Here is a 230,686-nt window from a genome sequence, read left to right as displayed (position 1 = left end):
CTCTACATCCAGCTGTACCTCGGCGGGTTCGGCCTGGAGCTGGCCGACATCGAGGCGCTGCGCACCTGGGGTTCGCTGACCCCGGGACACCCCGAGTACCGCCACACCAAGGGCGTGGAGATCACCACGGGTCCGCTGGGACAGGGTTTGGCTTCCGCCGTCGGCATGGCGATGGCCGCCCGCTACGAGCGAGGCCTGTTCGACCCCGACACGGCCCCCGGCGAGAGCCCGTTCGACCACTTCATCTACGTGATCGCCTCGGATGGTGACATCGAAGAGGGCGTCACCAGCGAGGCATCGTCTCTGGCTGGCACCCAAGAGCTGGGCAACCTCATCGTGCTGTGGGACGACAACAAGATCTCCATCGAGCACGACACCCAGATCGCGCTGACCGAGGACACCCCGGCGCGCTACCGGGCCTACGGCTGGCACGTCCAGGAAGTCGAGGGCGGCGAGAACGTCACGGCCATCGAAGAGGCCCTCGAGGCCGCCCGCAAGGTGACCGACAAGCCGTCGTTCATCGCGGTGCGCACCATCATCGGCTACCCCGCCCCCACCAAGATGAACACCGGCGGCGTGCACGGCGCGGCGCTGGGCGCCGACGAGGTCGCGGCCACCAAGAAGGTGCTCGGCTTCGACCCGGACAAGAGCTTCGAGGTGCGCGACGACGTCATCGCCCACACGCGCGAGCTCGTGGCCCGCGGCAAGAAGGCCCACGAGGACTGGCAGGTGTCGTTCGACGCGTGGGCCAAGCGGGAGCCGGAGCGCAAGGCGCTGCTGGACCGCCTGCTGGCCCGCGAACTCCCCGAGGGCTGGGACGCCGACCTGCCGCACTGGGACACCGATTCCAAGCCGGTGGCCACCCGGGCCGCCTCCGGTGCGGTGCTCGCCGCTGTCGGGCCCAAGCTGCCCGAACTCTGGGGTGGTTCGGCTGACCTGGCCGGCAGCAACAACACCACGATCAAGGGCGCCAACTCCTTTGGCCCGCCGTCGCAGTCGACCCACGACTGGACCATGAGCTGGTACGGCCGCACGCTGCACTTCGGCATCCGCGAGCACGCCATGGGCGCCATCCTGTCCGGCATCGTGCTGCACGGCCCGACCCGCGCGTACGGCGGCACGTTCTTGCAGTTCTCGGACTATATGCGGCCCGCCGTTCGGCTGGCCTCCCTGATGGACATCGATCCGATCTACGTGTGGACGCACGATTCGATCGGCCTGGGTGAGGACGGCCCGACTCACCAGCCGATCGAGCACCTGGCGGCCCTGCGGTCCATCCCGAACCTGTCCGTGGTCCGCCCCGGCGACCCGAACGAGACCACGTACGCGTGGAAGACCGTGCTGGAGCGCACCGCGAGCACCGGGCCTGTCGGATTGATCCTGACCCGGCAGGGTATCCCGGTGCTGGAGGGAACCAGCGCCGAAGGTGTGGCCCGCGGTGGCTACGTGCTCGGTGGCGGCAAGCCCGCCGACGACGCCGACGTCGTCATCATCGCGACCGGCTCGGAACTGCAACTCGCGGTCGCAGCGCAGAAGGCGTTGGCCGAGAAGGACATCGTCGCCTACGTGGTGTCGATGCCGTGTGTGGAGTGGTTCGAGAAGCAGCCGCAGGACTACCAGGACTCGGTGCTGCCGCCCAGTGTGTCGGCGCGGGTCGCGGTCGAGGCGGGTGTCGCCCAGCCGTGGCACAAGCTGGTCGGCGATACCGGCCAGATCGTGTCCATCGAGCACTACGGCGCGTCGGCCGACGACAAGACCTTGTTCCGCGAGTTCGGTTTCACGCCAGAGGCTGTGGTTGCCGCTGCGGAACGATCCCTGAACAACTAGTAGAGGAAGCGAATCATGACTCAGAACCCGAATCTCGCGGCGCTGAGTGCCGCGGGCGTATCCGTGTGGCTCGACGACCTGTCCCGTGAGCGGCTGCAGTCAGGGAACCTGACCGAGCTGATCAACACCCGCAGCGTCGTCGGCGTCACCACGAACCCGTCGATCTTCCAGGCCGCGCTGTCCAAGGGCACAGCCTACGACGCGCAGGTCTCCGAGCTCGCCGCGCGGGGCGCCGACGTCGACGCCACCATCCGCACGGTCACCACCGACGACGTGCGCAATGCGTGCGACGTCCTGGCCAAGACCTACGAGGCCACCGACGGCGTCGACGGCCGGGTGTCCATCGAGGTCGACCCGCGGCTGGCGCACGACACCGACAAGACGATCCTGCAGGCCATCGAGCTGTGGAAGATCGTCGACCGGCCCAACCTGCTGATCAAGATCCCGGCGACGCTGGCCGGCCTGCCCGCCATCACCGCGGTGATCGCCGAGGGCATCTCGGTGAACGTCACACTGATCTTCTCGGTTGAGCGGCACCGCGCCGTCATGGACGCGTACCTGGAGGGTCTGGAGAAGGCCCGCGAGGCCGGTCACGACCTGTCCAAGATCCATTCCGTCGCATCGTTTTTCGTGTCCCGCGTGGACACCGAGATTGACGCCCGGCTGGAGAAGCTCGGCTCCGCCGACGCGCTGGCGCTGCGTGGCCAGGCCGGGGTCGCGAATGCCCGGTTGGCCTACGCCGCCTACGAAGAGGTGTTCGGCGGCGACCGGTTTGCCGCGCTCAAGGGTGACGGCGCACGCGTGCAGCGACCGCTGTGGGCCTCGACCGGCGTGAAGAACCCGGACTACTCCGACACGCTGTACGTCACCGAGTTGGTGGCCCCGAACACCGTGAACACCATGCCCGAGAAGACCATCGAGGCTGTCGCCGATCACGGGGTGGTGACCGGTGACACGATCTCCGGCACGGCCGCAGCCTCGCAGGAGACCTTCGACAAGCTCGCCGCGATCGGCATCGATCTCCCCGACGTGTTCAAGCTTCTCGAGGACGAGGGCGTGGACAAGTTCGAGAAGTCGTGGCAGGAACTGCTCGACGCGACCCAGGGCCAGCTCGACGCCGCAAAGAAATGACCGAAACCAACAGGCGTCCCGCAGACTGGGTCAACCCGCTGCGGGACAAACGGGACAAGCGCATGCCCAGGATCGCCGGGCCGTGTGCCGTGGTGATCTTCGGCGTGACCGGCGACTTGGCCCGCAAGAAGCTGATGCCGGCGATCTATGACCTGGCCAACCGCGGACTGCTGCCGCCGAACTTCGCGCTGGTGGGCTTTGCCCGCCGGGACTGGGCCGACGAGGACTTCAGCAAGATCGTCTACGACGCGGTCCGCCAGCACGCCCGCACCCCGTTCCACCAGGAGGTCTGGGACCGGCTGGCGGAGGGTTTCCGGTTCGTCCAGGGCACGTTCGACGACGATGCCTCGTTCGATCGGCTCAAGGACACCCTGAACAAGCTCGACGTGGAGCGCGGGACCAGCGGCAATCACGCGTTCTACCTGTCGATCCCCCCGAAGGCGTTCCCGCAGGTCTGCGAACAGCTTTCCCGCAGCGGGCTGGCCGAGAAGCCGGACTGCAGTTGGAGCCGGGTGGTCATCGAGAAGCCGTTCGGCCATGACCTCAAGAGCGCCGAGGAACTCAACAGCGTCGTCAACAGCGTCTTCCCGGAGTCGTCGGTGTTCCGCATCGACCACTATCTGGGCAAGGAGACCGTGCAGAACGTCCTCGCGCTGCGCTTCGCCAACGAGCTGTTCGAACCGGTGTGGAACTCCCACTACGTGGACAGCGTCCAGATCACCATGGCCGAGGACATCGGCCTCGGGGGGCGCGGCGGCTACTACGACGGTGTCGGCGCGGCCCGCGACGTGATCCAGAACCATCTGCTGCAGCTGCTCGCGCTCACCGCACTGGAGGAGCCGGTGAGCTTCTCCCCCGCCGAGCTGCAGGCCGAGAAGATCAAGGTGCTCTCGGCGACCAGGCTGGTCGAGCCGCTCGACGAGACCACGTCGCGCGGACAGTACGTCGCCGGCTGGCAGGGCGGCGAGAAGGTCGTGGGCCTGCTCGACGAGGAAGGCTTCTCCAAGACCTCGACCACCGAGACGTTCGCGGCCATCACCCTGGAGGTGGACACCCGCCGGTGGGCCGGGGTGCCGTTCTATCTGCGCACCGGAAAGCGGTTGGGGCGCAGGGTCACCGAGATCGCACTCGTGTTCAAGCGGGCGCCGCACCTGCCGTTCGATGCCAGCATGACCGACGAGCTCGGCGAGAACGCACTGGTGATCCGGGTGCAGCCCGACGAAGGCATCACGCTGCGGTTCGGATCCAAGGTTCCGGGCCACATCATGGAAGTGCGCGATGTCAGCATGGACTTCTCCTACGGTTCGGCATTCGCCGAGGAGTCGCCGGAGGCCTACGAACGGCTGATCCTCGACGTGCTGCTCGGTGAACCGTCGCTCTTCCCGGTCAACGCCGAGGTCGAATTGTCGTGGAAGATCCTCGATCCGGCGCTGGAGTACTGGGCCACGCACGGTAAGCCGGACCCGTACGAAGCCGGGACCTGGGGCCCGGACTCCGCGTTCGAGATGTTGCGTCGGTCCGGCCGGGAATGGAGACGGCCGTAGTGATGAGCCCTCGGGCGAGGAGCCATCGATGAAGAACAGAGGACTCCGATGATTGTCGATCTGCCCGACACCAACACCGGTGCCATCAACAAGAAGATCGTCGCGCTGCGTGAGGAAGGCGGCGCCATCACGCTCGGCCGGGTGCTGACGCTGGTCATCGCACCCGACAACGAGTCGCTGCTCGAAGAGTCGATCGAGGCAGCCAATGCCGCGAGCCGCGAGCATCCCTGCCGCGTCATCGTCGTCATCCCGGGCGACCGCTTGGCGACCGAGGCCCGGCTGGATGCCCAGCTTCGGGTCGGCCGGGACGCGGGCGCCAACGAGGTTGTGGTGTTGCGGCTCTCCGGGCCGTTGGCGAACCATGCCAGCAGTGTGGTGACCCCGTTCCTGCTGCCCGACACTCCGGTGGTGACGTGGTGGCCGGATCTGGCTCCGAAGGTTCCGGCGCAGGACCCGTTGGGCAAGTTGGCGATTCGGCGGATCACCGATGCCACCAACGGCGAGAACCCGTTGGCGTGCATCAAGAGCAGGCTGGCCGGCTACAGCACCGGCGACACCGACCTGGCTTGGAGCCGGGTGACCTACTGGCGCGCCCTGCTGACCGCGGCAGTGGATCAGGGACCTTACGAACCGATCACGTCTGCGCTGGTGTCCGGACTGAAAGACGAACCGGCACTTGACGTCATGGCGGGCTGGCTGGCCAGCCGCATCGACGGTCCGGTGACCAGAGCCGTCGGGGAGCTCAAGGTGGAGCTCAACCGTGCCAGTGAGACCATCACACTGACCCGGCCGCAGGAGGGCGTCACCGCGACGCTGATCCGCACCGGCCGGCCGGATGCGCAGATTCCGTTGGCCCGCAGGGAGACTCGCGACTGCCTTGCCGAGGATATGCGTCGACTGGACGACGACGAGATCTACTTCGAAGCGCTCCAGGGAATCGAGAAGGTGACATATGTCTGAGCGCGTGATCGAAACTTACGTCGACGCAGAGCAATTGGCGGCTGCGGCGGGAGCCCGGCTGGTGGGGGCGATCACGTCGGCCATCGCGACCCGCGACGAGGCGTCCATCGTGTTGACCGGCGGCACCGTCGGGATCGCGATGCTGCGCCACGTCGCCGGGGCCGAGATCGACTGGTCCAAGGTGCAGCTGTTCTGGGGCGACGAGCGCTTCGTACCGGCGGGCGACGCCGACCGCAATGACCAGCAGGCGCACGACGCCCTGCTGGAGTCGATCAACATCCCGCCCGCCAATGTGCATCGGATGGCCACCAGCGACGGCGAATTCGGCGACGCCATCGACGATGCCGCGGCGGCGTACGCCGAGGTGCTGCCCGCAGAGTTCGACGTGCATCTGCTCGGCATGGGCGGTGAGGGCCACATCAACTCGCTGTTCCCCGACACCGCCGCGGTGCAGGAAACCGAGCGGCTGGTGGTCGCGGTGACGGACTCCCCCAAACCGCCGCCCCGGCGCATCACGCTGACCCTGCCTGCGGTACACCGCGCCCGTGAGGTGTGGCTCGTGGTGGCCGGCGCCGAGAAGGCCGAAGCGGTGGCTGCCGCGGTCGGCGGGGCCGCCCCGGTCGATGTGCCCGCGGCCGGTGCGATCGGCCGTGAGCGCACGGTGTGGCTGCTCGACGAGCAGGCTGCCTCCAAGCTGCCCGACTGATCGGCTCACACGTCCTCGGCGGCAGGGTCAGGGCGCCGGCCGCCCAACCTGTCGGCCAGTGCCTCCCGGTACCCGGCCAGATAGTCGGTGGGTGCTGATTCTGAAGCGCGCTCACGGCTCAGTTGCCAGGGATGCGAACAGTATTTCGCCACACCGGTTCAGACGCACCGGTTCCGGGTTCGGTTCCATCACCGGCCATACTTGCTGTCATGGGAGACAGAGGCGACAGCCGGGCCCGCCCCGCGCCGCGGCGCCGGATCAGGACGCTGACCCAGGCGGCGCTGAACGCCGACGCCACGGTCGAGCAGATCGATGCGCTGCTGGTCGACCTCGACACCACGGTGACCAGTCTCAACAGTTCGATCGGCGACCTCGACGTCACGCTCGAGCGGTTCAACCGAACCATCACCAGCATCGATGAATTGGCGCCGCGGCTGATCGCGATGGTCGAGCGCCTCGAAGGCATCGTGAACCGCGTGGAGGCGATGGTGGACATCGGTGAGGCGGTGGCGTCGCCGATGGCCACCGCCGAGAACGCGGTGCGCCGGGTGGTCGGGGTGGTGCGCCGGACCACGGGGATCTAGGGACGTAGCGCGGGTCGCGGCCCCTACCCCGCCCGGACCAGCCTGCCGTGCGAGATCAGCGAACCCACCTGCTTGACTCTCTTGCTGCGGATACTGACTTCGTAGGTCTGGATGCCATCGACGGTGGCGAGTTGCTCGGCGACATAGCGGTAGAGGTGTGCAGTGTCGCGGCAGATCACCACGACCATCAGGTTCGCAGGGCCGCTGACCGCGGCGACCGAGGCAACCTCGTCGTGCCGCACGAGCTGCGCTGCCACCGACTCGAGGTGGCGCGGCATCGTCGAGATCCAGATCATCGCATTCAGCGTGAATCCCAGCCGCTCCGGCAAGACGTCGACGTCGTAGGCGACGGTGTCGGAGGCCTGCAAGGCAGCGAGCCGACGCTTCACGCGCGCCGGTGACCATCCGGTGAGCGCGGCGAGTGCACTGTCGGAGATCCGGCCGTCGGCGGCAAGCGCATCGAGCAGCGGCTGATCCGCAGCCGTCGGCGCGACGGGTCGGTCAGGTTGCGCACGCACCGGTGTCTCCAGCGCGGCGATCCGGTCCGCGTCGAGAGGGTGCCCGTGTCCGGTCCATTGCGCGCCGGTTGGCGAACCGAACACGTTGAGTACCAAGTCGACCCGCATGTCGAGAACCGCTGACGTACGGGGCAGACGCTGCAGCAGCCCGTCGCCGGAGTCCCCGATCGGAGCCCGGACGACGCAGACGAGTTCGGTACCGCCCGACAGGACGTTGGCGTGGGTCACCTCGGGGCGGCGGACCAGCGCATCGGCGAGCCGAGGCAAATCGTCAGGTTTGGCGTGGATGCGCACCATCCATTGGCATTCCCCGTACACCCGCGGGTTCACCACGCCGACCACGCGGAGCACGCCGTCCCGGCAGAGTGCGCGGTAACGACGTGCAACGGTTTGCTCACCAGCGCCGACGATCTCGGCGATCCGGCGAAACGAGGCCCGCGGCGCGATCTGCAGTGCGTGCAGAATTCCGCCGTCCAGTGCGTCCATAGTGAAGAAAACACTACAGATATCCCGTCATTCTGTTCTGTTTTGCCGCTTACCGGGTCATTTGTTGCGGAAATCAACGACACAGCCGAGGCTGAGAATCACCACCGTCAGATGTGAAAGTCGAGGATGTGCTGTGAAACTGGGAATCGGGCTGCCGAACCACATCGCCGGTGTACCGGGACCCGCCGTGCTTGCCTGGGCCCGCCGTGCCGAGCACCGCGGGTTCGAGTCCGTCACGACGATCGACCGCCTGATCTACCCGAGTGTCGACTCGGTGATTGCGCTGGCCGCTGCCGCCGGCGCAACGACTGACGTGCACCTGGTGACGAATGTCCTTCTGGCACCGGTATATCCCGTCGTTCCCCTGGCCAAGCAACTCGCGAGCGTGGCACAGATGTGCGGGGGCCGGCTGGTCGTGGGCCTCGGGGTGGGCAACCGTCGCGATGACTATGCCGCCGGCGGCGCCGATTTCGACAGGCGGGGCAAGATCCTCGACGAACAAGTCGAGCAGATGCGCAGGCTGTGGACCGGGGACCCGGTCGCCGGCGATGCCGCGTTGTGCCCTGCGCCCGTGCATATTCCGCTCCTGTTCGGCGGACATTCCGCGGCTACGGTGCGGCGGGTGACCACAGTCGGCGACGGGTGGGCGGCCGGCGCGGTACGCCACTACGACACTCAGGCCGAGCTGGCCGAGCGGATCCGGACCGGCTGGCAGGCCGCAGGTCGCTCCGGGAGCCCTTACCTACAGACATCGGTGAACTTCGCGCTCGGGTCACCGGAAGCTGTCGCGACCGGACGGGACCATCTGGCCCGCTACTACGGTTTCACGCCGGAGTACGCGCAGGTCAACGTCGCCGACATGGTCAGTTCCGCAGCCGACGCACGCGAGACCGTCCGCCGGTACGGGGACCTCGGATTCGACCGCGTGCTGTTTCATCCGGCGAACCCGGAGGTCGACCAGGTCGAGCGGCTCGCCGACGCGGTCCTGTGATGGTTGCGGGACCACTCAGCCGCTGTTGCGCAGCGCAGTGGCCAGCCCGCTCATGGTGAGCAGGATGCCACGCTGCACCAATTCATCGGTGTCCCCGGAACGGTAGCGCCGCAACAGTTCCACCTGCAGATGGTTGAGCGGCTCGAGATACGGGAACCGGTTGAACACCGAGCGGGCCAGGGCGGGGTTGTCGGCCAGCAGGTCGTCCTGGCCGGTGATCAGCCGGTGCATGCGAATGGTGCGCTCGTGTTCGGCGACGATCTTGTCGAACACCCGGGACCGCAGATCCTCATCTTCCACCAGCTCCGAATACCGCGCCGCCAGGCCCATATCGGACTTGGCGAGCACCTGGGCCATGTTGGAGAGCACCGTCGCGAAGAACGGCCAGCGCTGGTAGAGATCCTGCAGTACCTCGAGCCGCCCGTCCCCTTCGCCGATCCACTCCTCGAACGCCGTCCCGGTGCCGTACCAGCCGGGCAGCATGACGCGCGACTGGCTCCAGGCCAGCACCCACGGGATGGCGCGCAGATCGGCGATCGAGGTGGTCGGCTTGCGCGAGGTGGGCCTGCTGCCGATGTTGAGGGCGCCGATCTCGCTGACCGGTGTGGACGCCTTGAAATAGTCGACGAAACCCGCTGTCTCGTGCACCAATTCGGCGTAGGCCCGCTGGGCCCGGGCAGCGAGATCGTCGAGTACCGCGTACGCCGGGGCAGCCTCGTCACCGAGCCCTTCGACGTCGAGCAGGGTCGATTCCAGGGTCGCCGCCAGCAGGGTTTCCAGGTTGCGGTGCGCGATCCGAGGCTCGGCGTACTTGGCCGCGATCACCTCACCCTGTTCGGTGATCCGCAACGATCCCTTCACCGCGCCGGGCGGCTGCGCCAGGATGGCATCGTAGCTGGGGCCGCCGCCGCGGCCGACGGTGCCGCCGCGACCGTGGAAGAGCCGCAACCGGATTCCGGTCTTACGCGCCGACTCCACGAGGTCGAGTTCGGCGCGGTACAGAGCCCAGTTGGCGGCCAGATAGCCACCGTCCTTGTTGGAATCCGAGTAGCCGAGCATGACTTCCTGCTGCCGGCCGCGCGCCGTGACGATGTCGCGGTACACCGGCAGATCAAGCGCATCCTCCAAGATCGTGGAACCGCGCTGCAGGTCGTCGATGGTCTCGAACAGCGGTACGATCCCGACTGGGCAGTACCCGGTCGAAACATCCAGCAGCCCAGCCTCTTTCAGAAGCACCGCGGCCTCCAGCAGATCGGAGACCGACTGGCACATCGAGATGATGTAGTTGGGCACCGCCTCCGCGCCGAGCACCTTGACGGCCCGGGCCGCCGCGGCGACGATCCCGAGCTCCTTGTGCGCGAGTTCCGAGAGCTCCGCGCCCTCACCGATCAGCGGCCGGCGGGTGGCAACCTCGCGGGCGAGCAGCTCGACCCGCTCGGCCTCCGGCAACGACGCGTAGTCCGGATGGACGCCGGACCAGGCCAGCAGCTCGGCGATGACCTGCTCGTGCGTCTCCGAGTTCTGCCGCATGTCCAGGCCGCACAGGTGAAAACCGAAGACCCGCACGGCCTCTCGCAGGCGGGCCAAGCGATCATCGGCCAGCACGGCGCTCCCGTGCCCGCGCAGTGAAGCGTCGACGATATCGAGGTCGGCGAGCAACTCCGCGGGCATGCGGTACGCGGTCAGCCCCAGGTCGAGCACCCGTTCGGGCTGCTCGTCGAGGATTTCGGCGGCAGTCGCGGTCAGACGGCCGTGGATCGCGCGCAGCGCGCGCCGGTACGGTTCGTCGGCGCGCGCCGGCTCGGCACAGGCGTCGGCGAGCGCAGCGAGCGCCGGGCTGACGTGGACGAGGCGCGCCGACAGCGACAGCTCTTCCTCCAGCGCGGTGATCTCGGTGAAGTAGTGCGCGAGCGCGGTGTACGCGGCCCGCCCGGTGGCCAGCCGGACGATCTCCGGTGTGACATTGGGGTTGCCGTCGCGGTCGCCGCCGATCCACGAACCCGGCCGCAGGATCGGGACCTCCAACAGCCCGGCTTCGGGCCAGCGGCTCTGCAGTTCACTGCGCACCTGAGCGTTCACCTGCGGTATGACGTCGAAGAAGGCCGCCGGGTAGTACCGCAGGCCGGTTTCGATCTCGTCGGAGATCTTCAGCCGCGACAGTCGCACCAACGCCGTCTGCCACAGCGTCAGGATGTGCCGTCGCAGCTCGACCTCGATATCGCGGTCGTCGGCGGTGCGGGTCTGGCCGTGCAGCCGCAACCGCATCAGCTCCGTGATGCGGTGCTGGGTGTCGAACACCGTGCGGCGCCGAGTCTCGGTGGGATGTGCCGTGATGACGGGCGAGACCAGCGCCCCGGCCAGGGCGTCGGCGACGGCTGCAGCATCGAGAGCTGCCGAGTCCAATTTGCGGTAGGTGGCCGCCAGGCTGCTGTCCTGCGGGGGTTCGCCCGCCGCGACGTGCACAGCACGGCGCCGTTCCCGGTGGATGTCCTCGGCGACGTTGGCCAGCAGCGCGAAGTGGGTGAAGGCCCGGATGACCGGAATCGCTTGGTGGACATCGATACCGCCGAACAGTCCGGCGAGCTCCGCTCGGTCGATCTCGGAGCGCCGGACGCGAAACGACTCCACCCGGGCACGTTCGATGAGGTCGAACACCTCGTCGCCGTTCTGTTCGCGCACGGTGTCGCCGAGGATCGTGCCCAGCAGCCTGATGTCCTCGCGCATCGGCTCGGTGGCTTCCCGGCCCACCTGGGTCCGGTACACCGAACCGATGGGCAACAAGGTGGTGTCGAAAGCCTCTGCCATGTGTCCCAGTATCGGGGGTCGGCGCGCCGGGCGCACAACGGGCAGGTATCCGACTACGGCGTGGGCGCAACGATCGGTGCGGGGGTGGGGACTGACGTGGCCGACAGTGTCGACCGGACCCCGGTCACCGGGACGATCGGGGTGGGACTCGTCGATGTGCCGGTCGAATCACTTTGGCCGCCAGAGGCTTTGGCATGTGGCGTCGGCTGGCCAGGCGGCAGCACGATCGGGGTTGTGGCAGCCTGGCCGGTGTCCTTGCCACCGGTGTCCGTCTCGGAGCTGAAGTCGGGCGGCCAGTCCACCGATGTCGGTGGCCAGATTTCGGTCTTCCCCGATCCGTTGCCCGGTGCCGCACAGCCCGCAGCCGCACCGAAATCGCCTGCGCCCGTGCAGTTGTCGGCGTTGGCCGCGGGCAGGTTGGCGAGGGCCGCGGCCACCAGCGTGGCCGCCATCAGGAACTGTCGGGCCGTCATAGCGAGAGGATGTCCCCGTAGGCGTTCACGCTGTCGTCGGATTTGTCGGTATCGATCATCGCGGTAGCGAAGAACCGGATGGACACCGGCCCGCCGCAGGCGTCGACCTTGACGTGCGCATCGTGCACGACGATCTCCCCGGTGCGGCCCTTGAGTTCCTTCTTACCCAAGCCGATGTTGGTGATGGTGCCCGGCAACAGGTTCACCGACACGTTGCCGCCGAGATCGGCATACGGGCCGATGTCGTTGAGCGCGTTGCCATTGATACCGGGGTTGACCCCGATGTCAGCGTCGCCGCCGACGCTTGCGCCCTCACTGAGGTCGATCTGGCAGCCCAGTTGGAGCCCGAGCACCAGGGTTCCCGAGTTGACGGCGACGCCGCCGTTGCCGTCGATGGTGGCCGCGGCCTTGCCCGTGACGAAGCCCTCACGCGTGAACGCGGTCGCGGCCATGTTCGGCACCGAATTGATCGTCATGCGGGTCAGCGACGCGCTGAGATGCCATCCGTCGTCGGTGTCAGCCGACTGGGTGACGTCGGCCACCGGAAGCGGCTCCGCATGGGCCGGGCCACCTGCCAGGCAGAGCAGCGATGCCGCGCCCGCGCCGGCGCCGAGAAGTCTGAACACGTACACCCCGCCTAAGCCCCAAAAAGGTCTGGTCGGTGACTGATTCAGGCACCGACGGCGATCCTAGGAGGCTGCGCTGAGTGGTTCCTGGCACCCGAATACGGATGACCGGTGGACTTGCGCTGGGCTGGCGACGGGGTGAAACGTTAGGAGTACTTGATCTGCAGGGCAACGCCGATGATCGAGACCAGCCAGATGCCGGTGACGAACAGCGTCAACCGGTCGAGGTTCTTCTCGACCACCGTGGACCCGGACAGGCTGGACTGGACGCCGCCGCCGAACAAGGTGGACAGACCGCCACCCTTGGCACGGTGCAGCAGGACCAGCAGCACGACCAGCACACTGGTCACGACCAGGATGATCTGCAGCGCCAATTGCATGGCCGCCAGAGTACCTGGTCAGGCTGCCGGTCCCGGCCCCGGGGTTACGGCAGCGGCCCACCGGCGGCGATGGCCGAGAGGGTGGCGAACTGCTCGCCATCCAGCGACGCACCGCCGACGAGGGCACCGTCGATGTCGGGCTGCGCAACGATCTCACCGGCGTTCTTGGCGTTCACCGAGCCGCCGTAGAGCACCCGGATACCGGCCGCGAGCTCGGGTGACGACAGGTTGCCGAGTTCCTCGCGGATGGCCTTGCAGACCTCCTGCGCGTCGGCTGCGCTGGCGACCCGGCCCGTGCCGATGGCCCACACCGGCTCGTACGCGATGACGACATTGCCGATCTGTTCTTTGGACAGCCCGGCAAGGGAACCGCGCAGCGAGTTGATGTTGAACTCGACGTGGTCGCCGGCCTCACGCACCTCGAGCTGCTCCCCGATGCAGACGATCGGGATGAGACCGTGCTTGAACGCCGCGGCGGCCTTGGCGGCCACCAGCGCATCGTCCTCGTGGTGATACGTGCGTCGCTCGGAGTGTCCCACCACGACGTAGCTGCAGCCCAGCTTGGCCAGGAACGCGCCGCTGATGTCGCCGGTGTAGGCGCCGGAGTCGTGCTGAGACAGATCCTGTGCGCCGTACGTCAGCCGCAGCTTGTCACCGTCGACGAGCGTCTGCACGCTGCGCAGATCGGTGAACGGCGGGATGACGGTCACGTCGACCTTGTCAAAGTACTTGTCCGGCAAGGCAAAAGCGATCTTCTGCACCAGAGCGATGGCCTCGAAGTGATTGAGGTTCATCTTCCAGTTGCCGGCGATGAGCGGCTTGCGAGCCACGGGTCTCCTCGTTGATCTTGAGTGGACGAACTACTGCAGAATTTCGATACCGGGCAGGACCTTGCCCTCCAGGTATTCCAGCGATGCGCCCCCGCCGGTGGAGATGTGCGAGAAACCGTCCTCGGGCAGACCGAGCTGTCGCACGGCCGCGGCCGAGTCGCCGCCGCCCACCACGCTGAAAGCGCCCTTTGCGGTGGCACCGATGATGGCCTCGGCCACCCCCTTGGTGCCTGCCGCGAACGCCGGAAACTCGAACACCCCCATGGGGCCGTTCCAGAACACGGTCTTGGCGTTCGACAGCAGCGCGGTGAAGCGCTTGACCGACTCGGGGCCGATGTCGAGCCCCATCTTGCCGTCCGGGATCCGGTCCGAGGCGACCGTCTCAGGCTCGGCGTCTGCCGCGAACTTGTCGGCGACGACGATGTCGACGGGCAGGTGGATCACGTCGGCGTAGGTGTCCAGCAGCCGCTTGCAGGTGTCGATCATCTCTTCCTGGCACAGCGAGGTTCCCACTGAAACACCTTGTGCGGCAAGGAAGGTGAAGCACATACCACCACCGATGATGAGGCTGTCGGCCTTGGTGGCGAGGTTTTCGATGACCGCGAGCTTGTCGGACACCTTGGAGCCGCCGAGGACCACCGCGTACGGCCGTTCGGTCGAGCTGGTCAGCTGCTCGAGCACCTTGACCTCGGCATCCACGAGCGTGCCTGCGTAGTGCGGCAGCAGCGTCGCGACGTCATACACCGACGCCTGCTTGCGGTGCACGACACCGAAGCCGTCAGACACGAAGGCACCCGGTGACCCATCGGCACCCTCGACGAGCGCGGCGAGTTCCTGGGCCAGCGCCAGCCGCTCGGTGTCGTCCTTGCTGGTCTCGCGCGGATCGAAGCGGATGTTCTCCAGCAGCAGGACGTCGCCGTCGGTGAGGCCCTCGGCGCGGGCCAGCGCATCGGTCCCGACCACGTCACCGGCCAGCTGCACGTGCCGGCCCAGCTTCTCCCCCAGCGCCACGGCCACCGGGGCCAGCGAGAACTTGGCGTCGGGACCGCCCTTGGGCCGGCCGAGGTGCGCGGTGACGACGACCTTGGCGCCCGCCTCGGCCAGCGCCTGCAGCGTCGGGACAGAGGCGATGATGCGGCCCGGATCGGTGATGTTGCCCTGGTCGTCGAGCGGGACGTTCAAATCGGAGCGAACCAGTACGCCCCGACCTTCCACACCCTCGGCCAGCAGATCGGACAGAGTTGAGACAGCCACTGTTGTTTTTATCCCGTCGCTTCGCTCGCCCTGGCTCAGAGCGACTTGCCGACCAGCGCGACCAGATCGGCGAGGCGGTTGGAGTAGCCCCACTCGTTGTCGTACCAGGAGACGACCTTGGCCTGGTTGTCGATGACCTTGGTCAGGCCCGAATCGAACAGCGAGCTGTGCGGGTCGGTGACGATGTCGCTCGACACGATCGGCGCGTCGTAGTACTTGAGGATGCCCTTGAGCGGGCCCTCGGCGGCGGCTTTGAACGCGGCGTTGATCTCGTCGGCGGTGGCCGACTTGCTGAGCTCGGCGGTCAGGTCGGTGACCGAACCCGTGGGGATCGGCACCCGCAGCGCGTAGCCGTCCAGCTTGCCCTTGAGTTCGGGCAGCACCAGGCCGATGGCCTTGGCGGCGCCGGTCGAGGTCGGCACGATGTTGATGGCCGCGGCGCGGGCGCGACGCAGGTCCTTGTGCGGGCCGTCCTGCAGGTTCTGGTCCTGGGTGTAGGCGTGGATGGTGGTCATCAGACCCTTGACGATGCCGAACTCGTCGTTGAGGACCTTGGCCAGCGGCCCGAGGCAGTTCGTGGTGCACGAGGCGTTGGAGATGATGTTCTGGCTGCCGTCGTACTTGTCGTCGTTGACGCCCAGCACGATGGTGATGTCCTCGTCGGTGGCAGGCGCCGAGATGATGACCTTCTTGGCGCCCGCATCCAGGTGACCCTTGGCCTTGGCGGCGTTGGTGAAGATGCCGGTGGACTCGACGACGACGTCGACGCCCAGGTCACCCCAGGGCAGCGCCGCCGGGCCTTCCTTGACCTCGAGCGACTTGATCTTCTTGTCGCCGATGACGATGGTGTCGTCACCCTCCAGGCTGACATCCTGCGGCAGGCGACCCAGGATCGAGTCGAACTTCAGCAAGTGAGCCAGGGTGGCGTTGTCGGTGAGGTCGTTGACCGCCACGATCTCGATGTCGGTGTTCTGGCCCTCGGCCTGCTGCGCCGCAACGGCCCGGTAAAAGTTGCGGCCGATGCGGCCGAAGCCGTTGACGCCTACCCGGATGGTCACGTGATTTCTCCCTTGTCGCCAGTGGACTGCTCGCGCAACAGCCTAGTGGTGCCGGTCTCCGTGCGCGCCATCTGGTCAGTGCAGGACCTGCGGAACTCACCGTGGGTGCCCTCACACGCCGTTGACCGGGTCTGGTTGACAATCTGGGCATGGCACTGACCGCTGCGGTGATCATCGTCGTCACGTTGATCGTGATGACAACCGGCCGGACACCCGCGGTACTGGCCCTGATCTGTGCCCTGGTGGCCGCCGGACTCCTCGGTATCGCCACGCCCGGCGAACTGTTTGCCGGCCTCAGCAACGGCGGGGTCGTCACCATCGCGGCGATGCTGGTCATCGCCAAGGGTGTGCTGCACACCGGCGTGGTGTCACGCGTGACGTTTCGGTTGCTGTCCGGGGTCACCACCGCCGGGCAGGCGTTGCGTCGGCTGATCCCGCCGGTCGGGTTCGTCTCGGCACTGATCAACACCACGCCGATCGTGGCGATGCTCATCCCGGCCGCCAAAGAACTCCAGCAGCAGTCCGGGGTGCCGGCGCGCGGCGTCCTGCTGCCGATCGCGCACGCCACGACCCTGGCCGGTTCGGCGACCCTGATCGGTACCAGCTCGAACCTCCTGATCGCCGCGCTGGCGGCCCCGTCGGGCGTGACGCTGTCGATGTTCTCGTTCGTCCCCGTTGCGGTGCCGGTCGCGATCATCGGCTGGCTGGTCCTGCTGGTCACCGCCCCGGTGATGTTGCGTGGCCGCGCCGACGAGGCCGAACGGGAACTGTCCTGGCGCGCGGAGATCCCGGTCTCGGTCAACGCCAACGCCGTCGGCCGCACCGCCGCGGAACTGGGCGTCCACACCACGCTGGAATATCAGCTGCTGGAAATCCGCCGCTGGGGCAAGGCGGTGGCGTCCGATTCGGTGCTGGCCGCCGACGACGTCCTGGTCTACAAGTGCACCGAGGACGGCGTCCGAATGCTCTGGGGCAGTCCACGATTCGGGCTGTCGCCGCAGCGCCTCTATCTCGTGGCGGTGGCGAACAACGAGCAGGCCACTGTGCGCGATCTCGAGGAGGACGAGGACATCGTGGTGGTCGCGGCGCAGACCGACAAGCTGCTGCGCGAGGCCCACGCCGAACCCGGGGAACTGTGCCTGGTGACCGCGAGCTCCGCCGAGGCGCTCGCCGAGCAGCCGCTCGTCGGGCTGTGGCAGCAGGCCACCGGCACCGCACCGCAGACCGGCAAGACCTGGGTCGCCCTGGCCATCCTGACCGCGGTCATCGTCGCCGGGTCCCTTGGCCTGGCCGCCGTCGAACTCGTCGCCGTCACCGGGGCGGTCCTGATGGTGCTCACCGGGGTGCTCACGCCACGCTCCGCGGCGCGGGCGCTGAACTGGAACATCCTGGCCATCATCGCCGGGTCGATCGGCCTGGGCACGATCGTGGTGAACAGCGGCCTGGGCGGCTACATCTCCGACGCCATCCTGCGGCTGTCGGGCAGCAGTATCCCGCTGGTCGTGCTCGTCGTGGTGGTGGGCACCACGCTGCTGACCAATGTCGTCACCAACGCCGCCGCGGCCGCGATCCTGACCCCGGTCGTGCTGACCATCGCCGCCTCGACCGGGCTGGATCCGGTGCTGCTGCTGATCCTCGTCGGGACGTGCATCTCGTTCACGTTCCTCAACCCGTTCAGCCACCAGTCCAACCTGATGGTCATGCGCCCCGGCGGGTACACCTCGGCGGCCTTCGTGCGGTTCGGTCTGCCGCTCACCGCGGTGTCGGTGCTGACCGCCTTCGGTGTCGGCTGGGCGCTTTTGGCCCTGTGACCTGGATCAGGCGTCGTCGAGCAGGTCGGGGGTGACCGCCGACTCGGTGTCCGGAATGCCGTCCTGCTTGGCCTTGCGGTCTGCCATCGAGAGCAAGCGTCGAATCCGCCCCGCCACAGCATCTTTGGTCATCGGCGGGTCGGCGAGCCGGCCCAGCTCCTCCAGCGAGGCCTGCCGGTGCTCGACGCGCAACTTGCCCGCCGCCGCGAGGTGGTCGGGCACCCCGTCGCCCAGGATGTACAGCGCCCGCTCGACCCGGGCGGCGGCAGCGACCGCAGCGCGTGCCGACCGGCGCAGGTTCGCGTCGTCGAAGTTCGCCAGCCGGTTGGCGGTGGCCCGGACCTCGCGGCGCATGCGCCGTTCCTCCCACGTCAGCCGGGTGTCCTGAGCGCCCATCCGGGTCAGCAGAGCGCCGATGGCCTCGCCGTCGCGGACCACCACGCGGTCACTGCCACGCACCTCGCGCGCCTTGGCGTTGACACCGAGCCGCCGCGCCGCGCCCACCAGGGCCAGCGCCGCCTCGGGCCCGGGGCAGCTGACCTCAAGCGCCGACGACCGGCCGGGCTCGGTCAGCGAACCGTGGGCCAGAAACGCTCCTCGCCAGGCGGCTTCGGCGTCGCCGACACTGCCGCCCACCACCTGTGCGGGTAGCCCGCGCACGGGACGGCCACGCAGATCGAGCAGGCCGGTCTGCCGCGCCAGCGCTTCGCCATCGGCGGCCACGCGCACCACGTAGCGGGTGTTCTTGCGGATACCGCTGGCCGACAGCACGTGCACCACCGCGTTGTAGCCGTAGAGATCGTGGATGTCCTTGCGGAGCCGGCGCGCGATGATGCCGAGATCCACCTCGGCCTCCACCACGACGCGGCCTGCGACGATGTGCAATCCGCCGGCGAACCTCAGCAGCGACGCGACCTCGGCGCGGCGAGCACTCACCGAATTGACCACCAGCCGGCTCAGCTCGTCCTTGACCTCGGCTGTCATCGCCACGGATCGTCCCCTCTCGATCTGTTTGGTGCCGGTTCCTGCCGCATGACATCGACCGACCTGGCGGTCGGCGTAGGAACCGTGGGTTCCTGCACGATGCCGCCGTCGGGTGTTTTGGCGCGCAGGCCGACGCCTTCCAGGGCCGCGGCCAACCTCGCCGGGTCATGTAAAGGTGTACCAGGTCGGCACACGTCAGCAAACTCAACGCGGGCGTTGAGGATCTTGGCCGTGCGGCTGAGCTGCTCACGTTCGCGCTGGCTCGGCACGCTACTGGCGTCCACGATGATGTCATGCACCGTGAAGTCCGGCGCATGCTGGGCCAGCACATGGATGTGCCGTTCCACCGAGAAGCCCGCCGTCTCACCGGGCTCGGCCACCAGATTCAGCACCAACGCGCGTCGGGCCGTCGTCGCCTGCAGTGCGGCCGCCAACTGGGGCACCAGCACATGCGGAATGACGCTCGTGAACCACGAGCCCGGGCCCAGCACCACGAGGTCGGCGGCCATGATCGCATCGATGGCTTGCCGCGTGGCAGGCGGGTCACCGGGCAGCAACCGCACCCGCCGCACCTGGCCCACCGTCGTCGCGATGGCCACCTGACCGCGGATCACCCGGCTCATCCGGGGATCGGATTCCAGCCCGGCCACGTCGGCCTCGATCTGCAGCGCGATGGGACACATCGGCAGCACCCGCCCCTTGACCCCGAGGATCCGGCCGAGTTCGTCGAGCGCGGCCACCGGGTCGGCCAGGACCTCGTTGAGCCCGGCCAGTATCAGGTTCCCGATGGGATGACCGGCCAGCGCTCCGCTGCCACCGAAGCGGTGCTGGATGATGGTGGCCCACAGCCGGCCGTGCGGACTGTCGGATGCCAACGCCGCCAATGCCATTCGAAGATCGCCGGGTGGGACGACGTCCAGCTCCGAACGCAGCCGGCCCGACGAGCCACCGTCGTCGGCAACCGTCACCACCGCGGTCACGTGCGGCGTGAGGCGCCGGGCCGCCGACAACGTCGCGTACAGGCCGTGCCCACCACCGAGGGCAACGATGCGACTGGGTGAATTGCTCTCGTCGCGTCCGGGACTCATTTGTCCTCCTCGCGTCCGGGCCTCATTCGCGACCCAGATCCCGGTGCAGCACCCGCACCGTGAGTTTGTCGCCGCCCGCCAACCGCTGCGCCAGGGCTTCGGCGATCGCGACACTGCGATGTTTGCCGCCGGTGCACCCGATGGCCACGGTCATATAGCGCTTCCCCTCCCTGCGGTAGCCGTCGATCACGACGTTCAACAGCCGATGGTAGGTCTCCAGGAACTCGTGGGCTCCGGGCTGACCGAGGACGTAGTCCCGCACCGCGGCATGCTGACCGGTGTGTGGGCGCAGTTCGTCCACCCAGTGCGGATTGGGCAGGAACCGCACATCCATCACCGTGTCGGCGTCCATCGGCAGCCCGTACTTGTAGCCGAACGACTCTACTGTCACGTTGGTGTCCGATACCGCCTCGCCGCCGAACGCCCGCTCGATGCTCGCCCGCAGTGCCGGCACCGGCAGAGCCGAGGTGTCGATCACGAGATCGGCCACCGCACGGACCGGGGCCAGCATCGCGCGCTCGGCGGCGATCCCCTCGGCCAGGGTCTGATTGCCCTGCATCGGGTGACTGCGCCGGTTCTGTTCATAGCGGCGCACCAGGATCGCGTCGGACGCCTCCAGGAACAGCACCCGCGGTGTGATGTTCCGCGTGGCGAGCTCCTTGCGCACAGAATCCAGGTCGCCGGTGAAGCCCCGGGACCGCGCGTCCATCACCACCGCCAACTGGGTGATCCGCGACCCCGCCGCCAGGCCGAACTCGACCATCCGGGCGATCAGCTCGGGCGGCAGATTGTCGGCGACATACCAGCCGAGGTCCTCGAGCACCTTGGCCGCGGTGCCGCGTCCCGCCCCCGACAAGCCGGTGACCAGGACCACGTCGATACCGGAATCGGCGACCGCCCCGGTGCTGTCGAGAGGGTCCCGATGTGGCTGTTCTGTCACGCCCGATCCGCCTGCCGCTCACTGGTGTCCATGTCCGCCCCTGTCATCGCACTGCCCCTCGATCGATCATCCTGGATAACGGTTGCGGCTGCGTCGGAATCCGGCCCGCTCAGCGCCTCCCGGACGGCCCGCGCCGTCGCGACACCGATGCCCGGCACCGCGGTGATCTCCTCCACAGTCGCTTCTTTGAGCCGGGCCACGGAACCGAAATGGGTCACCAGCGCCTTGCGCCGATTCTCCCCCAGCCCGCGCACGGCATCGAGGGCCGACGCCGTCATGCGCTTGGACCGCTTACTGCGGTGGTAGCTGATGGCGAAGCGGTGTGCCTCATCGCGCACCCGCTGCAACAGATACAGCCCTTCGCTGGTGCGGGGCAGGATCACCGGATCGGGCTCGGAGGGCACCCACACCTCTTCGAGACGTTTGGCCAACCCGATCACCGCGACATCGTGGACGCCGAGCTCCTCGAGGACCGCGGCCGCGGCGTTGACCTGCGGGGCGCCGCCGTCGACCACGAACAGGTTGGGCGGATAGGCGAACCGGCGCGGCCGCTGCTCGGCCGTCACATCGGGTTTGGTGTCCGCGAGGTGCCGCTGGAACCGCCGCCGGGTGACCTCGGCGATGGAGGCCACGTCGTCGGAGCGTCCCTCCCCCGCCGCCTCCCGGATGGCGTAGTGCCGGTAGTCGCTCTTGCGCGGCAGCCCGTCCTCGAACACCACCAGCGAGGCCACCACATCGGTGCCCTGGACATGGCTGATGTCGATGCACTCGATGCGCAGCGGCGCGTCGGCCAGCCCGAGCGATTCCTGGATGCTCTGCAGAGCTTCGGATCTGGCGTTGAAATCCCCGGCCCGCTTGAGTTTGTGCTGGGCGAGCGCCTCCTGCGCGTTGCGTTGCACCGTCTCGGCCAGCGCGCGCTTGTCACCGCGCACCGGCACCCGCAACGCCACGCGTGAGCCGCGCAACCCCGACAGCCAGACCGCCAGTTCATCGGCGTTGGGTGGCAGCACCGGCACCAGAACCTGTCGCGGCACCGGATTGGTCGCCTCGTCGGCGGCACCGCCCAGCTCGGCCTGATCACCGTAGAACTGGGTGAGAAACTGCTCGACCAACTGCTCCTGCCCGGACTGCTCCGGATCACCCGACTTCTCCACGATCCAGCCGCGCTGGCCGCGCACCCGGCCGCCGCGGACATGGAACACCTGGACGGCGGCCTCCAGGTCGTCGTCGGCGAAGGCCACCAGATCGGCGTCGGTGCCGTCGCCGAACACCACCGCCTGCTTCTCCAGCGCCCGCTTGAGCGCAGAGATGTTGTCCCGCAAGCGCGCTGCGCGCTCGAAGTCGAGTTCCTCGGCGGCCGCGAGCATCTGCTGCTCAAGGTCGCGCGCCAGTCGGTCGGTGCGGCCGGCCAGGAAGTCGCAGAAGTCCAGGACGATCTGCCGGTGCTGCTCGGCGGTGACCCTGCCGATGCAGGGGGCCGAGCACTTGTCGATGTAGCCGAGCAGGCACGGACGCCCGATCTGGTTGTGCCGCTTGAAAACTCCGGCCGAGCAGGTGCGGGCCGGGAACACCCGGGTCAGCAGGTCGAGGGTTTCGCGGATGGCCCAGGCATGCGAATACGGGCCGAAGTAGCGCACACCCTTCTTGCGCGGGCCGCGGTACACCATCAACCGCGGGTACTCCTCGTTGAGCGTGACCGCCAGCACCGGATACGACTTGTCGTCGCGGTAGCGGATGTTGAAGCGGGGGTCGAACTCCTTGATCCAGTTGTACTCGAGCTGCAGCGCCTCGACTTCGGTGTTCACCACCGTCCACTCGACGCTGCCCGCCGTCATCACCATCTGTCTGGTGCGCGGCGCCAGTCCGGCGAGATCGGCGAAGTACGACGTCAGCCTGCTGCGCAGACTCTTGGCCTTGCCGACATAGATGACCCGCCCGTGGGGATCGCGAAACCGGTAGACGCCCGGTTCAACTGGGATCGATCCGGGCGCCGGCCGGTATGTCGCTGGATCGGGCACGGATTCAAGGTTACTGCCGCGATCCGACTGATCTCCGCTACCGTCGAGAGGGTGCGGATGCTGGCGTCCACGCGATTGGTCATCGCCCTGCTCACTGGCGTCGTGTTGGTTCTCGGCGGATGCGCCGGCGACGGTCAGCGCCGAAGCACGACCACGACCGCGCCGTGCACGATCGCCTCCAACGGCACCCCGACACCCAAGACGCCGACCGCACCTGCGCCGCCGCCCGCGCCGGGCACGACGGCAAACCTGGCGACCAATCCCGAAGTGGCGACGGGCTACCGCCGGGACATGACCGCGGTCCACACCGCCACCTACGCGGTCGCGACCGCGAACCCGCTCGCCACCGAGGCCGCCTGCAAGGTGTTGCGCGACGGCGGCACCGCCGCGGATGCCCTGGTGACCGCGCAGGCCGTGCTCGGCCTCGTCGAGCCGCAGTCCTCAGGCATCGGCGGCGGCGGATTCCTGGTCTACTACGACGCCGCTTCCGGGGCGGTGCGGACGTTCGACGGCCGCGAAACCGCACCTGCCGCGGCCACCGAGAACTATCTGCGATGGGTGTCGGACACCGACCGCGTCGAGCCCCGACCCAATACCAGGGCCTCGGGACGCTCCATCGGCGTACCCGGCATCGTGCGGATGCTCGACGACGTTCACCGCACCTTCGGAAAGAAGCCGTGGCGCGAGCTTTTCGAACCCGCGGTGCGACTGGCCGACAACGGCTTCGACGTCAGCCCCCGGATGGCGGAAGCCATCGCCGACGCCGCGCCCCAACTACGGGTCGATCCCGCCGCCGCGGCATACCTGCTGCAACCCGATGGCAGCCCCAAGCCGGTGGCCACCCGGCTGACCAACCCCGCATACGCCAAAACGCTCGGCGCCATCGGGTCGGGCGGCGCCCAGGCCTTCTACACCGGCGACATCGCCCGGGCCATCGTCGCGGCAGCGACCGACACCACCGGTGGGCGCACCCCGAGCCTGATGACCGAGCAGGACCTCGCCGGCTACACCGCCAAGGAACGCCCACCGCTGTGCACCGGGTACCGCGGGCGCGAGATCTGTGGCATGCCGCCACCGTCGTCGGGCGGCATGGCTGTGGCCGCGACGCTGGGCATCCTGGAACACTTCGCGATGAGCGCCGACCGGCCCACCGATATCGACCTCAACGGCGGACATCCCACCGTGATGGGAGTCCATCTGGTGTCCGAGGCCGAGCGGCTGGCCTACGCCGACCGGGACCGCTACGTCGCCGATACCGACTTCGTGCCCCTGCCCGGCGGCACCCCGGAGACACTGCTGGGCAGCGCATACCTCACCGGGCGCGCGGCGCTGATCTCCCAGCAGCACACCATGGGCACGGCACAGCCCGGCGAGTTCGGTCCGCCGGCCACCGCGGCACCGGCGCGCGAACACGGCACCAGTCAGGTCAGCATCGTCGACAGCTACGGCAATGCCGCGTCGCTGACTACCACGATCGAATCGTCGTTCGGCTCGTTCCACATGGTCGACGGATTCCTGCTGAACAACCAGCTCACCGACTTCGCTGCCGATCCGATGAGCCCCGAGGGCGTCCCGGTCGCCAACCGCGTGCAGCCGGGCAAACGACCGCGCAGTTCCATGGCGCCGACGCTGGTGTTCGACAAGACCGGTCCGGGACGCGGGCCGCTGTACGCGGTCCTGGGGTCACCGGGCGGCTCGGTGATCATCCAGTTCGTCGTGAAAACGATTGTCGGCATGCTGGATTGGGGCTTGGATCCGCAGCAGGCGGTGTCCATGGTCGACTTCGGTGCCGCCAACACCCCGGAGACCAACGTGGGCGGCGAGCATCCCGCCGTCGACGCGTCCGGTCCGCCCGGCGCCCAGGGCGATCACGATCCGCTGGTGGCCGGGCTGCGCAAGCTGGGCCACCGGGTAAACGTCGCCGACCAGTCCAGCGGGCTCTCGGCCCTGATGCGCGCACAGCCGGGCTGGGTGGGCGGCGCGGACCCGCGCCGGGAAGGCCTGGTGATGGGAGACGCGCGCTGACCCGGCCGGAAACCTGGGCTGAGTCAGCCCGCGCTCGGACGGTACTTGTCGGTCAGCGCCCGCAGCTGGTCCATCGCGTCGACGGCCCGGCCTTTGTCGATCGCCTGGATGGCCATCAGCGGGATGTACTCGTCGTCGGGCAGGTCGACCCTGGCCCACCTGGCGCCGACCGGGAAGGACACCCCGACGACGTCGGACCACGGAACCAGCTTGTACGACACGAGGTTACGCACGGCCAGACCCTGCGCACCGACACGCAGCCGCGGCCGCGCGAGCATCAGCACCGCGCCGGCGAGGATGACGCCGAGCAGTGCCATGGCGACCTGGTCGGAGGTCTGGAACACCACGCCGGTGGATCCCACCTTCAGCAGCGCGCCGATGGTGATGTGCGCGGCGACGAGCACGAACGCCGCCGCGTAAGCGAACATCGGTGTGCGATAAGGCTTTATCTCGACGTCCCAGCCGGCTTCGGTCATCGGCTTGGTCATGCCAGCGCGCGTAGTTCCCGCAGGGTCAGCGCGGTGGACAGAGCCGCGGCGGCAGCCTGCGCCCCCTTGTCCTCGACCGACCCGGGCAACCCGGCCCGGTCCAGAGCCTGTTGCTCGTCGTTGGTGGTCAGCACACCGTTTGCCACCGGCGTCGACGCATCCAGCGAGACCCGGGTCAAACCCTGGGTGACGGCATCACAGACATAGTCGAAATGCGGTGTCTGACCACGGATCACCACACCCAATGCGATGACGGCATCATGTGTGGCAGCCAAAGCCTGTGCCACGACGGGAATTTCGATGGCGCCCAGCACACGCACCACGGTCGGGTCCACGACGCCGGCCTCGGCCGCGACCTTGCGGGCGCCGTCGAGCAGGGCGTCACAGATCGTGGTGTGCCACGTGCTGGCCACGATGGCCAGCTTCACGGTCGAGGCGTCGACCTTGGGCATGTCGGGAACGCCCGCGCCCCCGCTCATTTGTCGTCTCCGCCGACGCTGCTCACCGCGCCACCCGAACCCGGAATGTCACCGGAATCGTGCGCACTCGGCGGACGCCGGTCCCCGAGTAGATATACGGCCTCATCGTAATCGTCCATGCTCACCGCTTCGTCGTAATCGTCGAGCCCCACCAGATCGTGGCCCATCCGGTCGCGCTTGGTCATCAGGTACCGGATGTTCTCGGCGTTGGCGCGCACCGGCAGCGGCACGCGCTCGATGATGTGCAATCCGTAGCCGTCCAGTCCGACGCGCTTGGCCGGGTTGTTGGTCAGCAACCGCATGGACCGGATACCGAGATCGACCAGGATCTGAGCGCCGATGCCGTAGTCCCGCGCGTCGGCGGGCAGGCCCAGTTTCAGGTTGGCGTCGACGGTGTCCTCACCGGCGTCTTGCAGCTGATAGGCCTGAAGCTTGTGCATGAGGCCGATGCCCCGGCCCTCGTGGCCGCGCATGTAGAGCACCACGCCGCGGCCTTCGCGGGCCACCATCGCCATGGCGGCGTCCAGCTGCGGGCCGCAATCGCAGCGCCGCGAGCCGAATACGTCGCCGGTCAGGCATTCCGAGTGCACCCGCACCAGCACGTCGTCGCCGTCGCTGTGCGGCCCGGCGATCTCACCTCGAACCAGCGCGACGTGCTCGACTTCGTCGTAGATGCTCTTGTAGCCCACCGCGCGGAACACGCCGTGCCGCGTGGGAATTCGAGCCTCGGCGATACGTTCGACGTGCTTCTCGTGCTTGCGGCGCCACTCGATCAGGTCGGCGATGGAAATCAGTGCGAGGTCGTGCTCGTCGGCGAACACCCGCAGCTCATCGGTGCGGGCCATGTCGCCCTCGTCCTTCTGGCTGACGATCTCGCAGATCGCGCCCGCGGGCTGCAGCCCCGCGAGCCGGGCCAGGTCGACGGCGGCCTCGGTGTGCCCCGGGCGGCGCAGCACGCCACCGTCCTTCGCGCGCAACGGCACCACGTGCCCGGGCTTGGCGAAGTCCTCGGCGACGGCCTTGGGATCGGCCAACGCCCGCATGGTGGTTGCTCGGTCCGATGCTGAAATACCGGTTCCCACACCCTTTTTCGCATCAACGGTAACGGTGTAGGCAGTGCCGTGCTTGTCCTGGTTGACCGCATACATCGGCAGCAGGCCGAGCCGGTCGCAGACCTCGCCGTCGAGCGGGACGCACAGGTAACCCGAGGTGTACCGCACCATGAACGCCACCAACTCGGGGGTGGCCTTCTCGGCGGCGAAGATCAGATCGCCTTCGTTCTCCCGATCCTCGTCGTCGATCACCACCACGGCTTTGCCCGCGGCGATATCGGCAATCGCCCTCTCGACCGAGTCGAGCCTGGTCATCTTCGCCACCTTGCCTGTTCCAGTGCCGACTCCGGCACGGAACCCGTTGTCATCGTGTTCAGTATGAACCACCGGAACCCAGCGGTTATTGCCAGCTCTTACTGACCGGTGCCACCCATCAACCGCTCGACATATTTCGCGATGATGTCCACCTCGAGGTTCACCCGGGTGCCCACCTCGGCCTTGCCGAGGGTGGTGAGCTCACGGGTGGTGGGGATCAACGAGACCTCGAACCAGTCGTCGCCGACCGCGGACACCGTCAGGGAGATCCCGTCGACGGTGATGGAGCCCTTTTCGACCACATACCGCGACAGCTCGCGCGGCAGTGCGATCCGCACCACTTCCCAGTGTTCGGACGGGGTGCGGGAGACCACCTCACCAGTGCCGTCGACGTGGCCCTGCACGATGTGGCCGCCGAGCCGGCTGTTGACGGCCGCGGCGCGCTCCAGGTTGACCTGGCTGCCCACGCCGACACCCCCGAGGCTGGACCGGTTGAGGGTCTCGCCCATGACGTCGGCGGTGAAGGCACCGTCGGGCAGCACGTCCACCACGGTCAGACACACGCCGTTCACCGCGATCGAATCGCCGTGGCCCGCGTCAGCAGCGACAACAGGCCCGCGGATGGTCAATCGCGCCGCATCGGTCAACTCTTTCTTGTCGACCAATACGCCCAGCTCTTCAACGATTCCGGTGAACACAGCCCCCAGAGTATTGGAGCCTGCCCGCGGTCGGAGAAAGCAGCCCGTCACCGTGAGCCTCTACGATGCAGTCATGCAGACGCGCCCACGCTTCGCTGTCCAATCCTTGCTCGCAATCCTTTTCGCCGCGGTCGCATTGATCGCCGGATGTTCTGGCAAATCGGCGGACAAGTCCAACGAGCCGTTGCCGGACGGGGCCACCCTGGTCCAGCAGTCCACCGCGACCACCAAGGGCCAGCAGAGCGTTCACCTGCAGCTCACCACGCAGGGCACCGTCAGCGGGCTGCCGATCCAGAAGCTCGACGGTGACCTCACCAATTCGCCCGCGGTGGCCGCGCAGGGCACGGCCGACGTCACCGTGGCGGGTCAGAAGATCAGCGACGCCAAGTTCGCGGTCGTCGACAACGATCTGTGGGCGGCGCTGACCCCCGGTGATCCGCTGTCGAACTGGGGCCCGGCGGCCAACATCTACGACATCGCGGCCATCCTCAGCCCGGACAAGGGCCTCGCCAACATCCTGGCCAACTTCACCGACCCCAAGGCCGAGGGTCGGGAGACCATCGGCGGTGTCGACACCGTGCGGGTGACCGGGCAGGTCTCCGCCGACGCGGTCAACGCGATCGCCCCGTCCATCAAGGCCACCGCCCCGGTCCCGGCCGTGGCGTGGATCAAGTCCGACGGCGACCACGCGCTCATGCAGGCCAAGCTGACCCCCAGCGAGGGCAATAGCGTCACCATGACGTTGTCTGACTGGGGCAAGCAGGTCACCGTCGCCAAGCCTGCGGGCTGATGCCGATGCCCCGGACATCGAGCCGCGGAATCGCGATCAGCGCAGGCAGCCTCGCGGTGCTGCTGGGCGCCCTCGACACCTATGTCGTGATCACGATCATCGTCGACATCATGAAAGACGTCGGTATCGCGGTCAATCAGATCCAGCGGGTCACCCCGATCATCACGGGGTACCTGCTGGGCTATATCGCCGCGATGCCGTTGCTGGGCCGCGCGTCGGACCGGTTCGGCCGCAAGATGCTGATCCAGGTGGGCCTGGCAGGTTTTGCCGTCGGTTCGATCGTGACCGCGCTGTCCACCGACGTGACCGTGCTGGTCATCGGCCGGCTCATCCAGGGCTCGGCCAGTGGCGCCCTGCTTCCCGTGACGCTGGCGTTGGCGGCGGACCTGTGGTCCGCGCGTAACCGCGCGGGTGTGCTGGGCGGCGTGGGTGCGGCCCAGGAGTTGGGCGCCGTCCTGGGCCCGATGTACGGCATCGCGCTGGTATGGGTGTTCCACCACTGGCAGGCGGTGTTCTGGGTCAACGTGCCGCTGGCCCTGATCGCGATGGTGATGATCCACTTCAGCCTGCCTGCGAAGGACAAGGATCAGCCGCCCGAGAAGGTCGACGTCGTGGGCGGCGTGCTGCTCGCGATCGCGCTCGGGCTCACCGTGGTGGGGCTCTACAACCCGCAACCCGACGGCAAGCATGTGCTGCCGTCGTGGGGTATCCCGGTGCTCATCGCCGCTGCGGTGGCGACCGTCGCGTTCTTCGCGTGGGAGAAGGTCGCCAGGACGCGCTTGATCGACCCCGCAGGCGTCCACTTCCGGCCGTTCCTGGCGGCCCTGGCCGCGTCCCTGTGCGCCGGCGCGGCGCTGATGGTGACCCTGGTCAACGTCGAACTGTTCGGGCAGGGCGTGCTGGGCCAGGACCAGAACCACTCGGCGTTCCTGCTGCTGCGGTTCCTGATCGCACTGCCGATCGGCGCGCTCATCGGCGGCTGGCTGGCCACCAAGCTCGGCGACCGGCTCATGGTGTTCGCGGGCCTGCTCATCGCGGCGGGCGGTTTCGTCCTGGTCTCGCACTGGTCGGTCAATGTCCTGGCCGACCGGCACAACCTGGGCCTGTTCACGCTTCCCGTGCTCGACACCGATCTGGCGATCGTGGGCCTCGGCCTGGGTGTCGTGATCGGACCGCTGACGTCGTCGGCGCTGCGGGCCGTCCCCTCGGCCGAGCACGGCATCGCGTCGGCGGCAGTGGTGGTATCGCGCATGATCGGCATGCTGATCGGCATCGCAGCGCTGGGAGCCTGGGGCTTCTACCGGTTCAATCAGCACCTGGCGACGCTCGCCGCTGCGCACACCAACGCCAACATGTCGCTGGTCGAGCGCCTGACCGCGCAGGCGGCGCGTTATCGCGAGGCCTACGTGATGATGTACGGCGACATCTTCCTGAGCGCCGCCATCGTATGCGTCATCGGTGCGTTGCTCGGCCTGCTCATCGCGGGGCGCCACGAGCACGCCGAGGAGGTCCCGACCGAGGGCTCCGACGACCCCGACGATGCCGCGACCGAACTGATCAGCACGCCGACGCGGGTGACCAACGGGTCTGACGATCACCCGGGCCGGCACCGCAGTCAGTAGCTCAGCAGCGCTCGACACCTGGCCGGATGCGTGGTGGTTCATGACGAACCACCACGTGCCGGGCCGGAAGTACACCACGTAGCGGGGCGCAGATCAGTGCTTTGACGGTTCGCGGGGATATTCGTGGGTTCAGCGGGGACGTACTGAGCCAGTCTTGCAGAGCGGTCACGCTCGTGTTCCTTTGCTCAAGTTCACCGGGCGCACGTTCATCGGCGAAAGCGCTTTGGCACGAGTGTACCGAGACCGACCGACAACTGGCCGTCCCAGAACGGCCCTGCACCCGGTGAAATCGGCCCCTGGCCGGGGTGCCGCTCGGTAATCTCCAGCCATGACCGAGGCGTCGACATGCTGATGGCGGCGCTGCGTGACCTGCAGTGGCGACGCAGGCGATTCGCCATTGCCGTCATCGGCACCGGTCTGGTTTTCGCCATGACCCTGGTGCTCACGGGCCTGGCCAACGGCTTCCGGGTCGAGGCGCAGCGCACCGTCGACGCGCTGGGCCTCGACGCGTTCATGATCAAGGCCGGGGCGGCCGGCCCCTTCCTGGGCTCGGCGCCGATTCCGATGGCCGAAGTCCAACGGGCCGAACGCCTTCCAGGGATCACGGCGGCGGTGCCGGTGGTGTACGGCAGCTCGACGATCCCCGACGGCGCGTCGCCGCGCAACGTCAACGTGTTCGGCGTACCGGAGCGGGGCCCGGGCGCGCCCGCGGTGGTCACCGGCCGCTCCCCCGCGACGCCCGACGAAGTTGCCGCCTCGACGACCATGGGCCGCGCCGTCGGAGCCGACGTCGACATCGGCGCGCGGCGGCTGCACGTCGTGGGCCTCGTCGACGATTCCACCGCCCTGGCCGGCCAGGCCAACGTCTACCTCACCGTCACCGGCGCGCAGCAGCTGCTGTTCTCCGGACAGCCGCTCATATCGTCGATCGGCTTGCGCGGCAAGCCCACCGGGGCACTCGACGGCTAACCGGGTGGTCGACCGCGGCGGCGCGGTGGACGACATGGTGCGGCCGCTGCGGGGCGCCAACCAGGCGATGACGCTGATGGCGGGGTTGCTCTGGGCGGTCGCCGCGATGATCGTCGGCTCGGTGGTGTACCTGTCCGCGCTCGAACGCACCCGGGATTTCGCGGTCTTCAAGGCGGTCGGGGTGGCCACGCGGTCGATCCTCGCCGGCCTGGCGACGCAAGCCGTTCTGGTTGCCGTGCTCGCGGCCCTGCTCGGCAGCGGCCTGTCGATCGTGTTGGGCCCACTGTTCCCGATGCGCTGTGACGTGCCGACGGTCGCGTTCACCGCGCTACCACTCATCGCCGTGGTGATCGGCCTGCTGGCCAGCATCGCCGGGCTGCGCCGGGCGGTCGGGGTCGACCCTGCACTTGCGTTCGGAGGACCCTGACCGTGGCCGATCTGCGCATCAAGGATCTCGTCGTCGAATACTCCAGCGGCGACTATGCCGTCCGGCCGATCGACGGCCTCGACCTCGAAGTCGAGGCTGGCTCGTTGGCAATTCTGTTGGGCCCCAGCGGATGTGGCAAGACCACGCTGCTGTCCTGCCTCGGCGGCATCCTCAAACCGGCGGCCGGGCGCATCGAGTTCGGCGACATCGACGTCACGGCGTTGGCCAGCCGGGAACTCTCGTCCTATCGACGCGACACCGTCGGCATCGTCTTCCAGGCGTTCAACCTCGTGCCCAGCCTGACCGCGCTGGAGAACGTGATGGTGCCGATGCACGCGGCAGGGATGTTCCGGCAGGACGCGCGCCGGCGCGCCGAAGAACTGCTCACCCGCGTCGGCCTCGAACACCGGATGCGCCATCGCCCAGGCGATCTGAGCGGCGGGCAGCAGCAGCGCGTCGCGGTGGCACGGGCCATCGCCCTCGACCCGCCGCTCATCCTGGCCGACGAGCCCACCGCCCACCTCGATTTCATCCAGGTCGAGGAGGTGCTGCGGCTCATCCGTGAGCTCGCCGCAGACGAGCGCGTCGTGGTCGTCGCCACGCACGACACGCGCATCCTGCCGCTGGCCGATCAGGTGGTCGAGTTGGTGCCGCACATGACCGAGGCCCACGAGGGCCCGGAAACGGTGCGGTTGCGGGCCGGTGACGTGTTGTTCGCCCAGGGCACGATGGGTTACCTGATCTACGTGGTGACCGCGGGTGAGATTTCCATCTCCCGCGAATTGGCAACGGGCGGTGAGGAAATGGTCAGGATCTCCACACCCGGCGATTACTTCGGCGAGATGGGTCCGCTGTTCGGGCTCCCGCGGTCGGCCACCGCGCGGGCCCGCACCGACGCCACCGTCGTGGGCTACACCGTGCAGGCATTCCGGGAACGGCTCGGCCCCACCGGTGTGCGCAGCCTCATCGAGCACCGCTCGCTGGACGACGAATAGCCCGACGGCTCAGCCGGGCACGAGGCTGAGCAGCACGTCGGGACCGATCGGCTCGACCCCGTCGAAGCGCCAGCGCTGCGCCTGGGCGATGCTGAGCACACCGACATCGTCGACCGCAGTGATGGGGCCGCCCAACAGGATCGGTGCCACGTAGGCGATGATCCGGTCGACCGCACCGGCACGCAGGAACGCGCCGGCCAACGTCGGGCCACCCTCCAGCAGCACATCGGTCCGGTCGGCGAGGAACTTGATCACCTCGTGCGGATCGTGGGTACGGATCACCATCGTGCGCGAATCATCGTTGAGCACTTTGGCTTCCGACGACACCTCGCGGTACCCGACCACGACGCGCAGGGGCTGGTGCTCGGCGAGGCTGCCGTCGGCCAGGCGCGCCGTGAGCGCCGGATCGTCGGCGAACACCGTGCCGGTGCCGACCACGATGGCGTCGATCACCGCACGCCTGCGGTGCACGTCGGCGCGTGCCGCCGGGCTGGTGATCCACTGGCTGGAACCGTCGGCGGCGGCGCTGCGGCCGTCCACGCTGGTGGCGAACTTCCACGTAACGTGCGGCAGACCGGTGCGCTGCTTGTGCAGCCACTCGCGCAACGGACCACGCGAGACCTCGTCGGCCAGCACACCGGACACCACCACGACACCCGCATCGGCCAGCCGTGCCGCGCCCCCAGCGGCCACTTCGTTGGGATCGGAGACCGCGTACACCACCGTCGAAACACCCGCTGCCACAAGCGCATCGACGCACGGCGGGGTGCGGCCGTGATGGTTGCACGGCTCCAGGGTGACCACCGCGGTGCCGCCGAGCGCCCGCTGCCCGGCCCGGCGCAGCGCCATCACCTCGGCGTGCGGGCCGCCGGGCGGCTGAGTCGCGCCCACCCCGACGACCTGACCGTCGCGGTCGACGATGACAGCGCCGACGGGCGGGTTGGGATATGTGGTGCCCTTGACGCCGTTTGCCTGTTCGATCGCCAGGCGCATCGTGGCGTCGGTCGCCGGTGCGCTCATCGCACCCTCAGGGCCGCGGCGAACATCGCGTCGGTGCCATGCCGGTGCGGCCACAGCTGCACGTGCGGTCCGGCACCGAGGTCGTCGACCGGGGCGAACAGCTCTCGGGTGTCCAGCGCGGTCACCGGCTGGCGGCGCAGCGCATCGGCCACCACCCCGACGGTCTCGGCCAGGTGCGGCGAACAGGTCGCGTAGAGCACGACCCCGCCCGGCCGGGTCAGCTTGATGGCGGCGGCCAGCAGCTCCTTCTGCAGTTTCGCCAGGCCGGGCACGTCGCCGGGGGCGCGACGCCAGCGGGCCTCCGGGCGGCGCCGCAGCGCACCGAGTCCCGTGCAGGGCGCATCGACCAGCACGCGGTCGAAGCCCGGGGGCAGGCCCGAGTCGCGGCCGTCCACGCGATGCACGTCGACGCCCAAGCCGCGGGTGTTCTCCTCGACCAGGTCAGCGCGGCGCTCCCCCGGCTCGACGGCGGTGATCCTGGCGCCCGAGGCGGCCCCGATCGCGGCCAGCAGTGCGGTCTTGCCACCCGGTCCGGCGCACAGGTCCAGCCACCGGCCGGTGTCCGGCCCGTCGAGCTCAGCCACCGTCAGGGCCCGGGCCACCAACTGGCTGCCCTCGTCCTGAACCTGGGCGGCGCCGTCGCGCACGGCGGGAAGCCGCCCCGGATCGCCGCCGGGCAGATACACCGCATACGGCGAGTACTTGCCGACGGTGCCGTCGGCCTGCTCGGCGAGTTCGTCGGCCGTCAACACACCGGGCCTGGCCGCCAGATGAACCAGCGGACGCTCGTCGTCGCTGGTCAGCAGGGCGTCGAGTTCGCTGGCTCGCGCACCGAGGGCGTCGGCGAACGCCTGGGCGATCCAGCGCGGATGGGCATGCACGAACGCCGAGTGCCCGACCGGGTCGGTGGCCGCCGGCGGGGCCAGCTCGTCGGCCCAGGCCTGCTCGTCGCGAGAGGCAATGGTGCGCATCACCCCGTTGACGAAACCTGCTCTGGCCGTGTCGAATTCGATACCGGCCTGGTCGACGGTGGTGGACACCGCGGCGTGCGGCTCGACCCGCGTGCGCAGCAACTGGTAGGCGCCCAGCCGCAACAGATCGAGCAGCACGGGATCGATGTTCTCGGTGGACCGCCCAGCCGCCTTTTCGATCACCGCGTCGAGCAGCCCGCGGGCGCGGCAGGCACCGTAGGTCAGCTCGGTCGCGAAAGCGGCGTCCCTGCCCTCGATCTTGCGTTCGGTCAGCAACGCCGGCAGCGCCAGGTTGGCGTAGGCATCGCGCTCGGACACCGCGCGCAGCACATCGAACGCCGCGCGGCGCGCCGGATCCAGTGGGGTGCGCCGCGGCTGACGCTTGCGTTGCGGTGGCCGCCTGTCGGGCCGGGTCATGAGGCTCGTACCGATTCGTCGAGCCGGGCACCTCGCGCCCAGTCGGCGGCGTTCATGAGTTTCTTGCCCGGCGGCTGGATCTGGCCCAGCCGCACCGGCTGAGAACCCGTGCCCACCACCACATCCTTGCGGTGCACCTGGATCACCCCCGGAGCCAACGGATCGGCATCGTCGACCACCGTCACCGGGCCCACCTTGACCCGCTGGTCACCGATCATCGTCCAGGCGCCAGGGTTGGGAGTGACCGCCCTGATGTGCCGGTCGACGACATGGGCGGGCAGATCCCAGCGCACCTTGGCCGACTCCACCGTGATCTTCGGCGCGATGGTGACACCGTCGGACGGCTGCGGCACCGCGGTCAGCGAGCCGTCGGCGATCCCGTCGATCGTGGCCTCAAGCAGTGCTGCACCCGAAACGGCAAGGCGGCCAAGCAGGTCGCCCGCGGTGTCGGTGCTGCCGACAGCTTCTGTGACCACCCCGTAGACGGGGCCCGAATCCAACGCCGGTTCGATGAGGAACGTGGTCGCACCGGTGACGGTGTCCCCCGCGCCGATCGCCGCCTGCACCGGTGCCGCACCGCGCCACGCAGGCAGCAACGAGAAGTGCAGATTCACCCAGCCCCGCGCCGGGACCGCCAGCAGCCGCCGGCTCAGCAGCGCGCCGTAGGCCACCACGGCGCAGCAGTCCGGGGCCAGTTCGGTGAGTTCGGCGACAAATTCGTCATCGTTGGGCCGCGCCGGGCGCAGCACCGGGATGTCGTGCTCCAGCGCCAGCTTCGCCACCGGCGAGGGCGCGGGCTTGCCCCGGCGGCCTGCGGCGGCATCCGGGCGGGTGAGCACGGCGACGACTTCGTGACGCGGCGAGTCGATGAATCGGCGCAGCGACGGCAGCGCGGGTTCGGGGGTTCCGGCAAAGACGAGTCGCACCGCGCCAGTGTAGTGGCGCCCCGTCGGCTACTTGGGTGTCCGGTAGTACTCGCGTTCGGAGACCCCCGCGAGCGGTGCCACATACATCCCGGGGATGGTGCCGACCAACCGGTTCAGCGTGGCCACCGCATCGTTGTAGTACTGGCGGGCGAAGGCGAGGTTGTTCTCGGTGTCGGCCAGGTTCTTCTGCAGGTCCAGGAAGTTGTTCGACGAGTTGAGCTGCGGATAGGAGCTGCCCAGTGCCAGCACGCCGGCCAGGGCGTTGTCCAGATTCTGCTCGGCGGCGCTGCGCTGGGCGACCGACGTGCCGCCGGTGGCCGAAGCCAGGGCGGCCTTTGCAGAGCTCACCCGGTCGAGGATCGCCTGTTCATGTGTGGCGAAGCTCTGGACGGTGTGCACCAGTGCCGGGATGAGCGCGGCACGACGGGTCAGTTCGACGTCGATGCCGCTGAGCGCCTCGGACACGGTGATGTCCGCTGCGCGAATCTTGTTGTAGCCAGCCACAAATCCGAACAGCACGAGCACGGCGAGCGCCAGCACCACGACCAGCAGCACCGTCACCATGACCCACCTCCTCCTCCGCCGCCGCCACCCCCGCCGCCACCGCTGAATCCCCCGCCGCCGCTGAATCCTCCGCCACTCGACGACGATGACTGCGTCGCGGTGTACGCGCCGATCGATGACGACAGCGCCGAATCGAAACTGTCGAAGCTCATGCCCGAGGATCCGCCGGTCAAGGCCCAACCACCGCCCGACGACGAGTGATACCAATCCGGTTGCGGAGCAACAGAACCCGTGACGTCCTGGTACTTCTTGGCCCACAGTGCCGCGGCGCCTGCGGCCACCGCGAACGGGATGTAGGCGGTGTAGAGATCCTTGCGCGCGGCGAAATCGAACCGGGTCTCGGCCGAGTCTGTGGTCAGGAGCCGATGGAATCCGCCCACCCGCGACCAGAGTTCACGTCCCGCTTCGGTGCGCCGGGTGCCCAGCCCGGCACGCCACGACCGCGCCGTGACCAAAAAGAACACCGCGAACGGCAGACCCCACATGGTCACGCCGGCACCGAACCACGTCAGGAAACCGCACACTGCGAGCACGAGCGCCACCGCGTTGGCGCCACGCAGCCACAATTCCTCGGGGCGTTTGACCATGAGGTCGTCGTCCAGGGCCCACTTGCGAACCGCCGCAGCCAGATTGGTCTTGGCCTTGGTGAGTTTCTCGCCCGAGCTCGCCGTCTTCCTGGCACGGAATTCGGCGTCTTTGTAGGAGATCCTGAGCGCGACTCCCACGGCGGCAGCGACCGGGTCGACCTCGGTCCACGCCGACTGGCTGGCGAGGCCGCGGATGTTCCACTGCTCGGCGTTGACCTGACGCAGTTCGATGAGGCCGCGGTCGGCGAGATGGAACAGCGTCGCCGTCAGCGCGCTCTTCGGAATCGCTTCGGTCCGGATGTACTCGGCTTGCACCGGGCCGATTCCATCCGGAGGTGCGTACTGCAGCGGGAAGCTCGGCGGACGTTCTGCGGTGCGCCGCCACCAACCGAACGCGATCAGGCCCAGCGCCACCGACAGTGCGGCCACCCAGATCACGCCGGCCACGGAGCGGCCCAGCACCTGATCCCAGGTGTACGGCCAGGGCAGCGTGGGCTGCGGAGGAGTGGGCACGTCGACACCGGCGCGCAGCGTGACGGGGACGTGCGGATCCAGATTGACGGCGCTGAGCCGGACGGTGTCGCCCGAGGTGGTCAGGTCCGTGCAGGCCCGGCCCACTCCGTAGCCCACGCTGCACTGGGCGCCGGTGACCGCTGCCGGAAGGGTGACGCTGACTCTGAACCGGCCGATGTGGTTGTTCCACGCCGGGGCAAGGACATTCCAGTAGAACGCCGAAGCGGAGTTGGGATCGCCGACGGATCCCGCGAACGTTTTGTCGGCGCCGACTCGTCCGGGGGCCAGCACACCGTCGACGGTGTAGCGGATCTCGAACACTTGGATGCCGTCGCTGAGCGTGCGGTTCGGGTCACCGATCTTGGCCACCACGAACCGCCCGCCGTCCTCGTCGAGCATCTCGTATGGGGCCGGGGCCCCGTTGAGTCGGATGGAGGTGACCGTTGGCGGTTGACGCAGCCGCGGATTGTTGGGGTTGGCCACATCCCAGTACCGGAAGAGCCCGTGGCGGCCGGGCGGGAAATCCGCGGTGATGGTCTCGACCGCGGTCAGCCGGCCGTCGGCGCCGACGGTGAGATCCGCCGCGTAGTCGGTGATGATGACCGGGTCGTCGGTTCGCGCTGCACCACCGCCGCTGGGCCAGAACACGGGCCAGAGCAGTCCAAACACGATGAGCGCCAAGGCGAGCGACCACGCAATGACCCGACGCATGACACCTCCCGTCCGGCGCGTACCGATCATCCGGTTCGATGTCCGCCCTACCCTATGTGCAACGGGTCGATTTGCACACGTGAAGGCTCTTGTTCCCGCCGGGCACTGAGCACGACCGTCGCGCGGCGCAGCGCGGCCGCCAGCGCCAACCCGTCGTTGCGCGGCACCCGGACCAGCATGCGCGTCACGTCGGAGTCCGGTTCGAGCCCGGGCGGACGCCGCGCGCCCGGGGGCAACTCGACCGGCCCGAGCAGTTCGGCCGAGTCGGGAAACTGCGCGGCGTCCAACAGGGCCGTCACCGCGGGGCCGGTACCGTCGACCGCCGCCATGTGCACCGCCGGCGGCAACCCGACCTCGCCGCGGGCGTCGAGCTCGGCGTCGGCATGGCCCACGGGATCCCAGCGGATCAGCGACTGCACGGTGGGTATGGCCGCCTCGGCCACCACCGCGACCACGCCGCCGTCGCTGCGCGGACGCACCAGGGCTGCGGCGGCCATCCAGCGCCGCAGGGTGTCCTCGGCGGCTCGCAGGTCCTGCCGGCCCAGCAGCGCCCAGCCGTCGAGCAGCAGGGCGGCGCCGTAGCCGCCCTCGGCCACCGGTTCGGCGCCCGGTGTGCAGACCACCAGCGCGGGTCCCTCGCCCACGGCGGCCACCACGGCCTCGCCACCGGAGGTGATCACGCTGGCGCCCGGGAAGGCACGACCGAGTTCCTCGGCCGTGCGACGGGCCCCAACGACGACGGCGCGTACGGCATCAGAACCGCAGCGCACGCACCGCAATGTCGGCTCGGGGCGCCCACACCATCGGCATTCGGCGGCCGCGCTGTCGCGGTCCGGCAGCGCCATCGGGCCGGTGCAGTGCCTGCAGCGGGCGATCGTGCGACATCGGGCGCAGGCCAGCGCGGGAACGTAGCCGCGGCGCGGTACCTGCACCAGCACCGGGCGCTGGGCCTGCAACGCCGAACGAGCGGCCTGCAACGCCATCGACGGCAATCGCGCGGTGCGCGCGGCGGGATCACGCTCCTGCGCGTAGCCGCTGTCCTCGAGCGCCACCACCCGGGCTGCGGCGGCGCGGACCACCGGCCGGGCCGCCACCAGGTCGTGGGCCCAGCGAGTGCGCACCAGGGCCTGTGCTTCGGCCGTGCGGGCATACCCGCCGATCATTGCCGCGCAACGCAATTGGTGTGCCCGCAGCATCGCCACCTCGCGGGCGTGGGGATACGGCGCGCGGGGCTCCGCGAGGTTGTCGTCGCCGTCGTCCCACACCAGGACCAGGCCGAGATCCCGGACGGGGGCGAACACCGCACTGCGGGTGCCGATCACCAGCCGGGCATCTCCGCGCAGCACCGACAGCCAGCGCCGGTACCGCTGCGCCGGGCCGAGGCCGGCCGACAACGCCGCGACCCGCGACGCCGGGACATGCTCGACAGCAGCCGCATACAACGCGTCGACGTCGCGCTGGTCGGGCATGATCGCCAGCACACCGTGGCCCGAGCACACGGTCACCGCCGCTGCTTCGGCGAGGCGTCGCGGCCACTGCTCGCCGGGCAACGCCTGCCATACCGCGCGGGCGGCGCGGCCGTCGCGCAACGCCGTCAGGAACTGTTCGCCGCGCCCGTAGCGCGCCCATCCCGCAGTGTCGACGGCCGCCTGCGGCACCGGATCCGGTTCGGCCGGTGTCTGTTTCTCCACCGTGGCGTGCCGCGGCGGCACCGCCAGGCGCAGCACGTCGGCCCGGGTACCGGCGTAGCGCGCCGCGACCGCGTCGACCAGCCGTCGGACCTCGGCGGTGAGCACCGATTCGGGCGACACCACGCGATCCAGCCAGCCCAGCTTGCCCGTGTGCTCGGTATCCGAACGGCGCTCCAGCAGGAACGCGTCGACCAGCCGGCCGTGAAACCGCACCCGGACACGGACCCCCGGCTGCGCGTCGTCGGACTGCTCGGCGGAGACCAGGTAGTCGAATTCGCGGTCCAGATGCGGCACCGACAGCATCGGCAGGACTCGCGCGATGGGCTCGTGCTCGGCTGCCTGCCGGGTGGTGGTCACGGCGCCGGTGTACCAGAAGGCCCTGACGTCCGGGCGAAGAACAGCCCGGCGGTGATGAGCAGCAACGACGCCGCGTACGCCCACCAGATCGGGACCGCAAGCAGCTGATCACCGCGCACGAACTGGCTGATCCCGATCATCGAGTCCGACACCGCGAACGTCACCGCGCCCAACGCTGTCCACGGGGTCGGTAACGCGGCCAGCAGCGCCGTGCACACCATGGCGCCGAGCACCGCGATGTAGGCCGTCACCGGCACTGCCATGCCCTGCTCGAGCAGCCGCGGCCAGAACCAGACCAGCAGCGTCAGGCACGCCGCGACGGTGGCGGCAACCGCGACGAGCCGCGGCGTCGTTCGGCGCGCCAGCGGCGACAGCGCGGCCAGGAAACACAGGTGCGCCACCAGGAACGCGCCCAGGCCCAAGACGAACGACGGCTGCCACCACGGCATCGCCAGCAGGAAATCCCCCGCCGCCGAAAAGCTCAGTGCGCCAACCAACCACCGTCGTTCGCGGGCGATCGGATGGCCCAGCGCGGCGACCGCGAGCAGTACCGCCGTCAGCGCTTTGACGGCGGGCTGTCCGGGGAACTGGCCGGTGAGATCTGCCCCGGCCGGCAGGCCCGTCGCCGCCACGATCAGGAAGACCCCGTAGCCCGCCGCGACGACCGCAGCCGCGACCCACAGCCACGCCGTGCGGCGGTGTGCGTACGGTGACGGAGTGTCTGTTGCTGACGAGAAGCCGGCTGTCGATGCCATCCTGCAGAAGGTACTGCAGGTGGTGCCGTTCCAACTCTCCACCGCCGACGGTGTTGACGAGGCCCGACGGAAGTTCAAGGAACTGCCCCGCCGCGGCGTCCATCCGGAGGTCGTGACCGAGGACCGCACCATCGAGGGTCCGGCAGGCCCCATCCCGCTGCGGGTGTACCGGCCGCCGACGGCCGACGGGACGACGCTGCCGGTCGTGGTGTTCATCCATGGTGGCGGCTGGTCGGTCGGTGATCTGGACACCTACGACGGCATCGCCCGCGACCACGCCGTACGCGCCCACGCCGTGGTGGTGTCGGTGGAGTACCGACTGGCGCCCGAACATCCGTTCCCGGCCGCCGTCGACGACGCCTGGGCCGCCACGCAGTGGGTGGCCGCCCACGCCGCCGAACTGGGTGCGGACCCGGACCGACTGGCGGTCGCCGGCGACTCGGCCGGCGGCAACCTCAGCGCGGTCATGGCGCAGCTGGCGCGCGACGCAGGCGGTCCGAGGATCCGGTTCCAGCTGCTGTGGTACCCGGCCACCACCGGGGACACCTCGCTGCCGTCGTTCAAAGAGAACGCCGATGCCCCGATCCTGGACCTGGCCGCGGTCAAGGGTTTCACCAAGTGGTACGTCAGCAAGGACGTCGACCTGACCAATCCTCCGGCAACGCTGCTGCCTGCGCGGGCCGAGAGCCTGGCCGATCTGCCGCCCGCCTATATCGCGACCGCGGGCCATGATCCGCTGCGCGACGACGGTGCCCGCTACGCCGAACTGCTGCGCGCGGCCGGGGTGCCCGTCGAACTGCACGTCGCCGAGACGCTGGTGCACGGCTACCTCGGATACGTCGGCGTTGTGCCCGCTGCGACCGAGGCATCCGAGCGGGCGCTGGCCGCGCTGCGGGCCGCCTTGCACGGATGATCAGTTCTCCGGCGAGCAGACGTAAAAGTTCGCGACAACCCGCATTTCGGGGACCTTCACGTCTGCTCGCCAAGTGTCAGTGACCGCCGGGCTGCTGGTTCGACGGGTTCGCCCCGTTGTACTGGCTCTGCCCGCCGTACTGGTTGCGCTCGTTGGGTCGCTGATCCTGCCAGCCCGGGCGCTGCTGCACGGTCTGTGTGGCCGTCGACGTCTCGGTCTGCGTCTGGGTTTCGGTTTGTGTGGCCGTGGCCGTGGCCGTGGCGGTGTCGGTCTGCGTGACGGTATCGGTGGCCGGCGCCTGCCCCTGTTCGTGATGGTGCGGCGCCCCGCCGCCCTCACCGCCCCCGCCGCCTGACGAGCTACCGCTGTCGTTGGCGGAGGTCGTCGCGGTCGTCGTCGTGGTGGTGGTCGTGGTCGTGCTGGATTTCTGCGGCGCTGAGCCGTTCGAGCCGCACGCCACCGCGAACGCGGCCGCCAGTGCAGCCATGCCGAGTGCAAGGGCGGCGCGGCGGCGCCAGGGGGTCTTCTCCATCGTCATTGCATAGATTCCTTCCGGTTGGATGCGTTGAGCAACCGGGTTATCTTGATCAACCGCAATGGGAAACCACTGGGCTCCAGCTATGTTCACGCTGTGCGCGGACATGTCAGCAAAGGCAGATGCGCAGGATTTTCCCGCCATCGACGGCCATTCCCGTCGGATACCGTTAGCAGGTGCCGGACGTTTCCGTGACCAGAAATCAGATGCGCAGCGTGTTGAGCAGCGTCTGTATAGGCTGCTCGGCGGCAGCCGCTGTTGGCGCCATCCTCATCCCGATCATCATGTGGGCCACCAGATCACCCACCGACATGGTCGCGGTCTCACAGACCGGCACCGCCGCGTCAACCATGATCATCGGCGTTTGTGTGCTGTTCCGGTTGGTGCCTGGGCTGATCGGACGCCGATCGCCGTGGGTCATGAGGATGCTCGTCGACGTGGTTGCGGTGATGCTGGGTGTGTGGGTTGCCTGGAGCATCTATCGCACCTACCCCGGTCGCGCCGCGCTGCCACTGGTGGACTCCACCGGCGCATCGTTGCTCGCTGCGGAGGCGATGCTCGCGCACTCGTCGCCGTGGTGCTCGGGGTGACTGCGGCGGCGGGCGATGCGCCACCCAACCGGCGAATAGCGTTGTGCACCTTTGTCGTTGTCGCCGTCGTCCTCCCGGTTGCGATCCATCGTTCGGTCGACGATTACCGTGCCCGCATCTGGTACCCGAGTCTCACCGCAGCGGCTGCTGCGCCGGCCCCGGCTCCCTCCTCGATCGGCCCGGTCACATACCGGCTCTCCTACGCGCGGGACGTCCGCCCCATTGGTAACGGTTTCATACTCACTGCCGATGACGCGGTGACGGCCTACGACGGCCAGTCTGGCGTAGCCCGTTGGCGTGCAACCGGTTTCGGCTCAACCGCAGCTGGCGCCCCGCACCACGTCGAGGTGGCATGGCGTGACCGCAACGATGTGGCAGGCGTTGTCGTGTTGTTCCTCGGCGGTGCCGTGGTCGCGCTCGACGGCAGCACTGGCGATGTGATCTGGCGCCGACAGCACGACGGCACCGTGACGGCTGCCGCAGGCGGTATCGACGCGCTCGGCATGACGGTATTCACCGCCGACGACAGTTCTGACCGCACGCGCTTCTATTCGCTCGACCCGGCCAGCGGACACGTGCGCTGGACGAGACCCACCGACTGCAGCGATCCGACCCTCGTCCCGGGTACTCCCGGCCAGTTCGCCTATGGGTGCGGCATGACTCCGAAGGTCATCGATGCGCACACGGGAAAAACCACCGACATGCCGGGCAAGTACAACCCTCCCGAGGCAGGCTCGGACGTCTACGTCTACGAACAATCCGACGCTCCGTATGCCGAGGGCACCCCGGCAACCACTGCCGTCATCCAGGTCCTCGACCCAGGCGGTCAGGTCGTCGATGAGATCCACGGTGCACGCCCAATGTCTCGGGCCGACAACGGCCTATTGCTCGTTTACTCGAGCGAGGGAGCCTGGCTGATGCGCAACTATCGGACGCATCAGTCACATCCGGTCCAGGTCGACGCACGCAATGGCGTGAACCACGTCAGGACCACCTGGCTCAAGGGCGGTCTCGTCGTCGCGACCGAACTCGACCACTCGGGGCGTATCCAACTCATCGACGGGCCCGCTCAGGTCCCTACCAGCACCGAGAGCCCATGCCGAGGCGGTACAGATGTGCAGGACCTCTACACCGTCGCGGGCGCCATCGTCGTCACCTGCTATGGCGGCCAGCTCTTCGGCCTGGTATCCGACAGCCGTTGAGAATCGAGCGCGAGCAGACGCCAAAGGCCCCCGAACACCGGCGTGTCGGGGGCCTTTGGGACTGCTCGCGAGAAAAACGCTAGACAGAAGCCTTCAGGTCATCGACCTTGTTGAGCTGCTCCCAGGGCAGCTCGACGTCGGTGCGGCCGAAGTGGCCGTACGCGGCGGTCTGGGCGTAGATGGGGCGCAGCAGGTCGAGGTCGCGGATGATGGCGCCGGGCCGCAGGTCGAACACGCTGCTGATGGCCTTCTCGATGCGGGCGGGGTCCACGGTTTCGGTGCCGAAGGTCTCGACGAACAGACCCACCGGGGCGGCCTTGCCGATCGCGTAGGCCACCTGGACCTCAACGCGTTCGGCCAGTCCCGCTGCGACGACATTCTTGGCCACCCAGCGCATCGCGTATGCCGCGGAGCGGTCCACCTTTGACGGATCCTTGCCGGAGAACGCGCCGCCGCCGTGACGGGCCCAGCCGCCGTAGGTGTCGACGATGATCTTGCGCCCGGTCAGTCCGGCGTCGCCCATCGGGCCGCCCAGCACGAACTTGCCGGTCGGGTTGACCAGCAGGCGGTAGTCGGAGGTGTCGAGGGTCTCGTGGCCGAGATCGTTGAGAACGGTGTTGACGACCTTCTCCCGAATGTCCGGCGTCAGCGTCGCGTCCAGGTCGACGCCCTCGGCGTGCTGGGTCGACAGCACGACGGTGTCGAGCCGGACCGGGGTCTTGCCGTCGTACTGGATGGTGACCTGGGTCTTGCCGTCGGGACGCAGGTAGTCGAGCACGCCGTTCTTACGGACCTCGGTGAGCCGGCGGGCCAGCCGGTGCGCCAGCGCGATGGGCAGCGGCATGAGTTCGGGGGTGTCGCTGATCGCGTACCCGAACATCAGGCCCTGGTCCCCGGCGCCCTGGGCGTCCAGCGGGTCACCTGCGCCCTCGACGCGGGCCTCGTGCGCGGTGTCGACGCCTTGGGCGATGTCCGGGGACTGCGATCCGATGGCGATGTTGACGCCGCACGAGGCGCCGTCGAAGCCCTTGGTCGACGAGTCGTAGCCGATCTCCAGGATGCGGTCACGCACGATCTTGGGAATGTCTGCGTAGGCGGAAGTGGTGACCTCGCCGGCGACATGCACCTGGCCGGTGGTCACCAACGTCTCGACCGCGACCCGCGACTTCGGATCCTGCTCCAGCAGCGCGTCGAGCACAGAGTCGCTGATCGCGTCACAGATCTTGTCGGGGTGCCCTTCGGTTACCGACTCACTGGTAAACAGGCGACCTTGGCTCACGGTCCGCTTCCTTTCCGTTCACGTATCAAAACCTACAAAAAGCTTAGTTAGGCGAATTATATCTCTGCCCAGTTTGCACCCAAGCGTGTCGAACGCCGTTGCGCAAGGCTTACCCGCACCGAAATTCGGACGCCGGTTCAGGCGCCGTAACTGCGCAGGAAAGCCGCGATCGAGTCCACGATACGGGTCGACATCAGCGTCTTCGATCCGTGCTCCAGGGCGACTTCGGTGCCGTCGGAGCCCAGCAACCATCCGTCGTTGTTGTCGACCTCGAAGGCCCGATTCTCCCCCACCGCGTTCACCACGAGCAGGTCACAGCCTTTGCGCTGCAGTTTTGCCCGGGCGTGGAACAGCACGTCGCCATTCGCGTCGCCGGTCTCGGCGGCGAACCCGACGATTGCACGCATATTTGGCAATTGCCCGTCGGCTCGTGCCCGCACCACGCCGGCGAGCACGTCGTCATTGCGGACCAGATCGATCGAACTCGGCTCGGATGCGCCCTTCTTGATCTTGCTGGTGGCAACGTGGGCCGGCCGGAAATCGGCGACGGCAGCCGCCATCACCAAGACGTTCGCACCCGGCGCCCGCTTGGACACCGCGTCCCGCAACTGGGTGGCCGAGCCGATGTGCAGCACCTCGACGCCGGCCGGGTCGACCAGGCCCGCGGTGTTCCCGGCGATCAGCGTCACCTCCGCGCCGCGCTGGGCCAGCACACGCGCCATGGCGTAGCCCTGCTTTCCGGAGCTGCGATTGCCGATGAACCGCACCGGATCGAGGGGTTCGCGGGTACCACCCGCAGTTACCAGTACTTTCACCCCGGAGAGGTCGTACGGCAGGGCGTCGCCACGGTCGAGCAGCAACTGCGCCAGGGTGGTGATCTCCTCGGCCTCGGGCAGGCGGCCCGCGCCGCTGTCCTGTCCGGTGAGGCGGCCCGAGGCGGGTTCCAGCACCACGGCGCCGCGGCGGCGCAGCGTCGCGACATTGTCGACGGTCGCCGGGTGGAACCACATCTCGGTGTGCATGGCCGGCGCGAACAGCACTGGACATCGCGCCGTGAGCAGTGTGGCGGTCAGCAGATCGTCGGCGCGTCCGGCGGCCGCGCGGGCCAGCAGGTCGGCGGTGGCCGGTGCGACGACGACAAGGTCGGCTTCCTGGCCGATCCGGACGTGCGGAACCTCGTGAACGTCTTCGAACACCCCGGTGTGCACCGGGTTTCCGGACAACGCCTCGAACGTGGCGGCACCGATGAACCGTAGCGCCGACTCGGTCGGGGCCACCCGCACGGAGTGGCCGGCCTCGGTCAGTTGTCGGACAACGGTGCACGCCTTATAGGCGGCGATGCCACCGGCGACCCCGACGACGATGCGCTTCCGCGTCGTGCTCATGCCATCTGCTCTTCGCCCGAGAGGCTCATCGACGCACGGCCCCGCCTACGTTATTCGCCCTCGGTGTGCTCGAGCAGATCCTCGTGGATCTCCCGCATCGCGATGGACAGCGGCTTCTCCTGCAGGCCGGGCTCGACGAGCGGGCCGACATATTCGAGGATGCCGTCGCCGAGCTGGTTGTAGTAGTCGTTGATCTGGCGCGCGCGCTTGGCGGCGTAGATCACCAGGGCGTACTTGCTCGACGCGCGGTCCAGCAACTCGTCGATGGGCGGGTTGGTGATGCCCAGCGGCGTGTCGTAGGCGCTGACGGCGGACGAATCGATGCCCAGATCGTCCGCAGCGGTCAGCTGCGCATCGGCATGCGGGGTGCTCACGAAAAGGTCTCCTGGCGGTTATACGAAAATGCTTTTGGATTATTGGCGGGGTGGCCCGCGGGCCCGATCGGGCCGGGCGGAGGCCAGGTCAGTTTTGGCCCACCAGCAAGGATACCAATTCGGCGCACGCCGAATCCAACTGGCGGTTCACCACGACCTGGTCAAAGTCACCCTGAGCGGCCATTTCAGCTCGCGCCGTCTCGAGTCGCCGGGCCATGACCTCGGGCGTCTCGGTGCCGCGTCCGGACAATCGGCTCACCAGTTCGTCCCAGCTGGGCGGTGCCAGGAAGACCGAGACGACCTCGGGCATCGCCTTCTTGACGGCCCTCGCGCCGGCCAGGTCGACCTCGATGAGCACCGGCCGGCCGGCTCGGGCGGCGTCATGCACCGGTTCCCGGGGTGTGCCCGATCGGTGCAGGCCACCGTGGATCTCGGCCCATTCCAGCAGGGCGTCGGTCTCGATCAGTTTCTGAAACTGCTCGGAGCTGACGAAGAAGTAGTCGACACCGTCCACCTCACCGGGCCGCGGGGCCCTGGTCGTGACGGAGACGGAGAAATACAAGTCGGGAAGCCGCTCCCGCAGGCAGCGGACCACAGTGGACTTCCCGACGGCAGAGGGGCCGGACAACACCACGACTCGGGGTTGTCCGACCCCTCGGCCGACGCTCAACCTGTGCGCCTTTACGACTGGTCGAACTTCTCCAGCAGGGCCTTGCGCTGCCGGTCGCCGAGGCCGCGCAGGCGGCGTGTCGGTGCGATTTCCAGTTCGGTCATGATTTCCTGCGCCTTGACCTTGCCGACCTTGGGCAGGGCCTCCAGCAGCGCGGAGACCTTCATCTTGCCCAAGACCTCATCGGTCTCGGCGTCGGTGAGCACCTGCTTGAGGTTGGTGCCGCCGCGCTTGAGCCGGTCCTTGAGTTCGGCTCGCGCTCGACGCGCGGCAGCAGCCTTCTCCAACGCTGCCGCGCGCTGTTCGTCGGTCAACTGGGGAAGGGCCACGGGTTCCTCCGTCTCCTGGCAATTCTTCTTCGGCCATCACTTGTTTTGATCGGCTGGAAAACAAACCAGCCAGCGACGACGACCGTACCCACGCGGGCTGACGAAAGCTAACCCCACCCCCTGGTTACAGCGCTAAAAGCCCAGCGTGTAGTGCGCCGCGCGGGCCCGCGCGAAGCCGACCGGGATTTCCCGGTGACGCCTCGAACTCCATCCCCGCCAGCGGATATCGCTGCACGTCAACGGTTTTCGCGCACGCCGTGACCGGCCTGGTACAAGCACGCCGCCGTCACGAACGAGCACGACCAGTGGTCACACAGCGGGTTCGAGAAAATTTTCGCTGGTCACGGCGTGTCGGGCGTGTCGGCAGGGCCCGTGACAGGCCCGACAAGCCGGCGCCCATGTGACGCCTAACGCCCGCCTAACTCCCACAAAGCCGATGCACAGCTTAGCTAAATAACGTCGCCGGCGTCGGGTACCAAACTCCGTTCGGAGGGAAGCTGGACATGAACATCAAGCGACTGACCTGCGCTTCCGCCGCGACTGTCGCGGTCGGAGCGGCCACCCTGGCCCTCGGGGCGGGGGTGGCCTCCGCGCAACCGGGTCCGCCGCCGTGCAATTTCGGGAACTGCCAGGGCCCCGGACCAGGGGGCCCGGGACCGGGTGGGGCCGGACCGGGCGGCCAAGATCACAGAGGCCCGGACAACGGCCCCGGAGATCCCGGCCGCTGGCAGGGTGACCCGGGCGGGCCCGATCGCGGGCCCGGCGGACCAGATCGCGGGCCGGGAGGTCCCGGTGGCTGGCCTGGTGGCGATGACCACCGCGGCGATCACCGGTGGGACCCCCCGCCACCCCCACCGCCGGACCTGAGCTGGCGCGGTATCGATCAGGGCCGCTGGGACCATCAGCCGTTCAACTACAACGGCAACTGGGTGACCCCGGTGTTCGATCCGGGCTACAACGCCTGGGGCTTCTGGCTGTTCGGGATCTGGATCCCCCTGTGACCGCGTGAGAGAGCTACCGCCACGTGGTGGCGGGTCGCCGTCTATGGCGGCCCGCCATCCGCGCGTCGGGCTCAGGACGTGCGCGTCATCGCCCGGCGACGGCTCTAAGATTTGATCGTGATTCGGTCGGCATGTGCCGCGCTCATCCTGTTACTGGTCGGTCTGACGGCCAATGTCGCGGCACCCGCATGGGCCTGCGGCTGCGGCGCATACATCCCCGACACCGCAGGCCCGGCGGTGGTCAACGAACGCGCGCTGCTGGCCTGGAACGGGCACCGCGAGGACATCCTGATGTCGTTGAACGTGCGGGGCCAGTCCAACACGGCGGCGTGGATCATGCCGGTCCCGTCTGCTGCCGGTGTCACGCTGGGTGAGGCGGGCGTCTTCGACGAACTCGCCCAACTGACGGCGCCCCGCATCGAGTACCGCGACTCGTGGTGGCCGACGTTCGGTTGGCTGCACGGTTTCGCCGATGCGGGCGGCCTGGTGTCGGCGGCGGCACCCGGGCACCACGTCGATGTGCTCAGCAACCAGCGCATCGGACCGTTCGACGTCACCCGGCTGGCGGCCGACGATCCCGCGGCGTTGAGTGCGTGGCTGACGTCGAAGGGCTTCGCCCATCCGGCCGGTCTGGACCGCAATCTGGCGCCCTATCTGGCCGACGGCTGGCAAGTGGTGGCGATCAGGCTTGTGCCCGACGCGCGCGGCGCCACGCTCACCGGCGCGCTGCAACCGCTGCGACTGTCGTTCGACGCCGGTCGCGCGGTCTATCCGATGCGGCTGTCGCAGTCGGCCAAAACTCCACAGTCGGTCGACCTGTACGTGCTGGCCGAGCACCGGATGGATCCGACGTCGGTGCCGGTGCCCGGTGACGATCCCACGCTGCAGTTCGCCGGGCGACTCGACCCAGGCGCGGTGTCCGGCGACCTCGCCCCGTTCGTCGGCGACGGCGCGTTCCTGACCCGCTGGACCAACGAAATCGGCACTCCGGCAAGTATTTCGGGCGACTACGTGTTCGCGGCAACCGCCAGCGACACGCCGTATCAGCAGGTCATCTACCGCGAACGCGACCGCGGTGGCCTCACCGGGCTGGCGCTCGTCGCCCTGGTCCCGGTGCTCTGCGTGGGCGTCATCGCCGTGGGCGCGGCGCGGATAGTCAGGTCGCGGCGTCAGGCCAGATAGGCGACCGCGTCGCGCATACGCTCGGCGGCCGCGCGCAGCTCGTCGACCTTGGGCCCGGCCCGCAACACTTCCCGCGACACCGCGGGCAGCAGCTGCTTTCCGCCGCCGAGTCCGCCCAGCGCTTCCGGACGACCGCCCTGCGCCCCTACCCCGGGTACCAGGACGGGCCCACCCAGGCTGCTCAGGTCGGGCGGTTCAGTCACCGTGGCGCCGACGACGACGCCGAACGACCCGGCCGCTGTCCGGTTGGCCGCGGCGACCGCGTCGACGATCGACTGCGCAACCGTGCGGTCCCCCGCCATCGCGCGCTGGACGCCCGCGCCCTCCGGATTGGATGTGGCGGCCAGGACGAATACGCCGCGACCGTTTGCCGTCGCGGTGTCGAGCAACGGCTGCAGTGAGCCGAACCCGAGATACGGCGAGGCCGTCACGGCGTCGGCCGCCAGAGGCGAATCGCCCGCCCACGCCGCCGCGTACGCCGCCATGGTGGAACCGATGTCACCGCGTTTCGCATCGGCCAGCACGAGCACCCCGGCTTCACGAAGCGCCGCCGTGGTGTCCTCGAGCACGGTGAAACCCGCTGCGCCGTAAGCCTCGAAAAAGGCGACCTGGGGTTTGACGATCGCGAAGTCGGCGAAAGCCGTCACGCAGATGTCGCAGAACCGGCGCAACCCGCCCGGGTCGGTGTCCAGTCCCCAGGCCCGCAGCAGCTCGGGGTGCGGGTCGATGCCGGGACACAGCGGGCCCCGGGCAGCGACCGCAGCCGTCAGCCGTTCCCCGAACCCGCCCACGGTCACCGTGACTCGAAGGAGCTGTGCAGCTCCTGCAGGCTCATCACACCGATGTCACCGCGGATGCCCGCCTCGATACCCTGCACGGCCGCCGAAGCGCCCTGCACCGTGGTGACACACGGGATGTTCATCGACACCGCGGCGGAACGGATCTCGTAGCCGTCGACGCGGGGCCCGGAGTTGCCGTACGGCGTGTTGATCACCATGTCGACCTCGCCGGCCTTGATCACGTCGACCGCGGACGGTCGAGGGTCGGTTGTGCTCGGCTCCTCATAGTGCTTGCGCACCTCGTCACACGGAATACCGTTGCGGCGCAGCATCTCTGCGGTGCCCTCGGTGGCCAGCACGCGGAAACCGAGATCGGCCAGGCGTTTCACCGGGAACACCAGCGAGCGCTTGTCCCGGTTGGCCACCGACACGAACACCGTGCCCTGCGCAGGCAGCGAACCGTAGGCCGCGGTCTGGCTCTTGGCGAACGCCGTCCCGAAGTCGTGGTCGATGCCCATGACCTCACCCGTCGACTTCATCTCCGGTCCGAGCAACGAATCGATCTGTGCGCCATCGGCTCTGCGGAACCGGTGGAACGGCAGCACGGCCTCCTTGACCGCCACCGGGGCGCTGCGCGCGATGGTCCCGCCATCGCCGTTGCGGGCCAGGATGCCCTCCTCGCGCAGCTCGGCGATGGTGGCGCCGAGCATCACCCGGGCGCAGGCCTTGGCCAACGGAACGGCGGTGGCCTTCGACACGAACGGCACCGTGCGGCTCGCCCGCGGGTTGGCCTCCAGCACGTAGAGCACATCGTCCTTGAGCGCGTACTGCACGTTGAGCAAACCGACCACGCCGATGCCGTGGGCGATGGCCTCGGTGGCGCGGCGCACGGCCTCGACGTCGCTGCGCCCCAACGTGACCGGCGGCAGGGCACACGCCGAGTCACCGGAGTGGATGCCGGCCTCCTCGATGTGCTCCATGATCCCGCCGAGGTACACCTCGGTGCCGTCGCACAGGGCGTCGACGTCGATCTCAATGGCATCTTCCAGGAACCGGTCCACCAGCACCGGATGCTCCGGGGACAACTGGGTGGCGCGGGTGATGTAGCCCTGCAGGGTCTCTTCGTCGTAGACGATCTCCATGCCGCGTCCGCCGAGCACATAGGACGGCCGCACCAGCACCGGGTAGCCGATGTCGGCGGCGATCCGGCGGGCCTGCTCGAAGCTGGTGGCGGTGCCGAAGCGGGGCGCGGGCAGCCCGGCGGTGGTCAGCACCTCACCGAACGCGCCGCGGTCCTCGGCCAGGTCGATGGCCTTGGGGCTGGTGCCGACGATCGGGACTCCGGCCTGCTCCAGCCGTTCGGCCAACCCGAGCGGGGTCTGCCCGCCGAGCTGCACGATGACCCCGACGACTCCCGGTCCGCCTGCGCCGGAAGCCTGTTCGGCGTAGTAGACCTCCAGCACGTCCTCGAACGTGAGCGGTTCGAAGTACAGCCGGTCGGCGGTGTCGTAGTCGGTGGACACCGTCTCTGGGTTGCAGTTGACCATCACGGTCTCGAAGCCCGCCGCGCTCAACGTCGTCGCGGCATGCACACAGCTGTAGTCGAATTCGATACCTTGCCCGATGCGGTTGGGCCCCGAGCCCAGGATCAGCACCTTGGGCTTGTCGGTCTGCGGCGCCACCTCGGTCTCGGCGGCGGGATCGAGTTCGTAGCTGCTGTAGTGGTACGGCGTCTTGGCGTCGAACTCGGCCGCACACGTGTCGACGGTCTTGTACACCGGGTGGATGCCGAGGCGTTCCCGCAGCGCGCGGACGCCGGTCTCGCCGGCCAGTTCCGGTCGCAGCGCGGCGATCTGGCGGTCCGAGAGCCCGCTGTGCTTGGCGCGGCGCAGCAGCGTCTCGTCCAGGACCGGGGCGTCGACCAGTTCGGCACGCAGCGCGACCAGCGTGGCGATCTGATCGACGAACCACGGGTCGACGCCGGAGGCCTCGGCGACGGCCTCGACACTGGCCCCCAGCCGCAAGGCCTGCTCGATGTCGTAGAGCCGGCCATCGGTCGGCGTGCGCAGGTTGGTCAGCAACTGCTCGACGTCGGCGTCGGAATCCGGTGCTGTCCAGAACCCGGCGCGGCTCGTCTCCAGCGAGCGCATCACCTTGCCGAGCGCTTCGATGAAGTTGCGGCCCAACGACATCGCCTCGCCCACCGACTTCATGGTGGTGGTCAGCGTCGGGTCGGCTCCGGGGAACTTCTCGAACGCGAACCGCGGCGCCTTGACGACGACGTAGTCCAGCGTGGGCTCGAAGCAGGCCGGGGTTTCCTTGGTGATGTCGTTGAGGATCTCGTCGAGGGTGTACCCGATGGCCAGTTTGGCGGCGATCTTGGCGATCGGGAAGCCGGTGGCCTTGGACGCCAGCGCCGACGAGCGCGACACACGCGGGTTCATCTCGATGACTATGAGCCGGCCGTCGGAGGGGTTGACCGCGAACTGGATGTTGCAGCCGCCCGTGTCGACGCCGACCTCGCGCAGGATCGCGATGCCGAGATCGCGCATGACCTGGTATTCGCGGTCGGTGAGCGTCATCGCCGGGGCCACGGTCACCGAGTCGCCGGTGTGCACGCCCATCGGGTCGACGTTCTCGATCGAACACACCACCACGACGTTGTCGTGGCCGTCGCGCATCAGCTCGAGCTCGTATTCCTTCCACCCGTAGATGGATTCCTCGATCAGCACGTTGGCGCTGGGTGAGGCGGCCAGGCCGTCGCCGGCCATCCGCTCGACGTCCTCGACGGTCGAGGCCATGCCCGACCCGAGGCCGCCCATCGTGAACGACGGCCGCACCACGACCGGCAGGCCGAGTTCGGCGACGGTCTCGCGCACCTCATCCATGGTGAAACACACGCGGCTGCGGGCGGATTCGCCGCCGACCTTGGCGACGATGTCCTTGAACCGCTGGCGGTCCTCACCCCGCTGGATCGCCTCGAAGTCCGCGCCGATCAACTCGACGCCGTACTTCTCCAGCACCCCGTTCTCGTGCAGGGCGACCGCGGTGTTCAGCGCGGTTTGCCCGCCGAGGGTGGCCAGCAGCGCGTCGATCTTGTTGCCGCGCTCGGCCTGCTGGGCGATCACCTTCTCGACGAACGCCGGCGTGATCGGCTCGACGTAGGTGTGGTCGGCGTACTCGGGATCGGTCATGATCGTCGCCGGGTTGGAGTTGACCAGGCTGACCTGCAATCCCTCGGCCCGCAGCACGCGGCACGCCTGGGTTCCCGAGTAGTCGAATTCGCAGGCCTGACCGATGACGATGGGGCCGGAGCCGATCACCAGGACATGGTTGAGATCAGAGCGACGTGGCATTGAATGCACCTCCGGTCGGGCGCGACGGTGCGCATTTGCAGGTGGAAATGTGGCGTGTCGAGGGACAGACACGCGCGCTCGCGGTGCAGGGGGACATCTACTTCTCCCCTGCCATCAGATCGATGAACTGGTCGAACAGGTAGTTGGCATCGTGCGGGCCTGCCGCGGCCTCGGGGTGGTACTGCACCGAGAACGCCCGGCCGTTGGCGAGCCGGATGCCTTCCACCACACCGTCGTTGGCGCAGGTGTGGCTGACTTCCGCCGGGCCGAAGGGGGTGTCGAAGGTCTCGCCGGCTTCGCCTTCCAGCGCGAAGCCGTGGTTCTGCGCGGTGATCGCGACCCGGCCGGTGCGGTGATCGATCACCGGGACGTTGATGCCGCGGTGGCCGAACACCATCTTGTAGGTGGACCGGCCCAGTGCCCGGCCCAGGATCTGGTTGCCGAAGCAGATGCCGAACAACGGGATTCCGGCGTCGAGCACCTCACGGGTGACCCCGACGATGTGGTCGGCGGTCGCCGGGTCACCGGGCCCGTTGGACAGGAAGACCCCGTCGGGCTTGAGGTCGGCGATCGCATCGAAGGTGACCGACGACGGCAGCACATGGCTGCGGATACCGCGACGGGCGAAGTTGCGCGGGGTGTTGGTCTTGATGCCGAGGTCGACGGCGGCGACCGTGAAGCGGTGTCCGCCTTCGGGTGCTCCGTCCGGTTCGACGACGTAGGTGCTCCGCGTGCTGACCTCACCCGCCAAGTCGGCGCCCAGCATCGACGGCTGGCTGCGGACCCGGTCGAGCAGTTCGTCGGCATCGGCCAGGGCGTCACCGGAAAACAGCCCGGCCTTCATCGATCCGCGGGTCCGCAGGTGCCGCACCACGGCGCGGGTGTCGATGCCTGCGATGCCGACGATGCCCTGGCGCACCAGCTCATCGTCGAGTGTTCCGCTGGCACGCCAGTTCGACGCGCGCGGCGACGGGTCGCGCACCGCATACCCGGCCACCCAGATCTTGTCCTCGCGACTTTCGCCGTCCTCGGTGTTCCAGCCGGTGTTGCCGATTTGCGGCGCTGTGGCGACCACGATCTGCCCGTGGTAGCTGGGGTCGGTCAGCGTCTCCTGGTAGCCGGACATGCCGGTGGAGAACACGGCCTCCCCGAGCGTCTGGCCGACAGCCCCGAACGGGGTTCCCGTGAAGATGCGCCCATCCTCCAGCACCAATACCGCGGTGCCACCTGCGGATCCGCTGCCCTGTCCATATGTGTTCGTCATGCCTTCTCCTCAAGCCAGCGGTCCAACTCTGCGCGGTTGTCGGCGCGGAATCCGGTGTCGATCTCGGTGCCCGAGGGCAGTTTCCACCGGATGGCCAGAATTCCGTCGTGGGTGAGCGCCTTGCCCGCGATGCCGCGCTCGGTGCGGATCGCGGTGATGGACTCCTGCGGGATCCAGATCGGCCCGGCGCCGACGCGCTGCAACATGATGCCCTCGGGATAACGCGTCAGCACGGCCTTGGCCCGGAAGCCCAGATCCCCGGCGGCGACCTTGTCGTTCCAGTGCGGGACCAGCGTGGTGCCCACATAGAGCCCCTTGGTGGCGGGAACCGATGCCGCACTGACGGTGTCCGGCAGTGGCGGCAGGGCGCCGATCATCTCGGCCTGCCGCTGCACCCGGTGCAGCCAGCCCCGCAGCATCTGCCTGATCAGGAAAGCGATCAGCAGGACGACCAGGACCGCCATGATCAGCGAGGCGATCAGCGTGGGGGTGTTCACGGTGTTGATCCCCAACCCGCCGGTGCCGACTTTCCGTCGCGCGCTGTGATGCGGCCGCGCAGCAGGGTCGCGGTCACGGTGGCGGGCAGCTCCATCTGTTCGAACGGCGTGTTGTCCGAACGACTCGCCAAATCCGCTCCGGTGACGGTCCACGTGGCGTCGGGGTCGACGACCGTCAGGTTGGCCGGCTCACCGACCTCCAGTGGCCGGCCCTGATCCGGCAGGCCGACGATGGCCGCAGGCGCCTCGCTCATCACCTTGGCGATGCCGCGCCAGGTCAGCAGGCCCGGACGCAGCATGGTCTCGACCACCACCGACAGCGCGGTCTGCAGCCCGAGCATGCCGGGCCGGGCCACCGAGAATTCACAACACTTCTCGTGCTCGGCGTGCGGGGCGTGATCGGTGGCCACGCAGTCGATGACACCGTCGGCGAGGGCCTGTCGCAGGGCCTGGGCGTCGGCGGCTTCGCGCAGCGGCGGGTTCACCCGGTTGCGGCCGTCGTAGCTTGCCAGCCGGGAATCGTCGAGCAGCAGGTGATGCGGCGTCACCTCGGCGGTGATCGAAATACCCTGCGCCTTGGCCCATTTCAGCAATTCCACGGTTCCGGCCGTGGACGCGTGGCAGATGTGCACCCGGGCCTTGGCGTCGCGGGCCAGGATGGCATCGCGGGCGACGATGGACTCTTCGGCCGATCGCGGCCAACCCGCCAGCCCCAACTGGGCGGCGTTGGGCCCCTCGTGCGCGACGGCACCGACCGTCAGCCGCGGCTCCTCAGCGTGCTGGGCGATGAGCACACCCAGGCCCGAGGCGTACTCCAGCGCGCGCCGCATCACCAACGGATCGTGCACGCACAGACCATCGTCGGAGAACATCCGCACCTGGCCCGCACCCGCGGACATCAGTCCCATCTCGGTGAGTTGCTTGCCGCCCAGCCCGACCGTGACCGCACCGACAGGGTGCACGTCGACAAGCCCGACCTGCTGCCCGCGGGCCCACACGTGATCGGTGACCACCGCGGTGTCGGCCACCGGATCGGTGTTCGCCATCGCGAAGACCGCCGTGTAACCACCCAATGCCGCGGCCGCAGAACCTGTCTCGATGTCCTCGGCGTACTCCCGACCGGGTTCGCGCAGATGGGTGTGCAGGTCGACGAATCCGGGCAGCAGCACCTGCCCGGCCGCCTCGATCACCTCGGCATCCTCCGGAGCCTGCACCGTGGAGCCGATCTCGGCGATCTGCCCGTCGGCGATCAGGACGTCGACGGGCTCACCCTCGCCGTAGAGCCGCACGCCACGGATCAGCACCTGTGGATTGGCCTGCACGCGCTTGCTCATACGCTGATCGCCTCTCCCCCGCGAGCGGGAGGTACCCCCAGCTCCGCGCCAACCAGCAGATGGAACAGCACCGCCATCCGCACATGAACACCATTGGAAACCTGTTGCAAGACAGCCGATTGCGACGAGTCGGCCACGGGGAAGGCGATCTCCATGCCGCGCAGCATCGGGCCCGGGTGCAGCACCGCCGCGTGGCCGGGCAGCATGGCCTGGCGTTTCTCGGACAGTCCGTAGCGCACCGAGTACTCGCGGGCCGACGGGAAGAACCCGCCGTTCATCCGCTCAGCTTGCACGCGCAGCATCAATACCGCGTCGGCAGCAGGCAATTCGGCGTCCAGATCGTGCGACACCGTGACGGGCCATCCGGTCACGCCGACCGGCAGCAGCGTGGGCGGTGCCACGAGCACGACCTCCGCGCCCAGGGTGGCCAACAGCGACACATTCGACCGGGCGACCCGGCTGTGCAGCACATCGCCGACGATCACCACGCGCTTGCCCTCGATGGAGCCGAGGCGCTGACGGATGGTCAGGGCGTCGAGCAGCGCCTGGGTGGGGTGTTCGTGGGTGCCGTCACCGGCATTGATGACGCTGGGTCCTCCCCCGCCCTCCTCGGCCGTCCACTCGGCGAGCTGCTGGGCCGCGCCGGAGGCGGGATGGCGGATGATCAGCGCGTCGGCACCCGCGGCCCGCAACGTCAGCGCGGTGTCGCGCAGCGACTCCCCTTTGGCCACAGACGATCCCGACGCGCTGACGTTGATCACGTCGGCGCTCATCCACTTGCCCGCCACCTCGAAGGACACGCGCGTACGCGTCGAGTTCTCGTAGAACATCGTGATGACGGTGCGGCCGCGCAGCGTCGGCAGCTTCTTGACCTCGCGGCCCAGCAGTGCCTCGCGGAACCGGTCGGCGTCGTCGAGGATCGCCGTCGCGTCCTCCCGGGTCAGCTCCGCCGCCGCCAAAAGATGACGAGTCGTCATCGCAACTGTCTCCTCTTCGCGCGGGCGCTCATCTCACTTGTCTCCTCTTTCGCGCAAGCGCTCATCCCACGTGTCTCTCTTCGCGCAAGCGCTCATCGGGCAATCACCACGGCGTCACGGTCGTCGTGTTCGGCCAGCAGCACGTGCACGCTCTCGTTGCGTGCGGTCGGCACGTTCTTGCCGACGTAGTCGGCCCGGATGGGCAGCTCCCGGTGCCCGCGGTCGACCAGCACGGCGAGTTGGACGGTGCGGGGCCTGCCGATGTCGCGAAGCGCGTCGAGCGCCGAACGCACCGACCGCCCGGAGAACAGCACGTCGTCGACGAGGATCACGACGGCGTCGTCGATGCCGCCAGCGGGGATCGAGGTCGCGGCCAGCGGGCGCGGCGGTTTGAAGTTGAGATCGTCGCGGTAGAGCGTGATGTCGAGCGCGCCGTGCGGCAGCGTCACGCCGGCGAACTCCTCGATCTTGGCGGCCAGCCGGGTGGCCAACATCACACCGCGGGTGGGGATTCCGAGAAGGACGACGCGGGCCCGCTCGGCGGGATCGTCCAGCGCGGTCTTCTCGATGATCTGATGAGCGATCCGGGAAATGGTTCGGCCGACGTCCGCCGCTGACATCAATTCCCGGTCGGCACTTGAAGAGCCCATAAGGTGACCCTGACCTCCTTCTCCGCCTCTCGGGACGGATCGTTAAAGGACGTCGAACTGCCGTGCAGCCTATCAGGCGCCAGCGGCCGTCCTTTCCAGCGCGGCCCCCTTCGTCTCGGGCAGCAGGGCTGTGCACACGATGCTGACCACGACGAAGAAGGCGATCATCAGGCCCACCGCCCAGCTGCCGAGGCTGGCCACCAGCGCGCCGGCCACCAGCGGCGGGATGGCGCCGCCGACGATGCCCGCGAGATTGAACGCCATCCCTGCACCCGTGTAGCGGTAGCGAGTGGCGAAGATCTCAGGCAGGAAGGATCCGATGGGTCCGTAGGACAGTCCGAAGATGCAGAAGATTCCGGCGATCGCGACCGCGAAGCCGATCGGGGAACCCGAGTCGATCAACGGCATCACAACGAACGCCCACGGCAACGCGAGCGCGAATCCCGTGAGAATGATGCGACGGCGGCCGAACCGGTCGCACAGCACCGCCGAGAGCGCCGAGAAGGCCATCAAAGCCACGCCGGCGAGCACGCCGACGCCGAGGATGAGACTGCGTGGGTGCCCGATGCGGGTGCTGGCATAGCTCATCAAGTACGTGCCACCGAGGAAGCTCATGGTGAAGATGCCGACCATGCAGCCCGCGGCGAGTGCGACCTGTCTGCTCTGGCTGCGGAACAGCTCGGTGAACGGGGCTTTCGGCACGCCTCCGGCGACCTGCTCGCGGGCGAAGACCGGTGTCTCGTCGATACTCAACCGCACGTAGAGCGCGACGATGAGCAGTACCGCGCTGAACAGGAACGGCAGCCGCCAGCCCCAGTCGAGGAACACCGCGCTCTTCTCGCCGACGGTCACACTGACGATGAACACCACTAGATTGCTCACCGCCAGGCCGGCGCCGGCGCCCAGCTGGGTGAACATGCCGTAGGTGCCCCGCTTGCCCGCAGGTGCGTATTCGGCGCTCAGCAGCGCCGAGCCCGCCCACTCCCCGCCGACGGCGAACCCCTGCAGCAGCCGCAACGTCAGCAGGATGATCGGCGCCGCGATGCCGATGCTCGCCGCGCTGGGCACCAGCCCGACGCACACCGTCGACAAGCCCATGATCAGCAGCGTGGCGACCAGGGTCTTCTTGCGGCCCAGGCGATCTCCGAAATGCCCGAACACCGCGGCCCCGATCGGGCGGGACAGGAAGGCCACCGCGAAGGTGCCCAGTGACGAGATGGTCGCCATCGTGGACCCCATGTTCGGGAAGAACACGTGGGGAAAGATCAGAGCGGCCGCGGTGCCGTAGATGTAGAAGTCGTAGAACTCGATGGCCGTGCCGATGAAGCTGGCGAAGGCCACCTTGTTCATCGGGCTCGGGGTGGGGCTGGCGACGGAGTTCGGTTCGCCGTCGATCTGGTCCTGCTGGGTCATCTGCCTCTTCTCACGCCATGGTGTCCGCAGGGAAGTATCGCGCAGTCCCGGCCGATTCTTGTCGGGAATGCCCGGTGGCACCATGGCGCCCGCGACCCGGGTGACGGCTAACGTGGCGGGGTGAACCTCGACGGCAATCAAGCATCCATCCGGGAGGCCATCGACGCCGGGCTGCTCTCGGGTGCGGTCACGCTGGTATGGCAGGCGGGGGAAGTCCTGCAGGTCAACGAACTGGGCTACCGCGACGTCGACGCCCGGCTCCCGATGCAGCGCGACACCATTTTCCGGATCGCCTCGATGTCAAAGCCCGTGACCATCGCCGCCGCGATGGCTCTGGTGGAAGAGGGCAAGCTTCGCCTCGACGAGCCGGTCACCGGCTGGCTGCCCGAACTGACCGACATGCGGGTGCTGACCGAGCCTCGCGGGCCGCTGGACCGCACGGAACCGGCTCGCAGACCCATCACGTTCGACGACCTGATGACCCACCGCAGCGGCCTGGCCTATGTGTTCTCGGTGCTCGGCCCGCTGAGCCGCGAGTACGGCAAGCTGCCGTTGCGTCAGGACCAGGACCGGTGGCTGGCCGCGTTGGCCGAGTTGCCGCTCGCCCATCAGCCCGGCGCTCGGCTCACCTACAGCCATGGGACCGATGTGCTGGGCATCGCGCTGTCGCGGATCGAGGGCAAGCCGCTGGCGCAGGTGCTGGCCGAGCGCATCTTCGCGCCGCTGGGCATGACCGACACCGCGTTCTCGGTGACCGCGGCGGGGCGGCGCCGGGCGGCCACGATGTACCAGCTCGACAGCACGGCCGCCGAGGGCACGTTGCTGCGCGACGACGTGATGGGGCCGCCGCCGATTGTCGACCCGCCGTTCTGCACCGGCGGCTCGGGCCTGTTCTCGACTGTCGACGACTACCTGACGTTCGCCCGCATGCTGCTAGCCGGCGGCACTGTCGACGGGGTGCGGGTGCTCTCCGAGCAGTCGGTCGCCGCGATGCGCACCGACCGGCTGACCGCCGAGCAGAAGCGGTATCCCTTTCTGGGATCGCCGTTCTGGGTGGGCCGTGGCTTCGGGCTGAACTTGTCGGTGGTGACCGATCCGGCGAAGTCTCGGCAGTTGTACGGGCCCGGCGGGCTGGGGACGTTCAGCTGGCCGGGTGCGTACGGCACGTGGTGGCAGGCTGATCCGTCGGCGGATCTGATCCTGCTGTACCTGATCCAGAACCATCCGGAGATGTCGGTCGACGCCGCCGCGGTGGCGGGCAACACGTCACTGGCCCGGCTGCAGTCCGCGCAACCCCGCTTTGTCCGGCGCACCTACCAGGCCCTCGAGCGCTGAGCCTGCGCTGAGGGTGACGACGTTCGAGTGGTCATCGCCCTCACCGCGGAGTCAACACCCGCGAGCCGTCAGCCCGCGCGCGACAGTGCGTGCCGCGCATACGCCCGGACGTCGGCGTCGCCGTCGTCGAGTGCACCGGTGAGCGCCTCCCGCGCGGCATCCTCGGTACCCACCCAGCGGCTCAGGCTGAGCACGGCGGCCTTGCGGACGTCGAGATGCTGGTCGGTCAACGCCTGCGACAGCGAGGGCACCGCGACCGCGGGCGGGGCACCGGCCAGGGCGCGCGCCGCGCCCTGCCGGATCTGCCAGGCCGACTCCTCCAGTGCGCGTTGCACATTGGGCACGTCGACATCGTCGCAGCCGACCGCGCCCAGCGACGCCAGGGCGGCCGCACGCACCAACGGGTCCGGGTCGGCAAGCAATTCGCGCACCGCGGCGGCACCGGAACGCAGCGTCGCCAACCCGTTGGCGGCGGCGATCCGCACCTCCCGGTTGGTGTCGCGGGTCGCCTCGGCCACTCCCGCTGCGTCGTCGACGGACACCAGGGCCCGCACCGCCTCGATCCGCACCCGATGATCCGGGTCGGCAACCGCCGCGCGGTAGGCGTCGACGGTGCCGACGCGTCGCGAACTGAGCAGGTAGACAGTGACCGCGCGCACCACCGGATCCGGTGACTGGAGTCGGTCGGCGAACGCTGCGGGCTGGGGCAGCACCTCGACGAGTTCCCTGACACCATCGGCGGTTTCCTGCCGCACGGCGGCGTCCTCGTCGGCCAGCGCGTCGACGAGTGCTGCCTGGTAGCCCTCGGGCAACTGCTCGACCAACGTGGCGACCGCGGTGCGCCGCACCCCCGGATCGGGGTCGGCCAGATAACCACCGAGTTCGGCCAGCGACGGCTCCTGCAGGGCCAGCACCGCGGCGATCCGCGGCGACGGCGGCTGCACCGGAGCCTCCGCGCGCACGCGTGAGCGGGGTTCGGCGGGCGCCCGTCCACCGTGCAGTTCGGGCTGCGCGACCGGTGTCACGGGATGATCGGACGGCAGATGCTCCAGCCCGGGGACCGGCACGAAATACGGTGCCACCGGCCGCTTGACGAACCGCATCGTGCCGTCGGCGTCCTTGTACAGGTTCAGGTGGTAACGCCATCCCTGGTCGTCACGATCGGGCAGGTCGGCGCGCTCATGGTAGAGCCCCCAGCGTGATTCGGTGCGGGTCAACGACGAACGGGCCGCCATCTCCGCGCAGTCGCGGATGAACGAGACCTCAGCCGCGCGCATCAGTTCATGCGGGGTGCGCGCGCCGATTCCGGCTACCTCGCCGGACATCCGCTCGAAAGTCTGCACCGCGATCGACAGCTTGGTCGCGGTCTTGGGCGGCGCCACATAGTCGTTGACGAATCGCCGCAGCTTGTATTCGACCTGCGGCTGCGGCGGGCCGTCGGGTTGACGTAACGGGCGGTAGATGAGCTCGTGCGCTTCGGCCAGCTGGTCTGCCGGAAGTTGTTGCGGGAGTTCGACATCGGCGCGGGTGGAGGCTGCGTGCTCGCCGGCGAGGTCACCGTAGACGAAGGCCCCGATCATGTAGTTGTGCGGCACGCAGGCCAGGTCGCCCGCCGCATACAGCCCGGGCACCGTCGTGCGGGCATGCTCATCGACCCACACGCCGGACGCGGAATGCCCACTGCACAAACCGATCTCGGAAATGTGCATCTCGATGTCATGACTGCGGTAGTCGTGCCCGCGGTTGGCGTGGAAGGTCCCACGGGTCGGCCGTTCGGTGGTGTGCAGGATGTTCTCGATAGCGGTCAGCGTCTCGTCGGGCAGATGGCTGAGCTTGAGGTAGATCGGGCCGCGGGCCGATTCGATCTCCCGCTTCACCTCGGCCATCATCTGGCCCGACCAGTAGTCTGAGTCGACGAACCGCTCGCCGAGCGCGTTGACCTGGTAGCCGCCGAAAGGGTTGGCCACATACGCGCACGCCGGACCGTTGTAGTCCTTGATCAGCGGATTGACCTGGAAGCACTCGATACCGGAGAGCTCGGCCCCGGCGTGGTAGGCCATCGCGTAGCCGTCACCGGCGTTGGTGGGGTTCTCGTAGGTGCCGTAGAGATAACCCGAGGCGGGCAGCCCCAGCCGCCCGCAGGCCCCGGTGGCCAGGATCACCGCCTTGGCCGCGACCGTCACGAATTCCCCGGTGCGCGTGTTGAATGCGGCGGCCCCGACCGCGCGTCCCCCGGCAGTGAGCACCCGTACCGGCATGAAGCGGTTCTCGATCCGGATCTTCTCGCGCATCGAGCGTTGCCGCAGGACGCGGTAGAGCGCCTTCTTGACATCCTTGCCTTCGGGCATCGGCAGCACGTAGGACCCCGAGCGGTGTACCCGCCGCACTGCGTACTCGCCGTGCTCGTCCTTCTCGAACTTGACCCCGTAGCGCTCGAGCCGCTGCACCATCGCGAAACCACGGGTGGCGGTTTGATAGATGGTGCGCTGGTTGACAATTCCGTCGTTGGCGCGGGTGATCTCGGCGACGTAGTCCTCCGGGATGGCCTTACCGGGGATGACGGCGTTGTTCACCCCATCCATGCCCATGGCCAGTGCGCCGGAGTGTCGCACGTGCGCCTTCTCCAGCAGGAGCACCTGCGCCCCGTTCTCGGCGGCCGTGAGCGCGGCCATCGTGCCTGCGGTGCCGCCCCCGATCACCAGGACGTCGCACTCCAGGTGCACCGCGTCGGTGATGGCGGGGATCGCGGTCGGTTCGGTCATGATTGCTCCAGTGCGGCAATGATCTCGGCGCGTACCGCCGAACGTTGAACGTCGGTGCGCGGTTCGGGCACCTCGATGAGTGCACGCAACGGTTGGCCGGCGCGCCCGAGCACAGCAACCCGGTCCCCCAGGGCCAGCGCTTCGTCGACATCGTGGGTGACGAAGACGATCGTCGTCGGGTGCGCCCGCCACGTGTCGATGAGCAGTCGTTGCATGGCGGACCGGGTCTGGGTGTCCAGCGCGGCGAACGGCTCGTCCATCATCACCGCACGCGGCGCCCCGGCCAGCCCGCGCGCCAGCTGAACCCGTTGACGCATACCGCCGGAAAGGCTCTTGGGCAGGAAATCGCCGAAGCCGTCCAGCCCCACCTCGGCGATCCAGCGGTCGGCGCGTTCCCGGCGACCCGCCTTCGGTTCTCCCCGAAGTTGCAGTGCCACTTCGATGTTGGACCGGACACTGCGCCACGGCAACAGGGCGCTGTCCTGGAACACCATGCCCCGGTCCCGCGAGGTGGTGGTGACCGGCACGTCGTCGGCCAGCACCCGGCCCGCGTCGGGTCGCAGCAGCCCGGTCAGCGCGCGCAGCACCGTCGACTTGCCGCAACCCGACGGTCCGGTGAGCACCAGGATCTCGCCGGGCTGCACGGTCAGGCTCAGCCCGTCGATCACCGGGGTTCCGGTGTAGGACAACGTGATCGCGTCGAGCTCCAGGCGCATGCCGGTGCTGGTCAGTGTCGTGGTCATCGACCGTTCTCCTCGGCGCGGGGCAGCCAGCGGGTTGCGCGGCGACCGATCAGCTCGACCGCGGCGGCCGTGCCGAAACCGAGCACGCCAATGGTGATGATGCCGACGAACACGTCGGGATAGTTCAGCACCGTGTACGCCTGCCACGTGCGGTAGCCGACACCGAGCCGGCCCGAGATCATTTCGGCCGAGATCACGCAGATCCACGCGACACCCATGCCCACCGACAGCCCACCGAACAAGCCGGGCAGGATGCCCGGCAGCACGACGAGCCGCAGCACGTCGAGACGTCCACCACCGAGGGTGCGCACCGAGTCCTCCCAGATGGTCGGCAGCGCCCGCACTGCGTGCCGCACGCTGACCATGATCGGGAAGTACGCCGCCAGGAACGTGATGAACACGATTCCGGCCTCGTCGCTGGGGAACAGCAGGATGGCCACCGGCACCATCGCGATGGCCGGAATCGGCCGGGCCAGTTCGGTCAGCGGGCCGAGGACGTCGGCGAACAGCGTCGAGCGGCCCAGCAGGATGCCGGTGATCACACCGACGACAGCGGCCAGTCCGAAGCCGGTGAGGATCCGGATCAACGACTGCCCCAGATCCAGCCAGTACTCTTCGGTCCCGACGCGGTGCGCCAGCGCAGCGGCGATCTCGGTGACGGTCGGCAACGTGTCGAAGCGCAGGCCGAAGCGAATGTGATTGGCGGTCAACAGCTGCCACAGCCCGACCGCGGCAAGCACCGACGCCAGCCGCACCACACGGTGCGGCCAGGGTGAGGAGGCCCGGCGCGTGGTCGCCGCGCCCGTGCTGGCCACCGGCGCGGTTGCTCCCGTGACCGGCGCGGCGTCGGTGGTGGTCATACCGCACCTGCCAGAGCCTGTTGGTAGTCGACGACCGTGGTACCCGGATGGGCGCGGCTGTAGCGCTGCGCGCCTGCCGCGGTCCCGAAAGGCAGGTAGCCGGCACCGTCGCGGACCCATACCGATTTGTCGGCGAACCACCGGGTGCCCAGTTCGGCGTCCGGGACGTAGGCGGCGCGGACTTTCGCACCGCGGCCCTCGGCGTCGCGGATGGCCTTGAGCAGGCAGGTCGGGTTGGCCGCTGCCGTCGTACCGTCAGCACCGTCCAGCCACAGCTCACTGGCCGTGGCCGGGTTGTCGACGGCGGCGTGGCACAGCGTGTCCGTGCCGGCGAGCACCGACGGGTTCGCGGCGGACTTCACTGCGGCGTCGTAATCCTTGCCGCGGGCGGCGTACGCGGCGCGCAGCGGTGCGTCCTGCACGAACCCGGTGACGTCGAGATCGGCGAAGGTGCCGATCGATTTGAGGTACGGCACATCACCTTTGAGTGCGTGGACGAGTGACGGTTTGAGCGTGGCGTCGAACGACGTGCCGCCGGGGCCGTTGTAGAGGTACACCACCTCCTGCGGCAGACCGCTGCCGTCGGCGACGATCTTGGCCGCCTCGAGCGGTTTCGTGTTCAGGAAGTCGGTCGCGTCGAGTTGGGCTTGCAGAAACGCGTCGAGCACCTCAGGATGCTCGGCGGCGTACGCGCGTCGCACCACGACGCCGTGCAGGGTCGGATAGTTGAGTTCGGCCCCGTCGTACAGCAACCTGGCCTTGCCCTGCTGCACCAGCAGCCCGGGCCATGCCACGAATTGCGAAAGCGCTTGCACCTGCCCGGATTCCAGAGAAGACGCGCCGATCTGCGGCTGCTGGTTGAGCACCTCGACGCCGGTGTTGGGATCGATACCGTCTTTGCCGAGCGCCTGCACCAGCATGCCGTGCCCGGCCGATCCGACACTGGCCGACACCTTCTTGCCGGCCAGGTCGTTCAGCGTCTGCGCCGGCGAATTCGGTGCTACCACAACCATGTTCAGCGCACCCTTGGGGTTGTATCCCGTGACCGAGACGATCTCGGTCTTGGCGCGCTCGTTGGCCTGCGTCTTGGAGCCGTTGATCAGCATCGGGTAGTCGCCCATCGATCCGATGTCGATCTTCTCGGCGACCATCTGCGCGGTGATGGGTGCGCCGGTGTCGTAGTCCTGCCAGGTCACGTTGTACTTGGTGCCGGTGCGGGTGGTGATGTCGGCCAGCCGCCGTTCCAGATAGCCCTGGGCGCGCAGCAGTGTTCCGGCCGTGACGGTGTTGATGGTCTTGGACTGATAGCCGACGACGACGTCGACAGTGTTGGCCGACTTCGTCGCCGAGTCCAGCGAGCAACCCGCCGAGGCGAGCGTGACGCCGGCGGCAAGGGCGATCAGGGCTGTTTTCACGGGAGTCCTCTTAGCGGATCAGATACGGCATGTTGATGTGGACAGCGCCCGTGGGACAGCGGGCAGCGCACGGCCCGCAGTACCAGCACTCGTCGACGTGCATGTAGGCCTTGCCGTTGGCGGGGTTGATGGCCAGTGCGTCCAGAGGACAGACGTCGACGCACAATGTGCAGCCCTCGATGCACAGCGACTCGTCGATGGTCACCGGGACATCGGCGCGCTGATTGACCAGGGTCATGTATCGCTCCTAATAAGGTTGCCGCGCATGGTGATTCGGTCACCGCGCATCCGGATGTATTCGAGGTCGACGGGCCTGCCGTCGTCCAGGCTGGTGAGCCGTTCGGCCATCAACAGTGCCGACCCGGCAGGCACCTGCAGGGTGGCCGCCGAGTGAGCGTCGGCCGAAACCGCTTCCAGCGCAAAGGTTGCCCCGCCCAGCCGCTGCCCGCTGACCTGCTCGATGAGCGAGAACACGTCGTTGGTCTCCAACGGATAGCCGATGACCTGCTCGCCGATATCGGGGACGAGGTACGTCAGATCGAGCGATACGGGTAGTTCGCCGAGATACCGCAGCCGTTCGATGTAGACCACCTGAGCGCCAGGTTCCAGCGCCAGCTTGCGCGCGACGGCCGGCGGGGCCGCCAGGTGCAGCACCGCCCGGACCTCGTTGCGGACCTCGCCGTAGTCCTTGAACGTCTCTTTGAGCCCGACGAGCGCGTCGAGGCCATGGTTGTATTTGCGGACCGCCACATGGGTGCCGACCTTGGTGCCGCGGTCGATCAAACCCTCGTTCTTGAGCACGGAGAGTGCTTCGCGCACGGTGTTGCGCGAGACGAAGAACTCCCCCGCAAGTTCTGCCTCCGTGGGGAGGCCGCCCGCGTAGGCCCCGTCGTAGATCTGATGGCGCAGTACGTCGGCCACCTGCCGGGCCTGGTCGGCGCGGGGACGCCGGATGGGCACGGGGCCAGGATGAGCTTCGGGCTGCGACACGCAAACACGGTAAGGGCGCCTGCGCAGCCCCTGCAGTGCGACGAATCCGCTGCTGGCGCAGGTTAACTGATTGCGCCGCCGCAACGGCTCCCGCACCAGGTCAAACCGGGTACAGGGACGGTATTGCGCCACCTGGCGCGGGTCGAGAATTTACAATCGCGCTGATCGAAACGCGGACGCACCGCTTATGGTGACAGCAGATGCACTGCACAACGGTCCAGGGAGGGCACCGTGAAGACACTGCAGCGCGCGGCCGTGATCGCCGCGGCCGCGTTCATTCCGATGGCATTCACCGCGGCGGTCACGCCGGCGGTGAGTCGGGCAGACTGCGACAACGGCACGTGGTGGGATCCCGTATCCAACAGTTGTCAGGCGCCGCTGGTGCCGAACTGCCCGGACGGCTGGTGGGATCCCGTGGCCAACACGTGCCGGCCCGCGATCGCCACCACCCCGCTCGGGTGCGACAACGGCTGGTGGTGGGACCCGGTCGCCAATGTGTGCCGGCCGCCGGTGTTGCCTCCGCAGTAGCGATTTCGTCGCTTGCACTCGGGCGGCGTTCGGCCGCGAGCGCGTCTACAACTCCAGGTGGCGCTGCTGCGCAATTCGGCCATGACGAGCGAGCGTGCGTGTCATGTCGACCATTTACGGCGTGTTGGCCGGCAGACGCGCACGCTCGCGGTGCAAGGGCTATCCCTCGGCGTTGCCCGCGCCGCGGACCGCCTGTGCGGCCGCCCGGATCTGCGGGGTCACCAACATCACCTGGCCGAGCACACCGTTGACGAAGCCGGGTGACTCATCGGTGGAGAGCTCCTTGGCCAACTCCACGGCCTCGTCGACGGCGACCGGTTCTGGCACGTCCTCGGCATGCAACAGCTCCCAGACGGCCACCCGCAAGATCGAGCGGTCCACAGCGGGCAGCCGCTCCAGCGTCCAGCCCTGCAGGTGCGCCGAGATCAGGTCGTCGATGTGGGCGGCGTGTTCGGTCACGCCGCGCGCCACGGTCACGGTGTAGGGGTTCAGCGCGGTCACCTCGGGGTCGTCCTCAGCCAGCGCGATGCGGCCGTCGGCCACCGCCTCCGGTGTCAGACCCCGAGCCTCGGCCTCGAACAGCACGTCCACGGCGCGCTTGCGGGCCTGGTGACGGCCGCGGTCACCACGACGATCAGGCATACCCGGCGCCCCGATCAGGCATTCACGCGGCCCAGGTAGCTGCCGTCGCGGGTGTCGACCTTGAGCTTGTCACCGGTGTTGATGAACAGCGGCACCTGGATCTCGGCGCCGGTCTCCATGGTGGCGGGCTTGGTGCCCGCGCTGGAGCGGTCGCCCTGCAGACCGGGCTCGGTGTGGGTCACCTCGAGCTCGACCGACACCGGAAGCTCCAGGTACAGCGGGGCGCTCTCGTGGAACGCGATCTGCACGGGCATGCTCTCCAGCAGGAAGTCGGCGTTGCGGCCGACCAGGGCCTCGGGCAGCGGGTGCTGCTCGAAATCCTCGGAATCCATGAACACGAAATCGTTGCCGTCGCGGTACAGGTAGGTGGCGTCGCGACGGTCGACGGTGGCGGTCTCCACCTTCACACCGGCGTTGTAGGTCTTGTCGACCACCTTGCCGGACACCACGTTCTTGAGCTTCGTGCGCACGAAGGCCGGGCCCTTACCCGGTTTGACGTGCTGGAATTCGACGATCTGCCACAGCTGGCCGTCGATCTGCAGGACGAGCCCATTCTTGAAGTCGGCAGTCGATGCCATGGTTCGGGTAGCTCCTAGCTTTCAGTTCACAGGATGGCCAGTTCCTTGGGGAACCGGCTAAGCAGTTCGGGTGCCGTTTCTCCGACGACCAGGGTGTCCTCGATACGGACCCCGCCGCGATCGGGAAGGTAGACACCTGGCTCAACGGTCACCGCAGCGCCAGCAAGCAGTGTACCGGCGGCCGTGGCGTTGATTCCGGGCGCTTCGTGGATCTGCAATCCGACGCCATGCCCGAGGCCGTGCCCGAAGTTCTCCGCGTACCCGGCGTCGGCGATCACCTGCCGCGATGCGGCGTCGACCGCGCTGAGCGAAACCCCGGGTGCCAGCGCGTCACAACCGGCCTCCTGGGCGGTCGCCACCAGCTCGTAGATGTCGCGCTGCCACTGTGCCGCCTGGCCCAGCACGAAGGTGCGGGTGGTGTCGGAGTGGTAGCCCGCGACCAGCGCACCGAAGTCGATCTTGACGAAGTCACCGGCGGCCAGCACGGCGTCTGTCGGCCGGTGATGCGGTATCGCCGAATTGGCCCCGGTCGCGACGATCGTCTCGAAAGACGGGCCGTCGGCACCGTGCTCGAGCATCAGCGCCTCCAGGTCGTTGCGGACCTGACGCTCGGTGCGTCCGGGCCGAAGCCCGCCGCGGGCCACCAGATCGGTCAGCGCCGCGTCGGCCGCTTCGCAGGCCAGCCGCAGGATCGCGATCTCACCGGCATCTTTGACCTCCCGCAGTGCTTCGACCATGCCGGGCGCCCGCACCAGCTCGACGCCGTCGCCTGCGGCCTTGCTCAGCGCGGTGTATGCGTCGACGGTCACCACGTGGCTCTCGAAGCCCAGCCGGCGCAGCCCGTCGGCGGCCGCCCGCCGGGCCAGGCACGGCGCACATGCCCGTTCGATGATCACCTCGGCGTCCGGGCACTGCTGCGCGGCTTGCGTGCGGTAGCGGCCATCGGTGGCGAGCACCGGCGTTTCGTCGTCGACACGCACCAGCAGTGCCGCGTTGGACCCGGTGAACCCGGACAGATAGTGCACATTGACCAGGTCTGTTACCAGCATGGCGGGTAGATCGGCTGCTTCCAGCCGGCGCCGCAGCCGCTCCCTGCGCTGGGAAATAGTCACGGTCTGTGACGCTACTCGCTACGCTGTGCCCTCATGAGTAAGTGGTTACTGCGCGGAGTGGTGTTCGCAACGGCGATGGTGATCGTGCGCTTGCTGCAGGGTGTACTGATCAACGCGTCGCCTCAGAACGCCATGTGGTTCAGTATCTCGCTGGTCGCGGTGTTCACCATCGCCGTATTCATCTGGGGCTACGTCGACGGCGGCGCCGACGCCCGGCGCAATCCCGACCCGGACCGCCGTGCCGATCTGGCGATGATCTGGCTGGTGGCCGGACTGTTCGCCGGTGTCGTCAGCGGTGCCGTGTCGTGGATCATCGGCTTCTTCTACAAGAGCATCTACGTCGAGGCACTGCTCAACGAGCTCACCACGTTCGCCGCGTTCACCGCGCTGCTGATGTTCCTGGCGGCGGTCGCCGGGGTGACGCTGGGCCGCTGGCTGGTCGACCGCAAGGCACCGCCGGTCACCAAGCACGACCACGTCGGCGACGAGCGGGCCGACACCGATGTGTTCGCCGCGGTCAACGCCGGAGCCCCGGCGGAGGACACCGAGAAGACCGGCCCGGTCGAGATCCCCGACCAGCACGACAAGTAACGCCGTGCGCCAGTGGCGCGGAGCCTCAGTTCTTGGGGTCCCGCGCCACTTCTGCGTATGCCGCCGCCAACAGTGACGGATCCGGGCCTTCCAGCCGTCCGGGCTTGCCCAGCCCGTCGAGCACGACGAAGCGCAGCACACCCGAGCGGTTCTTCTTGTCGCCCGCCATGTACTTCAGCAGCTCCGGTAGCGCGTCGCCGTCGTAGCTGACCGGCAGCCCGAGCGCCGCCAGCACCGTGCGGTGCCGGTCGGCGGTCTTGTCGTCGAGCCGGCCCGCCAACCGGCCGAGTTCGGCCGCGAACACCAGGCCGACCGATACCGCCGCGCCGTGGCGCCACTTGTATCGCTCGCGCCGTTCGATGGCGTGTGCAAGGGTGTGGCCGTAGTTGAGGATCTCGCGCAGCTGCGATTCCTTCTCATCGGCCGCGACCACCTCGGCCTTGACGGCGATGGCGCGCCGGATCAGTTCCGGCAGCACCGTGCCGGCCGGATCCAGGGCCGCCTCGGGATCGGCCTCGATCAAGTCGAGGATCACCGGGTCGGCGATGAACCCGGCCTTCACGATCTCGGCCATGCCGGCCACGATCTCGTTGCGGGGCAACGTTTCCAGTGTCGCCAGATCGACGAGGACGGCCGCAGGCTGATGGAACGAACCCACCAGGTTCTTGCCGGCATCGGTGTTGATACCGGTCTTGCCGCCCACGGCGGCGTCGACCATGCCGAGCAGGGTGGTCGGCACGTGCACGATGTCCACGCCCCGCAACCACGTCGCGGCGGCGAACCCCGCGACGTCGGTCGCGGCTCCCCCGCCGAGGCTGACGATGGCGTCCTTGCGGCCTATTCCGATGCGGCCCAACACTTCCCAGATGAATCCGACAACCGGCAGTTCCTTGCCTCCTTCGGCATCCGGGATTTCGATGCGGTGCGCGTCGATTCCCTTGTCCGCGAGGTGGCTTCGAATGGCTTCAGCGGTTTCGGTGAGCGTCGGCTGGTGCAGGATGGCGACCTTGTGCCGACCCTCCAGAGTGCGGGCCAGCTCGCCGAGCAGCCCGGTGCCGATGATCACCGGGTAGGGCGGGTCGGTCAGAACGTCGACGGTCACAGGCTCAGTCATGGTGTCGCTCCGCGTTGCGCGCGGCCAGGGCCGCGGGTGTGGGTATGGCAGTCGAGTCGGCGTGAACGGTGGTGGGGCCGGCCGAATCCTTGTCGGCCGCCGGGGTGGCCGGTCCCCGCCGCCAGCGTGGACGGCGCCGGCGCCGAGGCTTGACGGGCACCGGCTTGGGCGGCTGGCTGTTCTCGAGGCGCGCGACCACGGTGCGCACCACCGCGCCGGGGTTGCGTCGATTGGTGTTGATCCGCATGGTCGACACCCGCCGATAGATGGGTACCCGCTGCGACATCAGCGCGCGGTACTTGTCGGCCCGGTCACCGCCGGCCAGCAGCGGGCGGTTGCTGTTGCCACCGGTGCGGCGGATCCCTTCGGAGGCACTGATTTCCAAATAGATGACGGTGTGACCGGCCAGTGCATCACGCACCCCGGGCGTGGTGATCGCGCCACCACCCAGCGACAGCACGCCGTCATGGGTGTTGAGGGCCTCGCGGATCACTTCTTCCTCGATCCGGCGGAACTCCTGCTCGCCGTCGTTGGCGAAGATGTCGGCGATGGTGCGGCCCGTGGCCTCCTCGATCACCGCATCGGTGTCGAGCATGGTGACGCCGAGCGCCTTGGCCAATCGGCGCCCGATCGTCGATTTCCCGGAACCCGGTAGGCCGATCAGTACCGCTCGGGGCGCCATCAGCCCAGGGCCTGTGCCGCCGGTTCGCGCTCAGCGTCGTCCGGACTTGCTCCTCGCGTGCTCACCGCACGCAGGTAGGCGTCGATGTTGGCGCGGGTCTCCGCCAGCGAGTCCCCACCGAACTTCTCCAGTGCGGCCCGGGCCAGCACCAGCGCCACCATGGTCTCCACGACCACACCGGCCGCGGGCACCGCGCACACATCGGAACGCTGGTGGATGGCGACGGCCTCCTCGCCGGTGGCCATGTCCACGGTGGCCAGGGCCCGCGGGACCGTCGAGATGGGTTTCATCGCGGCGCGCACCCGCAGCGCCTGACCGTTGGTCATGCCGCCTTCCAGGCCACCGGCCCGGTTGGTCGACCGCAGCACCCCGTCCGGACCCGGGTACATCTCGTCGTGGGCGACGCTGCCGCGGCGGCGCGCCGTCTCGAAGCCGTCGCCGATCTCGACGCCCTTGATCGCCTGGATGCCCATCACCGCACCGGCCAGCTGGCTGTCGAGCCGGTTGTCCCCGCTGGTGAACGAGCCGAGCCCGATCGGCAGGCCGGTGACGACCACCTCGACGATCCCTCCGAGCGTGTCGCCGTCCTTCTTGGCGGCCTCGATCTCGGCGATCATGGCGGCCTCGGCGTCCTTGTCGAACGCCCGCACCGGGCTGTCGTCGATGGCTTCGAGGTCCTGGGGCTGCGGCGGCGGGCCCGCATACGGCGCCGATGCACCGATGGAGATGACGTGCGAGATGACCTCGACGCCGAGCGCCTCCCGCAGGAATGCGCGGGCGACGGTGCCTGCGGCCACGCGGGCGGCGGTTTCCCGGGCGCTGGCGCGTTCGAGCACCGGGCGGGCATCGTCGAAGCCGTACTTGAGCATGCCCGCGTAATCGGCGTGGCCGGGCCGCGGACGGGTCAGCGGTGCGTTGCGCGCGACGTCGAGTTCGCCCTCGTCGACCGGATCGGGGGCCATCACGGTCTCCCACTTGGGCCACTCGGTGTTCCCGATCTCGATGGCGATCGGGCCGCCCAGGGTCAACCCGTGCCGGACCCCCGCCAGCATGGTGACCTGGTCCTGCTCGAACTTCATCCGGGCACCGCGGCCGTAGCCGAGACGGCGGCGCTTGAGCTGCGCCCCGATGTCCTCCGAGGTGACCGGCACACCGGCCACCATGCCCTCGATCATGGCCACCAGGGCGCGGCCATGCGATTCACCAGCTGTGGTCCAACGCAACACGCTTGTCATTCTCCCACGTCGGGTTTTGCCCGCGGAAATCCCTGCTCGAGCGTCGCCGGTGTCGTATCGCGGGCGCTGCCGATCGTCTTGATTGTAGAAACCGCAAATACCATGGAGAAGGGCTCATGAAATACGTACTGATGTTCGTCGAAACCGAACAGTTCACGCGCGATATGGCGGCGATGAGCGACGCCGAGCGCCAACGTGCCTACGAGCGGGTCAACGAATGGTTCGCCGGTAACGCCGACAAGTTGCGCGGCGGCAGCAAGCTCAAGTCCGCCGAGACCGCGACGACGGTACGCCTCGACCGCGGCGAGCCGGTCGTTCACGACGGCCCTTTCGTCGAGGGCAAAGAGGTGGTGAGCGGCTACGTCGAGATCGAGGTCGACGATCTGGACGAGGCGCTACAGGCCGCCAAGACCTGGCCGGGCTGTCCGGTGGTGGAGATCCGTCCCATCGACTTCGAGCCGATGTGACCGATGCGGTCAATGACCGGCTGGCCCACGTGGTACGCGAGCACGCAGGCCGGCTGGCCGCGTCGCTGATCCATGTCACCGGCGACTTCGCCACCGCCGAAGATCTGGTTCAGGACGCCGTGCTGGCCGCACTGCGCCACTGGCCTGCGGAGGGAATCCCGTCGCGTCCGGACGCCTGGTTGTTCACCGTCGCGCGCCGCCGCGCGCTCGACCTGCTGCGGCGCGAACAGAACTACCTGACCAAACTGGCCCAACTGCAGTGGCCCGTGCAGCCCGAGCCCGATGAGCGGCTGCAGCTGATCTTCACGTGCTGTCACCCGGCGCTGCCGCGGCAGGCGCAGATCGCTTTGACGCTGCGGGTGGTGTGCGGGCTGACCACGGCGCAGATCGCCCGGGCGTTCCTGGTGCACGAGACGACGATGGCGCAGCGGATCACCCGCGCCAAGCAGAAGATCACGCAGGCCGCGATCCCCTACCGGGTTCCCGCCGACGATGAGCTGGGCCCGCGGCTGTCGGAGGTCCTCGCCGTGATCTATCTGCTGTTCAACGAGGGCTACCTGTCGACGGCGGAGCGCGCGCAGGCCCATGATCTGGTCGATGACGCCGAGTGGTTGGCGTCGCTGCTGGACCAGTTGATGCCGACCGAGCCGGAAGTCGCCGGCCTGCTTGCGCTGATCCGCCTGCACCGCGCGCGGGCCGCCGCGCGCTTCGACGCGGACGGCAACCTTGTCCAGCTGCAGCACCAGGACCGGTCGCTGTGGGACTCCGAGGCCATCGAGCAGGCCGTCCGCGTGCTGAGCCGCGCTGCCGGGCAGCGACGCCCCGGCCCGTACCAGTTGCAGGCTGCCATCGTCGCCTGCCACGCCGAAGCCGGCCGCTGGGAGGACACCGACTGGGAGCAGATCGTCCTGCTGTACGACATGCTGCTGCACCTCCAGCCGTCTCCGGTCACCCGGCTGCACCGCGCCATCGCGCTGCGCTACCGCTGTGGTCCCGCGTCGGCCATGGCCGAATTGGACGTGCTCGCAGACGATCTCGACCACTATCACCTCTATCACGCCACGCGCGCCGATCTGCTGCGCGATCTCGGCGACACCGAGGCCGCCTGCACTGCCGATCGGCGCGCCCTCGAACTCACCGGCAATCCCGCCGAACAGGCGGTCCTGCACGCGCGTATCGCCTGCGCCCAGCGAAAGGAACATCAACGATGACCGACATCACCCGACTACGTGCCGAGCTGATCGACCGCATCCTCGGCAGCACCGGCACCGCACCAAAACTGCTGCGGCAGAATGCCTTCGACAACGCTGACCTCGACGAGCCGATACGTAGCCTGGTCGAGAAAGTCGCCCACCACTCGGATGCGGTGACCGACGACGACATCGCCGCAGCCCGCTCGACGGGCCTGGACGAGGACCAGATCTTCGAAATCGTGGTCTGCGCTGCGGTAGGGCAGGCCGACCGTCAGTACACCAGCGCACTGGATGCGCTGACCCGTGTGACCGGAGGCGATCGGCGATGAGGCTCGACATCTTGGACAACGGACACGGGCTGGGCACCAAAGCCTTGCTGGGCATGATCCGCGTCGTCTCACGCCAACCGGTGGTCGACGCCGTCAAGCTCGCGCTGTACCGCAAGGACTTCTACGGCGCAGGCGATCTCACCCACGAAGCCATGCGCGGCCCGTCGGAGTGGTCGGTCGGCGATCGTGAACTCATGGCGGCCTACATCGCCCATGCCGTGACGTCGCCGTTCTGCGTCGCCGCGCACACCGCGACCTCGGGCCAGTGGTACGGCGATCCGGACAAGGTCACCGCCGCCCTCGCCGATCTCGACACCGCACCCGTCGAAGAGCCACTGCGGGCAACACTTCGCCTGCTGGGCAAGCTGTCTCAGGCCGACACCGTTGACGAGGACGACATCCGCGACGCACTGTCCGCGGGGGTCACACCCGCCCAGCTCAAGGACGCCCTCGCCGTGGGCTTCGCGTTCAACATCACCGCGCGGCTGGCCAATGCCTTCGATTTCGACCTCGCCACCCCCGCGGCGATGGAGGCCGGCGCCAAGCATCTGCTCAAACGCGGATACCGCTGACTCCCCGGCCGCCGAATGTGAACGTGTTCGCGAGATCTGGCCGAATCTTCGCCAACACGTTCACGTTCGGCGGGCTACGCCAACACCAGCCCGATGGCCGCCGCGCTCGCCATGCACATCGAAGGTCCGTGCGGCACAGTCGGTATGCCGCGGATTGCCGCAGCGCACGCGAACGCGGCGGTGAGCAGCGGTGCGCCCAACGCCGCGAGCAACCACACGTCGGGCCCGAACACTCCGGTCAGCGCACCGACACCGACGGCGAGTTTGACGTCACCGCCACCGAGTGCGGCCGGCGCGACCAGATGCACGAGCAGGTAGACGACAACCAATGCGGCGGCGCCCGCGACCGCTGCCGCACCGTGACCGAAACATGTTGCAGCAGCCAGGATTACCGTGCCGCCCGGCAGTGTCAGCCAGTTCGGCAGCCGCCGCTGCCTGATGTCGTAGGCACACAGCACCAGCAGCCAGACCACGGTCACCCCGACAGCCAACACCCCCACTCACCGAGCCTAACCAGCGCCGCAGCCCACCGAACGCAGGAATTGTCCTTGGCGGAAAACCAGTTGCGCGAACGTGGCACAGTCGAAGCCATGCGCGTTCTGGTGACCGGAAGCTCAGGACATCTCGGAGAGGCACTCGTACGCACGCTGCGGGCGCGTCATGCCGACGTTCTCGGTCTGGACATGCGGCCATCCGAGTGGACCGACGTCGTCTGCTCGATCACCGATGCAGAACGGGTGCGCCAGGCCATGTCCGGCGTACACGTCGTGCTGCACACAGCCACCTTGCACAAACCTCAGCTGGCCTTCGTCCCCGGGCAGGCATTTGTCGACACCAATATCACCGGCACGCTGACGCTGTTGGAGGCAGCCATCGCTGCGGGTGTCCGCGCGTTCGTCATGTCCTCATCCACAACAGTTTTCGGTGACGCACTGGTGCCCGCTCCCACGTCTCCGGCGGCCTGGATCGACGAATCCGTCACGCCGGTGCCCAAGAACATGTACGGCGTCACCAAGGCCGCCGCCGAGGATCTGTGCCAACTGGCGCACCGCAACCAGGGCCTGCCGTGCGTCGTACTGCGGGTCGCGCGTTTCTTTCCGGAGGCCGACGACCGACCTGAGGCCCATGACGGCCGCACCGACGACAACGTGAAAGCCGATGAGTACGCGTATCGACGCGTCGCGCTCGAGGACGCTGTCGAGGCACATCTGCTCGCCGCGGACGCGGCTGAACGAATCGGCTTCGGTCGTTACATCATTTCGGCGACCACACCGTTCCGCCGAGAAGACCTGTCTCAGTTGCGGACCGACGCCGCTTCGGTTTTCACGCGGCGAGCACCTCGGGCCGCAGCAGTGTGGGCCGAGCGCGGCTGGCGTTTCCCCAGCAGCCTGGACCGCGTCTACGACAACGCCCGCGCCCGCGAGGAACTGGGCTGGCAACCACGATTCGATCTGACTGCGATCTCAGAAGTGGTGTCCACCGACGGCACCGCGCGCACACCGATGGCGCGACTCGTCGGCTCCAAGGACTACGTGTACAGCACCTACCACCTCGGTGAGTTCCAGCCGTAGCGTCAGCCGAACAGAGCGGCCCGCATGACGTCCTTGGGCGCGGTCAGCCCGGTGAAGAGTTCCACCTGGGTGACGGCCTGGTTCAGCAGCATGTGGAGGCCGCTGATCACCTCGCCGCCGGCCGCGTGGACCGCCGCGGCCAGCGGTGTCGGCCACGGGTCGTAGATGGCGTCGAGGAGCCGCGGCACCCCGGCGAGCACGGAGGCGTACGGCGCGGCGGCATCAGCGGGGATGGTGCTGACCGCGACGGCGCAGCCGGCGACCACGTCGCCGAGTCCGGGGCCGTCGATGGCACACCAATTGCTCTCCACGCCACGTCCCTGCGCCAGTTCGACGAGCGGTGCGGCCTTGTCGGCGTTGCGGGCCACCACGGTTATCCGCTTGGCGCCGAGCTCGGCGAGAGCGAACACCGCGGCCGGGGCGGTACCACCGGAGCCGACGACGATCGCCGCACCCGCGACCGTGCCGAGCGCGCCCGTCACACCGTCGACGTCGGTGTTGTCCGCCCGCCAGCCGCCGGGCACTCGCACCAGCGTGTTCGCCGAACCGACCAGCTGGGCGCGTTCGGTGTGCTCGTCGGCGAACCGCAGGGCGGCGAACTTGCCGGGCATGGTGACCGACAGGCCGACCCATTCGGGCCCGAGCCCGGACACCAGTGTCGGCAGTTGCTCGGCCGTGCACTCGATGCGCTCGTAGGTCCAGGCTGGGAGACCCAGCGCCCGGTAGGCAGCCAGGTGCAGCTGGGGAGACCGCGAGTGGGCGATCGGTGAACCGAGGACCGCGGCCTTGCGCAGAGCGGCGGGCCGCCTATCGGGCACGGCGGCGGGCCCGCTATCTCGCACTGTCGAGGACACCGTTGTGGCGTGCCAGTTCGATGTTGGCCAGGTGCTGGTTGTAGTCCCGGGTGAACAGTGTGGTGCCCTGCATGTCGATGGTGACGAAGTACAGCCAGTCCCCCGGCGCGGGATGCTCGGCGGCGTCCAGTGCCTCGGCGCCCGGTGAGCAGATCGGGGTCTGCGGAAGCCCTTCGCGGACATAGGAGTTCCACGGGGTCGGCTTGGCCCGGTCAGCGTCGGTGGTTGCCACCTCCTGGCGGTCCAGGGAGTAGTTGACCGTGGAGTCGAATTCCAGCTTGCGATGCTCGGCGAGCCGGTTGTAGATCACCCGGGCGACCTTGGAGAAATCCTGCGGCTTGGCTTCCCGCTGCACCAGCGAGCCGACGGTGAGGATCTGGTAGGGCGACATGTTCATGGCTGCGGCAGTGTCCAGCAGACCGCCCTGGGTGTACACCGTGGCGCTGGAGGTGATCAGTGTCGACAGGATGGACTGCGCGGGCGCTGCCGGATCGATGTTCCAGGTGCCCGGCGCGATGAGACCTTCGATCCGGCGATGGTCGGCGCCCATCGCCCCCACGGGTCCGGCCGCCCACTGCGGAATCGACAACGCGGCCAAGGGCGCCGACCCGGCCGCGGTACGCAGGTCGTCGACGGACACACAACGCTGAGCGCCGTCGAGGTTCACGCATGAGGCCTTCGAGATCAGGCTGAAGATGCCGTCTGTGACGGCATTGGTCTTGACGTCGGCGATGTCGTCGAGCTGACGTCCTTCCGGAATGGTGAGCTTGCCCACGCGGTTGCTCGGATCGACCAGCCGCGCAACGGCGTTGGCCGCCGGGATTTCGGTCCGCACCTTGTAGTAGCCCGGCTGGATCTCCGACATGGCGGAGTTGCCCTGGGCCGCGTCGACGAACGCCTTGACCGTGGCCACCACCTTGTGGTCGTGCAGCGTCTTGGCGATCGCGGTGGTGGAGTCGCCGTCGTGAACCTGGATCACCAGGTCGGACACGCCGTCGCCGGCGTAGTCGTTGCCGTTGCCGCCGGAGAAGCTGTGCCACAGCTTCGAGCCGAGGAACACCGCGGCGACGGCCACGACGATGAGCAGCCCCAGTGATGCGGCGCGAGCCATGCGTCGACGACGGTTGATGCGGGCCTGACGCAACCGCTCAGCGCGGCTCATACCCTTGCGCGGTGGTCCCACCGCGACGGGCTGCGCCCGATGAGCACCCCACTTGTCAGACATCCATGCCCTCTCCGCGGCCGTCGTCACGCGCGGCGAGGACTGCCCGCCGCTGATCCAGCCAGCTCTGCAGAATGCCCACCGCGGCCACCTGGTCGATCACCGCTTTCTGTCCCTTCGCACGGACCCCCGCATCGCGCAGCGATCGTTGGGCGGAGACCGTGGTGAGGCGTTCGTCGGCCAACCGCACCGGCGTCGGCGTGATGCGACGCGCCAGCTGATCGGCGAGGTCGATGGCGTCGAGCGCCGACGTGCCCGCCCGGTCAGCGAGGGTGCGCGGCAATCCGACGATCACCTCGACGGCCTCGTACTCACTGACAATGCCGACCAGCCGGCGTAGATGCTTCCCGCCGGCCCGGTCCCGCCGATCCCGCAATACCGTCTCCACCGGCGTCGCCAGAATACCGTCCGGGTCGCTGCTGGCCACGCCGATGCGGACCGTGCCCACGTCGATGCCGATACGTCGGCCGCGGCCGGGGTCGTCGTCCCCCGGGCGGTCCGGCAGCCTCTCCCCGCTGCTCGGCACCGGGCTAGCTCCGGCCGATCTCGGTACGCAGTGCGGCCAACGCCGCGTCGATACCCGCCGCCCCCTTACCGGAACCCTGCGCCAGATCGGCCTTGCCACCACCGCGACCGTTCACCGGTGCGGCAAATTGTTTCACCAGGTCGTTGGCCCGCAACCCGAGATCCTGCGCGGCCGCGTTGACGGCCACCACGAACGGCACCGAGTCGCCCTCGCCCTCGGCGATCAGGGCCACCACGGCAGGGTCGCTGCCCAGCTTGCCCTTGATGTCGCCGACCAGGCTGCGCAGATCGCCGCCCGACATGCCCGCGGCCATCCGCTGCGCCACCACCCGGACCTTGCCGACGAGCTCCGCGCCGGCCGCGGCGTTGGCGGCGGCGGCCCTGGCGTTGGCCAGGCGGACCTTGTCGAGTTCCTTCTCGGCCGCCTTGAGCCGCTCCACGAGCGTGGCCACCCGGGCGGGGACCTCTTCGGAGGGCACCTTCAGCGATGACGCCAGCCCGGCCATCAGGGCCCGTTCCTTGGCCAGGTGCCGGAACGATTCCAGGCCGACGTAGGCCTCGACCCGCCGCACGCCGGAGCCGACCGACGACTCGCCGAGAATCGTCACGGGGCCGATCTGCGCCGAGTTGTGCACGTGCGTGCCGCCGCACAGTTCGAGCGAGAACGGGCCGCCGATCTCGACGACGCGAACCTCGTCGGGGTAGTTCTCACCGAACAGTGCCATGGCGCCCATGGCCTTGGCCTTGTCCAGCTCGGTGTTGAAGGTGTGCACCTCGAAGTCGGCTTCGACGGCCTCGTTGGTGACTTCTTCGATCTGTGAGCGCTGGTCTTCGGAGAGCGCGCCCTGCCAGTTGAAGTCGAACCGCAGATAGCCGGGCCGGTTCAACGAGCCGGCCTGGACAGCGTTGGGACCCAGTACCTGTCGCAGCGCCGCGTGCACCATGTGGGTGCCGGAGTGCCCCTGCGTCGCACCGTGGCGCCACTTGGGATCGACCGCGGCGGCCACGGTGTCGCCTTCGACGAACTCGCCGGACTCGACGTTGACGCGATGCGCCCACAGCGTCTTGGCGATCTTCTGGACGTCGGTCACGGCGGCCCGGGCCGTCTCGGAGCTTCCGGTTCCGGTGATGGCGCCCTCGTCGGCGATCTGCCCACCGGATTCGGCGTAGAACGGTGTGCGGTCGAGGATCAGCTCGACCCGATCGGCCTCGAGGCCTTCGTGGCCGACCACGGGAACCCGTTTGCCGTCCACGAAAATGCCGAGAATCCTTGCCTCAGAGGTCAATTCGTCAAAGCCGGTGAACTCGGTCGGGCCGGCGTCGACCAGTTCGCGGTAGGCGGTGAGGTCGGTGTGGGCCTGCTTGCGGGCCGCTGCGTCGGCCTTGGCCCGTGCCCGCTGCTCGGCCATGAGCGTGCGGAACCCCGCTTCGTCGACCGTGAGGCCCGCCTCCGCGGCCATCTCGAGGGTGAGGTCGATGGGGAAACCGTAGGTGTCGTGCAGGGTGAACGCGTCGTTGCCGGACAGCACCGTGGCACCTGAGCGCTTGGTGGCGGCCGCGGCATCGTCGAACAGGCGCGAACCCGAGACCAGGGTGCGGTTGAACGCAGTCTCCTCGGCGACGGCGATGCGGTTGATGCGTTCGAAGTCGGTGACCAGTTCCGGGTAGGACGGGCCCATCTCGTCGCGCACAGTGGCCATCAGCCGGCCCATGATGGGCTCCTCGACACCGAGCAGCTTGGCCGCGCGGATGATGCGGCGCAGCAACCGGCGCAGCACGTAGCCGCGGCCTTCGTTGCCGGGGCTGACCCCGTCGCCGATGATGATGGCCGCGGTGCGGCTGTGGTCGGCGATGATGCGGTAGCGCACATCGTCTTCGTGGTTGCCGACGCCGTAGCCGCGCGGAGCGATCGCGGCCACCAGGTCGATGACGGGACGCACCAGGTCGGTCTCGTAGACGTTGTCCACGCCCTGCAGCAGGCAGGCGATGCGCTCGACGCCCATGCCCGTGTCGATGTTCTTGCGCGGCAGCGGGCCGAGGATCTCGAAGTCGTTTTTCGAGGTGCCCTCACCACGCTCGTTCTGCATGAACACGAGGTTCCAGATCTCGATGTAGCGGTCCTCGTTGGCCTCGGGCCCGCCGTCGATGCCGTATTCGGGCCCGCGGTCGTAGTAGATCTCCGAACACGGACCGCACGGCCCCGGGATGCCCATGGACCAGTAGTTGTCGGCCATGCCGCGGCGCTGGATGCGCTCGAGCGGCAGCCCGGCCACCTCCTGCCACAGGCCGATGGCCTCGTCATCATCGAGATAGACGGTGGCCCAGAGCCTTTCCGGGTCGAATCCGTAGCCGCCCTCGGAGACCGGGTTGGTCAGCAGGGTCCACGCCAGCTCGATGGCGCCCTTCTTGAAGTAGTCGCCGAACGAGAAGTTGCCGGCCATCTGGAAAAACGTGTTGTGCCGGGTGGTGATGCCGACCTCGTCGATGTCGGGCGTCCGGATGCACTTCTGCACGCTGGTCGCGCGGTCCCACGGCGGCGTGCGGGCCCCGAGGAAGTAGGGCACGAACTGGACCATGCCCGCGTTGACGAACAGCAGGTTGGGGTCGTCGAGGATGACCGATGCGCTCGGCACCTCGGTATGGCCCGCTTTCACGAAATGATCGAGGAAGCGCTTCCTGATCTCGTGTGTCTGCACGTCGCCTCTGCCCTCGTCTTAGTAGATGGTCGCTGTGGGTACCGGTCGGCGTTCACTGCGAATAATTCGACCGCCTTACATTACCGGTCAGCGCGGTCGCCCTGAACAGCGCTGGTCAGGCCCCGAGAAAACTCAGGCGTACCGACCGCTGCGGGTTGTCGCGGTTCAGATCGACCAGCACGACGCTTTGCCAGGTCCCGAGAAGCGGCCGGCCGGCCTGGACCGGCACCGTGACCGACGGAGATACCAGCGCGGGCAGCACATGGTCGGCGCCGTGGCCAAAGGATCCGTGTGCGTGCCGGTAGCGGTCGTCGCGCGGCAGGAGTCGCTCGAGCGTGTCGATCAGGTCGTCGTCGGAGCCGGCACCGGTCTCGATGATCGCCACCCCGGCGGTCGCGTGCGGCACGAATACGTTGCACAACCCGTCTCCGCGTCCGCCGCAGAAGCCCTGCACCGCGTCGGTGAGGTCGACGATGCGGCGCCGTGCGGTGTCGACGTCGATCACATCAGTGTCCATTTGTCCCAGCCTACGAGTCGCCCTGCCAGCCATTGCATGTCGTGATGCCGCGGAGGATGGTGGTGATGGAACCGGTGGCGCCACCGGGGCGCTGCCCCGACAAGAGGGGGTGGATCGTGTTCGCACGCTCTACCACGATCACGGCGCACCGCGAGGCCATCGACGCAGGTATCGCACATGTTCGCGACGAGGTCATGCCCGCCGTCGATGCGGTCGACGGGTGTGTCGGCCTGTCTCTGATGGTGGACCGGGAATCCGGGCGCTGCATCGCCACCACGGCCTGGCGTTCCTTTGACGCGATGCAGGCCAGCGCGCCGATCCTGGCACCGATCCGGCATCGAGCCGCCGAGGCTTTCGCGGGCACCGCGACGATCGACGAGTGGGAGATCGCGGTGGTGCACCGCGAGCAGTACGCCGCTCCGGGAGCTTGCGTGCGGGCCACCTGGTTGCAGACGCGTCCGGAACTCTTCGACAGGGCCATCGACTACTACCGGTCCGCGGTGCTGCCGGCCTTCGACGATCTGGCAGGGTTCTGCAGCGCCAGCCTGATGCTCGACCGCACCACGGGACGCGCGGTGTCGTCGACGACGTTCCGCAGCCAGGAGGCGATGGACCAAAACCGTGACCAGGCCCGGTCGCTGCGCACGACCCGGTTGCGGGATCTCGGAGCCGATCAACTCGACGTCGGCGAGTTCGAGTTGGTCCTGGCCCATCTGCGGGTTCCAGAGCTGGCCTGATGCGGGGCTGAATTGACGCACCCGTTTGCGGTGTCATCAGCCGGGGTATCTCCCTCCCAGTCCGCAAGCCTTGGAGGAGAAATGACCATCACCGGCATCGTCAGCGCAATCCTGATCGGCATCGTCATCGGCCTCATCGGCCGTCTGCTGGTGCCCGGTAGGCAGCCCATCGGGTTCCTCGTGACGATCCTGGTGGGCATCGTCTCGGCGTTCATCGGCACCGCCATCGCGCGGGCGCTCGGGATCCCGACCGACACCAACGGCGTCGACTGGCTCGAACTGCTCGTCCAGGTGATCGTCGCGGCACTCGGCGTGGCCCTGGTGGCGTCGTTGATGGGCCGCCGGCGGGGCTTGTTCGGTGGTCGACGCTCGGGGTTGATGCGATAGCGCTCGTCGGCTACGGCGTCGGCAGCAGCGCGTCCAGCCGTTCGTAGCTGTCGACCATGCCCGATTCCATGCCCGAGGACAGCAACGCGTCCCGGGCTTGGGTGTTCGGGCAGATCGAGCGGCCGCGCAACCGGCTGCGGCCGGCGCCAAGGTCGTCGAACCACATGAATTCGATGTTCACCATGTCCGGTGCGCCCTCGAATTCGAAAGTCTGGATGATGAGTTCGTCCGCGCGCACGGTGTGGAACACGCCGTTGAACCGGTACTGCTCGCCGGCCCGCGCATGCACATAGCGGTAGCCGCCGCCGGTGCGGAAGTCCCAGTGCTCGATCGTCATCGTGATGTCGTGCGGACCCAGCCACCGGGTGACCAGGTCCGGCTCCGCGTGGGCACGGAACAGCGCCGTGACCGGTGCATCGAATTCCCTGGTGAACTCCATGGCGAGGGTGTCGACAGGGACGGTGAGCTCGAGTGCCTTGGTCATTTCGTGTCCTCCTCTTCGATGTTGGCCAGCAGCGCGTCCAGCCGCCGGTAGCTGCGTTCGGCATTCAGTCGGTAGCCGTCGATCCACGCGGTCAACCGCTCCAGCGCGGCCGGGTCGAGGTGGACGGGCCTGCGCTGCGCGTCGCGGCTACGGGTCACCAAGCCGGCCTGTTCGAGAACCTGAATGTGTTTGGACACAGCCTGTTTCGTGATGTCGAACGGCTCGGCCAATTCGTTGACCGTCGCCGGACCGCGGGACAGTCGCGCTACGATCGCCCGCCGCACCGGGTCGGCCAGTGCCAGAAAGGCACGGTCCAACGTGACCTCACCGTCGTCGTCACTCGCCAATAATCAATCTTTCTGTTGATCAATCATTTGGTTGATTACCAAGGTAGAAGCACCGCGGTAACGGTGTCAAGAGGTTTCAGCGCTTGCGACGCACGATGGCGCGCAGCTTGTCCAGCCGGGTGGCGATCTCCCGTTCGACGCCCCGACCGGTCGGCTGGTAATAGTCCGCCAGGACCAAATCGTCGGGCGGATACTGCTGCGGCACAACGCCATCCGGATGGTCATGGGGATACCGGTAGCCGACGGCATGGCCGAGCTTGGCCGCGCCGGAGTAGTGGCCGTCGCGCAGATGCGCTGGCACCGGCCCCGCCTTGCCCGCCCGGATGTCGCCCATCGCCGCGGCGAGCGCGGTCGTCACAGCGTTGGATTTGGGCGCGGTCGCGAGATGCACGGTCGCGTGGGCGAGCGTCAACTGCGCCTCGGGCATGCCGATCAGCTGCACGGTCTGCGCAGCGGCCACCGCGATCTGCAGGGCGGTGGGATCGGCCATCCCGATATCCTCGCTGGCCAGGATCATCAAGCGCCGGGCGATGAACCGCGGATCCTCCCCCGCCACCAGCATCCGGGCGAGGTAGTGCAGCGCCGCGTCGACATCGGAACCGCGCATCGACTTGATGAACGCGCTGACCACGTCGTAGTGCTGGTCGCCGTCGCGGTCATAGCGCACGGCGGCCTTGTCCAGCGACTGCTCGATGATCTCGACGGTGACCCGCTCGCCGGGCTCGGACGCCACTTCGAGCGCCGTCAGGGCCCGCCGGGCATCACCGGCCGAGAGCTGCACCAGCAGGTCGACCGCTTCGTCGGTGACCTCGACCGCACCGCCGAGACCCCGCGGATCGGTGATCGCGCGGCGCAGCACGCTCTCGATGTCCTGCGGGGTCAGCGGTTGCAGCTGCAGGATCAGCGAGCGCGAGAGCAGCGGGGCGACCACCGAGAACGACGGGTTTTCGGTCGTCGCGGCCACCAGAAGCACCACTCGGTTCTCGACCGCCGCCAGCAGGGCATCCTGCTGGGTCTTGGAGAAGCGGTGCACCTCGTCGATGAACAGCACGGTCTGGCCGCCGTGCACGGCCGATCGGCGAGCCGTGTCGATCACCGCACGGACCTCTTTGACCCCGGCCGACAGTGCCGAGAGCGCCTCGAACCGGCGCCCGGTGGCCTGCGAGATCAGCGAAGCCAGCGTGGTCTTGCCGGTGCCGGGCGGTCCGTAGAGGATCACCGACGCCGCGCCGGACCCCTCGACCAGCCGACGCAGCGGTGAACCGGCCCGCAGCAGATGCTGCTGCCCGACGACCTCGTCGAGGCTGGCCGGACGCATCCGCACGGCAAGCGGGGCCGACGAGCCGGCCGACCCCGCACCGGGCGGGGCCAGGGCGCCGGGATCACCGGGCCCCGCGTCGCCGGGCACATCGAACAAACTGTCGGACACGTGTTCTGCTTACCACGCCGCGTCGTCGGGCGACTCCGGCGCCGTCACGAAATCGATCAGCTCCTCCACCCGGCCGATCAGGGCGGGTTCCAGGTCGTTCCAGTCGCGCACCTGAGCGCGGATGCGCTGCCAGGCCCGCGCGGTATCCGCCTGCGTGGCGTACGGCCAGCCCAGCGCCTGGCAGATGCCTTTCTTCCAGTCCGTGCCGCGAGGAATCTCCGGCCAGGCGGTCATGCCGAGCCGGGCCGGTTTGACTGCTTGCCAGATGTCGATGAACGGGTGGCCGACCACCAAGGTGTGCTCGCCGCCGGGGCCGCGCCGCACCGCCTCGGCGATGCGGGCCTCCTTCGAGCCGGTCACCAGGTGGTCGACCAGCACACCCAATCGGCGGCCGGGTCCTGGCGCGAACTCCTCGACGATGCCTGCCAGATCGTCGACGCCGCCGAGGTACTCGACCACGACGCCCTCGATACGCAGGTCGGCACCCCACACCTGCTCGACGAGCTCCGCGTCGTGGCGCCCTTCGACATAGATGCGGCTGGCCAGCGCCACGCGAGCCTTGGCGCCCGCCACGGCCACCGAACCCGACGCCGTCCGGGCCGGCGCGGTTGTCCGCTTCGGGACAGTGAGAATCACCGGTTTGCCGTCGATCAAAAACCCGGGGCCCAGCGGAAACGCCCGTACCTTGCCTCTGCGGTCCTCGAGTTCGACGCGGCCGCCCTCGATGCGCACCACGGCGCCCACATAGCCGCTCTGCGCGTCCTCGACCACCAGGCCCTTTTCCGCGGGCTGCTCGGTGGACCGGGTCAGCTTGGGGGTGTGCGGGTTTCGGGACAGGATGTCGGAACCGTAGCGATCAGTCACGCGGGCGATCCTAAGAACGCCGACGGCAGGAACGCGGCTGCGACATGCCGTCGTGACCGTGCTGTTAAGCCGTGCGGCTCCCCCTTCTCCGGCGAGCAGACATTGCGGTACCGGAAACGCCGCGTGTCGCGGACTTTCACGTCTGCTCGGCGGGGGAAGTCAGGCAGTGACCTCGTCGATGACGGTGTGCACGAATCGCATCTTCTCCAGTACCGCCGGCGGCAGCACGAACGGGTACAGGTCGGCGTGGCCCATCGACCGGTTGACCATGTTCAGCGCCCAGGCCAGTGGCAGCCACATGTCGATGATGGTGTCAAAACCGCTCGGCCCCAACACCCGTCGCTCGAAGGTCGCCCCGGCCGGGGCGAATCCGAATGCCGCCGCGGTGTCGAGCGTGTCGCGGATGTGGAGATAGTGGGCGAAGGTCTCGGCCCAGTCCTCGGCGGGATGCATCGTGGCGTAGGACGATACGTAGGTGTCCTCCCAGCCCGCCGGGGCGCCCTCGGCGTAGTGCCGGTCCAGCGCCTCCTGGTAGTCCGCGTCAGGGTCGCCGAACAACTCGCGAAACCGCTCACCGTAGTCGGCCGACGGGGCGATCAGCCGATAGAAGTAGTAGTGCCCGATCTCGTGGCGGAAGTGTCCGAGCAGCGTGCGGTATGGCTCGTCCATCGCGATGCGCAACTGCTCGCGGTGCACGTCGTCGCCTTCGGCGAGATCGATGGTGACGACCCCGTTCTGGTGTCCGGTCATCACTTGCTCAGCCGCGCTGGAGAGCAGGTCGAACGCCAGCCCGAACTGCGGGTCCTCGCTGCGGCTGACGATCGGCAGCCGCAGTTCGTGCAGTTCGGCGATCAGCCTGCGCTTTGCCATCTCGGCTTCGCCGAACGCCGCCAAGGCCGAGGCGTCGGTGTCCGCAGGCCGGGTGCGGGTCAGCGCGCACGACGCGCACAGCGGATCACCGCCGATGCGCACCAGCCAATTGCATTGAGCCACATGCATGTTCGCGCACAGTTGATACTTGTGCTCGTCGACGGCCCCGGCATGCGGACTGTCGTCGGTCATCACCAGCAGCGCCATGTCGTCGAGCGAGAACCCCAGCGGGCTGCCGCACGACAGGCACAGCGAATTCTCGAACGCCAACCGCTGGCCACAGGTCGGGCAGTTGAAGTCACGCACTGAGCACACCTCCCGCGTACGGTGCCACATCGACCGATACCTCGATCACACTGCTCTCCGAATCCGTGTAGATGATGCCGCGCAGCGGCGGCACGTCGGCGTAGTCGCGGCCGAAAGCCGCGACGATGTACCGTTCGTCGACCATCTGGTCGTTGGTGGGGTCCAGCCCGAGCCACACGTTCTGCGGGGTCCATACCGACGCCCAGGCGTGCGTGGCGTCGACGCCGACCATGCGTTCCTTGCCGGGCGGCGGGTCCGTGGCGAGGTAGCCGGAGACGTAGCTGGCAGCCAGGCCGTTGGCTCGCAGGCAGGCGATGGCCAGTCGGGCGAAGTCCTGGCAGACACCTTCCCGCGCCTGGAGCACCTCGGTGACCTGGGTGGACACGGTGGTGGACCCGGACCGGTAGGTGAAGTCGGTGAAGATCCGTGCGTTGAGATCCCGCAGCACGTCGATCAGCGCCCGGCCCGGAACGAAACTCGGTGCGGCATAATCGCGTACCGCGTCGGTGATTTCCGGAGGCTGCAGGTCCAGGGTGAACTCGGTGGCCAGTGCGCCGTCACCACCGACCGGCCGGGCGATCTCCCACGGCGCCCGAGCCGAACCGCCCGCGTAACGCTCGGGCCCCGGCGGGTCCACCTCCACCACCGATCGGGCGGTGATGCTCAGCGTGCGGTGCGGCTGCAGGACGTGGAAGTAGGAACTGATGTTGCCGTAGGCGTCGCGGCTGGTCGAGCTGTCGGCGGCGTCAGGGTCGATCGTCAGCTCGTGGTAAAGCCGCCGCTGCCAAGGTAGTTCGCGCGGGGTCAGGAACGCGCGACCGTAGGAACTCGTGACATCGTCGGAATAGCGGTAGACGGTGCGGTGGGTGATGTCGTAGCGACGCGTTGCGGGTTCGGTCATGATGGCACCAACCGTCTTTCGTCGGGCCCCCACAGCGGCTGCATACCACCGGGAAGCGAGAGGTGCGCGGCGGTGATGACGCCCGAGAGGTCCCGCAGATCGCTGTGCATCCCGTCGAGCAGTTCGGCGAGTTCGGATCGCACGCCGTCGGCCGTTGCGATCGCCAGGTCTGCCGGATCGAACCGGCGCAACCGCACGGCGATCTCGTCGACCATGCGCTCGGATCGCGATGAACCCGGTGCTCCCGGAAGGGCTTTGAGGTCGGCCCGCAGCCGGTCCAGCTGGTACACCAGCGAGCGCGGATTCTGCGGGTCGAACAACATCAGTTCGGCAAGCGCCGCGACGCTGACCAGCCCGGGGTTGCGCCGCCGGTAGATCACCGACGATTCGCAGGCCACCAGAGTCGATTCCGTCACCGTGCGTTCGGCTCCCGCGCTGCGCACCTGGGTCAGGGTGGCCCGCAGCAGCGCCGTCAGACCCAGCCCGCGCTCGATGCGTTTACCGACATCCATCAGGCTCCAGCCGATGTCCTGCACCATGGACTCCGCGGCCACGCCCGACAGCGCGAGCATGCCCGACAACGTGCGGCTGTGCGCTGTCGCGAGGTACGTCTCGCCTGCGGTCTGCGAGTCCGGCGGGGATGCCGACGCACGCAACACCGCACGTTCCACTCCGGCCAGCACCATCCAGGTGTCGTTGGACATCTGGTCGCGCACCGAGCGGGCGGCCAGCCCCAACCGCTCCACCGACTGGGCCAGCGAACCGGGCCTGTGCCGGTCGGCGGTGACCGCCCACAGAGTGGTCGGCGCGACGGCGATGGTCTCGTGGTCGTCGCCGCCCGCTCCGGTGTCGGTACCGGTGATGGTCCCCACGGCCGCGAGTAACACTGGCACACATTGGCTTTCCGGAGTGTCCTGCCGGTAACGGTATTCGTGGTACCTCTCGCGGGTGACGATGAGCAACCGGGCCATCTGCTCGGCCCGCTCGGCGTAGCGGCCCATCCAGAACAGGTCCGAAAGCACGCGCGGTGAGCTGACCGCCCCGGTCCGGCTCGGCGTCATCGTCGTCACGGCAAGCTCGGCAGGTGCGGTCGGGATCTTCTCAGCAGTTACCCGTGCCGGGGAGCGCACCCAGATATCCTTGGCCGCAACGGTATTCATCCGGTACGCGGCGACCCCCGGGGCCATGAGATACCCCAGGCCGCCGATCATCGGCGCGTAACCACCACGCTGCGCGACGGTGAACAGCCGCATCCCCACACTGCCCGCGGACAACCCGACGGACCGGTAATCGCTTGGTGCCGAAGAGAACTGCGGAAGCTCCTGGCCCACCCAACGCCACGGTGCGGCCTCGATGCGGGCGGCCAGGGTGTCTCGCTGGGCGGTCGACAGCGTCGGCCCGACGATCGACTCGGCCCCGTCGACAGAGCGGATCATCAGCGACGTCAACTTGGCGAGCAGCTGCGATCGTTCCACGTCGATACCGCCCCAGTACACCGGGGCGGTCTGCAGCTGCGGGGTCTCACCCAGCAGCAGCTGGCCCAACTGAGGCAGAAACCGCAGCAGCCCGGGGCTTTCCAGCACACCACTGCCCAGACTGTTCACCACGCTCACCGCGCCGCGCCGCAACACTTCGACCAGCCCGACCACGCCCAGCCGCGAACCGGGTCGCAGGTCCAGAGGATCGACGTAGTCGGCGTCGATGCGGCGCAGGACGACGTCCACCCGTTTGAGGGTGCCCAGCGACCGCATCCAGAGCTTGCCGTCGCGTACCACCAGGTCGGTGCTCTCCACCAAGGGAAAACCCAGCATGCTGGCCAGATACGCCTGATCGAAGGCCGTCTCGGAATGGATACCGGGGCTGAGCACCACGACCACCGGTTCCTCGGCCGCCTCGGGTGCGACATCGATCAGGGCCAGGCGCAGCGCCTGCGCCCAGGGCGAGGCCGGCCGCGGCCCGATGCGCTCGTAGAGGTCCGGGACGGCGTGGGCGATCACCCGCCGGTCGGCCAGTGCATAACCCGCTCCCGACGGGGCCTGCGTCCAGTCGGCGTTGACCAGGAACGAGCCGTCCGAGCTGCGGCTGATGTCGCAGCCGTGCAGAAACAGCTGGTGCCGACCGGGCACTTCGATGCCGCGCGCGGCGCGCACGTAGCCGGGGTGGGCGAACAGCAGTTGGGCGGGCAGTGTGCCGCTGGTGATCGACCGCCGGGGACCGTAGAGGTCGGTGAGCACCGCGTCGAGCAGCCGGGACCGCTGGACCAGACCCGATTCCAGCGTGTCCCAGTCGGCCGCCGAGATCACCATGGGCAGCGCGTCGAGATGCCATGGGCCGGGCATCGTCGTGCCGTCCGGCTCCGTGACCGCCTCGCCGTGACGATCCACCTGGATGTAGGTGATCCCGTCGTTGTCGACCAGGCCACGGACCTCGTTGCGCAAGCTGTCGAGCCCGTCGCGGCCCCGCTCCCCGACGCATTCGGCAAGCTCCTGCCAGGCCGGGCGGACGTTGCCCGCGGCGTCGAGAAACTCGTCGTAGCCGGTGCCGGGCCGGGCACCGCGGACCTCGAACAGCGCCTGCTGCGCCCGGGTACGGCGATACCTGGCGAGCACACCGTCGACATCGGTGCTCACACCACCGGTAGCGGCGTCCGGCGAGCCGTTTGCGCGAAGAACCATTACTGCAGAACGGTACGCACCCGCCGCAGGTCCAGGATGCCCGGCGCGCCCACATCGGTGGACTGGCGGGCCTGCTTCTCCCGGATATCGGACAGATCGAGCGTGCCCGGGGTAAAGCCGGTGGCCTCGAACCGCCTGCCGCGCCGCGATTCCGCCTCGACCGCATTGACCGGTGGGGTGTCGTAGGACCGTCCGCCGGGATGCGCGACGTGGTAGGTGCAGCCGCCGCGCGAGGTGCCGGTGGCGGTGTCGACGAGCTCGAAGCGCAGTGGGGTGTCGACTGTGATGGTCGGATGCAAGGCGCTTGGCGGCTGCCAGGCCCGGTACCGGACCCCGCCCACCTGGACGTCGGGAGTCTCGGTGGCCAGCAGCGGGATCGGGTGGCCGTTGGCGGTGACGATGTAGCGGTGGCGATCGGCGCCGACCACCCGGACCTGCACCCGCTCCACCGACGAATCGACGTAGCGGGCGGTACCCGTCCCCGTCGACTCCTCCCCCAGCACGTTCCACGGTTCGATGGCACCGCGCAATTCGATCTCCACACCGCCGAACACCGCGGTGCCGATGCGCGGGAACCGGAACTCGGTGAACGGATCCAGCCAGCTGGTCTCGAAGTCGATGCCGTGGGCCCGCAGATCGGCAGCCACCTCGGCGATGTCCTGGATCAGGAAGTGCGGCAACAGGTATCGGCCATGCAGGTTGGCCCCGTGCCGGATCAGCGGGGCGCGCAGCGGCTCGTCCCAGAACCAGGCCACCAGCGCGCGCACCAGCAGCGACTGGACCATCGCCATCTGGACATGCGGGGGCATCTCGAAGCCGCGCAGTTCGAGCAGGCCGAGCCTGCCGCGGGCGCTGTCGGGGCTGTAGAGCTTGTCGATGCAGAACTCCGAGCGATGGGTGTTGCCGGTGATGTCGGTGAGGAGGTGGCGCAGGGCCCTATCCGTGACCCACGGAGCGACGCTTGCGGAGCGACCCTGATCGGGAGCGACGCTTGCGGAGCGACCCTGATCGGGAGCGACGCTTGCGGAGCGACCATGATCGGGCCTGGCCGTCTCGTCACGCGTCAACCGGGAGATCTCCGCGAACGCGATCTCCAGCTCGTACAACGCCTCGGAGCGGCCCTCGTCGACCCGGGGGGCCTGCGAGGTGGTGCCGACGAACCGCCCGGCGAACAGGTACGACAACGACGGGTGCCGTTGCCAATAGGTCAGCAGCGACACCAGAAGATCGGGACGACGCAACAGCGGCGAGTCGGCCGGTGTCACCCCACCGAGGGTGATGTGGTTGCCGCCGCCGGTGCCGCCGTGACCCCCGTCGACGTCGAAGGACTCCGTGGAGAGCCGAGCCTGCCGAGCCTCGTCGTACAAGGTCTGCAGCTGGCTCAACTGGTCGCTGAAGCTCTTGGTCGGCGGCACGTTGACCTCGATGACGCCCGGGTCCGGGGTGACTGTCATCGAGGTGATCCGGGGGTCCGGCGGCGGGCCGTAGCCTTCGATCACCACCGGTGTGCCGGTCTTGGCCGCGGCGGCTTCGAGCCGCATCACCAGGTCGACGAAGTCGTCGAGGGTCTCCGTGGGCGGCAGGTACAGGTATAGGTGGCCCGACCGGATCTCGGCCACCAGCGCCGTGGTCGGCGCGTCGTCGGCGTCCTCGACCTCGGCGGTGGCGGGCTGCCGCGGTCCGGCGGGCAGCGGTCCGCGATCCTCCAGTGGGTCGGCGTCCGCAGCGCGCCGTGGCGGCTTCCAGCTGATGGAGTTCAGCGGCAACCGAAGGCCGGCCGGCGAGTCGCCGTCGAGTAGCACGATGCGGCCGCGACGCGGCTTCCAGTCGGCGCTGGCCCAGCCCGAGCCGTCGGCGCGGCGGTGCAGCGGCAGCACGTGGGCGGCCGGTTCATCGATGGACGCCTCCAGCCTGGCCAGCAACGCCGCCCGGCCGTCAGCACTGTCGGACGCGAGATCGTCATGCTCGGCCACCGGGTCGCCCGCGGGTTGGCGGACCGCGTCGGCCAACCGGCTCAGCGGATCCTCGAACGCCGGCCGCACCTGTGTGAGCGGCAGCCCGAGGTCCTCGGCCACCACGGCCAGCAGGCGATAGCCGGCGTCGGCGGGCGTATCGGCGCGGCCGCCGGCCCACGGGTCGGCCAACAGCGCGGGGTCGGTCCACAGCGGTTCGCCGTCGGTGCGCCAGAGCAGTCCGATCTGCCAGCGCGGCAACGGTTCTCCGGGATACCACTTGCCCTGGCTGCGCTGCACCAGTCCGGTGGGCGCCCACACCTGCTTGAGCCGCGCGGCCAGCGCCGAGGCGCGCTCGCGTTTGTGCGGGCCATCGGCTGCCGTCGCCCATTCGGGATCGGTCTGGTTGTCGATCGAGACGAAGGTGGGCTCGCCGCCCATGGTGAGACGCACGTCGCCGTCAGCCAGGCGCTGATCCACCTTCGCGCCCAGCGCCGTGATCGCGGCCCACGCCGTGTCGGTGTACGGCAGCGTCACCCGGGGGTCCTCGTGCACGCGGGTCACCACATTGGAGAAGTCCAGGGTGGATTCACAGGGCCCGATCGCTCCGGTGATCGGCGCCGCCGACTCCGGGTGCGGCGTCGCCGACAACGGGATGTGGCCCTCGCCCGCGAACAGGCCCGAGGTGGGGTCGAGCCCGATCCAGCCCGCGCCCGGCACGTAGACCTCGGCCCAGGCATGCAGATCGGTGAAATCGGCGGCAGGCCCGGAGGGTCCGTCGAGCGCCTCCACGTCAGACGTCAGCTGCACCAGGTAGCCCGAGACGAATCGTGCGGCCAGGCCCATTTGACGCAGGATCGACACCAGCAGCCACGCCGAGTCGCGGCATGAGCCGATTCCGGTGCGCAGCGTCACGTCCGGCGACTGCACTCCGGGTTCCATCCGCACGCTGTAGCCGACATCGGCATTGACGGCCCGGTTGAGCGCCACGAGGAAATCGATCGTGCGAGTCCCCGGCGGCAGCGTGAAATTGCTCACCCAGGCTTGCGCCAACTCGCCGGGCCCGGAACCCTCGCCGGACTCGTCCACCGGCCTCAGGTACGGCTTGAGATCTTCGAGCAGCGCCTTCGGGTACTCGAACGGGAACGTCTCGGCGTAGTCCTCGATGAAGAAGTCGAACGGGTTGATCACCTTGAGGTCGGCGATGAGCCCCACCGTGATGGTCAAGCTCCGGGACCGGTTCGGAAAGACCAGGCGCGCAAGGAAATTGCCGAACGCGTCCTGTTGCCAGTTGATGAAGTGGTCGGCCGGTTCGACGGTCAGGGAATAGGCCTCGACGGGGGTGCGCGAATGCGGCGCCGGACGTAGCCGCACGACGTGCGGGTGCACCTCGACCAGCCGGTCGAAGGTATAGCTGGTGCGGTGCTCCAGCGCGACTTTGATCCCCATCCGCAGATCCCACCACACGGTGAACCGCCCCGCACGGCGTGCGATACCAGGCCCGCGAACCGCCTCGGTCGGGCCGCTCGGAGCATGCCGGACGGGCCGCATCCAGCGCGCGCTGGTTGAATCGGCAGGACATAGCTGAGGAAAGGATGGGCCCGCCCGCATGTGGAGCACGGTGTTGGTGATGGCCCTCGTGGCCGCAACCGACCCGTTGCGCATCGGGGTGATCGCGTACATGGTGTCGCGCGCGCGGCCCGTCCGGTTGTTGCTGCCGTTCTTCCTCGCCGGCTTCACCTCGAACGTGGCCGTCGCCGTGGCGGTGGTGTTCGTGTTCCGGGAGAGCGCCCTCGGCGACCGCACAGTGCACCCCGGAATCGAGATCACGATCGGTGTCCTGGCGGGCCTGATCGCGGTGCTGTCGGCCACCGGCCTGCTGGAGCGGCTGTTCCACCGGGTCCGCAACAAGCGCGTGGCCGTGCCCGCCGGCGTCGGCGCTGATTCCCAGGGCGCCCCTGCGCAGGACGCACCCGCAGACCAAGTTCAGCCGCCGACGCTGGACTCGCTGCCGGTGATCTCGAAACTGCCCGAGAGCATCAAGGCCGCGTTGCGCGGTGAGGCCGCGTGGGCGGCGGGGCTGCTGGGTCTGAGCAACGGCATTCCCTCGCCGTACTACCTGGGCGCCATCGCGGCCGTGCTCACCTCCGGCACGGCGGTCGGCCAGCAGTTGAGCGCACTGGTGACTTTCAACGTGGTGGCGTTCTCCGGCGCGCTGATGCCGATCCTGAGTTTCTGGATCGCGCCCGACGCGACCCGCTCGGGTGTCGAACGCCTCTATGCCTGGATGAAGATCCACCACCGCCTGGTCGTCGCGGTGATCGCGGGCGCCGTCGGGGCGTTCTTCGTGGGGCTGGGCATCAGCCACCTGTGATCATGCGCTGACCGGCCGTCGTCCGCCGGACTCTTTCGCCGTTTGCAGCCGGCGGTACACCGCGAGCACCAGCACGCCGGCAATCGTGATTCCGATGAGGTTGACGGCAAGTTGCGCGACCGACTGGGCCGCGATGTCCCAGTCCCCCATCGTGGCGGCCACCACCGCGAAACCGGCCGCGGGCACCGTCGTGACCGAAATGAAGACACCGACCAACGCCGCTGATTTCGCCGACACCAACGACAGCATTCCCGCCGCACCGGCCAGCAGCGCCACGACGAACGAGAACGGCCCGACCTGGAAGATGAAATCGACCCCGTGCAGTTCGCGCGTGCTGGTCAGTTGCACCCAGCCCAAGGCCTCGAACCCGAACGTCGCGCCTGCGGTGACGGCCATGGCCACCGGGAAGCCGATGAGCAGTGCCGCGGAAGCGCGGCGCGCCAGCGACATGCGGCGGCGCACCAGTGCGACGGCCAACGCCGCGAGCGGCCCGAATTCGGGGCCGACGACCATGGCCCCGACGACGGTGACCGGAGAGTCGGTGAGCACGCCGACGGCGGCGAGCAGGCACGCGATGCACAAGAACAGCAGGAACGTGACGTTCAATTGGGATTCGTCGCGGGTACGCGCGACCAGCTCGTCCCAGACCACCGCGTCGGCGGCGTCGCCGTCCGCGGCGTCTTCGGCGTGGTAGGCCGCACTGGACAACACGGTGTCGAGCACTTCCAACGTGATCGCGCCGAGATTCTGCACATCGAGAGACTTGAGCCGCTCCACGACGTCATTGGCGGCTTCCCGGGCGATGTCGGCCGTGATCTCGTCACCGCCGGGCTCCACGGCCGCATTGGGATGCAGCACGATGTGGGTGACACCGGGCTCTCGCTGTAGGACGTTGAGTACCGGATTGCGCAGTTCGGCCGGCGCGATCACACGGAGGTGCAGCACGGCCCGAGAGTATCGTTCGGGCACATGGCGGACTGGGATGACGTGGCCCGGGTGGTCGCGGCCCTGCCCGAGACCCACGAGACCGCGCCGCGAACGTGGCGGGTGCGCAAGAAGCTCGTGGCCTGGGAGCGGCCGCTGCGCAAGGCGGATTTCGAGGCGCTCGGTGACGCTGCGCCAGACGGCGACATTCTCGGCGCCCGGGTTCCCGACGAAGGCGTCAAGTGGGCCTTGATTGCGGACAATCCCGAGGTCTACTTCACCACCCCGCATTTCGACGGCTATCCCGCGATCCTGGTGCGGCTGGCGGCAATTGACGTGCCCGAGCTGACGGAGTTGGTCACCGAATCATGGCTGACACAGGCGCCGAAGACCGTGGCGAAGAAGTTTCTGGCTGACGGTCAGGGGTAGTTTCGGTCAGTCCTTACCGATACGGACGACGAGTTCCTCGGGTGACACGAGATGCCCTTCCTCGCAACGTATCTCGACGGTCGCCTCGGCACCGCAGCCGGCGTGGGCCAGCCGTAGCGGCGAATCGTTCGGCACGTGGTGACGCCCCCACTCGAACAGCGCCCACACCACGGGCATGAAGTCCTTGCCGGCCTGGGTGAGCACGTATTCGTCGCGCACCCGCTGCCCCGGTTCCTGATAGGGCCTGCGCTCCAGCAGACCGGCTTCGACCAGGTCGCTCAGCCGCGCCGATGCCGCGGCCTTGGTGATGCCGACGCGCCGCCAGAAGTCGTCGAACCGAGTGGTGCCGTAGTAAGCCTCGCGCATGATCAGCATCGCCGATTTGGTGCCGACCAGCGCCATCGTCTTCTCGATCGGACAGCGCCCCACCGCCGACCAGGCATCGCGGTCGGCGAGCGCGCCCTGCAGGACTGTCATGCACATCACTCTATCTCTGGGTTGTTGGAACTGAACCTAGGTGTTACATCTGAGTATAGATAGTAGTACTCAGCGACGAGGCTCAGGAGGCAATCATGTCCGGATATTCAGGCCGGGACGCTGTGATCGTGGATGCGGTACGCACGCCGATCGGCAAAGGCAAGGCGAACGGTGCCCTGCACGGGGTGAAGTCCGCGGATCTCCTCGCCCACAGCTTGCGTGAACTGGTCGCCCGCACCGGCATCGATCCGGCGCAGATCGACGACGTCATCAGCGGCGCCGTCACCCAGGTGGGCGACCAGGCCGCGAACATCGCGCGCAACGCCCTGCTCGGCGCAGGCTTCCCGGAAAGCGTCCCCGGAACCACAGTGGACCGGCAGTGCGGCAGCTCGCAGCAGGCCATCAGTTTCGCCGCGCAGGGTGTGGTGGCGGGCGCCTACGACATCGTGATCGCCGCCGGGGTCGAGTCCATGGGACGCGTGCCCATGGGCACCAACATCCTGCCCGGCAGCGATCCGTTCGGCGACGCATTCGCCCAGCGCTACTCCGAAGGCTTTGTCCCGCAAGGAATCAGCGCAGAGCTCATCGCCGCCAAGTGGGGCTTTTCCCGTACTCAGCTGGACGACTTCTCGGCAGGCAGCCACGAGAAAGCCGCGGCAGCCACCAAGGCCGGCCTGTTCGACAACGAACTCGTCCCGATCGCCGGACTTGCGACCGACGAGATCATCCGGCCCGGCACCACCGTCGAGACGCTGGCAGCGCTGAAGCCCGCGTTCTACAACGAGGCCTACGCGGCACGCTTCCCGCAGATCAATTGGGAGATCACCGCAGGCAATTCGTCGCCGCTGTCCGACGGCAGCGCCGCGGTGATGATCACCAGCAGCGACACCGCCAAGCGACTCGGCCTGCGACCGCGGGCCCGCATCCACACCGCCACAGTGGTCGGCTCCGATCCGCTCTACATGCTGACCGGCGTCATCCCCGCCACCGAGAAGGTACTGGCGCGTGCAGGTTTGACGATTTCCGACATCGACCTCTTCGAAGTGAACGAGGCGTTCGCCCCCGTCGTGCTGGCATGGGCGGCTGAGACCGGTGCCGAGCTCGCCAAGACCAATGTCAACGGCGGCGCCATCGCCATCGGCCACCCGCTGGGCGCCAGCGGTGCGCGGCTCATGACGACGCTGGTCAACGCACTCGAACAGCGCGGAGCCCGCTACGGCCTGCAGACCATGTGCGAGGCGGGCGGCATGGCCAACGCCACCATCATCGAGCGGCTGTAGCCGACGAGTGTTCCCGGTCGTCAACAGCGCGACCGGGAACACCGGCACGCACGTCAGACAGGTTGCCGCACCCGGGCGTCGGCCAGGAACGATTCGTAACCGCTGTCCTCCACCTCACGGCAGAACCGCTGATAGACCTGTCCCCCACCCATATAGACCAGAAACGCCTCCGGTTTCCCGGGCACGTTCTCGCCGAGGAACCACGCCTTGGCCTTCTTGCCCTCGGCGTACATCACGGTCGCCTTGCCGGCGCGCTCCGTCTCGGCCGCCCACCACTGTTCGGCCTCGGGCGTGGCTTCGAGGCGTTCGACGCCGTTGTCCCGGGCCCAGCGCAGCGCGCGTTGCAGCCACTGGGCGCCCAATTGGATCGGCACGACGAGGTTGGAGTACGGCGTCTGCGGGCCGAGGGACATGAAGAAGTTGGGGAAGCCGTGGGCGCCGATGCCCAGATGTGACCGCAGACCATCCTGAGCCCACTTGTCGCGCAAGGTGATTCCGTCTCGCCCGATGATGTCGATGTTGGTCAGGGTTCCGGTCATCGCATCGAATCCGGTGGCGAAGATCAACACGTCGAGTTCGTACTCGCGGTCCCCAACAACCACCCCACGCGGCGTGATCTCGGTGATCGGCTGCGAGGCCGTGTCCACGAGGTGCACGTGGTCGAGGTTGAACGCCGCGTAGTAGCCGTGGCCCGTGGGCACCCGCTTCCCGTTGAACGAATACGTGGTGGGGCACAGCAACTCGGCCGTCGCGGGATCCTTGACGATCTCGCGGATCTTGGACCGGATGAACTCCGATGCCAACTCACTGGCCTCGGGATTGGTGGCCAGGTCGTTGAAGCATTCGTTGGCGAAGTGGAAACCGCCCTCGTTCCACTTGCTTTCGAAGATCCGGCGCCGCTCGTCGGCGTCGACCTCGAGGGCACCGAACTCCGCGGGGTCCATCGCGACGCCGAACGGATGATTGGCGGCCTTCTCGTAGATGGCGTCGTAATTCGCACGCAACCACTGCATCTGTTCGTCGGTCACCGGGTCGTTGGTGGTCTCGACGACGAAGTTCGGGGTCCGCTGGAACACGTAGAACTCACCGACCTCTGGGGCGATCGTCGGCACCACCTGGATACCCGACGCGCCGAGCCCGATCAGCCCGACCCGCTTGCCCGCCAGGTCGACGCCCTCACGCGGCCAGTGCGCGGTGTGGTACTTCTGGCCGGCGAAGGTGTCGATACCCGGGATGTCTGGGTAGATCGCCTGCGAGAGCACACCCATGCCGCTCACCAGATACTTCGCCACCAGCGACTGCCCGTCGGCGGTGGTGACCACCCACACGTTGGCATCCTCGTCGTAGCGAGCCGATTCCACCCGCACGTTGAGCCGGATATCGCGGCGCAGGTCGAGTCGATCCGCGACGAAGTTGAGGTACTCCAGCACCTCCTCGCCCGCCGGATAGCGTTGCGACCATGTCCACTCGTCGCGTACCTCCTTGGAGAAGGAGAACGAGTAGTAGCTGTATTCGCTGTCGGTCCGCACGCCGGGATACCGGTTGGCCCACCAGGTTCCGCCGACGCCGTCCTGCGCGTCGAGTACGACGGTCTGCAGGCCGATCTCCCGGAGGTGATGCAAGATCGCCAGGCCGGAGAAGCCGGCCCCGATGACGATGGCGTCGAAGTGGTTACTGTTCATGGGTAGTCCTTCTCGTGCGTCGGATCAGACGGTCAGTGCTTTGGCGGCGCGATACCACGCGGCCATCGCGGCGACGGAGGCGTCTGCGGCCGGCAGCCGGCCCGCCAGCAACGGGAACACGTGCTGCTCACCGGACGCCACGTCGAAGGTGACGTCGACCCCGGCCCCGCGGGCCCGCTCCGCCAACCGGGTGGCATCGGCATACAGCGACTCGCTGTCCGACGCGGTGATGTACAGCCGCGGGAAACCGGCGAAGTCGGCGTAGAGCGGGTTGACCAGCGGGTCGGTGGGGCTTGCCCCGCCGGACAGATAGCGATCGATGTTGCCCTGCAACCCTTCCGGGGTGATCAGGAAATCGGTGTCGTTGTTGGACTCGATGGTGCTGCCGCTGTTCTCCATGTCCAGCCACGGCGAGATCGCGATCACCCGACCGGGGGTGGCGCCGCCGTCGCCGATGTGCTTGAGAGTGGTGGCGATGGCGATGCTGGCGCCCGCGCTGTCGCCGACGAACGTGATATCCGCCGGCGCGGTGCCGCCGGCCGCAAGGGCCTCGAAAACCGCGGTGGTGTCTTCGATCTGAGCGGGGTACGGATGCTCGGGCGCACGCCGGAAATCGGCGACGAAGGCGTATGCGCCGAACGCCCGCGCCAAATGTCCGGCCAGCTTGCGATGGCTCGCCGACGAGCCGAGCGCGAACCCACCGCCGTGCAACACGACCAGCATCTGTCCCGGGTCGGCGTCGAGTGGTTTGACCAGAATCCCGGCAACGCCGCCGATTTCGGTCGACTGGTACGTGACGTCCTCGGGTTCTGCGGTGGCGCGCTGCCAATCCTCGAACACCCAGCGCATCAAGCGCAGGGACATGTCGGGGTGGGCGATGAACTCCTCGGTCCACTCCGCGTAGATGGCACCCAAGGGGTCTTGTGGCTGGTTGATCGACATGGCCGAAAGTGTGGGCCGAGTCACCGTGCCGGCCCGTCAGGTGTCGCAAAATGACGCACCACTGTCTCAGCGTGACGCACCCCTGTCGGCTGCAGCCTGCCGGCGGTTGGCTTCTGGCCAGGTCGGTCGCACATCGAAGGAAGGCGTGAGATGAATCGTTTGGACGGCAAAGTCGCCATCATCACGGGTGCATCCCGGGGTATCGGCCACGCGATCGCCGAGGCCTTCGCCCGCGAAGGGGCGGTGACCATCGCCACCGGACGGTCAAAGACCGACGAGTCACTCGGCCCGCGATCGGCAGCAATCGCATACCGACAACTCGACGTCTCCTGCGAAGACGACTGGGCGTCGGTGGTGACGGAAACCGTTGCCCAGTATGGCCGTATCGATGTCCTGGTCAACAACGCAGGCATCATCGCCTACCAGGGGCTGCACGAGCTCTCGGTCGCCGACTGGGAGCGCGTGGTGGCCACGAATCAGACCGGCACCTGGCTCGGCATGCGAGAGGTCATCCCGCACATGGTCGCTCAGCGCAGCGGGTCGATCATCAACATCTCGTCGATCCCACCGACGGCCGCGGTGTCCGGCGCGCACGCCTACCACGCCACCAAGGGTGCGGTGCGCAACATGTCGAAGAGCGCCGCGATCAGCTATGCGAAGGACAATGTTCGGGTCAACTCGCTGCATCCCGGCTTCATCCGCACCCCGCTCACCGACGCGCAGGAGCCCGAGATCAACGAGTACGTCATCGGGCAGACGCCCATGGGACGCGCCGGCACACCTGACGAGATCGCCCACGGCGCAGTGTTTCTGGCGTCCGACGAAGCGAGCTTTGTGACGGGATCGGAACTGGTGATCGACGGCGGATACCTGGCCCAGTAGATCTCAGCCGGAGATGTGGTAGGTCTTCATCTTCCGATGGATCGTCGCGCGCGATACGCCGAGCAATTCGGCCGCGCGCGACCGATTGCCGTCGGCTTCCTGCAGTGCCCGACGGATGGCCTCCATCTCGGTGCGCTCGATCATCGACCAGGCCCGCCGGCTGCGCAGCGAGTCGGGCAGATCGTCGACGTCGACGGTGCCGCGCGTGCCCGACGCGGCGACCGAATCGACGGCACCTCGCAGTTCGGTCAGGTTCGCCGGCCAGCTCGCGGCCTCCAGCGCCTGGCGTGCCCCGTCGCTCAACACGAGTCGCAGCCCGGGGAGCCGTTGCGCCACAAAAGCATTCCACAGCACGCCGATATCGGAGACGCGTTCTCGCAACGGCGGCACCCACACGACAGGCACGCCGAGCCGCGCGGCCGCGGTCTCGGCATCGCCGGGACTGGCCGCCGTCATGGTGAGCACGATCGGCAGCTGCCCCTGGTGAGTGTCGATCAGCGCACGCACCGCGGCCACCGCCTGGCCGTCGAGGTGTTCGGCGCCGCGGATGACGACCGTGCCGCTCGACGCGGCGTCGCGCACCGCGTCACCGAGTCGCTGCAGCCAGGCCTGCTCGCCGGTGGTCTGCCGCTCGGCAGCGTGCAGGATCGTCGCGCCGTCGAACCGCGCACCCGCGACGAACGGCCGGCCCAGCGCCACAGACGTCTTGCCGGTGCCTGTTTCACCGGCCACCAGCACTGCGCGGCGCGCGGCGATCTGCCTGCTGACGTGGTGCGCCACCGCACGCCACGACTTCGATTGCCCCACCAGGCCGTTCGACGGCGCGGCAGCGGATACCGCGGCGCGCGGCGCGGGCCGCAGTGCGGCGACCACGCCTGCGCCGCCGTCGAGTGCGGAGACCTCGATCATGGTGGGGCCGACGGAGAGTTCCGCGGTCACGCGGGTGTCGCGCCGCACACCGGTGCAGAGGTGGTTGATCACGTCGACGTCCGTCTGGGTGAGTTCCCCGGCACGCCTGCTGCGCATCGTGAGGCCGTCCGGGCCGAAAGCGACGACCGGGCCGGTGTGACGGGCGGACGCGTCGAGGAACGCCGCCAGCATGGCCCGCGCGGCCGGCTGCGCGACATCGAGGACGTGCTGCTCGAGTTGGGCGGCAACGGAATTGGTCAACGGCAGCAGCAGACCGCTGCGCTCGCTGATGGCCGTCGACACCGTCACCACGGCCAGCAGCTTGCCCGAGATCGGGTGCCACACCGGCGCGCCGGTGCACAGGGCGGTGCGGTAGAGGTCCGCGAAATGTTCGGCGCCGGATATCTGGATGCTCTTGCCCGACGCGATCACCGTGCCGACGCCGTTGGTGCCGACGGTGTCCTCGGCGAGCACCGCTCCGCGCACGGTGCCGAGGCGATCGAGCTGGTTCATCGCCGACGCGTCGTGCGACCAGCGCTGCAGGATGCGCCCTTGGGCGTCGGCCAGCAGCAGCCCCATTCCCGAGTCGCCGAGATCCTCGGCGACCCGCGCCATCGGCGCCTGGAACATCTCCAGCAGGTGGTTGTCGAGCAGGTCCTCGTCGACTTGCGGTACCGCGCGGACATTGGCCGGGGCGCCGAGCGCCTGCTTCGACCGCAACCAGGAATCCAGCAGCTCGGCCGGCACGGCGCGGCCCGGTTCGGCGGCGGTCAGGAACTGCGCGCGAATGTCCTCGATGCGGGCTGCGTTGCGCCGTGCGGACACCACTACTCCTTGCGTCACGCTGACTCCTGGTGCGACGGCGGGAAGGTCCGCACGGCGCGCGGAGGTGCGATCCGGATCACACACCCTACCGTAATCCGGCGCGCGCACCTGGCCGGAACTGTCTCAAAAAGAGGCAGTGCCATGATTCTTCGCGCCGGGCTCCTACGTTGACCACCATGACGACCACCCTGGCCAACTCCCCCGACACCGCCACCGTGCGCGGTCACTGCGTACCCACCGGACTTTTCATCGACGGGCATTGGCGCACAACCGATTCGATGTTCGACGTGATCGATCCGGCCACCGCTCAGCCGATCGCGCAGGTGTCCGACGGCGGCGCAGCCGACGCGTTGTCGGCTCTGGACGCCGCGCATGCGGTACGCGCCGCCTGGCGTCAGGTGTCGCCCCGCGACCGCGCCGACCTATTCGGCGCCGCCCACCGGCTGCTGCTCTCCCGCGCGGACATCTTCGCCGAGGTGATGACCGCCGAAAGCGGTAAGCCGCTCGCGGAATCGCGGGCCGAGTTCGCGCTGTCCGCCGAGTTCTTCCTCTGGTACACCGAACAGATCGCGCACCTGCACGGCACGTACGCGCCCGCGTCGCACGGCGGCTACCGCGTCGTGACCTCGCACCAGCCGGTCGGCCCCGCGCTGCTCATCACGCCGTGGAACTTCCCGATGCTGATGATCGCGCGCAAGGCTGGCGCCGCGTTGGCCGCCGGCTGCCCGGTGATCGTGAAATCCGCCAAGGAGACACCGCTGACCTGCGCGTTGTTCGTCGAGACGCTGCGCGAAGCCGGGTTCCCCGATGGCGTCGTCAACCTCGTGCACACCACATCCTCGGCGGCGGTGTCAGCCGCGCTGATGGCCGACCCGCGGCTGCGCAAGGTCAGCTTCACCGGCTCCACCGGGGTCGGATCCACACTGCTGGCCCAGGCCGCACCCGGGATCGTCAACGCGTCCATGGAACTCGGCGGCGACGGACCGTTCATCGTGCTCGACGACGCGGACGTCGAACTCGCCGCACAACAGGCCGTGGTGTGCAAGTTCCGCAATGCCGGGCAGGCCTGCGTGGCCGCCAACCGCATCATCGTGCACCGGGCTGTGGCCGACGAATTCACCAAGCGATTCGTCGAACTCACCGAACAGCTCACGGTCGGCAACGGATTCGACGACGGCACCGACGTCGGGCCGATCATCTCCGAGGCGCAACTCGACGGCGTAACCGAGCTGGTGGCCACCCTGCGTGGGCTGGACACCGAGTTGCTGACCGGCGGTGCGGCGTTGCCCGGCACGGGATACTTCTTCGCCCCGACCGTCTTCCGGGTGGCGGGGCGGCCTGCCGAGCTGTGCGACCGCGAACTGTTCGCCCCCGTCGCCACGATCTACGAGGTGGAGTCCACTGCGGAGGCCATCGAGTTCGCCAACGACACCCGCTACGGCCTGGCCTCCTACGTCTTCACCCGGGACCTGTCGCGCGCCCTGGCCGTCGGGGAACGCCTCGACTTCGGCATGGTCGGCATCAACCGCGGCATCATGGCCGACCCGGCCGCCGCGTTCGGCGGCATCAAGGCGTCCGGCCTGGGCCGCGAAGGCGGCCACGACGCGATCTACGACTACCTCGAACCCAAATACCTGGCTGTCACCGTGAACGAGGAAGAGGGATTGGCATGAGCGACGCTTGCGGAGCGAATCAACGGATGACATGCGGCGACCGAGCCTGCGAGGTGGCCGCATGAGCGCACCGACGACCGCCATCGAGCCGCGGCGCACCGAGAACGAACTGGGGCTCGGGCTGCTGCGCCAGCCCACCACCGTCCTGTTCGGGCCGGGCCAGCGCAGGCAGATCCCGCAACTGGCGGCCGGGATCGCCGAGCGGGTGCTGCTGGTGACCGACGCCAGGATGGCCGAGAGTCCCGAATTCGCCGCACTCGTCGACGGCCTGGCCGAACGGGGCGTGACGACGATGGTCTACGCGGGCACCGAGCCGGATCTGCCGCGCCGCAACGTCGTCGACATCACCGACCGGTTCAGCGCATCAGCCGTCGACGCGATCATCGGCATCGGTGGCGGTTCCTGCATGGATCTGGCGAAGGTGGCGTCCGTCGTGCTCGCCAACGGCGGTGACGTGCGGGACTACTACGGGGAGTTCGTGGTGCCCGGCCCCGGTTGCCCGGTCATCACCGTGCCCACCACCGGCGGCACGGGCGCCGAGGTCACCTGCATCTCGGTGATCTACGACGAGGACAAGGGCATGAAGGTGGGGGTGGCCAGCCCGCATCTGGAGGCGTACGCGGCTGTCATCGATCCCGAGCTGACACTGACCTGCCCGCCCGGCCTGACCGCGGCCGCCGGGGCGGATGCGCTGTCGCATCTCATCGAATCGTTCACCGGACGGGCCAAGAACCCGTCCGCCGACGACCTCGCGACCAAGCTGTACGCCGGCAAGAACCTGCTCGCCGACACCTACGCCCGCACCGGCCTGGCACTGCTCAACACGTCACTGCCCGCCGTCGCGGTCCGGCCCGGCGACCTGCAGGCCCGCTCCGACACGCTGTTCGGGGCGTACTGCGCCGGGATGGCGATCAACACGGCGGGCACCGCGGGAGCGCACGCCATCCAGTCGCCGATCGGCAACCTCACCCACACCCCGCACGGATTCGGGATCAGTGCCCTGTTGCCCTATGTGATGCGCTACAACCTGCCCACCCGCGTCGTCGAGTTCGCCCAGATCGGCCGACTCCTCGGGGTTGCGGCGCCGACGGATCCTGAACTGACCCAAGCACATCGGGCGATCGAGCGGATCGAGGAGATCCTGGCGGCCCTGGGCGCCCCGCTGGACCTGCGGACGCTGGGCCTGCAACCGGGCGATTTCCGGTTCGTCGCCGATCAGGCCATGCTGGCCACCCGGTTGACGGCCAACAATCCGCGGGATCTCACCGCGGATTCGATCGTCGGCATCCTCGAGCGCGGCTACGACGGCGACCGGTCCTGGTGGCAGTGATGCCGGAGCAGTCCCCTCCTGTTGCGGTGCTCGGCGCCGGCTCGATCGGCGTCTCGTTCGCAATCCTGTTCGCCCGCAAAGGTTCTCCGGTCACGCTGTACGACCCGGTGACGACCGCACACGAGCGCGCCCGAGCGGAGCTGGCGCAGCGCCTCGCGCAGCTGCACGCCTACGGCCGGCTGCCCGACCCGCAGGCGGTGAGCGATTGCGTCCGGTTCACCACCGAGCTGCCCGACGCGCTGTCGGGTGCGGGCTTCGTGCAGGAGTGCGCGCCCGAACGGCTCGAGCTGAAACGGCCCCTGCTCCACGACGCCGCGTCGCACACCGCCGACGACGTGCCGATCGCCAGCTCGAGTTCGGCGATCGTGCCCGGCGAACTCGTCAAGGACATGCCGGCCGGGCTCGCCGAGCGGGTCCTGGTCGGCCACCCGGGCAACCCGCCGGCCCTGTTGCCGGTGATCGAAGTGGTGCCATCGACGGTCACGGCGCCCGCGGTCACCGACCGGGCCATGTCCGTGTACCGGTCGGCGGGCCTGCGACCGGTGCTGGTGCGGCGGGAGGTCGAGGGGTTCATCTTCAACCGGTTGCAGGGCGCCCTGCTACGCGAGGCCTACTGCCTGCTGCGCGACGGCGTCGCCGACGTCGACGATATCGACGAGGTGGTCCGCAGCGGGCTGGGCCGCCGCTGGAGCGTCATCGGCCCGTTCGAGACTGCGGACCTCAACACGCGCGGCGGGCTGCAGTCGCATGCCGAGAAGTTGGGTCCCGCCTACGCACGCATGGGTGCCGAACGCGGACAACACGATCCATGGACCGCAGACCTGGTGGCCGAAGCCACCGCGCAGCGCCGCCGGCTGCTGCCGCTGGCGGACTGGGACGCCCGGGTCCGATGGCGTGACGAACAGCTGATGCGGTTGCAACCGATCTGGGACGACGCCTAAGCGCGGACCAGCTCGAACAGCGGGATCACCCGGCTGGTCTTGGACTGGTATTCAGCGAATGCCGGTGCCAGCTCGGTCAGCTTCGGGTACGTCGCGTCGCGCTCGCCGGCGGGCAGCTCACGCGCGGTGGCATCGTAGGTCTCGCCGCCGACCTCGATGCGCACCTGCGGATTGGCCCGCAGATTGTGCACCCACGCAGGATCTTTGGGCGCACCCGCGTACGAACCGACGATGAGCATCTTGCCCTCGACGGTGACGTAGGCCAGCGGGGTCAGCCGCGGCTTGCCGGACTTGGCACCCGTGGTGTGCAGCAACAGCAAGTTGCCACCCTCGAACTGTCCACCGACCTTGCCACCGTTGGCGCGGAATTCCTCGACCACGCCACGGTTGAACGCATCGAGCGCGGCCTGGTCGCTGAACAGCTTCTCCTGGTCTATTTCGGTCATGCCTTTTCCAGCTTCTCCGGCTTGGCGTCTATTCCGGATTCCTTACGCTGCTGTTCGGTGATGGGTGCCGGCGCGTCGGTCAGGGGGTCTACGCCGCCGCCCGACTTCGGGAAGGCGATGACCTCGCGGATCGAGTCGACACCCGCGAGCAGCGCGGTGACGCGGTCCCAGCCGAAGGCGATGCCGCCGTGCGGAGGTGCACCGAAGGCGAACGCGTCCAACAGGAATCCGAACTGCTCCTGAGCTTCGTCGTGGCCGATTCCCATCATCGCGAACACCCGCTCCTGCAGATCCCTGCGATGGATACGGATCGACCCGCCACCGATCTCGTTGCCGTTGCAGACGATGTCGTAGGCGTCGGACAACGCGTTGCCGGGGTCGGTGTCGAACGTGCTTTCCGACTCGGGCTTCGGTGCGGTGAAGGCATGGTGCACCGCGGTCCAGGCGCCCGAGCCCACCGCGACGTCACCGGAAGCCGTGGCCTCGTCGGCGGACTCGAACATCGGGAAGTCCACCACCCAGGTGAATGCCCACGCGTTCGGGTCGATGAGGTCGAGCCGCTTGGCGATCTCGATGCGGGTGGCACCGAGCAGCGCGCGGGCGCCCTTGGCGGGACCGGCGGCGAAGAAGATGCAGTCCCCGGGCTTGGCGCCGACGTGCTCGGTCAGCCCGTCACGTTCGGCGTCGGTGAGGTTCTTGGCCACCGGGCCGCCGAGCGTGCCGTCCTCGCCCACGAGCACGTACGCCAGGCCCTTGTGCCCTCGCTGCTTGGCGAACTCCTGCCAGCCGTCGAGCGTGCGGCGCGGCTGCGACGCTCCGCCGGGCATCACGACAGCGCCGACGTACGGCGCCTGGAACACCCGGAACGTGGTGTCCTTGAAGTACTCGGTGCACTCGACGAGTTCCACACCGAACCGCAGGTCGGGCTTGTCAGAGCCGAACCGGCGTATCGCCTCGGCATAACTGATCCGCGGCAGCGGCAGCTGCAGGTCGTAGCCGATCGTCGCCCACACGGCCCGGAGCACTTCTTCGGCGATGGCGATGACGTCGTCGGCCTCGACGAAGCTGAGCTCCATGTCGAGCTGGGTGAACTCGGGCTGCCGGTCGGCGCGGAAATCCTCGTCGCGGTAGCAGCGCGCGATCTGGTAGTACCGCTCCATCCCGGCGACCATGAGCAGCTGCTTGAACAACTGCGGGCTCTGCGGCAACGCGTAGAACGAGCCGGGCTGCAGGCGCGCAGGCACCAGGAAGTCCCGGGCGCCCTCCGGCGTCGACCGCGTCAGCGTCGGAGTCTCGATCTCCACGAAGTCGTGTTCGGCCAGCACGGCGCGCGCGGCCGCATTGACCTTCGAGCGCAAGCGAATTGCATGGCCCGGGCCGTCGCGGCGCAGGTCCAGGTAGCGGTAACGCAGCCGGGCTTCCTCACCGGCGGTCTCGTCGAGCTGGAACGGCAGCGGTGCGCTCTCCCCCAGCACGGTCAACGATGTCGCGTTGACCTCGATCTGACCGGTCGGGATCTCGGCGTTCTCGTTGCCCTCCGGGCGGACCTCGACCACCCCGGTCACCGCGATGCAGAACTCCGCGCGCAGCCGGTGCGCGGCAGCCAGCACGTCGCCCTCGCGGAACACCACCTGTGACACACCGGACGCGTCGCGCAGGTCGATGAAGATGACGCCGCCGTGGTCACGACGACGCGCCACCCAACCCGCCAACGTCACCGTCTGACCGGCATCGGTGGCCCGCAACGAACCGGCGGCATGACTGCGCAGCACAAATACTCCTCATTAAGACGGGTGGGACGAGTGACCAGTCTAGAGAGTGGGTCGGCACCGGTAACTTGGCGATCGTGAACTCCCCCATCGCGGTCGTCGGACCCGGTGCCATCGGCTCGGCCGTAGCGGCATATCTGCACGCCGGCGGACACCGGGTCGAGGTGTACGGACGAACCCCGCGCGAGTCGATCGAGGTGCGCCCGGACGACGGCGAGCCGATCATCGTGCCGGGTCCGGTGCGCACCGACCCGGACGCTGTCGAAGGGCCTGCCGCGGTGGTGTTCCTCGCGGTCAAGGACACGCAGAACGCCGCGGCCGCGACGTGGCTGGCCCGGCTGTGCGGCGCCGACACCGTGGTGTGCGCGCTGCAGAACGGCGTCGAGCAGGTCGAGCGGGTCGGCCGATACTGTCCGGCCGGCACGGTGGTGCCCGCGGCGATCTGGATCTCCGCCGAGACGATGCCGCAGGGCTGGGTGCGGCTGCGCAATCCGCTACGTCTCGTGCTGCCCGACAATGCCGCCGCCCGTGCGGTCGCCGAGCTGTTCGCGCCCGACGCGGTGGAGCTGGATCCCGACTTCCTCAGCGCGGCGTGGCGCAAGCTGCTGGTCAACGCCGTCGTCGGACTGATGGTCCTGTCCGGCCGACGCTCGGGGATGTTCCGGCGCGACGACGTCGCCGCCCTGGCCCGCGAGTACCTGGCCGAATGCCTTGCCGTGGCCCGGGCCGAGGGAGCCACGCTGGCCGATTCCGTGATCGATGAGATCGTCGACATGCTCGCGCGGTATCCGGTGGACCTGACCACGTCGATGCTGACCGACCGCGAAGCCGGCAGGCCGTTGGAGTGGGATATCCGCAACGGCGTGATCCAGCGCAAGGGTGCCGTTCACGGGCTGCCCACTCCGATCAGTGACGTGGTGGTGCCGCTGCTGGCCGCGGCCGGTGACGGGCCGGGCTGACCGGTCAGTAGACACCTTGCCCTAGGGTGTCTACTCATGGCCCGGACCTACGACTGCGAGCGCGTCGACCTGGACTTCATCGACTCCGCACCGTTCCGCTTCGTCAGCACGGTCGACCTGGCGATCACGCCCGAGCAACTCTTCGAGGTGCTCGCCGACGAGACATCCTGGCCGCACTGGGCGACGGTCATCACCAACGTCGAGTGGACCAGCCCCGAACCCCGCGGCGTCGGCACCACCCGCACTGTCTCGATGCGCGGCCACATCACCGGCAACGAAGAGTTCCTCGCATGGGAACCCTTCTCCCACATGGCATTCCGCTTCAACACCAGCACGTCGGATGCCATCTCGGCGTTCGCGGAGGACTACCGCGTCGTGGAAACCACCGACGGATGTCACTTGACCTGGGTGATGGCGATGAAGCCCAGCGGCATCGCCGGCCGGCTCGGCATGACGCTGGGCCGGCCCGTCATGGCGTGGTTGTTCCAGCGGTTCCTGCACAATCTGCGGCGCTACACCGACAAGCGGTTCGCCACCACATAGCGCCTGTCGACGCCGGCTAGTACACGCCTTCCCACGCCGTCCGTCTGACCGCGTCGGGATCCTCGACCGTCTCGTCGCGGGTCGACCGGATCACCCGCGTCAACCGCCGGTCGGTGTCGTACTGCGGCCAATCCTGGAACATCCCGCTCTCCTCGTGTGCGGAGAATTCCGCGGTCGCGAAGTCCAGCCAGGTGCGTTGCATGCGCCTGCCCACCGACGGTTGCACGCGCCGCCCCAGCGGGTGCAGCTTGCGACCCAGGTACGAGCTGTAACTGTGCTGGATGTGGACGATCTCGCTGCCGTGGGTGGCACCCAGCCCCAGCACTTTGAGCGTCCAGGTGGTGTGGTCGAACCGGTAGGCGTGAGTCGGCGCGTGAGCACTGTAGGCGTCGGCGAAGGCCCACGTCGGGGCCCCGAACATGGCATCGGAGCCGATGGCGATCAACGCACTGCGGCGCGGGAAGTCCGGATAGGCGGCCAGCACCCGGGACTCCGCGGACGGATCGGTGCGCGCGAAGAAGGCGTGGATGCCCGCGCGGGTGGTCGGCAGCATCGGCGGCTTGCCCCACGCGAACATCGAAGCCTCGTGACTGTTGGTCCCGATGATCAACGGCACGTGGCCGACCGCGCCGCTGCGGGCGGCCTCGATGGGATGCGTCGGCAGCAGGTCGACGCCATGGGTCAGCCCGTAGGCCAATGTCGGTGTGCGCTGCGCACTTTCCAGCTGCAACTGCCCGGCCGCACGACGCAGCTGCCGCTGCGGCAAGGTCTTGACCACTTCGGCTCCGACGCCGAGCTCAGACAGGAAGCGTCGCGCCTGGCGGGCGCGGGTGTCGCGGTCGGCGATCAGCGGCAGCGCCGGGCTCTGCGCGATGGCGCGAGCGAACAGCCCCTTCGCAGCCGGGCTGGCCAGCAGCGCCAGTACCGAGGTGGCACCGGCGGATTCGCCGAACACCGTGACTTGATCGGGGTCCCCACCGAACGCGGCAATGTTGTCGCGCACCCAGCGCAGCGCCGCGAGCTGATCGCGCAGACACAGGTTGTCGTCGAAACCGGGGCCGAGGTCGCTGAGCTCGAAGCCACCGAACACGCCGAGCCGGTAGGTGACATTGACCACCACCACATTGCCGTTGGCGGCCAGTCGCGACCCGTTGTAGAGCTGCAATTGACCCGCGCCGTACACGAATGCGCCACCGGGAATCCACACCATGACCGGCAACGACCCGGTCGTATCGGGCGACCACACGGTGACGGTCAGACAGGCTTCGTCGCGGATCTTGGGGTCGTCGCGACCGCCACCGACGAACGAACGGCCCTGCGGCGGCAACGGCCCGTGCTCGATGGCATCGCGCACACCGGTCCATGCCGACAGTGGTTGCGGGGCCAGGAACCGGCGCTGCCCGACGGGTTGCTGGGCGTAGTCGACACCTCGCCACACCCCGACACCGCCCTCGACGGTGCCGCGGAGCCGCCCCAGCGAGGTGTGGGCGATGGTCGGATGTTCCGCGACGACGGACACGCCTGAATCTTAGTGTGGCAAGCTGGACACGCTGTCGAGTACGACCTACCGGCGAATTGCGATGGAGCGACGCGATGACCTTCAACGAGGGTATGCAGATCGACACGAGCACCACATCGACCGGCGGCGGGGGCCGTGGTCCCGGTCGTGGACTGGCCATCGGCGGTGGTCTCGGCGGCTTGCTGGTGGTCGTGGTGGCCATGTTCCTCGGCATCGACCCCGGCACGATCCTGCCGCAGCAACAGCAAATCGACACCGGCGGCGCCCAAACCCAAGGCATCGACCTGAGCCACTGCAAGACCGGCGCCGACGCCAACAAGTACGTGGAGTGCCGCGTGGTGGCCACCGGCAACTCGGTCGACGGCGTGTGGTCGCAACTGCTCCAGGGCTACACGCGGCCGCATATGAAGCTGTTCAAGAATCAGGTGAACACCGGATGCGGCCCCGCCACCACCGAGGTCGGCCCGTTCTACTGCCCGGCGGACAAGACCGCCTATTTCGATACCGGCTTCTTCCAGGTGCTGGTCGACCAATTCGGTTCCAGCGGCGGGCCATTGGCGCAGGAATACGTGGTGGCCCACGAGTACGGGCACCACGTGCAGGATCTCCTTGGCGTGCTGGGCCGGGCGCAGCGGGATCCGACGGGCGCCAACGGTGCGGGCGTGCGCACCGAGCTGCAGGCCGACTGCTACGCCGGGGTGTGGGCACACTACGCATCGATCACCAAACAGGAGAGCACCGGCGTTCCGTACCTGCAGCCGTTGAGCGACAAGGACATCGCCGACGCGTTGTCAGCGGCCCAGTCGGTCGGTGACGACCGCATCCAGAGGATGTCGGGCGGCCGGGTCAATCCCGAGACGTGGACGCACGGTTCTTCCGCGGAGCGGCAGAAGTGGTTCACCGTGGGTTATCAGACCGGTGACCCGAAGAAGTGCGATACGTTCTCCGCGACCAACCTTGGTTAGGGCACAGACCGCGGCGGACGCCGTCGCGGAACGCTACCTGCAGACGTACGCAGAGTTGGATCCCTGTGCGGCAACCGAACTGGGCATCAAGAGCCCGGACGCCGAGTACGACGCGCAGATCACCGACTACTCCCCCGACGGCGTGACCGCACGCGCCGAGGCGGCCCGGGCCGCGCTGCGGGAACTCGCCGGAACCACCCCCGTCGACGACGTCGACGTGGTCACCATCGCAGCGCTGACCGAGCGGCTCGGCGTGATCGTCGAACTCAACGACGCCGGGCTGGATCTGGGCGAGCTGAACGTGATCGCCTCACCCCTGCAGTCGATGCGCGATGTGTTCGACCTCATGGCCACCGACACCGAGGACGATTGGGCACTCATCTCGCGGCGCCTGTCGCAGGTTCCCGACCGCGCCGACGGTTACGCCCGCGCCCTGCGGACCGCGGTGGCCAACGGGCACGCTCCAGCAGCCCGCCAGATCACCCGGGGTATCGAACAGGCCGCACGGATCGGGCAGTTGTTCGTCGGCATGGCGGCGCGGGCACCCCTGGGTAATCCCGTGCTGCACCAGGAGTTACAGGACGGGGCCGAGGCAGCCGCCGCGGCCTACCTGCGGCTGGCGGCCACCCTGCGTGACGACGTGGCCCCGCACGCCCGCCCGCAGGATGCCTGTGGCCGCGACGCCTACCGGCTGTACTCGCGCGCGTTCCTCGGCGCCGAGGTGGATCTGGACGAAACCTACGCGTGGGGCATCGAACTGCTGGAAGCGGTTGTGGCCGAACAGGTCTCGATCGCGCAGGAACTCTATCCGGGCGCCACGGTCGCCGAGACGCTGCACCGCCTCGATGACGAACCGCGGTACGTGGTCACCGGAACCGATGCGCTGCAGGCCTGGATGCAGGAGCTGTCAGACCGCGCGGTGGACGCGCTTGCGGGCACGCATTTCGATATCGCCGAGCCGCTGCGCCGGCTGGAGTGCCGCATCGCGCCGACCCAGACCGGCGGCATCTACTACACGGGCCCGTCGGAAGATTTCAGCCGACCGGGCCGGATGTGGTGGTCGGTGCCGCCCGGCGTCGAGCGGTTTCACACGTGGCAGGAGACCACCACCGTTTTCCACGAGGGTGTTCCCGGGCACCATCTGCAGATCGGTCGCGCCGTGGCATTGGCCGACCAGCTCAACCGGTGGCGTCGGCTGGGCTGCTGGGTGTCCGGGCACGGCGAGGGCTGGGCGCTGTACGCCGAACGGCTGATGGCCGAGTTGGGCTGGCTCGACGACGCCGGTAACCGCATGGGCATGCTTGACGCGCAACGGTTCCGGGCCGCCCGCGTCGTCATCGACATCGGTGTGCACTGCGGCTTACCCGCACCCGACGGGGCGGTCTGGGACGCCGAGCGGGCCTGGAACTTCCTCACCTCGCATTCGGCCATGGCCCCGGAGAATCTGCAGTTCGAACTCGACCGGTACCTGGGCTGGCCCGGCCAGGCACCGTCGTACGCGATCGGTCAACGGATCTGGCAGCAGCTGCGCGACGAGGCACTGCGCGCCGGCTCGTCGCTCAAGCAGTTCCACAGCCGGGCACTGGATCTCGGCGGTCTGCCGCTCGACGTACTCCGATCGGCACTGTCGGCATGACCATGACAGCGCCGCCCGATCCCCCGCGAGCAGACGCTCGGGTACGCGACACGCCGATTTTCGGGTACCGCACTGTCTGCTCGCCAGGGAAACTCGCGGCAGGAACTACAGGCGGGAATGCGCGGCGATGCTGGTGTCGGTGGTCCGCAGCGGGCGGATCATGCCATCTTGGCTGAACGATGCGATCAGCTCGCCCTCTTCGGTATGCACGGCGCCACGCACGTACGACATGCCTGCGCCGGCCTGCGTGCTCTCATGGCTGTAGAGCAGCCAGCCGTCCCAGCGGACCGGTTCATGGAAACTCACCGCGACGGTCATGGGCGCGGTCGACACCGTGAGATGCGCCTGCGCGGTACCGATCCCAGCGTGGGCTCGCATCGTCGTCGAAATACCAAGGTGGCCGGTGAAATACGCGATCAGCGCCTTGGCCAGGTCGTCGCGGGCCGGGATCGGGTCGTAGCGTAGCCACGCGTAGATCTCCGGCGGCCCGACCTCGTCTGGACTGTTGACGTCGACGACATCGACCAGACGCAACTCCCGGCCTGCCATCGGCATGTGCGATGCGTTCGCCTCGGCCGGTGCCGCGACCGTGGGCCTGGGCAGGTGATGGCGGATCACATCGGCCGACGGCACATCGGTGAAGGCAGTCATGGTGATACAGCGCTTGCCGTTCTGCGACGCGGTGACCACGGCGGTGGCGGTGGAACGTCCCTCACTGATGACGTCGATGTCGAGGGCGACCGGCGGCCCGGCCAGCACCGCCCGGGCGAACACGGCGTGCACCGACCGCACCGACTTGCCCGGAAACCGTTTGGCGACAGCGACGATGGCTGCGGCCAGGATCTGCGTGCCCTCCACCACCTGACGCTCGTCGGCCTCGGCGAGCCCGGTCTGGGCGACGAAGCGATTCTCGCCGGCCGGTTGGGCGTCAAACAGATCGAGCAGCATCTCCACGGTCCACTGGGTCGTTTCGGTCGTCACAGTCATCCCTCTCTGATCACGGTCTCGGCGAATTCGGAAAGTGTCTGCGGCGCAGCCAAATCGCTGAACCATACATAGAAGCGCTCGATGCCCTGGGCGGCCAGGCCCGCGAAATGTTCGGTGAGTTCGGCGGCGTTCCCGCACACCAAGCCCGAACCCAGGTGGCCGAACAGCCGCGTGCTGCGTTCGGTCACCGCCTGTCGATCGGCACCGCGGCCGGCGAAGCCGACCATCTGCTGCAACGACGCCCGCGCGGAGCCGACAGTGGGCAGCAGCGCCGGCAACCGGTCGAGTTGATGCGAGGGGATGTTCCACCAGTCGGCGTGCGCGCGTACCAGTGCCATCGTGCGAGGGCCGGTTCCGCCCAGCAGCAGCGGAATTGGGTGCGACGGCCGGGGTAACGCGGCATCCTCGCCGTCCCCCCAGTACCGGCCGAGCAGGTCCAGCGTGCGGCCGAGTCGCACGACGCGCGCCACCGCGTCGTCGGCGTCGTCGACCCCGAATCTGTTGAACTCCTGCGGCCAGGAGCCCGAGCCCAGCCCGAGTTCGAACCTCCCATCGCAGGCCGCCGACAACGTGACCGCCTGTTTCGCCAGCACCGCAGGATGCCGGAAGGCATCGCACAGCACCAAGTGGCCGATCCGCAGACGTTCGGTGCGCGCCGCCACCCAGGTCGCGACGGTCATGGCCTCCCAGATGCCGTGATGCGTCGCGCCCGGAGCCTCAAGGTGGTCGATGAACGCGATGCCGTCGAATCCGACGGCATCGGCCACGCGAGCCCGCTCGACGATGTCGGGAATGCCCAGGCGCACCTGGGGCAGGAACAGAAACCACTCGGTCATCGGTGCAGCACAGTAATCACAAGTCGCCTATCGCTTCTGCGGAACCGGTAATGCCATTCTCGCAAGTGCAGCATGGCCGAGGTGATCGCGCAATGGCGGCCCTGCCGCGTGCGCCTCATCGACTCGTACGTAACACTTCAGCGTGATAACGTGATTATCGCTTTTAACGAACATCACTCTTGCAGGAGGCGAACATGCATCGCGCATCCACGATTGTCCGGCGCCCGACGCCGGCAATCATTGCCTCGAGCCCAAGGAAGCGCTCGCGCGCAAGAGGACTCCGTGCGGCACGGTAGTGGCAGCGAGGGCTACCGCGAGGTGATGGGCACGCCGATCCGATGACCGCCACTCCCGAACAGCTGCTGTTCTCCTCGACGGCCCGGGCCTTCCTGGACAAGGAAGCATCGCTCAGCACGGTGCGTGATCTGCATGCCCGCGACGCCTCGTTCGACCCGACGTGGTGGCAGCGCGCCGCCGAGCTCGGCTGGGCCAGTCTGCTGGTACCCGAAGAGCTCGGCGGGGGCAGCGTTTCCGGTGACGGCCTGGCCGACCTCGCGCTGGTCGCCGAGCACGCCGGGCGCACGGTCGCGCCCGGGCCGCTGCATGCGGTGAGTGTGGTGCTCGGCGGTCTCACGGAAGCCCCCGCAGGCCACGAGCGTCTGATCGAGGCGCTGGTCTCCGGCGAGTCGATCGCCTCGTGGGCGGTCTACGAGCCGCGGCGTCCGTTCGACCCCGTCGCGGCAGGCACCACCGCGACCCGCACCGCCAACGGCTGGCGGATCGACGGCGTCAAGGATCGGGTCGAGGCCGGGGCACAGTCCGACATGTTCCTGGTGGTCGCCGAATGCGACGGTGCGCTGCGTCAATTCGTCGTACCCGCCGACTCACCCGGCGTGAGCGTCACGGCGCAGAAGTCCGTCGACCTGGTGAAGACCTATGCCCGAGTGCAGTTCGTGGGCGTCGACGTGGCCGCATCCGCGGCCGTCGGGACGGCCGAGCAGACCGCGGCGATCATCGAACGGCAACGTCAGATCGCCCTGGTGCTGCAGTGCGCCGAGACGGTCGGCATCCTCGACGCCGTGCTGGCGCTGACCAATCGGTGGCTGCTCGACCGCCACAGCTTCGGCCGGCCGCTGGCGTCCTACCAAGCGCTCAAACACCGCTTCGCCGACATGAAGATGTGGTTCGAGGCGTGCCGCGCCACCACAACCGCGGCCGTGGCAGCCGTCGGATCACGCTCGCCCGATGCGCCGAAACTGGTCAGCGTCGCGAAAGCCTATGTCGCCGAGCGTGCTCCGGTGATGCTGCAGGACTGTGTGCAGCTACATGGCGGCATCGGCGTGACGTGGGAACACGACCTGCACCTGTATCTGCGGCGGGTCGCGCTCAACCGGGCGATGTTCGGTTCCCCCGAAGACCACCATCGCGCCGTGTACGCATTGAGCCGCAAGCGGCCAGGAGCAACGGAGCTTCGAGCATGACCCAGACGGCAGTCGCCACAGAGTCTCTCGCCGATTTCACCGCCCGCGCGCGGGCGTGGCTTGCCGAGAACATGCCGCCCATCGATCCCGACAACCCGCCGTTTTCGGTGCGCGCCGAAGCCGCATCGTGGGAGCGCGCGAAAGAACTGCAGAAGCGTCTGCACTCCGGGGGCTTCGCGGGCATCTGTTTTCCCCGCGAGTACGGCGGGCTCGGCTTGGATTACGCGTATCAGAAAGCGTTCAATGCCGAATGCCGCTGCTATGAAATGCCGTTGATCCTCAACACCCCGTCGTTCACGATCTGCGCGGCGACGATTCTCGACATGGGCAGCGAACAGCAGAAGCGCGACCGCATTTCGGCGGCCATCCGCGGCGACGAGATCCTGGTGCAGCTGCTCAGCGAGCCCAACGGCGGCTCCGACCTGGCCGGCGTCATCACCCGGGCCGACCGCGTCGGCGACAAGTGGATCATCAACGGCGCAAAGACCTGGAGCACCAGCGCCTTTGCCGGTGATTACGGGCTGATGCTGGCCCGCACCGACTGGACGGTGCCCAAGCACGAAGGCCTGACGATGTTCCTGGTACCGCTCGACGCGCCGGGCATCACGATGCGCCGGATCAAAGAGGTCAACGGCAACGAAGAGTTCTGCGAAGAGTTCTTCGACGGCCTGGAACTCGGCGACGACGCCGTCGTCGGAGCGGTCAACGACGGCTGGACCGTCGCGTCCCGGCAGTTGCATCACGAGCGGCGCGCCGTCGGGGGCGGATCGGAATTCGCGAGCGGGACCGGCGCGGAGAATGCGAACGAGATGCCGCCGGACCACATCGGTATCGCCGAGGCCACCGGGCAGGGTGACGACCCGCGGGTGCAAGATCTCGCCGGCCGGGCGCTGGTCCGTCGCACGGTGAAACATCAACTCATCGACCATGTTTCGGCTTCGATCGCCAACGGGTCACTGCCCCCGAACGCGGGAACCCTGATTCGCCTCTTCCATGCCGAGACCACCGAGCTCGAGGTCGACACCGCGCTGGCCATTGCCGGGACCGCGGGCGTGGTGGATGAAGGCGCCGACCTGGAGCACCTGGTCGACATCGGCGTGCGTTACCTCTCGCGACAGACCGGATCGCTGGGCGGCGGCAGCTCGGAGATGGCCCGCAACGTGATCGCCGAACGCGTGCTGGGTTTTCCGCGGGAGTACGCCGCCGATCGCGGGGTGCCGTTCAACCAGGTCAAGCGCTGACGTTTCACCGAGCCGAGGTTGGCCGGGCGTACGGTGGTGAGCACACGACCCAGGGGGAAGTCTCATGCCCACTATTCACGTGGAACGAGTGATCGCCGCACCGCTGGAACAGGTCTTCGACTGGATGGCCGACCCCGCCGCCATCGGCACCGCTCCGCTGGTGCTCAAGGCGGGCTGGGCGAAAGGTTCATCGGGCCCCGCCGTCGGTGCGGTGCGAGCGGTGACCGGAGCCGGTATGTGGTTTCGCGAGGAGATCACGGCCTTCGACCGCCCGAACAGCTACTCGTACTTGATCATCGGCTCGTTTCCGCCGTTCGAACATGACGGCGGCACATTGACTTTCACGCCACGCGGGGAAGGCACCCACGTCGACTGGCTCACCACCTACACCCACTCCGCCCTCAGTGGCGGCAAGGTGATGGAGGCCGTGAGCTCTCGACTGCTGCCCTGGAACTTTCGCGCCATCCTCGCCAACTGCGCCAAGGCGTTGGAGCACTAGGGCTGCCGAGAAAACACTTCACATGATGCCCATCATGTGATTAGCATGATGGGCATCATGCGAAATGCGCCGACGAAGCGTGCCGACAGCAAGCGCGAGTCACGGGACCGGATCCTCGACGCCGCCGCGCGCCGACTCCGCGAAGAAGGGCTGAGCGGGGCAGGTATCGCCGCGGTCATGCGCGATGCCGGGCTGACGCACGGTGCCTTCTACTCGCACTTCGGCACCAAGGATGAGTTGGCGAGCGCGGCCTTCGGCCACGCCATCGGCACGGGACGCCCGCACTGGATCAAACCGTCGCACGGTGAATCTTGGCGGGCCCGCCTGACCAGCTTGGCCAAGCGCTATCTCACCGCCGCCCACCGCGACGATCTCGCGACCAGCTGCGCCTTCGCCGCCCTCGGCTCGGAAGCGGCGCGCGGCTCCGAGGAGTTCCGCAAGAGCTACGAAAGCGAGCTACGGACATCGCTGGCGGCGATCTGCGGCGACAACGCCGACGAGCAGCGGTTCGACGATGCGATCGCCCTGATGGCGCTCTGCGTCGGCGGGATGACGTTGTCCCGCGCCGTCGCCGACCCGCAGTTCTCTGCACGCATCCTGCGGAGCACCCGGGCCGCAACCGCCAATCTCACCGAGGACCAACCACATCGAGGAGGATCGCATGGCCGGCACTGAGCCGTACGGGCTGTTGCAGTACCGCGAGATCAACGGCCGCCGCATGGCCTACATCGATGAGGGCGACGGCACCGCCGCCTCGGCCATCGTGTTCCAGCACGGCAACCCCACCTCGTCGTACCTGTGGCGCAACGTGATGCCGCATCTGGAAGGGCTCGGCCGGCTCGTAGCGTGCGACCTCATCGGCATGGGCGGGTCGGACAAACTCACCGATTCCGGCCCCGACAGTTATCACTATGCGGAGCAACGCGATTACTTGTTCAAACTCTGGGACTCCCTCGACCTCGGCAACCGCGTGGTGTTGGTGTTGCACGACTGGGGATCGGCACTCGGATTCGACTGGGCCAACCAGCATCGCGACCGCGTGGCCGGCATCGCCTACATGGAAGCCATCGCCACACCTATGACGTGGGCGGACTGGCCTGACCAGGTACGGCAGGTGTTCCAAGGCTTCCGTTCGCCCGATGGTGAGTCAATGGTGCTGGAGCACAACATGTTTGTCGAACAGGTGCTGCCTGGCGCGATCCGTCGCACACTCACCGACACCGAGATGGACCACTACCGCGCGCCGTACCGGCAACCGGGTGAAGACCGCCGCCCCACGCTGTCGTGGCCGCGCAACATCCCGGTCGAGGGCGAACCCGCCGACGTCGTCGCCATTGTCGAGGACTACAGCACCTGGCTTGCCTCCAGCGACGTTCCTAAGCTGTTCGTCAACGCCGAGCCCGGCGCCATCATGCGCGGACGCATCCGCGACTTCGTCCGGACCTGGCCCAACCAGAGCGAAGTGACGGTTGCCGGTTCGCATTTCATCCAGGAGGACAGCCCCGACGAGATCGGGGCCGCCATCGCCGAATTCGTGCGCACGCTGGCCACCTAGAACAAGGTTGGCTGTGCCGGCGCCGCGATCTCGGACATGACCGCGGCAGGTGCCGCGGGCCCCCGCGCCGTCAGCCCGTAGCGCGCGAGCAGCGGTGCCACCCGGGCACGCAGCGCGGTGCGGTAATCCTGCGGCAGGTACGCCCTGCGCCCGTACAACCGCTCGTACTCGGGCACGAGTTCGGGGTGCGACTGTTGCAACCACTGCATGAACCAACCACGGTTCGATCCGCGCAGATGCATGCCGAACACCGTCGCCCCCGTCGCGCCGGCCGCCGCGATCTGCCCGAGCAACGCGTCGAGCTGTTCTGCGGAATCCGTCAGGTACGGCAGCACCGGCGCCACCATCACGTGGCAGCCCAGCCCCGCGTCGCGCACCGCGGAGATCAGGGCCAGCCGCGCCTGCGGTGACGGCGTGCCGGGTTCGACGTCACGATGCAAGTCCGGGTCGCCCACCGCCAGCGAGATCGCCACACTCGCCCCGGGCCCGTTGTGGGCCGCGTCGGCGACCAGCGGCAGGTCCCGCCGCAGCAGCGTGCCCTTGGTCAGTATCGAGAACGGTGTCCCGGAATCCGCCAGTGCACCAATGATTCCCGGCATCAACGCGTACCGGCCTTCGGCCCGCTGGTACGGGTCGGTGTTGGTGCCCAGCGCAACCGCCTCCCGAGTCCACGAGCGACGGCGAAGCTCGCGTCGCAGCACCTCGACCACGTTGGTCTTGACCACGACCTGAGTGTCGAAATCCCGACCGCTGTCGAAGTCGAGGTACTCGTGCGTCGGTCGGGCAAAACAGTATCGGCAGGCGTGTGAGCATCCCCGGTAACCGTTGACGGTGTAGCGAAACGGGAGCGCCGACGCCGCGGGAATCTTGTTCAGCGCCGATTTGCACAACACCTCGTGGAAGGTGATGCCTTCGAACTGCGGGGTGCGTACGCTCCGCACGAACCCCAGCCGTTGCAGGCCGGGTAGCGCGCCGTCGTCGACGCGCACCCCCTGCCCGTCCCAACGCATTCACCCATCGAACATGCGTTCGAGCCGAATGTCAAGGATCCGCGCAGACCGCATCACGCCAGGCTCGAACACCGCACGTCGGCCGTCGACTTGCGCACCACCAGAACGGGTTTCGTGCGCCGCTGACCTCCGGGCCGCCCGGCCAGCGCGTCGGCCAGCAGTTCGACGGCATCACACCCCATGTCGAACGCATGCGACTCGACCGAGGTCAACGGGACATGCATCTCCGCCGTGAGCGCGATGTTGTTGAAGCCGATCAGGGACACGTCCTCGCCGACGCGCAGCCCGTGCGCCCGCACCGCGCCGGCCGCACCGATGGCGGCGAAATCGTTGACCGCAAAGAGCGCGGTCGGCGGCGACGCGGCGGCGAGCATGCGGTCGGCAGCGGCATGCCCGCCCTGACTGTCCAGGCCCGAGAAGACGATGTTCTCCGCGGGGACGTCGATACCCGCTTCGCGAAAACGATCGACAAAGCCTGCGGGCCGGTCGATTCCGGTGCTTGCGTGGGCCAGGCCGGCGATGACGCCCACACGGCGGTGCCCAAGCTCGAGGAGGTGTTCGGCCGCCAACCGGCCGCCGAGGTAGTTGTCACAGGTTGCCGCGGAGTAGTCCGAGACGCTGCGGTTGACGAGTACGAACGGAACCTCGCGCGTGGTGAGCTCTTCGAGGACGGCGTGGTCGTCGGCCCGTGCGTCGCCGAGGATGAGCCCGTCGACACGGCGGTCCAACATCATCTCGATCCGCATGCGCTGCCGGTCGGGCTCGTCCTGGGTGTTTGCGACGAACGCCGTCAGGCCCCGCTGCGCGGCGGCCGATTCGATGCCCTCGTAGACCGTGGCGAGCACGACGTCGCTGAGCCTCGGGACCAGCACGCCGACCAGGTTGGTGCGCTTGGTCCGCAGGCTCGCCGCGTGCGGATTCGCACGGTAGTTCACCTCGGCCGCACGTTGACGGATCCGTTCGGCGGTGGCTCCCGAGGCCGCACGCTCCCCCGCCCGCATGCCGTTGAGCACGCGCGCAACCGTCGAGACGTGCAGGCCGAGGTCATCGGCGATCGACTGCAGCGTGGCCTGTTTCGACTTCCCCACTTCACTCTCTCTTGTTTGCTGAAACGAGGTCGCGCGACCAGCCCTTGACAGTGACACGCAACACGGAGCAGTATAGCCCGAACGTTCGGCCCGAACGTTCGGGCAAACGGGCCGGACGTGTCGGGTCATTCGACTCGACTCCGACGACAATGGGACAAGGACGCGTAATGCCTGATCAGAACGCCTCATCCACCGACCACCGATACAGCCCAGCGCGGGTGGCCGTCGTGCAGTTCAACCCCCAGGTCGGGGTGGAGAACCTCAAGGCCAACTCCGAAGCGGTCTACGAGCGCCTCAACGCGGCGGTAGCTGAGGGCGCCAACCTCATCGTGCTGCCCGAACTGGCGACAACGGGCTACACCTTCGAATCCCGGGAAGAGGCCTACGCCCACGCCGAAGCGGTGCCCTCGGGTGCGACGGTCGCCGGCTGGGTCGAGTTCGCCGCCGCCCACGACGTCTACATCGTCGGGTGCCTACCCGAACTCGACGGGGTCGAGCTCTTCGACACTGCGGTCCTGGTGGGACCGGACGGGTACGTCGGCAAGTACCGCAAGACTCATCTGTGGAACGAGGAGAAGCTGTTCTTCTCCCCCGGCGACCTCGGGTTCCCGGTGTTTCCGACCCGTATCGGCAGGATCGGCCTGCTGGTCTGCTGGGACATCTGGTTCCCGGAGACCGCGCGGATCGTCGCGCAACAAGGCGCCGACATCATCTGCATCCCGACCGGCTGGGTCTGGACACCGCCGCCCCTGTACGACGCAAGCGGCACCTGCATGGCCGCCTACCTGACCATGACGGCCGCACATGTCAACAACGTCTTCATCGCGACCGCCGACCGGATCGGCACCGAACGCACGTCGGGCTTCATGGGCAACTCCCTGATCGCGGGGACCAACGGCTGGCCGATCGACCGCATCGCCGGGCCGGACGAAGACACCATCCTCTACGCAGACATCGACGTGACGGCCTCCCGTGGGGCCCCGATCTGGAACCAGTTCAACGATCTGCACCGCGACCGGCGCACCGATCTGTACGATCAGCTCCTCGGTTACCGCGGCGGCTCGGCGCTGCCCCGGTAAGGCTGCGCCATGACGTCTGCGCCGTCGACCCGGTCCCGAAGCGGCTCCCTTCCCCTGTGGCCACTCATCGCCGCCGTCTGCCTCGTCGCCGTTCTGCTGTGGAGCGGGGGCCTGCGGGCGGCAGCCCCACTGCTCTCCGTGATCGCCTCTGCGGCAAGCGAACCCAACTTCTACAGCAGTGCTCTCTCGGGTCTGGGCCTGCTCGCCGGCGGCGCGCTGGCACACTGGCTGCAGACCCGGCGACGGCCGGCACAAGGATTCGCACAGGCCTGCGGTTCGGGGATGTTTGTCCCGATGCTGGCCAGCGCCCTGCTCGGCGTAGCCGTCAGTGTGCTGGCGTGGGGGTGGACCCTGTCACCGGGCACCTGGCAGCCGCTGTTCGCGCCGTTCGTGTCGGTCTCCCCGACGATCGTGTTGATGTTCGGCCCCGACATCCCGACGGTGCTGACCGGCGGCGTGCTCGGCGGGCTCGTCACGCCGGGGCTGTCGGTGCTGGGCGCGAGCATCATCTGCCCGAGACTCGGGATCGCTCCGGTGGTGGGTGTGACGGCCGGTATGGCGTTGGCGGCGGTGATCGCCTTCACGGTGTGCCGTCACCTGCCCTGGCTGCCGCCGCCCCTGCACCTGCGCCGCCCCGTCGAACCACCACCGACCACGTCAACCGAAAAGCGCGGTCCCGTCTGGGTTTTGCGTCGCAGCCTGGCCGACTTCTCCGAGGCCCAGTTCTTCGGCAGTGAGTGGGCAAGCCTGGGATTGATCGCCGGGGCGGTCGTCGCCTACCTGCTGAACCCAGCCGCACCGGCCTACGGATCGGGGCTGCTGCCACAGATCCTGGCCGCCCAGGCGATCACCGCCGTGGTCGCGGTGACCGTGTGGCGCGGGCGGTGGGCCCGCCGGCCGTTCTATCCGACCTTCGTGCCCGTCGTATCCGTCGCCCCGGCGTGCGCGCTGGCCTACGGCGGCAGCGTGCCTTCGGTGCTGGCCGGTGCCGTCCTCGGCGCGGTGCTCAGTCCGCCGCTGGCCGCGGCGATCTCGGCACGACTGCCCGCCGACTTTCATCCCTTCATCGGGAACGTGGCCGCCATGGCGGTCGCCACCGCATCGATCGTCCCTGCCCTGCAACTACTTCCAGGAATATGACATGACCGACATAGCCGACCCCGCCGTGTTCAACGGCTACTTCCGTGACCGCGACATCCACTCATTGGCAGCCGAACTCCGTGCCGGCCACACCACGAGCGCGGAACTGGTCGAGCACAGCTTGGCCGCGATCGCCCGGCTCAACCCTATTCTGAACGCGTTCACCGCGGTTGACGCCGAAGGCGCCCGCACCGCAGCCCGCGAGGCTGACCGCGAGCGCAGCGAGGGACGCGATCGCGGTCTGCTGCACGGAATTCCGGTGTCAGTCAAAGATCTTGTCGACATCGCCGGTCAGGTCACGACATCGGGTTCACTGGTGCACTCCGGCCTCGCAGAGGCCGACGCCGAATGCGTCCGGAGGCTACGCGCCGCCGGTGCGGTGATCGTCGGCAAGAACGTGCTGCACGAGTTCGCCTACGGCGCTACCGGTGACCGCTCCGCGCACGGCCCTTCGCGAAACCCGTGGGATGTCAACAAGATCAGTGGGGGCTCGAGTGGCGGCAGCGCCGTCGCCACCGCCGCGGGAATGGTGCCGATCGCCGTCGGCACCGACACCGCCGGTTCGGTACGCGTCCCCGCCGCGCTGTGCGGTGTGACCGGCTTCAAACCCGCTTACGGGGCGATCCCCACCGCGGGAGTTCGCCCGCTGGCGGCGTCTCTGGACCATGTCGGGGTTTTCGCGACCACAGCGTCCGGCGCGGCGGAGGCCTATGCCGTCATGGCCGGTCAGCCGGTGCAGCCGAACGGCGCCGCGGTGCGCGTCGGATGGGTCGATCCGGAGTGCTTCGGCCCGTGCGACCCTGCGGTCGTCGCCTGTGTGCGCGACGCCCTCGAGCGCGCAGGCATCACGGTCGACGGCACCGCCGGGCTGCCGGTCACGGCGGGTGAGGTGTTCACGGTGCTGAGCATCCTGCAGTCCAGCGAGGCCTATGCCGAACACATCGACGACCTGGCCGGGCAGGAGCACACCATCGACGCCGAAGTGGTCGAACGTCTGGAGCGCGGGCGCGACACCGCGGCATGGCAATACGTGCGGGCCTGCCGGCAGCGCGACACGTTGCGGGCTGCGGCCGCAGACCTGTTCGGCAGATTCGACGTGCTCGCGATGCCGACCGTCCCGACCGTGGCCACCGACCTCGACCAGCGTGCCCACGAAATCGACGGTCGCGCAGTGGAAGTGCGCTCGGCGCTGTTGTCCCTGACCTGCCCGTGGAATCTCACCGGCCATCCCGCGCTGAGCGTGCCCGCGGGCACTGTCATGGATCTTCCGGTAGGCCTGCAGCTCATCGCTGCGCCCGGCAACGAGAACATGCTCTTCGAGCTGGCCACCCGAATCGAACGGTCATGACCGTCGACTACACACCGTTGCTGCCCACCGGTCCCGACGACACGGACTACCGCAGGCTCGACGCCGAACCCCTCGGCGTCGTGCACGCGGCGGGACGAGAATTCCTGGACATCTCCCCGGCCGCCCTTGAGCAGTTGGCGTTCGAGGCGTACCGCGACGTGTCACATCTGTTGCGTACCAGCCACCTTCGCCAGGTTGCGGCGATCCTCGACGACCCGGAGTCGTCCCCCAATGATCGCTACGTGGCCGCCGAGCTGCTGCGCAACGCGAACATCGCCGCCGCAGGGGTGTTGCCTATGTGCCAGGACACCGGGACCGCCATCGTGCACGCGTGGCGCGGGCAACACGTCCTGACCGACGGGCGCGACGCCGAGCATCTGTCGCGCGGCATCGCCCGTGCGTACCGGACGCTGAACCTGCGTTACTCACAATTGGCTCCCCTGTCGATGTTCGACGAGCGCAACACCGGGACCAATCTGCCGGCCCAGATCGAGATCCTCGCCGACGGCGACGACGCCTACCGCTTCCTGTTCATGGCGAAGGGCTGTGGCAGCGCCAACAAGAGCTTCCTGTTTCAGCAGACGCCGGCCCTGCTCAACCCGGCGGACCTGCTCGATTTCATCGTCGCCCGCGCCGCCGAGATCGGCACCTCGGCGTGTCCGCCCTACCACCTGGCAGTCGTGATCGGTGGCACCAGCGCCGAATTCGCGCTCAAGACCGCGAAACTCGCCTCTGCGCACTACCGCGACAGCCTGCCCGTTTCAGGGTCATTGTCCGGTAACGGGTTTCGTGACCTCGACTACGAACGGCAGATCCTCACAGCCACCCGGCAGCTGGGGATCGGTGCGCAGTTCGGCGGCAAGTACTTCTGCCACGACGTGCGGGTGGTCCGGCTGCCGCGCCATGGTGGATCCCTGCCGATCGCACTGGCCGTGTCGTGCGCGGCGGACCGTCATGTCCTCGGAAAGGTCACGCGGGATGGCGTTTTCCTCGAACAACTCGAGACCGACCCGGCCCGGTTCCTGCCGGACGCCACACTGGATACCGAAGGCGACGTGGTACGGATCGACCTCGACCAACCGCTCGAGGGCACCCGCGCCCAGTTGTCCGGATATCCGGTCGGCACCCGGATATCGCTGAGCGGAACCATGGTGGTGGCCCGTGATCTGGCGCATGCCAAGATTCGCGAACGCCTCGACGCAGGTGAACCATTGCCGGAGTATCTGCGTCGTCACCCCGTGTATTACGCAGGGCCCGCCAAGAGACCGGAAGGCTATCCATCCGGGTCGTTCGGCCCGACGACCGCCGGGCGCATGGATTCCTACGTCGAGCAGTTCCAGGCCGCGGGTGGATCGCTGGTGATGCTCGCCAAGGGCAATCGCTCCGACGCGGTCCGGAGGTCCTGCCAGGCGTACGGCGGCTTCTATCTGGGGTCGATCGGTGGGCCCGCCGCGCGCCTGGCCCACGACTGCATCACATCGATCGAGACACTCGAATACGGCGAACTGGGCATGGAGGCGGTGCTGAAGATCCATGTCCGAGATTTCCCGGCGTTCATCGTCATCGATGACAAGGGCAACGACTTCTACCGCCGTGACAACCGCACCCTACTGACGATCGGACCTGCGCCACAATGACTTTCGTTGAACTGGACACCCGGCCTTTCACCATTGAGCGTGGCGGGACCACGCTGGCCGCCGAGATTCGTCCCGGCCGCGGCACACCGCTACTCATCGTCCCCGGCGTCATGGCCGACGCTACCACCTGGCGCCCCGTCGTCGCGGCGATCGACCTGCCGAATCCCGTGGTCACGCTCAACCGGCGCGGCCGATGCCCGAGCGGCGGGCTGGGTGCCGACTACTCGGTGCAGGTCGAGATCGACGATGTGCGGCACACGATCGACTCGCTCGGCGCGGTGCATCTCGTGGGCTGGAGTTACGGTGCGCTCATCGCTTTGGAGGCCGCGCTCGGGTACCCCGCAGTCCGATCGGTGACCGCCTACGAGCCGGTCGGCATACCTTTTGCCCCGGACGCGGTCGCGCCCATCCGGGCCGCCACGGCCGCAGGTGATCTGGACCGCGCCGTCGAACTGGTCAACACCGACGTATCCGGATTCTCCGAGGGTTACGTGGCAGAGCTGCGACGAACCCCGGCATGGCCCATATTGCGGGAGCTCGCCAAGCCGTTGGGTGCGGAACTGGCCGCGATCAACGCCTACCCGCCGTCGTTGAAAGACTATGGCGGCCTGGACATCCCGGTCGCACTTATTCTCGGGGCGCACAATGAGGGCGTGGCGCCGTACGGGACAGCGTTCGCTGCCTTTGCCGCCGCACTACCGCAAGCCCGCGTGATCCGACTGCCCGGACAGGGACATCTGGCGCATGTGGAAGCCCCCGCGGAACTCGCCGGCGCCATCGCGGCGGCGATCAGGGAAGCGGAGGGAGACAGATAGGGCTGGGTGCGCCGGTACCGCGGTTTCGGGTACGGCACCGGCGCCCGCCGTGGGCGGCTCGCCCAGTCAATCCGTATCGGGCGACCGGTGATGGCGCCCGTGTACGAAACTTGTCGCGATAGTCCGATGAGAGGGACGCACCGCGCAGTCGTCAACGCGCACCCCCTGGCCGTCCAAACGCATACGTTCATCGAACAATTGTTCGACGGATTTGTCAAGCCGCTACGGGCGTGCCTCGAATACCAGATTGAACGGCGTCTCGGCAGCACGGCGGAACCGCGTGAAGCCACCGTCGTTCACCATCACCTCGGCCAGTCGGCGCTCGCCGGCCTGCGCGCCCAGGGCGGGGCCCTTCTGCGCGAGCGAGACGGGCACGCAGACCAGTGAGGAGGCCCCGTAGAACACCCTGCCGACCGGATTGAGATTCTCGGCCAGGCTGTCCCCCGCGAACGGTTCGACCAGCAGGCAGTGACCGTCGGATTTGAGCGCCTGCCGCGCATGCCGCGCCGCGCCGGACGGATCGGCCATGTCGTGCAGGCAGTCGAAGAACGCGATCAGGTCGTAGTCGTCGCCGTGATACGTCGTCGCATCAGCCACTTCGAAGCTCGCATTGCCGACGCCGGCCTCCGCGGCGTGCGCCCGCGCGGTCTCGACCGAGGGCCCGTGATAGTCGATGCCGACAAACTGCGAATTCGGGAACGCCTGTGCCATAAGGATTGTGGTGACACCGTGTCCGCATCCCACGTCGGCGACCCGACCCCCGGATTCGAGCTTCTCGACAACTCCGTCGAGCGCAGGCAGCCACGACGACAGCAGGTTCGCGTTGTACCCGGCCCGGAAGAACCGTTCGGTGCCACGGAACAAGCAGGGGTGGTGTTCACCCCACTCCATACCGCCGCCGGTACGGAAGTTCTCGACGGCCCTCTCCTTGACGTGGAACAGGTCCTCGATGATCGAGTAGCCCCCGGGCAGATCGACCGGGCCGTCAGGGTTGGCCAGGCACAACGCCTGCTCGTCGTTGAGGTGGTAGGTGTCGGTGCCCACGTCGTAATCGACGTATCCGCCCGCCGACTGATTGGCCAGCCACTCCCGGACGTAACGCTCGCTGGTCCCGGTGCGCTCGGCCAGTTGTCCGGACGTCAGCCGTTCCCGCGCGAGCGCCGCGTACAGTCCGAGCTCGTCACCGATCAGCACCAGAATGGCGCTCACCGCGGCGCCGAGGTCGCCGACCGCCTGACCCAGAAATGCGTTGAGTTTGTCTTCGTCGACGGCCATCGTGAGCTCCTTCGCCTGCGGCCGCGCACCAACTGCGTGCAGATTGAAGGTACTCCCGCAGGCGAGTGAGGAGCTAGTGGCGAGCTACCACTGACCGAGCTGGCACCGCGGGCTGTAGGGGTGGTCGTTCTGCGTGGCGATCTGGCCGTCGACGGAGATCTCGCAGTGCGCGTTGGGAGCCTCACGGCCGCCGTGCGTGGTGCTGCTGATCGTGAAGATCGCCCACTGCGGGTCGGCCAGCGTGGTGTCGAACACCCAGGGGTTGTCCGGCCCGACGTTCACGGAAGCCTTCTGCAGATACTTGTACGGATCGGCGTTGTAGACGTCTTTGTTCGGCGGCTGGGTCGCCAGGTAGTAGAGGTCGAAATCGTAGGGAGCACCCGACGTCAGCGTGTAACGGACCTGGTGTCCGGCTGCCGGATCGGCGTGCGCCACCGAAGTACCGACAGTCTGCCCCACCGCAATAGATGCTGCCGCGACCGCCAGCGCGGCTCCGACCCTGCTCGTCACGTTTCGCATGTTCCTCATATCGAGGCACGCTACCGGGTTGTTACAGATGTGACATGCCCACCGGAGCTGGACGGGTTCACAAAACTGTTCACGCCGGGAACACGACCGTCATCGCCGGGTAACAAGCCGCTCCTAATTTCGCCGCATGACACAAGAGCTTGGGAGCAAGCCGCCGGAGGAGCTGGCCGAGGCCGATCTCGACACGATGACCGCCACCAGGGAAACCCTGGAGGACTACACGCTGCGGTTTGCGCCGCGCAGCTACCGAAAGTGGTCGACGCGCGTCGTCGGGATCTCCGCACTCGGGGGTATCGCCTATCTGGCCGACTTCGCGATCGGCGCCAACGTCGGCATCTCGTACGGCACCACCAACGCACTGTGGGGCATCCTGATCTTCGCGGTCGTCATCTTCCTGACCGGATTCCCCGTGGCCTACTACTCGGCGCGCTACAACATCGACCTGGACCTGGTCACGCGCGGCAGCGGATTCGGCTACTACGGCTCGGTCGTCACCAACGTCATCTTCGCGACATTCACGTTCATCTTCTTCGCGCTCGAAGGGTCGATCATGGCCCAGGGCCTCAAGCTGGGCCTGCACATCCCATTGTCACTGGGCTACGCCGTGTCGACGCTGATCATCTTCCCGCTCGTCATCTACGGCATGAAAGTGCTTTCCACACTGCAGGTTTGGACCACGCCACTGTGGCTGATCCTGATGGTGGCGCCGTTCGTGTATCTCGTCGTCACCCATCCCGAGTCGGTTGGCCAGTTCTTCGCCTACCAAGGTGAGAACGGCAAGGGCGGGTTCGACCTCGGTTCGACACTGCTGGCCGCGGGTGTCTGCCTGTCGCTCATCGCCCAGATCGCCGAGCAGAACGACTACCTGCGCTTCATGCCGCCGCAGACCCCGGAGAACAAGCGCAGTTGGTGGACCTGGCTCATCCTGGCCGGCCCGGGCTGGGTGTTCTTCGGCGCCATCAAGCAGATCGTCGGCCTGTTCCTGGCGGTGTACCTGATCGCCAACGTCGCCGACAGCGCCGGGATCGCGAACCAGCCCGTGCACCAGTTCCTGGAGATCTACCAGAACTTCCTGCCCGGCTGGCTGGCGATGACACTGGCCGTGGCCCTGGTGGTCATCAGCCAGATCAAGATCAACGTGACCAACGCGTACTCCGGGTCGCTGGCGTGGACCAACTCGTTCACCCGTGTCACCAAGCACTACCCCGGGCGCATCGTGTTCCTCGGCGTGAACCTGCTGATCGCACTGATCCTCATGGAAGCCGACATGTTCAGCTTCCTCAACACGATCCTGGGCTTCTACGCCAACTGCGGCATGGCCTGGGTGGTGGTCGTGGCCAGCGACATCGTCTTCAACAAGTACGTGCTCAAACTGTCGCCGAAAGAGCCGGAGTTCCGGCGCGGCATGCTCTACGCGTTCAACCCGGTCGGCTTCGGGTCGATGCTGCTCGCAGCGGGCCTGTCGGTGCTGGCGTTCTTCGGCGGGCTCGGCGAGACCGTGCGGCCGTATTCACCGCTGGTGGCGATCGGGCTCGGCGTCGTACTCCCGCCGATCCTGGCCGTCGCCACGAAAGGCAGGTACTACCTGCGGCGCACCGATGACGGCATCGATCTGCCGATGTTCGACGAATTCGGCAATCCGTCCGGCGAGCACCTCAAATGCCATGTGTGCCACCACGATTACGAGAGGCCGGACATGCTGAGGTGCGAGACCCACGACGCGTTCGTGTGTTCGTTGTGCCTGAGCACCGACAAGGTCGCCGACCACGTGTTGCCCACGTCTGCCCCCTAGCGCTGCTGCAAGGTCCCTTTGCACCGCGAGCGTGCGTGTCTGTTGCCTGACACGCCGCAAAACCTCAGCAGTGCACGCACGTTCGCGGCCCCCGAGCGTGCGTGGACTGTCTGGGCGAGTGCTGATCACCGGCGCAGGGGCCCGGCCGGTTCACCGCGAGAGTGCGCAAAGTGCTGCCCCCGAGCGGCGTGTCGAGGAACAGACACGCACGCTCGCGGTGCAAGGTGACTCGCGGTGCAAGGTGAGTCGCGGTGCAAGGTGCTAGGACAATCGCGAAAGCAGGTCGGCGACAACGGAATCGGCAGCGACGTCGATCTGCTCGCCGGTCGAGAGGTCCTTCACACCGATGGTTCCTGCCTCGATATCGCGGTCGCCGGCCACCAAGGCGTACTTCGCGCCGGACCGGTCGGCCGCCTTCATCGCACCCTTGAGTCCGCGGTCGCCGTAGGCGAGGTCGACGCGCACTCCGGCGGCCCGCAACCGCGCGGCCAACTTGACCAGCTCGAGCTTGGCGGCCTCCCCGAGCGGCACGCCGAAGACCTGCACGCCGAGCTCGGCACCCGCAGCCGTCTTACCTTCGGCCTGCAGTGCCAGCAGGGTGCGGTCGACGCCGAGCCCGAACCCGATGCCCGAGACGTCCTGACCACCGAGCCGGCGCATGAGCCCGTCGTAGCGGCCGCCACCGCCGATACCCGACTGCGCCCCGAGCCCGTCGTGGACGAATTCGAACGTCGTCTTGGTGTAGTAGTCGAGGCCTCGCACCATGCGCGGATTGATGACGTAGGGGATGCCGAGAGCGTCCAGGTTCGCCTGCACGCTTTCGAAGTGCTGCTTGGCGGTATCGGACAGGTGATCGAGCATCAACGGCGCGTCGGCGGTCATCTCGCGCACCTCGGGCCGCTTGTCGTCGAGCACCCGCAGCGGATTGATCTCCGCCCGCCGCCGGGTCTCCTCGTCGAGATCGAGCTTGAACAGGAAGGCCTGCAGCAGCTCTCGGTAGGCCGGCCGGCAGGTGTCGTCGCCCAGTGAGGTGAGTTCCAGCCGGAAGCCGTCGAGCCCCAGCGACCGGAATCCGAAGTCGGCCACGGCGATCACCTCGGCGTCCAGCGCAGGATCGTCGACGCCGATGGCCTCGACACCCACCTGCTGGAGCTGGCGATAGCGTCCCGCCTGGGGCCGCTCGTACCGGAAGAACGGCCCGGAGTAGCAGAGCTTGACGGGCAGTGCCCCGCGGTCGAGCCGGTGCTGGATAACCGCGCGGATCACGCCGGCGGTGCCCTCGGGACGCAGCGTCACCGACCGCTCGCCGCGGTCGGCAAACGTGTACATCTCCTTGGACACCACGTCCGTGGACTCCCCCACGCCGCGTGCGAACAACGCGGTGTCCTCGAAGATCGGCAGCTCGATATCGCCGTAACCGGCGCGGCGCGCCGAACTCAGCAGACCCTCGCGCACCGCGACGAACTGCGCCGAGTCCGGCGGCAGGTAGTCGGGGATGCCTTTGGGAGCCTGGAACGCGACAGGCGAAGCGGAAATCTCAGTCACAGAGTCAAACCTTCGAGAAATGGATTGGTACGGCGTTCGTGCCCGATCGTCGAGCGCGGACCGTGTCCAGGTAGTACCACGGTGTCGTCGTCGAGCACCAACAGTTTTGCCACGATCGATCCCAGGAGGTCCCGGCCGCTGCCGCCGGGCAGGTCGGTGCGTCCGACCGACGACCGGAACAGCGTATCGCCAGTGAAGACCACGTCCCCTTGGCCGCCGGCGAGTCGGAAGACCACCGAACCGCGGGTATGCCCGGGCGTGTGGTCGACCGCGACGGTGAGGTCGCCGAGTTCCACAACGTCGCCGTCGCGGTCCAACTCCACGAGCTGGCGCGGTTCGGTGAAGAACGTCCCCAACGCCCGCTGCGCCAGCCGGGGCCCGAACCCCTTGATCGGGTCGGTGAGCATGAACCGGTCTTCGGGGTGGATGTAGGCCGGGCAGCCGTAGGTGTCGGCCACCTTCTGCGCCGACCAGATGTGGTCGATGTGGCCGTGCGTGAGCAGAACCGCTGCCGGGGTGAGCCGGTTTTCGTCGAGGATCCGCCGCAGCGGCCCCATCGCCCGCTGACCTGGGTCGACGATGATCGCGTCGGCTCCGGGTTGCCGCGCCACGACGTAGCAGTTGCACGCCAGCAGCCCGGCCGGAAATCCGGTTATCAACACGTTGCCAGTTTCCCACGCCGGAATCGCACCTCCTGTTCACGCGGGTCGACAGGCTTATGGCGGGCATCACCTGGCACACTCGATGCCAAAATCGGAACATCCCCTGACGTGCACACGAGGAAGAGGACGAACGCGGTGCCCACCAACGAACAACGACGAGCGACGGCCAAGCGCAAGCTCGAACGCCAGCTGGAGCGTCGCGCAGCCCAGGAGCGCAAGCGCCGCCTGCTGACCATCGTCGGCGCGGTCGTGGCCGTCATCGTGGTGATCGGCGCGGGCGTCGGCCTCTATGTCGCAAACCGGGATTCGGGCAGCACCACGGCGTCGGCCGCCACCACCACGCCGTCCGCAGCGCCTGAGCCCGCCGCCAACGGCCAGCTTCCGGCGTTCGTGGCCCCGGCCAACCTCGGCGCGGATTGCCAGTACCCCGCGGCCGGCGAGGCCAGCAAGAAGGTCAACCCGCCGCGCACCGGCAAGGTGCCCACGGACCCGGCGACCGTCAGCGTCAGCGTCACCACCAACCAGGGCAACATCGGCCTGCAGCTCGACAACGCCAAGGCGCCGTGCACCGTCAACAGCTTCGCGAGCCTGGCCCAGCAGGGCTACTTCAACGACACGCCGTGCCATCGCCTGACCACCGGCGGCCTGTCGGTGCTGCAGTGCGGTGACCCGACCGGCAAGGGCACCGGCGGCCCGGGCTACCAGTTCGCCGACGAATACCCGGCCAACCAGTACCAGCCCGACAACCCCGCGCTGCAACAGCCGGTGGTGTACCCGCGCGGCACCCTGGCAATGGCCAATGCCGGCCCCGGCACCAACGGCAGTCAGTTCTTCCTGGTCTACAAGGATTCGCAGCTGCCGCCGAACTACACCGTGTTCGGCAAGATCGACGCGACCGGCCTGGCCACGCTCGACAAGATCGCCGCGGCCGGTGTGGCCGGTGGCGGTCAGGACGGCAAGCCCGCCACCGACGTCGAGCTGAAGTCCGTCCAGCTGGACTAGCCCGTGACGATCCCACCGCCGGACGGCGGATACCAGCCCGGATATCCGCCCCCGCCGGTCGGGTACCCCCAGCCGCCGCGGCCGACCAACGGCATGGCGATCGCCGCCCTGATATGCGGCCTGCTGTTCGCACCCCTCGGCATCATCTTCGGGCACATCTCGCTGTCGCAGATCCGCCGGACCGGCGAGCAGGGCCGCGGCCTGGCGATCGCCGGCCTGGTGCTCGGCTACCTCTTGACGGCGCTGACCATCCTCGCGGTGGTTCTCGTGGTGGTGGCCAGCGTGTTCACCGCAGGCATCCTCGGCGGGCTCAAAGGGGCCATCGACGGCAGCGCGACGGCGTATCCGTCCCCGACCGCGCAACCCACGGGCCCGCCACCGCCCACCGGGACATTGCCGCCGTCGCCCTCACCACGCGCGAAGGCCGGCTCCAACTGCCAGTACCCGGCTTCGGGTGCGGCGGACAAGCCGAACACGCCGCCACGCACCGGCACCGTGCCGACCGTCCCCGCCACGGTCAGCGCCAGCATCACCACCAACCAGGGCAACATCGGCCTGCAGCTCGACAACGCCAAGGCGCCGTGCACGGTCAACAACTTCGCGAGCCTGGCCCAGCAGGGCTTCTACGACAACACGCCGTGCCATCGGCTGACCTCGGGTGCTCTGTCGGTGCTGCAATGCGGCGATCCCACCGGCAAGGGCACCGGCGGGCCGGGCTATCAGTTCGCCGACGAATACCCCGTCGATCAGTACCCACCGGGTGACCCCGCACTGCAACAGCCGATCCTCTATCCGCGCGGCACCCTGGCCATGGCCAACGCCGGCCCCGGCACCAACGGCAGCCAGTTCTTCCTCGTGTACCAGGACTCGCAGTTGCCGCCCAACTACACCAAGTTCGGCACCATCGACGCCACCGGGCTGGCCACGCTGGACAAGATCGCCGCGGGCGGAATTGCCGGCGGCGGGCAGGACGGAGCGCCGGCCAGCCCCGTGACCATCACCTCGGCCCGGCTGGACTGATCCGATGCAGCCGCAACAACCGACCGCCGGCTCCACCGCGGTACCCCGGCTTCTCGTGGTGCTGGCTCTCGTGCTCGCCGTCCTCGGCTACGGGCTGGCCGTGTTCGCGAGCAGGAGCATCTGGCAGACCAGGGACGCCACCCGGCTGACCTTCTCCGCCCGCACGCCGGACGGTTCGCCGCCGACGTCCGACGCGGTGGCCACTGCGGTCAACGTCGTGCAACGGCGGCTCGACGGCCTCAAGGTATCCGGTGCCGCGGTGAGCGCCGACGGCACCAACGTCGTGGCCACCGTGCCGGGCGCCGGGGCGGCTGTGGTCCCGGACATCACCAGAATGGGCCAGCTGACCGTCCGGCCGGTGATCCACGTGATACCCGCACAGCCGAACGGAACGCCCGCAACTCCGACCACGCCACCGCAACCCGCTGACCCGGCCAGGGTCGCCGACGAAAAGCAGCTGCGGCAGAGCACCAATCCGTCGATCCAGGTTCTGACGCTGCAGTTCCAGGCCACCCGTTGCGGCGATGACGACGTGCTCGCCGGTCACGACGATCCGAAACTGCCGCTGGTCACCTGCTCCACCGACGGCAAGACGGTTTATCTGCTCGACAAGGCGATCCTGACCGGCGCCAACGTCCGCCGCGCGACGTCGCACTGGGACGACCGCAACGGGCAGCATGTCGTCGACCTGGAGTTCGACGACTCCGGGGCGCGTACCTGGGCGGATTTCACCGCCGCCAACATCGGCGCGCAGACGGCGTTCACCCTCGACACGCGGGTGGTCAGCGCCCCTGAGATCCGCGAGGCCATCCCGGGTGGCCGCACCCAGATCAGCGGCGGCTTCACCGCGGACGCCGCGCGCGAGCTGGCCGGAACCCTGCAGGCCGGCATGTTGCCGGTGGTCCTCACCCTGGACTCGTCGCAACCCGCAACGCTCTCGGCGACACGGTTTTCCACGTTGATGCGCGTGCCCATCATCATCGCGGGCGTCGACCTGCTGGCGGTCATCGCGGTGGCGACCGTCTGGCTGACCAGGCGCCGGGCTACGCCGCAGGTGTGACGGCGCGACGGCTCAGCACCCAGTACAGCCCACCGGCCACCACGCTGCCGGACAGCCAGGAGAAATCGGTGTTGCCCAGCGCGGTGGCCACCGGGCCCTGCATTGCTGGGACGCCTTTATCTGCCTGCGCGCGAATCCGCTTATGCGCGTTGGAATATGCCCGGGTTGATCAGCTTGGCCGCTGGGATCGTGGCGGGTTGCCGCACACCCGCGTAGTCCACCACCATGATCGCCGCCCACGGGCTGATCCACACCAGGATGGACACCATCCAGTTGTCGAAAGCCTGCGCGAAGCTGTCCGCCTCGACGAACACGGCCAACACGATCGAAGCCACCAGCCCGGCGCCCAGCGTCACCTTCCATCGGGCCGCCCGCACGCCGATGGACAGTGCCGCAAGGGAGCATGAATACAGATTGAGGATGTTGGTCGCGATGGGGCCGTGCACCAGCAAGAGCAGGACCGGCACCGCCATCACGCCGAACGTCGAGACCACCAGCGCCGACGGATCACTGCCACCACCGGCACTGGCCAGGCAGGCACCGAGGGCGGCCAGCCACACGGTCGGCACGTACATGCCCAACGCGGACGACCAGAACACCGAGCGGGCCGACGAGCTCACGCGCACGAAGCGGCTGTAGTCCGACGCGTAGGGAATCCACGTCAACCCCCAGCCGATGCCGATGGCCGTGAGCAACTGGGTCACCGCCGTGAACTTGTCCCCCGGGCTCATTGCCTGCCCCGCCAACGACCAGTGCACGTCCGTGGTCACCAGCGCCAGCACCGTCATGACCGCCATCACCAGCGCCGTCGCGGGCACGGTGTACTTCTCGAAGCTGCGGATGGCATAGAAGCCGTACAGCGCGAGCCCCAGCTGGGCAGCCATGATCACCGTTGCCACAACCACTTTCAGCCAAATGCCACCGGTCAATCCGAATTCGCCGAGCATCGTCATCACCAGGTCGAGCACCACCCAGGTGTTGACTCCCACCCATCCCATCGTCAGCAGGAACTGCACGAGCCCCGGGACGACGGCACCGGACCGGCCGAACGCGGCACGGCCGAGCACCATCTGGTTCACCGCCGTACGATGCCCGATCACGTTGAACACACCGAACACCGCGCAGCCGATGACATTGCCGACAGCCACCACGATCAGCGTCTCGACCAGGCTCAGGCCCAGGGTGATGCCCAGCGCACCGAGCACCCAGTTGATCGGTGCGATGTTGGCGCCGCACCAGATCCAGAACAGCTCCCACGGCGAACAGTCACGGCTTTCGGTGCCGATCGGCTCGATCCCGTGCGCGTCGAACGGCACCCCGGTCGGCGGCGGTGGCGCGGAGGTGGTCATCGGTTCGGTTGGTCGGGTGACATACAGGGCTCCTCAGGTAGTGGATTCCGCCCATCGAAACACCGCCTACACCGCTCAACGAGTGTATAAACATCCATGATCTACCAACACGATTGGATGTATGCACACCAATGTTGAGCCTGGGCGCGCTGATCGACGACAGGACGCTGGAGCTGACGCTGCTGGTGTCCGGCCCGCCGGGCGCCCTCGACCGCGAGGTGCTGTGGCTGCACAACACCGAGTTGCCCGACCCCTCGCCCTACATCCGTGCCACGGAACTGGTTCTGACCAACGGCCTTTGGCACAGCACCGTGACGTCCACGGACTTCGTCGCCGCCCTGCAACGAGCCCGGGCAGCCGGGCTGATCTACGGCCTGACAGAGCAGACACCAACGGCCCCAGCAGATCTCGTCGACGCCTGCGCGACCGCCGAGCTGCCGTTGGCGACGGTCTCCATCGCCGTGCCGTTCACCGCCATCACCCAGGCCGCCGCGCGGATGCAGACCGATGCCCGCCAGTCGGCCCTGTCCCGGCTGGTGCGTCGGGGCAACGCGCTGGCGAGTTCGATATCGAGAGGCGGCGGCGCACAAGGCATCCTCGACGTGCTACGCCGCGATCACGATCTGCCGCTACTGGTGGTCGACCGCATGGGCCGGCGTCTTGCGGGCACCGCTGTCGACGACGCCCAGATCCACGTGGCCGCCGACGCGCTGAACCGGCACCCACCGCCGCTGGAACTCGATGTGCCCGGAATCGGCACCGCCGCGGTCTATCTCGTCGAGGGCGCGATGGGTGATATCGACGCCGGACTGTTTTGTCTGCGGCCTCTGGCGGCGCTGCGGCCGGCCGAACGGGACGCTCTCGAGCAGGCGGCGCGGTACCTCAGCCTCGAAGTCACCCGCCAGCAGGCGCTGCAGGCCATCGAATCGCGCTTTTCCAGTGAATTGCTCGAGATGGTGTTGTCCGGCACGGCACGCGCGCGTGAGGTCGCGGAACGCTTGCGCGCGTTCGGCATCGACCCGTCGGGGCCACTGGCGGTCTACACCGTGGTGGTCGGCAACGATGAGCTGCGGCCGCCAGGCTCGACCGACGAGATCGAGGCGTTCTTCAGCCATCGCGGCATTGCGGCCGTGGTGGTACCCGGCAGCCAGGACACCGTCGTGGTGTTCGGCTGGCACCAGGAATCGGCAAGCCTGGTACCCCTGGCCGAACACTTGATCCAGGCCCTGACCGCGCGGTTCCCCACCGACCGCACCGTGGTGGGCATCGGAGATCTGGCGGCCGACGCCACCGGGCTGCGCGATCCGTTGATCCGGGCCAGAGAGGTCTGCCACGTGATGTGGCGCCGCTCAACCGAATCCCGTGTCGGCACGTACGCCGACGTGGGCACGCACCGCATGCTGCTGGGCCTGCACGACCGGTCGGTGCTGCGCCGTTTCGCCGACGACATCCTGGGCCCCCTGCGTGTACATGACGAACAGCACGGCACGGAGTTGGTCCGGACGCTGCGGACGTTTCTCGGCAACGACGGGCACTGGGCCAAGACGGCCGCAGCGCTCTACGTCCATGTCAACACACTGCGCAACCGCGTCGCCCGCATCAACGAACTGACGGGCCGTGACGTCACGCGCCTGGAGGACCGCGTCGACCTGTTTCTGGCGCTGGAGGCCGACGCGCTGAGCTGACGGGCTACGCCGGATAGACGGCAGGGTCGACGCACGGCGGTGTCACCGTGCGCGGTTCGATCGCCGGGTCGGCACACGCCGCGTCGGCGACATCGCGGCAGCGGGCGAATTGCACGTCACCACATTGCAGCGCGTACTCGATGAGTCCACGCAGTGCCAGGATCCGGCCCGGCCTACCCGAAAGGAACGGGTGCACACACAGATTGAACAGGCAGCGATAGTGCCGCATGCCGTCCAGCTCCGCGCGCCACATCTCGGCAACCTTCACCGGGGATTCGATCACCGAACCGATGTGGGGTTCGGGCAGGTAGGCGTACTGCTCCCAGTCGTCCAGCGACCAGTGGACCGGCAGCTCCACGATCGGCCCGGCATCGGTGGCGAGCCGGTAGGGCCGGTCGTCGCCCATGAGGGACGAGTCATAGCGCAGGCCGTGTCAGGCGATGAGCCCCGGCGTCTGCCAGCTGGCACCCCACATCGCGGCACGGTGGCCGGCGATGTCGATGCCCTGGGCGGCGAACACCGCCAGTGCCCGCTCGAAATCGGCGCGCTCCTCGGCGGCGGTCATGGCCACCGGCGAGCGGTGACTGTAGGAGTGGTGGGCGACCTCGTGCCCGCGATCGACAATGGAGGCAGCCAGCCCAGGCCGGTGTTCGGCAACCCAGCCCGGCACGAAAAAGGTTGCCGGTACCTTCAATTCATCGAGCAGATCCAGGATGCGCGGCACGCCGACATCAGGCCCGTAGGACTGGTGCGACATCGCCATCATGTGCGCGCCGTAGCGGCCCCCTTCGGCGAGGATCGGAGTCTCCGCGTCGACGTCGAAGGTCAATGTGACCACCGCATTCGCGCCGCGGTGCCACGGGGCCGTCACCGGCCGGCCCGCCAGGCACAGGCGTTGGCGATCGTCGCCATCGGCGCGAGCATGCCGTGATCGAACGGGTCCAGCGGCTCGCCGGCCGAGAGTCGCTGCGGGAGATCAGGGTTCGCCAACGCCCCGCGGCCGACCGACAACAGGTCGGCATGTCCGCCCTCGAGCACGTCGGCCGCCTGCCCGCCGTCGTGCATCCCGCCGTTGGCCACCACCGGCAACCCGGTCACCTCTCGCGCCAGCGCCGTGATCGTGCGCGCGTCGCCCAACCGCGCGGTCTCGATGAAATCGCGTCCCTCGCTGGCGATGTGGAGATAGTCGGCACCGGCATCGCGCAGCGCGGAGAAGATCACCTCGGCATCCGTTGCGCCACCCGGCCAGCGATACCCGAAGTCGTTGACCTTGGTCTGCGACAGCCGGACCCCGATCACGAATTCCGCCCCAGCCTGGGCTCTGACCGCGGCCAGAACCATCGCGGTCAGCCGAATCCGGTTCTGCACACCACCTCCGTAACTATCGGTTCGGCAGTTCGTGTAGGTGGTGAGGAACTGATCGAGTAGATATCCGTTGGCCGCGTGTATTTCGACGCCGTCGAAACCGGCGGCTCGGGCGCGTTGGGCCGCGGCGACGAAACCTGCGACCACTGCTTCGATGTCGTCGTGGTCCATCTCCCGCGGCGTGGGCCACGGTCCGGAGCCGCCGTACTCATCGAGCATCGCGCCGCGCGGGCGCACGGCCGAGGGTGCGATGGTGCCGGCATTGTGGGAGTTGCCCTGCGAGAGGGCACCGGCGTGCATGAGTTGCGCCACGATCGGAGTACCTGCGGCATGCACCGTGGCGGTCACCTGGCGCCAGCCCGTCACGTGCCGCTCGACGGCAAGGCCGGGCTGGTTGAGATAGCCCTGGCTGTGACTGGTGTCGGTATAGACGCCCTCGGTGATCACCAAACCGAATCCGCCACGGGCGAACTCGGCGTAGTACTCGGCCATCGCTTCGGTCGGGGTACCGTCCGGGTCGGCCGACACTCTGGTCATCGGCGCGACGGCGAATCGATTGGTCAGCCTCAGAGCGCCGAGCTGCACCGCGCGCAGCGCTGGATGGCGAGTCTGCGTGGGATTGGTGGTCATGCGTTGCTCTCCTGGGTCAGTTCGATGGCGAGCGGCGTGGGACGATGCCCGTTGATGCCGTTGAGATCCATGGGGCACGCCGACACCACCACCACGCAGTCCATCACCGCTTCGAACTCGATGGCGTCGCCCGGTCGGCTCACGGCGGGCAACCACGACAGCGCACCGCCGTCGGCGACCGGGATGTTCATGAAGACGTTCACCGGCTGGGGTACGTCATCGGTGCTCAACTCCAGCTGCCCCAGGGCATTTCGTAGATTTGCCGCGCAGGATGGATGATCTGTCACTCCGAGGGCACGATAGCGTTCGGTGTCACATGCGGCGATCAGCATGTCATGGATGCCCGGCGAGGTATCGCCCGCCAGCGCCAGGATGGGCCTGCGCCGGTTGGTGACGAAATGCTCCCCCACCCTCGGAAACAACCGGCCGGTCGTGGTGCGGGTATGTGACGCACTCAGATACTCGGTGAGATCCCCTGCTGCATAGGCGAAGAGGTCGCCAACCTGCCCGCCTTCGACATCGATCACCCGCACCCGATCCCCCTGCCGCAGGGTCACGGCCCGGCCGGAACCGGCCGGCACCGTGGTTCTGCTTGTCGTGTTCATCAAGTCCATAGCTCGCCATTCAAGCGTGGCAGGCGGCCCCGCCCAATGGTTGTTTCTCCATTGTCAGGACGGATCCGCTGGATGTTCCTCCATATCCCGACGCCTGCGGGCCTGCCTAGTGTTCACGGTCACCACCCCGGCCCCCAGTGCCGCGGCCTGAGCGAAGGAGACCTATGGATTGTCTGGATGTCACAGTCATCGATACCGCAGAACTGCCGGCGCGCAAGGTTTTCGGCCTGCTCAAGGCGGCGGTGGTGCCGCGGCCCATCGCCTGGACGTCGACCGTGAGCCCCGACGGCGTCGCCAACCTGGCCCCGTTCAGCTTCTTCACCGTGGTCTCGTCTCAACCGCCGCTGATCTTGCTCAGCCTCGAATATCTGGGCGCCGCGCGGCTCAAGGACAGTGCCGCCAACATCGAAGCCACCGGTGAGTTCGTGGTCAACATCGCGTCCGCAGCGATGGCGGCTGCCGTCGAACTCACCAGCGTGCAGGTCGATGCGTCGGTCGACGAATTCGAGCTGGCGAAGGTGACACCCGTGCCGTGCCGACATGTCCGTCCGCCGCGGCTCGCGCAATCACCGATCAGCTTGGAATGCCGCTTGCACACCACGATTCAGCCGGGCAGCGACCGGCTGGTGATCGGTGAGGTGCTGGCCTTCCACCTGGACCGTCGCGTGCTCGACGCCGGCGGCCGGGTGGACATCGCACGGCTGGATCCACTCGCCCGCACTGCAGCACATTTCGCCCGCCTGCAGCCACTCTTCCAGGAGGAGATGTGATGTCTCACATCATCGACGACGGACCTTTGACCTCGTTTCACAAGCGGCTCACGGTGTTCTCGGCAGGGGGACCGTTCCTCGACGGATTCGCGCTGACCATCATCGGCATCGCACTGGTCTCCATGAAGAGCCAGCTGGGCCTCGACTCGGTCAGCGTAGGACTGGTCGGAGCGGCGGCGCTGATCGGGATCTTTGTCGGCGGCTTGGTATTCGGCTATGTGACCGACCGCGTGGGTCGCAAGATCATGTACATCGCCGACCTGTCCATGTTGGTCATCGTGTCCATCGCCTCGGCATTCGTGACCGACGCGTGGCAGTTGGTGATACTGCGTTTTCTGCTCGGCGTGGCAATCGGCGCGGACTATCCGATCGCGAGTTCGCTTCTGGCCGAATTTATTCCGAGTCGTTACCGTGGCAGATTACTCGGTTCGCTGTTCGTGGTGTGGGCGGCGGGCGCAGCGGCTGCGGCAGCGGTGGGCTGGGCACTGTCGAACCTGGGCCCCGACTCCTGGCGATTCATGCTCGCCAGCCCAGCGGTGTTCGGCATCATCACCCTGCTGATGCGCGCGGGCACCCCGGAGTCGCCGAGGTGGCTGTTGAGCAAGGGCCGCGAAGCCGAGGCCCGCGAGGTGTGCCGGCAAGTCTGGGGCCCGCAGGCCGACACGTCGCTCATCCCGGCCGAGCCGCCCGCGACGTCCTATGCGGAACTGTTTCACGGCGTCTATCTGCGTAGGGTCATCTTCGTGGGGGTGTTCTTCACCGCGCACGTGATTCCCTTGTTCGCGGTGTACACGTTCGGACCGGACATCCTCGCGCAGATGGGCGTCGGCGAACACAACGTATACGTCGCCGAGCTGGTGATCAGCGCGCTGTTCCTGGTCGGTGGCGTGCCCGGGCTGCTCCTGGTCGACAAAATCGGGCGTAAACCGTTGCTGCTGTGGACCTTTGCCGTCATGAGCGCGGCGTTCGTCGTTATGGCCACCAATCCGCACGCGCCCGCGGTCATCCTGTTCGCGTTGCTCGCCCTGTACGCGGTCACTTCTGGCGCCTGCAATTTCATCGAGATCATCTACCCGAACGAGCTGTTCCCCACCGCAGTGCGGGCCAGCGCCACGGGTACCGTCGTCGCGATCAGCCGCGTCGGCTCGGCCATCAGCACATTCGTGTTGCCACTCGTCCTCACCGGCAGCGGCCTCGGTGGTGTCATGTGGCTGTTGGCCATCGTCAACGTGGTCGGCCTTGTGGTCACCGGGCTGCTCGGCGAGGAGACGCGTGGCCGCGCGCTGTCCGATACCTCAGCGGCGGGCTCATCCCGCGCGCCGGTCAGCGGCGTCGACGCCTGACCGCCGGCGTCGGCGCCGGCGTTCGATCAGGCCGCGCTGGTGACCCGGTACACGTCGTAGACACCCTCGACGTTGCGGACCACGCTCAGCAGATGACCCAGGTGCTTCGGGTCTCCCATCTCGAACGTGAACCGGCTGATGGCCACCCGGTCGTTGGAGGTGGTGACCGAGGCCGACAGGATGTTGACCTTCTCGTCGGCCAGCACCCGGGTGACATCGGAGAGCAGCCGGTGCCGGTCGAGCGCCTCCACCTGAATGGCCACGAGGAAGACCGATGACGGCGACGGCGCCCACTGCACATCGATGATGCGCTCCGACTGTTCTTGCAGCGACGCCGCATTGGTGCAGTCGGTGCGGTGCACGCTGACCCCGCCGCCCCGGGTGACGAAACCCATGATGGTGTCACCGGGGACCGGTGTGCAGCATTTGGCGAGTTTGGTCAGCGTGCCGGGGGCACCCGGGACAGCGACGCCCGTGTCGTCGGTGGTGCGCTGGCGCACCGGCATGGTGGCCGGCGTGGACCGCTCGGCGAGCTCGTCCTCGGCCGCGTCATCGCCGCCGAACTGCGCCAGCAGCCGCTGCACCACGTGGCGTGCCGAGACGTGCCCCTCACCGACCGCGGTGTAGAGCGCCGACACGTCGGTGTAGCGCAGCTCGCGGGCCAGCGCGCCCATGGTCTCGCCGGTCATCAAGCGCTGCAACGGAAGTCCACCACGCCGGACTTCGCGCGCAATGGCGTCCTTGCCGGATTCCAGAGCTTCCTCGCGGCGCTCCTTGGCGAACCACTGGCGGATCTTGGCTTTGGCGCGGGGCGACACCACGAAGCTCTGCCAGTCCCGCGAGGGCCCGGCGTTGGGCGCCTTCGAGGTGAAAACCTCGACCACTTCCCCGTTTTCGAGCTTGCGTTCCAGTGCCACGAGCCGGCCGTTGACCCGCGCGCCGATGCAGCGGTGCCCCACCTCGGTGTGCACGGCGTAGGCGAAGTCCACCGGCGTGGACCCGGTCGGCAGGGTGATCACGTCGCCCTTGGGGGTGAACACGAAGAGCTCTTGCGCCGCAAGGTCGTATCGCAGCGACTCCAGGAATTCGCCCGGGTCGGCGGCCTCCCGCTGCCAGTCGAGAAGCTGCCGCATCCAGGCCATGTCGTCGATCTCGGTCGAGGCGTGCGGATGCGGAACTCCGTTGCGGCCCTTGGCTTCCTTGTATCGCCAGTGCGCGGCGATGCCGTACTCGGCGGTGCGGTGCATGTCGCGGGTGCGGATCTGCACCTCCAGCGGCTTGCCCTCCGGCCCGACGACGGTGGTGTGCAGCGACTGGTAGACGCCATAGCGGGGCTGGGCGATGTAGTCCTTGAAGCGGCCCGCCATGGGCTGCCACAGGGAGTGCACCACGCCGACCGCGGCGTAACAGTCCCGGATCTCGTCGCAGAGGATCCGGACCCCGACCAGGTCGTGGATGTCGTCGAAGTCGCGCCCCTTGACGATCATCTTCTGGTAGATCGACCAGTAGTGCTTGGGCCTGCCCTCGACCACCGCGTTGATCTTCATGGCCGACAGCGCCACCCCGATCTCGGCCCGCACCTTGGCGAGGTAGGTGTCCCGCGACGGTGCCCGGTCGGCGACCAGGCGCACGATCTCCTCGTACTTCTTGGGGTGCAGGATCGCGAACGACAGGTCTTCCAGTTCCCACTTGACCGTCGCCATCCCCAGCCGATGAGCAAGGGGGGCAATGACTTCCAGCGTCTCACGGGCCTTGCGGGCCTGTTTCTCCGGCGGCAGGAAGCGCATGGTGCGCATGTTGTGCAGCCGGTCGGCGACCTTGATCACCAGCACCCGCGGATCGCGGGCCATCGCGATGATCATCTTGCGGATCGTCTCGCCTTCGGCCGCCGAGCCGAGCACCACCTTGTCCAGTTTGGTGACGCCGTCGACCAGGTGACCGACCTCGCTGCCGAATTCGGCGGTCAAAGCCTCCAGCGTGTAGCCGGTGTCCTCGACGGTGTCGTGCAGCAGCGCGGCCACCAGCGTCGTGGTGTCCATCCCGAGCTCGGCCAGGATGTTGGCCACCGCCAGCGGATGGGTGATGTACGGATCGCCGGACTTGCGCATCTGATCGGCGTGCCGCTTGTCGGCGACGTCGTAGGCGCGCTGCAGCAACTGCAGGTCGGCCTTCGGGTAGATCTCGCGGTGCACCGCCACCAACGGCTCGAGCACCGGGTTGACGGCACTGCGCTGCGCCGTCATCCGACGGGCCAACCGAGCGCGTACGCGGCGCGACGCGCTGGTCTTGGCGACGTCGGCCGGGGTGGGCGCGGGCAGCGTGGGAGGTGACTGCACGGCTTGAGCGGTACCGGGATCGTCGGCCATCGCCGTCACCTCCTGCTGTTCATCCCCGCCTGTTCATCCAGAGTTCGAGGATATCTCTCAGACCGTGTGCAGGCTGCTAACCGGTAGGGGTGCCACCGCGCCGCGACCACCCAATTCGGTCAGCTCCAGCACCACCGCGGCCCCGGTCACCCGGGCTCCGCTTGCCGTGAGGAGTTTGACCGCGGCGCCCAGAGTCCCGCCGGTGGCCAGCACATCGTCGATGATCACAACGTCGCGCCCGGCGATATCAATCCCCTCGGCCGGGATCTCCAGGGTCGCTGTGCCGTATTCCAGCTGGTAGGTCGCGCTGTGCACCGGCGGCGGCAGTTTTCCGCCCTTGCGCACGGCAAGCACACCGATACCCAGGCGGGTCGCGACGGCCGCACCCAGCAGGAACCCGCGCGCATCCAGGCCGGCCACCAGATCCGCCCCGGCGGCGCTGGCGGCAAGCGCGTCGGTGACCGCGCAGAGCCCGGCGGCGTCGGCGAGCAGCGGCGTCAGGTCCTTGAACTGGACACCGGGCTCCGGGAAATCGGCGACCTCACGGGTCATCGATGCCACCAGTCGGGAAATATCGGAGATCTGAGGCCGTTCGCGCTCGCCGGTCACTTCGACAACTTCCAACGGTCCATGTTCCAGCCGGCACCCCAGCGGGTCGGATTGCTGCTCACGGCGTACATCTTGGTCGATGTCAGCACCGTGCGCTGCTGCCGGTACAGCGGCAGCGTCGGCATGTCGCCCCACAGGATCGGTGCGCCCTCCCCGACCAGACGCGTCAGCTCCTTCGGATCGGTCGTCACGGCCAGCGCGTCGATGATCCCGTCGACGCGTTCGTTGTTGTATCCCGACAGGTTGTTGCCGTTGCCACCGTGCAGGGCGTAGGCGTCCATCGCCGAGGACCCCGACGAACCGCTGCCCGTCGCCCCGCCGGTGCTGGCCAGCAGTACGTCGAATTGGTTGTTGCGCAATGCCACCGGTCCGGCCGTTTCCGAGCCGGCGTCCTGCACCGTGATGCCGGCCGGAGCGCAGGCTTTGGCGATCGCGCCGACCGTGGCGGCCAGCCGGGCGTTGGGTGTCTGATAGCCGATACGGACGGTCAGCGGCTGATTGTGGATCTCGGCGCGGGCAGCGTCGGGGTTGGCGACGGTGAACTGTCCCGCGTCCGCGGCACCCTCGGCCGCACCGAACGCATCGTCGGCGGCCGGGCTCAGCCGTGAGTTGGCGATGGGCATGACGGCGTTGCGGGCGATCACGTCACGCGGCGTGCACAGCGCCAACGCCCGCCGCGCCGGGGTGGCCGCCAACGGGCCTCCCGGCGCGAAGATCAACTGCTCGACGCCCGCCGACGGGGTATCGGTGCTGACGTAGTCGTCGGGCAGGTTGAGCACCCCCGACGACCCGGTCGCGATATCGACGACGTCGAACGAGCCCTTGTTGACCCGCTCCTGGATGTCGGCGCCGCGCGGCCACACCGTGACCTTGTTGGTGATGGGCTTGGCTCCCCACCACTTGTCGTTGGCCACCAGCGTCACCACACCGTCCTGCGACACCGAGTCGAGCCGGTACGGCCCCGAGGACGGGAAGTGCTTGAGATCCGCGTCCGGCTTGAGGTCCCACGTGGTGTTCCAGGCTTGGGCGATGCGGTCGACGGTGGCGGTGTCACCGGTCTGCAGTGCGGTGGTCACGCCGCCCTCGACGAGCCCCAGTTCATCGGCGATGACGTGCGACGGCATCAGCGAGGTCGCGGTGAACAACTGGCCGTAGTCGACGAACGGGCGGTCCTGCGCGAACGCCACCCGCGCCTTCTTCTGCCCCGGCGCACAGTCCACGGTCGAGATGTCGCGGTAACCGGCCTGGCTGGCCGCGTCGAAGCCTGCAAACCGGCCCGACTGCGCAGCCCACGCCAGCACCAGATCGTCACAGGTGATCGGCTTGCCGTCCGAGTACACGGCCTTGTCGTCGATGACGTAGTCGAGCACCAGCGGGGCGCGGCCCACCACCGACACCGAACCGAAGTCGTGATCGGCGACGACCTGGCCGTCAGGCCCGTGGTAGGAGAAGCCGGTGAGCGTGCGCGCGAAGGCCTGCGGCCCCGCCGACGCCGCACCGGCGACGGTGTTGGTGTTGTAGGTCGGCAGGGTGCCGTCGACGGCATAGTCGATCGCGTCGGCCGAGCTCCCCCCGCAGGCCGACACCCCGACAGCGGCCAACAGTGTCACCACCGCCGCCCCTGCGAGTCGTGCTCCTCGCGTGCGTGGTGCCTGCCGCTGAGCCATCCGGACTACCGCCGGGTGTTCCGCTTGCCCGACGGGCGACCCGTTCTCGCCGTCGGTCGCGACGGCCGCGCTCCGGGCGCGGGTTTGGCGGGAGCCGCCGAGGTCGCCGCCGCCGACACGGTCTCTTCCGCATCGTCGGCGTCGTCCGCGGTGTCCTCGGCAGCGGCCTTTGTGCCCGACTTCTTGTCGGTCTTCGAGGCACCCGGGTTGCGGCGGTTGAGCACCTTCTTGGTATGCCGCTGCACCAGCTCGGTGCGCTCACGCAGCGACACCAGCAGCGGCGTGGCGAAGAAGATCGACGAGTAGGTGCCGACGATCACGCCGACCAGCTGCACCAAGGCCAGGTCCATCAGGGTGCCGACGCCGAGCAGCCATACCGCCACCACGATCAGCGCCACGATCGGCAGCACCGAGATCAAGCTCGTGTTGATCGAGCGCATGAACGTCTGGTTGACCGCGAGGTTGGCCTGCTCGGCGAACGTGCGCCGCGTGGTGTGTTCGAAGCCGTGGGTGTTCTCCTCGACCTTGTCGAACACGATCACGGTGTCGTAGAGCGAGAAGCCCATGATCGTGAGCAGACCGATGACGGTCGCCGGGGTCACCTCGAACCCCACCACCGAGTACACGCCCGCGGTGACCAACAGGTCGAAGACCAGCGACGCCAGTGCCGACAGCGCCATGTACTTCTCGTAGCGCCAGGTGATGTAGATGGTCGCCAGCACCAGGAACACGATCAGCGCGATGATCGCCTTCTGGGTGATCTGGCCGCCCCAGGTCTCCGACACCGCCGAGTCGCTGATGACCTGCTTGCTGGGCTTACCGTCGCTGCCCTTCGGGTGGAAGGCGTCGAACAGCGCGGTGCGCAGCTTCTCGGTGTCCTGGTTGGACAGCGTCTCGGACCGGATCTGCACCGTGGCCGAAGACCCGCTACCCACGAGAACCACCGATTCGGGGTTGCGGCCCAGGGTCTTGTTGAAGACGTTCTCCACCTGCTGGGTGCTGATGGTGCCGGATTCGCCGGCCGACGGCATCGAGACCTTGGTTCCGCCCTCGAAGTCGATACCGAAGGTGAATCCGCGCAGCACGATGCTGACGATCGCGATGGCGACGATCACGCCACTGATCACGTACCAGAACTTGCGCCGGCCGACGACCTCGAAGGCGCCGGTACCCGTGTAGAGCCGGACGAAGAATCCGTGCTTGGGCAGCGCCGCCGAGGACGCCTCGATGCTGGGTGCTTCGACAGCCGTCGTGGTGTCGTCGTCGGTGTCGGTTGAGTGCTTGGCAGCCATGTCTCTATCCCCGTCCCGCTGTTGCGTGCGCGGCTTCTCGGCGTTCCCGGGCGATCTGCTGCACCGCACCGAGGCCGTTGAGCGCCGGTTTGGCCATGGTCGGCGACTTCGACGCCAGGTACACCAGTGGCCAGGTCACCAGGAACACCACCACGAGGTCCAGCAGCGTGGTCAACCCGAGGGTGAACGCGAATCCCTTCACCTGCCCGATGGCCAGCACATAGAGCACCAGCGCGGCCAGGAAGGTCACCGCGTTGCCGGACACGATCGTCTTTCTGGCCCTCGCCCAACCGCGGGGAACCGCCGACCGGAACGAACGGCCTTCTCGGATCTCGTCTTTGATGCGTTCGAAGAACACCACGAACGAGTCGGCGGTGGTCCCGATACCGATGATCAAACCGGCGATGCCGGCCAGGTCGAGCGTGTATCCGATGTATCTGCCGAGCAAGACCAGGATCGCGAAAACCATTGCGCCCGAAGCCACCAGCGATAGCGCCACCAGCAGACCCAGCACTCGGTAGTACAGCAGCGAGTACAACAGCACGGCCGCCAGACCGATCGCACCGGCGATCAGACCGGCTCGCAGTGAGGACAGACCCAGTGTCGCCGAAACGGTTTCGGCCTCAGACGATTCGAACGACAGCGGAAGCGAGCCGTACTTCAGCACGTTGGCCAGCTCGCGCGCGGAATCAGCGGTGAACTTGCCGGTGATCTGCGTGCGGCCGCCCGGGATGGCCTCCCGGATCTCCGGGGCGCTGACCACGCGGGAGTCGAGAGTGAAGGCGGTCTGGGTGCCGACGTTGGCAGCGGTGAAATCGGCCCACGTCTTGGCGCCACCGCTCTTGAACTCCACGTCGACGACGTACTGGCCCTGCTGCTGATCCAGGCCCGAGGTGGCGTTCTGGATCTCCTCGCCGCTCATGATCGACTTGTTGAGCAGGTAGACCGTGGAGCCGTCGGTCGAGCAGGTGACCAGCGGCAAGTTCGGATCGTCGTTGCCCGCGAGCACGTCGTCCTCACCGCAGCGGGTGGCCTGGAACTGCAACGCCAGGATCTGCACCGACTGATTGGTGCTCTGCCGCAACTGCTTCTCGTCGGCGATGCGCTGCGCAAGGTCGGCCTTCGCATCGCCGGGTGCCGGCGCGGGCGCCGGGCCCGGAGGTGCCGGAGCCGGGGGTGCGGGTGCCGGAGCAGGTGCGGGTTCGCCGGGCGTGGGCGCCGGGTCCCGCGGGTATGGCCGCGGCTGCGGTGCCGGCTGTTCGCCTGCACCCGGCGCGGCGGGAGCCTCCGCGGGCGGCGCGGTACCGGGCTGCCCGCCAGGCGCCTCACCTTGCGGCGCCTCACCGGGAAGCGCTCCCGGCGCCCCGGGAGCCGGTGCGGTACCGGGCGCCCCGGGTGCCGGCGGTGCACCTGGCGCCCCGGCCGGAGGTTGGGCCTGCTTGGGCTGCGCAGGCATCGCATGGATGACCGGCCGGATGTAGAGCCGGGCGGTCTGGCCCAGGTTGCGCGCCTCGTTGCCGTCGTTGCCGGGCACCGTGATCACCAGGTTGTTGCCATCGATGACCACCTCGGACCCGGACACGCCGAGACCGTTGACGCGTGCGCCGATGATCTGCTGAGCCTGGGTCAGCGCCTCACGGGTGGGGGCCGAGCCGTCCGGTGTGCGGGCAGTCAGGGTGACCCGGGTCCCGCCCTGCAGGTCGATGCCGAGTTTGGTCTTGGCCTGCTTGTCACCGGTGAGGAACACCAGCAGGTACACGCCGATGAGCAGAACCAGGAAGAGCGTCAGGTAGCGGGCAGGGTGCACCGGCGCCGAAGACGATGCCACGTTTCTAGGGTCTCCTTGAGATCAGTCCGTCAGCACCGCAAAGGGTACGTGCTGGTCCTGGGTGGTCGGCTGTCAGTCTTTCTTGAATCCGTCGTTGTCGGCGACGGCGGTGCTCTCGGTCAGCTCGGTGGCCGTCGACGACGCCTCGGGCTTCGCGACGTCGTCCTCGGCGTCGTCTGCGTCGTTCTCGATGCGGTCACGCACGGCGAGCTTCATCCACGTCGTGATGACGCCGGGGGCGATCTCCAGGTGGATGTTGTCGTCGGTGATTCCGGTGATCGTGCCCTGCAGGCCCGACGTGGTGTGGATCCGGTCGCCGATCTGCAGGGAGTTGTGCAGGTCGATGGTCTTCTGCATCGCCTTCTTCTGACGGCGCGACGCAAAGAACATGAACGCGCCCATGATGATGAGCAGGGGAAGGAAGATGGCTACATCCATGACAGCACTGTCTTTCGTATCGAATCGTGTGATCTTCGGCTCCGGACCGGCAGGTCACGGCACCTCATAGGGGACCAGTCTGCCATTGCGGCCATCCGCTGACGCGGCCCCCGTCGCCCGAACCGCGGTTAGTGGGGCTAAGTTCCGGCGCGCACGGGTGTGGTCGCCGCCCCGCATGCACTGGCCAAAACCGACTGTCGGGCACACCCGGGCGACTAGGCTCGGACTCGCTCTAATCCGTCCGCGCCGCCAACGTCGTTCGCAGGAGTCAGTGTTGAGCCAACTCGAGCAGAGCCGTCATCTCGCCACCACCATCCCGGGCCCGAAGTCGCAGGCCCTGATCGACCGGAAAGCCGCAGCGGTGAGCCGTGGGGTGGGCACCACGATGCCCGTCTATGCCACGCGTGCCGGCGGCGGCATCGTCGAAGACGTCGACGGCAATCGGCTCATCGACCTGGGCTCCGGCATCGCGGTCACCACCATCGGCAACGCGTCACCGCTGGTGGTGGAGGCCGTGGCCACCCAAGCCGCCCAGTTCACCCACACGTGTTTCATGGTGACCCCGTACGAGGGCTACGTCGCGGTGTGCGAACACCTCAACCGGTTGACGCCGGTCGCGGGCGACAAGCGCTCCGCGCTGTTCAACTCCGGCTCGGAAGCCGTCGAGAACGCCGTGAAGATCGCACGGTCCTACACCCACAAACAAGCCGTCGTGGCGTTCGATCACGCCTATCACGGGCGCACCAATCTCACGATGGCGCTGACTGCCAAGGTCATGCCCTACAAGCACGGCTTCGGACCATTCGCCCCCGAGATCTACCGCGCGCCACTGTCGTATCCGTTCCGCGACGCGGAGTTCGGCAAGGAGATGGCCACCGACGGCGAGCTCGCCGCCAAACGGGCGATCGATGTGATCGACAAGCAGATCGGTGCCAACAATCTGGCGGCGGTGCTCATCGAACCGATCCAGGGCGAGGGCGGATTCATCGTTCCCGCCGACGGGTTCCTGCCCGCGCTTCTCGCCTGGTGCCGGGCCAACGATGTCGTCTTCATCGCCGACGAGGTGCAGACGGGCTTCGCGCGCACCGGTGCGATGTTCGCGTGCGAACACGAAGGCATCGATCCCGACCTGATCGTCACGGCGAAAGGCATCGCCGACGGTATGCCGTTGTCCGCCGTGACGGGGCGCGCCGAGATCATGGATGCGCCACATGTGTCGGGACTGGGCGGAACCTACGGCGGCAACCCGGTGGCCTGCGCGGCCGCGCTGGCCACCATCGAGACGATCGAGGCGCAGGGCATGGTGGCCCGGGCTCGGCAGATCGAAGCGCTCATGAAAGACCGGCTGGGCCGGTGGCAGGCCGAGGACGACCGCATCGGCGATGTCCGGGGCCGCGGCGCCATGATCGCCATGGAACTGGTCAAGGCCGGCACCACCGAACCCGATGCCGACCTGACCAAGGCGCTGTGCGCGGGGGCGCACGCTGCCGGGGTGATCGTCCTGTCCTGCGGCACCTACGGCAACGTGCTGCGTTTCCTGCCTCCGCTCACGATCAGCGACGAACTACTCGTCGAAGCTCTCGACGTGCTCGAGCTGATCCTGCGCGACCTCTAGTGCGCGTGGGTGTGGCGCCTGCCGAACATGCCGCCCCACCCCCGGTGCTCACGGGCTTCCCGGTGCTCCCGCGCGACGGACGTGTCGGTCGCGGGCACCTCGGCAGCCGGTGCCGCCGTGGCGACGGGCTCGGCCATGACGGGCCGCCGCGCGTACGCCACATCGCGGACGCTGCGTAGCGACAGCCGGCCGAGTGCGACGGCGCCCAGGAACACGATCACCGCGCCCAGGCCGGAGAAGTAGGCCAGCTCCAGCACGACACGCTTGGCGTCGGTGACCGCCACCGGCGCTCCGGCGTCTCCGATCGCCAGGACACCGGTCAGCGACCGGCCGACGACGAACCACGCCCCTGCTATGACGGCAAGCCAACCGCCGAGCATGGCCGTCGCGCGGTTACCCGACGTCAGCAGCAGCAGCCCGCCGAGGGCTGTCACGGCGCCCGGCAACACTTCGAGCCAGCCTCTGGCCGTCGTCCACATCCAGCCCTGATCGGGCGTGAATGCGAAGTCGATGTACGGGCCGACGAACGGGATCAGCGCTCCCCAGGCCCCCAGTAGGACCAGCAGTAGACCACTGGCCGCGCCTCGACTACGCGGCATGCGCATCCGGCCTCCGCGGGTATCGAATTCGGTCATGATGCCTCCTTTGACGAAGCAGTGGGTACCCATCGATCACCGGGCTGTAACGCCGTTTGGGCGACGCTGCTCTCATGCGGGGCTTGCGGTGCGGTGCACCAGCACCGGCCGATGCCATTCCGGCAAATAACGTGACGCCGCTCACAACGGTCCGGAGTTTGCGCGGTTCACCGGCCGATTCCGCACACTCACAGCATATTGACAGGCCCTGAGCTGGCCGTCCGGAAATAAGTTTAGTTCCACTAACGTAGTAGTTGGTCGAGCGCAACGGCGCGCCAATTTTGATACGTAGCTATTTGGTAAAGAGGGATGCTGATGACGACTGATACCCGTGAGGAGCGGCTCGAGCGCCGCATCGCTGACTTGGTCAGCACTGATCCGCAGTTCGCCGCCGCAGCGCCGAGCGAGAGCGTGAGCGCAGCCGCCGACGCCGAAGGCCTGCAACTGCCGCAGATCGTCCAGACCGTCTTGCAGGGCTACGCCGACCGACCCGCCATCGGCGAGCGTGCCGTCGAATTCGTCACCGACCCGCAGACCGGCCGGACCAGCGCACAGCTTCTCCCCCGCTTCGACACCATCACCTACGGCCAGGTGTGGGACCGGGTACGCGCATTGGCCAGCGCACTGCACGAGGCCGGTGTGGCCGCCGGTGACCGGGTCGCCATTCTCGGCTTCGCCAGCGCCGACTACACCGTCGTCGACACCGCACTGGGCCAGCTCGGCGCCGTCTCGGTGCCACTTCAGACCAGCTCGTCCGCATCGGCCCTCGCGCCGATCGTGGTGGAGACCGAACCCCGTGTGATGGCGGCGAGCGTCGATTACCTCGATGACGCCGTCGAACTCGCCCTCACCGCCTACGCCCCGTCCAAGCTCGTGGTCTTCGACCACCACGCCGAGGTCGACGACCACCGTGACGCCGTCGCCGCGGCGACCGCCAAACTCGCCGAAGCCGGCAGCCCCATCGCCGTCGAGACGCTGACCGACCTCATCGCCCACGGCACGAACCTGCCGCAGGCTCCGGCTCCCGAAACCTCCGACGAAGACCCGCTGGCCCTGCTCATCTACACCTCGGGCAGCACCGGCGCGCCCAAGGGCGCGATGTATCTGCAGAGTGCGGTCGCCAAGTTCTGGCGCCGCAACTCCAAGGCCTGGTTCAGCCCGACCGCCGCGTCGATCAACCTGTGCTTCATGCCGATGAGCCACGTGATGGGCCGCGGCATCCTGTACGCGTCACTGGCCTCCGGCGGCACCGCCTACTTCGCCGCCCGCAGCGACCTGTCGACACTGCTGGAAGACCTGGCGCTGGTCCGCCCCACCGAGCTGAACTTCGTGCCTCGCGTCTGGGAGATGATCTTCAGCGAATTCCAGAGCCGGGTGGATCACCGGCTCGACGGTGCCGCCGACCGGGCTGCCGTCGAGGCCGAGGTGATGGCCGATATGCGTGAGAATCTGCTTGGCGGACGCTACATTTCGGCCATGACGGGCTCGGCCCCGATCTCCGCCGAACTGAAATCCTGGCTGGGAGATTTCCTGCAGCTGCATCTGCTGGAGGGCTACGGGTCGACCGAGGCAGGCATGGTGCTCTTCGACGGCGTGGTGCAGCGCCAGGCCGTGATCGACTACAAGCTCGTGGACGTCCCCGACCTCGGCTACTTCAGCACCGATCAGCCGCATCCGCGTGGCGAGCTGCTGGTGAAGACCGAGAACCTGTTCCCGGGCTACTACAAGCGTCCCGAGGTCACCGCGAGCGTGTTCGACGAGGACGGCTTCTACCGGACCGGGGACATCGTCGCCGAGGTCGGACCTGATCAGCTGACCTACGTCGACCGGCGCAACAACGTGCTCAAGCTCGCGCAGGGCGAATTCGTCACGCTCGCCAAGCTCGAGGCGGTGTTCGGCAACAGCCCGCTGGTGCAGCAGATCTACATCTACGGCAACAGCGCCCGGCCGTACCTGCTGGCCGTGGTGGTGCCGACACCGGAGGCCCAGAAGCGGTACGAGCCCGCAGAACTGAAGTCCGCGATCGCCGAATCGCTGCAGGATGTGGCCAAGGCCGCCGATCTGCAGTCCTACGAGATCCCGCGCGATTTCCTGGTGGAGACAACGCCTTTCACGCTGGAGAACGGTCTGCTGACCGGTATCCGCAAGCTGGCGTGGCCGAAACTGAAGGCGCACTACGGTGATCGGCTCGAGCAGCTCTACACCGACCTGGCCGACAGCCAGGCCAACGAACTGCGCGAGTTGCGGCAGAACGGAGCTCAGGCTCCGGTGCTGGAGACGGTCAGCCGCGCGGCAGGAGCCCTCCTCGGCGCGTCGTCGGCCGATCTGCAACCCGATGCCCACTTCACCGACCTCGGTGGGGATTCCTTGTCGGCGTTGACCTTCGGCAATCTGCTGCGCGAGATCTTCGAGGTCGACGTTCCGGTGGGTGTGATCGTCAGCCCGGCCAACGATCTGGCGGCCATCGCCGCCTACATCGAGGCCGAGCGCTCCCCCGGCGCGAAGCGTCCGACGTTCGCATCGGTGCACGGTCGGCATGCCGCCGAGATCAGCGCGGCCGACCTGACGCTGGACAAGTTCATCGACGCCGAAACTCTCGCCGCCGCACCGTCTTTGCCCAAGGCGAACGCCGAAGTCCGTACGGTGTTGTTGACCGGCGCCACCGGCTTCCTGGGCCGCTACCTGGCTCTGGAGTGGCTGGAGCGCATGGACCTGGTCGACGGCAAGGTCATCGCGCTGGTGCGGGCCCGCTCCAATGAGGAAGCCCGCGCGCGGCTGGACGCCATCTTCGACACCGGCGACGCGAAACTGCTTGCCCACTATCAGGAATTGGCCGCCGATCACCTCGAAGTCATCGCCGGCGACAAGGGCGAGGCCAACCTCGGCCTCGACCAGCAGACCTGGCAGCGGCTGGCCGACGACGTCGACCTGATCGTCGACCCGGCCGCGCTGGTCAACCACGTGCTGCCCTACAGCGAGTTGTTCGGGCCCAACGCCCTGGGCACCGCCGAGCTGATCCGCATCGCCCTGACCACCAAGATCAAGCCGTACACCTATGTGTCGACGATCGGTGTCGGCGACCAGATCACGCCCGGCAAGTTCGTCGAAGACGCCGACGTCCGGGAGATGAGCGCGGTGCGCCGCATCGATGACTCGTACGCCAACGGCTACGGCAACAGCAAGTGGGCCGGCGAGGTCCTGCTGCGCGAGGCCAACGACCTGTGCGGTCTGCCGGTGGCCGTGTTCCGCTGCGACATGATCCTGGCCGATACGACATATTCGGGTCAGCTGAACCTGCCCGACATGTTCACCCGGATGATGTTCAGCCTGGTCGCCAGCGGCATCGCCCCGGGCTCGTTCTACGAGCTGGACGCCGAGGGCAAGCGGCAGCGGGCGCACTACGACGGTCTGCCGGTGGAATTCATCGCGGAGTCGATCTCGACGCTGGGTGCGCAAGCAGTCGAGAGCTTCGAGACCTACCACGTGATGAACCCATACGACGACGGTCTGGGTATGGATGAGTTCGTCGACTGGCTCATCGAGGCGGGCTACCAGATCGAGCGCATCGACGACTACGGCCAGTGGTTGCAGCGGTTCGAAAGCACCCTGCGAGCGCTGCCGGACAAGCAGCGTCAAGCCTCACTGCTGCCGCTGCTGCACAACTACCAGAAGCCGGAACGCCCGATGCTGGGCGCGCTCGCGCCGACCGATCGGTTCCGGGAAGCCGTGCAGGAAGCCAAGATCGGCCCCGACAAGGACATCCCGCATGTGACACCCGCGGTCATCGTCCAATACATCACCAACCTCAAGCAGCTCGGCCTGCTCTGAGCCCATCCGTACAACGCCCTCGCCCTGTCCCCGGGCGGGGGCGTTGTCGCGTCGGGAGGCGGTGACGCGGCGTGACGCATCTCGCAGCGCCGCGGGCTGGACTGTCGAAATATAATTAGTTTTACTAACGTAGTATTTGGTAGACGCGTCGAGCGTCTGTTACCACAAGATTTGATTTGCTCAGGGGACTTGATTATGTCGAACGAAACTCGTGAAGAGCGGCTCGAGAACCGACTCGCCGCCCTTTATGCCAATGATCCGCAGTTTGCCGCCGCACGTCCCGACGAGGCCGTCAGCACCGCCGTCGACCGCCCCGGCCTGCGCCTGCCCGCCCTCGTCAAAGAAGTGATGGCCGGCTACGCCGACCGTCCCGCCCTCGGCGCCCGCGCCACCGAACTTGTGACCGACGCCAACGGCCGCACCTCGGCCCAGCTGCTGCCGCGCTTCGAGACCATCACCTACCGCCAGCTCGGCGATCGCATCCAGGCCGTCACCAACGCCTGGCACAACCATCCCGTCAAACCCGGCGACCGCGTCGCGATCCTCGGCTTCACCAGCGTGGACTACACCACCATCGACGTCGCGCTCATCGAGCTCGGCGCGGTCTCGGTCCCGCTGCAGACCAGCGCTCCCGTCGCGCAGCTGCAACCGATCATCACCGAAACCGAACCCAAGGTCATCGCCTCCAGCGTCGACTTCATCGACGACGCCGTCGCCCTGGTCCAGGCCGGACCCGCCCCGGCGCGTCTGGTGGTGTTCGACTACCGCCCCGAGGTCGACGACCACCGGGAGGCGTTCGAGGCCGCCAAGGCCGCGCTGGCAGGCACCGGCGTCCAGGTCGAGGCGTTCGCCGACGTGCTCGACCGCGGCCGCAGCCTCGCCGACGCGCCGCTGTACGTCTCCGGGCACGCAAACCCGCTGACCCTGTTGATCTACACCTCGGGTAGCACCGGAACCCCCAAAGGGGCGATGTACCCGGAGAGCAAGGTCGCCACCATGTGGCGCATCGCGTCCAAGGCGAGCTGGGATGAGAACCAGAGCGTGCTGCCGGCGATCACGCTGAACTTCATGCCGATGAGCCACGTGATGGGCCGCGGCAGCCTGTACGCCACCATCAGCTCCGGCGGCACCGCCTACTTCGCCGCCCGCAGCGACCTGTCGACCTTCCTGGAGGACCTGGCCCTGGTCCGCCCGACGCAGCTCAGCTTTGTGCCGCGGATTTGGGACATGCTGTTCCAGGAGTATCAGAGCCGGTTGGATCAGCGCGCCGCCGATGTCTCTGCGCGTGCGAGTGTTGAAGAGCAGGTGCTCGCCGAAGTGCGCCAGGACCTGCTGGGTGGCCGGTTCGTCTCCGCGATGACGGGGTCCGCGCCGATCTCGCCCGAGATGAAGGCCTGGGTGGAGCGCCTGTTGGAGATGCACCTGCTGGAGGGTTACGGCTCGACCGAGGCAGGGTCGGTCTTCGTCGACGGGCACATCCAGCGCCCGCCAGTGATCGACTACAAACTGGCCGATGTGCCCGAGTTGGGTTACCTGAGCACCGACCGGCCGCATCCGCGCGGCGAGCTGCTGGTCAAATCCGAGCAGATGTTCCCCGGCTACTACAAGCGCCCGGAGATCACCGCCGAGATGTTCGATGCGGAGGGCTACTACCGCACCGGTGACATCGTCGCCGAGGTCGGCCCGGATCAGGTGGAGTACCTGGACCGGCGCAACAACGTCCTCAAGCTGTCGCAGGGCGAATTCGTCACGGTGTCCAAGCTCGAGGCCGTGTTCGGTGACAGCCCCCTGGTGAAGCAGATCTACCTGTACGGCAACAGCGCCCGCGCGTACCTGCTGGCCGTCGTGGTGCCCACCGATGCAAGCGTGTCCAAGCAGGCCATCAGCGATTCCCTGCAGGAGGCAGCGCGCGCCGCGAACCTCCAGTCGTATGAGGTTCCGCGTGATTTTCTGGTCGAGACAACGCCTTTCACACTCGAGAACGGTCTGCTGACCGGTATCCGCAAGCTGGCCCGGCCGAAGCTGAAGGCGCAGTACGGTGAACGGCTCGAACAGCTCTACACCGACCTCGCCGAAGGGCAGGCCAACGAGCTGCGTGAACTCCGTCGTCACGGTGCCCACGCTCCCGTCCTCGACACGGTCAGCCGCGCGGCCGGCGCCCTGCTCGGCGCGTCGACCTCAGACCTGCGGTCCGACGCTCATTTCACCGATCTCGGCGGGGATTCGCTCTCGGCATTGACCTTCTCGAACCTGCTGCACGAGATCTTCGAGGTCGACGTGCCGGTGGGCGTGATCGTCAGCCCGGCCAACGATCTGGCGGCCATCGCCGACTACATCGAGGCCGAGCGGCAGGGTTCGAAGCGGCCGACGTATGCGTCGGTGCACGGGCGTGACGCGACCGAGGTCCACGCGGCGGACCTGACGCTGGACAAGTTCATCGACGCCGCCACGCTCGCCGCCGCGCCGTCACTGCCCAAGGCTGCGACCGAGGTCCGCACCGTGTTGTTGACCGGCGCCACCGGCTTCCTGGGCCGCTACCTGGCCCTGGAGTGGCTGGAACGCATGGACCTGGTCGACGGCAAGGTCATCGCCCTGGTTCGCGCCAAGAGCGACGACGAAGCCCGGGCCCGGCTCGACGCCATCTTCGACACCGGCGACGCCAAACTGCTTGCGCACTACCAGAAATTGGCCGCCGATCACCTCGAAGTCATCGCCGGCGACAAGGGCGAGGCCAACCTCGGACTCGACCAGCAGACCTGGCAGCGCCTGGCCGACACCGTCGACCTGATCGTCGACCCGGCCGCCCTGGTCAACCACGTCCTGCCCTACAGCCAGCTGTTCGGCCCGAACGCCCTGGGCACCGCCGAGCTGATCCGCATCGCCCTGACCACCAAGATCAAGCCGTTCGTGTATGTCTCGACCATCGGTGTCGGTTGGGGCATCAAGCCCGGTGAGTTCGTCGAGAACGCCGACATCCGGCAGATCTCGGCGACGCGCCAGGTCGACGACTCCTACGCCAACGGCTACGGCAACAGCAAGTGGGCCGGCGAGGTCCTGCTGCGCGAGGCCAACGACCTGTGCGGCTTGCCCGTCTCGGTGTTCCGCTGCGACATGATCCTGGCCGACACCACCTATTCGGGTCAGCTGAACCTGCCCGACATGTTCACCCGGATGATGTTCAGCCTGGTGGCCACCGGCATCGCGCCCGGATCGTTCTACGAATTGGCAGCCGACGGCACCCGGCAACGGGCGCACTACGACGGCCTTCCGGTCGAGTTCATCGCCGAGGCGATCTCCACCCTCGGGGTACACGTCACCGACGGCTTCGAGACCTACCACGTGATGAACCCGCACGACGACGGCATCGGCATGGACGAATTCGTCGACTGGCTCATCGAGGCCGGTTACCCGCTGCACCGGATCGACGACTACGCGACCTGGCTGCAGCGGTTCGACACCGCGCTGCGCGCACTGCCCGACAAGCAGCGTCAGGCCTCACTGCTGCCGCTGCTGCACAACTACCAGACGCCCAGCCGGCCGATGCTCGGCGCAGGCGCACCGACCGATCACTTCCGGGAAGCCGTGCAGGAAGCCAAGATCGGCCCCGACAAGGACATCCCGCATGTGACACCCGCGGTCATCGTCCAATACATCACCAACCTGCAGCAGCTCGGCCTGCTGTAACACGCTTCCTCACAAGGGAAGGTCCCCTGAGCGGCCGCGGTCCCACCAGGACCGCGGCCGACCAGTCTCTGGCCAAGCAGACGCTGCGGTACCGGAAAACCCGCGTGTCGCGGACTTTCATGTCTGCTCGGCCTTAGAGGGCGACCCCGATCGCGACGAGGAGCACCGCGATCAGCGGGAAGATGCCCTGCGTGATGGCGGCGCGGGCCTTGTCCGGCGAGGTGGTCAGCAGAACCAGCGCCGCGGCCAGCATCGAGCCGACGCCGGCGAACACCAGGGCCACGCCGACAGCATTGTGCCCCAAGGCAATTGCCAGGATGCCGATGCCTGTGACGATGGCCAGGAAAAGGTTGTAGAAGCCCTGGTTGAACGCCAGCTCCTTGGTGATCTCCGCGGTTTCCGCGGTGGTACCGAAGGTCGCGCGTGTGCGCGGCGAGGTCCAGGTGAGCGATTCCATCACGAAGATGTACACGTGCAGAACCGCGGCGAGGGCGGCGAAAACCAGACCGGCTATGACCATGACGACTATTCAAACAGCCCGGCCTGGCCCAGGCCGGTTATCGGCGGCTGCATGCCGAGGTGCGTCCAGGCCAGCGGCGTCGCCACCCGGCCCCGCGGGGTGCGCGCCACCATCCCGGCACGGACCAGGAACGGTTCGCACACCTCCTCGACGGTGGTGGCCTCCTCCCCGACCGCCACGGCCAATGTGGAAACTCCCACCGGCCCACCGCCGAAACTGCGGGTGAGCGCGGAGAGCACCGCCCGGTCCAGCCGGTCCAGACCCAGTTCGTCGACGTCGTAGACCTCCAGGGCGGCCTTGGCGATGTCGCGGGTGATGTTGCCGTCGGCACGTACCTCTGCGTAGTCACGGACCCGGCGCAGCAGCCGGTTGGCGATGCGCGGCGTGCCCCGCGAACGCATCGCGATCTCGGCCCCGGCCTCCGCGCCGAGATTGATGCCGAGGATGCCTGCCGAGCGGGCCAGCACGCGCTCCAACTCCACCGGCTCGTAGAAATCCATGTGCGCGGTGAACCCGAACCGGTCCCGCAGCGGGCCGGTCAGCGCGCCGGACCGGGTGGTCGCGCCGACGAGGGTGAACGGCGCGACCTCCAGCGGAATCGACGTGGCTCCAGGGCCTTTCCCGACGACGACGTCGACGCGGAAGTCCTCCATCGCCAGGTACAGCATCTCTTCGGCGGGGCGCGCGATGCGGTGGATCTCGTCGATGAACAACACGTCATGCTCGACGAGGTTGGACAGCATGGCCGCCAAGTCACCCGCCCGCTCGAGCGCGGGACCGGAGGTGAGGCGCAGCGACGAGCCCAGTTCCGCGGCGATGATCATGGCCAACGACGTCTTGCCCAGGCCGGGCGGGCCGGACAGCAGGATGTGATCCGGTGTGCCACCGCGGTTCTTGGCGCCTTCGAGCACCAGCTGCAACTGCTCGCGCACCCGCGGCTGACCGATGAACTCGCCGAGCGAACGGGGCCGCAGGCTGGCGTCGATATCACCTTCGCCGACGGTCAGCGCCGGCGTCACCTCGCGATCGTCGGGCTCCTCGGTATCGTCGAATCGACCCATCTACGTCTACTTCTTACCCAGCATCGACAGCGCCGAACGCAGCGCACTGGACGTGGTGGCTTCCGGGTCGTTGGCCAATACCTTGTCGGTGGCCTCTTCTGCCTGTTTGGCCGGAAAACCAAGGCCGACAAGGGCTTCCACCACCGGACCGCGCACCGCGTGACCGCCGACGCCGCCCGTCGCACCGGGCGTGACGGCCCCGATCTTGTCGCGCAGCTCCAGCACCATCCGCTCGGCCCCGCGTTTGCCGATACCGGGCACCCGGGTCAACGCCGTCACGTCGCCGTCGGCCAGCGCCTGACGCAACGCCTGCGGGTCGTACACCGCCAGCGTCGCGAGCGCGATCTTCGGACCGACACCGGACACCCCGAGCAGCGTCAGGAACAGATCCCGCGCATCCCCGTCGGCGAACCCGTAGAGCGTCATGGAGTCTTCGCGCACGATCATCGCGGTGATCAGCCGTGCCTCGGTGCCCCGACGCAGGTTCGCCAGGGTCGTCGGGGTGGCCATGACCTTGTAGCCGACACCAGCAGCCTCGATCACGGCGTGATCGAGAGCGATGTCGATGACCTCGCCGCGGACCGATGCGATCATGCCCGGGCCGCCTTGAGCCGGGCCTGATACTTGCGGCGCTGCTCGGCCGCGAGCGCCTCCGCGGCGGCCATCCGCGCGAGCATGGGTGCTCGCCAGCAATGGCAGATCGCAAGCGCGAGCGCGTCAGCCGCATCGGCGGGGGTCGGTTTGGCTTGCAGTGCAAGGATTCTCGTGACCATCTCGGTGACCTGAGACTTGTCAGCCCGGCCGTTGCCGGTGACCGCGGCCTTCACCTCGGACGGCGTGTGGAAGTGCACGTCGATGTCCCGGCGCGCGGCTGCCAGCGCGATCACGCCACCGGCCTGGGCGGTGCCCATCACCGTCGACACATTCTGCTGCGCGAAGACCCGCTCGATGGCGATCACGTCGGGCCGGTGGGTGTCCATCCAGTATTCGACGGTGTCGCTGATGGTGAGCAGCCGCTTCTGCAGCGGCGCATCGGCCGGGGTGCGGACCACGTCCACATCCAGCGCGATGACCTGCCGGCCCTTCCCGTTCTCGATCACCGACAGGCCGCACCGCGTCAACCCGGGATCCACTCCCATCACCCGCACGCGAACCCTTTCGTCAGAACATCTGTTCGAGAGCCTAGCGCGGGCCACCGACCGGGTGCGGCAGGGACACACCATGCACACCTACATGCCGAGGCGCGCACCGCGGAGCATCTCGACCGCCTCGGCGGCCCCACTGATGTCAACCTGCGCCGCGCCCTGCCGACCGAACAGATACAACAGCAGTTCACCCGGCGGTCCAGCGATGTGAACAGCGAGCGGCCCGCCTTTGACCGTCACCCGCGCGCCGGTTCCGGCCCACTCCAGCTCGAGTCCGAGACGCCGCACCCGACGCGCAAGAAATCTCGCGGAGCGCCGGACGTTTCGCCAGAGTGCCGCATCCATCTCCGGCGAGTTCGCGCGAGGTCCGAGCCCGATCGCCCGTCGCACATCTTCGTGGTGAACGAAGAACTCGTTGAGTGATGCGAGGTTTCGCACCCAACCGATGCGGAAGAACCCGCGAGGCGGTCCCGATCGTATCGACGCGACAAGCGACGAGAAATCGTTGCGCGACAGTGCGATTCGTCGCCGCTCGGCACATCGGGCCCACGCACCCGGCACGACGAGACCCGGCGCGGCGAGAAGGTCGCGCTCGCGAAGGACGAGGTGAGCCGCGAGATCGCGCGTCGTCCACGACCCGAGCAGGGTGGGTGCATCGGGACCGAGCTCGTCGATCAGGTCGGCCAGACGTTCCCGTTCGACGGCGTCGAACCGCACAACGCCTGCCATGTCGCCGAAGTCTAGCGACGAGGACGTATGGCAGGCTGGGCTCATTCCGGCCGCCCCTGCTGTTGCTCGCCGGCAGCACGACTCATCGGAGGTTGCACCATGCACGTCGTGATCGCAGGCGGACACGGCAAGATCGCCCTGATCCTCGAAAAGCTCCTGACCGAGCGCGGTGACTCGGTGACCGGACTGATCCGCAACCCGGCCCAGAGCGACGACCTCGAAGCCGCAGGCGCCCGAGCGGTCGTGCTGGACCTGGAACAGTCCTCGGTCGAAGAGGTCACCGACCAACTACGCGGCGCCGATGCGGTGGTGTTCGCCGCGGGTGCCGGGCCGGGTAGCGGCGCGGCCCGCAAAGAGACCGTCGACCGCGACGCGGCCATCCTGCTGGCCGACGCGGCCGAGGCCGCCGGGGTGCAGCGGTATGTGATGATCTCCGCGCTCGCCGCCGACGACCGGACCCTCGATGACGGCTACGACGAGGTCTTCCGCGCCTACATGCGGGCCAAAGCCGACGCCGACGCGAACGTGCGCGCCCGTCCCGGGCTGCGGACCACGATCGTGCGGCCCGGCGGGCTCACCGACGATGCGGGCACCGGCGTCGTACGGATCGCGGAATCCACCGGGCGCGGCACCATCCCCCGAGCCGACGTGGCCGCTGTGTTGCTGGCTGTTCTGGACGCGCCGGCGACAGCCGGGAAGACGTTCGAGGTCATCTCCGGCGAGGCCCCGATCGCGGCGGCGGTCGCCGCGATCGGCTAGGGGGTCTACGCGGCAGACGCGGCGGCCGGGCCCGCTTCGCCGGCCGCGATGGCCGACTTGAGCTGTTCGATCCGGTCGTTGGTGGCGCGCCAGCCGCGCACGGCTTCCTCGACGACGATCTTGTGCTGACGGCGCACGACGATGATCCACGGCGTGCCGAACAGCGACCGGGCCAGCACCCACAGCGGCAGCAGCAGCAAGAGCAGCAGAAACTCGGCGGCGACCAGCACCGCCAGCAACACCACGGGAATCAACAGCACGAGCACGGCGATGTTCAGCACGATGCTGATCACATCGTCACCGTCGGACAGGGACATGTCACCGACACCCCAGTCTTCCGGCATCTTTCGGCGCGGGCGCCACGGCAGCCACCGCCGGCGCACCGTCCACTTCACATTCTGGGGATCGCGAACGGCCCCCACTACCGGCTACTCCTCGTCGAGGGCTGCGGCAACATCGTCGGGGATGTCGACGTTGGTGTACACCTCTTGCACGTCGTCACTGTCCTCAAGCGCATCGACCAGCTTGAGCACCTTCCGTGCGCCGTCGAGATCCACCGGGACGGTGACCGACGGCTGGAAGCTGGCCTCGGCCGAGTCGTAATCGATACCGGCGTCCTGCAGCGCGGTGCGGACCGCGACCAAGTCAGAGGGCTCGGAGACGATCTCGAAGGCGTCGCCCAGGTCGTTGACCTCCTCGGCACCGGCTTCGAGCACGGCCATCAGCACGTCGTCCTCGGTCAGGCCGTTTTTCTCCAGCGTCACCACGCCCTTGCGGGAGAACAGGTAGGACACCGAGCCGGGATCGGCCATGCTGCCGCCGTTGCGGGTCATGGCGACCCGCACCTCACCGGCGGCCCGGTTGCGGTTGTCGCTCAGGCACTCGATGAGCACCGCGACACCGTTGGGTCCGTAGCCCTCGTACATGATGGTCTGCCAGTCGGCGCCACCGGCTTCTTCGCCTGCACCTCGCTTGCGGGCCCGCTCGATGTTGTCGTTGGGCACCGAGGTCTTCTTGGCCTTCTGGATGGCGTCGTACAGCGTGGGATTTCCGCCCGGGTCACCGCCGCCGGTACGCGCGGCCACCTCGATGTTCTTGATCAGCTTGGCGAATTCTTTGCCACGGCGCGCGTCTTTGACGGCCTTCTGGTGCTTTGTGGTGGCCCACTTGGAATGGCCGCTCATGCAGGTACGCCCTCTTTCTGGTGAAACTCCGGCTGCCCATTCTACGTGGGCCGACGCCAGCTTCCGTGCGGACGGGCCCTTGTATGGCTGCCGGACCTCGGCGTGCGGTGCGTCGTCGACGCATGAGCGGGGTGGTAGCGCGCCACCACCACGGCTGCCCGGCGGCACTTGTCGGCGGGCCGGCGCATGCTGGCCGCAACCCACGACAGGAGGCGGCGCCAATGTGCTGGCAATGCGACAACCCCAACGGCACCATCGAGGAGTACCTCGACGGGCTATGCGCGACGATCGATGATCACGGATGGGCCGTGCAGAGCGTCCAAAGCGACAAGCGACCGTTCTGCTACACGGTCGGATTGCACCGGCATGGACTGTCGGAGCTCATCATCACCGGGATGGCGGCGCACGCGGCCGCCCGGCTGTTGAATTCGATCCCGGGTGGGGCCACGGCCGACGTAGGCAACCTGTGTTGGGCATCCGGGCGCCGATAGCGCCGGCGACGGAATAGGACCAACCGGCACGTCAATTCGTCGACTGTGCCGAACTTCGCTATTTCTTCAGCGGGGCGCTCAGGTCGTAGACCGTGTCCGTACCCACCTTGGTCGAGGTGAAGTTCGCCTTCACCCAGTCGGTGATGTCAGAGTGCGAATTGTTGCCGAAGAAGCCACCGCCGTGGTCCTTGGGTTCCGGAAGGATGTAGTAGGTGATCTGCCGGTCCGCGACGTAGGCCTGGAACTGTTCGAGCGTCGGCACCGGGTCGCTACCGGTGAAGCCACCGATCGCCATCACCGCGGTGTTGGTGGACAATTCGAGGTTCGCCGCTGCCGAGGAACGGTTGATGGCCGCCGACCATTTGGTGTTCGTGCCCCGCAGCATCGAATCCACGCCGGGGTTGTCGGTGAACCAGCCGTGCCCGTGGTTGTCGTCGGGATCGGCCGGTCCGACGCTCGGGCCGCCACCGGTGTGCGGTTGACCGAGGGTCGCGACCGTGTACGCCGTCGTGCCGGCGAACCCGCCGACCAGTGCCGCCGCCAGTGCGGCGATCGCGACGCCGCGGCTGCCGGCGCGCAGTCCCCACAGCAGAGCCACCGTGGCCAGCACGGCCACTGCAAGGATGGCCCACCGCAGCGGTGGCAGCCAGGACGCATTGCGGCCCAGGATCCAGAAACTCCACGCTCCGGTTCCCAGAAGCATTGCCACCAAACCGATCTGCCCCAACCGGTCGGCGCGGCGGCGCCACATCTCGTGGATGCCGATCGCGAACATGGCGGCGACGGCAGGTGCCAGGGACAGGCAGTAGTACGGGTGCACGTTGGTCTTCATGAAGCTCAGCACGAGACCGTCGATCACCAGCCAGGTGCCGAACAGGATCGTCCCGGCCCGCACGATGTCGGTGCGCGGCGCCCGCCCGCGCGATACCAGCACCAGCACCACCGCGAGCAGCGCCGCGGGCACGAGCCAGCCGATCTCGAAACCGAACTCGCCGGTGAACAGCCGTGGCAGGCCCTGGACCTGGTTGCCCCAGCCACCGAAACCGCCGTGGTGCTGGGCGGCAGCAGCGCCCGGGCCACTCGTCGGATCGGGCGCCGGGTGGGCGCCCGGCTGCATGCCGTAGTGATTGTGGCCCAGTACGCGGCCGAACCCGTTGTAGCCCAGCACCAGGTTCATGAAGTTGTTGTCGGTCGAACCGGCGAGATACGGCCGCGACGACGCCGGCCAGAGCAGAGTGAGCAGCACGAACCAGCCCGATGACACCAGGAACGCGACCAGCGAGCCCAGCAGGTGCAGCAACCGACGGCGCATCGTGACCGGGGCGGCGATCAGGTACACCGGGCCGATTGCCGGCATCACCATCAGCCCCTCGAGCATCTTGGCGAGGAAGGCGAAGCCGAGCGCGACGCCGGCGAGTGCCATCCACCGCGCGCCATGCTGTACTTGCTCCTCGCGTGCGCCATGCTGTTCTTGCTCCTCGCGTGCGCCATCCCGCCCCAGGGCGCGCACCGCGCAATACGCAGCCGCCGTCATCAACAGCACCATCACCGCGTCGGGGTTGTTGAACCGGAACATCAGCGCCGTCACCGGCATCAAGGCCAGCGCGGCGCCGGCCAGCAGCGCGGCACGGGGCCCGCTGATCCGACGGACCGCCGCATACAGCAGCCACACCGCACCGACGGCCATGAGTGCTTCGGGGATCAGCATGCTCGCACTGCTGAAGCCGAACAGCTGACCCGAAAGCGCCATCACCCACTGCGACACCGGGGGCTTGTCCACGGTGATGAAGTTGTTGGAATCCAGCGACCCGAACAGGAGGGCTTCCCAGTTCTTGGAGCCGGCCTGCGCCGCGGCGGCGTAGAACTCGTTGCCCATCCCGTTGATGGTGATGTTCCACAGGTAGGCCAGCGCGGTGCCGACGAGCAGTACCGGTAACGCCAGCCGCTCGGCCGACGCGAGATCCCAGCGAACCCTGCGCGGCGGCGAACCGGGCTCGACGGCAGCGGGATCTTCGTCAAGAGTCGTTGTCACACGACCATTAAGACCTGCCCCGATTTGCCGAACCTATGTATCCGCCGGGGACTTCCTGTGTCCCGCCATAGCCCCAGGTCAGCGGATTGTAAGGGCCGTCACAACGAGTCGACGAACAGCTTGTGGATGCGCAGGTCGCCGGTCATCTCGGGATGGAACGACGTCGCGAGCATCGGCCCCTGACGCACCGCCACGATGTGCTCGGCCGCCCGGGCCAGCACCTGCACGTCGGGACCCACGCGTTCGACCCACGGCGCGCGGATGAACACCGCGTGCACCTGGGTGTCGAGGCCCTCGAAGTCGAGGTCGCCTTCGAAGGAGTCCACCTGACGGCCGAACGCGTTGCGGCGCACGGTCATGTCGATACCCTTGAGCGGCACCGCGGCACGCCCCTCGACGCCGGCATCGGTGATCTCGGTGGCCAGCAGGATCATTCCCGCGCACGACCCGTAGCAGGGCAAACCCTCGGCGATCCGCGCCCGTAGCGGTTCGAGCAGATCGAACTCGCGCAGCAGATGACTCATTGCGGTGGATTCCCCGCCGGGGATCACCAGAGCGTCGACCGCATCGAGCTCGGCGAGCCGACGCACTGTGCTCGCGTCGGCTCCTGCCGCGCGCAGGGCAGCCAGATGTTCCCTCGTGTCGCCTTGAAGGGCGAGCACTCCTACGTGTTTGGTCATTTTCCTTCCGAAGGCGTGAAATCCCGCGCGTAGCGAGTCAGCCCCTCCTGCATGACGGCCGCCACCATCTCGCCGTAGCGGTTGAAGATCTTGCCCTGTGTCAGCGAACGTCCCCCGCACGCCGACGGCGACGACTGGTCGTACAGCAGCCATTCGTCGGCGCGGAACGGGCGCATGAACCACATGGCGTGGTCCAGCGAAGCCACCATCAGATGCTTGCGCACATCGAGGTGGTTCACCTGGGCCGAGCCGAGCAGCGTCAGATCGCTCATGTACGCCAGCGCGCAGATGTGCAGGACGTGGTCGTCGGGCAGCGGGTCGCGGTGGCGGAACCAGACCTGCTGCTGAGACGCCTTGCCGGGCAGCTTGTGCACCTGGTCGCGCGGCACGATCCGGACGTCCCACTCGGCGAACTGGGCGAACCCGGCATCGTCGAACGCTCCCCCGGACCGGAATCCGGGCAGGTCGTCCGGGGGCGGCGCCTCAGGCATCGCGTCCTGATGTTCGATCCCCGACTGATCGGTCTGGAACGACGCGGACATCGAGAAGATCGTCTCGCCGTGCTGGATCGCGCTGACCCGGCGCGTGCAGAACGAGCCGCCGTCGCGAATCCGTTCCACCAGGTACACCGAGGGCGAGCGGGCATCACCGGGCCGCAGGAAATAGCCATGCAGTGAGTGCACCTGGAACCGCGGGTCGACGGTCCGTACCGCGGAGACCAGCGACTGACCGGCTACGTGACCGCCGAATGTGCGCTGCAGGAAGCCCGATTCCGGGCTGAACACGCCACCGCGGTAGATGTTGACCTCGAGTTGCTCGAGGTCAAGGATCTCCTCAATTGCCACCTGTTGTGTTTACCAGCCGCGTTCGGCGAGTCTGTGGGGCTGTGGGATGTCGTCGACGTTGATGCCGACCATTGCCTCACCCAGGCCGCGCGACACCTTCGCCAGCACGTCGGGGTCGTCGTGGAACGTGGTGGCCTTGACGATCGCCGCCGCCCGCGCAGCGGGGTTGCCCGACTTGAAGATGCCCGAGCCCACGAACACCCCCTCGGCACCGAGCTGCATCATCATCGCCGCATCGGCCGGGGTCGCGATGCCCCCGGCGGTGAACAGCGTGACCGGCAACTTGCCCGCCTTGGCCACCTCCACCACCAGCTCATACGGGGCCTGCAACTCCTTGGCCGCCACGAACAACTCGTCCTCACTCATCGAGGTCAGCCGCCGGATCTCACCACCGATCTTGCGCATGTGGGTGGTCGCATTCGACACATCCCCGGTACCGGCCTCACCCTTGGAGCGGATCATCGCCGCCCCCTCGGTGATCCGGCGCAGCGCCTCACCCAGATTGGTCGCCCCGCACACGAACGGCACCGTGAAGCGCCACTTGTCGATGTGGTTGGTGTAATCGGCCGGGGTGAGCACCTCGGACTCGTCGATGTAGTCCACACCCAGGGCCTGCAAGATCTGCGCCTCGACGAAATGCCCGATCCGCGCCTTGGCCATCACCGGGATGGTGACCGCGGAGATAATGCCCTCGATCATGTCGGGATCCGACATGCGCGACACCCCGCCCTGCGCCCGGATGTCGGCAGGCACCCGCTCCAAGGCCATCACCGCCACCGCACCGGCCGCCTCGGCGATCTTCGCCTGCTCCGGGGTGACCACGTCCATGATGACGCCGCCCTTGAGCATCTCAGCCATGCCGCGCTTCACGCGCGCGGTACCGGTCTGATTCGTTGCACCGTTCTGCACCGCGGTTTCCACTGCTATCTCCTCCAGATTTCTACTGATTCAGTCTAATCGAGCTGCCAAATCCATGGAATCCGCATCAACGGATGGCTTGCAGCTCGCGGCGCGCAGGTGCCCGAGTGCCCGTCTGCCCGTCAGACGACTGTTCGGCCAGGTCAACCGCCTGCTCCAAGAGCTCACCCAACTGCAACGGATACACGGTCTCCCCGCCGGCGACCAACTCGGCGATCATTGTTGCATCGCACCAGCGGTGGCCGTGGATGTAATGACGTTCCAGGGCGGTGCGGCCCGAAGCCGACGGTTCGAACCGCGCGGTGCGGTGGATGAAGAAGTACTCCTCGCTGCGGATCACCGATGCATTGAAGTCGATCACCGCGTCCCGGCGCCATACCGGTCCGATCAACGCAGCGGGGTCCACGCGCAGGCCGGTCTCCTCGGCGAGCTCTCGAACCGCCGCGGCAAGCAGATCCTCCCCCTGCTGCACTGCGCCGCCAACGGTGAACCACCAGCGTGGCGCCGGCTTGTCCGGCGCGTCGATCGCCGGGTCGCTGCCGCGCAGCAGCAGCACCGCGCCGGATTCGTCGAGCAGCACCACCCGCGCCGACGTGCGCCGGCTGACGGGACCCGCGGAGGTGCCCGACGCGTCGGCGCGCTCGGCGATCTCGAAGTAGCTCGGCAGCGCCGCGGTGCCACCCAGCCGCAAGGTGCGCACGGCGGGCCGTTCGCGCAGCGCGAGGGTGTCGCGCACGGCGTCGTTGTGGAAGCGACGCGCCAGCAGCACCCGTGCTTCGGCGTCGGCCAGCTCGGCGACCAGCGCCACGGGCAGCGAGGCCGGGTCGACCGCTGCCAGCGCGGCCGACAGATCGTTCTCGGCGGTTTCGCGGGCTGATCGGGGTGCGCGCTCGGCGGCGTCGGCGAGAGCGGCCAGCCGTCTGCCCTGCGGGCTGCCCGCATACGCGTCGACGGCGACTGCCCGGGCCACCACGGCGCGGCGCGCAAGAGCGCTGTCGAGGGCCTGCCACGAGAGGTCGTAGCGCACATGCAGCCGGTCCAGCCGGTTGGCCGTCTGGAAGGCCCACATCCCCACCAGCAACAGCACGACGACCAGCAGGATCAGCAGGCCGACGATGATCTCCGCGGTCATGAAGCCGAACCCCCGGCCGCGGCACTCCTGGCCGGGGTACCGGCGACCCGCACCTTCGTCCCCGATCCCGCGACGGTTTCGTACACCCGCATGATCTCGCCGGCCACCACCGACCAGTCGAAACGGCCGACGTACTCGGTGGCGGCCGCGACATACCGGGCCCGCGCGGTGTCGTCGGCGAGCATCTCGATCAGTCCGTCGGCGAGAGCGTCCGCGTCATCCACCGGCACCAACCGGCCCACCCTGCCGTCGTCGAGCACGCGCCGGAAGGCGTCCAGATCGCTGGCCACCACCGCGGTGCCCGCGGCCATCGCCTCGACCAGCACGATGCCGAAGCTCTCGCCACCGAGGTTGGGGGCGCAATACACATCGGCGCTGGCCATCGCCGACGCCTTGGTGGCGTCGTCGACCTGGCCCAGGAACCGCAGATGCGATGCGAGCTCGCCGGCCTGTTCACGCAGGGCGTCCTCGTCGCCGCGCCCGACGATGAGGATCTCCACGTCGGCGAACCGCTCGACCAGCCGCGGCAGCGCGGCCAGCAGCACCTCCATCCCCTTGCGAGGTTCGTCGAACCGGCCGAGGAACAACACCGTGCGACCGGAGCGCGGATAGCCGTCCAGCACCGGTGCATCGGCGAACGACGCCACGTCGACCCCGTTGGGGATCTCCACCGCATCGGACCCGAGGGCCTCCATCTGCCAGCGCCTGGCCAGGTCGGATACGGCGATGCGGCCGACGATCTTCTCGTGCAGCGGACGCAGGATGCCCTGGAACACCGACAGGGTCAGCGATTTGGTCGTCGAGGTGTGAAACGTCGCGACGATCGGTCCCTCGGCGATGTTCAGCGCGAGCATCGACAGGCTGGGCGCGTTGGGCTCGTGCAGGTGCAGCACGTCGAAGTCACCGCGCAGCAGCCACTTCTTGACCATGCGGTGCGTGGCGGGCCCGAACCTCAATCGGGCCACCGAGCCGTTGTACGGGATCGGCACGGCCTTGCCGCCCGACACCACATAGTCGGGCAGTTTGACGTGGGGCGACGACGGAGCGAGCACGCTGACCTCGTTGCCGGCCTCCCGCATCACCTCGGCGAGTTGCAGCACATGGGATTGCACGCCGCCGGGCACGTCGAAGGAGTAGGGGCAGACCATCCCGATTCGCATGGTTCAGATCCGTCGCTTCTGCGCGCACGCGTTCATCAGGTGCCCAACCGGGCGCGGCGCTCATCGGAGAGGTCAGCGATCCACTGCGGTTGCAACATGTGCCAGTCGGCCGGGTGCGCGGCGATGTTCTTGGCGAACTGATCGGCCAGCGCCTGCGTGATGATCCCGACGTCACCCGAGGACGTGTCGAGCGGATCGAAGATCTCGACGACGCAGTCGTCCCCGTCGTAGTGGACGTGCGTCGGGTACAGCGGCGCACCCGTCTCGATGGCGAGCTTGGCCGATCCGGCAGGCATCCGCGTGGGTTCGCCGAAGAAGTCGACCTCGACGCCGCTGCGCGTGAGGTCCCGCTCGGCCATCAGGCATACGAACCTGTTGTCGCGCAGGCGCTCGGAGAGCAATTCGAACGGTGGCCGTTCTCCTCCGGACAGCGGGAACACCTCGAAGCCGAGGCTCTCGCGGTACTCGATGAAGCGCCGGTAGAGCGACTCGGGCTTGAGCCGCTCGGCCACGGTGGCGAAGGTGCCGTACTTGCTCACCAGCCACACCCCGGCCATGTCCCAGTTGCCGCTGTGCGGCAGCGCGAGAATGCCGCCGCGGCCGGCGTCGTGCCCGGCCTTGAGCTTGTCCGCGCCGACCACCACCTCGTCGAGGCGCCGGGCGACGGCAGGCAGGTTCATCGACGGCAGCCGAAACGCCTCGCGCCAGTACCGCGCATAGGACGCCAGCGATGCCCGCATGAGTTCGTCGGGCACCTCGGCCGGCGTCACCCCGATGACGCGCGCCAGGTTCTTGCGCAGTTGCTCGGGTCCGCCACCGAGCGACGCGTACCACGCGCCGGCTTCGAACATGTTGCGGGCCACCAACTCCGGCATGGTGCGCACCAATTGCCAGCCCGCCGCGTAACCCATGTCGGTCATCTGTCCGCGCAGCGGGATCCGGCTGATGATCGTCACAGTTCGCTCTGCTCGTTCGACTCGGTGGGTTGGGACGGGTTGAGCGGCTCCATGGCACCGGGCGAGGTGCGCACCGCGTGCAGGCGCTGCGCGACGGTGACGATGCTGGCCACGGCGAGCAGCCACATCGCGACGTCGACGAGCCAGGGCATGTGGAGGAACGGCACCCCGGACAGCCCGGCACCCACCAGGACGATCACCAGCCGTTCGGGGCGCTCGATGATGCCGCCGTCGCCGCGCAGGCCGCTGGCCTCGGCACGGGCCTTGATGTAGGAGATCACCTGGGAGGTCACCAGGCAGATCAGTGTGGCGACAACCAAAGCCGGGCTGCCCAGCCCGAAGGCGGCCCACCATGCCAGGCCGGCGAACACCGCCCCGTCGGCGATCCGGTCACAGGTGGCGTCGAGCACGGCTCCGAACCGGGTGCCGCCGCCACGCTCACGAGCCATCGCGCCGTCGAGCATGTCGGCGAGCACAAACACGAACACCGCGAAGGCGCCCCACCACAGCTGGCCGATCGGGAAGAGCGTCAGGGCGGCCGTGACCGAGCCCGCGGTGCCCACGATCGTGACGATGTCGGGGGTAAGGCCTGCGCGCAGCGCCGCCCTGGCCACCGGACGGGACAGCTTGACGTAGGCGGCCCGGCTCATCAGGAACAGGTTGCTCACCGTTCCACTCCCGCCGGACCCGGCTGCTTGGCCCATTCCGTGGCCAGCAGCACCCGCGTCTCCCGCAGCAACTGCGGAATGACCTTGGCGCCACCGATGATCGTGATGAAGTTCGCGTCACCACCCCAGCGCGGCACCACGTGCATGTGCAGATGCTCGGCCAGGGAACCGCCCGCCGATGTGCCCAGGTTCAGCCCGACGTTGAAGCCGTGCGGCCGGGACACCGCTTTGATCACCCGAATCGCCTTCTGCGTGAACGCCATCAGCTCGGCGCTCTCCTCGGCGGTGAGGTCCTCCAACTCCGACACCCGCCGGTAGGGCACCACCATCAGGTGTCCGGGGTTGTACGGGTACAGGTTGAGCACCGCGTACACCTGCTGCCCGCGAGCCACCATCAGTCCGTCCTCGTCGGATAGCTCCGGGATGTCGGTGAACGGTTCAGACGACCCGGCCGACCCGACCTTGTTGTCGCCCTTGACCGCATCGGCGATGTAGCTCATCCGGTGCGGGGTCCACAGTCGCTGCAGATGGTCGGGATCGCCGACACCGTGGTCGACGATCGTGCGCTCGTCCGGATCCGTCACGTCGGGGCTACCTGGCTCTTCGCGCAAGCGCTCATCGCGGTAACCGCGTTGACCAATTCGGCTGTGGGAACCGCGTTCTCACGCCGCTCGATCCATTCGGCGATGGCGTCGAATGCCTGCTCGCGCGGCACACCGTTGATCTGGGTACGGTCCCCGAACCGGAACGAGACGGCGCCTGCCTCTACATCCTTGTCCCCCGCCAACAGCATGAACGGCACCTTCTGGTTGGTGTGGTTGACGATCTTCTTGGCCATCCGGTCGTCGCTGGCATCCACCTCGACGCGGATCCCGCGCGACTTGAGCTGGGCGGCAACGTCATACAGGTAGTCCAGGTGCGCGTCGGCCACCGGGATGGCGACCACCTGCACCGGCGCGAGCCAGGCCGGGAACGCACCGGCGTAGTGCTCGGTGAGCACCCCGAAGAACCGCTCGATGGATCCGAACAGCGCCCGGTGGATCAGCACGGGCCGCTGCCGGCTGCCGTCGGCGGCGGTGTATTCCAGCTCGAACCGGTCGGGCATGTTGAAGTCCAACTGGATCGTCGACATCTGCCAGTTGCGTCCCAGCGCGTCCTTGACCTGCACCGAGATCTTCGGGCCGTAGAACGCCGCGCCGCCCGGGTCGGGCACCAGGTCCAGCCCGGAGGCCTCGGCCACCTCACGCAGGGTGTTGGTGGCCTCCTCCCAGATCTCGTCGGAGCCGACGTACTTCTCCGGGTCCTTGGTGGACAGTTCCAGATAGAAGTCGTCGAGGCCGTAGTCGCGCAGCAGGTCCAGCACGAACTGCAGCAGCCGGGTGAGCTCGTCGCGCATCTGGTCGCGCGTGGTGTAGATGTGCGCGTCGTCCTGGGTCATGCCGCGCACCCGGGTCAGGCCGTGGATGACGCCGGACTTCTCGTAGCGGTAGACGCTGCCGAACTCGAAGAGCCGCAAGGGCAGTTCCCGGTAGGAGCGGCCCCGCGACCGGAAGATCAGGTGGTGCATGGGGCAGTTCATCGGCTTGAGGTAGTAGTCCTGCCCCGGCTTGCGGACCGAACCGTCCTCGTTGAACTCCGCGTCGATGTGCATCGGCGGGAACATGCCGTCGGCGTACCACTCCAGGTGCCCCGAGGTGATGTAGAGGTTCTCCTTGGTGATGTGCGGGGTGTTGACGAACTCATACCCCGCCTCCAGGTGCTTGCGGCGCGAGTAGTCCTCGAGCTCGCGTCGCACGACGCCGCCCTTCGGATGGAAAACCGGTAGGCCCGAACCCAACTCGTCGGGGAAGCTGAACAAGTCGAGTTCCACGCCGAGCTTGCGGTGATCGCGGCGCTGCGCCTCCTCGATGAGCTCCAGGTGCTTGTCGAGGGCTTCCTGGGATTCCCACGCGGTGCCGTAGATGCGCTGCAGGCTCGCGTTGTTCTGGTTGCCCCGCCAGTAGGCCGCGGAGCTGCGGGTCAGCTTGAACGCCGGGATGTGCTTGGTGGTCGGGATGTGCGGGCCGCGGCACAGGTCTCCCCAGACCCGTTCCTTGGTGCGGGGGTTGAGGTTGTCGTATGCGGTGAGCTCGTCGCCGCCGACTTCCATGACCTCCGGATCGTCGGCCCCGGATTTGTCGTCGACCAGTTCCAGCTTGTAGGGCTCGCCCGCGAGTTCCCGACGGGCTTCGTCCTTGGACGCGTAGACCCGCCGGTCGAACAGCTGACCGTCCTTGACGATCTTCTGCATCCGCTTCTCGAGCTTCTCCAGATCCTCGGGCGTGAACGGCTGCGGGACGTCGAAGTCGTAGTAGAAGCCGTCGACGATGGGCGGCCCGATGCCGAGCTTCGCCTCCGGGAAGAGATCCTGCACGGCCTGCGCCAGCACATGGGCGCACGAGTGCCGGATGACGCTGCGGCCGTCCTCGGTGTCGGCGGCCACCGGGGTCACCTCGACGTCGGTGTCGGGTACCCAGGACAGGTCACGCAGGCGGCCGTCGGCGTCGCGCACCACCACGACGGCGTCGACGGCACCGCGCTGCGGCAGTCCCGCCTCGCGGACCGCCGCCCCGGCGGTGGTCCCGGCAGCGACCCGGATCGGGGCTGCGGGGGCGGAGCTGGCGGCGGCGCTCATCGGGGACTCTCCTATGGTTGCGGGGCGCAATACGATCGCGACCATGCTATCGGTGGGGCCACCCGCGCCCCGAGCCCGATGGGGTCAAGGCTGCCCAGGTTTGAGCCGCACAAACAGCGCCTCGGCCTCGGTGAGCACGTCCTCGCCGTCGCGGAGCCGTCCGACGACGAAGATCTTGCGACCCTCGATACGGTCAACACCCGCCTCGACCTGCAGTTCTTTCTCGATCGGCACGATCTTGCGATAGTCGACGTGCAGGTAGGCCGTGCGCTGGTATGGGTTGCGGGTCAATTTCGCCGCCGTGAATCCGAGCAGCGAATCGAACAGTAGCGCCAACTGGCCGCCGTGCACCGCGCCGTTGCGGCCGAGGTGGAACCGCCGGAAGTACGCCGTGCCCGCGATCTGCCCCTCGGCGGTGACGTGCAGTTGCGTCGGCACCGTCGAGACGCTGCCCCGGTTAGGCAGGTCCATCCGCCTGCCCGACGGCGAGTTCCATTCGTCGGCGTCGTACGGCGCCAGCAGGGCCGACACCTTCTCGATCAGGTCGGCGGCCTCGGAGATCACCGCGTCGGGCGCGTCGGCGGCCTTGGCGTGGTCCTGCAGCGTGCGCACCGCCTCGACAAAGCGGCCGTAGTCGGGTCCGCCGCGGGTCGTGGGGTCCGGCGGGTTGAACCCTCCGCCGGGGTGCGCGCTGTCGGTGGACACCCCGCCACCGTATTGCGTGCGGTCCCCCGACCCGGAGGTGACATGGTGGTTCGCGTGAAACTGAGCGACCCTCCAGCCGCCCCGCGCACGGTGCACCTGCGCGTCGTCACCGTCTCGGTGCTGGCCGCGGGCCTGCTGAGCGGCTGCACCGACGTGGTGTCCGGCGCCGCCAATCGCGCGCAGTCCCATCCCGTGGTGCCGGCCCGGACCCTGCTGCTGGCCGAGGGCACCCGGACACCGGCCGGGCCCGCATCGCAGATACCGCTGGGGACGAGCTACTTCACCGCCGCGCAGCCCCAGGAGTGCACGGCGGCAACCCTGTTCCTGGGTTCGCCTCTGGTCCCGCCCGGCGCGGCCGATCACGCCGAGACCGGGTACCGCACCTCGGGCGGGGTGATGATGGCCGAGACGGTGAGCACCTACGAAGAGGATCTCGACATTCCCACGGTGGTGCGCGACGGGTCGAGCGCGGTGTCAGGGTGCACGACCAACGCCGTGGGCATCTCGCCGACCGGGCCGTCGCGGGCCATGCGGCTCGACGCGGTGACCACGCCCGCCGACGGCGTGCTGACGTGGGCGATGACGCGGCCGGGGTGGAACTGTGACTACGGCTTGGCGGTGACTTCGCGTGCGGCACTGGTGCTTTCGGTGTGCGATTACCAGCCGGGGTTTCAGATGGGCGACTGGGCCAAGCAGCGCCGCGACCAATTGCTGAAGCAGAACGTCTGATCCCGGCTGCACGGCAGTTCACTTGCCCGATGCCCATTACAGGGTTGCCGTGCACGTGAACCTGTCAGACTGCCCGCCATGACCGACGTCGTTTCGAACGTGCCCGCACAAGAACGTAGCCGCACCGGCCTGTCTGCCGACGCCTTGCGTCGCGGGATCGTCGACCACCTGCGGTACTCGATCGGCCGTCCGGCTGCGGCGTTGCGCCCGGCGCACTACTACCGGGCGCTGGCGCTGGCGGTGCGGGACCGCATGCAGGACAACCGGGTCGCGTCGACCCAGACGTCGCTCGATCTGGGCCGCAAGGTCACGTGCTATCTGTCGGCCGAGTTCCTGATGGGTCCGCAGCTGGGTGCCAATCTGCTGAACCTGCAGATCGAATCCGCAGCCCGCGCCGCGCTGGCCGAGCTCGGTCAGGATCTCGACGAGGTGCTGGCCTGCGAGGAGGAGCCGGGCCTGGGCAACGGTGGCCTCGGCCGGCTCGCCGCGTGCTATCTCGATTCGCTTGCGACGCTGGAGCGTCCGGCGATCGGGTACGGCATCCGCTACGAGTTCGGCATCTTCGACCAGGAGATCCACGACGGCTGGCAGGTCGAGAAGACCGACAACTGGCTCGACAACGGAAACCCTTGGGAGATCGCCAAACCCGACGTGAGCTACGAGGTGAACTGGGGCGGTTTCGCCGAGCACTACACCAACGAGGCCGGCCACGACCGCGCGCGGTGGGTGCCGGGGCGGGTGATCAAGGGCGTCGCCTACGACACCCCCATCCAGGGCTACGGCGTGAAGACATGCAACGTGCTGACGCTGTGGAGCGCCCGGGCCGTCAAGTCGTTCGCCCTCGAGGCCTTCAACACCGGCGACTACTACAAGGCCGTCGAGGACGAGGTCACCTCCGAGACCGTGACCAAAGTGCTCTACCCCAACGACGAGCCCGAGGTCGGCAAGCGGCTCCGTCTGCTGCAGCAGTACTTCTTCGTATCCTGCTCGCTGCAGCACGTGCTGCACATCCTCGACGACCTTGCCGACGTCTCGGTGCACGAACTCCCCGAGCGGTTCGCGTTGCAGCTCAACGACACTCACCCGTCAATCGGGGTGGCCGAGCTGATGCGGCTGCTGGTCGACGAGCGGCAGCTGAGCTGGGACGAGGCGTGGGACATCACCGTCGCCTCATTCGGCTACACCAACCACACCCTGCTGCCCGAGGCCCTGGAGACCTGGCCGCTGGCCATGTTCGGCGAATCGCTGCCGCGGCACCTGGAGATCATCTACGAGATCAACCGCCGCTTCCTCGACGAGGTTGCCGCCAAGTTCCCTGGTGACACCGACCGGCTCCGCCGGATGTCGCTGATCGGTGAGGACAACGGCAAGAGCGTACGGATGGCGCATCTGGCCACCGTCGGCAGCCACGCCGTCAACGGCGTCGCGGCGCTGCACTCGGAACTGCTGAAATCCAGTGTTCTCAAAGACTTCTACGAGCTGTGGCCCGAGCGGTTCTCGAACAAGACCAACGGCGTCACCCCGCGCCGCTTCCTGGCCCTGTCCAACCCGGGGCTGCGCAGCCTGCTCGACGACACCATCGGCGACGGCTGGCTGACCGACCTGACCAAGCTGCGCGGACTGGAGGCCTATGCCGACGATCCTGCCTTCCGGGCCCAGTGGCGAGCAGTCAAGCGGGACAACAAGGCTCGGCTGGCCGCGTACGTCGCATCGACGGCGGGCGTCGAGCTGAACCCTGACTGGCTGTTCGACATCCAGGTCAAGCGGATCCACGAGTACAAGCGCCAGCACCTCAACGTGTTGAACATCGTCACGCAGTACCACCGGCTCAAGCAGAACCCCGGGCTGGACGTCGTGCCCCGCGCCTTCGTGTTCGGCGGTAAGGCCGCACCCGGCTATTTCCTGGCCAAGCGGATCATCAAGCTCATCAATGCCGTGGGCGAGACGGTGAACAACGATCCGGATGTCAACCGGTTCCTCAAGGTCGCCTTCGTACCGAACTTCAACGTGCAGAACGCGGAGTTCATCTACCCGGCTGCCGATGTCTCCGAACAGATCTCGACCGCAGGCAAAGAAGCCTCGGGCACCGGCAACATGAAGTTCATGATCAACGGTGCGCTGACCGTCGGTACCCTCGACGGAGCCAACGTCGAGATGCGCGACGAGGTCGGTGCCGAGAACTTCTTCCTGTTCGGCCTGACCGTCGACGAGGTCGAGCAGATCAAGCGTGACGGCTACCGGCCGTCGGACTACGTGGCAGGCAATCCCGAACTCGCGGCGGTCCTCGACCTGATCGCTGACGGCACCTTCTCCCACGGCGACACCGAGGTGTTCCGGCCCTTGGTCGATAACCTGCGCCACGACGACCCGTTCCTGGTGCTGGCCGACTACGCCTCCTATGTCGAATGCCAGCAGCGCGTCAGCACCGCGTGGCGCGACACCGAGGCGTGGACCCGCATGTCGATCATGAACACCGCACGCAGCGGCAAGTTCTCGTCGGACCGGGCGATCACCGAATACTGCGACGACATCTGGGGCGTCATCCCGGTCACCGTCACGGATTAGGCGCCGCGGTTTGGCACCCCGCCGACCGGGGTAGCCCGGGGATTGGCCGCTGGCCGGTTGCCGAAGGACCGGCGAGCCTTTCGATGGGAGGCGCGATATGACCGCACTGCCTCCGGACCCCGATCCGGACCGGACCCCGGGCCTGGAGCCCGGCGGAGGTGTATCTCCGGGCTCGACTCCCCCTGATGCTGCCCAGACGTCGGGGCTGTCGGAGCCACAACCCAGCGCGCGCCACCGGTTCTCACCGAGTGCGACCGCCGGGCTCATCGCGATCGGTGCTTTCGTGTTGGTGTTCGTGGTGGCTGGCGTGTTGATCGTGGCGATCGTCTGGTAGCTCTCACCGCCTGCGCAGGATGCCCGACGTGCAATTGCCCGCACGGCTCCAGCACCACCAACTCCACATCCCAGCCGCGCCCGCCGGTAGCCCCAAGCTCTCGCCTGCTGACTGCAGCCGGAACGCTCACATACCTCGACCGGGCAGCCGCCGACCCGAAATCTGGTGCAACGCCGCATCGCCGAATGAAACACTGCTCGGGTGCGGTTCATGTGTCATTGTAGGGAACTCGTTTCGACCAACGCGACCCCCGCTCCCGAAACGTTCTCCGTAATCGGTACGGCGGACGAGGAGGAGTCTCTGGAGTCCTGGGCCCACGCTGCCGCCGAATACGTCACGGCGGTGCGCAACGGGCACCGTGATTCGTGGATGGCCCAGCACTTCTCGCACCTGCCCGACGCGTCGGACAGCGAGGTGCTCTCCGACCTGTTGACCAAGTACCTTCTCCCGCATCAGCGGCTCGACATCATCTGCCCCGCTTGCGGACGTCTGTGGCGGCAAGATGCTCCCGGCGGTTCTGCACACAGGTCCTTTCTTCCCGAAGGCTGAACCCCGTTCGTCCTCACCGAATCAATTCGCTTGCGCGACACTGCGTACTCCAAGCATGAGAACCCGGCGCAAGTAGACACTTCCTGAAACCGCATGCCGGGCAACGCCACCCAAAGGGACTTCCCCGAGCGACACTCGATCACGTACCGCCCCGACGCGCCCACCTGCGACCAATCAATCTGCGTGGTTGCCGCACGATGCCCGTTGGACGTGAAGCAAGGTTTCGTCGAAGTACTCCAGATTTCTCCAGTAGTTCAGCTCGAACCCAGCGGGGTACGGAGGTTCACGTCGCAGCCGAATGCACTCTCCGCCCGACGGGTGTTCGCCGGCCGCCGCCACCACGATGTCGTGGCGCTCGACGACGGGACTGTCTTTTCCGTATAGCTGCTTGCCCACGATCATGTCACCGGGCCGCACGTCGTACGGCCCACAAATCTCTATGTCTGTCATGGTTGCTCACGATCGCACCCGAAGTGGACACGGGCAAGGGATTAGGTGTGACTGGCCCTTGATAGGCGCGCAGCGTTCTGCCGAGATTCGTCAGTCGCGGCGACGTCCACGTGCCGTGGTTGCCCGGCTACACGGCTAACCCAAGATTTGGCGCGTCAGCTACGGGGACCGCTGGTCCCCACGTCGGGATCGTCGTCGGCAGGCGGCTCGGGATCCCGCCACTCCTCGGCCCGACTGGACCGGTTGCCCTGCAACGTGCCGCGCAGTTCCTGCTTGAGCTGCTCGTCTTCGCGGGGACCGTGCTTGTCACTTCCGCGTTCCATCATCGGACTCCTCTCAGTGCGCAAGCTCCGCCGTCCGACTACCCGTGATGCGGGATGCTCAATCACGCATGCGTCGCCCGCACTCGGCGGCACGCCGACGGCTACGCGGTGCCGAACGCGAAAACCGTTGTCGAATCGTAGGTTTGCCCCGGATTGAGGACTGTCGACGGGAATCCCGGCTGGTTGGGCGAATCCGGGAAGTGCTGGGTCTCCATCGTGAAGCCCGCGCCTTGCCGGTAGATGTGGCCGCTGGTTCCGGTGAACGCGCCGACCAGGAAGTTCGAGGTGTAAAACTGCACACCTGGTTCGGTCGTGGACACCGTCAAGGTGCGGCCGGTCTGGGGATCCTCGGCCTTGGCAGCCTGCACCAGGCCGGTGTCGTTGCCGCGGTTGATCACCCAGTTGTGGTCATAGCCGTGCGCCAGCAACAACTGAGGGTCGTTGGCGGTGATATGCGCACCGATCGCCGTCGGTGATGTGAAATCGAACGGCGTGCCTTTCACCGGGGCGATCTGGCCGGTCGGGATCTGCGTGGCGTCGGTCGGGGTGTAGTTGTCGGCGTTGATGGTGAGCTTGTGGTCGTAGATGTTGAGCGCGTCCTCCCCCGCCAGGTTGAAGTAGCTGTGATTGGTCAGGTTGACCACCGTGGGAGCGTCGGTGGTCGCGTGATAGTCGATGCGCAGCTGGTTGTTCTGATCCACCGTGTAGGTGACTGTGGTGGTCAGCGCTCCCGGATAGCCCATTTCATTTGCCGGACTGAGGTACTGGAGTTTGAGGCCGACACTGCCGTTGGCGTTCTGCGGCGTGGCCTGCCACACCTTCGAGTCGAATCCGACGGTGCCCCCGTGCAGGCTGTTGCCGTTGTTGTTGATCGGAACCTGATGCTGCGCGCCGTTGAGCGAGAACGTTCCCTTGGCGATCCGGTTACCGTAGCGGCCGATGATGGCACCGAAGTAGGTCTTGGCGTCACCGGTGTTGTTGAGATACCCCTCCAGATTCGGGAAACCGAGCACCACGTTGTTGGCGTGCCCGTTGCGGTCGGGTACCTCGATCGACTGAATGATGCCGCCGTAGTTGAGGATTCGCACCTGCATGCCGCGCCCGCTGTTGAGCGTGTAACGGGTCACGGGTGTGCCGCCCACTTGACCGAACGACTCGTCGGTGATCGACGGCGCCTGGGCCGGCGCAGGCCCTGTGCTGCTCTGCCCATCGCTGTTGGTCGTCGTGCTGCACGCCGTCAGGCCCGCTACCCCGGCGATCGCCATCAGTCGAAGTAAACCTCGTCCACGCATGATCCTCCCTGATCTCAGCGAATTCACCTGTGTACAAGCATTGTCCGCGCACCACGCGACCACGACACGACTTTTGGGCGGATCGCCGGTGGCCGCCGGACCCGTCGTCGCGGCTACCCCGCAGGTCACCCACGGTTTCGCGGCAGTGACAAAAGGCAGAATTCGTACGGGCGATTCGGCCGTGTTCGCAGCCGACAGCGCCGCTCAGCGCACCTCGACCGCGCTGGGCTCGCGCGGCGCACCCAGCATGTCGCGGTGCGACGGCGGGACGCGGCCACCCTCGTCGGTGATGCCGTAACGGTGGGCGAGTTCGGCACCGATCACGGTATGGCCGGACAATGCGGCCAACTCGGGATCGTGATAGAGCGCGTTGATCAAATATCCTGTGAATTCCGGGGTTTCGGCGTGCTCGGCGGTCTTGGCGAGAGCTTCAGGGTGCCCGGCGAACGCGGCACGCAGCTTCTCGGTGAGCAGGATGCCCATCCAGATCGACACCGTGGCCACGCCCGTGCCGCGGAAGTCGACGGCCATGTCGGCGGCGAGCTTGTCCACCCCGGCCTTTTGCGCGCCATAGGCCGGACCGTGCATGTAGCACACCGAACCCGGCGACGAGGTGAAGGCAATGAGTCCCTTGTCCGCGGCGAGCAGTAGCGGCGCGGCGTACCAGGAGGCGATGTAGGCCGAGCGCAGCCCCACATCGAGCACGTCGGCCAGCTCAATCGGCTTCTCCCAGAACGGCTTCGGGTCGGTCAGCTGATCGTGGATGGCGGCGGCGTTGTTGACGAGGAGGTCCAGCCGGCCGCGCTCGGCGGCGATCCGCTCGAACAGCGCGCCAACGGCCGCGTCGTCGGAATGGTCGAGTGGCACCGCGATGGTGCCGTCGGCATCCGTCACGGTCCGTCCCGTGGCGTATACCTGCCAGCCTGAGGCAACCAGCGCCGCCGCAATACCTCGGCCCGCGCCGCGGCTCGCTCCGGTGACAACGGCAACGGGATTGTCCATGGCACCGAAACTACCTGGTGGGTTTCGCGCGCTTCCGCGAGCGTGCATCCTCTGCGAGGATTTCGCGAATTTCGCGCAGTAGCTTCACATTCGCGGAGCGCGGCCGGGCAGGCCTGGCTACTTGCCGAAGCCCGCCTTGCGCAACGCATCAGCCATCGAGCCCGACGGCGGGTTCGACTCCCGGCGCCGCGAGTCGTTGCCTCGGCCGCGCGCCTGATTGCCGCGAGCCTGGTTGCCGCCGTCGCGACGACCGCGGTTCTGGTTGCCGCCCTGGTTCCCACCGCGGTTGTCCCCGCCCCGCTCGGGCCGCTTGCCCTGGTCGCGCTCGGGGGTGTCGTTCAGGCGCAGCGTCAAGCTGATCCGCTGCCGGTCGACGTCGACATCGAGCACCTTGACCCGCACCACCTGGCCGGACTTCACGACCTCGTGCGGATCGGAGATGAAGCGGTCAGCCATGGCAGAAACGTGGACCAAGCCGTCCTGGTGCACACCCACATCGACAAAGGCGCCGAACGCAGCCACATTCGTCACCACGCCTTCGAGCACCATGCCCGGCTTGAGGTCGCCGACCTTCTCCACACCGGCGGCGAAGGTGGCCGTCGAGAACGCGGGTCGCGGGTCGCGCCCGGGCTTCTCCAGCTCCCCCAGGATGTCGGTGACGGTGGGTATGCCGAACCGCTCGTCGGCGAAGTCGGCGGGTTTGAGCGATCGCAGCGTCCGCTCGTTGCCGATCAGCTCGGCCAGCGTCACCCCGGAGCGGTCCAGGATCTTGCGGACCACCGGGTAGGACTCGGGGTGCACACCGGAGGCGTCCAACGGGTCTTCCCCGTCGCGGATCCGCAAGAAGCCGGCGCACTGTTCAAAAGCCTTGGGGCCCAGCCGGGGAACGTCGAGCAGCGCCTTGCGGCTACGGAACGCCCCGGCGCTCTCACGGTGCGCCACGATCGCGGCGGCGAGCGATTCGGTGACCCCGGACACCCGCGCCAGCAACGGCACCGAGGCGGTGTTGAGGTCCACGCCCACCGCGTTCACGGCGTCCTCGACGACCGCGTCGAGGCTGCGAGCCAGCGAGCCAGGTGTGACATCGTGCTGATATTGCCCGACGCCGATGGACTTGGGGTCGATCTTCACCAGCTCGGCCAGTGGGTCCTGCAACCGCCGCGCGATGGAGACCGCACCGCGCAGCGTCACGTCGAGCTCGGGCAGTTCCTGTGCGGCATAGGCCGACGCCGAGTACACCGACGCCCCGGCCTCACTCACCATCGCCTTGGTGGGCGCCGGTGCGCCTGCCGCTCGGATGTCCGCGATGAGTTCGGCTGCCAGCGCATCGGTTTCGCGTGACGCGGTGCCGTTGCCGACAGCGATCAGCTCGACGCCGTGCCGCGCGACCAGGGCAGCCAGCGTGGCCTTGGCCTGATCCCACTGCTTCTGCGGCTGGTGCGGGTAGATCGCGCAGGTGTCGACCACCTTGCCGGTGCCGTCCACCACCGCCACCTTGACGCCGGTGCGGAAGCCCGGATCGAGGCCGAGTGTGGTGCGGGTGCCCGCCGGGGCCGCCAGCAGCAGGTCCTTGAGGTTGCGGGCAAACACCGCCACAGCCTCGTCCTCGGCCCGCTGCCGTAGCCGCATCCGGGCGTCGACAGCGGCCGAGATCATCAGCTTGGCCCGCCAGGCCAGCCTGACGGTGGTCGCGAGCCACGGTGTGGCAGGGGCGTTCGCCGCCAGGTCGATGCCGAGTGACTTGGCGATCATGGCTTGGTAGATCTCGTCGTCACCGCCGTCGAAGGTCAGCGCGAGCGCTTCCTCCTTCTCGCCGCGCAGCACGGCCAGCACGCGGTGCGACGGCATGTTCTCCAACGGCTCCGAGAATTCGAAGTAGTCACGGAACTTTTGGGCCGCAGGGCTTTTGGCGGCCTCTTCGGACCACGGAGCGGTGCGCAGCGATCCGTCGGCCCAGAATTTCTCGCGGCTGGCGCCGACCAGCTCGGCATCCTCGGAGGCCCGCTCGATGAGGATGTGGCGTGCGCCCTCGAGTGCGGCGGCAGCGTCGGAGACGTTCTCGTTGACGAACTCCGCGGCCAGCTCGTCGGGCACCAGCGTCGGATCGGCCAGAAGCCGGTCGGCCAGCGGCTCCAGGCCCGCTTCCTTGGCGATCTGGGCCTTGGTGCGCCGCTTGGGCTTGTAGGGCAGGTAGATGTCCTCCACCCGCGCCTTGGTGTCGGCCGCCAGCAGCGCGGCCCGCAGCTCGTCGGTCAGCTTGCCCTGTTCCTCGATGGACGCCAGCACCGCCTCGCGACGCTGATCGAGCTCCCGCAGGTAGCCCAGGCGTTCCTCCAGCGTGCGCAGTTGGCCATCGTCGAGACTGCCCGTGACCTCCTTGCGGTACCGGGCGATGAACGGAACCGTCGCGCCCTCATCGAGCAGTGCGACGGCAGCTGCCACCTGGCGCTCCCCGACGGCGAGTTCTTCGGCGATGCGTGCGGTTACCGACTTGACGGCGCTCTCAGTCACGTCGGAGGACCCTACCGAATCGAGCCGACAACCCCCGGCGAGGCGGGTGGGTGTTTCCGGTCGGGTAAAAGCACTCGCAACTCTTGACGTGAGCCACGCCACAGCGTAAACATTCACTATTAAACCTTTAGAAGTAAATCAATCGATCGAAGGCACCCACATGACCGTCCTGCCAGAAACCACGCCCGTGACCGTCCGTCGCAGCCCCGAATCGACGCCGCTGATCGATGCCGGCGATCTGCCGCCTGCCGGGCAGTTCATCGATGGCGCGTTCCGGCCGAGCACCTCTGAGGCCACCCTCGATGTGGTCGATCCCTGCCACGAGACCGTGCTCGCCCAAGTGCCCGACGGCACCGTCGCCGACGTCGAGGCGGCCGTGGCCGCGGCGCGCGCAGCCCAGCCCGCATGGGGTGCGCGCACCCCGAAGGAGCGTTCGCTGATCCTGCTGCAGATCGCCGACCGCGTCGCCGAGCACCACGATCTGCTGGTCAACCTGGAATCCGCCAACACCGGCAAGCCGTTCGAGGTGTCCGGCGACGATGTGGCCAGCACCATCGACACCTTCCGGTTCTTCGCCGGTGCGGCGCGGGCCACCACGTCGCAGGCCGCAGGCAACTACGCCGCCGACCATCTGTCGGTCATCGTCCGCGAGCCGCTCGGCGTGATCGGCGTCGTCACCCCGTGGAACTACCCGCTGCTGATGGCGGCGTGGAAGATCGCCCCGATCCTGGCCGCGGGAAACACCCTGGTGCTCAAGCCATCCGAGATCACGCCGCTGACCACCTTGAAGTTCGCCGAACTGGTCGCCGATCTGCTGCCCGCAGGCGTGCTCAACGTGGTCACCGGCACCGGCCCCGTCGTCGGCGCCGCATTGGCCGAGCACCCCGGCATCGACATGATCGCACTGACCGGGTCGGTCAAGAGCGGAAAAGCCGTGGCCCGCGCGGCCGCAGAGTCGCTCAAGCGGGTCCACCTCGAGCTCGGCGGCAAGGCACCGGTCGTCATCTTCGACGATGCCGACCTGCCCGCGGCGGCATCATCGATCCGCGCCGCGGGCTACTGGAACTCCGGGCAGGAATGCGGCGCCGGATGCCGCGTGCTGGTGCACGAGTCGGTCGCCGACGCATTCGTCGAGCATCTGGTCAAGGAGGTCAGCTCGTTCACGGTCGGTGAACCCGGCGCCGGTGACGACGTCGAGATCGGCCCGCTGGTATCGCGACCCCACTTCGACCGGGTCCGCGGCTACCTCGAGCGGGCCAAGGACGCGGGTATTCGTGCGGCAGTGGGTGGTTCGGCCCTCGAAGGACCCGGGTTCTTCATCGCGCCGACCGTGCTGGTCGGCCTCGACAGCGACGCCGAGGCCGCCCGCGAAGAGATCTTCGGCCCGGTCGTGACCGTCGAAACCTTCTCCGACGAAGACGAGGCCGTCAGCCGCGCCAATGCCACGACATACGGACTGTCGGCGTCGGTTTTCACCGAGAACGCCAAGCGCAGCCATGACATCGCCGGCAAGCTCGACGCGGGCACCGTCTGGGTCAACTCCCATCTGGTGCTGGCCACCGAAGCGCCCTGGGGCGGCTTCAAGGGCTCCGGATACGGACGCGACTTGTCGATCTACGCGCTCGACGACTACTCGCGCACCAAGCACGTCATGCACAACCACGGCCGCTGACTCGGAAGGTCTGCCCAACATGCCCACCCACAACTATGCCGTTCCCCCGATCAGCTACACCACCTACCAGCCGTGGACCAACTGGGGCGGGAACCAAACGTGCACACCGGCTTTCACCGTCGCACCGCGTGACGAACAGGAAGTGCTCGACGCCGTCCGGTTCGCGATCAAACAGAACCTGCCGGTCCGGGCGGTCGGCGCCGGCCACTCCTTCACACCGATCGTCACCACGGGCGGCATGCTGATCCAAACCGACGCCCTGACCGGGGTGACCGACGTCGACGTCGTGCGCAACCGGGTCCGCTTGCGCGGTGGCACCCGCATCAAGGACATCGGCGATCCGCTGTGGGACCGCGGGTTGTCGCTGACCAACCAGGGCGACATCGTCGAGCAGTCGATCTCCGGCGCACTGGCCACCGCGACCCACGGGTCCGGAATCCGGCAGACCAGCTTCTCCGGCCGGTTGCGCTGGGCGCGAATTGTCAACGGCCACGGCGAGATCGTCGAGGTCGGCGAGGACGATCTGAACACGCTGCTGGCCGCCCAGGTGGCGCTCGGCACGCTCGGCATCATGACCGAGGTCGAGTTGGAAGCCTCGCCGCGCTATCACCTCGCCGAGGAGGTCAGTTACCCGCACTGGGACGAGATCAAGGCGAACCTCGCCGAGAACGTCGCCAACCTGCGGCACTACTCCTTCCTGTGGTGCCAGACCGAAGAGTCTCCCGCGCTCTACGAGTTGCCCTGTCCCCCAGGGCTACCCATGACCAACCGGGCTTACCAGAAGATCTACCGGGAAGTCGAGATCACCGAGCCCGACGGCATCAGCACCACGCCCGGCGCGCGGGTGGACCGGTCCTACCGGATCTACGACATGGGTGGCATGACGCTGCCGTTCCACGAACTCGAGTACTACGTGCCGGCCGAGCACAGCCTCGATGCCATCGAGGCGTTGCAGCAGCTGATCCTCACGAAATACCCGAATGAGCTGTACCCGATCGAGGTTCGTTGGGTCGGACCCGAAGACGGTTACCTGTCGCCCTTCTACAAGCGTGAGACCAACGTGCTGTCGGTTTCGGGGCATCCGGGCACCGACTACTGGCCGTACCTGCGCGACGTCGATGCACTCCTGGAAGACTTCGACGCCCGCCAGCATTGGGGCAAGCTGCACTTCCTCACCCGGGACCGCATCGAGAAGCAGTACCCCGAATACGACAAGTTCGTCGCCGTACGCCGCGAATTCGATCCCAACGGCGTGTTCCTCAACGACAGCCTGCGTCAGCTCGTCGGCTGACCTGCTCCCCCATCGTCGAAAACCAAGGAATACCAACATTGTCCACTCCCAAGAGCTCCGACGACGAAATGCTCGCCGAGCTCGGCTATAAAGCCGAGCTCGACCGCTCGTGGTCGGGCTTTCACAACTTCGCCATCTCCTTCTCCGTCATCTCCATCCTCAGCGGCCCGTTCATCAGCTTCTTCATCGGCTGGAACAACGGTGGCCCGATGGCCATCAGCTGGGGCTGGCCCATCGTCAGCGCGCTGATCCTCATCGTGGGACTGTGCATGGGCGAACTGGTCTCGGCCATGCCCACGTCGGGCGGCATGTATTTCTGGGCCGCAAAACTGGGCTCGTTGCGCTCCAGTTATTTCACCGGCTGGCTGGATTTCCTCGGCCTGCTGGCCATCGTGGCCGCAGTGTCCTACGGCGCAGCCAGTTTCATCGACATCACGATCTCCGCCTACAGCCCCGCCTGGGCCACAGGCTATTCGCTGACGCGCGTGTTCCTGATCTTCATCGGGGTGCTCGTCATCGTCACCCTGCTCTCGATCTTCTCCAGCCACCTGCTGGCCGTCTTCAACAGCATATCGGTGTGGTGGCACGTCGTGGGCGTCGCGGCCGTCATCGCGATCCTGATCGTCATCCCCGACCACCACGCCAGCGTCTCGGAGGTCTTCACGCAGCGGATCAACAACACCGGCATGTTCGGTGGCAGCACGTCGAATCTCGGGTTCCTGTTCCTGGTGCTGCCGTTGTCGATGATCCTGCCCCAGTTCACCGTCACCGGATATGACGCGTCGTGCCACATGTCAGAGGAGACCGTCGGCGCGGCGGGTTCGGCGGCCAAGGGCATCTGGCAGGCCATCCTGTATTCGGCGATCGGCGGATGGATCCTGCTGCTGAGTTTCCTGTTCGCCGTGCAGGATCCGGCCGCGGTCAGTGCGGGCGGTGGTTCGGTGGTGACGGTACTCAACCAAGCGCTGGGCGCCCCGTGGATCGGCATCGTTCTGGTGATATCGACTGTCGGCCAGTGCTTCTGCGCCATGGCCTGCATGACCTCGACCACCCGGATGCTGTTCGCGTTCAGCCGTGACGGCGCCGTCCCCGGTGCCCGGTTCTGGACACGGCTGAACAGCAAGAACGTACCGATCTACAGCGTGGCCCTGGTCGCCGTGCTGGCCATCGTGCTGACCCTGCCCGCACTGGTCGAGGTCGACGTCAACGGGGCACCGGTGCCGGTGGCCTTCAACGCCGTCGTCTCGATCGGTGTCGTCGGGCTCTACCTGGCCTTTGCGATTCCGATCTACCAGCGCTGGCGCAAGGGATCCGCCTTCAAGGCCGGCAGCTGGAATCTGGGCCGGAAGTACAAGTGGCTGTGCGCGATCGCCGTCGTCGAGATCGGGATCACCACCGTGATCGCCATGCTGCCCACCTCGTCGGGCGGTGTGCCGTGGAACGCGAGCTTCGAGTGGAAGTACCTCAACTACACCCCGTTGGTCGTCGGCGGCACCTTGCTCGCGCTGTGGCTGGCCTGGCAGTTGCGTGTCAAGCACACCTACACCGGTCCGCGCAGCACCATCAACCTGCCTGCCGGAGTGGGCTCGGCTGACGAACTGGAATTCGAACACGAAGGACACCATCCCGGCCACCACGAGACACCCGCCGGCGCGAAGACACCCGTCGGGCCGTGGGAATGAGAGCCGGCCGTTGACGAGGCCACCGGCCACACCCCGCCGGGCGCCGTCCCGGCGGGGTCGCTGGTGTTAGCCTGCGGCTACGAGGACGGTGAGTGAGCACGATGGCTGAAGCAGAAGACGATCTGCCTGCGCTGCTGGATCGCGTCGCAGGGGTGGTCGGAACCCGCATGGACGAGCTGTTCGAGCTCGTCGAGATCGTGCACCGGCGCGTCGGCGAGATCATCGACGGGTTCGCCGAGCGTCACCGCGCTCCCGACCGGGCCGCCCTGGCATCGGTGAGACCGCTGCTGCAGGAACTACTCGCCGCCGACCAGCCACTGCTCGAAGGCTTCGACATGGCGTTCGGGTCGGACACCTTGAGCGACGCCACCCGGTGGCTCGAGTGCTGGCGCCGTGACGCCGACGGCAACTCCTACTTCGTCAAACACATCCTCAACCCCGACGCCGTCGGCTTCTACGATTACCAATCGCACGACTGGTTCACCGCTCCCATCGCCGCGGGCCACCCCGTCACCACCGGGCCCTACATCGACGTCGGTGGAATCGACGTCTGCACAATCACTTTGGGTATTCCCCTGAAGGCCGCCTCCGGTGGCACAGCCGTCATCGGCGCCGATCTGTCGATCCCCGGGCTGGAGGCTCTGCTGTTGCGGACCTTGAACACGCGGCGTCACCAGGTGGTGCTGCTGGCCGCCAACGAGCGCGTCGTGGTGTCCAACAGTGCGCGCCATGTCACGGGATCGCGACTGCGGCTGGCGGATTCGGAACGCATCGTGCACACCGTGCCGGTTCGCTCACGGGATCCCGAGCGGCTGCCCTGGCGGATCGTGGCGCTGTCATGACGCAGGCAGCCCAACCCTTCGGCGTCACAACGCCTTCCGACGCCACGCGCGGCAGTTCGTTCTCCCTTGTCGCGCAGCTGCGCACCAATGAGGCCAGCGGCGCCGACCGCGCCGATCAGATCGCCCATCAACTGGAGACTGCGATCGCCGTGGGACTCATCGGCTATGGCGAAATGCTGCCCGCCGAACGGGAACTCGCCGCGCAGTTCGGGGTGGCCGTGCTCACCCTGCGCGCCGCCCTGGCGTCCCTGCGCGACCGGGGCTTCATCCAGACCCGGCGCGGCCGCGGTGGCGGCAGCGTGGTGTGCGACGCCGGTGTCGTCACCGAGACCGAACGCCGTCGCCGGCTGCGCGAACGCAGCACCGAGGATCTCCGCGATCTTGGCGACCTGGCGGACAGCATCGCGACGACCGCCGCGCGGCTGGCCGCGGCCCGCTCCGACCACGCCGACCAGACCCGGCTGCAGAACCTGGCCGACAGCTTCCGGTCGGCCACCAGCCCGCAGGACCGACGTAAGGCCGACAGCCGCTTCCACATCGGCCTGGCGGTGGCCGCCCAGTCGAATCGGCTCACGACGGCCACCGTGCAGGTTCAGGGCGAAATGGCGCCGCTGTTGTGGGCGTCAGATCCGGCAGGACAGCTCTTCGAATTCGAGCAGGCCGAGCGCGACCACGCCGCGATCCTGGAGGCGATCGTGCGCGGCGACGAAACCGCGGCCGAGGCAGCGGCGCTGCAGCATTGCCTGCACGAGACCGAAGCCATGATCAACACCCACCTAGATCTCGTGATGGGCGAACCGGACTCGTGACACCCGGCTCGGATCTCACCTCGCCCCCAGCCCGTGCAATGAGTGCAGCGAATGTCGGAGATTCACGAGATGGAGCGACTTCGGCGCTGACAGCCGCGGACTCGCGGCCGTGTCATGGTGGCGCGTCACGGCGCCCACGATTTTCTTGACCCTTTCTGCTCCCGAGGTCTGACGCTTGGGAGTCTTGGACGTCCCTGCCTTCTCTGTTTTGTCCGACGTGTCGGCACGCAGGGCGGCCACCGGGTTGGGCGCGGTCTTCGCGATCCTCGCGGTGGTCTGCGGCGCGATGCCTCCCGGCGGCGGGGTCAACTTCTGCAGTGCCCCACCGATATCCGACGCGATCCGGGATGCGGTGTTCACCACGGCCAGGAACGCCGCCTGTCCAACCGCGGCCAGCGCCTTGTGCGCTGGGGACCATGTGGACGTCGTATATGCCGAATCGATCATCCGCTTGAGGGGAACCTGCACCGCCTCAAGCAGTTGCTCGTTGACCCCCAGACTCTGCAGTGGGCGCAGGATCGGCAGTAACCCGGTGTACGGGATGAGGTAGGTCGTGGTCGTCCCGCCCATCGAATTGGTCGTGGTGGTGATGTCGGAGGCGGGAATCGTGCTCAGGTCCACCCCGTAGTTGACTTGGTTGTGCAGATAAACGGCACCCAGGATGGCGTTGACGTCCGCGAGGATGTTCAGCTGATTGGCCGGCCAGTCGGCGATTCCGTCGTACTGACGGTTGATGATCACCGTGTTGTACGGCGTTTGCGGAGCAGCGACGAAGGTGATGCCCGGTAGCTGCAGGCCCGCGTCGCGGCCCATGATGCCGGTCGGACTGGTCGGGTCGGCGAGCCGGACGAACGTGATGTCGGTGTTCGCAGGCGGATTGGCGAGCAGGGCCTGCTCTTCCACACTGAGGACCACATCGCCCTGGGACACACCGATGACCTGGATGGGCTCGCCCGGCGGGACCGCCCGGATCGCCGCGTCCAGCGCGGTAACCCCTTGTGCGACAGAGGGATCCAGCGCGATGGTGCCCTCGAACGGATACAACGACGCCGGGTAACCGATCTGGTAGGCGGTACTGGCGAACTGCGTGACGGCCGGACCCATCCATGCCAGGCTCACCGTCCCGGCCTGTTGCGGAGACGGCGAGGTGCCGGGTACATACAGCGTTGTGGTGGCCTGCGCCGTGATGGACCCACATGTTGCAAGAGCAAATACCACGGAAGTGACGATGCCGGCCCTGGCCACCGCGTGTTGATCGACGAGTCGCCCAGCGCAGCATGGCGCGGCGGATCCGGAAGCAGGCAGCACACATCGCGTCATATCCCCGACCTCCAGGGCCATAGCAAACTATTTGCCGTCCCCGTCAAAAGATACATGCACAGCTGCATCTATTCAATGGATTCCGCATGCCGCGCTGCGCGGTTCTTTGCGATCGCGCAGATCGTCAACTGCCGGATGGACTCTCGAACACCCGCGGCGCGGCCGTCACCAAGACTCGGCAGGCGCGCTGCCATCGCCGCTTGGCCCGGGTGGCATCGCCGTCGACGAAGCTGGCGATGAGGATTCCGCGCAGGGTGTCCATCGCCGTGAAAACGAAGTCGCCCAGTTCTTTCGACGCCGAAGCCGCCGCGGGCAGCACGTGTTCGGCGGCGGCGATCAGCGCGGTGTTCACGATCGGTTCGACCTTCTCGATCTCGCGGGCGAGCACGCGGTCGGTGCGCGCCGCCACCCAGAGTTCGACGGTCGCCGCGAACAACGGCCCCCGATGCAATTCCCAGAGGTAGTCCAGCAACGAGGTGTAGAAGTCTGCCCGCGGATCGAAACGGTCCACCTCGTCCATCACGGCCTGGGCGCGCAACTGCGCGAGACGCTCGATCGCGGCCACCACCATGTCGGACTTGGCGCGGAAGTGATGCAGCTGCGCTCCGCGGGTGAGCCCAGCGACCTCGGCGATCCTCGGCGTGGTGGTGGCCGAGTAGCCGTAGGTCATGAGGCATTCGATGGTCGCGTCGAGCAACCGCGCGCGAGTCGTCGCACTGCGTTCGGCCTGGGTGCGCCGGCCGCCGGATGCGCCGACGTTCGGCTCGTCGGTCATGCTCGAGCTCTCATTGTGGAATAGCTGGACGTCGCCACGCTATATCACCAAGCCGGTCATCCGACTGCGATCGACCGGGCTTCCGAGGAACGCTGTCCGGCCGACGGCCGGACAAAACGAAACTATAAGGGTGGTCCCGGCTGGGTTCGAACCAGCGACCTTCCGCGTGTGAGGCGGACGCTCTCCCACTGAGCTACGAGACCGGGGAACGACGTGGAACATTAGCACGGCTTCCCGGCGTAACCAGAATCGCCACTTCAGCGCGCCCGGTCAATCGTTGGTCAGACGGCGGCTACGCGGCCGACGCGTCCCATCCATGATCCGCCCCGGCTCGAGACCGCCACGTGAGTGAACTCACACCACTCCCGCCCCACATGCAACAGCTCCGAGCGCGCTCCCTCATCGGCCGCATCGACCCCGCAATGGGCGCCTCCGGACCGTGCCTCTGCGCGACTGCCCGGCGGGACACCGCGGTGGCCCACGGATTTTCGGTTTTCACCGGAGGCTCGCGACCTGTTCTGAAACACTGATTTTGGGTGGCCTTTCCCCTCCCGTAATGGGGATTTGTGTCTGCGCGCCTCCGTGCACTAATGTTCTGCATCGCGACGGGCGACGATCTCGCCCGTGGCGCGCGGATGTAGCGCAGTTGGTAGCGCATCACCTTGCCAAGGTGAGGGTCGCGGGTTCGAATCCCGTCATCCGCTCGAAGGTGCAGTGGCATCAACCCTAGCGGTGGAGTGGCCGAGTGGTGAGGCAACGGCCTGCAAAGCCGTGCACGCGGGTTCGATTCCCGTCTCCACCTCCAACAGTTTCAACTCGCGCGATTAGCTCAGCGGGAGAGCGCTTCCCTGACACGGAAGAGGTCACTGGTTCAATCCCAGTATCGCGCACCACAATTGGTACAGATGAGGCCCGGCGTCCGCCGGGCCTTTGTCGTTGGGAGGCCGTCGAATCCCCTGTTGCCCAACAGGCTTCGGCGCTCGAAAAACCTAGAGAAGCTTCCGCCGCACACGTGTGACCGATCCGTGGAACGTTAGAGTCACATGTGTGCCCAGGATCACCGCCGCTTCTGTCGAGGAGCACCGCGAGCTGGTCCAACAGCGTGTCTTCGATGCCTTCGCCACGTTGATGGCCGATCACAGTTTCGACGCCATCACCATGGCCAAGCTTGCCGCTGCCGCCGGGATCGGGCGCACCGCGATCTACCACCACTTCGCGGACAAGGAAGCGGTGGTCGTCGCGTTCGCGTCCCACGAGACGAATCGTTATCTCGACGGGCTGCGCGCCGCGCTCACCGACGTCGACGATCCGGCCGACCGGTTGGCGGTGTTCATCCGGCACCAACTCGATGCCGGCCAGCAGTTCCACATGGGGTTCGGGCCCCAGCTGTACGGGACCCTGTCCACCGCCACGATGCTGGCGATCCGGGAACACGTGGTGGCCGTCGAAGACGTGTTGCGCGGGATCCTGGCCGACGGCGTCGCTGCGGGCCGGTTCGCCGTCGACGACGAGTCCGCCACCATCTCGCTGATCCACGCGTGCCTTGCGCCCCGGCATCTGCCGACGGACGCGATCGAGAGCTTCATTCTGCGTGCGGTGAGCGCGCGGACGTAGACCCCCGCCCGCGGGCGTGCGATGCTATTTTTCTGACACATTGTCGACATCATGTTGACAACCTGTCGCCAAAACCTGGAGCACAGCATGCCGCCGAGCACCACCGTCGCATCCGAGATCGACCGATCGCTCTCAGTCGCCATGCGCGAGGGCTCGCGGGCCGAACACGATGCCGCGGAGCACTCGTCGTTCATGGCCGAGCTGCTGCGCGGACGGGTGAACGCTCAGGGCTACGTGGACTATCTGCTGCGGTTGCGTGCGGTGTACTGCACCCTGGAAACCGTTGTGCGGGCCCGCAGCAACGATCCACTGGTCGCCGCGGTGTACGACCCGGCATTGGAGCGGCTGGCGGCGCTCGACGCGGATCTGGAGCGTTGGGCGCCACACACTGCGGGTGAGGTCGACTCCCCCGCCACACGGGACTACTGCGCGAGGCTCGCCGCCGCGGATTGGGGTGGCGCCGTGGTGGCTCACCATTACACCCGCTATCTCGGCGACCTTTCCGGCGGGCAGGCCGTCGGCCGGATACTCGACCGCTGCTTCGATCTGGCCGGCGCCGGTCTGGCGTTCTATGCGTTCCCGATGCGCGCCAAGCCGTACAAGGACGCCTACCGCTCCCGGCTCGACGGGCTGAGCCTTGACGATGACGCCATCGATCGCGTGGTCGACGAGGTCAAGGTGGCGTTCAGTCTCAATCAGGCGGTGTTCGACGAGCTCACCGCGAACCTGGCGGACTACCGCCGCTAGGCGCCTCCCACCGATCGATCGGTACACCAGCGCACCCAGAAAATACTCAGATCAGCTAACCAAACATGTGCAGAGGAGATCGATGACCGCCCCGGTATGGATGGCGCTGCCGCCCGAAGTGCACTCGACGCTGATCAGCAGTGGGCCGGGGGCCGGATCACTGCTGGCAGCTGCGGCCGCGTGGAATGCCTTGAGTAGCGAGTACGCCTCGGCCGCAGCCGAACTCACGACCGTGGTGGGCACCGTGCGGGCCGGGGCCTGGCAGGGCCCGAGCGCCGAGCGGTATGCCGTCGCACATGCGCCCTATGCGGCCTGGCTGAGCCAGACGAGCGCGAACACCGCCGCGGTGGCCGCTCAGGCCGAGACGGCTGCCGCGTCGTACAGTGCGGCGCTGGCGGCCGTTCCGACGATGGCCGAGTTGGCCGCGAACCACGCGATGCACAGCGCGTTGGTGGCGACGAACTTCTTCGGCGTCAATACCATTCCCATCGCCCTCAACGAGGCCGATTACGTCCGGATGTGGATCCAGGCCGCCACAGCCATGACGGTGTATCAGGCCGGCGCGCAAACGGCTGTCGCAGCGGCACCGCCGACCACCGAGGCGCCGATGCTGCTCGCTCCCCCGCTCGCCCGCGCCTCGGCGACGGCTCTGCAGTTCGACGACCCGATCGAAGAATGGTTGTCGGGCTCCGAGCACTTCCTCAGCATGTACCGGGCGCTCAAGCAATTGGTCACCGATCCGGTCGGCACGATCTACCAGATCATCGTGGACTTCGCGACGAGCCCGTCGACCGCGATCACCACCTGGATGCCACTGCTCTACGTCTTCGCCTACGCCGCCACGTTCGCCCTCATGGGGACTCCGTTGTACGCGGCGATCATGGGCTCGGCGGCCTCGGTGGCGGTCCCGATCGCACTCGGCCTGTCCGGCCTCGTGCAGACCTACGACATGCCGGTCGACGAACCAGCCGCAGCCGTCACCGCCCAGCCGGCCGATCAGCCGAATGCCGTTGCGCTCACGGCGCCGTCGTCCACGGCTGTGGGCGGTGCCCCGAGCTCCGGCACCGCCCCGGTCGGGAGCGCGCCGGCGTCGGCTTCAGCACCGGCCCCCACACCCACCGGCAGCGAAGGCGCCGGGTACGCGGTCCGCGGCGACGGGCCGGGATGGGGCTTCGGGCCGTCCATCCGGCACGGCGCGTCGAGCCCGGCCTCAGCGCCGCTGGGCAGCTCCGCGGCCGCGTCGGCGGGTGTGGCGGCGGGTGTGGCGGCGGCCAACCGGGAGCGACACCGGGATCGTAAGCGGCGCAACGCAGGAGCCCAGGACCGCGGCTACCGCCACGAGTTCATGACAATGGACAACACCTTACCGCCACCGCCGGAAGCGAAGGCTGCCACGGCATCGCGCACCGGAGCCGGGCCGATGGGTTTCGCCGGCACGATCACCGGGTCAACACCCGCAGCACCGGCCGGTTTGACCAGTCTGGCGAATGAAACGCTCGGCAGCCCAACGGTTCCCATGATGCCCGCCGGCTGGGACACCGCTCGCGGTGACGCCGACACGCACGGGCAGACCTAACCAGCCAGTTCTCGCAACACCGAATCGGTTGTGTCCCAGTCCATGCACTTGTCGGTGACGGATTGCCCGTAGGTCAACGGACGGGCCTCGGGCGCTTGGGCGCCGGCGACGAGGAAGCTCTCCAGCATCACCCCGCTGATCGGGAGACCGTCGCGAACCAGTTGCGCCACCTCGCCGGCAACGACGGCCTGCCGCACATGATCCTTGCCGGAATTGGCGTGGCTGCAATCGATCACGATGCGGCCAGGCAGTCCTGCCGCGGTGAGCTTGGCCGCTGCGGCGGCCACGGAGTCGGCTCCGTAGTTCGGGCCGTCGGTGCCGCCGCGCAAGATCACGTGGCAGTCCTCGTTGCCCTCGGTGCTCACCACCGCACCGCGCCCCATGTCATCCATGCCGAAGAAGACGTGTTCGGCCGCAGCGGCTTTCACGCCCTCGACGGCGACCTGAATGTTTCCGTCGGTGCCGTTCTTGAACCCGACCGGCATCGACAGCCCGGACGCCAGCTGGCGGTGCACCTGGGATTCGGTGGTACGCGCGCCGATCGCACCCCAGGCCACCGCGTCGGCGATGTACTGCGGGCTGGTGGGCTCGAGGAATTCGCACCCGACCGGCAGTCCGATGTCGATGATGTCCAGCAGCAGCTTGCGAGCCACCCGCAGGCCGCGGGCCACGTCGAAGGTGCCGTCCATATCCGGATCGTTGATCAGGCCCTTCCAGCCGACCGTCGTACGCGGCTTCTCGAAGTAGACGCGCATGACGATCTTGAGCCGGTCACCGAGTTCGTCGGCCACCTTGACCAGTCGGCTCGCGTACTCGAGCGCCGCTGCGGGATCGTGCACCGAGCACGGGCCCACCACGACCAGAAGCCGGTCGTCGTGCCCGGCGAGGATCGCGGCGATCTCGTCGCGGTCGCGGGCCACCTTCTCGGCCCGGCGGGCGCCCAGCGGGAACTCGGTGAGTACATCGTGCGGGCTGGGTATCGCGCTGAAACTTCGGATCCGCCGGTCCGATGTCGCGGGCGGCGTGACGATCTGCGCGAAAGTCATTGTTGGGGTGCCTTCCTGGTGATGGGCACCTTCAGAACATCCGGCGCCCTTGAATGACGAAAGGCAGCAACCTCTTGGTCACTGCCTGGGCTCCGGGTGGATGCGTGCTTACCGCTGCGCTTTATCGGCTCCGCCCGGAGCCTTGATAAAGCGCCAATAGCCGACGCATACACCGATGTTCACGTCGGCCAGGCTACACGACCACCCGAACCCGTCGCCAGCCGCGTCAGACGTAGCGATTACGCCCGGCCTGCGCTCCGGCGACCATCTGCACCGAATAGACCACCAGCACCATGATCCACGGCACCGTCCAACCGGCGGTCATCTCGTGCAGCAGCCCGAACAGGAAGGGGCCTGTCGACGCGATGAGATACCCCAGGCCCTGAACCATCCCGGACAACCGGGCGGTGTCCTCGGCGTTGCGGGCCCGCAGCGCAATCACGGTGAGCCCCAACGAGAACACGCTCATCCCGATGCCGACCAGGACGCTCCACAGCAGCGGCGAGAACGCCGGATCGACGAGCAGGCCGACCATGCCGATGAAACCGAGCACCCCCAGTCCGACGATCCATCCGCTCTGACTCTTCTGACGCGCGGCCAGCGGCGGAATGATCAGGCTGATCGGCACGGCCAGCACCGAGACCAGGCCCAGCAGCAGGCCGGCGTCGCTCTTGCTGACGCCGTTGTCGATGAAGACCTCGGGCAGCCAGCCCATCACGATGTAGGCCAGGAACGCCTGGCAACCGAAGAACAGGGTCACGGTCCAGGCCAGCGGGCTGCGTAGCAGCGAGCGGCCGCGGTTCTGACCGGCCGGGGCGGCGGCACGGGCGCCACGGATGGCACGCGAGGCAGGCACCCAGAGCAGCAGCGCGAGCAGCGCCAGCAGAACCCAGCTACCCACGGCCGGGCGCCACCCGCCGAGCACCGGTTCCAGCGGCGGGGTGATGGCCGAGCCCAGCGCCCCGCCACCCTGCAGGGCGGCGGTGTAGACGCCGGTCATCAGACCGATCTGGGCCGGGAAGGAACCTTTGATGACGACTGGGATGAGCACGTTGACCAGGGCGATTCCGGCACTGGCGACCAGCGTGCCGCCGATGACGACGTACTGGCCGTCCAGCACGCGCACCACAAGGCCGACGCTGAGGACGACCAGTGCCAACGAGATCGCATTACCGAGCCCGACGCGGCGCGCCAGCCACGGCGCGGCCATCCCGGCGGCGGCGAAGCACAGCACGGGCAGCGTGGTCAGGGCGCCGGCCCAGATGGCCGAGGCGCCCAGCGCCGCACGCATCTCACCCAGCAGCGGGCCGACGCTGGTGATCGCCGGCCGCAGGTTCAGCGCCGTGAGGACCACGGCGACGACCAGCAGTGCCCCGCCTGCGGCCATCGCGGCAGGACGGATCTCCACCGCGCCGTCGAGTTCGAGTTCGAGATCGTGCTCATAGGTATGTGGCGGATTGCTCTGTACGTTCTGAGTCACTCGGCTATGATGACATACATCCCATGATTGGATGAAAGGGTTTTCACGTGCCGCTTGTCACAACCCGGCGAACCGGCCTGGTCGACCAGGTGATCGAGCAGCTGCGCGCCTCCGTCAGCTCCGGAGAATGGCCGGTCAACACGAAGATCCCCACCGAACCCGAACTCGTGGAGGCGTTGGGCGTCGGTCGCAACACCGTCCGCGAGGCGATTCGCGCCCTCGCCCACAACGGCATCTTCGAGGTCCGCCAGGGTGACGGCACCTATGTGCGCGCCACCAGCGAAGTTTCCGGCGCACTACGCAGGCTGTGCGGATCCGAGCTACGCGAGGTACTGCAGGTCCGGCGCTGCCTTGAGGTCGAAGGAGCGCGGCTGGCGGCCACGGCCCGCACCGAGCACGACATGGTCGAACTGCGCGCCCTGCTGGGCCGGCGCAACAGCGCATCCGACGACGACTTCGCGCATGTGGATACCGAATTCCACCTCGCCGTGGTGCGCGCGTCCCACAACACCGTGCTCATCGAGCTCTACCGCGGGCTCACCGAGGCGATCCTGGCCAGCGTCGCCGCCACGAGTCGCACCCCACACGCCCGCTCCATTCCGCACGACGGGCTGGTCGAGGCCATCGCCGCGGGTGAGGTCGACCGCGCAGGCGACGAGGCCAGCGGTTTCCTCGACGAGCTGCTGGCACAGGTGCCGGCTCAGGACTGCTGAGAGCCGGTCAGAAGGGCGAATCGTCGGCGGGCGAATGAATGATCGGCAACCGCAACAGCAACCGCGCCCCGCCGATCGGACTGGCCTCCAAAGACGCTGTGCCACCGTGTAATTCAGCTTGCTGAGCAACGAGCGCCAAGCCCAGCCCCGAGCCGGAGCGCGACGCCGTCGTCCCCCGTGCGAAGCGCCCGAACACCTCGGTCCGTTCGGCCTCCGGCACACCGGATCCGTTGTCGTCGACCACGATCTGCACGTCGTCGGCGGAACGCACTGCGCTGAGCCGGATTTCCGTGGCACCACCATGCTTGACGGCGTTGGCGATGGCGTTGTCGATCACCAGCCGCAGACCGGCCGGCATGCCTTGGATCAACACCGTCGGTGACGGCATCAGGGTCGCGCGCAGGCCCGGATAGACCCGCAGGGCGTCATGCGCAGCGCGGTCCAGCAACTCGGTGACGTCCACGGGCACGAAGTCCTCGACCGTGGTCAGCTCGCCTTGGGCCAAGCGTTCCAGCGCGGTGAGCGTGGCCTCGATGCGGCTCTGCGTGCGCATCACGTCGCCGATCACCTCGTGGCGCTGCTCAGGGGTCATGTCCAGGGTGTAGAGCACTTCGAGGTTGGTCCGCATGGCGGTCAGCGGGGTGCGCAGTTCATGCGATGCGACGGCGGCGAAATCGCGGGCCGATTCGAGGGCGGCCTTGGTGCGTTGCTGTTCGTTGCCGATGCGATCGAGCATGCCCTCCACGGCCTCGGCGATCTCGACGGCCTCGCGTACGCCACGGACCTGCACCTCGTCGGGCTTCGACTGGGCGTTGATGGCACGCGCCTGCTGTGCGAGCAGCCGGAACGGCGTGATCATCACCAGCGAGATCATCCAGCCGACCACGACGGTGCCTCCGATGACGCCGGCACAGATCAGGATCACCCGCAGGTGCAGTTCGTCGATGCGGCGCTGGGTCTCGGCCAGCGGAGCGCCGAGGGCGATGGACGCCGGGCCCGCTGTGAAGGTACGGACGCGGTACTCGACCCCGTCGATGGTGGTGTTGGCGTAGCCGTTCTCCAACTGCGGCAACACGATATTGCTGGGCACCGAGACGGTGACCCCACCGATGTGCGCGGTGCGCACCAAGCCTCCGCCGTTGGGCGCGGACGTGTCGTCCCCGGCCTGCCGGGGACTGTTCAGCAGCGTGCTCAGGTCCCCCAGGCTGCTCAGCGAATCCAGCCGGCGGTCCAGCTGGCTGTACTGATCGTTGGTCACACCGAGCCACACCCAGGTGCCGAGGGTGAGGACCAGGATCACCACGGAAAGCGCCGCGACGATCACGATGCTGCGCAGCGACAACACTCGCATCACCGGCCGAAGGATCGGCCGGAGCAGCTGGATCACGCGGTCTTCGAAGTTCATCGGCGCTTATCTTGCCCGATCACCGGCTCGCTTCACCCATCCATCGATCCGCGCCGTGCGTCAACCCACGGTTGACGCACGGCGATCGTCAACCTAGAGTTGACGCTATGAGCGAGTCCCTCAAGATCACCAACCCCGTCCGCCTCGACGACCTCATTCACGCCATCAAGCAGGCGCATTCCGAACCCCTCGAACAGCTCACCGACGCCGTGATCGCCGCAGACGCGCTCGGCGAGATCTCCGATCACCTCATCGGCCACTTCGTCGACCAAGCCCGCCGCTCAGGGGCGTCCTGGACCGACATCGGCAAGTGCATGGGCGTCACCAAGCAGGCCGCGCAGAAGCGCTTCGTACCCAAAGTCCCGGACTTCGATCCGGCCGCACTGGACCCCAATGCCGGGTTCGGACGGTTCACCCCGCGAGCCCGCAACGTCGTCGTCGCCTCCCAGAACGCCGCCCACGCGGCAGGCAACGCCGAGATCACCGCCGACCATCTGCTGCTCGCACTGTTCAGCGAGCCCGACGGACTGGCCGCCAAACTGTTGGCCGGCCAGGGCGTCGACGCCGACGCGGTCCGCAACATCGTCACCCTGCCGCCAAGGGTTCCCGAGGTGCCCGCCCTCATCCCGTTCAACTCAACCGCCAAGAAAGCGCTCGAGCTGACCTTCCGACAGGCACTTCGCTTGGGCCACAACTACATCGGCACCGAGCACATCCTGTTGGCGTTGTTCGAGGCGGAGCCCGAAGACGGCGCGCTGCACCGGCTGGGCGTGGACCCACAGCGGTTGGAAACCGATCTGGCCGCCGCGCTGGAGCCGTTCATCAGAAAGAACGGGAATGAATGAGACCGCCCAGCCGTAGCACTGGGCGTGAAGCTCAACGATGCCGCACGTGAACTCATCGGATCCGGCGCCGATGCCACCCTGGTCACCCTCAATCCGGACGGCAGCCCGCAGGTCACCCTGGTGTGGGTGGCCCTGCAGTCCACGCCCGACGGCGACGAGCTGGTGACCGCGCACCTCGCCGAGCACAAGAAGGTGCGCAACGTGCGACGTGATCCGCGGGTCGCGCTGACGATCATCGACCCCGGACATGTCGGTCAGGTGATGCGCCCGTACCTCGCGATCACCGGCACCGCCCGCGTCGTCGAGGGCGGCGCGCCCGAGCTGCTCAAGGACCTGGCGCAGGTCCTGGCCGCCCCGGACGCCGCATTTCCGCCTCCGGACGCCCCGGCCGGCTGGCTGACCCGCATCCGTATCGACAAGGTCGGCGGCGTGGGCCCCTGGGCGTCCTGACCGCCAACCTGCTGTAACACGTTCCAGTCTGTGCGATCATGCCTGGCATGTCTCGCTGGCTAGCGCTCCTGTTCTCCGCCGTTGCGACTGTCGCCGCGTTCGCCATCGCACCGGCCGCTGCCGCCGAGGACACCCCGATCGGCCAGATCGGCCAGACGCTGCGCGTCAACTTCAACGGCATCGTCGCCGACGTCACCGTGCACGACGTCCTCGCCAGCGATGTCCCGCCCGGCTGGGGCTGGAATGGTTCGCCACGGTGGCGCGCGCAAGGCAGCCCGTGGCGGGCGCCGGTGACCATCACGACCATCCAGGCGCCCAACCCGTACGCGATGGCGCTGGCGTTCACCTTCGACGGCGTCACGCCGTATGCGGACGCCTACGTGTCCAAGCACACCGACGCGCCCGACGCCCTGGAGAACGTGTTGCGCAACGCTCCGCCCGGAGCCACCGTCAACGGCGACGTGTACTGGGACGTCTACCGCGCCTTGGTCACCAACGTCGTGCTGATCAATCCGCAGACCGGCAAGCATCTGGCGCAGTGGAACCTCTGGCAGCCGGGCGCACCGCTGCCGTGACCGCGATGAGCAGGGGCGCGGTCGTCGTCCAGCAGGCCCGCCGCGCCGACCTGCCCGAGCTGGCGGCAGTCGCTGCCGCGACATTCCCGCTGGCCTGTCCCCCGTCGTCGACCCCGGAGAACATCGCGGCGTTCATCGCCGAGAATCTCTCCGAAGAGCGGTTCGGTGACTACCTCGGTGACCCGGAGCGGATCGTGCTCGTCGCCAGGGATGGAGAGGCAATCGCCGGGTACGCCATGCTGATTCGCGGTGTTCCCGACGACGACGATGTGCAGCGCGCCGTCGAACTACGGCCGGCCATCGAGCTGTCCAAGATCTATGTGCTGCCCGAGCGGCACGGCGCGGGTGCGGCCGCCGCGTTGATGGCAGAGGCGCTGCAGCTGGCCACAACGCAGGGCTTCCGCTCGGTGTGGCTGGGCGTCAACCAGAAAAACGAACGCGCCCAACGCTTTTACCGCAAACACGGCTTTGCCGTGAACGGCACCAAGACCTTTCGGCTCGGCGCAGGTGTCGAGAACGACTACGTGATGGTGCGGCCGGTCTGATCGGCCTGCTGGGCCGCGGCGGTCAGGGCGAGAAGGCGCGAGGTGGCCCGCAGATACTTCTTCCGGAACCCGCCGGCGAGCATCTCGGCGCTGAAGATCGTGTCCAGCTTGGTGCCCGAGGCCAGCACCGGGATGCCCGCGTCGTAGAGCCGGTCGGTCAGCGCCACCAAGCGCAGCGCCACGCTCTGATCGTCGATCGGGTGCACGCCGGTGATGAACACCTCGGATACGCCTTCGATCAGGGCCTGATAACGCGACGGATGCATGGTGGCCAGGTGTGCGCACAAGGCGTCGAAACCGTCGAGCGTGGCGCCGGGTTTGGCCTCCGCGCGGTCGGCCACCTGAGCGTCGGTCAGCGGTTCGGGGGCCGGCGGCAGATCGCGGTGCCGGTAGTCGGGTCCCTCGATGCGCACGGTCGTGAAGATCTGCGCCAACGTGTTGATCTCCCGCAGGAAGTCCTGCGCGGCGAAGCGACCCTCGCCGAGCTGCTCGGGCAACGTGTTGGAGGTCGCCGCGATCGATACGCCACGCTCGACCAGCGCCGAGAGCAGCCGCGAGATCAGCGTCGTGTTGCCCGGATCGTCGAGTTCGAACTCGTCGATGCAGACCACCACGTAGCCGGCCAGCAGGTCGATGCACTCGTTGTAGCCGAACACGCCCGCCAGCTGGGTCAGTTCACCGAACGTCGCGAACGCGGTGGGTGCCTGCCCCAGCGCGGACAGCGAGTAGTACGTCGACGCCAGCAGGTGGGTCTTGCCGACACCGAACCCGCCGTCGAGGTAGAGCCCCACACCGGGCAGCACCTCACGCTTGCCGAACAGCTTCTTCTTTCCGGCCCGCCGCACCGCGGCCTGCTCGCAGAACTGCCGGCACGACTGCACCGCCGCCGCCTGCGACGGTTCGGCCGGGTCTGGCCGGTAGGTCTCGAAGCTGACGTCGGCGAACGTCGGCGGTGGAATCAACTGCGCCACCAACCGCTCGGGCGTGACGGTGGGGTGCCGATCGGCAAGATGAGCGACGTCGCTGGACCCGTGCATGCAGGCAGCGTAACGACGTGCTCAAATTCTGCTTATGTCCGATGACATCGCTGGGACACAGCTCACAGTGCTCGGGCCGCTCGATACCGTCGACGATCCCCGGGTCCGCGAGCTCTACGCCTACCCCGATGATCTGCAGCGGTGCTGGGTGCGCGCCAACATGATCGCCAGCCTGGACGGGGGCGCCACGTCGGACGGAAAGTCGGGCGGGCTGGGCGGGCCGGGTGACCGCGCACTGTTCCACATCATGCGCGAAGCGGCCGATGTGATCCTGATGGGCGCGGCCACCGTGCGCATCGAGAACTACTCGGGCGTCCAGCTGTCGGCGGCGCAGCGCGAGGCCCGCCAGGAGCGCGGCCAGGCCGAGGTACCCCCGATCGCTGTCATCACCGCATCGGCCAACCTGGATCACGACTCCAAGTTCTTCACCCGCACCGACGTCGCTCCGCTGATTCTCACGTGCAGCAACACCGTCGCCGACGCGCAGCACCGGCTCGGCGCGGTGGCAGAGGTGATCGACGCATCGGGGGCCGATCCCGGGCGGGTCGACCCCGTCACGGCGCTGAGGATCCTCGCCGAACGCAACCTGTTCCGGGTGCTGACCGAGGGCGGCCCGCAGCTGCTGAGCACGCTGATCGAGAACCATCTGCTCGACGAACTGTGTCTGACGGTGGCCCCGCTGCTCATCGGCGGAGTCGCGCGCCGCATCGCCACCGGCCCCGGCCAGGTGCATGCCCAGATGCGTCCGGCACACCTGCTCACCGACACCGAGGGTTTCCTGTACACGCGTTACGTCCGCGGCCGGTGACCGAGCTATCGCTACTGTGGTGCCCATGCGTCATCAGCTGGTGAGGGCCCTGAGTGTGTCGACCGTCGCCGTGTCGGCACTGCTCGCCGGGTGCGCCCCCATCCTTGCCGCGGACCCGAAGTACGCCACCGGCACCGGCGCCCACCCTCAGGGACAACCCGAGACCAGCGCGCCGCCGCCTGCCGGGCCGCCGCCCATCGAGGCTCCGAAGAACGATCCGCTGCAATGGCGCGACTGCACGGCGCGGCTGTTCAGCAATGCCGCGATCCAGCCGGTCCCCGGGATCAAGCTGGAGTGCGCAACCTACGACGCCGACCTCGATCCGATCGAGGGTGCCAGCGGATCGCTGAACATCGGTGTGGTGCGGGCGAGCTCACCTCAGACGCCGCCCAACGCAGGCCCCGTGGTGATGACCACGGGCTCCGATATTCCCACGTCGGTCCAGCTGCCGGCGTGGTTGTCCCGGTCGGGAGCCGACGCGTTGGCCGCCCATCCGATCGTCGCCGTCGACCGCCGCGGAATGGGCATGTCCGAGGCCGTGGACTGCCGCGACGTCTATGACCGTCAGGAAATGCAGGACCAGGCGCAGTTCCAGTCCGGCAACGACCCGGTCGCCAATCTGGGTGCGGTGACCCAGACGGCAACCACCAACTGCACCGACACCATCGCCCCTGGCGACTCGGCGTACAACAACGCCCACGCCGCGGAGGACCTCGAACGGCTTCGCAGCACCTGGGATGTCCCCACCCTGGCACTGCTCGGCATCGGCAACGGCGCTCAGGTCGCCCTCGCCTACGCCGGCTCCCACCCGAACAAGGTGTCGCGCCTGATCCTCGACTCACCGCTGCCGTTGGCGGTCGGCGCGGAGGCCGCAGCCGAACAGCGGGTCAAGGGCCAGCAGGCGGCGCTCGACGCGTTCGCCGCGCAGTGCGTCGCCACCAACTGCCCGCTCGGACCGGATCCGAAGGGTGCCGTCGACGCGTTGCTGGCCGATGCCCGCGCGGGCCGCGGCCCCGGCGGCGCCTCGGTGGCAGCCGTGGCCGACGCCATCACCACCGCCCTCGGTTTCCCGCACGGTGACCGGGTCAGCTCGACCAACGATCTGGCCACTGCGCTGGCCGCCGCCCGGTCCGGCGACCCGAACCTGCTCAACAACCTGATCACCCAGGCCCAGTCGCTTCGGCAGACCGACGGGCAATTCATCAACACCTGCGGCGACGCCCTCAACCGGCCGACGCCCGACCGGGTGCGCGAACTCGTCGTGCAGTGGGGCAAGCTGTACCCGCAATTCGGTACCGTCGGCGCCCTCGATTTGGTGAAATGCCTGAACTGGCCCAGTAGTTCGGCGCCCGCCGATCCCAAAGATCTCAAGATCCCGGTGCTGATCCTCGGAGTGCAGAACGATCCCATCGTCGGCAACGAGGGCGTCTCCGCCGTGGCAGCCAGCATCATCAACGCCGGTGCCACCAATCGGCGGGTCATGTGGCAGGGCATCGGTCACGGCGCCAGCATCTACACACCCTGTGCGCTGCAACCGATCACGCGGTATCTCGACACCGGCAAGGTGCCGGATACCGACACGTTCTGTCCTGCCTGACAGCTCGGCGTCCGGCCGCCGGTGTACGGTTCGCTGGTGACGGCAGTAGATTCCATCCGTAACGGCCTTCTGGGGGCATTCCGTCCCCGCACCTCCCCGCCCAGCGCCGCGACGGTGCTGCGCTCGGTCCTGTGGCCGCTGGCGATCATGTCGATCATCCACCGCAGCTATGTGTTGTCCACCAACGGCTACATCACCGACGACTTCGGCCCGGTGTACCGCGCGGTGTCCAATTTTCGGCGACATTGGGCCATCTACAACGAGCACTTCAATTTCGTCGATCCGCACTATCTGTATCCGCCGGGCGGCACGCTGCTGCTCTCACCGTTCGGATTCCTGCCGGAGTTCGCGTCGCGGTTCTGGTTCGTTGCATTCAACGCGGTAGCGGTCATCATCGCGGCCTGCCTTTTGGTACGACTGTTCAAGTTCTCCCTGACCTCGGTGGCGCTGCCCGCCCTGCTGCTGGCCATGTTCTGCACTGAATCAGTCACCAACACACTTGTTTTCACCAACATCAACGGCTGCATCCTGCTGGCCGAGGTGCTGTTCTTCCGCTGGCTGCTGGACGGCAAGCAGAGCCATCAGTGGCTGGCCGGCGCAGCCATCGGCATGACGCTCGTGGTCAAACCCCTGCTCGGCGTCCTGCTGTTGCTGCCGCTGCTGAACCGGCAGTGGCGCGCACTGGTGACGGCGTTCGCGGTGCCGATCGTGTTCAACGCGGTGGCCTGGCCCCTGTCGGCGGATCCGATGGGCTTCGTGCACAACACGCTGCCCTACATCATGCAGACCCGCGACTACTTCAACTCCGCCATCCTGGGCAACGGCATCTACTACGGCCTGCCGATGTGGCTGATCGTCGTACTGCGCGCCACGTTCGTGGTGCTCGCCGCGGTGAGCCTGTGGCTGCTGTACCGCTACTACCGCGAGCGCGACCAACTGTTCTGGATGCTGACCTCCTCGGGTGTGTTGCTGATCACCTCGTGGCTCGTGCTGTCACTGGCCCAGGGCTACTACTCGATGACGTTGTTCCCGTTCCTGATGACGGTGGTGCTGCCGAACTCGGTTCTGCGCAACTGGCCTGCGTGGCTCGGGGTCTACGGCTTCATGACGATGGATCGCTGGTTGATGTGGCGCTGGCCGACGACCGGCCGCTTCCTGGAGTACATGAAGATCACCTACGGCTGGTCGCTGGTCCTGATCGTGGTGTTCTGCGTGCTGTACTTCCGCTACCTCGACGCCAAGGCCGACGACCGGCTCGACGAAGGCATCGACCCGGTATGGCTCAGCCGACCGCGCGAAGCCGTCTCAGCGTGAGCTGAACCGCAAAAGCCTGCCCCGGAACCTGTGCAGTTCATGGGGTCTGCCACATCTGGCGCGTGTCGGCGGACACCACGTAATTTGGGGATATGACGAACCCGGGTCCCAAGGTGGAACTGACCGACGACCAGTGGCGCGAGAAGCTCACTCCGGAAGAGTTCGCGGTGCTCCGCCGGGCCGGCACCGAACGACCCTTCACCGGGGAGTACACCGACACCAAGACCGCCGGTGTCTACGAGTGCCGGGCGTGCGGCGCCGAGCTGTTCCGCAGCACCGAGAAGTTCGAATCGCATTGCGGTTGGCCGTCTTTCTTCGACCCGGCCAATTCGGACGCGGTGATCCTGCGCTCGGACAATTCCCTGGGTATGCGCCGCGTCGAGGTGCTGTGCGCCAACTGCCACAGTCATCTCGGGCACGTCTTCGAGGGTGAGGGCTATCCCACCCCGACCGACCAGCGGTACTGCATCAACTCCATATCACTGCGCCTGGTCCCGGCCGAGAGCTGAGGGACACCCGCGGGAATGGTGGTTTCGCAGCCCACCGCATCGCAACTGCGCCGATGGCGACAACATCTGGCCAATGAACGCGCCGAAGCAGCTGTCTACCGGGATCTGGCGCAGCGCCGCGACGGCGCCGAACGCGAGATCCTGCTGCAGCTGGCCGCCGCGGAAGGCAGGCACGAGAACCACTGGTTGACGCTGCTCGGCGACCAGGTGGGCAGACCTCACCGGCCCGACCTCCGCACCCGGGTGCTCGGGTTCCTGGCCCGTCACCTGGGCTCGGTGTTCACGCTGGCCCTGGCCCAACGCGCCGAGGCCCGTTCGGCATACGAGACCGACGTCGACGCCACGCCGACGATGGCCGCCGATGAGCGAATCCACATGGAGGTCGTCCGTGCGCTCGCCAGCCGGGGCCGCGACCAGCTGTCGGGCAGTTTCCGCGCCGCGGTGTTCGGGGCCAATGACGGGCTGGTCAGCAACCTCGCGCTGGTGCTGGGCATCAGCGCCACCGGGGTGTCCAACCACACGATCCTGGCGACCGGCCTGGCCGGCTTGATCGCCGGAGCGTTGTCGATGGGCGCCGGTGAATACGTGTCGGTCAACTCACAGCTCGAACTCCTGGAGGCGTCGACGCCCAGCGCCACGGCCGGTACCGCGGTGAAGGCGCTCGACGTCGACGCGAACGAGCTTGCCCTGGTGTACCGGGCGCGCGGCATGAGCGAGGAGGAGGCCGCCGAGCAGTCCGCCGCGGTCTTCGCGAGCCTGCGATCCGGCGCCCTGGGTGACTCGCCGCTGGGTGAGGTGTCCACCGAGAAGCACGAAGCCGTCGGAACGGGACTGCGGGCAGCGGTGTCCAGCTTCATGTTCTTCGCGTCCGGGGCGCTGATCCCCGTGCTGCCGTACCTCTTCGGCCTCAGCGGCATCACCGCCGTGGTGGTCTCGGCGGTCCTGGTGGGACTGGCCCTGCTGAGCACGGGAATGATCGTCGGCCTGCTCTCCGGCGGGCCGCCGCTGCGCCGCGCGATGCGCCAGTTGCTGATCGGCTACGGCGCCGCCACCGTGACCTATCTGCTGGGCCTGTTGTTCGGGACGGCGGCAGGCTAGCGGCGGTCAGCGCCTCAGGATGCCATTGAGCGCCGTGGTCATCGCGAACTCTGCGATCGCACGAAGCTGTTGGGCATCAACGGCTTTGCGGTCGGGACGCCAACCCAACGACAACACGCCGTCCATCATCGACCACAGGGCGACCGCCGCCGTCGCCGGCTGAAGCGTCGGGATGAAGCTGCCGTCATCGACGCCGGCGGCCAGCACCTCGGCGAGCTTGTCCATCTGTTCGTCGATCTTCTGGGCGACGCGCTCCAATGCCGCCGGTTCGTCGGGCGGATTCGCGAGGACCTGAAACTGGTGCGGGCGCTCGCACGCGAAGTCCAGATACGCGCGTGCGGCCGCGACGAGCCGCTCGGTGGGGGTCCCGTCGACCGCGAACGCGGTGTCCATGTATCGGCGGTTGTCCTCGACAGCCCGTTCGGCGATGGCGACCAGGACGTCGGGTCTGCGTCCCACGCGGTTGTAGACCGTCTGGATGGCGACGTCGGCACGCTCGGCCACGGCGTCGACGGTGACTGCCGGTAGACCGCCTTCGACCAGCAGCTGTTCGGCGGCGTCGATGATCGCCTCCCGGTTGGCTGCCGCTCGACGGGCGGTCCGGGTGACGTTGGCCTCACTCACCCACAAAACTTTACTACGCTCCATACTTGGAGTAGACTCCACTATTAGATTTCATCCCATCGATGTGAGATCCCATCTCACCAGGAGACAGCCAGATGCGCACACCGGCGACCAGGTACTACCGCGACCAGCAGGCCTGGCGTGACCTGCAGAAGTCCCTGCCCGAGCGGCTCCGGTTGACCGACCAGAGCGCCCCCACCGAGGAGTTCTGGCAGTGGCGGGGCCACCAGGTGCACCTCGACCGCTACGCCAATCCCGATGCGCCGGCCAAGATCGTGCTGCATCACGGCGTAGGCACCAATGGACGGCAGATGAGCCTGATCGTCGGCGCCCCGCTGGCGGCCCGCGGCTTCGAGACCGTCGCGCTCGACAACCTCGGCTACGGGCTGACCCAGGTGCGCCCCGGCACCCTCGTCTCCTACGACGACTGGGTGGACCTCGTGGTGGACTTCCTGGCCTACGAGCAGTCCCGTGACGACCGGCCGATCGTGCTGTACGGCCTCAGCGCCGGCGGCATGCTCACCTACCATGTCGCCGCCAAGGCTCCGAAAGGGACGCTGCGCGGCATCGTCGGCATGACGTTCTTGGATCAGCGCAACCAGACAGTCCGCATCGACACCGCGCACGACAAACTCACCGCCCGCATCGGGACGCCCGCGATGCACATCGCGGCCCGCACGCCCGCCGCCCGCATTCGCATCCCGATGACCCTGGCCTCGAAGATGTCGGCTTTGGTCAACGACCCGACGGCACTCAAGATCATGACCAAGGACCGCACCTCCGGCGGCAACTGGGTTCCCATCCGCTTCCTGGACAGCTACCTGAACTACACCCCCGCTGTCGAACCGGCCGACTTCGATGCATGCCCGGTCCTGCTGACCCAGCCCGCCGAGGACCGCTGGACCCCGCTGGAACTGAGCCAGCCGGTGCTGTCGCGCATCACCCGCGTGCCGGTGCAGACGGTGATGATGACCAACGCCGGCCACTATCCGGTCGAAGAGCCCGGCTTGACCCAGATGCAGGACGCCATCGCGGAATTCGTCACCGCGAACACCCGATGAGCGACGTCACACGAAGGCGCTGAGACCGGTGATCGCCCGTCCGACGATCAGCGTGTTCATCTCGCGGGTGCCCTCGTAGGAGTAGATCGCCTCGGCGTCGGCCACGAACCGGCCGACGTTGTGCTCCAACAGGATTCCATTGCCGCCCATCAGTTCCCGTGCGTAACCGACGGTTTCGCGCATCCGCACCGTGCTCCACGCCTTGGCCAGCGAGGAGTGCCGGTCCTCGGCACGTCCCTGGTCCTGCAGTTGAGACAGCTGCGCGCACAGCGCCCACGACGACGTGATGTTGCCCAGCATGCGCACCAACAGGTCTTGCACCAACTGGAATGCCCCGATGGGCCTGCCGAACTGCTCACGCTCGACCGCATATTTCAGCGCGTTGTCGTAGGCGCCCCGCGCACACCCGACGGCCATCCACGCCACCCCGGCCCGGGTCATCCGCAGCACCTCGGCGGTGTCACGGAAGGAGTTGGCGTTCTGCAGTCGGTCGGCCTCGTCGACCCGCACGTCGTCGAGTGTGATGAGCGCGTTCTGCACGATCCGCAGCGCGATCTTGTCTTCCAGTTTCGTGGTGGAGAAGCCGGGTGTGTCGTTGGCGACGATGAATCCCTTGACCTGCCCGTCAGCCACATCCTTGGCCCAGATGATGGTGAGATCGCCGAAGGTCGCGTTACCGATCCACTTCTTCTGACCGTTGAGAATCCATGTGTCGCCTTCGCGCCGCGCGGTCGTGGTGAGCCCGCCGGAGGCGCCGGATCCGACCTCCGGCTCGGTGAGGCCGAACGAGCCGATCTTGTCCAGCCGCGCCATCTCGGGCAGGTACCGCTGCTTCTGTTCTTCGTTGCCGCACAGGTAGATCGAGCCCATCGCCAGGCCGCCGTGCACACCGGAGAAGGTCGCGATCGACGGGTCGGTGCGGGCCAGTTCCATCGCCACCATGCCGTCGAGCAGGTATGAGGCACCGCGGCATCCGAACCCGTGATACGGCAGGCCGGCCAGACCCAGCTGCCGAAACCCGGGGACGACCTCGAACGGGAACGTGCCGCGCTGCCAGTGCTCGTTGACCACGGGAGCGACTTCCGACGCCATGAATTCGCGTACCCGGTAGAGGAATTCGCGTTCGTCCGGGCTCAACAACCCTTCGAGTTCATAGAAGTCGGCGGTGTCGATGGCAGGTGTGGTCATGGCTGTCTTCCTCGGGTGTTGGGTCTGAACGAGGCGATCGGGTCGCCCGACAGATCAATGGTCCCGAGTCAGCGGTCGGATGTCGTTGTCACTGGTGACAACCTCGGTGCAGCCGCGGTGTGCCAGTGCACACCGCGCCGCTCAGCCCATCCGGGTGGCGTGCACCTCCCAGAACGGCATGTGCACGCGGCCGTCGATCAGCCACGGCTCGATCACCCGCAAGCGCTCCAGCAGCGGTTGCATCCCCTCGGCCATGTCGGGGTTGCGAGCGGCCATCATCTCGAACGTCTCGACGCTGACGTTGCCCTGATAGGTGGTGGGCCCGAGGTAGGTGATGTCCCAGCCGGCGTCCGGCAGCACCGCACGGAAATCGTCGGCGGTGAGGTACCGCGGCATCCGGAAGCCGTTGACGTTGTGATCGGCGAATTCGAACATGAACAACCGCGCCCCGGGTTTGGTGGCCCGGTGCAGCGCGCGCACGTAGGACTTCTGCAGTTCCTGCTCGCCGGTGAACACATGGAAGAACGCGGAGTCGACGACGGTGTCGAAACGCCCTTCCAGGCCTTCGAGTTTGGTGGCATCGGCCACCTGGAAGTCCACCGTCACCCCGGCTTTCGCCGCGTTCTCCTTGGCCCGCTCGATCGCCGTGGGCGATGCGTCGATGCCCGTGGCCGACAGGCCCTTCGACGCGTAGTGGATGGCGTGGTGGCCGGGGCCGGTGCCCGGGTCGAGTACCTCCCCTTTGACGGCGCCGACCGCGACGAGTTGCTGGACGACCGGTTGGGGGCCCCCGATGTCCCACGGGGTGGCGGCAGGCAGACCGTGCGATGTCCGCTCGTCGCGGTACATCTCTTCGAAATGGCGCGTGGTGTCTTCTGGAGCAGTCATATCCGCGAGGGTAGGCCTGCTACCGAAACGCCCACGTCAACCGAGGCGCGCCGGGGACTACGGCAGCTTGGCGACGAGTTCCTCGACGGCGACCCGCGGCCCGGTGAAGAACGGGGTCTCCTCACGGGTGTGGCGCCTCGCGTCGGTGGCCCGCAGGTCCCGCATCAAGTCCACGATGCGGTCCAACTCGGGTGCCTCGAACGCCAGGATCCACTCGTAGTCGCCCAAGGCGAACGCCGGAACGGTGTTGGCGCGCACGTCCTTGTACCCGCGGGCGGCCATGCCGTGTTCGGAGAGCATCCGGCGCCGCTCCTCGTCGGGCAGCAGGTACCACTCGTAGGAGCGCACGAACGGGTAGACGCAGATGTAGGCGCCGGGGTCCTCGCCCGCGATGAATGCCGGGACGTGGCTCTTGTTGAACTCGGCCGGCCGGTGCAGCGCCGCGCTGCTCCACACCGGGTCACTGGCCCGGCCCAGTGCCGTGGTGCGGCGGAAGTCGGAGTAGGTGGCCTGCAGCGCCTCGATCTTCTCGGCGTGCGTCCAGATCATGAAGTCGGCGTCGGCGCGCAACCCGGCGACATCGTAGAGCCCGCGCACCACGACACCGCGGTCCTCTTGAGCCTTGAAGAAGGTCGCGGCCTCGTCGATGATTTCGGCGCGGTCCTCCCCCAGTTCGCCGGGGTTCACCGAGAACACCGAGAACATCAGGTAGCGCAGGGTGGAGTTCAGAACGTCGAAATCGAGCTTGGCCATAGGCCTATCGTGCCACGCCCGGTTTGAGCAGGGTGTCGGCAGCACGGGTGGCCGCGGCCACACACGCCGGCACCCCGATGCCGTCGAGATAGCCGCCGGCCACGGCCAGGGTCGGGGGCAGACCGGCGCGCAGTTCAGCCACCAGATCGGCGTGCCCCGGGCCGTACTGCGGCATCGCGTCGATCCATCGCTGCACGTGACTGTCGACCGGATCGACCGTCACGCCGAACAGGGTGTTCAGGTCGCGCGCCGCCCACGCGAGCAGGTCCTCGTCGCCGGTGTCGCGGGCCAGGGTGTCGCCGTACCGGCCGAACGACAACCGCACCAATTCGACATTGCCGCGCCGCCCCCATTTGCGGGACGACAAGGTGACGGCCTTTGCGTTGAGCAGGTTCCGACGCTCGTCGTGCGGATCTGCGCCTGCCACGAGCACCCCGGATTGCTGCGGCAGCGGTGTCCCGCCCGGCAGCGCGAGTGCCACGACCGCCGCCGAGGCGACGCGGATGCGGCGGGCGGCCGCCGCGGTTCGCGGCGCGATGTGTTCGATCAGCTTCGGCAGCCGCGGCGCCGGAACGGCCAGCACGACCGCGTCGGCGTGCCAGCGGGTGCCCTCGTCGTCGAGCACCTCCCAGCCCCGTGTGCCTCGGTCGACCCGCTCGGCGCCCACCTGGACCCACCGGGCCGCGGATCGGCGGTGCAGCTCGTCGAGCAGCACGCGGTAGCCGCCGTCCAGCGCGCCGAACACCGAGTCGCCCGCCGGTGGTGGCAATGCCGCCCGCACGGCATCGGTCAGGCTGCGGGCGCCCCGGTCGAGCGCAGCGGCCAGCGGCGGGACAGCCGAACGCAACCCGATGGTCGCCGCCGACCCGGCGTACACGCCGGCCAGCAGCGGGTCGACCGAGCGGGTCACCACCTGTGCTCCGAACCGGTCCCCGACGAGCTCGGCGACTGTGGGGTCGGCGCCGGGGCGCCAGCTGAACGGGCGGGCCCGCTCGTCGAGGATGCGGGCGACGGTTGCGTCGTCGACCAGTCCGAGCAGCGACGACGCCTCAGCGGGTATGCCCTGAAGGGTGCCCGTCGGCATCGGGTGCAGGCGTCCGCCGCTGTAGATCAACGGACGTACCCCGGTGGTGGCGATCTGGCGCCGGTTGAGCCCCAGCTCGGCCAGCAGTGCCGGCATCTCGGGCCTGCGCACCACGAACGCCTCCGCGCCGACGTCCAGCGGCTGCCCGCCGACGCGTTCGGTCCGCAACACTCCGCCCAGCCGGTCGGCCGGGTCCAGCAGGGTGATGTCCGCGTCGGGGCCGGCGGCCATCCGGAGCCGGTACGCCGCGACCAGGCCCGAAATGCCGCCGCCGACAATGCAATACGCGGGCCTCACAGTGTGTGGACCAGCTCCACTGCCTGGGTGATGATTCCGGGATCGGTCGCAGGCAACACCCCGTGCCCCAGATTGAAGACATGTCCGGCGGCGCCGGCGGCGACCGCCTGACGGCCCTCCTCGACCACCCGGCGTACCTCGGCCTCGGCCACCGGCCAGCCGGCCAGCAGCACCACCGGATCGAGGTTGCCCTGCAACGCGGTGCCCGGCCTCACCCGCGCGGCCGCATCGACCAGCGATGTGCGCCAGTCCACGCCCACCACGGATGCCGCGGCCGGCTCCACCGCCTCGGACATGGCGCCGAGCAGTTCGGCGGTACCGACCCCGAAATGGGTCATCGGCACGCCCGCGGCGGCCATGGTGGTGAACACCCGGGCGCTGTGGGGCAGCACGTAGCTGCGGTAGTCGGCGAGCGACAGGGTCCCGGCCCAGGAATCGAACACCTGCAGCGCGTCCACACCGGCGTCCACCTGGGCCTGCAGGAACGCGATGGTCAGATCGGTCAGCGCCGTCATCAGGGCGTGCCAGGTTTCGGGCTCGCCGAGCATCATGGCCTTGGTGCGATCGTGATGGCGGCTTGGCCCGCCTTCCACCAGGTAGGAGGCCAGCGTGAACGGGGCACCTGCGAACCCGATCAGGGGCACCTCACCCAACGCGGACACCAGCAGGGACACCGCTTCGGTGACCGGCGAGACCTGCTGCGGTTCAAGCGGTTTCAGCTCTTGCACATCAGCGATCGTGCGAATCGGATGCTCGATGACGGGCCCGACATCGGGCACGATGTCCAGACCGACGCCCGACGCCTTGAGCGGCACCACGATGTCGGAGAACAAGATTGCGGCGTCGACCCCGTGGCGCCGGACGGGTTGAAGGGTGATCTCGCAGACCAGTTCGGGGTCGAAGCAGGCCTCCAGCATGCGGTGCTGGGCCCGCAGCGCGCGATACTCGGGCAGGGACCGGCCGGCCTGCCGCATGAACCACACCGGCACACGGTGCGGGGCGCGGCCGCTGACGGCGGCCAGGTAGGGCGACTCGGGCAGCTCACGGCGGGTATTCATCGGGTCCTATGGTGCCACGGAGCGGCACACCGGACTCCCCGCACCGCCGCGCGGGCATCAATACGGCGCGCCTGCCCACTGTCCTGGCCTGATGGGCTAGCGTCAAAAGATGTGACGTCTGCCGAACCGGCACAGTTTCGGACGGCGGTGGCGGCGATGAATGCCACCACCGTACGCCCGGAAATCGAGCTGGGCCCGATCCGCCCGCCACAGCGGCTGGCGCCCTACAGCTATGCGCTGGGCGCCGAGGTCAAGCATCCCGAGACCGCGATCGTCCCGGAGCGATCCGAAGGTGACGCCTTCGGTCGGCTGATCCTGCTGCACGACCCCGAGGGCGCAGAGGCCTGGGACGGCACGATGCGGCTGGTGGCCTACATCCAGGCCGATCTGGACTCCAGCGAAGCCGTCGACCCGCTGCTGCCCGAAGTCGCGTGGAGCTGGCTCGTCGATGCGTTGGATACGCGAGCCGAACACGTCACGGCGCTCGGCGGCACCGTCACCGCTACCACCTCGGTGCGGTACGGCGACATCTCCGGTCCCCCGCGGGCCCATCAGCTGGAGCTGCGGGCCTCGTGGACGGCCACCAACTTGGAGCTGGGGCCGCACGTGGAGGCGTTCTGTGAAGTCCTCGAGCACGCGGCGGGGCTGCCCCCCGCCGGTGTCACGGACCTGAGTTCCCGCACGCGCGCGTGAGATGACAGACGGGGAATCAGACCATACCGAGACGGCCGAGCCGGAGGCCACACCTCTACTCGCGCCGGCCGAGGGCGTGCCTGAGCTGTGTGTCAGCGCCCAGGAGATAGCTTCGGCGGCAACGTTTCTCGCCCGCGGCACGGGCAGCTTCGCCATCGACGCCGAACGGGCCTCGGGGTTCCGCTACTCCAATCGGGCGTATCTGGTGCAGATCCGCCGCGCCGGGGCAGGCACCGTACTGATCGATCCGGTGAACCACGGGGGTTCGCCGATCGATGCGCTGGCTCCCGTGGCGCACACGCTGGAAGCCGACGAGTGGGTGTTGCACGCCGCCGACCAGGACCTGCCGTGCCTGGCCGAGATCGGCTTGCGCCCGGCCCGGCTCTACGACACCGAGCTGGCCGGCCGGCTCGCCGGGTTCGAGCGGGTCAATCTGGCCGCCATGGTGCAGCGGCTTCTCGGCCTGCAGTTGATGAAGGGCCACGGCGCGGCGGACTGGTCCAAGCGGCCGCTGCCCGGCGACTGGCTGAACTACGCCGCACTCGACGTCGAGGTGCTGTTGGAGCTGCGCGACGCGATCGCCGACGTCCTCGAAGAACAGGGCAAAACCGACTGGGCCGCACAGGAATTCGAATATCTGCGGACCTACGTCGCCCAGCCCACCCGGCGCGACCGGTGGCGGCGCACCTCAGGCATCCACAAAGTACGCAATCCCCGCGCGCTGGCCGCCGTGCGCGAGCTGTGGACCACCCGCGACAACATCGCCCGCAGCCGCGACATCGCGCCGGGCCGCATCCTGCCCGACTCCGCGATCATCAGCGCTGCGACCGCCGACCCGAAGACCGTCGACGAACTGATCGCGCTGCCCATCTTCGGCGGATCCAAGCAACGCCGGACGGCGCAGGTCTGGCTCGACGCCCTGGAGCGCGCCCGGCAGAACCCCGACCCGCCGTCGGCGACAGAACCGCAGAACGGCCCGCCACCGGCGGCGCGCTGGAGCAGGCGCAAGCCCGAGGCCGCAGCCCGGCTGGAGGCCGCCCGAGCCGGTCTGGCGGAACTGTCCGCGCGGGTGTCGGTGCCTGCCGAAAACCTCATCACCCCCGAGGTGGTGCGACGGTTGTGCTGGGACTGGCAACCGGTGTCCGACGTCGCGACGGCGGTCGAGGAGTTCCTGGTCGAGGCGCAGGTCCGGCCCTGGCAGCGCGAGCTGACGGTGCCGATCCTGACGGCCGCGCTGTCCACCGAAACCTGATTCAGCGCAACGACCTTCGCGAGTGTGAATCGTCTGCGCGAAATGTGCGCTCAAAGTCAAGTAGTTAATGCAACGCGGTTCTATGCAGCTTGGTTGAGCAGGGCGGCTAAGCGTTGGGCTGGGGTGTTGTAGTCGAGGGTGGGTCGGGGTCTGGTGTTGAGTTTGTCTTGGATGCGTTTGAGGTCGGCTTTGGTGTAGCC

Annotated in this window: 211 protein-coding genes, 4 tRNA genes and 1 pseudogene (1 of these 216 cut by a window edge); 89 read left to right on the top strand and 127 right to left on the bottom strand. The window is 67.9% G+C overall.

Annotation, left to right across the window (positions count from 1 at the left end; translation table 11 throughout):
- From tkt to RMCB_RS31245, 6 genes are all read left to right on the top strand, one after another.
- Window positions 1-1,827: the 3' portion of a transketolase gene (gene tkt, locus RMCB_RS31270; RefSeq protein ID WP_062831843.1), read on the top strand. It extends 267 nt beyond the left edge of the window; 1,827 of the gene's 2,094 nt are visible here — the last part of the coding sequence; the start codon falls outside the window, past its left edge; the stop codon is at window positions 1,825-1,827.
- A 15-nt stretch (window positions 1,828-1,842) separates the two neighbouring features.
- The gene (gene tal, locus RMCB_RS31265) at window positions 1,843-2,958 is read left to right on the top strand and encodes a transaldolase (protein WP_062831842.1); all 1,116 of its coding nucleotides are present in this window, start codon (window positions 1,843-1,845) and stop codon (window positions 2,956-2,958) included.
- Window positions 2,955-4,502, top strand: a complete 1,548-nt coding sequence (gene zwf, locus RMCB_RS31260) for a glucose-6-phosphate dehydrogenase (RefSeq protein WP_029371207.1) — start codon at window positions 2,955-2,957, stop codon at window positions 4,500-4,502. Before tal ends, zwf begins: the two co-directional genes overlap by 4 nt.
- Window positions 4,503-4,550: 48 nt before the next feature.
- Window positions 4,551-5,462, top strand: coding sequence for a glucose-6-phosphate dehydrogenase assembly protein OpcA (opcA, locus tag RMCB_RS31255; RefSeq protein ID WP_062831841.1), 912 nt, complete (start codon window positions 4,551-4,553; stop codon window positions 5,460-5,462).
- A complete protein-coding gene (pgl, locus tag RMCB_RS31250) occupies window positions 5,455-6,168 on the top strand; it encodes a 6-phosphogluconolactonase (RefSeq protein WP_062831840.1) in 714 nt (237 codons plus the stop codon). Before opcA ends, pgl begins: the two co-directional genes overlap by 8 nt.
- Before the next feature lie 209 nt (window positions 6,169-6,377).
- A complete protein-coding gene (locus tag RMCB_RS31245) occupies window positions 6,378-6,752 on the top strand; it encodes a hypothetical protein (RefSeq protein WP_029371202.1) in 375 nt (124 codons plus the stop codon).
- Window positions 6,753-6,775: 23 nt separating this feature from the next.
- On the opposite strand, the gene RMCB_RS31240 is transcribed toward RMCB_RS31245, so the two are convergent.
- On the bottom strand, window positions 6,776-7,756 hold the full coding sequence (locus RMCB_RS31240; RefSeq protein ID WP_062831839.1) for an Lrp/AsnC family transcriptional regulator: 981 nt from the start codon (window positions 7,754-7,756) through the stop codon (window positions 6,776-6,778).
- Between the two features lie 133 nt (window positions 7,757-7,889).
- Here RMCB_RS31240 and RMCB_RS31235 point away from each other — a divergent pair, with 133 nt between their 5' ends.
- Window positions 7,890-8,747: an LLM class flavin-dependent oxidoreductase gene (locus RMCB_RS31235; protein ID WP_062831838.1), complete on the top strand. Its 858-nt coding sequence runs from the start codon at window positions 7,890-7,892 to the stop codon at window positions 8,745-8,747.
- A 15-nt stretch (window positions 8,748-8,762) separates the two neighbouring features.
- Here the strand turns inward: RMCB_RS31235 and ppc are convergent, their stop codons facing one another.
- The 7 genes from ppc to gap form a co-directional block, all read right to left on the bottom strand.
- Window positions 8,763-11,552: a phosphoenolpyruvate carboxylase gene (ppc, locus tag RMCB_RS31230; protein ID WP_062831837.1), complete on the bottom strand. Its 2,790-nt coding sequence runs from the start codon at window positions 11,550-11,552 to the stop codon at window positions 8,763-8,765.
- A 53-nt stretch (window positions 11,553-11,605) separates the two neighbouring features.
- Window positions 11,606-12,025, bottom strand: a complete 420-nt coding sequence (locus RMCB_RS31225; protein WP_062831836.1) for a hypothetical protein — start codon at window positions 12,023-12,025, stop codon at window positions 11,606-11,608.
- Window positions 12,022-12,603 carry an MspA family porin gene (locus tag RMCB_RS31220; RefSeq protein WP_062831903.1) on the bottom strand — a complete coding sequence of 194 codons (582 nt, stop codon included), beginning with the start codon at window positions 12,601-12,603 and terminating at the stop codon, window positions 12,022-12,024. The genes RMCB_RS31225 and RMCB_RS31220 overlap by 4 nt, the downstream gene beginning before the upstream one ends.
- A 194-nt stretch (window positions 12,604-12,797) precedes the next feature.
- Window positions 12,798-13,031 carry a preprotein translocase subunit SecG gene (gene secG, locus RMCB_RS31215; RefSeq protein WP_029371193.1) on the bottom strand — a complete coding sequence of 78 codons (234 nt, stop codon included), beginning with the start codon at window positions 13,029-13,031 and terminating at the stop codon, window positions 12,798-12,800.
- Between the two features lie 44 nt (window positions 13,032-13,075).
- Entirely contained in the window at window positions 13,076-13,861 is a 786-nt protein-coding gene (gene tpiA, locus RMCB_RS31210; RefSeq protein WP_062831835.1) for a triose-phosphate isomerase, read from the bottom strand.
- Between the two features lie 30 nt (window positions 13,862-13,891).
- Window positions 13,892-15,115, bottom strand: coding sequence for a phosphoglycerate kinase (locus tag RMCB_RS31205; protein WP_062831834.1), 1,224 nt, complete (start codon window positions 15,113-15,115; stop codon window positions 13,892-13,894).
- Window positions 15,116-15,150: 35 nt separating this feature from the next.
- Window positions 15,151-16,173, bottom strand: a complete 1,023-nt coding sequence (gene gap / locus RMCB_RS31200) for a type I glyceraldehyde-3-phosphate dehydrogenase (protein WP_062831833.1) — start codon at window positions 16,171-16,173, stop codon at window positions 15,151-15,153.
- Window positions 16,174-16,322: 149 nt separating this feature from the next.
- On the opposite strand from gap, the gene RMCB_RS31195 reads away from it, so the two are divergent.
- Entirely contained in the window at window positions 16,323-17,984 is a 1,662-nt protein-coding gene (locus RMCB_RS31195) for an SLC13 family permease (protein ID WP_062831832.1), read from the top strand.
- A gap of 6 nt (window positions 17,985-17,990) precedes the next feature.
- On the opposite strand, the gene whiA is transcribed toward RMCB_RS31195, so the two are convergent.
- Genes whiA through uvrC form a run of 4 tightly spaced genes read right to left on the bottom strand, consistent with a single transcriptional unit; the run spans window position 17,991 to window position 23,014 of the window.
- Window positions 17,991-18,968: a DNA-binding protein WhiA gene (gene whiA / locus RMCB_RS31190; protein ID WP_084388660.1), complete on the bottom strand. Its 978-nt coding sequence runs from the start codon at window positions 18,966-18,968 to the stop codon at window positions 17,991-17,993.
- On the bottom strand, window positions 18,965-20,056 hold the full coding sequence (gene yvcK / locus RMCB_RS31185) for a uridine diphosphate-N-acetylglucosamine-binding protein YvcK (RefSeq protein ID WP_062831830.1): 1,092 nt from the start codon (window positions 20,054-20,056) through the stop codon (window positions 18,965-18,967). The genes whiA and yvcK overlap by 4 nt, the downstream gene beginning before the upstream one ends.
- 22 nt (window positions 20,057-20,078) lie before the next feature.
- Complete coding sequence (gene rapZ / locus RMCB_RS31180; RefSeq protein WP_062831829.1) at window positions 20,079-20,996, bottom strand: RNase adapter RapZ; 918 nt, start codon at window positions 20,994-20,996, stop codon at window positions 20,079-20,081.
- The gene (gene uvrC, locus RMCB_RS31175) at window positions 20,993-23,014 is read right to left on the bottom strand and encodes an excinuclease ABC subunit UvrC (RefSeq protein ID WP_062831828.1); all 2,022 of its coding nucleotides are present in this window, start codon (window positions 23,012-23,014) and stop codon (window positions 20,993-20,995) included. The genes rapZ and uvrC overlap by 4 nt, the downstream gene beginning before the upstream one ends.
- Window positions 23,015-23,071: 57 nt before the next feature.
- On the opposite strand from uvrC, the gene RMCB_RS31170 reads away from it, so the two are divergent.
- Window positions 23,072-25,039, top strand: coding sequence for a gamma-glutamyltransferase family protein (locus RMCB_RS31170; protein ID WP_201028373.1), 1,968 nt, complete (start codon window positions 23,072-23,074; stop codon window positions 25,037-25,039).
- A 23-nt stretch (window positions 25,040-25,062) separates the two neighbouring features.
- Here the strand turns inward: RMCB_RS31170 and RMCB_RS31165 are convergent, their stop codons facing one another.
- The 4 genes from RMCB_RS31165 to RMCB_RS31150 all read right to left on the bottom strand — a co-directional run bounded on the left by RMCB_RS31165 (window position 25,063) and on the right by RMCB_RS31150 (window position 28,071).
- Entirely contained in the window at window positions 25,063-25,527 is a 465-nt protein-coding gene (locus RMCB_RS31165; RefSeq protein WP_062831827.1) for a PH domain-containing protein, read from the bottom strand.
- Complete coding sequence (gene ribH / locus RMCB_RS31160; protein WP_029373175.1) at window positions 25,524-26,006, bottom strand: 6,7-dimethyl-8-ribityllumazine synthase; 483 nt, start codon at window positions 26,004-26,006, stop codon at window positions 25,524-25,526. Before ribH ends, RMCB_RS31165 begins: the two co-directional genes overlap by 4 nt.
- Window positions 26,003-27,373 (bottom strand): bifunctional 3,4-dihydroxy-2-butanone-4-phosphate synthase/GTP cyclohydrolase II, encoded by a 1,371-nt coding sequence (locus tag RMCB_RS31155; protein ID WP_062831901.1) that lies wholly within the window; start codon window positions 27,371-27,373, stop codon window positions 26,003-26,005. Before RMCB_RS31155 ends, ribH begins: the two co-directional genes overlap by 4 nt.
- A gap of 98 nt (window positions 27,374-27,471) precedes the next feature.
- Window positions 27,472-28,071 (bottom strand): riboflavin synthase, encoded by a 600-nt coding sequence (locus RMCB_RS31150; RefSeq protein WP_062831826.1) that lies wholly within the window; start codon window positions 28,069-28,071, stop codon window positions 27,472-27,474.
- A gap of 73 nt (window positions 28,072-28,144) precedes the next feature.
- On the opposite strand from RMCB_RS31150, the gene RMCB_RS31145 reads away from it, so the two are divergent.
- The 4 genes and pseudogenes from RMCB_RS31145 (at window position 28,145) to RMCB_RS31130 (ending at window position 32,874) form a co-directional block, all read left to right on the top strand.
- Complete coding sequence (locus RMCB_RS31145) at window positions 28,145-28,861, top strand: LppX_LprAFG lipoprotein (protein ID WP_062831900.1); 717 nt, start codon at window positions 28,145-28,147, stop codon at window positions 28,859-28,861.
- A complete protein-coding gene (locus tag RMCB_RS31140; protein ID WP_062831825.1) occupies window positions 28,861-30,483 on the top strand; it encodes an MFS transporter in 1,623 nt (540 codons plus the stop codon). The genes RMCB_RS31145 and RMCB_RS31140 overlap by 1 nt, the downstream gene beginning before the upstream one ends.
- Window positions 30,484-30,828: 345 nt before the next feature.
- A pseudogene (locus tag RMCB_RS31135) lies at window positions 30,829-31,879 on the top strand (ABC transporter permease).
- A gap of 2 nt (window positions 31,880-31,881) precedes the next feature.
- A complete protein-coding gene (locus tag RMCB_RS31130) occupies window positions 31,882-32,874 on the top strand; it encodes an ABC transporter ATP-binding protein (protein WP_062831824.1) in 993 nt (330 codons plus the stop codon).
- A 9-nt stretch (window positions 32,875-32,883) separates the two neighbouring features.
- Here RMCB_RS31130 and ribD read toward each other — a convergent pair whose 3' ends face one another.
- Genes ribD through RMCB_RS31095 form a run of 7 tightly spaced genes read right to left on the bottom strand, consistent with a single transcriptional unit; the run spans window position 32,884 to window position 41,386 of the window.
- Complete coding sequence (ribD, locus tag RMCB_RS31125) at window positions 32,884-33,894, bottom strand: bifunctional diaminohydroxyphosphoribosylaminopyrimidine deaminase/5-amino-6-(5-phosphoribosylamino)uracil reductase RibD (RefSeq protein WP_062831823.1); 1,011 nt, start codon at window positions 33,892-33,894, stop codon at window positions 32,884-32,886.
- A complete protein-coding gene (locus tag RMCB_RS31120; RefSeq protein ID WP_062831822.1) occupies window positions 33,891-35,282 on the bottom strand; it encodes an RsmB/NOP family class I SAM-dependent RNA methyltransferase in 1,392 nt (463 codons plus the stop codon). Before RMCB_RS31120 ends, ribD begins: the two co-directional genes overlap by 4 nt.
- A complete protein-coding gene (gene fmt / locus RMCB_RS31115) occupies window positions 35,279-36,208 on the bottom strand; it encodes a methionyl-tRNA formyltransferase (RefSeq protein ID WP_062831821.1) in 930 nt (309 codons plus the stop codon). Before fmt ends, RMCB_RS31120 begins: the two co-directional genes overlap by 4 nt.
- 27 nt (window positions 36,209-36,235) lie before the next feature.
- Window positions 36,236-36,772, bottom strand: a complete 537-nt coding sequence (locus tag RMCB_RS31110) for a LemA family protein (RefSeq protein WP_109784481.1) — start codon at window positions 36,770-36,772, stop codon at window positions 36,236-36,238.
- A complete protein-coding gene (locus tag RMCB_RS31105) occupies window positions 36,766-38,583 on the bottom strand; it encodes a DUF2207 domain-containing protein (RefSeq protein ID WP_062831898.1) in 1,818 nt (605 codons plus the stop codon). Before RMCB_RS31105 ends, RMCB_RS31110 begins: the two co-directional genes overlap by 7 nt.
- 47 nt (window positions 38,584-38,630) lie before the next feature.
- A complete protein-coding gene (locus tag RMCB_RS31100; protein WP_062831820.1) occupies window positions 38,631-40,631 on the bottom strand; it encodes a primosomal protein N' in 2,001 nt (666 codons plus the stop codon).
- Window positions 40,628-41,386 carry a lysoplasmalogenase gene (locus RMCB_RS31095; protein WP_084388658.1) on the bottom strand — a complete coding sequence of 253 codons (759 nt, stop codon included), beginning with the start codon at window positions 41,384-41,386 and terminating at the stop codon, window positions 40,628-40,630. Before RMCB_RS31095 ends, RMCB_RS31100 begins: the two co-directional genes overlap by 4 nt.
- Between RMCB_RS31095 and RMCB_RS31090 the strand changes: the two genes are divergently transcribed.
- Complete coding sequence (locus RMCB_RS31090; RefSeq protein ID WP_062831819.1) at window positions 41,349-42,299, top strand: alpha/beta hydrolase; 951 nt, start codon at window positions 41,349-41,351, stop codon at window positions 42,297-42,299. The two genes, RMCB_RS31095 and RMCB_RS31090, sit on opposite strands and share 38 nt — an antisense overlap.
- Before the next feature lie 76 nt (window positions 42,300-42,375).
- On the opposite strand, the gene RMCB_RS31085 is transcribed toward RMCB_RS31090, so the two are convergent.
- Window positions 42,376-42,837 (bottom strand): hypothetical protein, encoded by a 462-nt coding sequence (locus tag RMCB_RS31085; protein WP_062831818.1) that lies wholly within the window; start codon window positions 42,835-42,837, stop codon window positions 42,376-42,378.
- A 173-nt stretch (window positions 42,838-43,010) separates the two neighbouring features.
- Between RMCB_RS31085 and RMCB_RS36160 the strand changes: the two genes are divergently transcribed.
- The gene (locus tag RMCB_RS36160; RefSeq protein WP_165606352.1) at window positions 43,011-43,424 is read left to right on the top strand and encodes a hypothetical protein; all 414 of its coding nucleotides are present in this window, start codon (window positions 43,011-43,013) and stop codon (window positions 43,422-43,424) included.
- Window positions 43,421-44,626, top strand: coding sequence for a BamB-related PQQ repeat family beta-propellar protein (locus RMCB_RS31080; protein WP_165606351.1), 1,206 nt, complete (start codon window positions 43,421-43,423; stop codon window positions 44,624-44,626). The genes RMCB_RS36160 and RMCB_RS31080 overlap by 4 nt, the downstream gene beginning before the upstream one ends.
- Before the next feature lie 79 nt (window positions 44,627-44,705).
- On the opposite strand, the gene metK is transcribed toward RMCB_RS31080, so the two are convergent.
- The 5 genes from metK to mihF form a co-directional block, all read right to left on the bottom strand.
- Window positions 44,706-45,905 (bottom strand): methionine adenosyltransferase, encoded by a 1,200-nt coding sequence (gene metK, locus RMCB_RS31075; protein WP_029372869.1) that lies wholly within the window; start codon window positions 45,903-45,905, stop codon window positions 44,706-44,708.
- A gap of 137 nt (window positions 45,906-46,042) precedes the next feature.
- On the bottom strand, window positions 46,043-47,290 hold the full coding sequence (coaBC, locus tag RMCB_RS31070; protein ID WP_029372870.1) for a bifunctional phosphopantothenoylcysteine decarboxylase/phosphopantothenate--cysteine ligase CoaBC: 1,248 nt from the start codon (window positions 47,288-47,290) through the stop codon (window positions 46,043-46,045).
- Between the two features lie 50 nt (window positions 47,291-47,340).
- On the bottom strand, window positions 47,341-47,664 hold the full coding sequence (gene rpoZ, locus RMCB_RS31065; RefSeq protein ID WP_029372871.1) for a DNA-directed RNA polymerase subunit omega: 324 nt from the start codon (window positions 47,662-47,664) through the stop codon (window positions 47,341-47,343).
- 88 nt (window positions 47,665-47,752) lie between these two features.
- Window positions 47,753-48,334, bottom strand: coding sequence for a guanylate kinase (gene gmk, locus RMCB_RS31060; RefSeq protein ID WP_062831815.1), 582 nt, complete (start codon window positions 48,332-48,334; stop codon window positions 47,753-47,755).
- An 11-nt stretch (window positions 48,335-48,345) separates the two neighbouring features.
- Entirely contained in the window at window positions 48,346-48,663 is a 318-nt protein-coding gene (gene mihF, locus RMCB_RS31055; protein ID WP_003894434.1) for an integration host factor, actinobacterial type, read from the bottom strand.
- Window positions 48,664-49,166: 503 nt separating this feature from the next.
- Between mihF and RMCB_RS31050 the strand changes: the two genes are divergently transcribed.
- Both RMCB_RS31050 and RMCB_RS31045 read left to right on the top strand, forming a co-directional pair.
- Window positions 49,167-49,664 (top strand): hypothetical protein, encoded by a 498-nt coding sequence (locus RMCB_RS31050; protein WP_062831814.1) that lies wholly within the window; start codon window positions 49,167-49,169, stop codon window positions 49,662-49,664.
- Between the two features lie 117 nt (window positions 49,665-49,781).
- A complete protein-coding gene (locus RMCB_RS31045; RefSeq protein ID WP_234792301.1) occupies window positions 49,782-50,846 on the top strand; it encodes a DUF2330 domain-containing protein in 1,065 nt (354 codons plus the stop codon).
- Here the strand turns inward: RMCB_RS31045 and pyrF are convergent.
- From pyrF to RMCB_RS31005, 8 genes are all read right to left on the bottom strand, one after another.
- Window positions 50,834-51,637, bottom strand: a complete 804-nt coding sequence (gene pyrF, locus RMCB_RS31040; protein WP_062831812.1) for an orotidine-5'-phosphate decarboxylase — start codon at window positions 51,635-51,637, stop codon at window positions 50,834-50,836. The genes RMCB_RS31045 and pyrF overlap by 13 nt on opposite strands.
- A 2-nt stretch (window positions 51,638-51,639) precedes the next feature.
- Window positions 51,640-54,981 (bottom strand): carbamoyl-phosphate synthase large subunit, encoded by a 3,342-nt coding sequence (gene carB, locus RMCB_RS31035; protein ID WP_062831811.1) that lies wholly within the window; start codon window positions 54,979-54,981, stop codon window positions 51,640-51,642.
- 97 nt (window positions 54,982-55,078) lie between these two features.
- Window positions 55,079-56,245: a glutamine-hydrolyzing carbamoyl-phosphate synthase small subunit gene (gene carA / locus RMCB_RS31030; protein ID WP_062831810.1), complete on the bottom strand. Its 1,167-nt coding sequence runs from the start codon at window positions 56,243-56,245 to the stop codon at window positions 55,079-55,081.
- Window positions 56,242-56,742 (bottom strand): PH-like domain-containing protein, encoded by a 501-nt coding sequence (locus RMCB_RS31025; protein WP_029372878.1) that lies wholly within the window; start codon window positions 56,740-56,742, stop codon window positions 56,242-56,244. The genes carA and RMCB_RS31025 overlap by 4 nt, the downstream gene beginning before the upstream one ends.
- Window positions 56,739-58,076 (bottom strand): dihydroorotase, encoded by a 1,338-nt coding sequence (locus RMCB_RS31020; protein WP_062831809.1) that lies wholly within the window; start codon window positions 58,074-58,076, stop codon window positions 56,739-56,741. Before RMCB_RS31020 ends, RMCB_RS31025 begins: the two co-directional genes overlap by 4 nt.
- Window positions 58,073-59,053 (bottom strand): aspartate carbamoyltransferase catalytic subunit, encoded by a 981-nt coding sequence (locus RMCB_RS31015; RefSeq protein ID WP_062831808.1) that lies wholly within the window; start codon window positions 59,051-59,053, stop codon window positions 58,073-58,075. Before RMCB_RS31015 ends, RMCB_RS31020 begins: the two co-directional genes overlap by 4 nt.
- 92 nt (window positions 59,054-59,145) lie before the next feature.
- A complete protein-coding gene (gene pyrR / locus RMCB_RS31010; protein WP_029372881.1) occupies window positions 59,146-59,703 on the bottom strand; it encodes a bifunctional pyr operon transcriptional regulator/uracil phosphoribosyltransferase PyrR in 558 nt (185 codons plus the stop codon).
- Window positions 59,704-59,775: 72 nt separating this feature from the next.
- Window positions 59,776-61,116: an MFS transporter gene (locus tag RMCB_RS31005; RefSeq protein WP_062831807.1), complete on the bottom strand. Its 1,341-nt coding sequence runs from the start codon at window positions 61,114-61,116 to the stop codon at window positions 59,776-59,778.
- A 120-nt stretch (window positions 61,117-61,236) separates the two neighbouring features.
- On the opposite strand from RMCB_RS31005, the gene RMCB_RS31000 reads away from it, so the two are divergent.
- Window positions 61,237-62,451, top strand: a complete 1,215-nt coding sequence (locus tag RMCB_RS31000; protein ID WP_062831806.1) for a serine hydrolase domain-containing protein — start codon at window positions 61,237-61,239, stop codon at window positions 62,449-62,451.
- A gap of 68 nt (window positions 62,452-62,519) precedes the next feature.
- On the opposite strand, the gene RMCB_RS30995 is transcribed toward RMCB_RS31000, so the two are convergent.
- The 6 genes from RMCB_RS30995 to RMCB_RS30970 are packed head-to-tail and all read right to left on the bottom strand — an operon-like array spanning window position 62,520 to window position 69,221.
- Window positions 62,520-65,213 carry a fumarate reductase/succinate dehydrogenase flavoprotein subunit gene (locus RMCB_RS30995; RefSeq protein ID WP_062831805.1) on the bottom strand — a complete coding sequence of 898 codons (2,694 nt, stop codon included), beginning with the start codon at window positions 65,211-65,213 and terminating at the stop codon, window positions 62,520-62,522.
- The gene (locus RMCB_RS30990; protein WP_062831804.1) at window positions 65,210-65,956 is read right to left on the bottom strand and encodes an ABC transporter ATP-binding protein; all 747 of its coding nucleotides are present in this window, start codon (window positions 65,954-65,956) and stop codon (window positions 65,210-65,212) included. Before RMCB_RS30990 ends, RMCB_RS30995 begins: the two co-directional genes overlap by 4 nt.
- On the bottom strand, window positions 65,953-66,816 hold the full coding sequence (locus tag RMCB_RS30985) for an ABC transporter permease (protein WP_062831803.1): 864 nt from the start codon (window positions 66,814-66,816) through the stop codon (window positions 65,953-65,955). Before RMCB_RS30985 ends, RMCB_RS30990 begins: the two co-directional genes overlap by 4 nt.
- Window positions 66,813-68,231 carry an ABC transporter substrate-binding protein gene (locus RMCB_RS30980; protein ID WP_062831802.1) on the bottom strand — a complete coding sequence of 473 codons (1,419 nt, stop codon included), beginning with the start codon at window positions 68,229-68,231 and terminating at the stop codon, window positions 66,813-66,815. Before RMCB_RS30980 ends, RMCB_RS30985 begins: the two co-directional genes overlap by 4 nt.
- A 10-nt stretch (window positions 68,232-68,241) precedes the next feature.
- Entirely contained in the window at window positions 68,242-68,469 is a 228-nt protein-coding gene (locus RMCB_RS30975) for a 4Fe-4S dicluster domain-containing protein (protein WP_029372888.1), read from the bottom strand.
- The gene (locus tag RMCB_RS30970) at window positions 68,466-69,221 is read right to left on the bottom strand and encodes a GntR family transcriptional regulator (protein WP_036425697.1); all 756 of its coding nucleotides are present in this window, start codon (window positions 69,219-69,221) and stop codon (window positions 68,466-68,468) included. The genes RMCB_RS30975 and RMCB_RS30970 overlap by 4 nt, the downstream gene beginning before the upstream one ends.
- Before the next feature lie 282 nt (window positions 69,222-69,503).
- Here RMCB_RS30970 and RMCB_RS30965 point away from each other — a divergent pair, with 282 nt between their 5' ends.
- Complete coding sequence (locus RMCB_RS30965) at window positions 69,504-69,749, top strand: hypothetical protein (RefSeq protein ID WP_081661713.1); 246 nt, start codon at window positions 69,504-69,506, stop codon at window positions 69,747-69,749.
- A 159-nt stretch (window positions 69,750-69,908) separates the two neighbouring features.
- Here the strand turns inward: RMCB_RS30965 and nusB are convergent, their stop codons facing one another.
- The 3 genes from nusB to RMCB_RS30950 are packed head-to-tail and all read right to left on the bottom strand — an operon-like array spanning window position 69,909 to window position 72,081.
- Window positions 69,909-70,391, bottom strand: a complete 483-nt coding sequence (gene nusB, locus RMCB_RS30960) for a transcription antitermination factor NusB (protein WP_029372891.1) — start codon at window positions 70,389-70,391, stop codon at window positions 69,909-69,911.
- Between the two features lie 14 nt (window positions 70,392-70,405).
- A complete protein-coding gene (efp, locus tag RMCB_RS30955; RefSeq protein ID WP_029372892.1) occupies window positions 70,406-70,969 on the bottom strand; it encodes an elongation factor P in 564 nt (187 codons plus the stop codon).
- A gap of 26 nt (window positions 70,970-70,995) precedes the next feature.
- Window positions 70,996-72,081: a M24 family metallopeptidase gene (locus RMCB_RS30950; RefSeq protein ID WP_062831801.1), complete on the bottom strand. Its 1,086-nt coding sequence runs from the start codon at window positions 72,079-72,081 to the stop codon at window positions 70,996-70,998.
- 33 nt (window positions 72,082-72,114) lie between these two features.
- Here RMCB_RS30950 and RMCB_RS30945 point away from each other — a divergent pair, with 33 nt between their 5' ends.
- The gene (locus tag RMCB_RS30945; RefSeq protein ID WP_062831800.1) at window positions 72,115-72,672 is read left to right on the top strand and encodes a B-4DMT family transporter; all 558 of its coding nucleotides are present in this window, start codon (window positions 72,115-72,117) and stop codon (window positions 72,670-72,672) included.
- Window positions 72,673-72,697: 25 nt separating this feature from the next.
- Here RMCB_RS30945 and aroB read toward each other — a convergent pair whose 3' ends face one another.
- The 3 genes from aroB to aroC are packed head-to-tail and all read right to left on the bottom strand — an operon-like array spanning window position 72,698 to window position 75,694.
- The gene (gene aroB, locus RMCB_RS30940; protein ID WP_062831799.1) at window positions 72,698-73,786 is read right to left on the bottom strand and encodes a 3-dehydroquinate synthase; all 1,089 of its coding nucleotides are present in this window, start codon (window positions 73,784-73,786) and stop codon (window positions 72,698-72,700) included.
- Window positions 73,779-74,468: a shikimate kinase gene (locus tag RMCB_RS30935; protein WP_062831798.1), complete on the bottom strand. Its 690-nt coding sequence runs from the start codon at window positions 74,466-74,468 to the stop codon at window positions 73,779-73,781. Before RMCB_RS30935 ends, aroB begins: the two co-directional genes overlap by 8 nt.
- Entirely contained in the window at window positions 74,468-75,694 is a 1,227-nt protein-coding gene (gene aroC / locus RMCB_RS30930; protein ID WP_062831797.1) for a chorismate synthase, read from the bottom strand. The genes RMCB_RS30935 and aroC overlap by 1 nt, the downstream gene beginning before the upstream one ends.
- Before the next feature lie 125 nt (window positions 75,695-75,819).
- On the opposite strand from aroC, the gene RMCB_RS30925 reads away from it, so the two are divergent.
- From RMCB_RS30925 to RMCB_RS30910, 4 genes are read left to right on the top strand one after another with little or no spacing between them, the layout of a single operon-like run.
- Entirely contained in the window at window positions 75,820-76,170 is a 351-nt protein-coding gene (locus tag RMCB_RS30925) for a YciI family protein (protein ID WP_062831796.1), read from the top strand.
- A complete protein-coding gene (locus RMCB_RS30920) occupies window positions 76,167-77,381 on the top strand; it encodes an RNA polymerase sigma factor (protein ID WP_062831795.1) in 1,215 nt (404 codons plus the stop codon). Before RMCB_RS30925 ends, RMCB_RS30920 begins: the two co-directional genes overlap by 4 nt.
- Entirely contained in the window at window positions 77,378-77,692 is a 315-nt protein-coding gene (locus RMCB_RS30915) for a carboxymuconolactone decarboxylase family protein (RefSeq protein WP_062831794.1), read from the top strand. Before RMCB_RS30920 ends, RMCB_RS30915 begins: the two co-directional genes overlap by 4 nt.
- Window positions 77,689-78,264, top strand: a complete 576-nt coding sequence (locus RMCB_RS30910) for a carboxymuconolactone decarboxylase family protein (RefSeq protein ID WP_062831793.1) — start codon at window positions 77,689-77,691, stop codon at window positions 78,262-78,264. The genes RMCB_RS30915 and RMCB_RS30910 overlap by 4 nt, the downstream gene beginning before the upstream one ends.
- 74 nt (window positions 78,265-78,338) lie before the next feature.
- Here the strand turns inward: RMCB_RS30910 and RMCB_RS30905 are convergent, their stop codons facing one another.
- Window positions 78,339-78,764, bottom strand: a complete 426-nt coding sequence (locus RMCB_RS30905) for an A24 family peptidase (protein ID WP_072278580.1) — start codon at window positions 78,762-78,764, stop codon at window positions 78,339-78,341.
- A gap of 90 nt (window positions 78,765-78,854) precedes the next feature.
- On the opposite strand from RMCB_RS30905, the gene RMCB_RS30900 reads away from it, so the two are divergent.
- Entirely contained in the window at window positions 78,855-79,835 is a 981-nt protein-coding gene (locus RMCB_RS30900) for an NAD-dependent epimerase/dehydratase family protein (RefSeq protein WP_062831791.1), read from the top strand.
- Between the two features lie 2 nt (window positions 79,836-79,837).
- Here RMCB_RS30900 and RMCB_RS30895 read toward each other — a convergent pair whose 3' ends face one another.
- The 5 genes from RMCB_RS30895 to RMCB_RS30875 all read right to left on the bottom strand — a co-directional run bounded on the left by RMCB_RS30895 (window position 79,838) and on the right by RMCB_RS30875 (window position 85,649).
- Window positions 79,838-80,653, bottom strand: coding sequence for a shikimate dehydrogenase (locus RMCB_RS30895; RefSeq protein ID WP_062831790.1), 816 nt, complete (start codon window positions 80,651-80,653; stop codon window positions 79,838-79,840).
- A 13-nt stretch (window positions 80,654-80,666) separates the two neighbouring features.
- Window positions 80,667-81,914 (bottom strand): endolytic transglycosylase MltG, encoded by a 1,248-nt coding sequence (locus RMCB_RS30890; RefSeq protein WP_062831789.1) that lies wholly within the window; start codon window positions 81,912-81,914, stop codon window positions 80,667-80,669.
- Window positions 81,907-82,437 (bottom strand): Holliday junction resolvase RuvX, encoded by a 531-nt coding sequence (ruvX, locus tag RMCB_RS30885; protein ID WP_029372387.1) that lies wholly within the window; start codon window positions 82,435-82,437, stop codon window positions 81,907-81,909. Before ruvX ends, RMCB_RS30890 begins: the two co-directional genes overlap by 8 nt.
- Before the next feature lie 4 nt (window positions 82,438-82,441).
- Window positions 82,442-85,132, bottom strand: coding sequence for an alanine--tRNA ligase (alaS, locus tag RMCB_RS30880; RefSeq protein WP_029372385.1), 2,691 nt, complete (start codon window positions 85,130-85,132; stop codon window positions 82,442-82,444).
- A 115-nt stretch (window positions 85,133-85,247) separates the two neighbouring features.
- On the bottom strand, window positions 85,248-85,649 hold the full coding sequence (locus RMCB_RS30875; protein ID WP_029372384.1) for a secondary thiamine-phosphate synthase enzyme YjbQ: 402 nt from the start codon (window positions 85,647-85,649) through the stop codon (window positions 85,248-85,250).
- A 116-nt stretch (window positions 85,650-85,765) separates the two neighbouring features.
- Between RMCB_RS30875 and RMCB_RS30870 the strand changes: the two genes are divergently transcribed.
- The gene (locus tag RMCB_RS30870; protein ID WP_062831896.1) at window positions 85,766-86,386 is read left to right on the top strand and encodes a hypothetical protein; all 621 of its coding nucleotides are present in this window, start codon (window positions 85,766-85,768) and stop codon (window positions 86,384-86,386) included.
- 81 nt (window positions 86,387-86,467) lie between these two features.
- Entirely contained in the window at window positions 86,468-86,773 is a 306-nt protein-coding gene (locus RMCB_RS30865) for a GlsB/YeaQ/YmgE family stress response membrane protein (RefSeq protein ID WP_029372382.1), read from the top strand.
- A gap of 10 nt (window positions 86,774-86,783) precedes the next feature.
- On the opposite strand, the gene RMCB_RS30860 is transcribed toward RMCB_RS30865, so the two are convergent.
- The 8 genes from RMCB_RS30860 to RMCB_RS30825 form a co-directional block, all read right to left on the bottom strand.
- Window positions 86,784-87,257 (bottom strand): SRPBCC family protein, encoded by a 474-nt coding sequence (locus RMCB_RS30860; RefSeq protein WP_062831788.1) that lies wholly within the window; start codon window positions 87,255-87,257, stop codon window positions 86,784-86,786.
- Window positions 87,254-87,604 (bottom strand): ArsR/SmtB family transcription factor, encoded by a 351-nt coding sequence (locus tag RMCB_RS30855; protein ID WP_029372379.1) that lies wholly within the window; start codon window positions 87,602-87,604, stop codon window positions 87,254-87,256. Before RMCB_RS30855 ends, RMCB_RS30860 begins: the two co-directional genes overlap by 4 nt.
- Before the next feature lie 76 nt (window positions 87,605-87,680).
- On the bottom strand, window positions 87,681-89,033 hold the full coding sequence (locus RMCB_RS30850) for a replication-associated recombination protein A (protein WP_062831787.1): 1,353 nt from the start codon (window positions 89,031-89,033) through the stop codon (window positions 87,681-87,683).
- A 9-nt stretch (window positions 89,034-89,042) separates the two neighbouring features.
- Window positions 89,043-89,897, bottom strand: coding sequence for a DUF3097 domain-containing protein (locus tag RMCB_RS30845; protein ID WP_062831786.1), 855 nt, complete (start codon window positions 89,895-89,897; stop codon window positions 89,043-89,045).
- Between the two features lie 159 nt (window positions 89,898-90,056).
- Window positions 90,057-91,073 carry a zinc-binding metallopeptidase family protein gene (locus RMCB_RS30840; RefSeq protein ID WP_062831785.1) on the bottom strand — a complete coding sequence of 339 codons (1,017 nt, stop codon included), beginning with the start codon at window positions 91,071-91,073 and terminating at the stop codon, window positions 90,057-90,059.
- On the bottom strand, window positions 91,066-91,974 hold the full coding sequence (locus RMCB_RS30835) for a transglutaminase family protein (RefSeq protein ID WP_062831784.1): 909 nt from the start codon (window positions 91,972-91,974) through the stop codon (window positions 91,066-91,068). The genes RMCB_RS30840 and RMCB_RS30835 overlap by 8 nt, the downstream gene beginning before the upstream one ends.
- Window positions 91,971-94,649 carry a circularly permuted type 2 ATP-grasp protein gene (locus RMCB_RS30830; RefSeq protein ID WP_062831783.1) on the bottom strand — a complete coding sequence of 893 codons (2,679 nt, stop codon included), beginning with the start codon at window positions 94,647-94,649 and terminating at the stop codon, window positions 91,971-91,973. Before RMCB_RS30830 ends, RMCB_RS30835 begins: the two co-directional genes overlap by 4 nt.
- Window positions 94,649-98,050, bottom strand: a complete 3,402-nt coding sequence (locus RMCB_RS30825) for a transglutaminase family protein (protein WP_062831895.1) — start codon at window positions 98,048-98,050, stop codon at window positions 94,649-94,651. The genes RMCB_RS30830 and RMCB_RS30825 overlap by 1 nt, the downstream gene beginning before the upstream one ends.
- Before the next feature lie 160 nt (window positions 98,051-98,210).
- Here RMCB_RS30825 and RMCB_RS30820 point away from each other — a divergent pair, with 160 nt between their 5' ends.
- Window positions 98,211-98,975 carry a GAP family protein gene (locus tag RMCB_RS30820; RefSeq protein WP_062831782.1) on the top strand — a complete coding sequence of 255 codons (765 nt, stop codon included), beginning with the start codon at window positions 98,211-98,213 and terminating at the stop codon, window positions 98,973-98,975.
- Here the strand turns inward: RMCB_RS30820 and RMCB_RS30815 are convergent, their stop codons facing one another.
- Entirely contained in the window at window positions 98,976-99,920 is a 945-nt protein-coding gene (locus RMCB_RS30815) for a DUF389 domain-containing protein (protein WP_062831781.1), read from the bottom strand.
- Window positions 99,921-99,944: 24 nt separating this feature from the next.
- Between RMCB_RS30815 and RMCB_RS30810 the strand changes: the two genes are divergently transcribed.
- Window positions 99,945-100,328, top strand: a complete 384-nt coding sequence (locus RMCB_RS30810) for an MmcQ/YjbR family DNA-binding protein (RefSeq protein ID WP_062831780.1) — start codon at window positions 99,945-99,947, stop codon at window positions 100,326-100,328.
- Between the two features lie 6 nt (window positions 100,329-100,334).
- Here the strand turns inward: RMCB_RS30810 and RMCB_RS30805 are convergent, their stop codons facing one another.
- Window positions 100,335-100,805: a winged helix-turn-helix transcriptional regulator gene (locus RMCB_RS30805; RefSeq protein WP_029372364.1), complete on the bottom strand. Its 471-nt coding sequence runs from the start codon at window positions 100,803-100,805 to the stop codon at window positions 100,335-100,337.
- A 95-nt stretch (window positions 100,806-100,900) separates the two neighbouring features.
- Here RMCB_RS30805 and RMCB_RS30800 point away from each other — a divergent pair, with 95 nt between their 5' ends.
- Window positions 100,901-102,085, top strand: coding sequence for a thiolase family protein (locus RMCB_RS30800; protein ID WP_062831779.1), 1,185 nt, complete (start codon window positions 100,901-100,903; stop codon window positions 102,083-102,085).
- A gap of 53 nt (window positions 102,086-102,138) precedes the next feature.
- Here the strand turns inward: RMCB_RS30800 and RMCB_RS30795 are convergent, their stop codons facing one another.
- Window positions 102,139-103,767, bottom strand: coding sequence for a flavin-containing monooxygenase (locus RMCB_RS30795; protein WP_062831778.1), 1,629 nt, complete (start codon window positions 103,765-103,767; stop codon window positions 102,139-102,141).
- A gap of 24 nt (window positions 103,768-103,791) precedes the next feature.
- Window positions 103,792-104,709, bottom strand: coding sequence for an alpha/beta hydrolase (locus RMCB_RS30790; RefSeq protein WP_062831777.1), 918 nt, complete (start codon window positions 104,707-104,709; stop codon window positions 103,792-103,794).
- Window positions 104,710-104,859: 150 nt separating this feature from the next.
- Between RMCB_RS30790 and RMCB_RS30785 the strand changes: the two genes are divergently transcribed.
- Window positions 104,860-105,591, top strand: coding sequence for an SDR family NAD(P)-dependent oxidoreductase (locus tag RMCB_RS30785; RefSeq protein WP_062831776.1), 732 nt, complete (start codon window positions 104,860-104,862; stop codon window positions 105,589-105,591).
- Between the two features lie 3 nt (window positions 105,592-105,594).
- On the opposite strand, the gene RMCB_RS30780 is transcribed toward RMCB_RS30785, so the two are convergent.
- Window positions 105,595-107,343: a sigma-54-dependent Fis family transcriptional regulator gene (locus RMCB_RS30780; protein WP_234792300.1), complete on the bottom strand. Its 1,749-nt coding sequence runs from the start codon at window positions 107,341-107,343 to the stop codon at window positions 105,595-105,597.
- A 158-nt stretch (window positions 107,344-107,501) separates the two neighbouring features.
- On the opposite strand from RMCB_RS30780, the gene RMCB_RS30775 reads away from it, so the two are divergent.
- The 3 genes from RMCB_RS30775 to RMCB_RS30765 all read left to right on the top strand — a co-directional run bounded on the left by RMCB_RS30775 (window position 107,502) and on the right by RMCB_RS30765 (window position 111,269).
- Window positions 107,502-108,998 carry an NAD-dependent succinate-semialdehyde dehydrogenase gene (locus tag RMCB_RS30775; RefSeq protein ID WP_062831775.1) on the top strand — a complete coding sequence of 499 codons (1,497 nt, stop codon included), beginning with the start codon at window positions 107,502-107,504 and terminating at the stop codon, window positions 108,996-108,998.
- A 61-nt stretch (window positions 108,999-109,059) separates the two neighbouring features.
- Complete coding sequence (locus RMCB_RS30770; protein ID WP_062831774.1) at window positions 109,060-110,328, top strand: iron-containing alcohol dehydrogenase; 1,269 nt, start codon at window positions 109,060-109,062, stop codon at window positions 110,326-110,328.
- Window positions 110,328-111,269 (top strand): 3-hydroxyacyl-CoA dehydrogenase, encoded by a 942-nt coding sequence (locus tag RMCB_RS30765; RefSeq protein ID WP_109784478.1) that lies wholly within the window; start codon window positions 110,328-110,330, stop codon window positions 111,267-111,269. The genes RMCB_RS30770 and RMCB_RS30765 overlap by 1 nt, the downstream gene beginning before the upstream one ends.
- Here the strand turns inward: RMCB_RS30765 and RMCB_RS30760 are convergent.
- Both RMCB_RS30760 and aspS read right to left on the bottom strand, forming a co-directional pair.
- Window positions 111,266-111,715, bottom strand: a complete 450-nt coding sequence (locus RMCB_RS30760; RefSeq protein ID WP_062831772.1) for a nitroreductase family deazaflavin-dependent oxidoreductase — start codon at window positions 111,713-111,715, stop codon at window positions 111,266-111,268. The two genes, RMCB_RS30765 and RMCB_RS30760, sit on opposite strands and share 4 nt — an antisense overlap.
- Window positions 111,712-113,487, bottom strand: a complete 1,776-nt coding sequence (gene aspS / locus RMCB_RS30755; RefSeq protein ID WP_062831771.1) for an aspartate--tRNA ligase — start codon at window positions 113,485-113,487, stop codon at window positions 111,712-111,714. The genes RMCB_RS30760 and aspS overlap by 4 nt, the downstream gene beginning before the upstream one ends.
- A gap of 74 nt (window positions 113,488-113,561) precedes the next feature.
- Between aspS and RMCB_RS30750 the strand changes: the two genes are divergently transcribed.
- Window positions 113,562-114,443, top strand: coding sequence for an oxidoreductase (locus tag RMCB_RS30750; RefSeq protein ID WP_062831893.1), 882 nt, complete (start codon window positions 113,562-113,564; stop codon window positions 114,441-114,443).
- Between the two features lie 36 nt (window positions 114,444-114,479).
- Window positions 114,480-114,986: an SRPBCC family protein gene (locus RMCB_RS30745; RefSeq protein ID WP_062831770.1), complete on the top strand. Its 507-nt coding sequence runs from the start codon at window positions 114,480-114,482 to the stop codon at window positions 114,984-114,986.
- 16 nt (window positions 114,987-115,002) lie between these two features.
- Here the strand turns inward: RMCB_RS30745 and RMCB_RS30740 are convergent, their stop codons facing one another.
- On the bottom strand, window positions 115,003-116,505 hold the full coding sequence (locus RMCB_RS30740; RefSeq protein ID WP_062831769.1) for a carboxylesterase/lipase family protein: 1,503 nt from the start codon (window positions 116,503-116,505) through the stop codon (window positions 115,003-115,005).
- 74 nt (window positions 116,506-116,579) lie between these two features.
- On the opposite strand from RMCB_RS30740, the gene ypfJ reads away from it, so the two are divergent.
- Window positions 116,580-117,470: a KPN_02809 family neutral zinc metallopeptidase gene (ypfJ, locus tag RMCB_RS30735; protein ID WP_029372341.1), complete on the top strand. Its 891-nt coding sequence runs from the start codon at window positions 116,580-116,582 to the stop codon at window positions 117,468-117,470.
- Entirely contained in the window at window positions 117,463-119,106 is a 1,644-nt protein-coding gene (locus RMCB_RS30730) for a DUF885 domain-containing protein (protein WP_062831768.1), read from the top strand. Before ypfJ ends, RMCB_RS30730 begins: the two co-directional genes overlap by 8 nt.
- A 105-nt stretch (window positions 119,107-119,211) precedes the next feature.
- Here the strand turns inward: RMCB_RS30730 and RMCB_RS30725 are convergent, their stop codons facing one another.
- Window positions 119,212-120,093 carry an acyl-CoA thioesterase gene (locus RMCB_RS30725; protein ID WP_062831767.1) on the bottom strand — a complete coding sequence of 294 codons (882 nt, stop codon included), beginning with the start codon at window positions 120,091-120,093 and terminating at the stop codon, window positions 119,212-119,214.
- The gene (locus RMCB_RS30720; protein ID WP_062831766.1) at window positions 120,090-120,929 is read right to left on the bottom strand and encodes an LLM class flavin-dependent oxidoreductase; all 840 of its coding nucleotides are present in this window, start codon (window positions 120,927-120,929) and stop codon (window positions 120,090-120,092) included. Before RMCB_RS30720 ends, RMCB_RS30725 begins: the two co-directional genes overlap by 4 nt.
- Before the next feature lie 338 nt (window positions 120,930-121,267).
- Here RMCB_RS30720 and RMCB_RS30715 point away from each other — a divergent pair, with 338 nt between their 5' ends.
- The 5 genes from RMCB_RS30715 (at window position 121,268) to RMCB_RS30695 (ending at window position 125,705) form a co-directional block, all read left to right on the top strand.
- Window positions 121,268-122,410 (top strand): acyl-CoA dehydrogenase family protein, encoded by a 1,143-nt coding sequence (locus RMCB_RS30715; RefSeq protein WP_062831765.1) that lies wholly within the window; start codon window positions 121,268-121,270, stop codon window positions 122,408-122,410.
- Window positions 122,407-123,651 carry an acyl-CoA dehydrogenase family protein gene (locus RMCB_RS30710; protein ID WP_062831764.1) on the top strand — a complete coding sequence of 415 codons (1,245 nt, stop codon included), beginning with the start codon at window positions 122,407-122,409 and terminating at the stop codon, window positions 123,649-123,651. The genes RMCB_RS30715 and RMCB_RS30710 overlap by 4 nt, the downstream gene beginning before the upstream one ends.
- 64 nt (window positions 123,652-123,715) lie before the next feature.
- Window positions 123,716-124,150, top strand: a complete 435-nt coding sequence (locus RMCB_RS30705) for an SRPBCC family protein (RefSeq protein ID WP_029372337.1) — start codon at window positions 123,716-123,718, stop codon at window positions 124,148-124,150.
- Window positions 124,151-124,207: 57 nt separating this feature from the next.
- On the top strand, window positions 124,208-124,825 hold the full coding sequence (locus tag RMCB_RS30700) for a TetR/AcrR family transcriptional regulator (RefSeq protein WP_063979692.1): 618 nt from the start codon (window positions 124,208-124,210) through the stop codon (window positions 124,823-124,825).
- Window positions 124,812-125,705: a haloalkane dehalogenase gene (locus RMCB_RS30695; protein WP_029372334.1), complete on the top strand. Its 894-nt coding sequence runs from the start codon at window positions 124,812-124,814 to the stop codon at window positions 125,703-125,705. Before RMCB_RS30700 ends, RMCB_RS30695 begins: the two co-directional genes overlap by 14 nt.
- On the opposite strand, the gene RMCB_RS30690 is transcribed toward RMCB_RS30695, so the two are convergent.
- Together RMCB_RS30690 and RMCB_RS30685 are read right to left on the bottom strand one after the other, a co-directional pair.
- Window positions 125,702-126,715: an Rv2578c family radical SAM protein gene (locus RMCB_RS30690; RefSeq protein ID WP_062831762.1), complete on the bottom strand. Its 1,014-nt coding sequence runs from the start codon at window positions 126,713-126,715 to the stop codon at window positions 125,702-125,704. The two genes, RMCB_RS30695 and RMCB_RS30690, sit on opposite strands and share 4 nt — an antisense overlap.
- Window positions 126,716-126,768: 53 nt before the next feature.
- Window positions 126,769-127,803: a LacI family DNA-binding transcriptional regulator gene (locus tag RMCB_RS30685; protein WP_062831761.1), complete on the bottom strand. Its 1,035-nt coding sequence runs from the start codon at window positions 127,801-127,803 to the stop codon at window positions 126,769-126,771.
- 167 nt (window positions 127,804-127,970) lie between these two features.
- Here RMCB_RS30685 and RMCB_RS30680 point away from each other — a divergent pair, with 167 nt between their 5' ends.
- The 5 genes from RMCB_RS30680 to RMCB_RS30660 are packed head-to-tail and all read left to right on the top strand — an operon-like array spanning window position 127,971 to window position 133,822.
- Complete coding sequence (locus RMCB_RS30680; protein WP_062831760.1) at window positions 127,971-128,882, top strand: nitrilase family protein; 912 nt, start codon at window positions 127,971-127,973, stop codon at window positions 128,880-128,882.
- Between the two features lie 9 nt (window positions 128,883-128,891).
- Window positions 128,892-130,022, top strand: a complete 1,131-nt coding sequence (locus tag RMCB_RS30675) for a hypothetical protein (protein WP_062831759.1) — start codon at window positions 128,892-128,894, stop codon at window positions 130,020-130,022.
- Between the two features lies 1 nt (window position 130,023).
- Window positions 130,024-131,370, top strand: a complete 1,347-nt coding sequence (locus tag RMCB_RS30670) for an amidase (protein ID WP_062831758.1) — start codon at window positions 130,024-130,026, stop codon at window positions 131,368-131,370.
- The gene (locus tag RMCB_RS30665) at window positions 131,367-133,007 is read left to right on the top strand and encodes a fumarate hydratase (protein ID WP_062831757.1); all 1,641 of its coding nucleotides are present in this window, start codon (window positions 131,367-131,369) and stop codon (window positions 133,005-133,007) included. Before RMCB_RS30670 ends, RMCB_RS30665 begins: the two co-directional genes overlap by 4 nt.
- A complete protein-coding gene (locus RMCB_RS30660; protein ID WP_062831756.1) occupies window positions 133,004-133,822 on the top strand; it encodes an alpha/beta fold hydrolase in 819 nt (272 codons plus the stop codon). Before RMCB_RS30665 ends, RMCB_RS30660 begins: the two co-directional genes overlap by 4 nt.
- Before the next feature lie 222 nt (window positions 133,823-134,044).
- Here the strand turns inward: RMCB_RS30660 and RMCB_RS30655 are convergent, their stop codons facing one another.
- Together RMCB_RS30655 and RMCB_RS30650 are read right to left on the bottom strand one after the other, a co-directional pair.
- Window positions 134,045-135,097, bottom strand: coding sequence for a class I SAM-dependent methyltransferase (locus RMCB_RS30655; RefSeq protein WP_062831755.1), 1,053 nt, complete (start codon window positions 135,095-135,097; stop codon window positions 134,045-134,047).
- Between the two features lie 84 nt (window positions 135,098-135,181).
- Window positions 135,182-135,616, bottom strand: a complete 435-nt coding sequence (locus RMCB_RS30650) for an Rv2576c family protein (protein WP_201028371.1) — start codon at window positions 135,614-135,616, stop codon at window positions 135,182-135,184.
- 136 nt (window positions 135,617-135,752) lie between these two features.
- Between RMCB_RS30650 and RMCB_RS30645 the strand changes: the two genes are divergently transcribed.
- Entirely contained in the window at window positions 135,753-137,417 is a 1,665-nt protein-coding gene (locus RMCB_RS30645; RefSeq protein WP_062831754.1) for a purine-cytosine permease family protein, read from the top strand.
- 261 nt (window positions 137,418-137,678) lie between these two features.
- Here RMCB_RS30645 and hisS read toward each other — a convergent pair whose 3' ends face one another.
- Complete coding sequence (gene hisS, locus RMCB_RS30640) at window positions 137,679-138,962, bottom strand: histidine--tRNA ligase (protein WP_062831753.1); 1,284 nt, start codon at window positions 138,960-138,962, stop codon at window positions 137,679-137,681.
- Window positions 138,959-139,624: an MBL fold metallo-hydrolase gene (locus tag RMCB_RS30635; protein ID WP_029372320.1), complete on the bottom strand. Its 666-nt coding sequence runs from the start codon at window positions 139,622-139,624 to the stop codon at window positions 138,959-138,961. Before RMCB_RS30635 ends, hisS begins: the two co-directional genes overlap by 4 nt.
- Window positions 139,625-139,759: 135 nt before the next feature.
- On the opposite strand from RMCB_RS30635, the gene RMCB_RS30630 reads away from it, so the two are divergent.
- Genes RMCB_RS30630 through RMCB_RS30620 form a run of 3 tightly spaced genes read left to right on the top strand, consistent with a single transcriptional unit; the run spans window position 139,760 to window position 142,706 of the window.
- Complete coding sequence (locus RMCB_RS30630) at window positions 139,760-140,626, top strand: peptidylprolyl isomerase (protein ID WP_029372319.1); 867 nt, start codon at window positions 139,760-139,762, stop codon at window positions 140,624-140,626.
- 3 nt (window positions 140,627-140,629) lie between these two features.
- The gene (locus RMCB_RS30625) at window positions 140,630-141,646 is read left to right on the top strand and encodes a peptidylprolyl isomerase (RefSeq protein ID WP_062831752.1); all 1,017 of its coding nucleotides are present in this window, start codon (window positions 140,630-140,632) and stop codon (window positions 141,644-141,646) included.
- Between the two features lie 4 nt (window positions 141,647-141,650).
- Entirely contained in the window at window positions 141,651-142,706 is a 1,056-nt protein-coding gene (locus RMCB_RS30620) for a SecDF P1 head subdomain-containing protein (RefSeq protein WP_062831751.1), read from the top strand.
- A 140-nt stretch (window positions 142,707-142,846) separates the two neighbouring features.
- Here RMCB_RS30620 and RMCB_RS30615 read toward each other — a convergent pair whose 3' ends face one another.
- Window positions 142,847-144,055, bottom strand: coding sequence for a cytosine permease (locus RMCB_RS30615; RefSeq protein WP_234792299.1), 1,209 nt, complete (start codon window positions 144,053-144,055; stop codon window positions 142,847-142,849).
- Window positions 144,056-144,186: 131 nt separating this feature from the next.
- Here RMCB_RS30615 and RMCB_RS30610 point away from each other — a divergent pair, with 131 nt between their 5' ends.
- Complete coding sequence (locus tag RMCB_RS30610; RefSeq protein WP_062831750.1) at window positions 144,187-145,740, top strand: PucR family transcriptional regulator; 1,554 nt, start codon at window positions 144,187-144,189, stop codon at window positions 145,738-145,740.
- 4 nt (window positions 145,741-145,744) lie between these two features.
- On the opposite strand, the gene RMCB_RS36710 is transcribed toward RMCB_RS30610, so the two are convergent.
- From RMCB_RS36710 to RMCB_RS30595, 4 genes are read right to left on the bottom strand one after another with little or no spacing between them, the layout of a single operon-like run.
- The gene (locus RMCB_RS36710) at window positions 145,745-146,146 is read right to left on the bottom strand and encodes a polysaccharide deacetylase family protein (RefSeq protein WP_234792298.1); all 402 of its coding nucleotides are present in this window, start codon (window positions 146,144-146,146) and stop codon (window positions 145,745-145,747) included.
- A 27-nt stretch (window positions 146,147-146,173) separates the two neighbouring features.
- The gene (locus tag RMCB_RS36705) at window positions 146,174-146,611 is read right to left on the bottom strand and encodes a polysaccharide deacetylase family protein (protein WP_234792297.1); all 438 of its coding nucleotides are present in this window, start codon (window positions 146,609-146,611) and stop codon (window positions 146,174-146,176) included.
- Window positions 146,608-147,735, bottom strand: a complete 1,128-nt coding sequence (locus tag RMCB_RS30600) for an NADH:flavin oxidoreductase (protein WP_062831749.1) — start codon at window positions 147,733-147,735, stop codon at window positions 146,608-146,610. The genes RMCB_RS36705 and RMCB_RS30600 overlap by 4 nt, the downstream gene beginning before the upstream one ends.
- Complete coding sequence (locus RMCB_RS30595; protein ID WP_234792296.1) at window positions 147,732-148,316, bottom strand: DUF1989 domain-containing protein; 585 nt, start codon at window positions 148,314-148,316, stop codon at window positions 147,732-147,734. Before RMCB_RS30595 ends, RMCB_RS30600 begins: the two co-directional genes overlap by 4 nt.
- Window positions 148,317-148,513: 197 nt before the next feature.
- Between RMCB_RS30595 and RMCB_RS30590 the strand changes: the two genes are divergently transcribed.
- Both RMCB_RS30590 and RMCB_RS30585 read left to right on the top strand, forming a co-directional pair.
- Window positions 148,514-149,119, top strand: coding sequence for a flavin reductase family protein (locus RMCB_RS30590; protein WP_062831747.1), 606 nt, complete (start codon window positions 148,514-148,516; stop codon window positions 149,117-149,119).
- Window positions 149,119-150,462, top strand: coding sequence for an MFS transporter (locus RMCB_RS30585; protein WP_062831746.1), 1,344 nt, complete (start codon window positions 149,119-149,121; stop codon window positions 150,460-150,462). Before RMCB_RS30590 ends, RMCB_RS30585 begins: the two co-directional genes overlap by 1 nt.
- 26 nt (window positions 150,463-150,488) lie before the next feature.
- Here the strand turns inward: RMCB_RS30585 and RMCB_RS30580 are convergent, their stop codons facing one another.
- From RMCB_RS30580 to yajC, 6 genes are all read right to left on the bottom strand, one after another.
- Window positions 150,489-152,828 carry a RelA/SpoT family protein gene (locus RMCB_RS30580; protein ID WP_029372308.1) on the bottom strand — a complete coding sequence of 780 codons (2,340 nt, stop codon included), beginning with the start codon at window positions 152,826-152,828 and terminating at the stop codon, window positions 150,489-150,491.
- 57 nt (window positions 152,829-152,885) lie between these two features.
- The gene (locus RMCB_RS30575; RefSeq protein ID WP_201028370.1) at window positions 152,886-153,410 is read right to left on the bottom strand and encodes an adenine phosphoribosyltransferase; all 525 of its coding nucleotides are present in this window, start codon (window positions 153,408-153,410) and stop codon (window positions 152,886-152,888) included.
- Between the two features lie 23 nt (window positions 153,411-153,433).
- Window positions 153,434-155,104 carry an ABC transporter substrate-binding protein gene (locus RMCB_RS30570; RefSeq protein ID WP_062831745.1) on the bottom strand — a complete coding sequence of 557 codons (1,671 nt, stop codon included), beginning with the start codon at window positions 155,102-155,104 and terminating at the stop codon, window positions 153,434-153,436.
- Between the two features lie 5 nt (window positions 155,105-155,109).
- On the bottom strand, window positions 155,110-156,396 hold the full coding sequence (secF, locus tag RMCB_RS30565; protein ID WP_062831744.1) for a protein translocase subunit SecF: 1,287 nt from the start codon (window positions 156,394-156,396) through the stop codon (window positions 155,110-155,112).
- Window positions 156,397-156,400: 4 nt separating this feature from the next.
- A complete protein-coding gene (gene secD / locus RMCB_RS30560) occupies window positions 156,401-158,224 on the bottom strand; it encodes a protein translocase subunit SecD (RefSeq protein ID WP_062831743.1) in 1,824 nt (607 codons plus the stop codon).
- Between the two features lie 72 nt (window positions 158,225-158,296).
- A complete protein-coding gene (gene yajC / locus RMCB_RS30555; protein WP_029372300.1) occupies window positions 158,297-158,662 on the bottom strand; it encodes a preprotein translocase subunit YajC in 366 nt (121 codons plus the stop codon).
- 274 nt (window positions 158,663-158,936) lie between these two features.
- Here yajC and gabT point away from each other — a divergent pair, with 274 nt between their 5' ends.
- On the top strand, window positions 158,937-160,277 hold the full coding sequence (gene gabT, locus RMCB_RS30550) for a 4-aminobutyrate--2-oxoglutarate transaminase (RefSeq protein WP_062831891.1): 1,341 nt from the start codon (window positions 158,937-158,939) through the stop codon (window positions 160,275-160,277).
- On the opposite strand, the gene RMCB_RS30545 is transcribed toward gabT, so the two are convergent.
- Window positions 160,274-160,912, bottom strand: a complete 639-nt coding sequence (locus tag RMCB_RS30545) for a hypothetical protein (protein WP_062831742.1) — start codon at window positions 160,910-160,912, stop codon at window positions 160,274-160,276. The genes gabT and RMCB_RS30545 overlap by 4 nt on opposite strands.
- A 315-nt stretch (window positions 160,913-161,227) precedes the next feature.
- Here RMCB_RS30545 and car (RMCB_RS30540) point away from each other — a divergent pair, with 315 nt between their 5' ends.
- Together car (RMCB_RS30540) and car (RMCB_RS30535) are read left to right on the top strand one after the other, a co-directional pair.
- Complete coding sequence (car, locus tag RMCB_RS30540) at window positions 161,228-164,740, top strand: carboxylic acid reductase (RefSeq protein WP_062831890.1); 3,513 nt, start codon at window positions 161,228-161,230, stop codon at window positions 164,738-164,740.
- A gap of 195 nt (window positions 164,741-164,935) precedes the next feature.
- A complete protein-coding gene (gene car / locus RMCB_RS30535; protein ID WP_062831741.1) occupies window positions 164,936-168,424 on the top strand; it encodes a carboxylic acid reductase in 3,489 nt (1,162 codons plus the stop codon).
- Window positions 168,425-168,557: 133 nt separating this feature from the next.
- Here the strand turns inward: car (RMCB_RS30535) and RMCB_RS30530 are convergent, their stop codons facing one another.
- The 5 genes from RMCB_RS30530 to RMCB_RS30510 form a co-directional block, all read right to left on the bottom strand.
- On the bottom strand, window positions 168,558-168,944 hold the full coding sequence (locus tag RMCB_RS30530) for a DUF1304 domain-containing protein (protein WP_062831740.1): 387 nt from the start codon (window positions 168,942-168,944) through the stop codon (window positions 168,558-168,560).
- 5 nt (window positions 168,945-168,949) lie between these two features.
- A complete protein-coding gene (gene ruvB, locus RMCB_RS30525) occupies window positions 168,950-170,005 on the bottom strand; it encodes a Holliday junction branch migration DNA helicase RuvB (RefSeq protein ID WP_029372293.1) in 1,056 nt (351 codons plus the stop codon).
- 6 nt (window positions 170,006-170,011) lie between these two features.
- Window positions 170,012-170,599, bottom strand: a complete 588-nt coding sequence (gene ruvA, locus RMCB_RS30520) for a Holliday junction branch migration protein RuvA (protein WP_062831739.1) — start codon at window positions 170,597-170,599, stop codon at window positions 170,012-170,014.
- Window positions 170,596-171,153, bottom strand: a complete 558-nt coding sequence (gene ruvC, locus RMCB_RS30515) for a crossover junction endodeoxyribonuclease RuvC (protein WP_029372290.1) — start codon at window positions 171,151-171,153, stop codon at window positions 170,596-170,598. Before ruvC ends, ruvA begins: the two co-directional genes overlap by 4 nt.
- Window positions 171,154-171,234: 81 nt before the next feature.
- On the bottom strand, window positions 171,235-171,879 hold the full coding sequence (locus RMCB_RS30510) for a TIGR03085 family metal-binding protein (RefSeq protein ID WP_062831738.1): 645 nt from the start codon (window positions 171,877-171,879) through the stop codon (window positions 171,235-171,237).
- A 99-nt stretch (window positions 171,880-171,978) separates the two neighbouring features.
- Between RMCB_RS30510 and RMCB_RS30505 the strand changes: the two genes are divergently transcribed.
- Window positions 171,979-172,638 carry an NAD(P)H-binding protein gene (locus RMCB_RS30505; RefSeq protein WP_062831737.1) on the top strand — a complete coding sequence of 220 codons (660 nt, stop codon included), beginning with the start codon at window positions 171,979-171,981 and terminating at the stop codon, window positions 172,636-172,638.
- A 5-nt stretch (window positions 172,639-172,643) separates the two neighbouring features.
- On the opposite strand, the gene RMCB_RS30500 is transcribed toward RMCB_RS30505, so the two are convergent.
- Window positions 172,644-173,060 (bottom strand): hypothetical protein, encoded by a 417-nt coding sequence (locus RMCB_RS30500; protein ID WP_062831736.1) that lies wholly within the window; start codon window positions 173,058-173,060, stop codon window positions 172,644-172,646.
- 6 nt (window positions 173,061-173,066) lie between these two features.
- Entirely contained in the window at window positions 173,067-173,822 is a 756-nt protein-coding gene (locus RMCB_RS30495; RefSeq protein WP_029372283.1) for a YebC/PmpR family DNA-binding transcriptional regulator, read from the bottom strand.
- Between the two features lie 122 nt (window positions 173,823-173,944).
- On the opposite strand from RMCB_RS30495, the gene RMCB_RS30490 reads away from it, so the two are divergent.
- The gene (locus RMCB_RS30490; RefSeq protein WP_109784477.1) at window positions 173,945-174,313 is read left to right on the top strand and encodes a DUF4262 domain-containing protein; all 369 of its coding nucleotides are present in this window, start codon (window positions 173,945-173,947) and stop codon (window positions 174,311-174,313) included.
- Between the two features lie 58 nt (window positions 174,314-174,371).
- Here RMCB_RS30490 and RMCB_RS30485 read toward each other — a convergent pair whose 3' ends face one another.
- The 11 genes from RMCB_RS30485 to RMCB_RS30435 all read right to left on the bottom strand — a co-directional run bounded on the left by RMCB_RS30485 (window position 174,372) and on the right by RMCB_RS30435 (window position 186,083).
- Window positions 174,372-176,345 carry an ArnT family glycosyltransferase gene (locus RMCB_RS30485; RefSeq protein WP_062831734.1) on the bottom strand — a complete coding sequence of 658 codons (1,974 nt, stop codon included), beginning with the start codon at window positions 176,343-176,345 and terminating at the stop codon, window positions 174,372-174,374.
- A 98-nt stretch (window positions 176,346-176,443) separates the two neighbouring features.
- Window positions 176,444-177,025, bottom strand: a complete 582-nt coding sequence (gene pdxT / locus RMCB_RS30480; RefSeq protein ID WP_062831733.1) for a pyridoxal 5'-phosphate synthase glutaminase subunit PdxT — start codon at window positions 177,023-177,025, stop codon at window positions 176,444-176,446.
- The gene (tesB, locus tag RMCB_RS30475; RefSeq protein WP_029372277.1) at window positions 177,022-177,870 is read right to left on the bottom strand and encodes an acyl-CoA thioesterase II; all 849 of its coding nucleotides are present in this window, start codon (window positions 177,868-177,870) and stop codon (window positions 177,022-177,024) included. Before tesB ends, pdxT begins: the two co-directional genes overlap by 4 nt.
- A 9-nt stretch (window positions 177,871-177,879) precedes the next feature.
- A complete protein-coding gene (gene pdxS / locus RMCB_RS30470) occupies window positions 177,880-178,791 on the bottom strand; it encodes a pyridoxal 5'-phosphate synthase lyase subunit PdxS (RefSeq protein WP_062831732.1) in 912 nt (303 codons plus the stop codon).
- A gap of 64 nt (window positions 178,792-178,855) precedes the next feature.
- Complete coding sequence (locus tag RMCB_RS30465) at window positions 178,856-179,920, bottom strand: NUDIX hydrolase (protein WP_062831731.1); 1,065 nt, start codon at window positions 179,918-179,920, stop codon at window positions 178,856-178,858.
- Window positions 179,917-181,080 carry a glycosyltransferase family 4 protein gene (locus tag RMCB_RS30460; RefSeq protein ID WP_062831730.1) on the bottom strand — a complete coding sequence of 388 codons (1,164 nt, stop codon included), beginning with the start codon at window positions 181,078-181,080 and terminating at the stop codon, window positions 179,917-179,919. Before RMCB_RS30460 ends, RMCB_RS30465 begins: the two co-directional genes overlap by 4 nt.
- 35 nt (window positions 181,081-181,115) lie before the next feature.
- Complete coding sequence (locus RMCB_RS30455) at window positions 181,116-182,036, bottom strand: phosphatidylinositol mannoside acyltransferase (protein WP_029373217.1); 921 nt, start codon at window positions 182,034-182,036, stop codon at window positions 181,116-181,118.
- Entirely contained in the window at window positions 182,033-182,704 is a 672-nt protein-coding gene (pgsA, locus tag RMCB_RS30450; RefSeq protein ID WP_029373216.1) for a phosphatidylinositol phosphate synthase, read from the bottom strand. The genes RMCB_RS30455 and pgsA overlap by 4 nt, the downstream gene beginning before the upstream one ends.
- Window positions 182,701-183,288 (bottom strand): ATP adenylyltransferase, encoded by a 588-nt coding sequence (locus tag RMCB_RS30445; RefSeq protein ID WP_029373215.1) that lies wholly within the window; start codon window positions 183,286-183,288, stop codon window positions 182,701-182,703. Before RMCB_RS30445 ends, pgsA begins: the two co-directional genes overlap by 4 nt.
- Window positions 183,285-185,378, bottom strand: a complete 2,094-nt coding sequence (thrS, locus tag RMCB_RS30440; RefSeq protein WP_062831729.1) for a threonine--tRNA ligase — start codon at window positions 185,376-185,378, stop codon at window positions 183,285-183,287. The genes RMCB_RS30445 and thrS overlap by 4 nt, the downstream gene beginning before the upstream one ends.
- Window positions 185,379-185,462: 84 nt before the next feature.
- Entirely contained in the window at window positions 185,463-186,083 is a 621-nt protein-coding gene (locus tag RMCB_RS30435; RefSeq protein ID WP_062831728.1) for a PaaI family thioesterase, read from the bottom strand.
- Window positions 186,084-186,137: 54 nt separating this feature from the next.
- Between RMCB_RS30435 and RMCB_RS30430 the strand changes: the two genes are divergently transcribed.
- The 4 genes from RMCB_RS30430 to RMCB_RS30415 all read left to right on the top strand — a co-directional run bounded on the left by RMCB_RS30430 (window position 186,138) and on the right by RMCB_RS30415 (window position 190,260).
- Window positions 186,138-186,812 carry a hypothetical protein gene (locus RMCB_RS30430; protein WP_407662157.1) on the top strand — a complete coding sequence of 225 codons (675 nt, stop codon included), beginning with the start codon at window positions 186,138-186,140 and terminating at the stop codon, window positions 186,810-186,812.
- Between the two features lie 78 nt (window positions 186,813-186,890).
- Window positions 186,891-189,377: a glycogen/starch/alpha-glucan phosphorylase gene (locus RMCB_RS30425; RefSeq protein ID WP_062831727.1), complete on the top strand. Its 2,487-nt coding sequence runs from the start codon at window positions 186,891-186,893 to the stop codon at window positions 189,375-189,377.
- A gap of 97 nt (window positions 189,378-189,474) precedes the next feature.
- Window positions 189,475-189,711, top strand: a complete 237-nt coding sequence (locus RMCB_RS30420) for a DUF6480 family protein (protein ID WP_062831726.1) — start codon at window positions 189,475-189,477, stop codon at window positions 189,709-189,711.
- A 210-nt stretch (window positions 189,712-189,921) separates the two neighbouring features.
- Window positions 189,922-190,260: a hypothetical protein gene (locus RMCB_RS30415; RefSeq protein WP_131805594.1), complete on the top strand. Its 339-nt coding sequence runs from the start codon at window positions 189,922-189,924 to the stop codon at window positions 190,258-190,260.
- Between the two features lie 174 nt (window positions 190,261-190,434).
- On the opposite strand, the gene RMCB_RS30410 is transcribed toward RMCB_RS30415, so the two are convergent.
- From RMCB_RS30410 to RMCB_RS30395, 5 genes are all read right to left on the bottom strand, one after another.
- Window positions 190,435-190,710 carry a hypothetical protein gene (locus tag RMCB_RS30410; RefSeq protein ID WP_131805593.1) on the bottom strand — a complete coding sequence of 92 codons (276 nt, stop codon included), beginning with the start codon at window positions 190,708-190,710 and terminating at the stop codon, window positions 190,435-190,437.
- 155 nt (window positions 190,711-190,865) lie between these two features.
- Window positions 190,866-191,033 (bottom strand): hypothetical protein, encoded by a 168-nt coding sequence (locus tag RMCB_RS36155; protein ID WP_165606349.1) that lies wholly within the window; start codon window positions 191,031-191,033, stop codon window positions 190,866-190,868.
- 101 nt (window positions 191,034-191,134) lie between these two features.
- A complete protein-coding gene (locus RMCB_RS30405) occupies window positions 191,135-192,325 on the bottom strand; it encodes an aldose epimerase family protein (protein WP_062831723.1) in 1,191 nt (396 codons plus the stop codon).
- A 204-nt stretch (window positions 192,326-192,529) separates the two neighbouring features.
- Window positions 192,530-193,327, bottom strand: a complete 798-nt coding sequence (locus tag RMCB_RS30400) for an SDR family NAD(P)-dependent oxidoreductase (RefSeq protein ID WP_062831722.1) — start codon at window positions 193,325-193,327, stop codon at window positions 192,530-192,532.
- 117 nt (window positions 193,328-193,444) lie between these two features.
- A complete protein-coding gene (locus RMCB_RS30395; RefSeq protein WP_062831721.1) occupies window positions 193,445-195,838 on the bottom strand; it encodes a Tex family protein in 2,394 nt (797 codons plus the stop codon).
- Between the two features lie 160 nt (window positions 195,839-195,998).
- Between RMCB_RS30395 and RMCB_RS30390 the strand changes: the two genes are divergently transcribed.
- From RMCB_RS30390 to RMCB_RS30370, 5 genes are all read left to right on the top strand, one after another.
- Window positions 195,999-197,510, top strand: coding sequence for an aminobutyraldehyde dehydrogenase (locus RMCB_RS30390; RefSeq protein ID WP_062831720.1), 1,512 nt, complete (start codon window positions 195,999-196,001; stop codon window positions 197,508-197,510).
- Between the two features lie 19 nt (window positions 197,511-197,529).
- A complete protein-coding gene (locus RMCB_RS30385; RefSeq protein WP_062831719.1) occupies window positions 197,530-198,801 on the top strand; it encodes a D-arabinono-1,4-lactone oxidase in 1,272 nt (423 codons plus the stop codon).
- 68 nt (window positions 198,802-198,869) lie between these two features.
- On the top strand, window positions 198,870-200,483 hold the full coding sequence (locus tag RMCB_RS30380; RefSeq protein WP_063979688.1) for an amino acid permease: 1,614 nt from the start codon (window positions 198,870-198,872) through the stop codon (window positions 200,481-200,483).
- Window positions 200,484-200,584: 101 nt separating this feature from the next.
- Complete coding sequence (locus RMCB_RS30375) at window positions 200,585-201,325, top strand: cache domain-containing protein (RefSeq protein ID WP_062831718.1); 741 nt, start codon at window positions 200,585-200,587, stop codon at window positions 201,323-201,325.
- Window positions 201,322-202,134 carry a FadR/GntR family transcriptional regulator gene (locus tag RMCB_RS30370; RefSeq protein ID WP_062831717.1) on the top strand — a complete coding sequence of 271 codons (813 nt, stop codon included), beginning with the start codon at window positions 201,322-201,324 and terminating at the stop codon, window positions 202,132-202,134. The genes RMCB_RS30375 and RMCB_RS30370 overlap by 4 nt, the downstream gene beginning before the upstream one ends.
- A gap of 15 nt (window positions 202,135-202,149) precedes the next feature.
- On the opposite strand, the gene RMCB_RS30365 is transcribed toward RMCB_RS30370, so the two are convergent.
- From RMCB_RS30365 to RMCB_RS30355, 3 genes are all read right to left on the bottom strand, one after another.
- Complete coding sequence (locus RMCB_RS30365) at window positions 202,150-203,352, bottom strand: PE-PPE domain-containing protein (protein ID WP_165606348.1); 1,203 nt, start codon at window positions 203,350-203,352, stop codon at window positions 202,150-202,152.
- Between the two features lie 226 nt (window positions 203,353-203,578).
- Window positions 203,579-204,229, bottom strand: a complete 651-nt coding sequence (locus tag RMCB_RS30360) for a TetR/AcrR family transcriptional regulator (RefSeq protein ID WP_062831715.1) — start codon at window positions 204,227-204,229, stop codon at window positions 203,579-203,581.
- Between the two features lie 131 nt (window positions 204,230-204,360).
- Window positions 204,361-204,432: transfer RNA gene (locus tag RMCB_RS30355), tRNA-Val, on the bottom strand.
- A gap of 428 nt (window positions 204,433-204,860) precedes the next feature.
- On the opposite strand from RMCB_RS30355, the gene RMCB_RS30350 reads away from it, so the two are divergent.
- From RMCB_RS30350 to RMCB_RS30325, 6 genes are all read left to right on the top strand, one after another.
- Window positions 204,861-204,933: transfer RNA gene (locus RMCB_RS30350), tRNA-Gly, on the top strand.
- A 27-nt stretch (window positions 204,934-204,960) separates the two neighbouring features.
- Window positions 204,961-205,034: transfer RNA gene (locus RMCB_RS30345), tRNA-Cys, on the top strand.
- A gap of 13 nt (window positions 205,035-205,047) precedes the next feature.
- Window positions 205,048-205,122 (top strand) — tRNA-Val (locus RMCB_RS30340).
- A 154-nt stretch (window positions 205,123-205,276) separates the two neighbouring features.
- The gene (locus tag RMCB_RS30335; RefSeq protein ID WP_062831714.1) at window positions 205,277-205,843 is read left to right on the top strand and encodes a TetR/AcrR family transcriptional regulator; all 567 of its coding nucleotides are present in this window, start codon (window positions 205,277-205,279) and stop codon (window positions 205,841-205,843) included.
- 87 nt (window positions 205,844-205,930) lie between these two features.
- A complete protein-coding gene (locus RMCB_RS30330; RefSeq protein WP_062831713.1) occupies window positions 205,931-206,590 on the top strand; it encodes a biliverdin-producing heme oxygenase in 660 nt (219 codons plus the stop codon).
- 82 nt (window positions 206,591-206,672) lie between these two features.
- Window positions 206,673-208,166, top strand: coding sequence for a PPE family protein (locus RMCB_RS30325; RefSeq protein ID WP_062831712.1), 1,494 nt, complete (start codon window positions 206,673-206,675; stop codon window positions 208,164-208,166).
- On the opposite strand, the gene RMCB_RS30320 is transcribed toward RMCB_RS30325, so the two are convergent.
- Both RMCB_RS30320 and RMCB_RS30315 read right to left on the bottom strand, forming a co-directional pair.
- A complete protein-coding gene (locus tag RMCB_RS30320; protein WP_029373194.1) occupies window positions 208,163-209,212 on the bottom strand; it encodes a 3-deoxy-7-phosphoheptulonate synthase in 1,050 nt (349 codons plus the stop codon). The genes RMCB_RS30325 and RMCB_RS30320 overlap by 4 nt on opposite strands.
- Window positions 209,213-209,438: 226 nt before the next feature.
- Window positions 209,439-210,692, bottom strand: a complete 1,254-nt coding sequence (locus tag RMCB_RS30315; protein WP_062831711.1) for a CynX/NimT family MFS transporter — start codon at window positions 210,690-210,692, stop codon at window positions 209,439-209,441.
- Window positions 210,693-210,739: 47 nt separating this feature from the next.
- Between RMCB_RS30315 and RMCB_RS30310 the strand changes: the two genes are divergently transcribed.
- Window positions 210,740-211,405 (top strand): FadR/GntR family transcriptional regulator, encoded by a 666-nt coding sequence (locus RMCB_RS30310; protein ID WP_029373192.1) that lies wholly within the window; start codon window positions 210,740-210,742, stop codon window positions 211,403-211,405.
- 7 nt (window positions 211,406-211,412) lie between these two features.
- On the opposite strand, the gene RMCB_RS30305 is transcribed toward RMCB_RS30310, so the two are convergent.
- A complete protein-coding gene (locus RMCB_RS30305; protein ID WP_062831888.1) occupies window positions 211,413-212,756 on the bottom strand; it encodes a sensor histidine kinase in 1,344 nt (447 codons plus the stop codon).
- Between the two features lie 161 nt (window positions 212,757-212,917).
- Here RMCB_RS30305 and RMCB_RS30300 point away from each other — a divergent pair, with 161 nt between their 5' ends.
- The 4 genes from RMCB_RS30300 to RMCB_RS30285 are packed head-to-tail and all read left to right on the top strand — an operon-like array spanning window position 212,918 to window position 215,225.
- Complete coding sequence (locus RMCB_RS30300) at window positions 212,918-213,655, top strand: Clp protease N-terminal domain-containing protein (RefSeq protein ID WP_062831710.1); 738 nt, start codon at window positions 212,918-212,920, stop codon at window positions 213,653-213,655.
- Window positions 213,656-213,679: 24 nt separating this feature from the next.
- Window positions 213,680-214,105, top strand: coding sequence for a PPOX class F420-dependent oxidoreductase (locus tag RMCB_RS30295; protein WP_062831709.1), 426 nt, complete (start codon window positions 213,680-213,682; stop codon window positions 214,103-214,105).
- 47 nt (window positions 214,106-214,152) lie between these two features.
- Window positions 214,153-214,680, top strand: a complete 528-nt coding sequence (locus tag RMCB_RS30290) for a hypothetical protein (protein WP_062831708.1) — start codon at window positions 214,153-214,155, stop codon at window positions 214,678-214,680.
- 5 nt (window positions 214,681-214,685) lie between these two features.
- Window positions 214,686-215,225: a GNAT family N-acetyltransferase gene (locus tag RMCB_RS30285; RefSeq protein WP_062831887.1), complete on the top strand. Its 540-nt coding sequence runs from the start codon at window positions 214,686-214,688 to the stop codon at window positions 215,223-215,225.
- On the opposite strand, the gene zapE is transcribed toward RMCB_RS30285, so the two are convergent.
- Complete coding sequence (gene zapE / locus RMCB_RS30280) at window positions 215,201-216,262, bottom strand: cell division protein ZapE (protein WP_029373186.1); 1,062 nt, start codon at window positions 216,260-216,262, stop codon at window positions 215,201-215,203. The genes RMCB_RS30285 and zapE overlap by 25 nt on opposite strands.
- A gap of 34 nt (window positions 216,263-216,296) precedes the next feature.
- Here zapE and RMCB_RS30275 point away from each other — a divergent pair, with 34 nt between their 5' ends.
- The 5 genes from RMCB_RS30275 to RMCB_RS30255 all read left to right on the top strand — a co-directional run bounded on the left by RMCB_RS30275 (window position 216,297) and on the right by RMCB_RS30255 (window position 221,588).
- Window positions 216,297-217,070, top strand: coding sequence for a pyrimidine reductase family protein (locus RMCB_RS30275; RefSeq protein WP_062831707.1), 774 nt, complete (start codon window positions 216,297-216,299; stop codon window positions 217,068-217,070).
- 25 nt (window positions 217,071-217,095) lie between these two features.
- On the top strand, window positions 217,096-218,667 hold the full coding sequence (locus RMCB_RS30270) for an alpha/beta fold hydrolase (RefSeq protein WP_062831706.1): 1,572 nt from the start codon (window positions 217,096-217,098) through the stop codon (window positions 218,665-218,667).
- Window positions 218,668-218,688: 21 nt separating this feature from the next.
- Window positions 218,689-219,981: an arabinofuranan 3-O-arabinosyltransferase gene (aftC, locus tag RMCB_RS30265; protein ID WP_062831705.1), complete on the top strand. Its 1,293-nt coding sequence runs from the start codon at window positions 218,689-218,691 to the stop codon at window positions 219,979-219,981.
- Window positions 219,982-220,073: 92 nt separating this feature from the next.
- A complete protein-coding gene (gene msrB / locus RMCB_RS30260; RefSeq protein WP_029373182.1) occupies window positions 220,074-220,490 on the top strand; it encodes a peptide-methionine (R)-S-oxide reductase MsrB in 417 nt (138 codons plus the stop codon).
- 15 nt (window positions 220,491-220,505) lie between these two features.
- The gene (locus tag RMCB_RS30255; protein WP_062831704.1) at window positions 220,506-221,588 is read left to right on the top strand and encodes a VIT1/CCC1 transporter family protein; all 1,083 of its coding nucleotides are present in this window, start codon (window positions 220,506-220,508) and stop codon (window positions 221,586-221,588) included.
- Window positions 221,589-221,594: 6 nt separating this feature from the next.
- On the opposite strand, the gene RMCB_RS30250 is transcribed toward RMCB_RS30255, so the two are convergent.
- A complete protein-coding gene (locus RMCB_RS30250) occupies window positions 221,595-222,212 on the bottom strand; it encodes a TetR/AcrR family transcriptional regulator (RefSeq protein WP_234792294.1) in 618 nt (205 codons plus the stop codon).
- Window positions 222,213-222,307: 95 nt separating this feature from the next.
- Here RMCB_RS30250 and RMCB_RS30245 point away from each other — a divergent pair, with 95 nt between their 5' ends.
- On the top strand, window positions 222,308-223,273 hold the full coding sequence (locus RMCB_RS30245) for an alpha/beta hydrolase (protein ID WP_062831702.1): 966 nt from the start codon (window positions 222,308-222,310) through the stop codon (window positions 223,271-223,273).
- 6 nt (window positions 223,274-223,279) lie between these two features.
- On the opposite strand, the gene RMCB_RS30240 is transcribed toward RMCB_RS30245, so the two are convergent.
- The 5 genes from RMCB_RS30240 to hemE form a co-directional block, all read right to left on the bottom strand.
- On the bottom strand, window positions 223,280-224,461 hold the full coding sequence (locus tag RMCB_RS30240) for an acyl-CoA dehydrogenase family protein (RefSeq protein WP_062831701.1): 1,182 nt from the start codon (window positions 224,459-224,461) through the stop codon (window positions 223,280-223,282).
- A gap of 141 nt (window positions 224,462-224,602) precedes the next feature.
- The gene (locus tag RMCB_RS30235; protein WP_062831700.1) at window positions 224,603-225,349 is read right to left on the bottom strand and encodes a class I SAM-dependent methyltransferase; all 747 of its coding nucleotides are present in this window, start codon (window positions 225,347-225,349) and stop codon (window positions 224,603-224,605) included.
- Between the two features lie 57 nt (window positions 225,350-225,406).
- The gene (hemQ, locus tag RMCB_RS30230) at window positions 225,407-226,102 is read right to left on the bottom strand and encodes a hydrogen peroxide-dependent heme synthase (RefSeq protein WP_029373178.1); all 696 of its coding nucleotides are present in this window, start codon (window positions 226,100-226,102) and stop codon (window positions 225,407-225,409) included.
- A 4-nt stretch (window positions 226,103-226,106) separates the two neighbouring features.
- Window positions 226,107-227,483: a protoporphyrinogen oxidase gene (locus RMCB_RS30225; RefSeq protein WP_062831699.1), complete on the bottom strand. Its 1,377-nt coding sequence runs from the start codon at window positions 227,481-227,483 to the stop codon at window positions 226,107-226,109.
- Entirely contained in the window at window positions 227,480-228,541 is a 1,062-nt protein-coding gene (gene hemE, locus RMCB_RS30220; RefSeq protein WP_062831698.1) for a uroporphyrinogen decarboxylase, read from the bottom strand. Before hemE ends, RMCB_RS30225 begins: the two co-directional genes overlap by 4 nt.
- 111 nt (window positions 228,542-228,652) lie before the next feature.
- Here hemE and RMCB_RS30215 point away from each other — a divergent pair, with 111 nt between their 5' ends.
- On the top strand, window positions 228,653-229,234 hold the full coding sequence (locus RMCB_RS30215) for a DUF3000 domain-containing protein (RefSeq protein WP_029374046.1): 582 nt from the start codon (window positions 228,653-228,655) through the stop codon (window positions 229,232-229,234).
- Window position 229,235: 1 nt separating this feature from the next.
- Window positions 229,236-230,486: an HRDC domain-containing protein gene (locus RMCB_RS30210; protein WP_062831697.1), complete on the top strand. Its 1,251-nt coding sequence runs from the start codon at window positions 229,236-229,238 to the stop codon at window positions 230,484-230,486.
- The last annotated feature ends 200 nt before the right edge of the window (window positions 230,487-230,686 follow it).

The organism is Mycolicibacterium brisbanense (genome assembly GCF_001570425.1).
Lineage (GTDB): Bacteria > Actinomycetota > Actinomycetes > Mycobacteriales > Mycobacteriaceae > Mycobacterium > Mycobacterium brisbanense.
Note: the sequence above shows the minus strand (reverse complement) of the source record. Positions and strands in the feature narration are given on the sequence as shown.

Bases quoted from the DNA above. Each gene is read 5' to 3' on its own strand.
- RMCB_RS30390 (WP_062831720.1), top strand. From the start codon at position 195,999: ATGACCGTCCTGCCAGAAACCACGCCCGTGACCGTCCGTCGCAGCCCC.
- RMCB_RS30900 (WP_062831791.1), top strand. From the start codon at position 78,855: ATGCGCGTTCTGGTGACCGGAAGCTCAGGACATCTCGGAGAGGCACTC.
- RMCB_RS30655 (WP_062831755.1), bottom strand. From the start codon at position 135,097: ATGGCCGTCGACGAAGACAAACTCAACGCATTTCTGGGTCAGGCGGTC.
- RMCB_RS30770 (WP_062831774.1), top strand. From the start codon at position 109,060: ATGAGCGCACCGACGACCGCCATCGAGCCGCGGCGCACCGAGAACGAA.
- RMCB_RS30785 (WP_062831776.1), top strand. From the start codon at position 104,860: ATGAATCGTTTGGACGGCAAAGTCGCCATCATCACGGGTGCATCCCGG.
- RMCB_RS31020 (WP_062831809.1), bottom strand. From the start codon at position 58,076: ATGAGCAAGCGCGTGCAGGCCAATCCACAGGTGCTGATCCGTGGCGTG.
- RMCB_RS31120 (WP_062831822.1), bottom strand. From the start codon at position 35,282: ATGACCCGGCCCGACAGGCGGCCACCGCAACGCAAGCGTCAGCCGCGG.
- RMCB_RS31015 (WP_062831808.1), bottom strand. From the start codon at position 59,053: ATGACGACTCGTCATCTTTTGGCGGCGGCGGAGCTGACCCGGGAGGAC.
- RMCB_RS30425 (WP_062831727.1), top strand. From the start codon at position 186,891: ATGACCGACGTCGTTTCGAACGTGCCCGCACAAGAACGTAGCCGCACC.
- RMCB_RS30360 (WP_062831715.1), bottom strand. From the start codon at position 204,229: ATGACCGACGAGCCGAACGTCGGCGCATCCGGCGGCCGGCGCACCCAG.
- car (WP_062831741.1), top strand. From the start codon at position 164,936: ATGTCGAACGAAACTCGTGAAGAGCGGCTCGAGAACCGACTCGCCGCC.
- RMCB_RS30925 (WP_062831796.1), top strand. From the start codon at position 75,820: ATGAAATACGTACTGATGTTCGTCGAAACCGAACAGTTCACGCGCGAT.
- RMCB_RS30800 (WP_062831779.1), top strand. From the start codon at position 100,901: ATGTCCGGATATTCAGGCCGGGACGCTGTGATCGTGGATGCGGTACGC.
- RMCB_RS30915 (WP_062831794.1), top strand. From the start codon at position 77,378: ATGACCGACATCACCCGACTACGTGCCGAGCTGATCGACCGCATCCTC.
- RMCB_RS31105 (WP_062831898.1), bottom strand. From the start codon at position 38,583: ATGCGTCGGGTCATTGCGTGGTCGCTCGCCTTGGCGCTCATCGTGTTT.
- RMCB_RS30580 (WP_029372308.1), bottom strand. From the start codon at position 152,828: ATGGCCGACGATCCCGGTACCGCTCAAGCCGTGCAGTCACCTCCCACG.
- yvcK (WP_062831830.1), bottom strand. From the start codon at position 20,056: ATGAGTCCCGGACGCGACGAGAGCAATTCACCCAGTCGCATCGTTGCC.
- RMCB_RS30830 (WP_062831783.1), bottom strand. From the start codon at position 94,649: ATGGTTCTTCGCGCAAACGGCTCGCCGGACGCCGCTACCGGTGGTGTG.
- RMCB_RS30805 (WP_029372364.1), bottom strand. From the start codon at position 100,805: ATGACAGTCCTGCAGGGCGCGCTCGCCGACCGCGATGCCTGGTCGGCG.
- car (WP_062831890.1), top strand. From the start codon at position 161,228: ATGACGACTGATACCCGTGAGGAGCGGCTCGAGCGCCGCATCGCTGAC.
- RMCB_RS30570 (WP_062831745.1), bottom strand. From the start codon at position 155,104: ATGGCTCAGCGGCAGGCACCACGCACGCGAGGAGCACGACTCGCAGGG.
- RMCB_RS30715 (WP_062831765.1), top strand. From the start codon at position 121,268: ATGACCGCCACTCCCGAACAGCTGCTGTTCTCCTCGACGGCCCGGGCC.
- RMCB_RS30465 (WP_062831731.1), bottom strand. From the start codon at position 179,920: ATGACCGCGGAGATCATCGTCGGCCTGCTGATCCTGCTGGTCGTCGTG.
- RMCB_RS30590 (WP_062831747.1), top strand. From the start codon at position 148,514: ATGGATTGTCTGGATGTCACAGTCATCGATACCGCAGAACTGCCGGCG.
- RMCB_RS31195 (WP_062831832.1), top strand. From the start codon at position 16,323: ATGGCACTGACCGCTGCGGTGATCATCGTCGTCACGTTGATCGTGATG.
- opcA (WP_062831841.1), top strand. From the start codon at position 4,551: ATGATTGTCGATCTGCCCGACACCAACACCGGTGCCATCAACAAGAAG.
- pgl (WP_062831840.1), top strand. From the start codon at position 5,455: ATGTCTGAGCGCGTGATCGAAACTTACGTCGACGCAGAGCAATTGGCG.
- RMCB_RS30695 (WP_029372334.1), top strand. From the start codon at position 124,812: ATGGCCGGCACTGAGCCGTACGGGCTGTTGCAGTACCGCGAGATCAAC.
- RMCB_RS30600 (WP_062831749.1), bottom strand. From the start codon at position 147,735: ATGACCACCAATCCCACGCAGACTCGCCATCCAGCGCTGCGCGCGGTG.
- RMCB_RS30385 (WP_062831719.1), top strand. From the start codon at position 197,530: ATGCCCACCCACAACTATGCCGTTCCCCCGATCAGCTACACCACCTAC.
- RMCB_RS30370 (WP_062831717.1), top strand. From the start codon at position 201,322: ATGACGCAGGCAGCCCAACCCTTCGGCGTCACAACGCCTTCCGACGCC.
- ribH (WP_029373175.1), bottom strand. From the start codon at position 26,006: ATGAGCGGGGGCGCGGGCGTTCCCGACATGCCCAAGGTCGACGCCTCG.
- RMCB_RS30240 (WP_062831701.1), bottom strand. From the start codon at position 224,461: ATGACCACACCTGCCATCGACACCGCCGACTTCTATGAACTCGAAGGG.
- RMCB_RS30650 (WP_201028371.1), bottom strand. From the start codon at position 135,616: ATGCGAAACGTGACGAGCAGGGTCGGAGCCGCGCTGGCGGTCGCGGCA.
- carB (WP_062831811.1), bottom strand. From the start codon at position 54,981: ATGCCACGTCGCTCTGATCTCAACCATGTCCTGGTGATCGGCTCCGGC.
- RMCB_RS30375 (WP_062831718.1), top strand. From the start codon at position 200,585: ATGGCTGAAGCAGAAGACGATCTGCCTGCGCTGCTGGATCGCGTCGCA.
- zapE (WP_029373186.1), bottom strand. From the start codon at position 216,262: ATGCACGGGTCCAGCGACGTCGCTCATCTTGCCGATCGGCACCCCACC.
- RMCB_RS30400 (WP_062831722.1), bottom strand. From the start codon at position 193,327: ATGGACAATCCCGTTGCCGTTGTCACCGGAGCGAGCCGCGGCGCGGGC.
- RMCB_RS36155 (WP_165606349.1), bottom strand. From the start codon at position 191,033: ATGGAACGCGGAAGTGACAAGCACGGTCCCCGCGAAGACGAGCAGCTC.
- RMCB_RS30670 (WP_062831758.1), top strand. From the start codon at position 130,024: ATGACCGACATAGCCGACCCCGCCGTGTTCAACGGCTACTTCCGTGAC.
- whiA (WP_084388660.1), bottom strand. From the start codon at position 18,968: ATGACAGCCGAGGTCAAGGACGAGCTGAGCCGGCTGGTGGTCAATTCG.
- RMCB_RS30975 (WP_029372888.1), bottom strand. From the start codon at position 68,469: ATGACCCTGGTCAATCAGCGCGCCGATGTCCCGGTGACCATCGACGAG.
- thrS (WP_062831729.1), bottom strand. From the start codon at position 185,378: ATGAGCGCCGCCGCCAGCTCCGCCCCCGCAGCCCCGATCCGGGTCGCT.
- RMCB_RS30985 (WP_062831803.1), bottom strand. From the start codon at position 66,816: ATGACCACCACCGACGCCGCGCCGGTCACGGGAGCAACCGCGCCGGTG.
- RMCB_RS30460 (WP_062831730.1), bottom strand. From the start codon at position 181,080: ATGCGAATCGGGATGGTCTGCCCCTACTCCTTCGACGTGCCCGGCGGC.
- RMCB_RS30505 (WP_062831737.1), top strand. From the start codon at position 171,979: ATGCACGTCGTGATCGCAGGCGGACACGGCAAGATCGCCCTGATCCTC.
- tal (WP_062831842.1), top strand. From the start codon at position 1,843: ATGACTCAGAACCCGAATCTCGCGGCGCTGAGTGCCGCGGGCGTATCC.
- RMCB_RS30325 (WP_062831712.1), top strand. From the start codon at position 206,673: ATGACCGCCCCGGTATGGATGGCGCTGCCGCCCGAAGTGCACTCGACG.
- RMCB_RS30790 (WP_062831777.1), bottom strand. From the start codon at position 104,709: ATGTCGATCAACCAGCCACAAGACCCCTTGGGTGCCATCTACGCGGAG.
- RMCB_RS30620 (WP_062831751.1), top strand. From the start codon at position 141,651: ATGCAGCCGCAACAACCGACCGCCGGCTCCACCGCGGTACCCCGGCTT.
- RMCB_RS30990 (WP_062831804.1), bottom strand. From the start codon at position 65,956: ATGACCACGACACTGACCAGCACCGGCATGCGCCTGGAGCTCGACGCG.
- RMCB_RS30300 (WP_062831710.1), top strand. From the start codon at position 212,918: ATGAGCGAGTCCCTCAAGATCACCAACCCCGTCCGCCTCGACGACCTC.
- RMCB_RS31165 (WP_062831827.1), bottom strand. From the start codon at position 25,527: ATGACCAAGCCGATGACCGAAGCCGGCTGGGACGTCGAGATAAAGCCT.
- RMCB_RS30420 (WP_062831726.1), top strand. From the start codon at position 189,475: ATGACCGCACTGCCTCCGGACCCCGATCCGGACCGGACCCCGGGCCTG.
- RMCB_RS30690 (WP_062831762.1), bottom strand. From the start codon at position 126,715: ATGCGTTGGGACGGGCAGGGGGTGCGCGTCGACGACGGCGCGCTACCC.
- RMCB_RS31140 (WP_062831825.1), top strand. From the start codon at position 28,861: ATGCCGATGCCCCGGACATCGAGCCGCGGAATCGCGATCAGCGCAGGC.
- RMCB_RS30645 (WP_062831754.1), top strand. From the start codon at position 135,753: ATGACACAAGAGCTTGGGAGCAAGCCGCCGGAGGAGCTGGCCGAGGCC.
- RMCB_RS31155 (WP_062831901.1), bottom strand. From the start codon at position 27,373: ATGACCAGGCTCGACTCGGTCGAGAGGGCGATTGCCGATATCGCCGCG.
- RMCB_RS30405 (WP_062831723.1), bottom strand. From the start codon at position 192,325: ATGCGTGGACGAGGTTTACTTCGACTGATGGCGATCGCCGGGGTAGCG.
- RMCB_RS30270 (WP_062831706.1), top strand. From the start codon at position 217,096: ATGCGTCATCAGCTGGTGAGGGCCCTGAGTGTGTCGACCGTCGCCGTG.
- RMCB_RS30825 (WP_062831895.1), bottom strand. From the start codon at position 98,050: ATGGGGATCAAAGTCGCGCTGGAGCACCGCACCAGCTATACCTTCGAC.
- RMCB_RS30285 (WP_062831887.1), top strand. From the start codon at position 214,686: ATGAGCAGGGGCGCGGTCGTCGTCCAGCAGGCCCGCCGCGCCGACCTG.
- RMCB_RS30290 (WP_062831708.1), top strand. From the start codon at position 214,153: ATGTCTCGCTGGCTAGCGCTCCTGTTCTCCGCCGTTGCGACTGTCGCC.
- RMCB_RS31225 (WP_062831836.1), bottom strand. From the start codon at position 12,025: ATGACGGCCCGACAGTTCCTGATGGCGGCCACGCTGGTGGCCGCGGCC.
- RMCB_RS30865 (WP_029372382.1), top strand. From the start codon at position 86,468: ATGACCATCACCGGCATCGTCAGCGCAATCCTGATCGGCATCGTCATC.
- RMCB_RS30860 (WP_062831788.1), bottom strand. From the start codon at position 87,257: ATGACCAAGGCACTCGAGCTCACCGTCCCTGTCGACACCCTCGCCATG.
- RMCB_RS31050 (WP_062831814.1), top strand. From the start codon at position 49,167: ATGAACATCAAGCGACTGACCTGCGCTTCCGCCGCGACTGTCGCGGTC.
- RMCB_RS31170 (WP_201028373.1), top strand. From the start codon at position 23,072: ATGCTGGCGTCCACGCGATTGGTCATCGCCCTGCTCACTGGCGTCGTG.
- RMCB_RS30700 (WP_063979692.1), top strand. From the start codon at position 124,208: ATGCGAAATGCGCCGACGAAGCGTGCCGACAGCAAGCGCGAGTCACGG.
- RMCB_RS30935 (WP_062831798.1), bottom strand. From the start codon at position 74,468: ATGGCGCCCCGAGCGGTACTGATCGGCCTACCGGGTTCCGGGAAATCG.
- RMCB_RS30680 (WP_062831760.1), top strand. From the start codon at position 127,971: ATGCCTGATCAGAACGCCTCATCCACCGACCACCGATACAGCCCAGCG.
- RMCB_RS31095 (WP_084388658.1), bottom strand. From the start codon at position 41,386: ATGGCATCGACAGCCGGCTTCTCGTCAGCAACAGACACTCCGTCACCG.
- RMCB_RS30320 (WP_029373194.1), bottom strand. From the start codon at position 209,212: ATGACTTTCGCGCAGATCGTCACGCCGCCCGCGACATCGGACCGGCGG.
- RMCB_RS30890 (WP_062831789.1), bottom strand. From the start codon at position 81,914: ATGTCTGACAAGTGGGGTGCTCATCGGGCGCAGCCCGTCGCGGTGGGA.
- RMCB_RS30245 (WP_062831702.1), top strand. From the start codon at position 222,308: ATGCGCACACCGGCGACCAGGTACTACCGCGACCAGCAGGCCTGGCGT.
- hemQ (WP_029373178.1), bottom strand. From the start codon at position 226,102: ATGGCCAAGCTCGATTTCGACGTTCTGAACTCCACCCTGCGCTACCTG.
- RMCB_RS30275 (WP_062831707.1), top strand. From the start codon at position 216,297: ATGTCCGATGACATCGCTGGGACACAGCTCACAGTGCTCGGGCCGCTC.
- RMCB_RS30210 (WP_062831697.1), top strand. From the start codon at position 229,236: ATGACAGACGGGGAATCAGACCATACCGAGACGGCCGAGCCGGAGGCC.
- RMCB_RS30610 (WP_062831750.1), top strand. From the start codon at position 144,187: ATGTTGAGCCTGGGCGCGCTGATCGACGACAGGACGCTGGAGCTGACG.
- RMCB_RS30820 (WP_062831782.1), top strand. From the start codon at position 98,211: ATGTGGAGCACGGTGTTGGTGATGGCCCTCGTGGCCGCAACCGACCCG.
- pdxT (WP_062831733.1), bottom strand. From the start codon at position 177,025: ATGACCAAACACGTAGGAGTGCTCGCCCTTCAAGGCGACACGAGGGAA.
- RMCB_RS30675 (WP_062831759.1), top strand. From the start codon at position 128,892: ATGACGTCTGCGCCGTCGACCCGGTCCCGAAGCGGCTCCCTTCCCCTG.
- carA (WP_062831810.1), bottom strand. From the start codon at position 56,245: ATGACGAACACATATGGACAGGGCAGCGGATCCGCAGGTGGCACCGCG.
- RMCB_RS30235 (WP_062831700.1), bottom strand. From the start codon at position 225,349: ATGACTGCTCCAGAAGACACCACGCGCCATTTCGAAGAGATGTACCGC.
- RMCB_RS30710 (WP_062831764.1), top strand. From the start codon at position 122,407: ATGACCCAGACGGCAGTCGCCACAGAGTCTCTCGCCGATTTCACCGCC.
- RMCB_RS30545 (WP_062831742.1), bottom strand. From the start codon at position 160,912: ATGACCGAATTCGATACCCGCGGAGGCCGGATGCGCATGCCGCGTAGT.
- RMCB_RS30835 (WP_062831784.1), bottom strand. From the start codon at position 91,974: ATGACCGAACCCGCAACGCGTCGCTACGACATCACCCACCGCACCGTC.
- RMCB_RS36710 (WP_234792298.1), bottom strand. From the start codon at position 146,146: ATGGGCGACGACCGGCCCTACCGGCTCGCCACCGATGCCGGGCCGATC.
- RMCB_RS30760 (WP_062831772.1), bottom strand. From the start codon at position 111,715: ATGACCGAAATAGACCAGGAGAAGCTGTTCAGCGACCAGGCCGCGCTC.
- coaBC (WP_029372870.1), bottom strand. From the start codon at position 47,290: ATGAGCACGACGCGGAAGCGCATCGTCGTCGGGGTCGCCGGTGGCATC.
- pyrR (WP_029372881.1), bottom strand. From the start codon at position 59,703: ATGGGCTCTTCAAGTGCCGACCGGGAATTGATGTCAGCGGCGGACGTC.
- RMCB_RS30725 (WP_062831767.1), bottom strand. From the start codon at position 120,093: ATGACTGTGACGACCGAAACGACCCAGTGGACCGTGGAGATGCTGCTC.
- RMCB_RS30415 (WP_131805594.1), top strand. From the start codon at position 189,922: ATGTGTCATTGTAGGGAACTCGTTTCGACCAACGCGACCCCCGCTCCC.
- RMCB_RS31005 (WP_062831807.1), bottom strand. From the start codon at position 61,116: ATGACCCAGCAGGACCAGATCGACGGCGAACCGAACTCCGTCGCCAGC.
- RMCB_RS30665 (WP_062831757.1), top strand. From the start codon at position 131,367: ATGACCGTCGACTACACACCGTTGCTGCCCACCGGTCCCGACGACACG.
- RMCB_RS30585 (WP_062831746.1), top strand. From the start codon at position 149,119: ATGTCTCACATCATCGACGACGGACCTTTGACCTCGTTTCACAAGCGG.
- RMCB_RS30255 (WP_062831704.1), top strand. From the start codon at position 220,506: ATGGTGGTTTCGCAGCCCACCGCATCGCAACTGCGCCGATGGCGACAA.
- RMCB_RS30305 (WP_062831888.1), bottom strand. From the start codon at position 212,756: ATGCGAGTGTTGTCGCTGCGCAGCATCGTGATCGTCGCGGCGCTTTCC.
- ribD (WP_062831823.1), bottom strand. From the start codon at position 33,894: ATGAGCGCACCGGCGACCGACGCCACGATGCGCCTGGCGATCGAACAG.
- RMCB_RS30615 (WP_234792299.1), bottom strand. From the start codon at position 144,055: ATGACCACCTCCGCGCCACCGCCGCCGACCGGGGTGCCGTTCGACGCG.
- RMCB_RS31110 (WP_109784481.1), bottom strand. From the start codon at position 36,772: ATGGTGACGGTGCTGCTGGTCGTGGTGCTGGCGCTCGCCGTGCTCGTG.
- RMCB_RS30995 (WP_062831805.1), bottom strand. From the start codon at position 65,213: ATGACCGAACCGACCGCGATCCCCGCCATCACCGACGCGGTGCACCTG.
- RMCB_RS30765 (WP_109784478.1), top strand. From the start codon at position 110,328: ATGCCGGAGCAGTCCCCTCCTGTTGCGGTGCTCGGCGCCGGCTCGATC.
- RMCB_RS30490 (WP_109784477.1), top strand. From the start codon at position 173,945: ATGAGCGGGGTGGTAGCGCGCCACCACCACGGCTGCCCGGCGGCACTT.
- RMCB_RS30530 (WP_062831740.1), bottom strand. From the start codon at position 168,944: ATGGTCATAGCCGGTCTGGTTTTCGCCGCCCTCGCCGCGGTTCTGCAC.
- RMCB_RS30745 (WP_062831770.1), top strand. From the start codon at position 114,480: ATGGCCCGGACCTACGACTGCGAGCGCGTCGACCTGGACTTCATCGAC.
- RMCB_RS30410 (WP_131805593.1), bottom strand. From the start codon at position 190,710: ATGACAGACATAGAGATTTGTGGGCCGTACGACGTGCGGCCCGGTGAC.
- RMCB_RS30510 (WP_062831738.1), bottom strand. From the start codon at position 171,879: ATGGCAGGCGTTGTGCGGTTCGACGCCGTCGAACGGGAACGTCTGGCC.
- hemE (WP_062831698.1), bottom strand. From the start codon at position 228,541: ATGAATACCCGCCGTGAGCTGCCCGAGTCGCCCTACCTGGCCGCCGTC.
- RMCB_RS30380 (WP_063979688.1), top strand. From the start codon at position 198,870: ATGCTCGCCGAGCTCGGCTATAAAGCCGAGCTCGACCGCTCGTGGTCG.
- RMCB_RS30775 (WP_062831775.1), top strand. From the start codon at position 107,502: ATGACGACCACCCTGGCCAACTCCCCCGACACCGCCACCGTGCGCGGT.
- RMCB_RS31240 (WP_062831839.1), bottom strand. From the start codon at position 7,756: ATGGACGCACTGGACGGCGGAATTCTGCACGCACTGCAGATCGCGCCG.
- msrB (WP_029373182.1), top strand. From the start codon at position 220,074: ATGACGAACCCGGGTCCCAAGGTGGAACTGACCGACGACCAGTGGCGC.
- RMCB_RS30660 (WP_062831756.1), top strand. From the start codon at position 133,004: ATGACTTTCGTTGAACTGGACACCCGGCCTTTCACCATTGAGCGTGGC.
- efp (WP_029372892.1), bottom strand. From the start codon at position 70,969: ATGGCATCGACTGCCGACTTCAAGAATGGGCTCGTCCTGCAGATCGAC.
- RMCB_RS30795 (WP_062831778.1), bottom strand. From the start codon at position 103,767: ATGAACAGTAACCACTTCGACGCCATCGTCATCGGGGCCGGCTTCTCC.
- RMCB_RS30965 (WP_081661713.1), top strand. From the start codon at position 69,504: ATGGCATTCACCGCGGCGGTCACGCCGGCGGTGAGTCGGGCAGACTGC.
- aroB (WP_062831799.1), bottom strand. From the start codon at position 73,786: ATGACTGAGCCTGTGACCGTCGACGTTCTGACCGACCCGCCCTACCCG.
- RMCB_RS31085 (WP_062831818.1), bottom strand. From the start codon at position 42,837: ATGACGATGGAGAAGACCCCCTGGCGCCGCCGCGCCGCCCTTGCACTC.
- zwf (WP_029371207.1), top strand. From the start codon at position 2,955: ATGACCGAAACCAACAGGCGTCCCGCAGACTGGGTCAACCCGCTGCGG.
- RMCB_RS30330 (WP_062831713.1), top strand. From the start codon at position 205,931: ATGCCGCCGAGCACCACCGTCGCATCCGAGATCGACCGATCGCTCTCA.
- RMCB_RS31245 (WP_029371202.1), top strand. From the start codon at position 6,378: ATGGGAGACAGAGGCGACAGCCGGGCCCGCCCCGCGCCGCGGCGCCGG.
- RMCB_RS30910 (WP_062831793.1), top strand. From the start codon at position 77,689: ATGAGGCTCGACATCTTGGACAACGGACACGGGCTGGGCACCAAAGCC.
- ruvB (WP_029372293.1), bottom strand. From the start codon at position 170,005: ATGGGTCGATTCGACGATACCGAGGAGCCCGACGATCGCGAGGTGACG.
- ypfJ (WP_029372341.1), top strand. From the start codon at position 116,580: ATGACCTTCAACGAGGGTATGCAGATCGACACGAGCACCACATCGACC.
- ruvA (WP_062831739.1), bottom strand. From the start codon at position 170,599: ATGATCGCATCGGTCCGCGGCGAGGTCATCGACATCGCTCTCGATCAC.
- RMCB_RS31145 (WP_062831900.1), top strand. From the start codon at position 28,145: ATGCAGACGCGCCCACGCTTCGCTGTCCAATCCTTGCTCGCAATCCTT.
- RMCB_RS30875 (WP_029372384.1), bottom strand. From the start codon at position 85,649: ATGGACACTGATGTGATCGACGTCGACACCGCACGGCGCCGCATCGTC.
- RMCB_RS30705 (WP_029372337.1), top strand. From the start codon at position 123,716: ATGCCCACTATTCACGTGGAACGAGTGATCGCCGCACCGCTGGAACAG.
- ppc (WP_062831837.1), bottom strand. From the start codon at position 11,552: ATGGCAGAGGCTTTCGACACCACCTTGTTGCCCATCGGTTCGGTGTAC.
- secF (WP_062831744.1), bottom strand. From the start codon at position 156,396: ATGGCTGCCAAGCACTCAACCGACACCGACGACGACACCACGACGGCT.
- RMCB_RS30945 (WP_062831800.1), top strand. From the start codon at position 72,115: ATGAGTAAGTGGTTACTGCGCGGAGTGGTGTTCGCAACGGCGATGGTG.
- nusB (WP_029372891.1), bottom strand. From the start codon at position 70,391: ATGCCTGATCGTCGTGGTGACCGCGGCCGTCACCAGGCCCGCAAGCGC.
- secG (WP_029371193.1), bottom strand. From the start codon at position 13,031: ATGCAATTGGCGCTGCAGATCATCCTGGTCGTGACCAGTGTGCTGGTC.
- RMCB_RS30810 (WP_062831780.1), top strand. From the start codon at position 99,945: ATGGCGGACTGGGATGACGTGGCCCGGGTGGTCGCGGCCCTGCCCGAG.
- RMCB_RS30720 (WP_062831766.1), bottom strand. From the start codon at position 120,929: ATGACCGAGTGGTTTCTGTTCCTGCCCCAGGTGCGCCTGGGCATTCCC.
- RMCB_RS30495 (WP_029372283.1), bottom strand. From the start codon at position 173,822: ATGAGCGGCCATTCCAAGTGGGCCACCACAAAGCACCAGAAGGCCGTC.
- yajC (WP_029372300.1), bottom strand. From the start codon at position 158,662: ATGGATGTAGCCATCTTCCTTCCCCTGCTCATCATCATGGGCGCGTTC.